We start from the raw sequence: 230,686 nt of genomic DNA, 5'->3' as shown, positions 1-230,686 counted from the left end.
AAAGGACAGTTGGCCATCGACATCTGCACGACGGTGGCCGCGGACGGGTTCCGGCCTGATTTCTACTGCGGGGACGAGGTTTACGGCAGCTGCACCGAGTTGCGGGCCCACTTCGAGGCCGACAAGCAAGCCTATGTGCTGCGGGTTCAGAAGAACTTCCGGATCATCCTGTCCAGCGGCATGGAGCTGTCCTGCGACCAGGCCACGAAGACATTGCTGAAACGCGAGCGACAGTGGGAAATCCGCTCGGCCGGCAAGGGCTCCAAAGGCGACCGGTGGTATGCCTGGGCCTGGATCGCCACCAACTCGGCCCGCCACTACCTCCTCATCCGCAAACACCTGCGCACCGGCGAGTTGGCCTTCCACTACTGCTACGTGCCCGAAAGCGCACTGCTCACCAAGACCCGGCTGATCCGCGCCGCCGGGCTGCGTTGGCCTGTCGAGGAAGGATTCGAGTTCGGCAAAGACTGTTTCGGCCTGGACCAGGCTCAGGTCAGGCTCTACACCGCGATCGCCCGACACGCCGTGCTTGTATGCGCCGCTCTTGCGGTCTGCGCGGTCACCGCCGCACTGCTCCGCGACCGCACCGACAGTCAAGCCCCCGAACCCCTACACCCCGACCAGCTCCCACCCGCTGATCCCGGCCTGATCCCGCTCACCATCCCCGAAATCAAGCATCTGATCGCCGGCACCACCACACCCCGACCACCTGGACACGCAACCCACTGGGTGAACTGGCGCCGCAGGCATCAAGCACGATCACGCTGGTTCCACAAACGCGCCAGACTCGCCCGCGACATCAAGATCACCCAGGTCAGCTAACGAATGGCTGCTGCCGTACTAGCACACGGATCGCTCAGGATATTTCGGCGATGGCCTTGCGGATCGCATCGATTTCCGGGGCAGGACCATGAAAGAACTCCAGCGACATCACCCACTCGTGCTTAGCCTGTTCGCGATGCCCCTGCGCCAGCAAGGCGAGACCTTTGATGTGCAAAGCGCGCGTCTGCCCGTAGGGTGAGTTCACTTTCTGATGAATCGTGAACCCGTTGCTGGCGTGCCGAAGCGCCTGGTCATGGTCACCTCTTTCATGGGTGATCCAGGCAAAGAGTATCTCCGCGTCCCCGCGTAGCCGCAGCAATTCCCCTTGCAACGCAAGCTCGATCGCATGGCTGGCATGTCCTTCCGCACGGTCGAGCAGGCCCTCGGTTTTGTCGATCGACGCCAACTGCAGCAGGGCTTCGATGTGCGCCTTCTTGTATCCCAGCTTTTCGCACATCGCCAACGCCGCGTCCACATGGGAACGTGCTTGTGCGATGAGGTCAAGTTCGTGACAAGTACCGGCGAGTGAGATCAAGGAGTCCGCGATGTCATACTCATCGCCAAGTTCTTCAGCGGCCGCGAGAGCTTTGGTCGCGTTCGTGATCGACGCCTTGGTATCACCCGTTTTCAAGTAGGCCTGGGCCAGTCCGCGGAGCGCTTGGGACTCAAAATGCAGGTCTCCGCCTTGCCGGAAGCACTCGAGCGCGGTCAGGTGCTGTTCGATGGCCGCAGCGAATTCCCCCTTGCGGACCAGGACCATACCGAGGGTCATGTGCACCGCGCCTTTGGTCGAACTGCTCGAAGTGGCGCTGATCAAGTCGAACGCGGACAGTACGTACTTTTTGGCGACGTCGAGCTGGTCTCGCCATTCTTCCAGCACGCTGAAGTTCAACAACGCGAGCAACTGAAGTCCGGTGTAGTTGTTCTGCTCGGCGAGACGCAACGCCTCACTCATGTGGTCGGCCGCATCCTGAAGGTATCCCTGCGTTCCAAGCGCGTCGCCGAGCGCCATCCGGGCACGAGTCTCGCCTTCGGTGAACCCCAGCTCCAGGTACTGGCCCAATTCGGCTCTGATATGTGGGAGTGCGCGTTGGATATCCCGTGCGCGCAGGTAGACCGAGGAGAAGGCGGAATGGATGGAGGCCATCGCCCTGCGATTCTCGGCACTTGTCGCGGCGCGCAACGCGATCTCGAAGGCACCGAGCGCCTCGATGCGGTACTCGGCGTGTGTTACCACGTAAGGGCGCAGTGACTCACACAGGTACCAGGAAACCTCGACGGGCCCATACTGGGCGGTGTGGCGAATGGTCGCGATCATGTTCGGTGCTTCGTCGCCTCATCCACTGCGCGGCGTTCGGCACGACTGGGGGAGGCTCGGCCGTCACGATGGAGGGATGCGTACGTGGCAGGCGGATCCATGTGGGGTACAACGCGTCCGCGGCCTGGTCGGCAGTGTGAACGTAGTACCTGTGCAGACGCGCAAGGGCGGCATGCAATTCAGTGTGATCGTCCTCGGTCACGCACCGGTCGTGGGCGTATAAGCGCACGAGGTCGTGAAACCGGTATTGACGGGGCCGACTGGGGAGGATGAGGCTGGCCGCACTGAGTTCCCTGAGCAACTGCTCTGCCTGCGCGGGAACGACCCCGGCGACGTGATGTGCGCAGTTGCGGCAGAACTCAGGTCCGGGCACAAGGCTGAGCAGACGGAACAAGCGGGCTGTGGCAGGTGAGAGAGTCCGGTAGGACAAGTCGAAGACTGCACGCACTGTCGCTCGTGGATTGTCGGCGATCGTCAGTGCGGAGAGACGGTCATGTTCTTCCAACTCGGTGATGAACTCGGCCAGCGGGCGCGCGCTGTGCAGGTAAGCGGTCGCAGCCACACGCATGGCCAATGGCAAGTGCCCGCACAGCTTGATGATCTGACCGATGTCAGTGTCGGCGGGCTTGCCAGCGGTCTCAAGGATGGAGCGAATCAGCTGTTCCGAATCACGTGGCGACAACGGCGCAAGCGGCAGCAACCGCGCTCCGGTCAACGCGGCCAGGCTCGGCATCTGCGATCGGCTGGTGATCAGGACGGCGGATTCGGGTGCTGCCGGGATCAAATCGTGTACCTGCTGTGCGTTCGCCGCGTTGTCGAGGACAAGCAGAATGCGGCGATCGGCGACCAGGCTGCGATACGTGTTGGTCAGATCCTCGAGATCGGTCGGAACATGAGTGGATGGCAGGCCAAGCGCGGGCAGGATGCGGCTGAGGACCCGTTCGGGACTCAGCGGCGTGTGCTCGGAGTAACCATGCAAATCGATGAACAGCTGCCCGTCAGGGAACCTGGTGCGTATCTCGTGGGCGAGTTTGATCGCGAACGCACTCTTGCCAACGCCTGGCATACCGCTGATGACGAGTGCCGGCGCACCCGCACCGGATGGCGTAGTCAACGCGGCGCGCGCGGTGGCCAGTTCACTGGAGCGCCCGACAAAGTCGGCGATAGCGGCCGGTAGCTGTGCGGGAGTGAGATGTACGAGCGGGACAGCGGCCACATCGGGGTGGGTAGTGCCGTTGCCTGCGTCGAGCGTTCCGGTCAGAATCCCATGATGAACGCGTTCCAGGTCGGCGCCGGGCGCGATTCCGAACTCCGTGGCCAAGTACGCGCGTACTCGTCGATACGCCGCAAGCGCTTCCACCCGCTTACCTGAGCGATACAGCGCCACCATGAGCTGGGACCAGACGCGCTCGCGCTCCGGATAGCGTGCGGTCGTCGCGCGGAGATCAGTGACCAGCTCAGCGTGACGCCCCAAACTCAGATACGCGTCCGCACGTTTCTCGATCGCCTGGCCATACTCCTCAACCAACGCGTCTGTGGCACGCGACTTCGCCGTACTCGGCGGCAAGCTCGCCAACGGCTCATCGCCCCACAGCGCGAGTGCTTGGTCGAGCTGAGCGAGCCGCTCGTCACCACATAAGTTTTCAGCTTCCTGCAGCAAGCGGCGAAACCGCAGCAGATCGACAGCATCCGTCGGCACGCTGAGTCGGAACCCGTCGGGCAACGCCTCGATCAGGCCAGGCGACTGCAGCGTTCGGCGTAATCGGCGAACGTAGGCCTTCGCACTCTCCCACGCGTCACTCGGCGGTTCGTCCTCCCAGAGCCACTCGACAAGGTCATGGATCGACACAACCTGGTTGGCGCGCAACAACAAACAGGCTAGCCTCGGCCTTTCGCGCAGTATTTAGTTGATCTTGCTTGTGGTTTTGTCGATCTTGCCGTGAGTGTTTCCGACTGTGAGCGTGGCTAGCCCGCCGACCTGCTTGTGTCGGCCGCTCCGGTTCTTGCCGATCGTAGGGACAGGGGTGCGGATCAGGTGAAGGCGGCGCGGATCTTCAACCAGCCCTGGGCGATCGCGTGGGCATAGGCACAGGTTTCATCGATGCGGATCCGGACTTGCCGGGCACCACGAGTGATTCGGGCGCCCACGTGCAGCACCAAGTTCCGGAACGTAGCGATCTCGGCGCGCGCCAGCACGGGTGTGCCGGTGAAACCCAGGATTTTCGCCCAACACACCAGATCAGTGGCCGCCAGTAACGTCTCCAGCCAGGCGGTGTTCTCCGCGAACCCACGACAGGGCAGGTTGCGCAGGCCGGTGGCCTTGGCTTGGCGGATGCGGTCTTCCACCCGGGCGTGCTGGCGGTGGTGCAGTTCCAGACCGGCGGTCTGACCGGGGATGACCCGGTCGGGGATGTCGGTGATGAACGCGGTGATCCGATGCCCGTCCACATCGGTGAACCTCAACTGGGCGCCGGGATGGGGACGTTCAGCACGCACGATGACCTTCGATCCGGCAGGCCAACTCGACAGGTCGAGCATTCCGGTGATGTCGGCGACCCAGGCACCATCCCGGATCCCGCCCGCACGGTCGATGGCCGATTCCCATGCCTGGTCGGGAATCTGATCGACCACGACCTGGATGCGGGCATCCACCGGGAACCCGAAGGAGAACCACACTCCCCGCTCCCGGCACGCCTGCGCGAACGCGAGGGTGGCACCGGCGGAGTCCGAGCGGGCTACCACCCGCACCGAGTCCGGATCACCCGGACGTGGCCGGGCATGGGCGGGTAACGACGCCAACGCCCGCTCCAGCACCGCGATGTGGTCTGCTGCCGTGTTCGACCCGGCGTTACCCGCCCGCAGCAGGCCCGCCAGTGCTTCGCCTCCCGAGACCTCTGGGCGGTCCAGAAACGCCAACAACGGGTGAAAACCAAACGTCCGTTTCCAGGTTTTGGCCGCGTTCTCCTTGTCCTCAGCATGGGAAATCGTGACCGTGGCGTCGAAATCGATCCGCAGCAGCCCGGTCAGGTCCGGGCCGGCACCCGCGGCCCACGCCCGTTCTCGGGCCGCCGCCCGCGCGGCGAGTATCCCCGGCAGATGCGCTTCGTCGATCCGGTCCAGCATCCGCCAGGCGGTCGGCATGCTGGCCACCGGCCCGCACACCGCATGCTGGTCACCGAAGACCTCGATGTGCGAGACACAGTCGCCGCCATCGGCGATGGCCACGGCCATGTCGGCGAACACCTGTCCTGGTGCATGCATCCACGGACCGGCATACGTGTCGACCAACGCCTCGTTCACCCCCGCGACCAGGCCGGTGTCCTGGGCCAACTCCCGCAACATCCCCACCCCGGCATGCGACACCACACCACGCCCATCAGCACTGACCTTGACCCGCCTCGACCGCTTGCTACGCTTCACCTACGGAGTGCCCTTCTGCTTGGGATCTGCTGTCATCGCAAACAACAGTTTCCCTTGCAGGACGGCACTTCCGTGCATCTATAGCCCGTGTCGCACTATTTCGCGCGAAAGACGCAGGCTAGTGCGATTTGCTGGCTGCCAGCGGGAACATGCACCGGCTGGCCGGCACGCAGTACGGCGACCGGGCCAAGCAAGCGAAAATCAATTACTGGCACCTCACCGCCGCCACCTTCCCAAGTGTTCGTCAAGACTATCTAGTCAACGCCCGACTACACAGCGCGCACGCGTTGATGCTGTTGGTTCCCGTAGGATAATCCGCTGAGCCGTTACAGTGGTATGAGTCGGCCAAACTTGAACCGCGTCTCGAGCGGTAGGTGGTACTTAATAACTATCTGCTTGAAATGGTTCGGCAACCGTATTGCGGTATCCTCAGCTCAGGTTATGCCCGGCCTGAGGAGCGTACGATGAACACCATCGCCGTCGAAAACGTCATTATCGAGTTATCCGACGCCTACCAGCCGGCCGACATACTGCTCTCGTGGGCCGAGTGGGCTCCGGATCTCGACTGACCCAACACCAGCGGGCTTGACCGACACGTGGATGACCCAAGACTGCGCATCTCGTCATATGGCGCGTTGCTATGGCAAGCCGATCAGCTGATCTGGCATGACACTCTGACTCATCGGCGTTTCGCGGTCGGCCAAGAAGCTGATGTGGTACTCCGCTGCTTCACCACCTGGCAACCTCTGACTACCGTTCGTAAACACGCTCGCGACAACGACCACGCCGAGTATCTGGTCGCGATCACCGAGCGAATGCGTGCGGCAAACATCCTCATTACTTGGGACTCCGAACGGCACCGTGCCGAGGAGGAACACGAGGCCGCTTGGCATCGCTGGGGCCGGCTCGCCGCGCTGTTCCACACCGAGACACGCAACCTCCGCGACCAGCCATTCATCACGCCCGAGGAGGATGAGCAGCGGCTACGGGAGCGCCTTGAGCACGAACCGCCACCGCCTGCCAGCAGGGAGCTGCCGTCAACGCTCCGTGTCCCGCTGGCGGCGGACACGGCGGCAATGGTTCGTTCCGATTTTCTCGATGTTCTTTCCCATCGGCGGAGTAGTCGGAAATTCAACGGCGAGGACGTGTCGTTCGAGGCGATCAGCGCGTTGCTCCGATGGGGTGGGGGGATCACCCAACTGGACGAGCGGACGCAGACCGCCTTCAAGACTTCGCCATCCGGTGGCGGCAGGCACCCTACCGAGATCTATGTGCACTCGCATCGGGTCTCCGGGATTGATCCTGGGGTATACCATCTGAACACCGCGCGTAACGAACTCGAATTCCTCGGACCGCCGCAGACGCCGGACGCTCTCGTTCAGCTCCTTGGTGATCAAGATTGGGTCGCGGACAGTAGTTGTCTGATGTTCTTCACCTCCGTACTCGCGCGAAGTACGTGGAAGTACAACACTGCGCGCACATATCGCACGCTGCACCTCGACGTCGGTCATCTGAGCCAGACCTTCTACTTGCTCGCTGCCGCGCTCGGGCTTGGAATGACCTTCACCGCGGCGATCAGAGACGAGCGATTGGAAGACCTACTGGGGATTGACGCCGCACAGGAATTGGTGATGGGCTGTGCTGTGATTGGTGTGGGAGCAGTATGATCTCAATCGAACACACAGAGTAGCCAAAGGAGGGCGCTGGGTGTCGGGGGAGCGCCAAGGAACCGAGCGCGTCAGCTACGCGGACATTTTCTCTGTGCGTGAATTTCGTGCTCTGTTCATTAGTCGTGCGCTGTCCACTGTGGGCGATTACCTTGCTCGTGCGGCGTTGACGATCGCAGTTTTCAATCAGACTGGGTCCGAGGCACTGATGGGGATCACGTTCGCGCTGACTGTCTTGCCTGATCTGATCGGCGGGCCGGTGCTGGCTGGGCTCGCTGATCGGTTTCCCCGCCGCGCCGTAATGATCACTACCGACATTGGCCGTGCTCTGCTTGTGCTTGTCATGGCTATCCCTGGGATGCCGCTGGTTGCGTTGTGGGGCTTGCTTTTCGTCATCCGGGTGGTGGACGCGCCGTTCAACAGTGCCTACATCTCCACCATGTCCGTTGTCCTGCCGGGCAAGAAGCTGGTGCGTGGATCCGCGGTCACCCAGTTGGTCAACCACGTCTCGTACACGATTGGTTACGGCCTCGGCGGGGTTGTCGTCGGGCTCACCGGGTTGTCGCTCGTTCTGGTGTTCAACTCCGCGACCTTCGTACTGTCAACGATTGTGATCATCTTGGGGGTCGCTTCCCGTCCCGCGACAGCGAATGGCGACACCCCGCCGACGTTGCTCGGTTCGGCCCGCGCCGCCATCCGCTACATCGTCCGTGACCCGCGGCTGCGATTGATCATGTTGTTCCCGTTCGCCATCGCCACCACTCTGGCGAGCGAGACGCTCGCGGCACCCTTCGCGTCGGAGATTGGGTACGGGTCTGCCGTTGCCGGCGTGCTGATGGGCGCGGGCCCAGCCGGAATCGTTCTAGGGCTTTGGCTTCTGCCCATACTCATTCCCGATCAACGCAACCGGCACGTCGTGCTCCTTGGCGTGCTCAGCTGCGCGCCGCTCGCACTGTTCTTCACTGTGCCCGGGGTGGTTGTCGCCGTTGTGCTCATCGTGGTTTCGGGGATCTCGCTGTATTACTGGATCCCGCTTGCCGCTGAGTTCACGCAGGCCGTTCCGGACAGCATGCGGGGCCAGGCCGTCGGCTTGATGACCACGATGATGCGGGTGACGCAGGGGCTCGCCATTCTGACGTTCGGGTTGATCGCCCAGAACGCGCCGTCGTCCTCGGTCATCGCGGTCTCTGGCGGGATCGGTACGGTCATGGTGATCGGACTGTCCATCGCGTGGGTGTCCGCGAGCCGGTCGGCCGGGGTCAAAGCCGCTCATGGCACGATCGGGAAACCTGGCGAAGCGATCCAGTAACCCAATCACAGCAGGCTATTGCCAAGTCGCTGTCCGTCATCTGTCCGTGGACTGTCCGTGCTGGTACGCAATCTGTACGTATGAACGCAGGGGGAGTCGCCGCACCAGCAATCGGTTTCCGTCGGCCGACCATCACCATCCGTCGCTGGAGTCTCCCCGCGAACGGTGTGCCCGTCAAGACGGTGTCACTCGTTGTGCTGACAGCGGCCTTGCTGACCGGGCTGGGTCTTGCCTGGTCAACCACGTCGTGGTTGACAGCCGTTGTGCTCACGCTCTGTGGGATCGCGTACGCCGAGTTCGCTCGCTCGCGGGACACGGATACTGCGGCTGTGTCCGCGGCACCGGTGTGGCTCATCGGCGCGGTTCTGACCTTGCCCCTTGGGGCAGTCTTTCTTGTGTCCGCCGTTCTGCTCGGACACGAGCTGCTCCGCGGACAGCGTCCCGTGCTCACCAGTCTTGCCGGGGCGACGGTCGCGTGGCTCGCGTGGTCGTCCGTGCACCTGCTGGCTCCGGTGGATGTCATGAGTACTCCTACTGTTCTCGCCGCCGGTATGGCCGGGCTGCTCTATCTAGCTGTGACTGATGGGCCTGCGCTGATGGGGGTTACGCGTCGGCTCATCCATGCCGTACACCCTGTGGAAGCAGGGCACGGGGTGTACGGCTTGCTCGTCACGCGGGTTGCTCTCGGCGTGTTGCTGGGTGTGTTCGGGCACTTCTCTTTCGTCGCTATCCCGTTCTTCTTGCTGCCGGTGGCGTACTTGCAGCGGTCCATGCGCGGGCGCGCTTTGCAGCACGCCGCGGCACACGACGCGAAGACTCAGCTGTGGAACCACGCGGCCTGGCAGACGCTCAGCACCGCCAGTCACCGGACTCACGCACGGTCGGCGGTACTCATGGTCGACCTGGACCACTTCAAGCGCCTCAACGACACCTACGGTCACCACGCGGGCGATGACGTCCTCGCGAGCGTTGCGCACATACTGCAGACCACTACGCGCCGTCATGACATCGTTGCCCGCTTCGGCGGCGAGGAGTTCAGCATCCTGCTTCCCGGTGCCACCGAACAGGAAGCGAACGAGGCGGCCGAACGGATCCGTCACCAGATCGAGGCGCTGACCGTGATCACGACGAACCTCCACGGCCGCCCCACAACCATCAGCGGCATCACCGCTTCCATTGGCGTTGCAACGACACGGCACGCGGAGGTGAGCGTGGACGACATGCTCCTGACGGCCGACCGTTGCCTCTACCAAGCCAAGGAACTCGGTCGCAACCGCGTCTGCGGCCCGACGCTGGCAGTCGCGGCATGATGCGCTTGGTCGCAGTTCTGTTGCCACCAACCGGTGTCGCAGTGCTGGCAGGCATTTTCGTACCGATGACAGCAATGGACTGGGTGCGCGCGGCGGTCATACTCGTGGCGGCGATCGTCACGATGGAACTCGTACGCCGGATACACACCGTCCGCCACAACGACTCCGAGCCGATCATCGCGACCTCCGTCTGGGCGGTCGCAGCAGCTGTGTCCGTGCACCTCACGCCGGCTGTCGCACTGGTGTTGGTCTTGTGCGCGTACCACTCCGTACGTGGAAAGCACGACGTGTGGTGGTACACCATCGCCTGGGCGCTCATCCCCGCACATTTCGCTGTGTCGTTCGGCGCGTGGGAAACGCCCAGCCCACAAGCCAATTTCGGCGGTGTACTGACGGTCGTTTTGGCGGCGGGCGCGTATCTGGTCGCCAGTCACGCGGTCGCTTTCCTGCGTTACCGCCGTTTGGGCCGTCTCACGGAAATCGGGCTCGATGCGGCGTTTCTGGTTATCGGCGCCATCACCGGCGTGCTCATGACTGGCACGCTGATCGTGGTGCTGGCAGCTATCCCAGTTGTCATCAGCCTGTATAGCGCCGCCATGACCAAGCAACTCGAGGGCGACGCCTTCGTCGACAAGAAGACCGGCATGGCAAACGCGGCGGCGTGGCAGAAATACGCGGATCGCGTTGTGGCCGACGCCGAACAGGAGCGTCGCGAGGTCGGCGTTCTGATGGTCGACTTGGACAAGTTCAAGCGGCTCAACGATACCTATGGCCATCGCGCTGGCGACGATGTTCTCACCGCGGTCGGCGATTGCCTGAAATCCAATCTGCGCAAGGCAGATCTCGGTGGACGTTTCGGCGGCGAGGAATTCACCGTCCTGCTGCCGGACACCAATGTGCTTGAAACAATGGCCACCGCCGAACGGATTCGCTTGGCCATCCAGGCTTTGCGCATCACGACCGTGGACAAGGACGGCGACGACGTCGAAATCAGCGATGTCACCGCGTCGATCGGCGCCGCGACCTACCCACATCACGGCACAGGCATCGAGGAATGCCTTCGGGTCGCGGACAACTACGTCTACCAGGCCAAGGAACAAGGCCGCAACCGCGTTGTCGGGATCAGCACCGAGAACATCACCTCCATCCGGCCCTGAGTGTGCGGTCTGCGCGCCAGTGGCACAGCTGTCCACTTAGGTGGATCATGGCCAGCATGCGCGCGGCTGGAATTCAGCACAGGAACGGGCCAGTGGAATTGCTCGATCTGCCCGAACCACGGGCTTTGTCGGCTGACGAGGTTCTCATCGAGGTAGCGGCGGCCGGGGTCGGCAACTGGGACGAAATCGTCCGCACCGGCGGATGGGACACCGGCAGCACGCCACCGATGGCCCTTGGCGTCGAGGCGGCTGGCACGGTCAGGGCCGCCGGAGACGCGGTGACGAGCGTGGCGCCCGGCGACGAGATCCTGACCCACCCGTTGCCATTGCGCGCACAGGGAACCTGGGCACAACACCTGATCGCGCCAGCGAACGTCTCATGGGAGGCTGCCGCGGCACTTCCGGTACCAGCTCTGACCGCTGAGCAAGTGCTTGCTGAGGCCCTTGAAGTACATGATGGACAGACATTGCTTGTGCACGGGGCAAGTGGATTGACCGGCGGCATGATCGTCCAAATCGCCGCTCTGCGCGGGCTGCGAGTAATCGCGACCGCAGGTCCGGCTTCCCACAGCCGGGTACGTGCTCTTGGCGCCGTGGAAGTGCTGGACTATCACGACAGTGATTGGCCTGACCAAGTTCTGCGGCTGACCGGCAGGAAAGGCGTCGATGTCGCAGCGAACGCCGCCCGAGGCGGCGCAGCGGCAGCACTGTCCACTGTGGCCGATGGTGGTCGGCTCGCGACCATCACATCGGACACGCCGCCTGCACAACGCGGTGTGACGATGTCCGAAGTGTACGTACGCCCGGACGGTGACCAGTTGTCCGTTCTCGCCACGATGGTGAGCCAGGGCCGATTGGCGGTGAACGTTGCCGAGAGCTACCCGCTGTCGGCTGCGTCCACCGCCCTGGCGAGGGCTGTCAAAGGAACCAGCGGTTCCGCTGTTGTGGTGACCACATCCTAGATACTCGCTGTCACGTAATGCTTTCCGTCAGTGTTCTCGACAATCACCGCGGCGACGTCCTTCGCGGAGATCAACGCGGAACCGTCCAAGGTGGTCCCGGAAGCAGCTTCGGTGGCCGGAACCACCCAACTGCCCGCTGCCTCACGAGTCCCATCGTGAGTGACCACGATCAACCGGCACATCTCCCCCGCCTTGATACCGCTGACCGCGGCATTCACGCGGATCCAGTCCGCGGCCGGGGTGACGCGAACGACAAGCCGGGCACCGGTGGCACCGTCAGTGGCGTTCGCGAAGCGCACACCTTGTGGCTGCGCAACAGCGACCTGCTGCGGTTGATCCACATTCATCTGGCCGACGAACATTCCCCCGGTCACCAGAGCCGCCGCGGCGATGACCGCGGCAGCCGCGCTGAGAAATCGGGAGCGGCGTCGTGCCACTGATTTCTCCGTTCTCACCTGGCGCAGTGTTCGTTGCAGGACGAGGTCCGCGTCGTCCGGGTAGCCGTCGAGCAAGGCTTCGTGCGGGACTTCGCCGAGGAATTCCCGCATTTCCCGCAACGACATACTGTCCATCCGGCACACCTCGCAGCTGTCGATGTGCTGCTCGATTCCGGCGGCCTGGTTCGGTGCCAGCTGACCGGCGACGTAGGCGTCGATGTCGACGTGGTGCTCGGACATGTCTCAGGCCACTCCTTCCATCCCTGTTCCGCGTGCGGTGAACAGGTCGCGTAACGCACGCAACGCGTAGTGCGAACGCGACTTCACGGTGCCCGGCGGGATACCGAGCGTCTCCGCCGTCTCATTGACGTTCTGTCCTCGCACGTAGATCTCCACGAGCACAGATCGGTGCACTTCCGGCAACTTCTCGAGCGCGTCGAGCACCACCATCGAGTTGACCACCTTGTCGGCGTGGTCACGTTCGATCGGCACCGCCGTCGGCGACTCCGGCACTTCCTTCGGCCGGGCGTTTCGGGCGCGCACCTTGTCGGTGATGATGTTGCGCACGACCGTGAGCAGCCAGCCACGCACCGAGCCCTTGCCGTTGACCAGGACGTCCGGGTTGTGCCACGCCTTGATCAACGCTTCCTGCACGACGTCCTCGGCTGCCGGTCGATCGCCGGTCAGCCTGGTCGCGTAGGCGAGCATGGCGCGGCCGTGCTCGGCGAACAACGTCCGGATCAACGCCTCGTCGGCGACTTGCCGATGACGAGCCATCCGTAACACCTCCACGAACTCCCGGTGCCGGGAGCTCCCCTCATTCGAAACGGATGCGGTGGCCAATTCGGATCACCGCGGATGACACTGGAAACCGTGATGCCGCTCACTCGCGGCAACTAATCGCCACTACCAATCCGGCGGCCCGCCTTGACTGGCCAATGTGGACAGCACAAGGGCGACAAGGGACGTGCCGCGGGCTTCACCGATTGGGTACGTGGGCATGGCAGATCTCCCCTTGCTTGCCGCTGGGTTTTCACCGGGATCCCGGCTCGTTGACCACCGCAACACGCGTCCGGTCGCGAAGAGGTTCACGGGAATTCCCGTTACGGCCGTGGCAAGCAACTGCCATCCCGGTTCGGCGCTTCTTTCCGCTGGTCCGTGCCATGCGAAGATCCGCATCGTGCTGCGCCCGTTGATGTTCGTCGTTGCCCTGTGTGCGCTCACCGCACTCACCGCCTGCAACAGGAATCCGGGTGACCACGCCAGATCCAGCGACTCGTACTACGTGGACATTCAGCAGGTGCCGGTCCGAGCGACGGCAGTCAAAACGCAGCCTGGTGCCAGCACGGGGACATGGCAGTCACAGTGCGGGCGCAATGAGAACAAGCACCGGAATGCCGACAACGTGGTGGTTCAACCAAAGCTGCCCGGCGCCGCCCACCACACGCACGACTACGTCGGAAACCTCTCGACCGACGCGTTCTCCACGGATCAAAGCCTTGCCGCCGCGGGAACAACCTGCCGCCTTGACGATCGATCGACCTATTACTGGCCAGTACTAAGGCTGACCGACGAGGCTGGTGACGACGCGGACACAGCGGGTGGCGGTATCCATGGCAATCATGGACGGATCGTGTTGCCCGACTCCGTGCTCATCCAGCTGCGTGGCAATTCAATGTCCAATGTTGTCGCCGCGCCGCGCTTCCTTCGCGCCATCACTGGAAATCCGGTAGCGGTCTCGCAGGATGGCGAACACGCCGAGCACGTGCAGTGGACTTGCTCAGGCGCCCGCGACCGCGTGACCAACCGCTATCCACGCTGCGCCGACGGGCAACAAGTGGTCCGGGTGTTCGACTTCCCGAAATGCTGGGACGGCAAAGCCACCGACAGCACGCTGCACCGGAGCCATCTGGTCTTCCCGAACGCGGACGTGTGTCCGATTGGGACGTTCCCAGTGCCACAGCTGCACGTCGAACTCGCCTACTCGATTCCGGCCGACGCGGACTACGCCATCGATTCCTTCCCCGAGGAGGGCAGGGATCCCCTGACTGACCACGCGATGGCCATCGGTGTGATGCCGGATTCGCTTATGTCGCAGGCAGTCGCGTGCATCAACGCAGGTAGACACTGCTGAAAACGAGCGTGACCCAGACCACTCCGAAATTGTGTGAACCTCTTCGACCCGAGTTCCGTGTCTTGGCCCGAGCGGGTCGGAAGCAGGCCGGAACCGCATCTCACATTCGGAGTGAAACCCCATGTTGCGTAAGAGTGTTGTGTCCTTTGCTGCCCTGACCGCGTTCGGCATCGCCGCACTGTCCGCTTGTGGTGGCCAGAACGGTGCCGCCCCGCCATCAGAGACCGGCACCACGCCGGTCGCGCAGGCTGACTCGGAGGCGCTGAACTTGTTGTCCGGCACGCCAAAGTCGAACAACGCACAGAAGGACACCGGCGACTGGGCCAAAGGCCCGGACGGAACCCTGGACACCGCGCCGAAGGACGTCGCTATCAAGTGGATCTCGATCGAGAAGAGCAAGGCAGGCAAGCTCGACCCGGTCGTGGTCAACGGTGCGGGGCTGACGCTGTACCGGTTCGACGATGATGACGCCAACCCGTCGAGGTCCGTATGCGCCGGCGAGTGCGCCAAAAAGTGGCCGCCGGTGCTTGTCCAGCCCGGCGTCACCAGGGTTATGTTCGAAGGCATCGAGCGCAAGGACATCGGAAAGGTCCGGCGGAGCGACGGCACGTTCCAGCTGACCCTCGGCGGCTGGCCGGTTTACCGCTTCAACAAGGACAAGAAGCCCGGCGACACGTTCGGCCAGGGCGTCGACGGCAAGTGGTTCGGCATCACGCCGAACGGCGGCAAGGCTGGTGTCCCAACCACGACGACGCCGAAGCCACTGAACAACGCGGGCGGCGGCAACAAGGCGACCGGCGCGACGCTGTTCGACGAGATCAACTTCGACCGGGTCAGCGACCTGTCGCAGGGCGCGGGCCTCGGCTGCACCAACCTTTCCCGGCCGAATGTGACCTCGTCGATCCGGGCGAACGGTTCGATGAAGCTGTGGTCGGACAAGGACTGCAAGGGCAAGTCGGTCACGATCGACGGTGACGTCGCCAACCTCGCGGACGTCAAGTTCGACAACACGGTGGTCTCGGTCTTCATTGGCTGAGGTTCATCCACAGACAGGTGTGGCGGTGCGACCCCCAGCGCATCGCCACACCGCCATGTCCGCGTCCTGGACCTTGCCCCTGGGGCAACCCGCATGATGGAGGGGTGGACCTGTGGACGATCGGAGTGTTCGCCCGTGCCGCCCGGCTGTCACCGAAAGCCCTGCGCATGTACGACGAACTGGGCCTGCTGGCACCGGCGAAAGTGGACAGTGAAACCGGATACCGCCGTTACGCCCCAAGCCAGCTCGAACAAGCCAGGTTCATCGCGTGGCTACGCAGGCTCGGCATGCCACTGGCCCGGATCCAGACCGTAGTCGGCCTGAGCAAAACGGAAGCCGCGGCTGAGGTCGAGGCGTACTGGTCCGAGGTCCTCGCCGAGACCGTGAACCGCGGTCAGCTCGCCACCTTCCTTGTCGACTACCTCAAAGGCAGGGGCAGCGCGATGACAGAACTCGGCATCCGATACGCGGCACGCACCGACACCGGGCAAGTGCGGACCAGCAACGAAGACGTGGCCTACGCCAACGGCCGATTGCTCGCGGTAGCCGACGGAGTACGCGGCGCAGCAGGCGGAAACGCCAGCACCGCAGCAATTGCCGCGTTGAAACCGTTGGCGACCCGGGCTGTGCCCGCAGGAGAGCTGCTCAACGCATTGGCGGAAGCGGTCGGCGAAGTCGAACAGGTCGTCGACGGAGTCACAACACTCACCGCGTTGCTGTGGTCGGGTTCCCAGCTTGGTCTGGTCCATATTGGAGATACCCGGGCGTATGTGCTGCGGGACAACGAACTCTTTCAGATCACGCACGACCACACCTGGGTTCAGTCCTTGGTGGACGAAGGAAGATTGTCGCAAGAGGAAGCCGAGTCGCATCCGCAACGGTCCATGTTGGCCCGTGCGATCTCCGGTTCAGGTGAGCATCAGCCCGATTTGTCCGTGCACGAGGCCAAGGTCGGTGACCGCTACCTGCTGTGCTCAGACGGCCTCAGCAGTGTCGTGTCGGCACAGCAGACGCACGAGGTGCTGCAACGCAAGAATTCCCCGGCCGATGCGGTAGACGAGCTGATCTCGTTGGCCTATCAGGGTGGTGCGCCAGACAATATCGCCGTCGTGGTGGCTGACGCGGTCCCGCTGTGAAGCTGTTCATCGACCGGCGACCGCTGCGAATACCAGCGTTCCGTCGACTGTGGACAGCCTCCGCGATCTCAGCGGTTGGCGGTTCGTTCAGCCTTGTGGCTATCCCAACTCAGCTGTTCACGCTGACCGGTTCGTCCGCGGCGATCGGACTTTCGGCCGTGATCTCGACTGCTGCGCTTGTCGTGTCTGCGCTGTGGTCTGGCGCGTTGGCTGACGTGATGGACTGCCGACGGCTGCTCTTGATCGGCAACGCTGGACTCGGACTGACCTACGTCGGCCTGTGGCTGAACCCCGGCTCGGTTCCGGTTCTGCTGGCTCTGGTTGCCTTGCACGGCATCAGCTTCGGCGCGACCATGACGACAACGGGCACCGCAGTTCCCTTTGTCGTGCCAGCTGAGCAGCTGGTCGCGGCCAATAGCCTCAACGCGTTGACCCGCTACACCGGCGCGGCCGTCGGTCCGCTGATCGCCGGTTTGTTGATCCCAATTGTCGGCCTCAGCACGCTCTATCTGCTGGACGCGCTCGCGTTGATCATCGTGCTCTGGGCCGTGGCCAAACTGCCCGCGATGCCCCGGCGCGGCCAGCGAGTGCAGCTGGGCGAAGGCTTTCGATACCTCGCCAGGGACCGCGTCCTGGTCGCGATTCTCGCCGTGGATTTGGCTGCCATGGTTTTCGCGATGCCGGTCGCACTTTTTCCTGAGCTGGCCGAGCAGACGTACGGCGGCCCGGCCGGTGGTGGGGTGGAACTAGGTCTGTTGTTCGCGGCCTATCCGACCGGTGTGCTGCTAGCCGGGCTGTTCTCAGGGACATTCAGCCACGCCAGACGACATGGCGCGCTCGTGGCGTCCGCCGCGCTGGCCTGGGGTGGCTGCGTGGTGGTCCTCAGCCTCGCCGCGCACCTCTTGATCGCGGTGTTGGCGCTGGTCACGGGCGGTGCCGTGAACTTCGTGCTGAGCACGTTCCGCAACGCCATCTCGCAGGTACACACCGATGACGCGTTGCGCGGCCGCATTCAAGGCTCGCTCACGGTCGTCCTGATGGGCGGTCCTCAGCTGTCCAACGTGGTCCACGGTTTCGGCGGCGCCTGGCTCGGTGCTCAGTGGGCGGTTGGCTTTGGAGGCGCGCTCACTGTCGTGGCCGTGGCGCTCGTGTTGCGAGCCATACCGGATCTCTGGCGGTACAAGTCTCCATAACGGTCCACTATGTGGCACAATCAACCGTAGTGTGCCGAAGGGACCAGGAATGTCGACCGCACTGACCGCCCTGCGCGTCCTTGACGAAGTCGCCCAGCTCCAACCAGTCGGCGTGACCACGATCGCCGAGCGGATGCAGATGCCCAAAAGCTCAGCGCAGCGCGCGTTGAAGGCGCTCGAGGCATCCGGGTGGATCAGGCAAACCGGTCCAGGCAAAGGAAAAGGCAAGGGCTGGGTGCTCACCACGAAGGCCATCGACATCGCGCAGCGCGTCGCCGCGGACGTCGGAGTGCGTGAGGTCGCCCGCGACATCCTGACCGAACTGCGCGACGCCACAGGCGAATCCGTGCATCTGGTGATCAGGGAAGGCAACGAGGTCGTCATCATCGACGTCGTCGAGACCGTCAACCCGACCCGCATCTACATCCCCCTCGGCACACGCTCTCCCCTGCACGCGACGGCAACGGGCAAAGCGCTGCTCGCACACATGGAAGAGCCACTGCGATCGGAAATCCTCGCGTCCGGGCTGCCTCGGCTGACCGACTCGACGATCACCGATCCCGCCCATCTCGACGCTGAACTGCGCGGCATCCGGGTGGACGGCAAGTGTGCTGTCGTCAAAGGGGAACTGCGCGAGGACATCGGGTCGATCGCTCGCCCGGTGTTCTCCCGGTCCGGCATGGTCGTCTGCGCCATCAGCGTTTTCGTGCCGATGTACCGGTTTCCTGCAGACGAAGGGCGGATCTGCCAGGCCCTAACGCATGCGGCTCGGCAGATCTCCGCTCGTCTTTGAGAAACTAGACTTTGCCGCCGTCGATCGTGAGCACTGTGCCACTGGTGTAGGACGACCGAGGTGAGACGAGGAAAGTCGCGGAGTCCGCGATTTCCTCGGGAGAGCAAGCGCGCCCGAACGGCAAGCTGGCTTCGAGCTCCTGCCACCGCTCCGCGTCGCCCAGTTCGGTCGCCGCACGTGTGCGCTGCAGCGTCACAAAACGGTCGGTTGCCGTGGATCCCGGGCTGATGCCGACCACTCGAACGCCGTCGTGCCAAGCCTTTTTGGCCAGAGCTTTGGTGAATCCGACCAGGGCGACGTTGCCAGCCGAACCCGCGATGTATCCGGCCGGGAACTCCTCAGCCGCGACACCGATGATGTTCAGCACGGCACCGTGCTGCGACTGGGCGATCTTCGGATACAGGCTCTGAGTAAGGAAAATGTAGCCGTACACCTTCAAATCCCATGCCCGCCGCCAGGTTTCCTCGCTGACGTCGGTCAGGCCGCCGGCGGGAATCGCGCCCGCGTTGTTGACGAGGATGTCCAGCGAGTCGACCGCGTTGGCGACTTCCTGCCGTCCGCTCTCGGTCGACAGGTCAGCGGCCAGTACATCGACCTCGACGCCGTGCTCGGCACGCCACTTCTTGGCCAGATCCTCCAGCTGTGGCTGGCTTCGGGACACCACACCCAGGTTTGTCCCTTCGGCAGCTAGGGATTCGGCGATCGCGGCACCGATTCCCTTGCCAGCCCCGGTCACCACGGCACGCAGGCCGCGCAGTCGCAGATCCATTGCTTCCTCCCTTTGTCAACGTTTCTCGATGAACGCGGACACTCCCCCGGCGTAGTCCGCACCGCTGTACGCCTCGTCGTAGAGTGCCCTGATGCCAGCGTCTTCGCGACTCGAGCGATGCAGAAGGATCCGCTCGATCAGGACTTTACTGCCCATAATGGACGGACTTGGCTTTTCCAGCTGTATCAACGACCTTTCGGCGAAGTACACGACCGTATTCGTACTGACGGCCGTCCGCTGGATCACTGTGGACAGTGTGGAACTCACCAAGCTTCAGGTTGGGCATCGCTTTCCCACCTCTGTCAGTACTTCCTCGGTGTGTTGCCGAGGTCGGGTGGCGGACGATAGGCAGAAGGCAGTTCGCCATCGAACCGCCACGGGGAACTGACCGACTTCACGATTCCCAGTCGAGGGTGTAGTGCTTCGGTGATGAGATCGGGCCGGACGTTGCCGATGGCTTCCCGCACGGTGTTGATCGGTCCCGCTGGAACTCCGGCCGCCCGCGCCGCGGCGAGTGCGTCGGTGCCCGAGAGTCCACTGAGGACGCGATTAAACTCGGCGTAGAGCGCGGCCCGGTTCGTCGACCGTCAGTCTGGTCCTTGTCGCTCCGCTGGTGTCATGGACCGTGTTCATCCTGCCCGGCTGGCTTTAGACCTCGACGCACCAAGTCCCGTTCTGGTTGACGAACGGCAACGGCACGCCCCTGGCCTCCGGCACGCCTTTGAGTCCCATGTCGACGGTGATCCGCGTCGAGCTGTAGATGGTGACCTTGCCGACGACCGGCTCGGCCTCGCCGGCCAGGTTCTCGTACATCACACCGGGATCGACCTTCTTGCATGTGAGTGCCTGTGCCGCGGCCGAGTCCTGGCGGATGACCGCGTCGGCGTACTGCTGGGCGACCGGTTTGACGGCCGCTTCCAATTCAGCCTTGTTCTCTACGGTTCCGCCAGGCTTCTTGGTCGGCTTCGACGTGGTGGTCTGCGCGGCAGGCAGGTCCCTTGAGGTCGTGTTGGACGAGTCGCCGGTGGTCAGCAGCACGACCGTGACCACACCACCGATCAGCAGCACAGCGGCCGCCACTAGGGCCACGACCAGGCCCGTCTTGTTCTTCGGCGGTGGCGGAGGCGGCCATCCCGGCGGCCCGTACGGCGGTTGCTGCGGGCCGTACGGGTACTGGCCGGGTGGTGGCTGCTGCGGTGGATACGTCACCGGACCTCCTGTTTCCTTCCGCGTACCTAAGCAGACGGTCGCACCCGGCTATCCGGTTCCACCGCGTCAACCACCAAAATTCACCCAGCCAGCGAGGTCACCCGTCGGGCCGCGACCAGCGCACCATCGGTCCGGATCCCGCCCGCGACCTCCCGTGCACTGGTCACCACGCCTGGCCGCAGCACGGAGTCAAGGACCTCGGCCAACGCACCCGGCTTGTCGGCACGGCCGATGCCAAGGTGTTCGACCTGCTCCGACCAGTAGAACTGGTCGAACATCTGCGGCACGATCACCTGCGGGACGCCAGCCAATGCCGCCGTTGTCGTGGTCCCCGCGCCGCCGTGATGCACAATCGCGGCACAGCGCCGGAAGACTTCCTGGTGATTGACCTCGCCAACGGCGATGCAGTCCGCCGACTCGTCCACAAGGGACAAGTCAGCCCAGCCGCTCATCACGATCGACCGGAGCCCGAGCGACCTGGCCGCCTCGATCGCCAGCTGGCTGTACTCGGGTTTGACGAACATGCTGCCGAACCCGAAGTAGATCGGCGGTTCGCCGGCATCCAGGAACTGCGCCAGTTCCGGCTCGATCGGACGCTTGTCCACGCGCAGCCACGCCCCGGTCTGCAGCACGCTCGTGTCCGCCGGATCCGGCCACGGCCCCAGAACCGGGTCGGCCGCGAGCATCGGCTGATCGCCGAACATGTGGCCACGAACGTCCGATATCGCGGGCAAACCAGCGGATTCCCGGCACGAATTCAGCACAGCCAAGAACCCGTTGAACCTGTCCCTGTCCTTCGCCCAGAGTGTTTCGTTGTCCTCGGTCCTTTCCCAGGGCAATAGCAAAGTCGTTGTTGCTGTTCAGGGGGTAGATGCGGCCAGGAGCGGGAGGATTCTCATGCGGTCGGCGGCGATCCATTCCAGGGTGCGTTTGATCTCGGTGAGTCCAGCCAGGCGGATCAGGCCGATGGCCAGATTGCGGAGCATGGCCATGGCGTGAGCACCGTTGCCGGTGTAGGCGTGCTGGTGGTCCTCAGCGAACACGACGTCGCGGACCCAGTGGATTTTGTTCTCGATGCCCCACTGACCCCGTACCAGGCCACCAATGTCCCGAGCGGACGCTCGCTCGGTGTTCAGGCTGGTCACGCCGTATGCGATCTCTTTGTGGACGCGTTGCCCGGCGAGGTTGAACACGTCCCGGCGGATGCGGAAGACCTGGGCGGCATGAGGGAAATCGACGCCCTCGGCGACGGTCGCCCAGATGGCCCGGCGGGTGATCCGCCCGTGGCTGCGCTCGTCGTCCACATGGTCCTCCGACCCTGGGGCAGCAGGCGGCAGCAGGGCTTGGACCTGGGCCAACAGGGTCGGCTGGTTGCCTTTGACAGCAAGCACGTAGTCCGCCTGCTTGTCGGACACCAGGTGCCGCGCGGTGTCGCGCTGGGTGTGCGCGGCATCGGCCGTGACCACCGCACCCGCCAGATCCATACCCGTGAGCAACGACTTGACCTGCGTGGTCTCGGTCGTCTCGTCGGGGACCCGGATCTGCGAGATGACCACCGCCTGGCCGTGACGCATCGCCGAGAACAGGCGCACACCACCGGAATTACGCACGGCCTTGCCGTCGATGGCCACCCCGTCGAAGCCAGCACAGCCGTCGTCGCCGGCCAGGGCCATCGCTCGATCAGCCAGCCAGTGGCACACCAGCCTGTCGGCGGCCTCGGCGTCCACCGACTCGACCACCCGGCGGATCGTGTCCGCGCTCGGCGCCACACGCCGTCCCGATAGGACGCTCCGCCGCGCCCCGACCAGCTCCAGCAACTCCTGCGGCAAGTCCTCGGCCCGGTCACCGGCCTCCCGGTAGTTCTTCGCCCCCGCCAATACCGCCAGCACCGTCACGGCCAGCACCGTGGCGATGTGATGCCGAATCCCCCGGCGTTTACGGGGATCGGCGACCTTGCCCAGCAACGCGACCAAGTCGGCTAGCTCAGCCGAGCCCATCATGACCGACGCATCGACGGGTACGCAGACGGCATGCGACACTGACACCAGCGGCCTTTCGACAGACGATCAAGAGCGTGAGAACTCACATCGTCCCATCGAAGGGCCGCATCTCCTTACCCACCAGGGAAAACCTCACCCCGCCCCACCACTCCCAAGATCAACCGACTTTGCTTTAGCCCTGGGTCCTTTCCCGCGAATCCCCGAGGATGGCGAACGCGGGCGGCGCGTGGTGCGGTGACGGAAAGCTCAGCGCGCAAAAAGTGCCGAAGAAGTACGGCACGCCCAAATTCTCGGCAGCGGAGTGTGCCGCGAACTGCAGCATTCCGGCGCCGACGACAGCATCGAAGCCCTTACCGGTCGCCGAGATCGTCTCGAACTGGTCCCTGACACTCTGATCAGCGGCTTTGCGCAGGTCCTCTGGCGTGTTGCCCTTCGCGGCGACACGCACTTCCGGACCGATCGGCACGAACGGAATTCCGGCGGTCTCGGCAAGACCGCGGAAGTCCGGCGGCGCGACAAGCCGCACTTCGTGGTCGAGTTCTTGCAATTGCAGCGCCAGCGCCATCGTCGGCTCGATCTCCCCGCGCGACCCGATCGCGGACAGCAGCACTCGCATGGAGATTCCTCGCTTTCACCAGGTAGGCCAGCGATTGTGCGGCACACCCCCGGCCTTGCGGCAAGCCCCCCACCCTGTTATAAGTTCCAATGGGGCCACCAAAAACCCTCGTGAGTGGTTAGTCGTGTTCTAACCCTGATAAACACTCACGAGCCATAGTGGCCAAGGCCAAGCTCGATGGCCGAGACAGGATGCCGCGAAGGCCACCTTCACGGCGTTCAACGCCAGCAACCCGGCCCTCACACGATGGAACACCGCGCGATTCCCAAAATCCTCGGGCTGACCTGCAACACCGCACCATTCCCAGAACCCCTCAGGCCGACCACTCGTGAACACCGTCATGCCCTAAAGTCCTTTGCCCACCACTTTCGAAGCCAGGAACGCCGGTCAACTCACCATCCTCAGCTAGGATGGTCTCAACATCTGAATGACAATGTCATCGTGACAGGCCAAGGGTGGTGAGCAGGTCTTCGTGCAGCTGAAACCAGATCGTGTGATACGCGTCCATCCGGTCGACCAGGTACTCCAGCTGGCCACCCTGAGCCCGGCTCAGCGCGTACCCAAGCCGAGCACGATGGCGCCCGAACCGCGTTATCGCCGACTCCAAAACGGCCAACACAGCATCCGCACGCTGATGGAATTCGACGAACCGGCCAAGCACGCGAGCGTCATACGCCGAGTCAGCATGATCGTTCGGGGTCATCACGCCGTCGACCGACCGCATCTGCCACGCGGTGCTGAGGTCGAGCAGCTCCGGGTTGAGCGGCAGGAAGTCCTCGTACGCCTTGGTCACCACAGCCCGAGCCCCTGCGGTGTCCAACTCCGCGGCGACACGTTCGGAGTCCGCCGCACGCCCCGCGTCAGTCAGGCTCCAGCCGCCAAACTCCCCAGGCGACCGCGTGACGAGCCCGGACACCGCGAGGTCGATGAGTTCGGATTCCGTATCGGCCTGCGACAAGCCACTCGACTCGGCGACCCGGTCGAGAGTCGTGACGCCCATGCAGCGAAGGGTGTGCAATACCAACAAGTCGACACTGGTCTGATGAGGAGACACGCCACAAGGCTACCGCCATGAAGTGGATTCACCAGCTCTCCGCCAACCTCGATCAGCCAGCGGATGTCATTGGCAGCAAGGCTTTTGGCCTCGTGACACTGCTGCGCCTCGGCCTGCCGGTACCACCGGGATTCGTCATCGGCGCCGACGCGTGCCGCGAGTTTCTCCACAAAGGACAATTTCCGGACGGCCTCGAGGACGAACTGGCGGCCGTCGAGACACAAGCCCCGGTGTCGGTTCGCTCGGGCAGCGAAGTGTCCATGCCCGGCATGATGAACACCGTTCTGAACGTCAGCGGGCACCTCAAGGAGGCGATCATCAAGGTGTTCCAGTCGTGGAACACGCCACGCGCCAGGACATATCGCGCCCTCAACGACATCCCAGACGATCTCGGCACGGCCGTGACCGTCCAGAAAATGGTGTTTGGCAACCGCGACGACCACAGCGGCTCAGGCGTGGCGTTCAGCCGCAACCCCAACACCGGCGAGCCTGTCCCGTACGGCGATGTCCTTTTCGGACATCAGGGCGACGCGGTCGTCTCCGGCACGCACCCGACGTCACCGCTCACCGCATTGACCGGAGAACCTGCGGTATGGGAAGGGCTTCTCGACGGCTTGCGCCGGATTGAAAACCACTACCGCGACGCGTGCTACGTGGAGTTCACGTTCGAATCAGGCGAACTGTGGTTCCTGCAAGTCCGGCCGGGCCGGTTCGTCGGGCGGGCCGCGATCAGGCTCGCCGTCGATCTGGTCGACGAGAAAACAATTAGCCAAGGGGAAGCAGTTGATCGGGTGTCGACACGCGACGTCGCGAACGCGAACACACCACGCATCGTGGCGACGGACGTCTTGGCGCGCGGCACCGGCGCGTCACCCGGAGTCGCAGCGGGCAAGATCGTGACCACATCGGACGAAGCGGCGAATACGCCTGGCCCCGTCATTCTGGTACGGCCGGAAACCTCGCCGCTCGATATGCACGGTTTGGCCGCGGCAGCCGGAGTTGTGACGGCACGCGGCGGTCCAACCAGTCACGCGGCCGTTGTCGCCCGATCGATGGGCAAGCCCGCTGTGGTCGGGGTCACCGACCTGAGCGTTGAAGACGCCGCGATAAACGTGAACGGCCAACGCATTCCGGCGGGCACGGTGATCAGCATCGACGGCACGAGTGGCACGGTCGTCGCCGGTCACGCCGAGGTCGAAACCGCCGCCGACGACGAGTATCTGGCCAGATTTGTCGGATGGGCGGCGATTCCTCCGCCCATCCGTTGACACATCAACAGCTTCAGCCGGTCAGGCCGAGTCCGCCAACGCCGCGTTGACCAGACCGGAATCAATCAAGACCGGGCTGACTAACGCGGGCTCAGCCGGAACGGCCACCACAGCAACGGATTCCGTTGAAGATGGTTCAACCGTCGCGGTTTCGTCCAGATCGGTCAGTGCTTCGGACACGTCGATCGACGGGTCCAACTGCTTCACGCTGTGCAACGCGCCGCGCAGCAACTCGACCAACGCATCGACAACACGTTCATGCACGTATGGCTGCCCGGCGTCCAACCAGGCGCCTACCGCCGACTTGACGGCCGCGATGAACACGGTCATCGACAGGTGGACGGCCGGGTTTTCGTGGTCGAGGCCAAGAACCCCGGCGATGGACCGAATATCGGCACATCGCGTGGAGTCAAGGACTTCACACGCCTCCGGACCCGGCTCCACTCCGCCGAGGATGAGATTGCGAGCAATACCTTCGTTCTGAGAGACGAAGTCCACGTATGCACGCAGCCGGTAGCGGATCTGCTCGCCCGGAGGCGTGGTCGGATCCGACTGTGTCGCTTCTGCCAACTGCCTGGTGACGTCGCGCAGCGTCTCGGCGTACAAGCCTGGCTTCCCATTGAAATGATGGGAAAGCAGGCCGTGCGCCACGCCCGCGGCCTTGGCGATCTCGCCGACCGTCACCTCGGCGTAGGGACGACGGGAAAACTCGTCCATCGCTACAGCGAGAAGCTTCCGGCGCGTCTGTTCCGCGGACATCTGCCGACGAGTCGGCGGCCTGTCTGCCACGCCGAGCTCCTTTCTCCTGTTGTCGCACAGGGTAACCCGATTACGGTCTCCGACCAGGCCACCATCGGGGATGACACCCGGTCAGGCAAACCTCATACCGCAAGTGTGGCTGAAAAGCGCCGGTCGTTCCGCTGAGGTGAACATGTTGGTTGATAGTCAATGACAGTGACTATACATCGCATTCGACCTGGACAGACCGATCGCGGTTCACCCGATTGACGGGGGTGAGAACACCCGTGTGACGCCAACGGAAGCGACAGCAATAACAGAACAGCACGACATCGCCGAGCGCGACACGCGGGTCTATTGTGGACGTATCAACTCGCGACAGGCAAGGGACGATCCGGTGACGTGATCGATAAAGCCTTGCCGGGCAAAGAAAACGCCAGGCCCGGCGCGCGTCGGCCACGACGACAATTGTCGCCCCGAGCCTCGCACACCGGACCCGGTGGCTCACCGAAACACTTTCGAGTTTAGGAATGGACGAACTTCCAGGTGACCGGAATGTGACCCAGATCGGGGTTGTCGAGCGCCCGGAAGGCAGGGTCACTCAGATCGACGTGGTTCGGATCGCAGGTCGGGCATTTGTCCCGAACCGGTACGGCGATCGTTTTCCTTTGTACGTCACCTGAATGGACACACCACTGCAGAGCGGGTCGTTGTCGGGGTTGGTCGTCGTCCAGTACGCGGCCGCCGCGGCGACCAGCATCTGCGACGACGCATCGATCTCCGACCCGCAGGCACCACGCGCCCCGTCCTTGTGCCTGGTCGCCGTCCCGTTCTTCGTCTGATTGAACGTAATGCCCGCATAGGCGTTTCCGGCCAGTGTCGGCGGCAATTGCGCGGCGACCGCGACGACACCGAGAGATTTCCGGAGTTTCACGCGATTCCTCCTGATTTCGTATGGACTATCCCCTCCTTACCGACCGTGCCGCGAGCAGACGCCGCGGTCTCTACGGGCGCACCACAGAACGCACGAGTAGGTTTTTTACGAATTTATGCATTTCGATGGTCCGACGGGCAAAAGGCCGGAGAAGAAGAGGCAAAATAGTCCGCAAGTGTCGGTCGCCGGGCCACGATCGAGCCATGTCGGGTTGTCTGTCGTTGCTGGCTATGAGGATCGCGCATATCGGCGGACGATGTTGCGAGACGGTGCAGTTGGCCGAGGTGGCGACAGTGGACCGCATACTGCGCGAACGGCCCGATGTGCCACCGTCGCGTGGCACTTACGTTGATCTACGCGGGCGAACTGGGCCTTGCCGAAACACACTGCGTCGCCGCGTTCGAAAGATGGCAGTCCGAAAAGGCCCTTGCCCTGCTCGAAGCCCGAATCACATATATGAAAGGCAACTGCGCGGTCGCGACAGCCACTATCGCGTCCTTGCTCACGGCAAGGCTGCCCGTGGACGTACACGCGATGGCCGTGGCATGGCTCGTCGAGTTCGACGACCTCGACCGCGCGCAATCCGTTCTCATAGCGAACGACATGCTCGGCGGACCGGCAACCCCGGTCGTGGTCGCCGCCCGCGCAGCCCTGCACCCTCGCGACCGGCAAAATCCAGCAAGCCGTGAACAGCTACCTGGAATGCGGCAACCGCCTTCTCGCGGCCAGGGTCATCAACCCTGCTGTTGTCCCGTGGCGATCCCGTGTGGCCCTTCCCGCCCTCAGCTTGTCCCGCGTCGACCTCGCGACCGTGCTCAGCAGACCGGTTCGCCGTCCACTATGGATACGTCCGCTGGTCACGGCAGATCCAGTCGACTTTGGACAAAATGTCCACACCGGCCTGAAGGGCCCGGTCGCCACGAACTCACCTACGTCACACCGAAGCCGTGCGGCGGCCGTCGAGCAGGATCCGTCCTAAGTCGACATAGGGACCTATCTGCATTTCCCTGAGCAAGGATCGCCAGCCGTCCTCGCTCGCCATGGCCACGATGTCGGCGGTGGGCACGGACACGCAGAACTGCTCGGCGGATGGCGTCCACAGGACCATCGTCACCTTGTCGGCGTCCGCCTTGACCACGCGGGGCCTGCGGTCCGGCGACATGACCGCACCGGTCTGCCTGATGATCTCCAGCTTGGCGACTTCGACGGCACGGTCGTCAATACCGGCTTCGAGCAGGCGGATTTTCTCGGCGAGGGCGTCGAGTCCGAAAACCGCGCGGACGGTGAACCCGTCGGCCTCGGCACGCAGGAACGCGGGCGCGAGGTCGATCAGGGACTGCCGGAAGACGTCCATCGGCTGCTGTTCCAGGCTGGCCCAGCCGCCTTCCATCGTGCGCGGGAACTCGCCGATCCAGCGCTTGGTGACGAAGTCGACGTAGATCAGCGGCCCGTCGGCGCGGTATCCGAGGCCGCAGCCGCCGCACGTGAAGCACTGGAACGTGCCTGCGACGATCTGCTCGACGATCTGTGGCACGCGGGAGCCGTGCAGGCTCATCGCCACGGTCTCGACATTCGTTGTGCCGCAGGCGGTGCAGACTATCGACTGTGGACGGAACACGGACATGGCTATCTCCCGCCTGGAAGTTCCTGACGGACCTCGAAGGTGCCGTCGGGTTTACGCAGAACCCGTGACCGCCAGAAGGGCCTGCGCGAAGTCATGTTCCAGTACTCGACGACCTGCTGGCCGTCCACAGTGACCAGTTGCGGCAAGGTCATCACCGCCGGGTCGCCGGATTGCTCGATGGCGAAGTCGGTCAGGAACGGCGTGCCCGGATTGCCTTCCAGCTTGCCGATCGCGCCCGCGACGACCTTCGGATCGGCCGCACGTTCGCCGTATCCGAGCGCTGTGAGAACCAGGGAAACGTTCTCATTGAAGTCGAAGTGCAACTCTCCGTCGTACACACCGGTCGTGTTGCCGCGCGGGTCTTTCGGGTCGTACGCGTGGAAGACCATCAGCCCTGGCACCGGCGGCCCGACGTCCACCCGCATCCGGTCCTTGTCCAGCCGGAGTTTGCGGTGCAACGCCGATCGCAGGTCTGCCTCGGTCACTTCTGAACTCCCACACGCTGATACGGCAAGGACAGCGACAAGTATGACGATCCCGACCAGACGCATCAGGGGAAGCCAGGTCCGGTGCTGCCGTCCGGCAACGTCGGCCCAGGCCCTGCCGCGCCCTCACCACCAGTGGCCTGGTCCACGTTCACGTCGAACCAGGCCTTGGTCGCCGGGTCGGCCGCCGCAAGGATCGCACCCTTCGTCGGTGGAGCGTAGTACGCGTTGTACGCCTCCGCGATCCACTCGCCCGGTGCTCTGAACTGGTATGACGACACTTTCCTCGCCCGTGTCGCTGGGTCGTAGCTCCACCATTGGGATGCGTATGCCTCCTGATAGACGCGGCCACCGAGCACCACACCGCCGTCATCGGCAGGCCGGTACCACGGGTTACCGGGGTTCTTGTCGGCAAAGCAGATCTGCAGGGCACGTACCGCGTTGTCACCGAGGATCGCCGTTTTGGTCGCTGCGTCCAGAGTGGACCAGAACGACAGCGCCTCAAGACGGGTCTGGATTTCCTCGGGCACGCGTTCGTCGATGACCTCTTGCAATGTGTCAACGACAGGGGTCTTCTGCTCCGGTGGCAGGCCGTTGATCGTGCCACCGCTCGCGGAAACCAACGTCCCCGCAAGGGATCCACCGTCGCCGTGTGCCTGCCAGTTGCCACCGGCGGCGTTGCCGATGCAGTACGTCTGGGACAGACCAAGCCGGTTGTCCACCGCGTGCCCGACTTCGTGCCGGACAACCCCGTCGAACAGGTTCTGTCCTTGCAGCGGCGCGGGCACGACACTCATCCCGGAACCACCCGGGTTCGCCACAGGATCGACAACGCCGTCACGCGCGCGAAGATCGCCATAGCCCATGGCAATCCGGCGGTCGCTGCCGTAATACCCGCCTGCCGGACCGGCATCCTGATAGCGGTCAATCCGCAGCAGCTCCGGGTTGCCTTCGACTGCGCCAGGCGGCAGGGACTGCAACACGTTGTACATCCGGCGGAGGCTGGCGCCGTCCCATTCCTGGGCGACTTCAGCGCCGTCGGTCTGTGTGCCGAACTCGATCCGGAAACGCAGTTTCATCCAGAGTTTCAGCGTTTCGACTTCGGCGTCGGGTGTCGCATCGAACAACACCCGCAGGGCGCCGTGCTCGGCGTCACCGATCGTCGATGAACGCAGGAGATTGTCGGCAAGTCGCGCGCGGCTGGTACCGCCTAGCTTGTGGGCGAGTGTCGCCTGTTGTGCGGGTTGCAGTGCGACCATGATCCGGAAGACGCTGGTGGCGTCGTCATCGGTGATCGCCCAGTCGAAAACGCCGTAGCTGAGCAGGCTTTCCACGTATGGCTGGACCGCGTCCGGCCCCATCGCCACAAGGACCTTGGTGAACGCGGACGTCTGCCGGACGTTGTCCGGCAGGTTGTCAAGCAGCCGGGTCTTGGCGGTCTGCGACAGCCTGCCGACCGCGGCCGCCAACGCTGGCGCGGGCAAGGTCGCCAGGTCGTTGAGGGATTCGGTGGCTTCTTCGTCGGTGACGGCCCAGTCGGTGACCGAATAGGACATCCGGTCCTCGACATCGCTGACCACGTCACGTTGTACGGACAAGAACCGCGACATCGCGGCATTGCCCGCGCCTTGCAACCCGGCAACGCCTGTCGGCGGTAAGGCGGGTGTGGCACGAGCCTGGTCGTCAGGCTGCTGCTCGGTTCTCCTGGCCATAACTGCCCCTTTGCCGTCAAGCCGGACGGTAGGGCATCCCGATGGCCGAAGGCATGCCCAGAAGGGCAGACCGGCGTACCGCGTTTCGGCCGCCACCGGCATGATCAGCGGGTGAGCGCAACGTTGGTCGTCCTGCTGGTCCCGGTGATCCTGATCGTCATCGTGGTGGTGATCGTCAACAACAACAAGAAGAAAGGGCTGCCGCCGAATCAGTACTACGGCCCGCCCGGCTACCCGCCGCCGCAGAATTTCGCGCCGCCACAGCAGTACCTGCCCCAGCCCGCTTACCAGCCACAACCACACCATCAGTTCGTCACGGCCGCCAACGGCTACCAACTGCTCATGCCGCAATTCACACCCGGTTACAAAGCCATCATCAGCATTGCCATCGTGGCGCATGGAAAGGTGTGCTTTCGCGCAATGCCGAACGGAACAGGCGTGTTCGGCGGTGGCCTCGATTTGATCAGTGGCCGCAGGCACCCGACCGAAGACGTGCTCACCACAGTGCGCCGGATCCTCGCCGAAGAAATGGGCGGCTGGACCGGACGTCCACTGGCCACGGTCGGCCACGCGGAATGGGACCTCGGCTACGGCCAAGAGCACGAAGTTTGCTACGCCGTACTCCTTGACCTGCCACCGAACGCGCCACTCCCGGCCGCAGGCATGTGCACATGGGCAGGACGCGGAGACCTGCCGGGCCTGCAGGACCTTGGGCCGCGCGCACCCGTCGCCTGCAAGTTCGCCGCGGACGCCCTGTCGGCCGCCGGGATGTGATCAGTGCCCCGGGCGGACCAGGCCTGTCTCGTAGGCGAGGAACACGAGCTGAGCCCGGTCGCGTGCGCCAAGCTTGGCCATCGCGCGATGGACGTGCGTCCGGGCAGTCGACGGGCTCATGAACAACCGCTTGCCGATCTCCTCGTTGCTCAAACCGCCCGCGGCCAGCGCCATCACCTCACGTTCACGCCCGGTGAGCGCGGCAAGCCTGCTCTGATCAGCCGGGATCTGGCGGTGCGCGACGAACTGGGCGATCAAGCGCTTGGTCGCGCCAGGAGACAGCAAAGCCTCTCCAGCCGCCACGACACGCACGGCTGTCCGTAGATCCTCGGGTTCGATGTCCTTGACCAGGAAGCCGCTCGCGCCAGCACGCAGCGCCTCGGCGATGTAGTCGTCCAGCTCGAACGTGGTCAGCACGATCACCCGGGTTCCGGTCAATGCCGGGTCGCCGACAAGCAGCCGGGTCGCTTCGATCCCGTCCATCACCGGCATCTGCACGTCCATCAGCACCACGTCCGGCTTGGTCGAGCGGACCACGTGCACAGCTTCGGCGCCATTGGCCGCCTCGCCGACCACGGCGATGTCGGCACTGTTGTCCAGCAACCCGCTCAGGCCTGCTCGAACTAGCGCTTGGTCGTCGACGAGCACTACCCGGACGGTCATGCTCTCAGCTCCGCCCGCACCCGGAAGCCGCCTTCCGGCAGGAAGCTCGCGGCCAGCGTACCGTCCAATGCGGACACTCGTTCGGCCATTCCGGCGAGTCCGAAGCCATCGGCAGCGCGTTTCCGGGCATTCACGCCGTCATCCGTGACCTCGATGGTGAGCCTGTCCGGCGCGTAACGCAGTGACACCGTGACTGCCGTGGCATTGGCGTGCCGGATCGTGTTCGTCACCGATTCCTGGACAATCCGATAGGCCGTACGATCGAGCGCCGCAGGCCGTTGCCACGGTTCCCCGATGACCTCCTTGGTCGCCTGCAATCCCGCTTTCCTGGCTACGTCGAGAAGTTCGTCGATCTGGTCCAAACCTGGCAGCCGGGTTTCGGAGTCCTCACGCAACACGGTGAGCACTGTTTTCATCTCCTGCAAGGCGTTCTTGGTCGAGTTCCGAATCACCTGCAGCGCTTCCCTTGCCTGCGACGGGTTTTTGTCAAGCACATCGTCGGCGAGACCGGCTTGCACATTCACGGTGGCGATCGTCTGCCCCAACCCGTCGTGCATTTCCCGCGCGATCCGCAGCCGTTCCTGAGTAACCCGCCTGCTGGCTTCACGCTCACGTTCCGCATCCGCGGCCGCAAGGCGTTCACGCCTGCTGCGCAATGTTTCCCCGAGCAACACAATGGAAGCGAGCAAAGCGGCATCGTTGATCACCGCGCTGGCCACAGGCAACGCTGACATGTCGAACTCGATCAGCCGCGCGACCAGCCCGCCAGCCACCAATGCCGCGGCCACCAGCATCGCCCACCGGAACCTGCCCGCCGAAGCCGCGGAGAACAGCGCTGCGGACAAGGGAACCGCGGGCGCGAGGCCGGGATAGTCCAGCCAGTAGTACGTCAGCAGGATCGCGACGGTCGTGAACAGCACCGCCAGCGGCCATCGCCTGCGCAGCAACAAAACCGCGCCCATCAGGCAGCCGATGGCGTACGCGAGGAAATCCGGCTGACGTTCGATCGGCTCGCCCGCCACTTGGATCGCGATCGCCACGGCGCCCGCGACCGCAATCGCCAAAGCCGCGTCCACCAAGACGGGTCTTCGCCACCACTCTTCGGCCACAGCCTCAACTTACCTACGCGCCGTGGTAGAAGTAGATCCCGAGACCGACCGTGAACATGAGCATGCCGTACAGCCCGTGTTCCACCGACACGGTGAACAGCGAGCGGCTCTTGCGGTAGCGCGAGGCGAATATCCAGCCGCCCGCGGCCGACAGCACGACCGATATCCAGTTGCCGAACGCGATGTGCACGAACCCGAATGCCACCGCGCTTGCCGCGATCATGCCGTATCCGTCGCCGAAGATCGGCTGGTAGCGCTGGAACATGAAGGCCCGGAAAATCAATTCCTGCGGATACACGCTCAAGACCGGGTAGAGCACCATGACGAATCCCCACATCACCGGTTCGGTTCGGGGAAATCCGAGAAAGAGGTCCGGCCTCGTGAACAGAACAACGACCGTCGAGCCGACCGCGGTGATGAACCAGAGGAAAGCGATCGACGGAAGTTCCGCTGGCAGCCGCCCAGGCCGCCACAGTGAACCGCGATCAAATGACGGCGAGCGCAGCAGGTAGAACACGGCCGCGACGCCGAGCACGACCAGCAGCGGAATCGGGTTCGCGCCGCTGAACAGCAGCGTGTAGAACACCACGACGCCAAAGAAGACCAGCGCGTACTCCGCGGCAAGGTAAACCTTCCGCAGGTTGCTTTTGCGCTGCGTGTCGCCGGTCATGCCTCGAGGCGATACCCGGGGAAAAGCGGCGCAAACCTGCCATTACGCCAACTGCCGTACACCCGAACAGGTAGATACGGCAACTGCCGTAGATGACTGACGGTCACACGCGGATTCACTCTTCCGGCGCGCCTTCTAGCGTTGAATGACCATCGATTCCTGGGGGAAACACGGTCATGTTCGAGCCTTTGGAGAACGCGGATACGACCATCGCCGCTCTCCTGTTCCTCGTGTATTGGTTCATCGGCTACCGAATGGGCCAACTGGCCCGTCTGACACCACTCGACGCGCAGCGCTCGGCCCGCCGGATTGGGGTATGGATCCGAGTCGGGTTCTGTCTGTTCGTCTTACGCCTGGTCGGCATTGGCTGGCTGTGGACGTACGGCTGGGACTTCGCAGAGAACCGCGTCTGGGTGTCGTTACCCCTGGTCACGATCCCTCTGGTGGCAGTCGCGGTCTGGTCGTTGCCACGCCTGCGCAAGATCCTCGACGAGTCCGATGTGGACCGTCTTGATCCAAAACTGGTTGTGCCGTCACAGGCAGTGGCGGTCGGCGGGCTGCTGACGGTGTGGGTGGGGTTCGTATCCCGGCCGATCCCGCCGCATTTCGACGAGTGGCTCACGCATGGCGGCCCTCTGGCGGTGGTAACCGCATTGCTGTGGCTGCGCCAAACGCGTCGACGGCCGGTCACGCGCAGCATGCGGGCGCGTGTCCTGACAACGGTTGCCGGTTTCGTGGCGATCCTCGGCCTGGTCGCTGGCAGCATCTTCTACGGGATTTCAGCCAGCCGCCTGCCCGATCACATGAGCATGATGGATCACAACCTGGTCGACTACGGCGGCGGACCGGTCACCTCGCACACCGCCCGGACCAGCGTGGAAGCCTTGACCGGGCCGCGAGCCGGGCCCGCGGACAAGACCTTCACGGTCACCGCGGAGGCCGCGCAGATCCAGCTGTCGTCCGGGAAGTCGCTGGACGGCTGGACCTACAACGGCGCATCGCCAGGCCCGGAGATCCGGGTGACGGAAGGCGACGTCGTCGAGATCAAGCTGATCAACAAGCTGCCGGACGTCAACGTGACCCTGCACTGGCACGGGCTTGACGTGCCTAACGCGGAAGACGGCGTCGCAGGCCTGACCCAAAACGTCGTCACGAACGGCGGCGAGCACACGTACCGGTTCCGCGCCGAGCAAGTCGGCTCGTTCTGGTACCACACGCACCAAGCATCGTCCGAAGCCGTGATGAAGGGCCTGTTCGGCTCGCTCATCGTCGAGCCGCGCACCAAGCCGATGGTCGAGGACATCACTGTGATGTCCCACGTGTGGCACGTCGGCGAAGAGCGAGTGTCTGCCTTCGGAACCAAGGACACCTTGAAGCGCAAGCGAATCAAGCCAGGCACCCCGGTACTGATCCGGCTGACGAATACCGCGATCAATCCGGCCGACGACATCATCTCCACCGAGTTCGCCCTTACCGGAACACCATTCCGGGTCACCGCGATCGACGGTACGCCGTTGAACGGACCGACCGAGTTACGCGACACCAAAATGGAGCTGGCCAACGGCGGACGACACGACCTGTCGTTCATCATGCTCAACGGCCCCGTCAGGCTGGCCAACCTCAACGCGCCAGACGCCGGATTGCTGTTGGAACCGACCGACGGGCCAGTGCCGACCATCCCGGCAGACCTGCCTTCATTCGACCCGCTGTCGTATGGCATCCCAACGCCAACCAAGATCAACCCAGCGGGCACGTTCGACCGCAGGTTCAAGCTGATCATGGACGACGGTCTGAGCTTCCACGACGGCGTGTTCGGCCTGCTGCCGTCGATCAACGGAACCCAGTTCCCTGACACGCCAACGCTGATGGTGCGCGAGAACGAAGTCATCCACACGACCCTGATCAACCGCAGCCACGAGGTGCATCCGATGCACCTGCACGGGCATCACGCGCTCGTGTTGTCCCGTAACGGTGTCCCGCCAACAGGAAGTCCATGGTGGACGGACACACTGGACGTCCGGCCGGGCGAGATCTTCGAGATCGCCTTTGTCGCGGACAACCCAGGGGTGTGGATGGACCACTGCCACAACCTCGAACACGCACGCAACGGCATGGTGATGCACCTGTCCTACGAAGGCGTGACCAGCCCGTACCACGTCGGCCACAAGAGTGGGAACCAGCCAGAATGACGATCCCTTGGTGGGTTGTGCCCCAGTCCGCCGCGCTTGCCATCGTGCACTTCTACCTGTGGTGGCGGTTGGTACGAAACACAACCGTACGCAGAAGAAAGCTCGGAACGATCGTCATCATCCTGCTGTGGGCCTCGATCCCGGCGGCGCTGATAACCATGCACGTCTGGGACCCGTCGGTCGCGGGATGGTTCGCGTATCCAGGCTTCGGGTGGTACGCGCTGATGATCCACCTGACGTTGCTTTTGGTGCCGGCAGAACCGGTTCGAGCGGTCATCCACCGCCGCTCCGCCCCTGTCGATGCGGCACGGCGGCTAGTCCTGGCACGCGGAATCGCTGTGGCCGCAGGCATCGCGGCGACCGGTGTCACGGCTTATGGCGTGATCAACGCATTCGCCGCGCCTGCCGTGGAACGCGAGACGGTCCACCTTCGCCGGTTGTCGGTGTCTGGGTTCCGGATCGCGGTGCTCTCGGACGTGCACCTCGGCGTGATGCTGGGAAAGTCGCACACCCAACGGATCGTGGACGTGGTCAACGCCGAAAACCCGGACCTCATCGCGATCGTCGGCGACCTGGTCGACGGCACCGTCCAGCAACTCGGTCCGGAAGCGGAACCGTTGCGAGGCCTGCGAAGCAAACACGGGACGTACTTCGTGACCGGCAACCACGAGTACATTTCCGGAGTCGAAGCCTGGGTACAAGAGTTGAACCGACTGGGCATCCGGACACTGCGCAACGAACGAGTCGAGCTGCCAGGGTTCGACCTCGCCGGGACCAACGACCTGACCGGTGAGGCAGCCGACGTCGGCAAGACCCTGGGCGGTCGTAACACCAATCGTCCCGTGGTTTTGCTTGCCCATCAACCTGTCCACGTCCATGATGCCGCCAAGCACGGCGTGGATCTGCAGCTGTCCGGGCACACCCATGGCGGGCAGTTCGTTCCAGTGAACTTCTTCACCAGGATGGAACAGCCGATGCTCTCCGGGCTGCAGACTTTCGACGGCACACAGTTGTTCGTCACCAGAGGCGCTGGTTTCTGGGGACCGCCCGTGCGGGTCGGGTCGTCACCGGAGATCGCGATCGTCGAACTGGTAGCTACCGCGCGCGAATAGCCGCGGCGAGCCGCGCGATGCCGGGCTCGATATCCGACTCGGCGATGCGACTGAAAGACAGGCGCAGATGTTCCGTATCGGCATGTTCGGCAAAGAACCCGGCGCCTGGCACGAACGCGACGTCGGTGATCCGTGAAAGTTCGGTCGTGTCAACGCCGGGCACGTGCAACCAGGTGAAGAATCCGCCTTCGGGTTCAGTCCAGCTGGCCAGTCCGGTCATGTGTTTCTCGAGCGCGGAAGTCGTCGCGGTGCCACGCCTGCGATACAGCTCACGGGCCGCGGGCAAGTGGACGTCGAAATATCCAGCGCGGAGGTATTCCTCGAGCATCCGTTGCCCGAGGGCACCCGCACACTGGTCGGAGTTCTGTTTGGCCACAACGAGTTCCCTGACCACCGGCACCGGTCCGGCCGCCCAGCCCAAGCGGACGCCCGGGAAGAAGGTCTTGGAGAACGTGCCAATCTGGACGACCACGTCCGGCGCGAGTGACCAGAGGCTCGGCCGCGCCTCGCCCGCGAATCCAAGCTGGCGGTACGCGACGTCCTCGACGATCAAGATGCCGTACTGCCTGCACAGGTCGACGAGTTCTTGCCTGCGCCGCACCGACATCGAGCGGCCGCTCGGGTTCTGGTAGTCCGGGATCGTGTAGATTAGCTTCGGCACTTCAGCAGCCACAACCGTTGCCAGCTCGGCGACATCGAGGCCTTCGTCGTCGATCCGCACGCCACGCAGCCGCGGGCCGAACGCGCCGAAGCCGGACACCGCGCCGAGGTAGCTCGGCTCTTCGACCACCACGAGGTCATCGGGGTCGAGCATGCTCTTGGCGAGCAACGTGACCGCGTCGATCCCGCCGCTGGTGATCATCAACTCGTTGTCCGCTGGCCGCCTGCCATCGGTCTGCTTGAGGTACCCGGCGATGGCGTCACGGACACTGTCGATGCCCTCGCTCGGCGCGTATTGCAGGGCGACAGCCGCGTCCTCGGCGATGAGCTTGGCCGCGATATCGCCAAGCAGCTGCGTCGGGAACAGCGACGGCTCGGGAAAGCCGCCGGAAAAGTTGATCACGCCCTTGGCGTTGGCAAGCGCAAGGATGCCGCTGATCGCGCCCGTCCCCAGCTGGGTCCGGGCGGCCAACCGTGTCTCGAAATCGATCACAGCCCGCCTCCTATTACATTTGCCAGGCGTCTAGGCCATTGAGCCTTACATGTCTATACTCAGCATGTCTAGCCGCCTGACGAATGACAAGGGGAACCGGGTGACTGACTGGATCAAGCCACTCGGCGCCATCGCCGACCACACCTCGGCGCCCGCCGATCCGGTCCCGCTCGACACCACTGACCTGCAGCTTCTACTCCTGCTCAGTCAGGACGCCCGCACGTCACAGCGCAGCCTCGCGCGCGAACTCGGCATGTCCGCGCCAGCCGTCGCCGACCGCATCGCGCGCCTGCAGCGGCTTGGTGTCATCGAGGGCTACGGCATCCGGCTGAACTGGAGCACGCTCGGGTACCCCACGATCGCCTACCTGACCGTAGCGGCCGGTCAGGGCTTCGAACAGGGCCCGATCATCGCCGCACTGGCTGAGCTGCCGGAGGTCGAAGAGGTTCTGCTGGTGACCGGCAACGTCGACATGCTCGTCCGGGTACGCGTGCGTGACCACACACACCTGCGGGAACTGCTGATCAACGGCGTATGGCAGATCGAAGGCATTCAACGCACCGAGACGTCGTTGTCCGTTGCGGAGATGAAGCCGAAGAACACCACCAGCGAGCTGCTCACCGACATGATCAGGCGAGCAGCCGAAGATTAGTCCTTTGTGGACAAAATTACTCGTCCTGGTAGGTGTGCGCGAGCAGGCACGCCTGCGGCCACTTCTGCCCGTCCGCGTGCAACCGGGCCGTGACCGCGAACCCGGCCTCGGTGAGCAGCTTCTCGACCAGGTCCGGTTGCAGCAGATATGCGTCGTACGAAACCGGATGACCATAGGACGTTTCCGGCCGTAGGTGCTCGTCACCGACGTGGAAGCCGACCAGAACATGCCCGCCCGGCGCCAATGTGCGCTGGAACTCCGCGAACACCACTGGCAAGCTCTCCGGGGGTGTGTGCAAGATCGACCACCACGCGACGATGCCGGCGAGCTGACCGTCCGGCACGTCCAAGGCGGTCATCGACCCGACCGCGAAACGCAGGTCCGGATACGTCCGTGCGGCGAGTTCGATCATTCCCGGTGACAGGTCGATGCCGAACGCGTCCATCCCAAGCGAAGCAAGGTGTTCGGTGACGTGGCCCGGTCCACATCCGATGTCCGCGACCAGTCCACCACCACCGGCGTGCACGATCTCGGCGAACGCGGACAACATCGCACGGCCCAACGGTTCCTGGGCGAACAGCGTGGTCACAAGCTTGGCGTAGTCCTCGGCGACGGTGTCGTAGGACGATCGGATTGCTGCTAGATACGCGGGTTCGGTCACGGCCGGACAGCGTATCGGTTTACACATACGGCGGCTTACGGAATCGCCGTAAGGCGAACGATGATGGTTGTTCGTCATCGCAGGAGAGGGAGAGCAGTGGCTGCGAACGCGCGCAAGGTGGACAGGGGCGTGCCACCAGGTTGCCCCGTTCAGCGTAATCCTGATGGGACATGGCAAATCACCGGATATGCCGAGGGGCGCACGTTTCTGCGCGAACACGACACGGTTCAAGCAGGTCTTGGCATTGAGACCGTGGAGAACTTCCCCGCGAAGATCCGCCGACCCGTGCTTTTCCGCGACGGTCCTGAGCATCGGGAACACCGCAAACAGACGGCCAAGTTCTTCACGCCCCGCCGCGTGGACGAGGCGTACCGCTCGGTGATGGAACGTGCCGCGGACAGGCAAATCGCGGTACTGCGTCAAGGTGGACCGGGCCACTTGTCCGACCTGAGCTTCCAACTGGCCGTCGACGTGGCGTGCGCGGTGATCGGCCTGACCAACAGCAAGCCGGGGATCAAGAAACGGCTGGACTACTTCTTTCCGGAGAAGTTCGGCGCACCGGGCTTCACCAGCCTGAACGGGCTTTACTGGGCGTACCGGCAGATTCGCGGCTGGGGACACATCTACTTCGCCGACGTCCGGCCCGCGGTGAAGGTGCGGCGGGACAACCGGCAGGACGACCTGATCTCGCACCTGATCGACGAAGGTTGTACAGCCGCGGAGATTCTTGGCGAATGTTTGACATTCGCGGCCGCGGGCATGATCACCACACGCGAGTTCATCGTGATGGCGGCCTGGCACATGTTCACCGATGACGAACTGCGCACCAAGTATGTGGCTGCTGCCGAGCCCGACCGGTTGCTGATGCTGCACGAGTTGTTACGGCTCGAACCGATCGTCGCACAGCTGAGACGCAAGACCACCAACGAGATCAACGTGGGACCGGAAGTCGTGCCGTCGGGTGCGATCGTCAAGATCGAGGTCGGCCACGCCAACCTGGACACGGATGAGGACGAGCCGCTTTCGATCTGCCCGGGGCGGTCCGTGGGCACCGGTCTGTCCTTTGGGGACGGTCCGCACAAGTGCCCTGGCTCGCACATCGCGATTCTGGAGTCGGACATCTTCCTGCACAAGCTGTTCTCACTCGATGGAGTGCGGATGGCGCAGGCACCGAAGATCACGTTCAACAACGACATCGGCGGCTACGAGCTGCGCGGAATGCAGGTCACTGTCGGGTGATGTGAACCGCTTCGATCCAGGCGGGAGGCGCTGACGGTGCGCCGCCGATGAGCCCAGCGATCACCCGGCATGACGGCATTTCGTCCGGCCATGGCGTGTATCCATCGGTCAGCACGGTGATCACCTGTGGCCGGTCAGGCGCGGCCAAGGCGGCCTCGATACCCACGCGCATATCGGTTCCACCGCCGCCTTTGAGTTCGACGTCAGCCGCCTTGGTCACGCCCGCGACCGTGTGGACGTCGGCATCGCAGGCGAGGACCGTGACACGGTTGCCGCGGATGCCGACTTCCCTCAGAACACCCGTGACTTCGGACAATGCGGCGTTCAGTTCGGCCTCGCCCATGGATCCGGAGGTGTCGACGACGATCGCGACCCTGGACAACGGACGCCTAAGCCCTGGCAACACAACACCTGGCATCGCCGCGGCCCGTCTCGCCGGGCACCGGTAGGTGTAGTCCAGCGCGCCACTGGCCCATGTTGGTCTGTGGTTGGGTCAATCTGCCGATAGTGCTGTTACTGGCGTTGCCCGTGCTGCCTTCCTTCCGGGGAGGACAGACGCGATCATGCCTGCTATCACGGCGACTGCTGCCACTATCACGGTTTGGGGTAAGGATATTGCGAAGGACACCGTGCTGAAGTTGAGTTCTCGGCTGATTGCTTGGGTGCCTACCCAGCCGAAGAAGGTCCCGGCCAGTATTCCGACAATTGTGCCGGCAAGGCTTAGTAGGACCGCCTCGATCGCAAGCATTGACCTCAATCCTCCGCGTTGCATTCCTAGTGCCCGCAGGAGTGCGGATTCCCGTGTGCGCTCAAGGACTGACAGGCCAAGGGTGTTGCCGACGCCGGTCAGCGCTATGAGTACTGCCACTGCCAGCAGCATGGTTGTCACCATCAGCAAGCGGTCTAGGAACTCGGTATAGCTGGCCTTTGCCGATAAACCACCAGCCACTTCGGCGCCGGTTATCGGGGCGACCACCTCACGGAGTTGCGACCGCAGGGCGGTGATGTCCGCGCCCGGCACTGCATCGGCCCAGACCGTGCCCACGACCGCATCTCTATCCAATGTAGACAATGTGGTGGGCGAGACCACCAGGGTGTCTGCGGGCGCCAGGAAGTTGCCGACGGTTGGGAGCGTCGCGGATCCTGTCTTGCCTACGAGTACAGCCGACGTCATCTCCAGGTAGGGATCTGCCAGGACCTCGTTGTCCGGGACGCCAGGAACACCGAGCACTCGTAGGTCATTGCCGTTGGCTTGGACACGAGTTGACCGGAGTTCCCGCACGTTGGTGATGCCTGGCACGGCCGCGATGTCACGCGCCGCGTCTGGCGGTAGGGCGCCGTCGAACAACGAAACCGTGACGTCGACTGGGAATCGGGTGTCGAGGTTGCTGTTCGCGGTAGCCTTCATGCTCGCCGCGCCGACCTGCAGAGTCACGACGATGCCCACGGCGACGATCAGAGCAGCCCCAGTCGCCGCCGCTCGCCCGGGGTTTCTGATCGTGTTGTTCCCAGCCAAACGAGCCGTCGGACCGAACCGGCTCAGCACTCCGGTGCACGCTCTCAGCATCAACGGCAGGTACACGCCCGTCGCCGTCAACAACCCGACCGCGAAAACGAACAGACCTCCGATCGACAGCAACAACGCGAACGGCGTTTCACCTGATCCAAACCAGACACCGGCCAGTCCGATCAACATCAGAACCGCCGATATCGCCGCACGGAGCCGCAATGCCCGCCGCTCGGTCTGCCTGTCGGCAACCGGTCGCAGCGCCTCCAGTGGCGAGATCCGGATGGCGCGGCGCGCGGGTACGACGACTGACAGAACCGCCAGCAGCATGCCCACCAACGCAACCACGGCAACCTGACCGAACGGGATGGTCAATAGCGCACCGAGCCGGTACGCCACAACCCCCGACACACCGACGCCCAGCAACACGCCGAGCACTGATCCGGCCAACCCGATCAGTCCAGCCTCCAGCAGCAGGCCACGCCGGATCTGCCCGTTGCTGGCACCGAGTGCGCGCACCAGGCCGATTTGCCTGCGCCGCTGGGTCACCAGGATCAGGAATGTGTTGACGATCATGATGCCGCCGACCAGCAGGGCGATCGCACCGAACACCAGCAGCAACAACTGGAAGACGTACACCCCGTTGGTCTGCTCGGTCATCTTGCGCCGCGCGAAGTCCGACGCGGTTTCGACCCTGTCCGTACCGGCGACGGTCCTGATTCGCTCGGCCAGTTGGTCGGGGCTGGCCGCTCCAGTGCCGATCACCAGGATCTCGGTCTGCAACGACGTCCGGATCGACGCGGTTCCGGTGTAGAAGGCCGGTGCCACGAACGAACTCTGCGCCAGCCCGGACAGCAGCGAATCGCCTTCGTGCGTCAGCCCGGACACCCGCAGTGTCGCCGACGAGTTGGCGTCGTTGATCGTGATCTCGTCGCCGATCCGCATGTTCAACTGCTTCGCCGTGACTGTGCCGAGCGCGATCTCGGCCGGGCCTACCGGCCACGCACCCTCGGCGAGATCCGTCCACCGCAATGCCGGATTGTCGGGCACGGACTGCTGCTGCACCCACTCCGAGGAACCCGTGACTCGGCCGTGCGACAGGTAGCTCAGGTCGGCGGACGCCACGCCAGCCAGCCCTTGGATCTGCCGGGCCAAGGCCGGGTTGTTGTCGGACAACGTCACCACGACGTCGGTGTTGACTGTGCGCGCGATGATGCTTCTGTCCATTGTGGCGCTCTCGCTCGCAAGCACGGTCGCCGACGCCACGAGGTAGCCGACGCTGATCATGATGGCGACCACGACCGCCACCACTCGCCGGGGATTCATGCGCACTTCTGCCACGGCATTGCGCAACGCCAAGAACCTCATGCCGCCAGACTCCTCATTGCACCGAGGACCGAATCCGCGGTGGGCTCATCGATATCGTCGACGATGCGCCCATCGCTCAGCACCAATGCGCGGTCCGCGAACGACGCCGCGATCGGGTCGTGCGTGACCATCACGATGGTCTGTCCGAGGTCACGGCATGACGTGCGTAGAAAGGACAACAGTGTCGATGCCGTTGTCGAATCGAGCGCTCCCGTTGGCTCGTCAGCGAAAAGCACGTCGGGCCGGGTGACCAACGCGCGCGCGATCGCGACCCGTTGCTGCTGCCCGCCGGACAGTTCGCCGGGGCGGTGCTGTAACCGGTCGTGGATGCCCAGCGAACGGACCACCGCGCCCAGTCTGTCCCGGTCGGGCTTGCGCCCGGCGAGGTCGAGGGGCAATACGATGTTCTGCATCGCGGTCAATGTCGGGATCAGGTTGAAGGACTGGAACACGAACCCGATCCGGTCGCGACGAACCTTGGTGAGCTCGCGATCGGACAGCGCGGTGATCTCCGCGCCGCCGATGTGGACCTCACCGTCGTCGGCTCTGTCCAGGCCCGCGAGGCAGTGCATCAGGGTGGACTTGCCGGATCCGGACGGGCCCATGATCGCGGTGAACGTGCCCGCGGGGAAATCCACGGTCACCCCTCGCAGGGCCGATACCGCTGTATCGCCCGTACCGTATGTCTTCTTCAGGCTTTTCGCCGATGCTGCGCTTCGCACGCGTTCAACGTTATGAATTTGCCGGGGTTTTGCGCATCGGAGCACGGTCCAGAGTTGTCTATGACCGTGGTCTTAGTTCCGGGTCAGGTCGCCTCCTCTATGGCCGCCTTGATGCGGTTGCCGAACGCCGGTGCGTCTTTACGAGCCATGCGCACCGCGAAGCCGAGCAGGAGCTTGCCTATTCCGCGTCCCTCAAGGACGTTGAAGATCCGGACTCGGGTCGTGGTGTCCGAAATGGACTCGATGTCGTAGCCGCCGTCGACGGCCATCACCAGGTTGGTCGACTGCTCGGCCCAGCGGATCGTGCGGTTCGGCTCGAGTTCGGTGATCTTGAACTGCCGCTGGGTCTTCATCCCCGCGTCCTTCACCGTGCTGGTGAAGACCGTGCCGACGGCGGTCGGGCCGTCCGGCGACTTGTCGATCCGCAGCACGCGCGGGCTGAACTTCGGATCGTTCGTACCTTCGGCGAGAAACGCGTAGACCTCCTCGACCGGGCGGTCGATCTCCACCGTCGCCTCGAACTGACCGGCCATGCCGTCTCCTCCACCTGGTGTCGGGCCCCGCCGCATCATCCCACCGGAGATCACCGCGCGCAGTACACGTCATGCACTGGTGGCTGACCTGTAACCAGCGGCACGCCCTACGGTTTCCTGGCAAGGAAATAGCCCTGCGGGCCTTTCTCGTCCACGTCCGCCGCGCGATCGAGCCTGGCGACTTCCACGAATCCGGCCTGTTTGGCAAGGAATGCCACCCGATCGGTGGGCATCCAATACACGTCAAGGGAAAGGTCGTGACCGTACGCGTGCGACAAGTGCCGTTTTTCGTCGCCTGCCTTGTACGCCAGCACGAGTTCCCCGCCTGGTTCGAGTACCCGGAAGAACTCGGCGAAGATGGTCGGCTGCACGTCGAGTGGCATGTGGATGATCGAGTACCACGACACGATGCCGCCGAGCTTGCCGTCCGGCAGGTCGAGCGCTGTCATCGAGCCCACCTCAAACCGCAGGTCAGGATAGGAACGCCGGGCCACATCGACCATGCCGGGGGAAAGATCGATACCGAACACGTCGAGGCCGAGGCTCGCGAGGTGCGTGGTCAACCGGCCAGGTCCGCAGCCGATGTCGGCAACCGTCCCGCGCACACGCTCGGCGAAAACCGCGAGCACCGCGCGGTCGAACGGCATCTCGTCGAGCTTGCCGTCGATCATCTCGGCGTACGCGGAGGCAACGACGTCGTAGGAATTCCGGGTATCAGTGAGGTAGGAGGGGGCGGTCACAAACCCAGACCCTAGTAGGAGACAACCATGGACCGTGCTCCGATGTGAACACTGAATCAACCGCCTAATGTAGCGATCGTGGTAACTCGCCCATGGATAGCGGACACAGTCTGGGCGGTCGTACTGACCGTCCTGAGTGTGGCCTACGCGCTCCCGAACGTCACGGAGTGCCTGCTTGCGTTGCCCTTGTGCGCATCGCTGGCGATCCGCCGTACGTTCCCGGCAGCGGCACTGGCCGTGGCGACAGTGGCTGCCGCGGCGCAGGCATGGCTTTTGCCCCAACCAAGCATGTCAATCCTGGCCGTGCCGATCATGGTGTACAGCCTGCGCCGGTGGTCCGGCCGAACACTTGGCCTGATCGGCGTGGGCATCGCCGTCGTCGGAGCGTTGATAGCGCCAGTGTTGTGGCTGCCTGACCACAACGCCAAGGATATCGCCCAAACGGCTGGCGCCTACGCCTTGTTCATCCTGGCCGTCTACGGCGTGGGGCTGCGCGTGCGGGAGCGAGAAGAGGCCGCGCTGGCGTACGCCCGCGCACAGGCAGCTGAGGAACGCAGTGAGATAGCGCGAGAAGTGCACGACATCGTGGCGCACTCCTTGTCGCTGATCGCCGTGCAGGCCGAAGGCGGTCGGTCACTCGTGCGCCGAAGTCCTGATCGCGCACCGGAAATCCTCGATGTGATCGCGGACGAATCACGCAAGGCACTCAATGAGATCCGCGAGATGGTCACCCTACTCAGAAGCGGCAGCCTGCCCACGAACCAGGATGGCCCGGCCGGGATCCGTGAACTGGTCGGCCGCGTCGGCGACCGCGCGAAGCTGACTGTTACCGGCGACATCAACCCGGCGTTGGGTTTCACGATGTACCGGGTTGTCCAGGAGGCGTTGACCAATTTCCTGCGCCATGCGGGGCCGCAGGCAACGGTGGATGTCCGGGTGGCAGCGGATACGGTCAACACTGAGATTGTCGTGCGGGATAACGGAAGCGGCACAGCGGCTACTTCGGATGGCAAGGGGCATGGCCTGGACACGATGCGCGAACGTGTTGAGGCTCATGGCGGCAGCCTGACCGCGGGACCATTAACTGATGGAGGCTATGAGGTTCATGCCGTGATTCCGCTCGGCGCTTCGAGAGAGGCTTCATCTGGATCGACCGTGCGCTGAAGGCTCACCGCACTGCGTGTCCACCGTTCCAACACACCATGTTCGCCTTTGCGTGCGTCGAATGCTCGATGCCGATAGCCTTTCAGTTTCCCCACAGCGGGCACCCGTTCACCGGGCATCTCGGTGTGCCGGAACGTGGAACACGGTGTGCTGCAATGGTGGACACGGCGTGGGGCTGGTTGATTGCGGGGTGGGTCACTTCGAGTGCGGCGGTAGCTGGTTCACGCCAACTGGTAGCGCAGGGAACCCCTCTTTGCTTGGAGCCGTGATCGGATGAGCTTGTCCGTCTTTCTTGTTGATGACCAGCGGCTTATTCGGACTGGGTTTCAGATGATGATCGAGTCCGATCCTGAGCTTCGTGTTGTTGGTGAGGCTGCTGACGGTTCCGCCGCTGTCGAGGCGTTGAAGTCCACCGATGCTGACGTCGTCCTGATGGATATTCGGATGCCGGTCATGGACGGGGTTGCGGCCACGGCCGAGCTCACGCGGCTTGGGCATCGTGCCCGGGTGCTCATCCTCACCACGTTTGACCTGGATGAGTACGTTTTCGCCGCGTTGAAGGCCGGGGCTGCCGGGTTCCTCCTCAAGGATGCTCGGCAGGAGGAGTTGCTCTCGGCCATCCACGCTGTGGCAGACGGTGGGTCCGTTGTCGCGCCGACAGCCACGCGGCGGCTGTTGGGCCACGTTCTCGACTCGCTTCCTGGTCGGACCGCCGATCCTCGGATCAAGACGCTGACTGGGCGTGAAGTCGATGTGCTGCAACAGATCGCCACTGGCGCCAACAACAAGGAGATCGCCGACCGGCTTCGTATGGCTGATGGCACCGTCAAAACTCACATCGGCAGCTTGCTGTCCAAACTCGACTGCCGGGACCGGGTTGGCCTCGTGCTCTTCGCGTTCGAATCTGGGTTGGCAAAGCTTGGTTCGTAGCGATGTGATCGTCTCCATGACTTCTATCTGGGTCGGTACGAAGGTTCGGCTTCGGGGTATCGAGCCCGAGGACTGGGAAGCGTTCCAGCGGTTCGACGAGAACTCTGCCGACATGCGGTCCGCCGACTTGATGTATCCGCCTCGGTCGGCTGCGGGGTATCGGCAGTGGGCCGAGGAGCAGTCGGCGCGTCAGCCTGCGGACGACGAGTTCATGCTGGCCATCGAGGCCATTGACGGGGTGCTCGTCGGGTCTGTGTCGCTGCCGAACTCTGACCGGGTGGCTGGGCGGTTCGACTACGGCGTGAGCATCGGACACGAGTACAAGCGGCGTGGCTACGCCAGTGAAGCGATCATCCTGGTGCTGGCTTACATGTTCGGTGAGCGTCGGTATCACAAGTGCGAGGTCAGCATTCTCGCCGTCAACGAGCCTTCGATACTCCTTCACCAGAACCTCGGGTTCGTCCATGAAGGACGGCGGCGTGACCATGTCTTCTTCGCTGGTCGGCACCAGGATGTCGTGCTGATGGGCATTACCGCAGCCGAATTCTGGGATCGCCACGGTGAGCGGACGCCTCAGGTCGTCACACCTCGGTAGCGGCGAGTACTTGCCGTTGGCCCGGTGAGTCCACAGCTGATACACAGGTACGGCACAGCCTGGGCTTAACCGCGGACCGGAGAGTGTGCAGCCATGACACCCGGCCCTGACCTGCGACGAGCCGACGGAAATCCGATCCGTGCCCTCGTTGTCGACGACGAGTTAGCCCTCGCCGAGCTGATCACCATCGCGCTGCGATTCGAGGGATGGGAGACCAACTGCGCCACCGACGGCCTGAGTGCGGTCAAGCTCGCCAAGGAATTCCGGCCTGACGTGGTCGTCCTCGACATCATGCTGCCTGACCTCGACGGCCTTGAGGTGCTGCGCAGGCTGCGCGCTGAGGAGCCGAACCTGCCGGTGCTTTTCCTGACCGCCAAGGATGCTGTCGAGGACCGGATCGCTGGATTGACCGCGGGTGGCGATGACTACGTCACCAAGCCGTTCAGCTTGGAGGAGGTTGTTCTACGACTTCGGGCTCTGCTTCGTCGGACCAGGGTCGTAGCCGCTGAGGATGGATCTACTCTCACGGTCGGGGATCTCACCCTCGATGAGGACAGCCGGGAGGTTGTCCGTGGCGGCGACTTCATCGAGTTGACCGCTACCGAGTTCGAGTTGCTGCGCTTCCTCATGCGCAATCCGAAGCGGGTGCTGAGCAAGGCCCAGATTCTCGATCGGGTGTGGAACTACGACTTCGGTGGCCAGGCCAATGTGGTCGAGCTCTATATTTCCTACTTACGCAAGAAGATCGACGCCGGGCGCAGGCTAATGATTCACACCATGCGGGGCGCCGGCTATGTCCTCAAGCCAGCGAACTAAACGGCGCTGGACGCTGCGGGCACGGCTGCTCGCCCAGCTCATCGGCCTGCTCGCGGTCATGTCCGCGATGATCGGCGTGATCACCGAAGTCGCGCTCAGCGAATTCCTGGTCGCGCGGCTGGACCAGCAGTTACAAGACGCCCACAACCGGGCGGTGTACGAACTCGATTCCCCGCCTGATCACGGTGATAAGGGGTCATACGACGCCAAGCCGCCCAGCCCGGAGACACTGCTCGTCGAGGGCCAGGGGAACGGCACGTTCGGCGCGCTGATCTACCGCGGCGACGTGTTGGCGCGGGTCGTCAGGGCAGACGGCACGCACGTGGTGGACGTGCCCGAGGAAACGATCAACGACGTGCCGCTCGATCGGACGCCGGAAACGTGCAGTCTGGGCCCTGAGCTCGGGCAATACCGGATGACGGCCAGCCGCACACGTGGTGGCGACGTTATGGTCATGGGCCTGCCCATGACGGGCGTGAACTCCACGCTCATGCGGCTCGGCTGGATCATGGGCGGGGTGGCGCTCACCGGGGTGGCGCTGGCTGGTGCGGTCGGCGCTTTGATCGTGCGACGCACGTTGCGGCCGCTCAACCGGGTCGCCGCGACCGCTGGCCGAGTCTCGGAAATGAAGCTTGACCAGGGCGAAGTCGCATTGTCCGAGCGGGTGCCGGATGACGACACCGATCCGCGGAGCGAGGTCGGCAAGGTCGGGCACGCTCTCAACCGGATGCTCGAACACATCTCCGCGGCTCTGGCCGCACGTCAAGCCAGCGAAACGCGGGTTCGCAAGTTCGTCGCGGATGCCAGTCACGAGCTGCGCACACCCCTCGCGGCGATCCGTGGTTACGCCGAACTGGCCAGGCGCAGCGGCGATGATGTGCCGCCAGCCATCGCGCACGCGATGAGTCGGGTTGAATCCGAGTCAGCGCGGATGACCACGCTCGTCGAGGACTTGCTTCTGTTGGCGCGCTTGGATTCTGGCCGACCAGCCGTGCATCAGCCGGTGGATCTGTCCCGGGTGGTCACGGATGCTGTCGCCGACGCGCATGTCGCTGGGCGCGACCATCACTGGGTTCTCGATGCCCCAGGCGTTCCGGTGACCGTGATGGGCGACAGTGGGCAGCTGCACCAGGTGATCACGAACCTGTTGAGCAACGCAAGAACGCACACTCCCCCTGGCACGACGGTGACCACCAAACTTTCCACTGAGGACAACCATGTGGTGATCACGGTCGCTGACGACGGCCCGGGAATTCCCGCTGAGCTTCAACCTGAGGTATTCGAGAGGTTTGCTCGTGGCGATAGCTCACGGTCCCGTGCCGCCGGAAGCACTGGATTGGGCCTGGCGATTGTCTCCGCGGTGGTTGGCTCGCACGGTGGCGAAATCTCGCTAAGCAGTCAACCCGGACGAACCGTATTCACTATCCGGCTGACCAAACCATTACAGGATCGATAGGTTCTTCACAGGAATCGTGCGTACGTTGGATTCGTATGAGCACCTACAACGCGACGAGCGGCCGCCGCACTGCCGCGAGTCTGGTGAACCTTGCCGGTAGCGCACTGGCTGTGCTGCTGATCGCGCACATTGTGTTCGTGCTGTTCAACGCCAATTTCAGCAACGGGTTGGTGAGTTGGGTCGCACAGTGGTCCGAGGTGGTCGGGCTGTGGTTCGTGAACCTGTTCGACACCGGGAACACGACGTTCACGATCATCCTCAACTTCGGCTTGGCTGCGGTGTTCTGGCTGGTTGTGACGGGGATTGTGGCCAGAGTGCTGCGGAGTGTCGGCTAAGCCGACGACGGATGGCGGATGAGCCAATGGCAGCTGAGCCGACGGCAAGTGACGGATGGCCGATGGCGGCCGAGCGGTGGCCGGTAAGCGGATGGCGGATTTAGCAGTGGCGGCGGAAGCGCAGCGGGCTGAGTTCAGCCGCGGCAGATGATTTCGCCGTGCAGGAGGCTGAACCAGCCGTCTGCCAAGTCCGCCCATTCGCGCCAGCCGTCGGATATCCGCTGCAAGTCTGACCGGGTGGCATAGCCGTATGCTTCTGCCTGCTCGGCAATCGCGGTCTGCAGAATGCGGTCTGCCCACATTCCACCCCACCATGAGCGTTCTTCGGGTGTGGCATAGCACCACACCGAGGCGCTTGCGGCGACGTCGGTGAATCCCGCCGCGCGTGCCCATGCGAACAAGCGTCGGCCCGCGTCGGGTTCACCGCCGTTTCGATACGCCACTTTCTTGTACAGTGCGAGCCAGTCGTCCAACGCGGGCACTGCTGGGTACCAGGCGAATGCTGTGTAATCGGAATCTCTCGCGGCCACAATGCCTTTGCTTACCCGGCGCATTTCTCTTAACGCGGCGATCGGGTCGTGCAGGTGCTGCAGGACCTGGTGTGCGTGCACCACGTCAAACGTTTTGTCCGCGTAGGGCAACGTGAACACATCGGCGACTTCGAACCGTACGTTCGGCTTCTGCACATGATCTTGGGCCAGGGCAAGGGCTTCTGCCACAGGTTCGATCGCTGTCACCGTGGCGACGAGGTCCGCGAAGTCCGCGGTGATCGTCCCCGGGCCGCAGCCTACGTCCAAAAGGGACATTTCAGAGTTCAGGTAGGGCAGCAGATACGCCGCCGAGTTCGCCACCGTTCGGGTCCGGTGGGACCGCAGTACGGCCTCATGGTGTCCGTGGGTGTACCTGGGCATACTGACTACGCTAGCGTCAATTCCTAAGATTTGGGAGAATCTTCTCGCAATGTGGACAGCTCGCGCCGTAGATTCTCTCGTGCGAGCGCGTCCCACCGAGAAATTGCTTGGGGCGTACGGAAAAGGTCCGCACGGTCAAGCAAGCTCCGCAGAACCTTCGATCGGCCCTGACGCCACGAAGACTCCGACACCGCCGAGTACTCAGCACGGACAGCGACGGCATAAGCGTCGTACACCTCCGGCGCGGATCCGAGGATGGAAAGGTCTGCGTCCAAGAGCACGTGCGCGAGCGGATCATCCGACTGGTGCCCCAGAGTCGCGAGCACGAGCGAAGCGACCTGTTCGACGTGGTGCGCGGCCACTCCCGAGGACGACAGTTGTGTACGCGCCCAAGCGGCGCTGGCGCGTTCGTCGTCGCCGGGGCGCGCGTCGTAGATGACGTCGTGCGCGCAGATCGCCAACGTCAGGATCGCCCACTCTCGCGAGGTGACATCAGCGATTTCCCGAGCCGCACGCAGGACCGCGAGAACGTGAGAAGTGTTGTGATACAAGCGATGCGGCTCTTCGTAACGCCGTGTCAAGTCCGCAGCGGCGTCGTTCGGGGTACCGCCCAACACCAGGACAGCCTGGTTCCACTGTTCTTCCACGGCTTCAGGCTAGTCCGCGATTTGGTCTAGACAACCTGGTCATCAGGTTCGCACAATGTGGTCGGTGGCACCCTGCCTCGCCACCCATGGAGGATGCAATGTCGCGTTCCGCCGTGCGGAGGTTATCCGCGCTGTTCACCGCGTTCGCCCTGATCGTCTCGGCCATGGTGGCAGGCGCGGCGCCTGCCGGAGCGGCCAATCTGCTCACCAACCCCGGATTCGAAGCCGGTTCGACGTCCGGCTGGACGTGCCAGAACGGCACCGTTGTCTCGAGCCCTGTGCGCACCGGCAGCCACGCGCTCGCGTCGACCGCGACCGGGCAGGACATCGGCAGGTGCTCGCAGACTGTCTCGGTCGTGCCCAACACGACGTACGCCGTGTCAGCGTGGGTCCGCGGAAACCCTGTCTACCTGGGCATCACTGGTGGAGTGTCGACTTGGACGGCCGCCACCAACTACGCCGAGCTGAAGCTGAGCTTCACCACCGGCGCCAGCCAGACCTCAGCCGAGCTGTACCTGCACGGTTGGTACGGCGCGGGCACGTTCAACGCCGACGACATCAGCCTGGACGGCCCTGGCGGCGGTACCCCGGGAGCCCCTGGTACGCCTGGGAATCCGACCGTCGGCGCGGTCACGAACTCCTCGATCGCCCTGTCCTGGGGCGCCGCGGCCGGGACCGTGACTGGTTACCGCGTGTACGAAGGAAGTGTCGTGAGAGCGACGGTCACGGGCACGTCGACCACGATCACCGGCCTCGCGGTGTGCTCGACACACAGCTACTCGGTGGCCGCGTACAACACCGCAGGCGAATCGGCCAAGACCGCACAGGTTTCCGGCACCACAACGGGTTGCCCGAACGTCGGCCTGCCTAAGCACGCGCTGATCGGCTATCTGCACGCGAGTTTCGCCAACGGTTCCGGGTATCTGCGGATGGCCGATGTGCCGGACGCGTGGGACATCGTCAACCTGGCGTTCGGCGAGCCGACTTCGGTCACGTCCGGTGACATCCGGTTCCGGCAGTGCCCGGTCGCGGAGTGCCCGAACGTCGAGTCCGAGGCCGACTTCATCGCCGGAATCCGTGCCAAGCAGGCCAAGGGCAAGAAGGTCCTGATCTCGATCGGCGGCCAGAACGGCCAGGTCCAGCTGACTTCGACCGGCGCGCGGGACGCGTTCGTCAACTCGGTCAGCGCGATCATCGACAAGTACGGCCTTGACGGGCTTGACATCGACTTCGAGGGCCACTCGCTGTACCTGAACGCCGGTGACACGGACTTCCGCAACCCGACCACGCCGGTGATCGTCAACCTGATCTCCGCACTGCGGACGCTGAAGAACAGGTACGGCTCGCGGTTCGTGCTGACGATGGCGCCCGAGACGTTCTTCGTACAGGTTGGCTACCAGTTCTACGGTGGCGCGGGCGGTGGCGACAACCGCACGGGTTCATACCTTCCGGTGATTCACGCGATGCGTGACGCACTGACCGTGCTGCACGTCCAGGACTACAACTCCGGTCCGGTGATGGGCCTTGACAACCAGTACCACAACATGGGCGGCGCGGACTTCCACATCGCGATGACCGACATGATCAAGGCCGGTTTCACCGTGGCACGCACCGGGCACACGTTCCCCGGCCTGCGTGAGGACCAGATCGCGTTCGGTGTTCCCGCCGCGGTCAGTGCCGGAAACGGTTACACCGCACCAGCTCAAGTGCAGGCAGCAGTGAACTGCTTGGCACGTAACCAAGGTTGTGGCGGCTACACGTTGCGGGGCGGCGCGTCGCCGGCGTTCCGCGGGCTGATGACGTGGTCGATCAACTGGGACCGTTACTACAACTGGGAATTCCAGAACAGCCACGAGCCGTTCCTGAACTCGCTGCCGTAGATAGCATCATGGGGGCGGCCGATAAGGTCGCCCCCATGAGTAGTCGCGCGAATCTGGCAGAGCACGATTTCGAGAACGACGTCGCGTACCGCGCGCTGGACTACACCGGGCTCGACCTGACCGGCCGGACGGCCGAGTCGATGGAGATCGACCAGTGCACGTTCACCGACACCCGGCTGGCCGCGGTGACCATGGTCAAGTCCATGTTCACCGAGTCGACGTTCGACAACTGCGATCTGGCGAACATCAACGCCCGCGCCACTTCCCTGATCGACAGCACGCTCACCGACAGCAGGCTGACGGGCTCGAAGTGGGCCGAGTGCGTGTTCCGGAGCACGACGTTCACAGAATGCCGGATCGATCTGACCAGCTTCCGGTTCGCGACCTTCAAGGCAACTGTGTTCCGGGACTGCAACCTGCGGGAAGCGGATTTTCAGAACGCCGACCTGCGGCGGATCCGGTTCGAGTCGTGTGACCTGCAAGGCGCCCAGTTCGCGAACGCGCAGCTGGACGGGACCAAGTTCACCAACTGCAACCTGCTCGGCATTGGCGGGGTGACCAGCCTCCGAGGCGCCGTTGTGGACAGCGACGACCTCGGAAGCCTGGCCTACAGCCTCGCCTCGGCCCTGGGCATCAGAATCAGCAGCTAGATCCTCGTGAGTGGTTAGCAGGGTTAGAACACGGCTAACCACTCACGAGGGGTTTCAGCAGAGGGTGATCACGACCGCGCTGCCTGCCTTCAGGTTCAGGTTGAGTGACCCGCCGCGCACGCGGACGTTGTCCGGGCGCGCCTTGAGCTGACCACGACGGTCCACAGTGGAGCCCTGGACCGCGGTGGCCTCCTCGGCCAGGTTGGCGCCGGTCATGGTCACCACCTCGGCGTTACGGACCCGGTTGCCCACCTTGATGTCGAGCTTGACCGGTGCGGCGGTGGTGTCTTCCTTCTGCACCACGGCAATGCGGGTGCGGCCGTCGTCACCCTTCACGGCGTACGCGGTGATGTTGCGGTCGGTGGTCAGCTGCAGCGGCAGGAACTTGCCCGCACCCATCTGACGCGCCATCCACAGGCCGTAGTAGATCGGCATGGCCTTGTAGACCTGCGCGAGCTCGTCTTCCTTGCTGGCCGCGCAGAACGGGGTGTAGCGCTGGAAGCGTCCGTTCCAGATCGGCTCGTTGCACACGCCGAGGCCGCCGTGGACGTTGATGCCGTCAACGCCGCCTTGGGCCAGTTGCAGCGCGTAGTCCATGCTCCACAGGGCCGAGGCGTACTTGTTGCTGACGCCGTCGATGCCGCCGCTGTAGGTCGAGTTGGCCTCGTCGACCCGAAAGAGCAGGCCCTGCTCCTTGGCTGCGGCCAGGTTCGTCTGCAGAGAGTTGAGCTGGTTGGTGCGCAGCTCCGGCGAGAGCAGCGTCGGGATGGTCGTCGTGGCGCCAGCGGGGTATTGGTGGACCGTCAGCATCGAAAGCTTGTCGCGCTCGTCGCGGGCGAGGTTCGCGGCCCACGAGGAGGACGTGCCCGCGGTGTCCGGCCCGGCGAGACGCTTGCCGCCAACGGCTTCCGCGCAGACCGCCCAGTCCTTGCGGTAGTCGGCGTAGGCGTAGCCCTGTGGCTTGTAGCCGCGCAGCGCCCACTGGTCGGGCTCGTTGCCACACTCGGCACCGATCAGGCGGTCGCCCAGGATCTTGGTCAGTTCCTTGGCCTGGTCCGGCCCGAGCACCGGGTCCCAGCGGCCGACGTTGATACCGACTTCGGTCTTCCAGCCAGTGGCCTTGAGCAGCCGGTTGAGGCGTTCGATGTCGGCGGGCGTCAGCGTGTTCGCGACCCACTCGGGCAGCGGGTTCGGTGGCTGCTGGCCGCGCGGGACCCAGAGCGTGTCACGGTCGAGCGTGTTGCCCGCGAGGCGGATGTTGCTGTCCCGGCCGAGCGTCTTGAACATCTGCAGCACGTTGCCCTTGCTGATGTCCAGGTTGCCGATGCCGAGCTCACGGATCTCGAACGACAGGCCGACGAAGTCTCCTCGCAGCCGCCCGGCCGGGTTCGCGCTGTCGATGGTGATGCTCGCCGTCGAGTCGGTCGCTAACGCGGGTTGGCCGGTCCCGACCATGGTCAACGCGACGGCCGCACATACGGCCGCCCTGAACTTGCGCATACCGGTCTCCTCGGATGTGAAGCGTGAAACCGGCGGCGCGCCCTCTCGGACGGTCGATGGGACCCTACGTGGTCCAGACCACGGAAGCAAGATCGCCGGAAAATAGCGTTGACGGCAATACCCGCCATGCGTCATAGTTTTAAACATCAAACGCGAATCGAGCTTGGAAGGACAGTCATGGTCATCAGCCTGAAGTGTCAATCATCCAAGCTCGAACTGGAGCGCTGTCGGCTCTCGCCATGACCTGACTGGTCAGCACACGAGAGCCGCCCGCCGGAATGACCGGCAAGGGCGGCTTTCTTTATTCGGGCTGCCCAGAAATGGCCGATTCGGCTAACGGTTAGGCCGCCATGCTTTCACCATGGAAGCCCGGGTTCGACTCCCGGATCGGCTGCTGCGTTCTTCACAGCTAAGGCGCGTTGGTCCAGCGGTATGGATATCGGTCTCTCACACCGATGACACGGGTTCGAATCCCGTACGCGTCACGATGCGGTTCTAGTGGTGTGTCTCGGAATGTTGCTGGGTTTATTCGGCGGATCCAGGTTTTCGCTGGGCGTGCCGGACGAAGGTGCCTGTACCGGGTGTACCGGCGCCTTTGGCCGGTGCGTCCAGCGGGAAGCTGGGCCGTCGAGAAACCCGGCGAACGTTTCGAGACGCGCCACTCGCCCAACTGGCAGAGGCACCAGGCCGAGATCCTGTCCAGTGGGGGTTCGACTCCCCCGGACCGCACCACACCTCTGTAGCCCAACGGGAGAGGCAGCGCGCTCAGAACGCGTCAAGTGCAGGTTCGAATCCTGCCAGGGGTACGCAGTAAAGGTCGTGAGTGTTTTCGCCGGTTAGAACCGGCGAAAACACTCACGAGGGGTTCGGTCCCGGTTGGTGCAATTGGCAGCACAACGGACTTTGGATCCGTTGATCCAGGTTCGAACCCTGGACCGGGAGCGTAGTAGGAGAGAAAAAGGGAGGATTGGCCGAGCCTGGTAAGGCAGCCGTCTCGAAAACGGTAGTCGGTGTGACAGCCGCGCAGGTTCGAATCCTGCATCCTCCGCGGGTCGTTAGCTCAATTGGTCAGAGCAGCTGCCTCTTAAGCAGCGGGTTCGGGGTTCGAGTCCCTGACGGCCCACGTTTTATTTTTCGGCCCACGTCACGACGGTCGTGGAATGGTTTGCAAAACCATTGATTCCGGGTTCGACTCCCGGGTGGGTCTCGTTTGCCATAAGGAGCCCTGCCATGTCCCGAGGATTGTTGCTCTTAGAGGGCATCTGATCTTAGTTAGGCAAGAATGTCTGCTTTGGGTGGATCGTTTCGCCAGGTTTGGGTGGATTCCCCGGTCAGGGTGCGGCTCATTATGTTAGTCATCGCCCAGTGGACCATCGTGCGCGACCGCTGGGGCAGGGCTTCGTAGTCGCGCGCGAGTCGGCGGTGTTGCATCAGCCAGCCCAGACTGCGCTCCACTACCCACCGCCGGGGCAACACGTGGAATCCCTTGGCAGAAGGGCGTTTGACGACCTCAACCCGGATACCCCGCTGGGCTCCATGACGGATGACTGTGTTGTTGTAGCCACCGTCCACCCATGCCGCCGACACGGTCGGATGCGCAGCGGCGAGATGATCGAGAACCTGTTGCCCGCCAGCGGAATCCTGCACCGACGCCGCGGTCACGATTACCGCCAGCAGCAGGCCGAGCACATCGGTGGCGATGTGCCGTTTGCGGCCCTTGATCTTCTTGCCCGCGTCGATACCCTGACTGGATTCGCTGACATTGCAGGAGGTTTTCACGCTCTGCGAGTCGATGATCGCCGCCGTCGGGGCAGCAGCGCGGCCTTTCGCGACGCGGACTTGGTCACGCAACAGGTCATGCAGCGTTTCCGTTGTGCCATCGGCTTCCCACTTGGCGTAGTAGTCATAAACCGTCTTGCAGGGCGGGAAGTCGTGCGGCAGATACTCCCAGGCGATCCCGGTCCGGCACACGTACAGGATCGCGTTCACGATCTCCCGCAAGTCATGCACGCGCATCACGGTTCCCGGCCCACGCCGGGCAGCACGCCACGCCGTCAGCGTTGGCTCGATCAACGCCCAGCGAGCATCGGACAAGTCGCTGCGGTACGCACGCCGGGACCCCACAAGTTGATCAAGGTATCAGCCGTCACCCGACACAGACATATCGCCCCAACCAAGATCAGATGCCCTCTTAGACGTCGACGGCCCACTCAACCCCTTCGCCGCGAAGGCCCACCGCAGGCCGCCGGGCTACGAAACCTTCCGTCAGACCAAGAGCGGAGGCTGGTACACCAGCAAGCGCAAGGGCCTGCGGGTTTGGCTCAACCCACGGCACGGTGTCCTGTTGCGAGCACTTGCCGAGGAAACCGGCCTGACCCTGGTGTGGGCGACGAGCTGGCAGCACGAGGCCAACGACTACATCGGCCCCGTGCTCGGCCTGCCGCCCTTGCCGGTCATCGAGTTCACCGTCCGACGTGACTGGAAGTGGCCCGCTGTCTCGGATTACGCGGCCGGTCGCCCGCTCGCGTGGTTCGACGACCAGTTCAACCGCGGACAGCAGAACTTCGAGGCGGAACGGGACGGCACGCCGACCCTGCTGTGTCACGTCGATCCCGCGTCTGGCTTGCGGGACAAGCACTTCCAGGAAGTGCGCGCGTGGGCCAAGCGCTTGCCGTAACCGCCTGATGCGCCGCCCACGCGTACGTTGCGGACGGTCGCGGAGTGCGGAAAGTTGATCTCGGTCCCTTCGCCGAAGAAGGGGCCGAGATCACTGGAAAGGCAGATCCCATGCGATACCCAGAGGGGAGCGTGTGCTGGATCGACCTTGGCACGCCCAATCCGGCAGCGACGCAAGCGTTCTACTCGGCACTGTTCGGCTGGACCATCACCGAGTCGGACTCCAGCGGGTATTGGTTGTGCACACTGCACGGCAAAGCGCTCGGTAGCGCCGCCGTCGCGCTTGACCCCGTGGGCGCACCGGTGTCTCTCTGGCAACCCGGCCGCCACATCGGCATGGATCTTGTCGGCGAATTCGGCACGTTCGCTGGCGTCAGTCTGCTTACCGACGATGTCAGCGGCGCAGCCGACTTCCACCAGTCGGCCCTGCACTGGACGACGGATTTCGTCGCTCGCATCGGCCCACCACCTGGGATGCCCACAACGCAGCGGTCGCTCTGGTTGGTCGAATTCGCCAGCGACAGCCCAGAGTCTGATGCTGAGCGCGCCCAGCAACTCGGTGCCGCCTACGTCAGTGGCTCAACCGGACGCGTGATCTTGCGTGATCCCACAGGAGCGCTGTTCGCGCTCACTAAGCAACAACCGTGACCGGCGGCCCGTCTATCCAGGCGGGCACGACTTCGCCTTCGCTGATCCGCCAGCCCATCGACGTTCGCACGGCCGTGTAGGCCAGTCGCAAGCCGCTTCTGCGGTGGGGCGGCTGGCCTGCACGGTAGAAGAAAACGAGCTGGTTCGCCGACATCGACGCCTGATCACCCTCGACATCGACCACGACATCGGTGGTGATGTGCTGCGTGCGTTCGTCCTCAACGTGCGCCCGCTGCAAAAAGCTGATCAGGTCGGCGATACCGCGCACCTCGCCTCCTCGCGGTGAGCGAATGACTGCGTCGTCGGCGAAAACGGTTGCCGCGTCCTCGTACCTGGCCTCGTCAAGCAGGTGTGCGAGCCGGGCGAGCAGTCCGGCGATCTCCACACGGTCCATGAGTCCCCCTTTTTTCGTTGGTGGCGCCAACCATACCGTTATTCGTTGGCCTTGCCAACAATGTAGAGTGCTTGCCGTGGAAGAGACTCCCGCGCGCCTTGCCGCGAAGCCGAGCTGGTTGATCAACCAGTTGGCAGTGCACGCGCATCGGTTGGCGTCCGACGGTTTCGCCAAAGAGGGCGCGCGCGGCTACCACTACCGGATCCTTGCCGCGCTTGACGAGTTCGGTGCCGCAAGCCAGGCCGTGCTCGGCCGTCGGTGCAATATGGACCGCAGCGATGTGGCCTCGGCCGTGAACGAGCTGGGCGAGCAGGGTGTCATCGAGCGGACGACCGACCCCGAAGATCGGCGCCGCAACATCGTGACCCTCACCAAAGCAGGCGAACGACAGCTGCGACGCCTGGACCGGGCGCTGGACAAGGTGCAGGACGAGCTACTTGGCCCGTTGCCCACTGAGGACAGGCAAACCTTCACTGCCCTGCTGACCACACTGTTCACGTACCACGCTATGCGACAGCACAGACCGGACTGAGCACCGCCTCGACAAACTCCTTCGGCGGGCGGTATCGGTGGGCGAAGATGTAGTGGATGATCAACATTGGTGCGGCGTAACGGATTCCGGACGCACCGACGACATGGATCTCGCCTGTGCCGCGATAGCGCGAGCAGAATTCGCAGAAGTGGAATCCGCGCAACTTGTTACGAGGCCGCGTGCCTAGTTTGAGCAACGCGTCGACGAGCTGGGCGGGCACCGGTCCGCGCGGGAAGTACGCACCCGGCTCCAGCCATCCGACGTTGAGCATCGGCTGGTCGGCCACGGTGTACCGATATGGCGAGAGATCCGGGTAGTAGGTCACTTCCTTGCCCTGCGCGCGTTGGGGAAGCTTGGCGGGAGCTCGGTGACTGGGGTGACCGAGCTCCCTGGGTACATATCCTGCCAACCGCACATTTCATATCCCTGTCATGACGTTGACAGCACGGCCGGACACCTCCAATGACAGGGGGTTGACTGGTATAGACCACTCGCGGTTTAGTGATGGGCACAAGGCACTCCGCATCCTTCCCCCTGCATACAAAGGAGCCAGCAGTGTCGCTACTTCGTCGTGCCCTCACGGCCTTCACCGTGGTCGCGTCCACCGCGATAGTCGTCCCTGCCGCGCCTAGCTCCGCCGCCACTTTCATCGTCACCCAGGCGCAGTTCAACCAGATGTTCCCGAGCCGGAACAGCTTCTATACATACTCCGGGCTCACCCAGGCGATGGACTCGTTCACCACCTTCGCCAACTCCGGCAGCACCACCATCAAGAAGCAGGAAGCAGCCGCGTTCCTCGCCAACGTGCACCACGAGACCGGCGGTCTCGTGCACATCAGGGAGCAGAACCAGGCGAACTACCCGCACTACTGCGACCGCAGCCAGCCATATGGCTGCCCGGCAGGTCAAGCCGCTTACTACGGCCGCGGCCCGATCCAGCTGAGCTGGAACTTCAACTACAAGGCCGCGGGCGACTACCTGCGGATCAACCTGCTCAACGACCCGTACCAGGTCGAGCGCAACGCCGCGACCTCGTGGAAGACCGCGCTCTGGTACTGGATGACCCAGCGTGGCCCCGGCACGATGACCCCGCACAGCGCGATGGTCAACAGCCGCGGCTTCGGTGAGACCATCCGCAGCATCAACGGCAGCCTCGAGTGCAACGGCGGCAACCCCGCACAGGTGCAGAGCCGGGTCAACAAGTACCGGCAGTTCACCGGGATCCTCGGGGTGGCAACCGGGAGCAACCTGAGCTGCTGATGTCGTTTTCACGCGTCCTCGTTCGTCGTATCAGTAGACGAAGGAGGACGCGTGGAAAACGCAGAGCTCACGCCGGAGGACCAACTCCGGCTGATGTACACGTGCTGCCACCCGGCGTTGCCACTGGAAGCGCAGGTCGCGCTGACATTGCACACGCTCGCGGGGCTGTCGACGGCGGAGATCGCCAGGGCTTTCCTGGTCGCCGAGCCGGAGATGGCCTCGCGGTTGGCAGCCGCGCGCCGGACCACGAAAGGCGAGTCCTCTGAGCACGACCGGACGCCCGCGGTCCTGACAGTCTTGTACTTGCTGTTCAACGAGGGGTACTCGGCGAGCAGGCCCGGATTGGCCGATGAGGCCATCCGGTTGGCCAGGGTGGTCGCCGGCTCCGACCAGCCAGAGGCGCTCGGATTGCTGGCGTTGATGTTGCTGCATCACGCTCGGCGCGGCGCGCGGTTGACGCCCGGCGGCGACCTGGTGACGTTGGACGAGCAGGATCGGTCCCAGTGGAATGGTGAGGAAATCGCTGAGGGGCTTCGCGTGCTCGCGGCCGCTTCTCGGTACTCGGAACCTGGGCCGTACCAGGTGCAGGCCGCGATTGCTGCTTGTCACGCGATCGCGCCGAGCGCTTCGGACACTGATTGGCTCAAGATCGCTGAGCTTTATGGGCTGCTGATGCGGTTGACGCCATCGCCTGTCGTCGAGTTGAACCGCGCGGTAGCGGTCGGGATGGCCGACGGGCCAGGTGCGGGGTTGCCTTTGGTCGAGGCTTTGACTGGGCGCCTTGGGGGTTATCACTTGTTGCACGCGACTCGGGCGGATTTCCTGCGGCGGCTTGGGCGTCGGGATGAAGCGGCCGAGGCTTATACGCAAGCGCTTGCGTTGACGACGAACGATGCGGACAGGCGGTACCTGGGCAGGAGATTGAAGGAGGTGAACAGTTAAGGCAGCCGCGCTGCCAGATCACCCGGCGGGCTCGCCTTTCCGTACCGGTCACCGATCACGAAGTCCGCGTCAGCCATCCGCCACCAGTGCGCCTGACTCTCCGTGTGCACGCCATCCACGACCACCCTCGCCCCCGACCTGTGCACCAGCGGCACCAGGGTCGTCAGCGCAGCCGTGAGCGGCGCTCCGACAGCCGATTCAGCTTGGCGTTCAACGATTCTGCGCGAGAACCGGACGCATTCGACCGGAACATCCTCGAGCGACGCCAGCTCTTCAGGCGCCGTACCGAAGTCGTCCAGCATCGTCCGGACACCCATATCTGCCAGTACTTTGAGGTTGTCGACAGCCTCGGGTGAGCGCACTGCCTTCGACGGGAACCCAACTGTCAGCTGGTCAGCCGCGTGCACAGTACGCAACAGTCTGGAAACCAGGTCCGCGTCCGCCGCCTGGTTCAAGGTCAGGCCAGCCATCAGGGACAGCGGACGGCTGGCCCGTTGCTGCCACCAATCGGCCTGCTTGCACGCGGTCTCCAGCAACCATTCGCCGAGCGACAGCACCAACCCGGTGTGTTCGGCCAACTGGACGCACTGGTGGTGGTCGAGGATCCCGACATCAGGCCTGTTCCAGCGCAGCAGCGCTTCCACGTACGCGATCCGGCCGTCCTTCAGGTCGACAACCGGTCGGTACACCACGTCGATCTCGCCGGTCTCCCACGCGCCCGGCATCGCAGCGGCCAGCGTGTACATCAGGCGGTCGCGCTCGTCCTGATCCGTGTGGAACAGCTCCCACTGGCCGCGACCGGCTGCCTTGGCACGTCTGAGTGTGAAGTCCGCTGCCCGCAACAACTCCACCGGATCCATCGCCCTGGACGGCCGGTACACCACGCCGATGCTCGCCGACACCGCCACGCCGTGACCGTCCACATAGATCGGTTCAGCGAGCTCGGTGTTGATGTCCTCGACCAAGGTCGAGACACTTGGCGTGCTTTCGGTGTTCTCGATCAGGATGCCGAACTCGTCGCCGTCGAATCGGGCCACCATCGCCTTTTCCGCCGCGACCACCGCGCGAAGTCGTTGGGACACCGAGACAAGCAGCTGATCGCCAACCCGGCGGCCAAGGCCGTTGCAGATCATCGCGAACGCGTCGAGATCCAGATGGAAGAGGGTGACGCCGTATGTCGGGTCCGCGCGCCGCAGCGCGAGTTCCACGTTCGTGCTGAAGTACTGGCGGTTCGGCAGTCCGGTGAGCACGTCGTGCAGCGCCTGCCGGTTCAGTTCTCCCTGCAGGAGCATGAGTTCCGTGCCGTCTTCGACGACCGTGACGAAGTGGCTTGGCCCGTTTTCGTTGTGCAGTACCGACGCGGTCAGCGTGATCCGGGCGATGTCACCGTCTTTTCGCAACAGCTGCACGGGTTGCTTGACGCGCGCTTTCTTGCCTGCCAGCAGGTCGCGGTAGTCGTCACGCAGAACCACCGCGTGGTCTTGGTGGACGAGGTTGAACAGGGTTCGTCCGGCCAGTTCTTCGCTGGTGTAGCCGAGCATGTCGGCGATGGCGCCGTTCGTACGGACCAGCAGGCCGTCCGGGTCGGTGATGATGATGCCGCTCGCCGAGGACATCGCGACCTCGTTGAACTGTTCTTCGCTTTGCCGCAGCCGCCATTTGGCGTCACGCACAGCCTTGAGCAGCGAGAGCTTCATCGTCTCCTGCTGGTCGAGCGTCGCCTGCCGGTTGGCCTTGGTGAACCCGCTCGACAACGCGCCGAGCGCCAGCACGATCGGCTCGGCGAACTTGGCGACGGGCTGGAATTCCGGCAGCGCCAGCAGCCCTTTGCCCAGCACATCCATGGTGGTCGGCAGCGCTTCGTCGCCCGTGCAGCCGATCTCGACCAGCCGGGCGCCCGCCTCGACGGCTGGTTTGCCGTCGAACGGTTCGCCACGCACCACGGCACAGAGCGCGTCGAGCAGCACGGCGAGTTCTCGTTCCAGCTGGTCCTGCTCGAAGGTGAAGAAAACGTTGCTGTGCAACACATAAGCCCATTTGCGCGACAAGATCAGCCGATCACGAGCGAAGTCGCGCGGCTGCTCCCGTCTGCTTGGCTCTGGCATACCTGACCTAGTCGGGCTTACGGCCTACGCCTGCGTACACGAGCATGTTCATATCCGGATTATCCGCCACATCGCCAGGTCCGCCAGGGCGCCACAGCGCGCAGCCGACCAGACCGGGGTCGACCAGCTCGAACTCGCCGAACATCGTCTCGATCTCGGCACGCGTGCGCGTGTTGACCTGGTCCTGGCTCTTGCTCCGCTGGATCACGTCGGTCGCCTCGGTGAGGTTCTCACCTTGGTTGTCGCTGGTCACGTGGGTGAGCGCGAAGTAGCTGCCGGGCGCGAGGGCTGAACGGTAGCGCTCAAGCAGCCCGTGCGGGTCGTCCTCGTCCGCGACCCAGTGCAGCATCAGCAACATGAGCAGTCCGATTGGCTTGTCGAAGTCGAGCGACTGCTTGGCGGTCTCCAGTATCGACTCGGGGTCACGCATGTCTGCCTGGACGATCACGGCCCGGTCGTTGCGCCCGAGCATCAGCTCACTGTGCGCGACCGCGATCGGGTCGCGGTCGACGTAGACCACCCGGCATTCCGGGTCGGCTTTCTGCGCGATCTCGTGCACGTTGCCGACCGTCGGAATGCCCGAACCGATGTCGAGGAACTGCCGGACGCCACGGTCGACCATGAAGCGCACGACCCGGCCGAGAAAGGCCCGGTTGACCCTTGCCGCCTGCTTGAGGCCGGGCATCAGGGTCTCGATCTTTTCGCCGACCGCGCGGTCGACCGCGAAATTGTGCCCGCCACCGAGCATGAAGTCATATGTGCGAGCCATGCTGGGCACCGACGTGTCGACGCCAGGCGGTACCCAGTCCTGCTGTTGCTGCGTCACCGGGGAACACCTCTTCATCTCGCGAAAGTCAAAGCTTACCGAGCGTCCGACGAATCGTAGTTGACCCATCGGTGGGACAGCATCCCACCCGATTGGGCGCTATCGGCGTGAGCCAATTGGCCCCTATTGTGGACCGTCCCTTCATCCTTGGGAGATATGGATGCCGGTCCCGGTGGCGCCAGGTCGTTGGCCGGTAGTGGGGCACACCCCGGCAATGGTGCGGCACCGCTTCGGATTCACCGCCGATCTGCCGAAACACGGCGACGTCGTGCGGATCTATCTCGGCACGATGCCGACCTATTTCGTGACCAGCCCGGAACTGACCTATCAGGTGCTCGTGACCGATGGCGCCAAGTTCGCCAAAGGTGCGATGTTCGACAAGTTCCGGCCATACGTCGGCAACGGCCTTCTGTTGTCGAGCGGCGCCTTTCACCTGCGCCAACGGCGGCTCATTCAGCCCGCTTTCCATCACGAGCGGATCAGCGCCTATGCCGAGATGATGATCGGCGCGGTGAACGAGCTCGTCGAAAAGTGGCGGCCGAGTGTCGTGCGGCAGATCGACGAGGACATGCAAGGTCTCGCGGTGACGGTCGTCGGCAAGACGCTGTTCTCGACCGAACTGGGCGCGGCGGCGATCGCCGAGGCCCGCCGATCCATTTATACCGTGATCAAACAAGGGATGATCAGAGCGCTATCGCCCGCATTCCTTGAAAAGCTTCCGATCCCCGGAAACCGCGAGTTCGACAAGGCCATCGCCAGGATGAAAGCGGTCGTCTTCCAGGTCATCGCGGACTGGCGGGCCGAGGGCGTCGACCATGGTGACCTACTGTCCACCCTGCTGCTCGCGCAGGACGAAGACGGCGCGCACATGTCCGACCAACAGGTCTACGACGAAGTGCTGACCATGCTGACCGCCGGTATCGAGACCACCGCACTGGCGCTGGCCTGGATGTTCCACGAAATCGCGCGGAATCCCTCGGTCGAACGGAAGCTGTTCGACGAAATCGACACCGTGTTGGACGGACAGCCGTTGACCGTCGCGGACCTCCCGAAATTGATCTACACCCACCAGGTTGTCAACGAGGTGCTGCGGATGTATCCGGTGTGGATCCTGATGCGCAGGGCGACATCGGAAGTGTCGCTCGGCGGCGTGCGGATCGCGCCGGGATCGGAAGTCACCGTCAGCCCGCACATGCTGCATTTCGATTCACGCTTCTACCGTGAACCCCACCGCTTCGATCCGGACCGCTGGTCGCCAGAGCGAGCGAGAAACGTGCCGCGCGGCGCGTTCATCCCGTTCGGCGCCGGTGTCCGGCAATGTATGGGCAATTCGTTCGCGCAGACCGAGATCGTGATCGCGGCCGCGACCGTGCTCAGCCGCTGGCGGCTGTTACCGATCCCCGATCAACCGGTCAAGGTCAAGTTCACATCGGCGGCCTATCCGAACCGGATGCCGATGATCCCGATCTCCCGATAAACATGTGAAAGGTAGTGCTCGTCGTGCGTTGGTTCCAGAATGGACGGAAACGCCGCGTGCTCGCCGGGACGTTCGCCGTTCTCGGTGTGACGCTCGGTCTCGCGCCGGTATCCGCTCAGGCGGCAGTGACCTGCCGGACCATCGATTTCCCCGTTTCACAGGGGACAATGCACGGAAAACTGTGCACACCGGCGGGCGCCGGCACGGTCCATGTCCTGATTCCGGGTGGAACGTACAACAGTTCCTACTGGGATATCGGCTATTCGCCATCGACCCGGTCGTATCGAATGGCCATGAACAAAGCCGGGCACGCCACGCTCGCGGTCGACCGGCTCGGCACGGGTAAGAGCTCGAAACCGTTGAGCGCCACGGTAACCGCGTCGGCCCAGGCGCTCGCTGTGCACGAGGTGATCAAGCAGATCCGCCCGCGATTCGACAAGGTGATCGTCGGCGGTCACTCGATCGGCTCAGCGATGGCGATGATCGAGGCGGGCACGTTCCGTGACGTCGACGGCGTGCTTGTCACCGGAATGACTCACCGGATGAACTTCGTGACCGTGGCACCCGTGTTGGCGCAGATGATCCCGGCGCCACTCGACCCGCACCTGTCCTCGCGCGGTCTCGATCTCGGCTACCTGACCACCGGCCCAGGCACGCGGTATGGCGCGTTCCACGCCCCAGGCTCGAAGGTGAACGGCGCGATCGACTTCGACGAGTCCACAAAGGACGTATTCGCGGCGACGGAAGCCGTGGACACGGTCGCGCTGACCAACATCGTGATCCCGGCATCGCGCGGAATCAACGTGCCGGTGCTGATGGTCGTCGGCAACGACAACCACTTCTGCGGCCCGCCGCTTGGCGCCGACTGCTCGTCAGCCAGCGCGCTGAAGGCATCGGAGCGGCCGTTCTTCGGGCCCAACGCCACGCTTACGACGCATCTGGTGTCCGGCTACGGCCACTCGATCAACTACGCACCCGACGCGGCCTCGTACTACGACGTGGTCACCAAGTGGGCGTCGTCGATCAACTAAAGGCTGTATTAACTAAAAGCGGCGGCTTCCTCGTAGTCGAGGCGGTCAAGCTCGCGGCGCACGGTCTCGTCGTCAAGCTCCCCGTCATCACGGGCCTTGGCAAGCGCTCGCCGTTGCGCCGCGAGCATCGACCGCCGTACCGACACGGTGAGTTCGCGCAGGCTTTGGACTCGGCTGTCCATGTCGTCGTCCATCGCCCGGCGCGCTTGGCCAGCCGCGATGTAGCGGGCTTTGAGTTTTTCGAGCATTTCCGGGCTGATCCCGGGGTGCGGCTGGTTGTAGACGTCGATCATCGCCTGCTTGACCGCGTTCATCGACACCTCGCGCGCCTTCTGGTTCGCGGCCTCTTCCTCGGCTTCTTCCTGCGGCGCGCTGATGTCGAGCTTGCGGATGAGCAACGGCAACGTCGGTCCTTGGATGAGCAACGTGCCCACAGCGACGACGAAGGCCAAGGCTTGGATGGTGTCGCGTTCCGGGACCGATTCCGGCACACCGGCCGCGGCTGCGAGGGTGACCACGCCGCGCATCCCCATCCACGAGATGACCGCGAAGTACTTCCACGGCAACTGTTCCCGTCTCCGCAGCTTTCTCGTCAGCCACTGCCTGCCGTAGACGACTGCCATCCACAGCGGCCGCACGACGAGCACGGTCAGCAGGATCCCCACGGCCGCCAGCGCGAACTTCTCCCAGTTCTCGGGATGAAGGTCGGCGAAGACGAACCGGCACTGCAAACCCATGTAGGCGAAGACGAAGGCTTCGAGCAGGACGTCGAGCGTGCTCCACACCTGGCGCGCCTGCAGCCTGGTCGCGAACCCAGCCTCGGTGTTCTTGTGCCCCAGCACAAATCCGGCCATGACCACCGCGAGGACGCCGGATGCGTGCACCTCTTCGGCCAGGAGATAGGCCGCGAACGGGACCACGAGGCCAAGGGTCGTCTCAAGCCCGCTGTCCTGGATGCGCATCCGGATCCAATGCACGATCCAGCCGAGCACGAAGCCGACGATGCTGCCGACCACCGCGCTGTAGGTGAACAGGAGGACCGCGTTGTCGAAGAGCGTGTGGTCTCCGGTGACCGCGGCGACCGTGAGGGTGAAGATCGTCAAGGCCGCGGCGTCGTTGACCAGGCTTTCCCCAGTCAGGATGGCCATAAGGCGTTTCGGCAGGCCTAGTTCTCGGCCAACCGCCAGACCGGCTACCGCGTCTGGCGGGGCCACGACCGCGCCGAGGATGAGCGCTGGAACAAGCGCTAGGCCGGGCACAATCCACCAGCCGATCACCCCGGTGACCATCGTGGACACCACGACCATGCCGACCCCCAGGGCCAGAATCGGCCTGAGGTTGCGGGTGAAGGTGGGGAACGAGAAGTTCAAGGCGGCGGAGTAGAGCAGCGGTGGCAGGACCACGCTCAGAATGAGTTCCGGCTCCAGCTCGAACCTCGGCAAGCCAGGGATGAAGGAGACCGCGGCCGCGAGAACCACCACGACCAGGGATGGCTGCATTCCTCGCCGATGCGCGATGGCCGTCACCGCGATCGCACCAACCACAACCAGCAAAAGCTGCATCCCAGGTCCTCCCTCGTGAGTGGTTAGCAGGGTTAGAACACGACTAACCACTCACGAGGGTCTATCAGGGGTTTCGTGTCGCCGCGAGTTGCCACACGGGCAGCAGCAGGTTCCCGTTCTCGTCGGCGGGCAGCTCGCCGAGATCCGCGACGGTCACGTCATCGCGTTCGGTCATCTCGCGCACGGCTTGCGCGAGGCGGTCGCGGTGCTGCGAGGTCGTGTAGAACGCCCGCTCAAGCCGGGAGATCGTCCACTTCGCACCGACGATCGCCCGCAGGTCGTGCTCGTACACCCGGAACGACTCCGGGAACGCGGGCGGCAGGGTGTCGGCAAAGCAGATCAGATGCAGCCGTGCCCCAGGCCGGGCTGCCCGATGGAGCGCGGAAACATACGCGACCTTCTGCCCCGGCATCAGGCAGTGATAGAGCGCGCTGTCCACGATGGTGTCGAACGCACCCTCGTACCCAGCCAGTTCAGTCGCGTCCCCAACCTCGAACCGAACCGAGACCCCGGCGTCGTGAGCACGAGACGCCGCCATGGAGATCGCCGATGCCGAAGCGTCAATCCCCGTCACGGACAGGCCCTGCTGAGCCAGGTAGATCGCGTTGTCGCCGGTGCCGCAGCCGACGTCGAGCACCGAGCCGGTCATCTGCGCGGCCAGAGCGACGACCAACGGTTGTGGTCGGCCGATAACCCATGGCAGCGCGTCCATATCACCGTGGAGGTAAGCGGCCTCGAAGTCGAAGTCTTCTGGCTGGAAATCCGTCACAGATTTCACCTTGCCGTGAATTTCAGTCGGGCGCCAACGGCAACGGGGCCTTTCGCTGAACGATCGCAATGGGTACGGTTGGTGTATACCGTATGCAGAAGTGTCCTTGGGAGATGAGAAATGACCCCCGATGCGCTGGAGCAGCGAGTGCGGGCGGTAGTGGACGCGCATCGCGGCGACCGGGGCGCCCTGCTTCCCATCCTGCACGGACTACAGGCCGAATTCGGCTACGTCAGTCAGGACATGGTGCCCATTCTCGCCCGTGAGCTCAACCTTTCCCGAGCTGACGTGCACGGCGTCGTCACGTTCTACCACGACTTCCGGCCCGAACCGGCCGGCCGTACCGTGGTCAAGATCTGCCGCGCCGAGGCTTGTCAGTCCGTCGGCGCCGAGCAGCTCGCCGAGCACGCCCAGCAGGTCTTCGGCGTCAAGCTCGGCCAGACCACTCCCGACGGCTCGGTCACCATCGAGCAGGTTTTCTGCCTCGGCAACTGCGCGCTGGGCCCGGCCGCCCAGATCAATGGCCGGATGTACGGGAAGCTCGATGAGCACCGGTTGGACAGGCTCATCCTCAATGCCGAGGGGAACGCATGACCACCATCTACGTCCCGCGGGACTCCGCCGCCGTCTCCGTTGGCGCGGACGCGGTCGCCGAGGCTGTCCGGCGGGAAGCCGAGGCGCGCGGGCTCGATGTCCGGCTTGTCCGGAATGGCACGCGGGGGATGCTCTGGCTCGAGCCGCTGCTGGAGATCGAGACGCCGGAAGGCCGCGTCGGCTACGGCCCGGTCGAGCCACACCAGGTCCCCGAGATCCTCGACAACCCTGATCACGAGCTCAAGCTCGGGCTCGTCGAAGAGCTCAAGTGGATGAAGGACCAGACCCGGCTGTGCTACGCGCGCGTCGGCGTCACGGATCCCCTTTCCGCTGACGACTATCTCGCCAACGGCGGCATGGCCGGGCTGCGCAACGCGCTGCAGATGGAGAAGGCGGAGGTCGTCAAGGCCGTTACCGACTCCGGCTTGCGCGGGCGTGGTGGCGCCGGATTCCCCGCTGGCATCAAGTGGAACACCGTTCTCAACACTCCGGGCGAGCTCAAATTCGTGTGCTGCAACGCCGATGAGGGCGACAGCGGCACGTTCGCCGACCGGATCCTGATCGAAGGCGACCCGTTCTGCCTCATCGAAGGCATGACGATCGCGGCATACGCGACAGACGCGACAGAGGGCTACGTCTACCTGCGCTCCGAATACCCGGACGCCGTGAAAGCGTTGCGCCAGGCCATCGAGATCGGCTACGCCCGTGGCTGGCTCGGCGAGAACATCATGGGCTCCGGACTGAAGTTCGACCTGTTCGTCCGGGTCGGCGCGGGCGCGTACATCTGCGGTGAAGAGACCTCGATGCTGGAAAGCCTTGAGGGCAAACGGGGGATGGTCCGCGCGAAGCCGCCGATCCCAGCCATCACCGGTCTTTTCGGCAAGCCGACGGTCGTCAACAACGTGCTCACGCTGGCTTCCGTGCCCTCGATCCTCGCCGACGGCGCCGAGGCGTACGCGGCGCTCGGCATGGGCCGATCCCTTGGTACACAGGTTTTCCAGCTCGCCGGGAACATCGCGCGCGGCGGTGTCTACGAGACCGCGTTCGGTATGTCCCTCGCCGAGCTGATCAATGAATACGGTGGTGGCACCCGGTCCGGGCGTCCAGTACGCGCGGTGCAGGTCGGCGGCCCACTCGGCGCCTACCTGCCTGCCGACCAGCTCGACCTCCCGCTCGACTACGAGGCATTCGCCGCTGTCAACGCGATGCTCGGGCACGGGGGTATCGTGGTATTCGACGACACCGTGGACATGGCTGCCATGGCGCGCTTCGCAATGGAGTTCTGCGCCGAGGAGTCCTGTGGAAAGTGCACCCCGTGCCGGGTGGGCTCGGTGCGTGGCGTCGAGACCATCGACAAGATAGTCGCAGGTCAGGACACTGATACCAACCTGGCTGTGCTGAACGATCTGTGCGAGCTGATGACAGACGGTTCGCTGTGCGCGATGGGTGGCTTGACGCCGAACCCAGTGCTCAGCGCGCTGCGGCACTTCCCGGACGACTTCACGAGGGCTGAAACCCAGGCCCACCAGGAGACGACGTCATGACGCTGATGAAGGAACCGGACCTTGGCACACCAGCCATGCCGGGCGAGGCGACTGTCACGGTCGAGATCGACGGCATGCCGATCACTGTGCCACCAGGCACCTCAATCATGCGGGCCGCTGCCGAGACTGGCATCGACATCCCGAAACTCTGCGCGACCGACAGCCTCGACGCGTTCGGTTCGTGCCGCCTGTGCCTCGTCGAGATCGACGGTCGCCGTGGCACGCCTGCCTCGTGCACCACGCCGGTCGCCGAGGGCATGAAGGTCCGTACCCAGACGCCCAAGGTGGAGAAACTCCGCCAGGGCGTTATGGAGCTGTACATCTCCGACCACCCGCTGGACTGCCTGACCTGCTCCGCCAACGGCGACTGCGAACTGCAGGACATGTCCGGCGTTGTCGGGCTGCGGCAGGTCCGGTACGGCTACGAGGGCGAGAACCACCTCGACCTGCTGACCGACGACAGCAACCCGTACTTCAACTTCGAGGCGTCCAAGTGCATCGCGTGTTCGCGATGCGTACGCGCCTGCGGCGAAATCCAGGGCACGTTCGCGCTGACCATCGAAGGCCGCGGCTTCGAGTCGAAGGTCTCCGCGGGTGGCGTGGACTTCATGAACTCCGAGTGCGTGTCGTGTGGCGCGTGCGTGCAGGCGTGCCCGACGGCGACGCTGCAGGAGAAGTCCGTGGTGGAGCTGGGAATGCCGACGCGCAGCGTGATCACCACGTGCGCGTACTGCGGTGTCGGCTGCTCGTTCAAGGCCGAGATGCGCGGCGACCAGGTCGTACGGATGGTGCCGTACAAGGGCGGCGACGCGAACGAAGGCCACTCGTGCGTCAAGGGCCGCTTCGCTTTCGGCTACGCCACGCACAAAGAGCGCCAGCTCAACCCGATGATCCGGGAGTCCATCAACGACGAGTGGCAGGTCGTCGACTGGGAGACCGCGATCTCGTACACCGCCAAGAAACTCCTTGAGGTTCAGGCGAAGTACGGCTCTGGCTCGATCGGCGGCATCACCTCTTCGCGCACCACCAACGAAGAGGTCTACGTGGTGCAGAAGATGGTGCGCGCCGCGTTCGGCAACAACAACGTCGACACGTGCGCCCGCGTCTGCCACTCGCCGACCGGATACGGCCTGAACCAGACGTTCGGTACCTCGGCCGGCACGCAGGACTTCAAGTCGGTCGCGAAGGCCGACGTGATCATGGTGATCGGCGCGAACCCGACCGACGCCCACCCGGTTTTCGCTTCACGGATGAAGAAGCGGATCCGCGAGGGCGCCAAGGTGATCGTGGTCGACCCGCGCCGGATCGACCTGGTGCGCTCGGCGCACATCGAGGCGCAGTACCACTTGCCGCTGCAGCCGGGCACGAACGTGGCCATGGTCAACGCGATGGCGCACGTCGTGGTCACCGAAGGTTTGGTGGCAGCCGACTTCGTGGCCGAGCGTTGCGAGGGCTACGAAGAGTGGGCCGAGTTCGTCTCCCGCGAGGAGAACAGCCCGGAGGCCGTCGAGGCGATCACCGGCGTTCCCGCCGCAGATGTTCGCGGCGCCGCGCGGTTGTACGCGACCGGTGGCAACGCGGCGATCTACTACGGCCTGGGCGTGACCGAGCACAGCCAGGGTTCGACGATGGTCATGGGTATGGCCAACCTCGCCATGGCGACCGGCAACGTCGGTCGTGACGGCGTCGGCGTGAACCCGTTGCGCGGCCAGAACAACGTGCAGGGTTCGTGCGACATGGGCTCGTTCCCGCACGAGCTGCCCGGCTACCGGCATGTGTCCGACGACGCGGTCCGCGAGCTGTTCCAGGCGGTGTGGGGCCGCACGATCCTGCCAGAGCCGGGTCTGCGCATCCCGAACATGTTCGACGCGGCGATCGACGGCACGTTCCGGGCGCTGTTCGTGCAGGGCGAGGACATCGCGCAGTCCGACCCGAACACCAAGCACGTGTTCGCCGCGCTTGAATCGCTCGACCTGCTCGTGGTGCAGGACCTGTTCATCAACGAGACAGCCAAGCTGGCGCACGTGTTCCTGCCGGGCACCTCGTTCCTGGAGAAGGACGGCACGTTCACCAACGCCGAGCGCCGGATCAACCGCGTCCGGCCGGTGATGGCGCCGAAGACCGGCAAGCACGAGTGGGAAATCGTGTGCGAGATCGCCGCGGCGATGGGCTACCCGATGACCTACAACCAGACCAGCGAGATCATGGACGAGATCGCGGCACTGACGCCGACGTTCTCCGGTGTCTCGTTCGAGATGCTCGACAAGGTCGGCAGCGTGCAGTGGCCGTGCAACGACAAGGCGCCTGAGGGCACGCCGATCATGCACGTCGACGGCTTCGTGCGCGGCAAGGGACACTTCGTCCCGACCACGTTCGTGCCGACCGACGAGCGCAGCACGCGCAAGTTCCCGCTGATCCTGACCACCGGCCGGATCCTGTCGCAGTACAACGTCGGCGCGCAGACCCGCCGTACCGCGAACGTGGCATGGCACCCGGAGGACATCCTGGAGATCCACCCGCACGACGCGGAGGTGCGCGGGATCAACAACGGCGACATGGTGTCGTTGGCGTCCAGGGTCGGCGAGACGACGCTCAAGGCGACCATCTCGGACCGGATGCCGGTCGGTGTGGTGTACACGACGTTCCACCACCCCGTCACCGGCGCCAACGTGGTCACGACCGAGAATTCGGACTGGGCCACGAACTGCCCCGAGTACAAGGTGACCGCCGTCCAGGTGGGCCTGCGTCATCCGGCCATTCCGGCGGAAGGCGTTGCGCGCCAGGACATCCCGATTGCAGTGGACTGATACATGGCACACACGATCAATCCGCAGGTCCGCATGGCGAACGAGATCGCGGTGCAGTTCCACCACCAGCCAGCCGACCAGGCGGCCACCGCGATCGCCACGCACATCAGGAAGTTCTGGGACCCGCGGATGAAGGCCGACCTGTTCAGCCAGGCGGACAGCAACACGGCCTCGCTCGACCCGTTGGTGATCCAGGCGGTCAAGCAGTTGAAGGGTTGACCTGAACCTCGGTTGAGGTTCTTCGATGGTGGTATGCGAGCCATCGAACTAGCTGAATACGGCGGTCCCGAGGTCCTGAAGACCATCGCGGCCGAGGACCCGGTCCCGGATGCCGGCCACGTGCTGATCGACGTGGCGGTGTCCGGGATCCAGTCACTGGACACATATTTGCGCCGCGGCCGGTGGACAGACTTCTTCCCCACGACCCTGCCGTACATCCCAGGCATGGAGGCCGCCGGAGTCGTCTCGGCAGCCGACGATCCAAGCTGGATAGGACGACGCGTACTCGCCAGCCTCCCCAACGGCGGCTACGCGACCCATGTCGTTGCGCCTGTGGACAAAGTCGTGCCGGTCCCAGACGAGTTGGACCTACGTGACGCGATGGCCCTGTTGCACGACGGCAGCACGGCGCTTTCCCTGTTGGAGGAAACTCCGGTGCAGGCGGGCGAGACCGTTCTCGTGCAACCAGCGGCTGGCGGTCTTGGCACTGTTCTTGTTCAACTGCTTGCGGCTTCCGGCGCGCGGGTGATCGGGGCTGCGCGGGGTGCCTCGAAGCTCGCTTTGGTCCGGGAGCTTGGCGCCGATGTCGTGGTCGACTACAGCGCACCGGACTGGCTCAGCCAAGTGGGCACAGTGGACATAGTGTTCGACGGGGTCGGCGGTTCTCTTGGCCAGGCGGCTATTGGCGCCGTGCGCGATGGCGGCCGGTATTCGAACTACGGCAACGCAAGCGGGTCAGCGGATGGCGTGACCGCCTCTGGCGGGATCAGCGTCCGTGGGATCGACCAACTCGGCACGTTCCGTACCGACAACCGCGGCCGCATTCTCGATTTGGCCGCAGCGGGCAAGATCCGTGCCGTCATCGGCCGGACCTGGCCGCTGGATCAAGCAGCCGAAGCCCATCGCGCGGTCGAAGCGCGCGAAGTCCTCGGCAAAGCCCTGCTCATCCCCAGGTAGACCCTCGTGAGTGGTTATCCGTGTTCTAACACGGATAACCACTCACGAGGGTTTTAGTGGGGGTTGGCGCGCCGTTCCAGGTATGTGGCCACGCCGTCGAGGTAGAGGTGCAGGCTGAATTCGAAGTCGGTGTCGATGCCTTCCTCGTCCCACAACGATTCTTCGTCGAAGACGCCAGCGGCCACGAGTTTGGTCAGCGCCGGGAACTCCCGTGGATCGAGGAGCTGGGTCAACGCGTTGTGATACTGGCGCCCGAAGGCAGTCGGGTCCTCTTTGTGCCCAGCGGCCAGTTGCGCGCGTAGGGCGTACTCACCACGCAGCAACGTCAACAGGCCCATCACGACACCGGCTTTTTCCGGTTCGCTCAGCTCTGTCTCACCCAGGGTCGCGAGGCCGCGGTCGAACCACATCAGGTTGTGCGGCCCGAATGGCGGCGCGCTGATCGGAATCTCGTGGAACCAGGGATGACTGGACACCGCGACGAAGATCGCCTTTGCCCACGTTTCCAGGCCTTCGCGCCACCCGACGTCCGGCGGGAACTCCGGTGGTGGCGACAGTGCCGCGTCGCCCATCAACATGAGCAGCTCGCGCTTGCTTTTCACGTAGCGGTACAGCGCCATTGTCGAGTTGCCGAGGTGTGCGGCGACCTTCGCCATCGAGACCGCCGCGAGTCCTTCGGCATCCGCGATCGCCATCGCGGCCATCGTGATTTCACGGACCGTCAGCGCCGGTTTCGGCCCACGCCTTGCTGTTTCCCGCGCACCCCACAGCAACGCGATGTGCTCGGGCAGCTCGGTCTCGTCGGTCATCCGCTCCCTCTCCTCACCGTCAGTTTAGAGAAGCGGACTTGCGCATCCTTACTGCGTAGGTGCTACGCTATTTCGCGTATCATATACGCAGTATTGGGGAGGGGCGATGATCGTCGAGGTAGCGGGCCTGAAGAAGGCCTATGGGGACAACGTCGTGTTAGCCGGGATCGACCTGCACGTGCCGGAAGGCTCGGTGTACGCACTGCTCGGGCCCAACGGCGCGGGCAAGACGACGACGGTGCGGATCCTGACCACGCTCACCCGGCCGGACGCCGGAACAGTGTTGGTCGCAGGCCACGACGTGGTCCGCGAACCCGCCAAGGTCCGTGCCGAGATCAGCCTGACGGGCCAGCACGCGGCGGTCGACAACGAGCAGACCGGCCGGGAAAACCTGATCATGACCGGCCAGCTGATGCACCTTGGCCGGTCGGCCGCACGGCGCCGCGCGGATCAACTGCTGGAGCGGTTCGACCTGACCGACGCGATGACCCGCAGGGTCAAGACATACTCCGGCGGGATGCGCAGGCGGCTGGACCTGGCAATGAGCCTGGTGGCCGAACCAAGGCTGATCTTCCTCGACGAGCCGACCACCGGCCTCGACCCGTCAAGCCGGACAACGATGTGGGACGCGATCAAAGAACTGGTCCGCGCGGGCACAACAATCGTGCTGACAACCCAATACCTTGAAGAAGCCGACCGCCTTGCCGACTGGATCGTGCTGATCAACAAAGGCACCGTGGCCATGTCCGGAACGGCCGACTCCCTCAAAGCCCAAGTCGGCGGCGAGCGAATGGAACTGACCTTCGACGACGAAAGCAGCGTGCTGAGAGCCGCGGAGCTGTTAGGCGGCAACGTAAATCGCGAACGCAGAATGCTCGACCTGCCATCCGACGGCACAGCGGCCCACGTCCACTCGGTACTGAACAACCTGTACACATCGCGCATCACAGTCGCGCGCGTGTCGTCGCACAGGCCAACCCTTGATGACGTGTTCATGGCCGTCACCTCGGACCGTCCCCGTGAAGGAGCAAACGCATGACCACCACAGCGATCCGGCACGGCGGATTCGGCAACGCGACAAGCGACATGCTGACAATGATCGGCCGAAGCCTCCGTCTCACCCGACGAAACGGCGAGACGTTATTCTTGGCAATCCTGTTGCCACTATTGATGATGTCGATGTTCGTCTTCGTCTTCGGCGGAGCGATCAACGTCGGCGGCGGCGAATACATCAACTACGTCGTGCCAGGCACGATCCTGTTGTGCGTCGGATACGGCGCCGCGTCGACCGCGATGGCGGTGGCCGACGACATGAACAACGGCATGATCGACCGTCTCCGTTCAATGCCAATCAGCAACCTCGCTTTACTGACAGGACACGTCGTCGCCAGCATCGCGCGCAACGCACTGTCCACCACCATCGTGGTCGGCACAGCGATCGCTATGGGATTCCGCCCTGAGGGTTCCTTTGGCGACTGGATGGTCGCGGTCGGTTTGCTACTGCTGTACGTGCTCGCTTTGTCATGGCTCGCTGCGGGACTTGGCGCGATTGCGAAGGGTGTTGAGTCCGCCAGCGGGCTGGCGTTCTTCATGTTGTTCTTGCCGTATCTCAGCAGCGCGTTCGTACCAACTGGCACGATGCCGTCGTTCCTTCGTGCTGTCAGCGAGAACCAGCCAATCACGCCGATCATCGAAACCATCCGCGGCCTGCTCATCGGCACCCCCATCGGGAACAACGGCTGGATCGCACTTGCCTGGGCTTCAGGTCTGCTGATTTTCTCCTTCACGCTGAGCATCGTGCTCTATCGGCTGCGGACGACTAGGTAACGCACGTCCTCGCGTGTGCACGGGCTCGCGTTCGCGTGTCCACCGGCTCCGTCATGGTGTGTTGAACACGCGAGCGGCGCACAACGGCGATCCGGCCCCGCTGGAAGCGAGTCGAGCAGTTTGACACACCGTGACGGAACGGTGGACACGCGCCAGGGCGCTGCAATGCGAGATACCTCGCGGGTGCAAGCCCCGACTCTTTACGGCCTGGCGTGACCGACAGGCCCGGCCCCTTCGGCTGGCTTCGCGGTCCAGCCGGGTTGGCTGGGGTGATCTTCCGCGTGTCCGCCCCACCGGCACGGCGAGTCAAACTGCTCGACTCGCCACCAGCCTGGTTGCTCGCCACCGTGCGCCGCTCGCGCGTTCAACACGCCATGCCGGAGCGGCAGACACGCGCGGGCACCCGTCACTGACTCCCCGCCTGCTCGCTACCGCTCACGGCGATACGTCATTGTGCTACCGGGTGCACGCCACACATTCCAGGCCCAACCCTTCATCCCCTCAACCAAGATCGGCACACCACCCAACCCGCGACCACGGTAGGTATGCCGCCCAACCCTCGACCAAGGTCCGTGCGCCGCCCAACCCTCGACCAAGGTCCGTGCGCCGCCCAACCTCTCAACCACGGTAGGTATGCCGCCCAACCCTCGACCACGGTAGGTATGCCGCCCAACCCTCGACCAAGGCAGGTGTACCGCCCGCCCTAGCCTTCGACCAAAGTGGTCACAGTGGTACGTCAGGTGGTTGGCTGGGTGCTTGGCCATGAGAGTCGCGCACGGCCCCTCGACGTCCGCGACTCTCGATGGCTTGATCTTGGAGTGTCTTGGACTCCGATCGGTTCCCACCGATCCTAAAACTGTCGTACCCCACTGCTAGCGTTAAATCAGGGGGTCCCCCGGCGAATTCCTGGTGCGGTGGCGGGCGTGCTGTGGCGGCTTACCTTCGGCCTCCGAACTCCCATTCGTGTACCTCGATGGAGGCATAACGGTCCACAGTCAGCAATCCGCGCGCTGCCGCCGGGTCGGCGGCGCGGACCAGCATCGCTGTTCCGAGCCAATTGGCCTCGTTGTCCGAGAGCAGTGGGCCGTAAGCGATCAGCTGATCCTGGTCCGCGGGCAACTCAAGGTCAGCCGCGTCACCGGTACCAAGGCCGATCACCAGGTATCCGCCACCACGGCCGCCGGGGAACTCCCACATTGTTCGGCCCAAAGTGTTGTGCCACCGGCGAAGTAACACATCTCGGTACGCACCGGCCTGATAGTTCGGTTCGTCGAAGGCGAACGCCCGCGCCGCCGCCACATCCGGCACGGACACGATATGCATGCTGCCAGTCAGTAACTCGCCTTCGAAGGTCGGCCCACGAGCGATCAACGAGTATCCGTCCATGTAGGACCAGTGGGCCTCAATCAGCTTCTCGCGTAACGGCAGCGATCCAGGCCGGTCACGGTGGTAGCAGAAGAACTCCATGACCACAGTCTTCCTTACCGCGGCCTGCTGGTGATCAGTGAGAAGTCCAACGGCAGGTCGTGGCTTGCGGTGAGCGTGAACCCAGCTTCGGCAAGCATGTTTCGGTAGTGACTGACTGTACGCTCGCGGCCACCAACATTGCACAACATGTGCACGTCCCACGCGGGCGCGAGGGACGGCGAGCCGTCTTCGGGCAGGAGGCGTTCGACGATCAGCAATTGCGCGTCACGGGGCATCGAGTCTGCGCAGCGCTTCAGGATCGCTTGGCATTGTTGGTCATCCCAGTCGTGCAGGATTCGCGAGAGCATGTAGACGTCGCCGCCGCTTGGCACGCCGCCGGTGAAATCGCCTGCCACGACCGCACATCGGTCGGCGAATTCGCTGAGGTTCTCCGCTGCCAAGGCGGCTACGTCCGGGCGCTCGAACAATGTTCCGCGCAGGTGTGGTGCGCCGTGCAGGACCTGCTTGAGCAGTTCGCCGTTGCCACCTGCCACGTCGACTACATGTTCGGCCGATGAGAAGTCGAAGACCTCGGCGACCTGGCCGAAAATCGATGCGCTCGCGGCCATCGCGCGGTTGAAGCCGAGCGACGGGTTCGCCGCGAAGTAGTCGAAATGCGGCATACCGAAAACGTATTCAAACGACTCACGGCCCGTACGGACCGAGTTCTCCAAAGCACCGAAAGACAGGTAGAACGCGCCGCCGTAGAGCAAGGCCAACGGGTGCAACGAATACCGGGCATCAGTTCGGAGCAGCGCGCCCATCGGGGTCAACGTGTATCCGCAGCAAGTCGAACGCACGACACCCAAGCTCGCCAGATACCTCAGCAACCGCTGAAGGCTGTCGCGGTCCGCGCCAACCGCTTTGGCTATGTCCCTAGTGGACATACGGTCGGCCAGACGGTCGAAGATCCCCATCGAGGCGGCGACCGCGATCGCCTTGGTCTGCCAGGCACCAGTCATCAGCTCAAGCAGGCGGTGTGCCGGCTCCCGGCGCAGATGCTCCCGCAACACCGCCGAGTGATGTCCGGCGGAGATCAGCTCAAGCCGACGCCCCGCGCCACGGAAGTACAGCACAGTGCAATCGACATGCGCGTTGTACCCGCCGCCATCGGGAACAAGACCGCCTTGCTCCAGAGCGGCCATCAGTCCTGTTAGGACCACCTGATCCGGCGCCGTGACAGCCAAGGCGAGATGAGACTCATGCTCGTGCTCGCGTTCCGCGGCAACCACATCGTCCGGAGCACCTTCGAGCGCGAAGATCTCGATCTCACGGGACCCAACGGGCGCGCGCAGAATCTGCACAGTCAGCCCGCTGATCCCGTAGCGCCGTGCCAACCGTCCACGGACGACGACGCTCGGCACAGCCGGACCGACCACCAAGCCCACAGCGAGCAAGGCGTCGGGTATGTCCGAAATGGACGATGGGAAGACCAGGACCGCGCCGTGGTCGAACGTGCAGTGCTCGGCTATCGCCGGGTCCACACCGAACAGCGCGAGCACACTCTCCGTATCGTTGGCCTCGATGAAGTCCTTCGTCCTCGTCAGGACGTCAAGATCAACCTGTTGCAAACACACTTCTACCCCAACGGGAATCAGATGCCGATGTAGTTCTCGGCGAAATAGTCCTGGTGCGCTCGGTTGTCACGCAGGCTTTCCAGCCGAGCGCGCTGCAATGACCGCATGAACAGCGCGTGGCCGTCGTCTCCGGCCGGGCTGTGCAGAAGGTTGATCATCCAGTGGGAGAACTCCTGTGCACGCCAGATCCGGGGCAGCACCGCTGCCGAGTAGTGGGTCAACCGCTGGGAGTCTCCCGAATTGATCTGACGCGCCAATGCTTTCGCGAGGACCTCCGCGGCCATCAGCGCCAGGTTGGCGCCTTTGGCAGCGGACGGACTGATCAAGCTGGCCGAGTCACCGGCCAGGAACACGCAACCGTGCTGGATTGGTTCCAGGACATGGGAAGTCATGTCGACAACCCGGCGTTCGATGATCATTCCTGTCTTCAGCGAGCCATACTGATGGGCACGCAGGCGGGTGTGCAACTCGGCCCACACCTTTTCATCCGACCATGTAGTGGCGTCCGTCCCTTGGGGGACCTGGAGGTAGTACCTAGTGATCTTCTGAGTACGCGCCATATGCCCGGCAAACCCGTTCGGGTGAATCGCATACGTCACCGCGGCCATGCTGGGTGGCGCCTCGGCCAACAACGCGAGCCACGTGACCCCGTGATCTCGTTGCAAAACCTTGGCAGGAACGGCTTGCCGCGACACGCCATGCTGCCCATCGCACCCCGCAACAAAACGACCCGACAGCGTCGTGCCGTCGTCGAGCACAAGCACCGCGTCGTGCGGGTCGACCTTCACGACGGTGGTGTCGAAACGGATTTCACCGCCACGGTCAATAAATTGCGCGATCAGGTCGCGAACAAGATCTTGTTGCGGGTAGACCGTGTGCACCTCGCCTCGGCCCAGCTCGCTGTACTTGAGCTCGAATTCGCCGTGATCACCGCGGAAAGCGCACGTGTCGTGCCGCTTCCCGTTGGCGTGCAGACCTTCCGCGAGCCCGTTCTCGGTCAGGATCCGCACGCTGTTCTCGGCGAGGAAGCCCGCGCGTGCACGCTGTTCGACGTGCGCGCGGCTCTGCCGCTCCACGATCAGGCACCGAATTCCGTCTGCCCGCAACATGTTTCCCAGCACAAGGCCAGCTGGCCCGGCACCACAGATGAGGACGTCAGCAGTCAACCTGGACATGACAAAACCCCCAAGTCGTCGTTTTTCTCAACGGTACCGGCGTCGAGAAACGATGACTGGGGGCTTACTAGCCTGATCGGTGGGCTAGGCCGTTTGCGCTGGCAGTACGTGCTTTCCGGTGCGGTCAGTGCTCAGGCAAAGCGAGCAGATCACGCCGCCGAGCGCGCTCGCCAGCACATCCGGCCGCTCATAGCTCTGCTCGCAGACCTGGCAGGTGTGACGATTTCCGCTCGGATTTCCGTCTGCGTCAACCATTGGCTCGTCGATACCGTCATCCGTTCGGCGCAAGTAGTAACGACCGCGCGTCACGATCGCCATGAGCGGAGTGACCACAAGAGCGATAACAACTGCCGCAACGGGTGAGAATGGTTGTATGGCGGAACCAAATGCGCCGAAGTAGATCGCGATCGAGATCCCCGATGATCCCAGGAATGCCGTCAGGCCAACCGGGTTGACCGAGAACAGCATGCCGCGCCGGAACTCCGGGTGCTTCGGCGAGAGCCCGAGCAAGTACTTGTTCACCATGATGTCGGTCGCGACGGTGACCACCCACGCGATCGCGCAGTTGGAGTAGAAGCTCAGCAGGCTGTTGAGGAAGCTGAACATGTCCGCTTCCATCAGCACAAGCGCGAACGCCAGGTTGACGAGAACGAACACCAGTCGCCCCGGATACCGGCGGGTGACCCTGGTGACGGAGTTGGTCCACGCCAATGAACCCGAGTACGCGTTGGTCACGTTGATCTTGACCTGGCTGAGTACGACAAGCAGCAGCGCAAGCGGAACGACCAGCCACAACGGCATCATCTGCTTGAGCACGCCGGTGAACTGTTCAATCGGTTCAACCGCGGCTGCCGCGCCGACAGCGTCCAAAATGTACACAGCGAGGAACACGCCGATGATCTGCTTCGCGGCGCCGAAGAACACCCAGCCGGGACCCGCCATGATCACCGAGATCCACCACGAGCGCTTGTTCGCCTCGGTCTTCGGCGGCATGAACCGCAGGTAGTCGATCTGCTCACCGATCTGCGCCATCAGCGACAGGCAGACGCCGGCGCCAAGCATCACCGCGGCAACGTCCACACCGGACTTGTAGGAGAGAAAACGGTCAACCGAGCCGGGATCCGCGACCACGAGGTACACGATCGGCGCGACGATCAGCACAAGCCACAGTGGATTTGTCCAGGTCTGCAACTTGGCGAGCGCCTTCATCCCGTAGATCACCAACGGGATGATCACCAGCGTGGAGATCAGGTAGCCGAGCCACAGCGGTAAGCCGAGCCCGTAGCGCAGGCCCTGCGCCATGATCGAGCCTTCGAGGGCGAAGAAGATGAACGTGAAGCTGGCGAAGATGACACTCGTCACCACAGAGCCGTAGTAGCCGAACCCGGAGCCGCGCGTGATCAGGTCGAGGTCGATGTTGTAGCGCGCGCCGTAGTACGCCAGCGGGAACCCGGTGACCAGGATGATCACGGCGGCGAACAGGATCGCCAGCAGCGCGTTCGACGTTCCGTGGGTCAGGCCGATGCCCGCGCCGATGGAGAAGTCGGCCATGTAGGCCATCCCGCCGAGCGCGGAGGCCCCGACAACCGCCGGCGACCAGCGCCGGTAGCTGCGCGGCGCGAACCGGAGGGTGTAGTCCTCCAGCGTTTCCCGCGTTGCACCGCTTTGCTGGGTAGGTACTGCCTGATCGAGTGCCATCCCGGAAACTTAGGAACGACAAGTTTCGGCAGCCCCGCCCTGGCGATGACGGGCGTGTTACCTCGTGAGTGGTTAGACGTGTTCTAACGCTGCTAACCACTCACGAGGGTCTTTTAGGGCGACAGGATGGGGTGCGTCCTGGTTGTGTCACGGACCTCGAAGTCCGTGTTGCCCACTGGCTGCTTGTTCGCCAGCTTGACGTGGTTGCGCTGCAGCCCGTAGACCAGCGCCGCCAGGAGGATCAGGAGGAAGATTGTCTCAGTCATGGCAGAAATTATGCTTTAGGCAAGTTCCCGCCAACAGTGGCAGTACCGACCTTGTTAGACAAAATCCTGCCAAGTAGGCTGGGGTCATGCTCAAAACCGTGGCCGCGGTGCTCGTCGACGAGTTCGCGCCCTTCGAGTTTGGCGTGCTCTGCGAGGTCTTCGGGGTCGACCGGACCGATGACGGCGTGCCGCCCTTCGACTTCCGCATATGCGCTGAGCAGGCGAATGTCCCGTTGCGGACGTCAATGGGCGTATCACTGATCCCGGAGCACGACCTGAGCGCCACCGAGGACGCGGACCTGGTCGCGATCCCCGCCTGCAACATCCGGACGGAGTACCCAGAGGCGGTTCTCGACGCCATCCGTAAGGCCTCGGCGCGCGGCGCGACCGTTCTCACGGTCTGCAGCGGCGCCTTCTTGTTGGGCGCGACCGGATTGCTCAACGGAAGATTGTGCACAACTCACTGGCGCCACGCTGCCGAGTTCGCCGACCGTTTCCCGGACGCCAAACTCGACCCGGACGTCCTGTTCGTCGACGACGGCGACATCATCACAAGTGCGGGCACAGCCGCCGGAATCGACGCGTGTCTGCACCTGGTCCGCCGTGAACTCGGCTCAGGACCGGCGGCCGCGATCGCCCGCCGGATGGTCGTGCCGCCCCAGCGCGACGGCGGTCAGCGCCAGTACGTCGAACTGCCCATGCCGCAGACCGGCGACAGCCTCGAACCGGTGCTGACGTGGATGCTCGAGCACCTCGACGTCGAACACACCGTCGCTGACCTGGCTAAACGAGCCCAGATGGCCGAGCGGACGTTCGCGCGCCGATTCGTCGCCGAGACCGGGACGACGCCGCTGCGCTGGCTGTCCACGCAGCGCGTCATGCACGCGCAGCGGCTGCTCGAAGAGACCGCGCTGAGCATCGAGAACATCGCACAGCAGTGTGGTTTCGGTGGCGCGGCCCTGCTCCGCCATCACTTCAACAAGGTTGTCGGGGTGGGGCCGAAGGACTACCGGCGGACGTTCGCCGCGAGCCCGAAAGGGCAGAAAACCGGGTGACCGGGGCCACTATCCGACACGTTCGAGTGATCATTCCGGATATGGCCGTCAGACAGGCCATGGGGAGGCGTCTCATCGCCGCAAGGCCCTGAAGCTGGAGGAGGCAGCGATGACGCGCAACGACCACACCGAGATCATCTCCACGGTCACCTTCGACCTGGTGTCCGCTCACCCCGTGCCCGTCGATGTCGAACTGCGCTACGACACCCGCGACCCGTTCGCGGTGTACGCGCTGTTCGAGCCGGAGGGCGCGCGGGCGGTGCAGTGGATCCTGTCGCGTGACCTGCTGGCCGACGGCCTGATCGTGCGTACCGGCGACGGTGACGTGCGGATGTGGCCGGACCCCGAGAACGAGGAAATGGTCAGCATCGAGTTCGTGACGCCGAAGGGACAGGCCCGGTTCGAGGCGCACGCCGAGGATCTCGCCGAGTTCCTTGACATGACGTACGAGGTCGTCGTGCCTGGCGCCGAGGACCAGTGGTTCGACTTCGACGCCGAGATCGAGCGGATGATCGCTGCGGGCTGACCCGATGAGCCAGCGTCTGTGTTTGCCTCCAATGTGCTGCCAGAGGCCCTTCTGGCAGCCGCATTGGAGGCGAAACCACGCGCTTTACCCGATCCGGGGGACGGCGACGCCGACCCCGGCGAGCTGGCTGTAGAGCGTGCGGACCGAGATGTCGTCGCCGTAGCGCGACAACCGCCGCACCACTGAGGTCAGGCACACCTGGTCACGAACCGGACGAATCGGTGCCACCCTTGGCACTACCTGCGATGTCGTCGCGCACGCTTCCTCGACCTTGCGCTGGTCCGCCAGTGCCGATGCGAGCAACGTCCTTGTGCAGACCCGAAGTCCGGGCCACCGCTCGGCGAGTTTGACCGCCGTGCGCGCGAATCCTTCCGCTTCCCTTGGCCAGCCAAGGAACCGGAACGACAACGCACAGCCGGACGCCAGGTAGAGCCGGTCGGTCGGGTCAGTCGAGTTGATCGACTCCAGCGATTTCTCCGCCTTGCGCAGCACGTGCAGACAGGTGTCGCGGTCGCCCATCATCGCGTAGCAGGAGGCCGCCATCGAGGCGACTTCCACCCGCAGCAGGGTCAATCCGGTCTTCTCCGCGGCCTGCTCGGCCATCCGGATCACCGGCACGGCCGATTCGAGCGTGCCGTGGAACAACGACTGGAAGCTCAGTGCCGCAAGGATTTCCGCGGACAACGCCAGTTCGCCTGATCGTCTGCTGAGGTTCAGCGCGATCCGCATCCGCTGGCTGCCGAGTGCGATCTCACCCTCGTCGAATGCGTACCAGCCGCCGCGCAGGTACGACTCCGCCGCCGCACGGAACACGTTCTCCGTCGGCGCTTCGGGTTCATCGGTCGCCTCGTTGCCAAGCCACCGGAACAACTGCCGCATGCCGAGCCCGACCTGGTCGTCGGACCTGCTCACCGTGCGCAGTGCGTTGAAACCGCCTTCGCCACCGGCGAATTCGGTCGGCCGGGCGCCGGACAGCTGGAACCACAGCAGTCGCTGCGGGATCTTCAGTGCCTTGGCCCAGCGCTCGAGCTTGTCGAGGTCGTGGACCTGACTTCGATCACGCTCGATCCTGCTGATCTGCCCCTGGCTGACCCCGAGCCACTGTGCGACTTCCGCCTGTCCGACATTGCTGGCCCGCCGGTATTCACGAAGAAGCTGGCCGAAGTGTCGTTCCGTGGCCGCCGCGCGCATGGGTGCGGCGTCCCAGAACTCGTCCGGCCGAGTCGGCGCGCCGGCCCTGCCTGACCGGCGAGGGGTGGTGTCCACCCCGCCGTGAGCGCTGGTTCGCCCACCTAGTTGCTGCTTCATCTCCAAGAACTCCGCTCCTTAGTCGCGGCCGAGGACAGGGTTGCTCAGCACCACAGGTGGAGCGTCATCGGTACGCATTTCGTCCCGCTGGCAGATCCTGACCCACTCAAGGACCATTCCGAGTACCAGGTTGCCGCTGGCCTAGGCGCCGGATGCGGGGTTCCGGTGCTGGCAGGAGCGGGGGTCTGGCCGTGCCCCAAGATCGTCGTGGTATCTGAATTTGTCTCGTTTTTTGTCTCGGCCGCGCCCGCGAACCCGTGCATGACAGTCGCGGCGACGGTCGCCGTGGCGATTCCAGCCGCGGTCAACATGATCATCCGAGAATCAAGGTGCCCACCTATCGCACGGGACCGCTGCCGGGTCGCTCTATGCCGTGCGCGCATATCCGGAACCTCTCTATCAGCTCGAACCTGCACCCTGGTCTGGCTGGCGGCGCTTACTCCACGACTTCAACTCACGTGGAAGATCTGGTGGATCACCCCCAACAGGAGTAGAAATACGCCGACCGGAGCATAGGGGTGCGACGCACAGTGTTCAACCCTTGCCTCAGTGTTTCGAACGAGTACATTGTCGACGCGAATGAGTGAGGAGGGGGATATGACCCGAGTCGGGGAGGGTCTGTTCGCCGCGGTCCTCGATGACCTATGCCGCCATCCACCAGCAAGGCGCAGGCGCCTGAGCAACGTGGAGCTGGCCGCCGCGATCAGGGATCGCGGCGGGGACATCGGTCACGCGTACATCGCGCAGTTGCGCAAGGGCCAAAAGGACAATCCGACCCGTCAGGCCATCGAGGACCTGGCGGGCGCGCTTGACGTGCACCCTGCCTACTTCGTCGGCGGACGCCGCGAACTGGCCGAGGGTGAGTCGCCACACTGGCGGCACGAGGCATTGAAAACACTGTTCGACACCGCGCACGGCACGGTGTCACCGGAGGACGTCGCCGCGGCCATCAGCTCGAACGGCCGGTTCGGGTCGATCTCGGCGAGCTACATCAGAGAACTACTCAACGGTGTCAGCGACAATCCCCGGTTGAAACACATTTTGGGATTGGCTGAACACTTCGACGTCCCCCCTGCGTACTTCTTTGATGACAGGCTGGCTCGCTGGGTCGACAGCGAACGCGCTGACCTGGTGCAACTTCGGGAGCTTGGCGTGGTCGAGTTTGTGACCCGGCTGGCAGGCAAGGTTCCGGAGCTGTCCCAGCAGACGCGGCGGGCTACCATCCAGGCGATCGCGGATGCGCTCGAGCCCGGGAAGTACGAGGGCTGGTTCATCCGGCGGGACCAGGAGTCGAGATGAACAGACGCACCCGCCGTGCAATGGTCAACCGCGTCATCGACGAGCTGCGACTAGCGCCGACGGCCACCTACCAGGAGGCCGCCAGGCGTGTGTGTGAGCTGATGGGCCAACAGCTGGGCAAACACGTGGAAGTCCGGTTCGCGCCACTGCCGGACGCCCGGTTGACCGGCGTGTCCGCGCTGCTCGAGAACGGCAACTACCTGGTGATCTGCGCGGACTCGCCACGCTGGTACCACCGGCTGCAGATCCTGCTGCACGAGTTCGCCCACCTGATGCTCGGCCATCAGCCGGTCACCCTGACCAAATCGGAAAGTCTGCGACGGCTGGCGCCGAACCTGCTGCCTGACATGGCGCGGTACGTGGCCGGCCGTACGGCTTTCAACGATCGCGAAGAACGGGCGGCCGAGGAGCTCGCGGACGAGCTGCTCGACGCCATCACTGATCACCGGTCGTTCGGCGACCCGGGTATGCCGGGTCACGTGCGGCGAATCGTCTCGTCGTTCTCCACCGACCACGAGGCCGCCCATGACGTCTACATTTGACGTCATCTTCATCGGCGGTGCCATCGTCGGCGGGCTTGCCTTGTCCTACAAGGCGTTCCGACTCTATCGCCACGGCGGCCACGCCCGCTCATGGGCATTGACAATCACTTTGGCTTATGCCGTTGGAACGGCGATCATGTCGGCGCCGACGTTCGCGGTCTGGTTCGACGGGTTCGTGGGCATCGACAGCTTCTCGACGTTGCTGGAAGCCTGCATGGAAGCGGGTTTCGCGTGCGGAGCGTTGTCGCTGGTGACGTACTGGCGTTACCCGCTGTCGCGTGCGTGTGAACTGGTGTGGCGGTTCAGCAAGATTTTCTTCGCGCTCGTTGCCGTGATGGTCGTGCTGTTCACGGTGTCGTCGTTCCCCGGCAGCCACGAGGTGGACTTCATCAGCAAGTACGCCCACCAGCCAACGGTTTCGGCGTTCGTGCTCGTCTACCTGATCCCGACCACGATCGCGACGGCCGCGTCGACCCGTGGCTGCGGCCATGCCGCCAAGGATCCCGCGATCGCGGCGTTCCCGTGGCTGCGCAGGGTGTTGCGGTGCCTGCAACTCTCGGTCGGGTTCGCCATGCTGCACCTGCTCGGCGAGTACGTGGCGCTGATGGCAGCGTGGTTCGACTGGCACTCGCTTGACTGGGTCTCCCCCGCGGCATCCGCGGCGTCGGCGTTCGGATTCATCCCCGGCGCGATGGCAGCGGCCCTGCCCGGCATCGAACGGTTGAAGCCGAGGCTCGGACTGGCGCTCGAACGCTGGCAAGTGTTCGTGTTGTTGCGCCCACTGCACCGATCGCTGCGATTCATCAACCCGGAAGTCGTCTTCGTGGCACGGGGCAAGCGCTTCTGCCCGCATCACAGAGTGCGCAGACAGTTGCTGGAACTGAGCGAATGGCGCTGGACCCTGGCGCCCAGATTCGACGCGGACGTGAGATCGGCGGCGGAACGAATAGGCAGCATCCGTGGACTGTCCGGAGTGGACCTGGACGCGACGGTCGAAGCAGCGCAGTTGAAAGCGGCGATCAACCACTCACGGCGAAGAGGCTCAGGAGTGCAGAGTCCGGAAGTGACACAGGACGGCTCCGGTTTGGACAGTGAGTACGCCTGGTGGGTCGCTGTGGCGCACGCGTTCCGTAACTCCAGTGTGGTCTCGGCCGCATTGACCGAGGCCCGGGTACACCGCGTCCGCGGCTTCCTGTTCACATCGACCGGTCGCTGAGGCTGCGGCGCAGCGCCCGCACTCCGTGATACATCCGGGACTTCACCGTTCCCGGCGGAACTCCCAGCATGTCGGCGACCTCGTTGACCGTGCGGCCACGCAGGTAGGTCTCCTGGATCACCTGGCGTTGCGCCTCAGGCAGCTTGTCCAACGCACGGTGAATGACCATGGCGGAAACCGTTTGGTCAGCGGGATCCGGAACGCTGACGTAGTCCTCGTGCGCCTCTTCGACCTCATAAGGCCTGGCCTGCCGGCTGCGCCTGTCATCGATCACGACGCGACGGGCGACCGTGCACATCCAGGCACGCAGCAGGTTCGGTCTCGGGTCAAGTCTGCTTGCGTTGCGCCACGCTCTGATCAGGGTTTCCTGCACAACGTCCTCAGCCCAATGCCGATCGTAACCGGTCAACCGCAACGCGTACGGCATGAGCGAAACGCCCATCTCCTGGTAACCCATGCCCACATCGTCTTTCGTTGTGGCACAAGGGTCCAGCCGCTAATCGGGATTCGCATACCCGCTGCAACGGTTATCAAAACCCAAGAGCAGCAACCAAACCAAAGTCCACAAGCAACAGACCAGCGAACATAGCCAGACCGCATGATCGGCTGGCCCGAGAAGCACACAACAAACCCCAAGGTGTGGCACGAATGGACCTAACTACAACCCAAAAGAAACCAAACCCGACGCCATGTACAAAGAAGGGCCACCCCACCTTGCATGAAGGGACAAACGGCTTACCCCCTTTGTATGCGGGGTCGAGCGGCATACCCACCTTGGTCGCGGGTTGAGCGGCACACGGACCTTGGTCGAGAGGTCGGGCGGCACACGGACCTTGGTCGAGAGGTCGGGCGGCACACGGACCTTGGTCGAGAGGTCGGGCGGCACACGGACCTTGGTCGAGGGTTGGGCGGCATACCTACCGTGGTCGCGGGTTGGGTGGTGTGCCGATCTTGGTTGAGGGGATGAAGGGTTGGGCCTGGAATGTGTGGCGTGCACCCGGTAGCACAATGACGTATCGCCGTGAGCGGTAGCGAGCAGGCGGGGAGTCAGCGACGGGTGCCCGCGCGTGTCTGCCGCTCCGGCATGGCGTGTTGAACGCGCGAGCGGCGCACGGTGGCGAGCAACCAGGCTGGTGGCGAGTCGAGCAGTTTGACTCGCCGTGCCGGTGGGGCGGACACGCGGAAGATCACCCCAACCAACCCGGCTGGACCGCGAAGCCAGCAACGGGCCGGGCCTGTCGGTATCGCCGGGCCGTAAAGAGTCGGGGCTTGCACCCGCGAGGTATCTCGCATTGTTCCGCCCTGGCGCGTGTCCACGCGAAGGCGAGCCCGTGCTCAAGCTTGAGCACTTCGGAAAGCATAAACACCAAGCTGTACTTAGAGATCGGGGCGTGCCCTATCCGCGGCAGGCATAGTCTGGGAGGGTTCCCGGACACTGCCGGGACAATCGGAAGGTGGGGAGGGACATGATCAGCTTGGGGGTGAAACTGACCAGGCCCCTCCCACGGTTGGCGGCTGGTGCTGGGGACACCGCAATGCCGCCGGCCCCCTCGCAGCCGTCAGGCGAGGCCGGGCCGTGCCATGCGCGCGCTGCCGGCGTGGGTACTACTACCGTTGCCAGTAGGCCTAGCCGGTTGGCACGCTTGTGCTTTCAACTATCACCGAGCTACTACCGACTCGCGAGTAGTTGACTGTTGCCTTGTCAGCAGGCAACGAGTGGTTGACAACAGGAGGGGCTGTGTCCGCGTTTGGCGAGCGACTTCGGCAGGCCAGGCAGGCCGCTGGCTGGTCGCTGCGCGAATTGTCGGCCCGGGTCCACTACAACACCGGCTATCTCAGCAAGATCGAGAACGGCTTGCGTCCTGCGTCCATCGAGCTTGCGAAGCGGTGTGACGCGGAACTCGGTACGACGTTGGTGCAACTCATCCCGCCGCTGATTCCCAGGTCGACGCAACGTCCTGCGCCACGGCAGCTTCCGGCACACGCGCCACGGATCGTCGACCGTGCTCAAGACATTGAGATTCTGGACAAAATGCTCGACAGCGACCGGATGACGATCGCCGTCCTTTCCGGTACGGCCGGTGTTGGCAAGTCGACGTTGGCTTTGCATTGGGCGCACCGGATTCAGGAGCGGTTCCCGGACGGTCAGTTGTACGCGGCCATGCGGGGTTTCGGTGCCCAGCCGCCCTTGGAAACCAGTCGTGTGCTGCGTGGTTTCCTGCAGGACTTGGGTGTCGCGCCGCAGGGTATCCCGGCCGAGGAGGACGAACGGGCCGCGATGTTCCGCAGTTTGCTGGCGGACAAACAGGTTCTTGTCGTCCTTGACAATGTCAGGGACAGCGACCACGTGCAGTCCTTGCTCCCCGGAAGTCCGGCCTGTGCCGTGGTCATCACGAGCCGGGATCGCTTGGACCGGCTTGTTGCCCTTGAAGGCGCACAACGTCGCACGCTCGAACTGTTCGATGTGCGCACAAGCCGCGAGCTGCTGGCGATGCGGCTTGGCGAAGACGCTGTCACGGCTGAACCACAAGCCGCGACTGAACTCGCCACGTTGTCCGCTGGACTTCCCTTGGCACTGAGCATTGTGGCTTCACGGGTCAACACGGGGTTCGAGACACCGCTGCAATCTCTGGTCGCGGAGTTGACCGAGGCGCGATTGGACGGTCTGGATCTCGGCGAGTCCCTTGATCTCAGGACTGTGTTCTCGTGGTCGTGCGAACGGCTTTCGGCAACCGCTGCACGGATGTTCCGGCTGCTTGGCGTGTTTCCCGGTCCGGACATCAGCACCCACTGCGCTGCCGCCCTTGCTGGAACCGGGATTGGGCAGGCCAGACGCGACCTCACCGAGCTCGTGCGCGCGCATCTGTTGACGGAAATTCGGCCCGGCCGGTTCGGGTTCCACGATCTGCTCAGGGAATACGCGACCGAACAGGCGGCCAAAGAGGAGTCCACACGGGACGCCGTCGGCCGCGTCCTCGATTACTACCTGCACACCGCGCTTTCCGGCGACAAGCAGCTCTACAACAACCACGCCGGGCTGGCCATCGATCCGCCGGTCGAAGGCGCCTATCCGCAGGAGCTGACCGACTATTCGAACACGCTGCGCTGGTTCGACGACGAACATCATTCACTGATGGCGTGCGTACAACTGGCCGCAGACGAAGGCTGGGACAGGCACGCGTGGCAACTTCCCCGCGTGCTCGCAGGTTTCCTGCGGCTGCGCGGACACTGGCAAGACTGGGCCAACACCCAGCGGCTCGCGTTGCGGACTGCCGAACGGATTCACAACACGACCGCACAGGCGGACGCGCATCGGCTGCTGGCGCAGGCGCATCACAACATGTGTGAGTACGCCGAAACCGAGCATCACGCCGAACACGCGATCGACCTGTATGGACAGCTCGGTGACCGCACCGGTGAAGCGTTGGCGCACCGGCATTTGGCGTGGGCGTATCACGAAAAGACCGACTACGAACGGGCAATGGCACATCATCGCCAAGCGCTCGCGTTGTTCCGGTGGAACGATCACCGGCTCGGTGAGGCGAGCAGCCTCAACGGTCTCGGTTGGACGACCGCTCACCTCGGCGATCACCAGGCCGCGCTCGGCTTGTGCGAGGAGGCACTGCGGATCGCCGACCAGTTGCGGGACAAGCACATGCGGGCCGCCGTGCTGGACAGCCTTGGCTATATCCACTACCGGATCGGGTCACTCGGCCGGGCAGCCGAGCACTACCGGCAGGCTATCGCCGGGTTCAGAGAACTCGGTAGTTCGTACTTCGAGGCCTTGTCCCTCAACAATCTCGGTGACGTACAGGCCGAACGGGACCAGATCGGCGCGGCCGAGTCCTGGCTGGCCGCGAAGGCCATTTTGGACTACCTGCGTCACCCGAAGGCGGCCGAAGTGGCCGCGAAGCTCTCCTAACAACGGCGGAAGGCCCGCACCCGGTCAGGGGTGCGGGCCCCACGCGACTTACTCAGTGCTGATCAGATCGCACGCACGCTCTGGGCCTGCGGGCCCTTCTGGCCCTGGCCGATCTCGAACTCAACACGCTGGCCCTCGTCCAACGACCGGAATCCGCTGCCCTGGATCTCCGAGTAGTGCACGAACACGTCGGCGCCCCCGCCGTCCTGCTCGATGAACCCGAAGCCCTTCTCGCCGTTGAACCACTTAACGGTGCCTTGCGCCATACCACTATCTCCCTGAAATACAGCCCGGGTCCTCACAGCGATGACCCGCGGCCAACGTCCATACTGCCACCCATTGACTGCACAGGCATAGCTGGCTGGGCGAACTGATCGAAAAAGCATCTCTGACCTGCGGTGGAAGAAATCCCTATTGGCCCGTTCCGGCGAACGTGACGGCGGTTCGCCGCTGTCTGAGGCCGTCAAACGTCAGTACGGCGAGCGCCAGCCAGACGAGTCCGAACCCGAGCAACCGCACCGGCGGCATCTCCTCGGCGAAGACCGTCACACCGAGGGCGAACTGTAAAACCGGCGTGATGTACTGCAGCAGGCCCATCATGGTGAGCGGCAACCGCTGCGCCGCACCGGCGTACAGCAACAGGGGAATCCCGGTGACCGGGCCAGCCAGCACGAGCAAGACGGTGTGCCAGACCGATTCAGACACGAAAGTGTTGCCGTCTGGACCGGCGAACAACAGCGTGTACACCAAAGCGACCGGTGCGAGCACCAGAGTTTCGACCGTGACACCCTCCGTCGCGGGCACCGTGACGGACTTCTTGATCAAGCCATAGGTCCCGAACGCGACCGCGAGGGTGATCGCGATCCACGGCAACCGTCCATAGGCGACAGTGAGCAGCACGCCCGCGGCCGCGCCGATGCCGACCGCGACCCGTTGCAGCCCACGCAACCGCTCTCGCAGCAGCGTCACGCCGAGGATCACGGTCAGCAACGGATTCAGAAAGTAACCAAGCGACGTTTCGACGAGCTGGCCCGTGTGCACGCCGTACACGTAGACCAACCAGTTGATCGCGATGACGAACGCGGCAAGGACAAGCTTGGGCTGGAATGCCGTGCGCAGGCCGCGTAATCGTCGCAACGCGGCCAGCACGACCACGCCGAATACGGCTGTCCACACGCAACGGTGGACCAGAACCTCAAGTGGCCCAGCGGGTTTGAGCGCTGCGAAGTAAAGCGGGACCAGCCCCCACAGCGCGTACGCGGCGACCGCGTAGCCAAGTCCGTTACGGCTCTCCACCTGGCAAGTGTCCCGGCAGCGCGCAAGCCAATTGCGCGCGTCCGGTGATCCCGAGCTTGCGGTACACCTTCGTCAGATGCTGCTCGACAGCACGCTGCGTGACATACAGCTCGGTGGCGATCTCCCGGTTTGTCTGGCCTCGGACGGCCATCGTCGCGACGCACATCTCCTGATCGGTAAGGCTGCACGAGTCCTGCCGCGACCGCCGTCCCCCCGCGGCACGCAACTCGTTCGCGGCTGTGGTCATGAGCGGGATCGCGCCACACGCCTTCGCCAGATCGTGCGCACGCCGGTACACCGGCCGCCGGTCCGCAGGCGGCAAGAACGCACCCCACGCGAGTAGTGAACGCGCCAACTGCAGCCGCGCCGGGGAATCCGTCAGCACATTCACGGACTCCGCCAGCAGCTCAGCGCCCTGTTCCTGAGCGGCAATGCCCGCCACCCGCAGCGCGTTGCCGAGCGCCCGCGGGCGTCCCCAGCGCCGCGCCAAAGCGACCTCTTCCTCGGCGAGACGCAGGGCGTCGGTGGGTCGCCCGAGCGCAAGGTACTCCTCGGCCACGTGCGACCGCCACGCCGTGCCGCCCGGGTTGACGACCCCGCGCTTGATCAACCTCTTGCCACATTCCAGCAGGTCAAGCAGGGCTCCGCCGTGATCACCGAGCCGGGATCGGACGAGGCCACGGTGGTAAAGCACCCGATCGAACCGGCGGGTATCAGGCACCGGGCCGTCCAGCCGGTGGCTGGTGAACAGTTCGAGCCCACGCGCCGGATCCCCCATCTCCGCCCAGGTCGAGCAGAGCGCGGTGAGCGCGAGCGTGACCACCCGCTGGCGGCCTAGCTTGAGCTGATCGAAGATCTCCATCGCCATCCGGCCGTCCGCCTCGGCTTCGGCCAGGCGGCCAAGTCGCAGGTAGAGGTGCGCACGCAGGGAGTGCACCTGCGCCAGCGCGACCGGCACGTCCCGGCTGGCGGTCACCGCGAAGGCGTCGTCGCAGAGCTTCAACGCCGTTTCCAGCTCGTCGGCGATCATCAGCGTGATCACGATGTGGGTGAAGGACGCGCGGTCGATGATGTCGCCGACGGCGCCTTCGACCAAGCTCGGCGACACGGCCTTGGCCAACGAGGCCGACCGTTCCGGGTCCTCGCCGCGCAGGCAGTCACGGAACGCGAGCAGCGCCGTGAGCAAGCGCTCGTTCTTCGCTGACATCGCCGGTTCGGCGCACAGTCGCGCGAACCTTGGCGGCAGGTCGGCGTCGACGCACGACTCCTCGAGGATCAATCGAGCCGCGTAAGCCCCAGCGAGTGGCTCAGATCGGGGTCGGTGGCGGTGACGGCCGTCGCCGCGGAGTCCAGTGCGGCGACCGCTCGGCCGCGGTCCTGACGTTCGGCGATCTCGTACGCCAGCGTCAGCGTCAGTTTGGCTTCGACGACCGGATCGGTGATCTGCTCACTGGCTTTGGTCAACGACTCGAACGCGGCATCTGGGTCGAGATGTGTTTCCAGCAAGCCGAGCTGACCCACGACCTCGGCGCGTAAACCGTTGTCTTGCAACGGCTCACGCAACAAGCGACGCAGGTACCTCGCCGCCCGGTCCGGGCTTTGCTCGCGGCGCGCGGCATCGCGCAAGGCCTCGATCGCCCAGTCCTCGCCAAGCGGTGCGCTGGCCATCAGGTGCTCGCCAGCGTTTTCCCCTCGGCTGTGCAGGAATCGCGCGGCCCGGCCGTGCGCTGTCTCTCGTTCCGGGCTGGTCATGCTGTGCAACAAGGCTTTCCGCGCGATCGGGTAGGTGATCGCAAGCGGTTCCTCACCGACGAAGCCGAGTTCGGCGAGCTTGGCCGCCGCGGCCATGCCGCGTTCCAGGCCGAGACCCGCGACCGCCGAGGCGAGTGGGATCGACATCTGGTCAAGCAGGGCAACGCCTTTGGCCATCGCGAGAACGTCTTCGCCGCACCACGCGAGCCTGGGGATGAGGCTGATCGCGACCGCACCCGCGGACGCTTCGATGCCCGCACAGGTCTTCGGCTGCTGCGCGGCCAGCAACTCCCTGAGCAGGTACGGGTTTCCGCCGGTGGCGTCACGGCACGCGACCACGTATTCCTCAGGCGCCTGCCCGATCATGCGGGCGCAGCCAGCGAGCTCAAGCCCGCCGAGACGGATCCGCTCAAGCGGCCCGACCAGCTCGTTCACCAAGCCTGAGCGCACCGGACCGGACGTGAGCACCATGCTGAGCGACAGATCGGCAAGGCGATGGTGGATGAACGTCAGCCACCGCACGGACTGCTCGTCGGCCTTGTCCACGTTGTCCACCGCGAGGAACACCGGATGCTGGACGGCGAGCTCTCGCAGGTACTGCGTGGCGTGCCGGAGCACTCCGTGCACATCCCCGTCCAAGTCGAAGCCGTCGAGCTTGCCTGGAAAAAGCTGGTCGACAACGCCGAACGGAAGATCAGTTTCCACGGCCGACGCGGCAGCTGTCCGAACCGTGAATCCCGACGCTTGCGCCTGCCGCGCCATTTCGGCGAGCAAGGAGCTCTTGCCGGAACCAAGCCTGCCTTCGACGAACGTTATTCGATGCCGCACCCTTGCCCGCAATTCAGGCACACCGTTTCTGGCCTCGAGAACGCCGGTCATTCGATTTACCCCCGGTCAAGGTGACTAAAATAATATCACTTGACCCATTAGCCGGTACCCAACAAAGAGCCATAACTCTACGATTATGACTGATCACCCTCGCGGTTACGCCACTAAGTGGCGTAGACCGGACGCGACCGCATGACGTCGAGGTATGCAGCAAGCAGGCGATCGTAAACCTGGCCGGCGACCGGGGCGATCGGCGAGTCACCGCGCCACGCCACCAGGAGCCTTCGGTAGTGCGGATTACCGGCGATCGGTCGGAGAACAACCCCCTCAGGCGGCTCTGACGTGGGGTAATAGCAGCCGATGGCCTCGTCCGAAGCGATCAGCAGGCCGGCCGCGACCGAACTGGACACCCGGTGGCGTACCTGCGGCGAGAAACCGGCGGCCCCACAGGCCATCCGGAAGCTCGCGAGGCCGCCGGCCTCGTCGTCCGGCGGCAGCACCCAGTCGGCTTTGGCCAGGTCAGCCAGCACGATCTCGTCCTGATCGGCGAGCGGGTGGCAGGCGTGCAGGCCGATGAAGAAGGGCTCGGTGACCAGCACGCGGTGCTCGATGCCCGGGCCGAGGTAGATCGGGTAGCGGGGGAACTCATGCAGCACAGCTATATCGACGGAGTTGGATCCGAGTGCCTCGATCACCGGCCGGACCTCGATGGAGATCCAACTGGACACGTCCGGGTCGGGCAGCACCTCGCGGATGACCGTGACCAGCGCGGGAGTGTGCCGGTTGTCGATTCCGCCGACCCTGATCACGGTGTCGTGCGTGCGATCGGAGAACTGCTCACCGGCCGCACCCAGCTGGTCGAAGCGTTCGACCAGCTCACGGGCCTCGTCGATGAAGTGCTGGCCGAGTTCGGTCACCACGATGCCGTCACGCCCTCGACGGAAGAGGTGGCCGCCGACCTCGCGCTCGATCCGCTGCAGCTGCGAGGACAGACCAGGCTGCGTGACCTGCAGAATCGCCGCGGCGCGGCTGATACTGCCCGCGTCCGCGACGGCAAGGACCGTGCGCAGGTGTCTGATCTCCAGCCGCATCGGCGCAACCCCCTTGTCCGAAGCCGTTTGCGATCGTAATTCACTACTTCGGCTGCGCCGAACACACTATGCGAAAGTAGGTTATTCACCCAACCGACCCCTTGTATGCTTCGGCCGACAGAGTAACGTCGGGAAGAGTGACCCGGTTCAGCAAAGAAGTCGAATAAGTCAATGCCAACACTTCCAGACATGTACGACGGATTTCTGTTCGAACTGGAAGGATTACTAGACGCGAACGTCGGGGTGATCCCTTTCACAACCGAAACGGTTGATCATCTCAATCCCATAGCTTTCCTGAGCAACGACGCCTCCCAGTCAGCAGCAGCGGTGGCGTCGTTGCTGGCGGGCCTGGGCATCAACGCCCACCAAGCCCAGGTCGTGACCCAGTCGCACGCGGCGGCACGACTGTTGACTGGCCTGGTCCCAGCCCAGTCAGAGGACGAGTTCGTCCTTGGCGCAGCAGAACTGTCGCCCGCCGCGTATCCGTCGTACCCGGCGTTGCTGCGTGAGGCCATCCGTCGCACGAGCGCGCGCTACCCGCTCGCGATCGGCCAGTCCATGGACTTCGTGGCGGCCGCCCGGGCGATCCAGGTGCCGAGTGTGTTGCTGCTGAACGAGACGATGCACCTGCGTTCGTTGCTGCTCACAGCGCCAGAGCAGCGGCCGACGTTCGTGGCCACCGACCTGCGGGATTTGTTCAGGCGTCAGCCGATTGTCGACTGCGAGGCCCGCTACTGGGAATGCGAGGGCTGGGTGGCCACCGTGAACCACGGCAGGCTCCAACTGTATCCAGGCCCGTCCTCGACGCTGGCCGCGGGCGCACGCGTGCTGTGCGCGGCTGCGTGGAACTTCCGAGGCCTGGACCTGGACATCGACTCAGCGGTGGATCTGTTCACTTCCCTTGCTGCGTGAAGACGACGAAGTCGTCATCGTCGTCGCACAGCACCAGCCTGACGTCACCCTTGAGGCCGCTCGGGCTCGCGTAGCTGATCATCGATCCGGTGCCCCCAGTCGCCGACCAGCCACGCGCGCTCACCGCCTTGGCGATGTCGTCCTTGACGACCTGCGGGTCGGCGTCGATGACCGCGGCGACCTCGATCGACTCGCCCTTCTGCTGGCCCCTCGGATCCTGCACGGTGTCCGGCAATGGCGGCACCGGATCCGGCTTGAACTCGTCAACCGGCAGGCCCGTCGCCATGACGTTCTTGGCCCCCTGGCACTTCTGCACCTTGTCAGAATCCTGCGCCTGCGCCGTGCACCCAGCCAGCACCAGCACGAGCGCGATCAGAACTACCCGCACCCACCCCTCCTCTTCGTCACCTCGACCATATCGGGATCTTGACTTCCGTGACGACGTTTCAACCGGCAGTGATACGGGCAAAGGGGATGCGGGCGTCCACAAAGGAGCAGCTCACCGTTAGGCAGCGCGATCAAAGTGGCGCTTCCCTGCTGCATAGACACAGCTCATCCCGCAGGATGCGATGTAGTTCACCAGGTCGCTCGACGGACGCTCAGGCAGGAGAACCGTCATCTGCTGCACCTTGACGTCAATGTGTCGGCGGTAGTCAAGGAGTTGGCCGACCGCCATCCGAATGTCGTTGCGGTTGACAGTGCTTTTCGCCTCGTACAGCTCTTCAGCAGTCACATCGTAGATGTCGGTGTAGAGCGCACGCAGCTCTCCCGGAGGACGGAGGCGCAGTCGCTTGACGTCATGCTGCTGCGCTTCCAACCAAGCTTGGTAACGACCGCTCAAGCCGGTCTCGCGCCGCTTACCCTTGCCGCCCTTACGACCCGAGATGGCGAACTCCTCAGCGTTTGCCTGCTCAACAGGAACAACGTCGCACTCCGCAACCGGCGAGATGTCGTCGGTCGACGCCTCATCCCCATCTCGACGCGCAACAGCGTCAGCAGGTTTCAGCCGAAAGACAATGGCACTGCGCATCTTTCCGGTCTTGTCCGGACACTCTCCGCGGATGAAGGGCTGCCCAGTGTCCAGTGCGAACTCACCCACGTAGTAGTGGATCTTGCCGCCAGGCTTGAGCTTGCGCCCTGTCGTTCGGAACAACCGCAGCGTCCGACCGGCTTCGACGTGGTTGAGGATGGACTTATTGCCGTCAGTCAACTGCTGGTCGCCGGCGCCTTCTCCGGTGTACAGGTAGATGTCTCCGGCCGCAGACCAGCCGTCGAAGCTGTAGCCATGCTTCTTGGCTTCGGTGGGGTCGGAGTAGACAAGAACATTAGGTGTACTGGTAGAGGGCTCGATACCGCCGTACTTCGACCCGCCATACAACGCTACGAGCTCGGCGCGTGTCACCTCGGAGTTGACCGCTGTCGTCCACCCTTTTGTCACAGAGAGACACAATATCGCCCAATCGGGTGTCACTCGGCCGAATTAATCAGGTTCTGAGGCTGGCTGCCTCAGAACCTGATCAGAGAGGCCAGTTAGAGAGCGCAGTGCAGAGGGCCGCCGTTGTAGGCGACCGCGTCCGCCAGCGAGGCAGCCAGGTCCATCTCGGTGTTGGTGGCTTCGGAGTACGCGCGGTGCAGGTTGAGCACGATCCGCTCGGCGTCCGGCAGCGTGGCGAACTCGCCGAGATCCACGTCCTTGGCGGCTTCCAGCGGTGTCCAGCCGCGGTCGAGACCGGCGGCCGCAGTGGCCTGAACCATTTTGTAGTAGCGCGCGTGGGTGTCGAGGACCTCGCCAAACTCGGCGCCGTCGATCAGCGGGCCGTGGCCGGGCACGACACGAGCTGCCGGGAAGGTGCGCAACCAGTCCAGTGAGCGCAGCGCGCCGGACAGCGAGCCCATGAACACGAGCGGGGTCACCTTGTTGAAGACCAGGTCTCCGGTGAACAGGACCTCGGCGGACGGCACCCACGCGACGGCATCGCCGGGCGTGTGCGCGGCGTAGCCGGGGTGCTGGAGCGAGATCGCGACATCGCCCGCATGCAGGGTGATCGACGAGTCGAAGGTCACAGTGGCCGCCCGGATGTCCGAGATCTCCCAGTTGGGGCTCGGGGACCAGATCGGCGGCGTGTTCTTCAGGATGAAGTCCGCGAGCAGGCCGTTGCGGGTCTGCGTCTGGGCCACGATGACCGTCGCGTCCGGCAGCAGGGCGTTGCCGTACGTGTGGTCGCCGTGCAGGTGCGTGTTGACCGCCAGGTCGATGGTGGCGCCGTTGGTCGCTGCGGCGACCGCGTCAAGGAACAAGGTTGTCCGGCGGCGGGTCGCACACGTGTCGACCAGAACCACGGAAGAGCCGTCGTGCACGGCTCCTGCGTTGTTGAGCCACCAGGAGCCGTCGGGCTGAGTCCATGCGTAGACGCCCGTCGCGACTTGCTGAAGTGCCGGTTCGCTCATGCGTTAGAACCTATAGGAGTCTCAGTTGACGGCTCCGCTTAGCCGTCCTACCTGCCATTTTCTCCGCGATCTGGGGTCCGAGGGCGGCCAGGAACGGCGAAGGTTCGCCACGGTGGCTCAGGTAGAGGTGCTTCTGCGCACGGCTGACCCCGACGAAGAACAGCCGTCGTTCCTCGTCGGTCTCCTCGGCCCAGCGCATCGGCAGCAGGCCGTCCGCGCAGCCGACGATGAAGACAACCGGGAACTCAAGGCCTTTGGACGCGTGCAAGGTCAGCAGTGAGATCCGGTTGGCGCGTGGATCCCAAGTGTCCACTTCGGCACCCAGCGTGAGCTCGGCGAGGAAGCAAGCCGGATCCAGCCGTGCGGCCAACGGGTTCAGCAGCTCAAGCGCGTCCTGCACGTCAACCGACTCTGGGACGCGCTGAGCGGCCCGCTTGAGCAGCACTGGCGTGTTAGGACTGTCCACAATGAAGTTGTCGATGAGTTCCCGGACACCGGGATGCCCCGCCAGCTGGGAGTGGGAGCGCTTCTGGAACGGCAGACCCTCCCGCGCGAGCACCTCCATCACCGGTTTGGCTTGCGCGTCTGTCCGATAGAGCACCGCGATGTCGTCAAAGGACAGTCCACCTTCGACACCGTCACTGGCGACCCTGCCGGAATCGTGGGCGTGAAATGACGAACCGCCCAACAATTCCTCAATGGTCTGGACCACAAACTCCGCTTCGGACTCATCGGACGCGGCGGGATAAATGCCGATCAATGAACGGTCGCCAGGCGCCGTGCGCATGGCTTGCAATTCCCGATCGGGGACCAAAGTGGTCGGTTTGACCGCGGCGAGCGCGCCGGCCACGATCACCGGACTCGACCGGTAGTTACGCGTCAGCTGCACGGTCCGCGCGGCCGGGAAGTCACGCTGAAACCGCAGGAAGAAGCCGACATCAGCACCACGGAACGAGTAGATGGCCTGGTCGGGGTCACCGATCGCGCACAGATTGCCGTTCGACGGGGTCAGCTCCTGCAGCAGCCGGTACTGCAGCTCGTCGACGTCCTGATACTCGTCGACACAGATGTATTTGAACCGCGAGCGGTAGTACTCGACCAGGTCGATCTGCCGCGACAGCAGCGTCACGGGCATCGTAAGCAGGTCGTCGAAGTCGACCAAGTCCTTGCTGTGCAAGGCTTTGTCGTACCGCTCGACCAATCCGATCAGGTCGCCGTCGATCTCGTCGCCGATCGGCAGCTCACCGGCGGCCGCCGCGGCCAACTCCGCAGCAAGCGTTCGTTTGGCACGGGAGATCTCCTGCAGCGCGCGTCGCGGCTCCTCACCGACGATCTCACGCAGCACAGCGATCCGCGTTGCCTCGTCGGCGACGCCGAAGTCCGGCGCGAGCCCGAGCACGGCGTGCTGTTCCCGCAGGATCATCAGGCCGAACTGGTGGAACGTAGCCACGGTCAGCTCAGCGGCCGCCGGGATCAGCGCGGCCAGCCGTTCCCGCATCTCCTCGGCCGCACGACGGGTGAACGTGATCGCCAGTACGGTCGTTGGTGAAACATCGTGCGACAGAACAAGATTCGCGATCCGATGGGTCAACGTCCGGGTCTTGCCGGTCCCCGGTCCGGCCACGATCAGCAGCTGACCGTCCACAACAGACGCTGCCGCCCGCTGATCCGGGTCGAGGCCGTCCAGCAACGACGACGTCGGCGGGGTGATCATCAACGGCGTCGTGGGCTTCGGAATGTCCACAATGGGCTTCATGGCCCGCCGGGACACCACGATCTCCTCGACGCTCGGCACGTCGAACAGTCCAGGCGACTGGTCGGTCGGCGCGTCCAGCTCGCCGGGCGCGAACACCTTGATGGTGCCGTACTCGCCATCGAATCCGGGATCGCACCGGACCTGGCCGCTGCGCAGCCGGTCGATCGCCTCGCGGACAAGGGGATGCTTGATCTCCTCGAGCGGAGACTCCATCAGCAACGGAAGTTCCGGGCCGTGCGCGTTCACCAGATCGGTCACGGCATTGGTGACGGCCTTGCTCTTCGGGCCGACCTTGAGGATCTCCCCCATGATCTCCGGCAGCGGCACGATGCTCCAGCACTCACCCGCGTTCGCCGGGCGCTGACCCGGATCCCGGTCGGCAAGCTCGGCGATCCGGTGCAGCACACCGACTGTGAGCGGCTTAGAGCACGTTGGGCAGACACCGCCGAGCTTCTTGGTGTCGCTCGGTTCCATCCGTACATCGCACTTGCGGTGCCCGTCGAGGAAGTACTTGCCCTCTTCGGGAAACATGTCGACGGTGCCGACATAGCCTGTGCCGTCACGCAATGCGTCGCGTAGCGCGAAGTAGTCCAGCTCGGTGTCGAACACAGTGGCGTTGCGGCCGAGGATCGGCGGCGAGTGCGCGTCGGAGTTGCTGACCAGGCGGTAGCGGTCTAGCCCGGACACCCGCCAGTTCATCGACGGGTCGCTGGACAACCCGGTCTCGACGGCGAAGATGTGGTCGGCGAGGTCGGCATAGCAGTCCGCGACAGCGTCGAAGCCCGATTTCGAGCCAAGCACGGCGAACCACGGTGTCCAGACGTGCGCAGGCACCAGATACGAGCCTTCGCCGGACTCCAGGGTGATCTCCAGCAGGTCCCGTGAGTCCAGGCCGAGGATCGGCCGCCCGTCCGACCCGAGATTCCCGATTTTGCCCAGTGCGGCGGTGAACTTGTCGGCGGCCTCGAACGTCGGCACGTAACACAGGTGGTGCACCTTGCGGGTGCGGTCATCACGCTTGTAGATCGTGGAGATCTCGACCTCGAGGACGAACCGGACCTCGCTGTGGCAGCTCGCGGGCAGCCTGCGCAGGACCTCGTCGTCCACGTCGTCACGCAGCTTGAACAGGCCGTCCTCGGCGGGAACGAGGGTTTCGCGCAGCTCCTGCGCCCAGGCTGGATGGGTGAAGTCGCCGGTGCCCAGCACGGTGATCCCCTTGCGCCGCGCCCACCACGCCAGGTTGCGCACGTCGCAGTCGCGGCTGCATGCCCGGCTGTACTTCGAGTGCACGTGGAGATCAGCGTAATAACGCACCGCAGGATCCTGCCATGACCGCCACAAATCCCTGCGCAAGGCACGCGTCCGGTGCTGTCTCATCTACTGGACGTGGCGTATCAGGCCTGGTCACGCAGGTCAGGGGCCTTGAAAGGTGGCGTAACCGTCCGGCAACGCAACTGTCGCGGTACGCGTGGTGGCATCAACCGCATGACGCCCGACACAGCCTCCGGACCTGGCGACCTCGCCGGGCGCCGACGGCTGCGCGCCGACCAGGCACGCCTTGTCGCCGACGTCATCCGCCAGCAGATCCTGCGCGGGACCTACTCGGCCTTGCCGGACGAGCGCTCGCTTGGTGAGGAGTTCAACGCCTCCCGCAACACCATCCGGGACGCACTCGACCTGCTCAGGGCGGACGGGCTGATCGAGCGTCAGCCCGGCGTGGGCACGGTCGTGGTCGGACGGAAGTACGCGCACGGCCTCGACCGGCTGATGGGCCTCGCCGAGACCCTGCACGAGCACGGAACGATCACCAACGAGGTCCGCACGGCGACCGTGATCGACGCTCCTGCCACTGTGGCACAACGACTCGAATGTGTCAGGGCGGTGTACATAGAGCGCCTGCGCATGCTCAACGACTTGCCACTGTCCCTTGACCTGACGTACTTGCCGGTCGATATCGGCGAGCCGCTGCTTGCCGAGGATCTGCGCAACCGGGACATCTTCGGGCTGATCGAGCAGGTGCACGGCCAGCCGCTCGGTGTCGCGGAGATCGGGATGGAAGCGGTCAACGCCGACCCGCACTCCGCGATGATCTTGCAGGTTCCACGTGGATCAGCGCTTTTACTCGTCGAACGGTTGAGCCACTTCGGCTGTGGCCGCCCGATCGATCTGGAATTCATCCGCTTCCGCGGCGACCGGCTGACCATACGCGCACACGTGTCCCGCGGCTGATTTCACCCGATCATCGTCCTAGGAGTACCCATATGGCCCTGGTCGAGAACCGGTCTGACGTTCCGGTGACCATCGACGAGTCGCTCTGCATCGAAGGATGCCGGCTGTGTGTGGACATCTGCCCACTCGACTCACTGGCGATCAACCCGGCATCGGGCAAAGCGTTCATGCATGTGGACGAGTGCTGGTACTGCGGTCCATGCGCGGCCCGATGCCCAACCGGAGTCGTGACCGTCAACGTGCCGTACCTGCTGCGGTGACACGGTTAGCGGTCCTCGCAAGCGCGCTGGTGCTGAGCGCTTGCGGCGTGAGTAGCGCGTCTGCCCAGGTCACGGTCGTGATCGGTTACCAGTCGAAGACGATCAACACAGTGACCGCCGGAACATTGCTGCGGTCCCAGGGATACTTGGAAAAACGGCTGGGCGCGCGCTACCGCGTGGTCTGGCAGGACTACTCGACGGGTGCGCCGATCACCGCGCAGATGGTCGCCGGGAAGATCGACATAGGCTCGATGGGCGACTACCCGATGCTCATCAACGGATCCCGCAACCAGCAATTCGGCGACGGTCGGACCAAGCTGATCTCGGCCACCGGCTACAACCTGCGCGGCGCGTTGAACATGGTCGTGGTTTCGCCTGGTTCTGGTGTTCGAACGCTCGCGGATCTGGCCGGTAAGAAAATCTCGGCAAGTGTCGGTTCGGCGGGACATGGGACGACCGTGCATGCCTTGGACCGCGCGGGAATCCGGGATTACCGGATCCAGAACCAGGTTCCGGCTGTTGGAGCTTCGGCTTTGCAGTCCGGGAGTGTGGACGCTTTGGGCCAGTTCTCGTAGCTTGGCCCGGGCAGCTGGTGTTCGCCGGTCAGGCACGGCTTGTGTATGACGGCGCTTCGTTGAACCTGCCAACCTGGCACGGGGTTGTGGTCCGGGAAAGCTATGCACAGCAGCATCCTGAGGTCGTCGATGCGTTCCTGCAGGCGCAGACCGACGCGACCCAGTACCTGAACAGCAATCCGATGGCGGCTGCCTTGTCCGTGGCCAAGCAGACAAAGCTGCCCGCTGAGGTCGTGTACCTGTACAACGGTCCAAACGGGATGGTCACATTCGACACGGCACTGAAACCTGAGCTGAAAGATGCTTTGGAGCAGGACATCCCGTTCCTTGAGTCCATTGGGAACATCAAACGCCTTGACCTGAACGCGTTCTGGGACCCCAGTTACCTGGACCGCGTGAAGGCCCCGATCAAACCCGCACAGATCAGTGGCGTGGACCCGGTTTGCGGGATTCCCGCGGCGAATCCGACGTGTTTGTTGCGTCAGGTCGCGAAGAGCAAGGTCCGGGTGGCGTACGTGCCTTCGACCGACACGGGAACGCGATGGTTCGCGGACAAGTCGGTGTGGGTGCAGGACACAGAGTATTTGCCGTTCAGCACGGAGGAAGGTGCGCGGCGGTATGTGGCGGGGCATCCCGGTGCCCACATCATCAGTTATGCCAAGGCACTGGAAGGTTCCCGATGACCACCACCACTGAAGCACCTGTCAAAGAAACCGTCATCCCGCCACCGGTCGTGAAACGCCGGAACCGCCGATGGCTGCTCCGCGTCGGATCCCTTGTCACCGCGCTCGTCATCTGGCAACTTCTGACCGCGTACGACGTCCAGCTCTGGCTGAACTTCGACCGCCTCCCCACCCCGGTCGAAGTCGCCGACGACCTCGTCTACCAGCTCGGGACCTCGGTCTACTACCAAGACCTTGTCGACAGTCTTGTCCGGATCCTCGTCGGCTTCACGCTGGCCGCGGTCCTCGGTGTGGCCATCGGAACCTCGATCGCCCGGTCTCGAACCACAGCCGACCTGGTCCAGCCGCTACTCGAAGTCGCCCGCCCGATTCCCGCGATCGCCCTTGTCCCCATCGCGATCCTGCTGTTTCCCAGCAACGAGCAGGGAATCATCTTCATCACCTTCGTCGCGGCCTTCTTCCCGGTCGTTGTGAGCACCCGCCACGCCGTGCGAGCCCTGCCGACTGTGTGGGAGGACGCCGTCAAAACCATGGGTGCCAGTCGGGCACGGGTGCTGTGGAATGTCGTGCTGCCTGGCGCCTTGCCGGGTGTCTTCAGTGGACTGTCTGTCGGCATGGGCGTGTCGTGGATCTGTGTCATCTCCGCCGAAATGATCTCTGGTGAGTTCGGGGTCGGGTACCGGACGTGGCAGGCGTACACGGTCGTCGACTACCCGGGCGTCCTGGTTGGAATGTTGACCATCGGCTTGCTTGGGTGGATCACTTCCGCTCTTGTCGAACACGCCGGGCGGCGCGCGACTCGCTGGTTGCCAAGGGAAGAGGCGAAATGAGCAGGCTGAGCATCGACCGGCTGCACGTCGGCTACGGCTCGACCGGGGTACTGACGGACATCTGCATCGACATCGAAGCGGGCGAGATCCTTGTTGTCGTCGGGCCTTCGGGTTGTGGGAAATCGACGCTGCTGCGAACGCTCGCCGGCCTCTTGACACCCACGAGCGGGCAGATCCTTGTCGATGGACGTCCGATCACCGGCACCTCAGGCGAGCGAGCGCTTGTTTTCCAGGACGACGGGCTACTGCGGTGGCGCTCGGTCCGGCGCAATGTCGAGCTGCCGCTGGCGATCCGGAAAGTGTCCAAAGCAGAACGGCAAACCCGGGCCGAACAGTGGATCAGCCAGGTGGGACTCAAAGGATACGAGAACCACCTGCCGCGTGAACTCTCCGGCGGTATGCGCCAACGCGTCCAGCTCGCACGAACCCTCGCCGGGACCCCGCGGGTCGTGCTGGCCGACGAACCCTTCGGCGCCCTGGACGCCCAGACCCGGACAACCATGCAACGGCTGCTTGTTGATGTATGGCAACAACATCCGACCACAGTTGTATTCGTGACCCACGACGTGGACGAAGCTCTGTTCCTCGGCGACCGAGTGGCTGTGCTTGGTAAGAACGGCCGACTCAAGACAGTCATCGAGTCGCCGGCGGCCCGAATCCCGGACGCCGATTCGAAGGCGGCACGGACCGAGATCCTGGGTGCGGTGGCAGCATGAAATGTGACGTGCTGGTGATCGGCGGCGGCACGGCCGGGACGATGGCGGCGATCACCGCCGCTGAACACGGCGCTTCGGTGATACTGCTGGAAAAGGCGCACGTTCGGCATTCCGGGGCGCTGGCGATGGGCATGGACGGCGTCAACAACGCCGTCATCCCAGGCAAGGCCACACCTGAGGACTACGTCGCCGAGATCACCAAAGCCAACGACGGCGTGGTCAACCAGAAAACCATCTACCAGACCGCAACTCGTGGCTACGACATGGTTCGCCGACTCGAACGCTACGGCGTCAAGTTCGAAAAGGACGATTACGGCGAGTACAACGTCCGCCGGGTACACCGATCCGGCAGTTACGTCCTGCCGATGCCGGAAGGCAAGGACGTCAAGAAGGTTCTTTACCGCGTGCTTCGGCGCCGCGAGATGCGCGAGAAGATCCAGATCGAGAACCGGGTCATGCCCGTTCGCGTCCTCACCCACGAGGGACGCGCGGTGGGCGCGGTCGGATTCAACACGCGAACCGGTGATCTGGTCACGGTTTCCGCCGGAGCTGTCATTCTGGCGACCGGCGCATGTGGACGGCTTGGTCTGCCCGCGAGCGGATATCTCTATGGCACGTATGAGAATCCGACCAACGCTGGCGACGGCTACTCGATGGCGTACCACGCGGGTGCCGAGCTGTCCGGGATCGAGTGCTTCCAGATCAACCCGTTGATCAAGGATTACAACGGTCCGGCTTGTGCGTACGTGGCCAATCCGTTCGGCGGCTACCAGGTCAATTCCGAAGGCAACCGGTTCGTCGACTGTGACTATTGGTCCGGCCAGATGATGTCGGAGTTCTCACGGGAGATCGCGCGCGGTCCGGTGTACCTCAAGCTGTCCCATTTGCCCGATGAGACCGTCACCAAACTGGAGAACATCCTGCACACCACGGAACGGCCAACACGCGGCACGTTCCACTCCGGACGCGGCCACGATTACCGGACGCATGACGTGGAAATGCACATCTCCGAGATCGGCCTGTGCGGCGGGCATTCCGCCTCCGGCGTGTGGGTCGACGAGAACGGCGCGACCACGGTTCCGGGTCTTTACGCGGCAGGCGATCTTGCCTGCGTGCCGCACAACTACATGATCGGCGCCTTCGTTTTCGGCGACCTCGCAGGCGCCCATGCGAGCACGCACCTTGGCGCTCACGTGCCGCTTCCTGAGGACCAGATCGCGGCCACGAAGGAGTTGATCTACCGGCCGCTGGCCAATCCGGACGGTCCGCCACAGCCTCAGGTGGAGTACAAGCTGCGCCGGTTCGTCAACGACTACCTGTCGCCGCCGAAGAGCTCGACCCGGCTGGAAATCGGGCTGGAGTCGTTCGAGCGGATGACGGCCGAGATCGCGGCAATGGGCGCGCGTACTCCGCACGAGCTGATGCGCTGCGCGGAAGTGACGTTCATCCGTGACTGCGCCGAAATGGCCGCCCGATCTTCGCTCGTCCGCACGGAAAGCCGGTGGGGCCTGTACCACGAACGGCTCGATCACCCGGTCAGGGACGATTCTTCGTGGCTTTACCACCTGAACCTGGTGAAAACCGAGAACGGGATGGAGTTCCGCAAACGACCGGTCGACGAGTACATCGTGCCGGTACCGGAATTCCGCGCCCAGCACGACGCTGAAATCGTCGAGCTCGGCACGTTCGAAACGTCAAGGCGCGCTCTCGTCACCGCTGGCCCGGCGCAAGAGCAGCGGGCTTCCCGTTCGCCACGCGTGCTCGAGATCCTCGAACTCGCCGAGCAAGAGCTCACCCTCGCCGACCTGGCACCCTACCTGTCCGATGTGGACGCGGACGTGCGCAGAACCGCGATCGCCACGCTGACCGAGGTCACTCCGGACGGCTTCGGCCTTGCCCTTGCCGAGGCTCTGGAAGATCCACATTCGACGGTCCGGGTCGCGGCCGCGAACGGCCTGCTCGAACTTGTCGAGGTCATCACGCCGTCACCAGACCTGAGGGCCGCTTTGTTGCGTGGCGTGGACCCGGAGGTACGCGCGACCGCGCTGGAAGTCCTGCGCGCGTTGCGGCTCGGCGACCGCACGGACTTCGAGGCCGCGCTCACGGACGAACGTTCCGCGGTCCGCGTCGCGGCGATTCACGGCCTGGTTTCCTTGGACGCCAACGATCTCATCGCCAAGGCGGGTAAGGATTCCTCGCGTGAGGTCCGCGTCGCTGTCGCAACCGGACTTGGCGCAATCGGCAACCTGGCAGCGGCTGCCGTTTTGGGCGAATTGGCCACGGATCTGGACGCGCTGGTTCGTGCGGCGGCTTTCGAGGCGGCCGCCCAACTGCGGGCAACGGCCCCGTTGGACGGTCTCGCTGTGACGGCGATTACAGATCACGCTTGGCAGGTACGCAAAGGCGCAGCTCAGGCCTTGGGCGCCGCCGAGTGGGAAGTCGCCGAAGGACCGTTGCTGCAGGCGTTGAAGGACTCGCACGCCGACGTCCGGAAGGCCGCCGTGCAGGCGTTGGAACGCTGGGCTTCCTTTGTTTCCAGCGAGTTGCGGGCGGTTTCCGATGACGAGGACGCGGATGTCCGCGCCTACGCCAGGCGAGCGCTTGGTTGATGGCACTCAGTGTCAGCGTTCGAGAGCGTCTTCGATCCGGCTCATCACGCTGGCGAGCGGCATCCCCCTGCGCATCACCGCGACCACGACGTCGTCGACCTCCTCGGTGCGAGCCGCGGTGACGCCGAGGGTTTCCCTGATGTAGCGGAAAGCGCGGTCGGCCTTGCCGAGCACGTCGCCTTTGCCACCGGCCTTGAGGTACTGCCGCAGAACATGGTTGTGCGCCGCGACGACCGCCGAACCGGCGACCTCGGCCCACAGAGCGCCGTCCGGTTCATCACCCACACGGTCGACGAGATAGCGCGTGACGGCGATGTGATAGCTGTGCGCGCTGGCGATCTCGCGTGACCGCAACTGCGGGAAATCCCGAGTCAAGCGGTACCGCTGTACTGCGATAACGCCTTCGTCGAGATACGCCTCGAGCACGCCGTGCACGGCGCGGCAGGCGACCGCCAGCGGGGGCTCGTCGTGCGGGGCTGTGGCGAAGACCTCGGCGACGCGCTGCAGGCGCGCCTCGTGGTCAGGGAAGATCACGTCTTCCTTCGACGGGAAGTACCGGAAGAACGTGCGCCTGCCCACGTTGGCAGCCGCGGCGATCTCGTCGACCGTCGTCTCCTCATACCCCTTGGTCAGGAAAAGGTCGATCGCGGCCGCGGTCAGCGCCTCGCGGACCCGTCTCCTGCGGTCGGGCACCCCGCTCGTCATGAATCGAAAACTAGCATGCGGGGTTGCGCAGTGGCACTCAGTGCCATTAGTGTGTTGAGTCACGCTCACCAATGGAGGTCGCGATGAACCCCAGCACCGCTTGTCTGTGCGTCTGCGCCCCAGCCGGCCACCACCACAGCACGTGCCAGTCCACGGCTGAACCGGGGCTGAGCGTTGCCTTGAGCCAGTCCGTGACCAGGCCCATCCGGGTGCCGGCCTGCCGTCCCTGCTACGAAGCGGTCCGGCGTGCACTCTGGGCGGGCGTCGGCCTGCGTCTGCACCCCGCGACCGCCGCCAGCGCCTAAAAACCCTCGTGAGTGGTTATTCGCGTTAGAACACGGCTAACCACTCACGAGGGTTTTAGATGGTCGCGTGCGTAGATGGCCGCCTGGGTGCGGTCCCGCAGGCCCAACCTGCCGAGAATCCGCGAGATGTGGTTCTTGACCGTTCCCTCGCTGAGGAACAGGCGTGACGCGATCTCCCGGTTGGTCAACCCGGATGCGATCAGACGTAGAACATCGGTTTCCCGCTCAGTCAACGCATCGACCCGGCTCGGCGCCGGATGTGACGCGAGCGCCGCCGCAATGTGGTGCGCCGCAGCATCATCGAGTTGCGTGACACCAGCGTGCGCGAGCCGGACAGCTTCGGCCAGTTTTGCCGCCGGTAGCTCTTTCAGCAGGTAACCGGCCGCGCCAGCGCGCAATGCCTGGACCACGTATTCCTCGTCGTCGAAGGTTGTCAGCATCACAACCCGGCAATCCGGGGCACGACGGCGAAGCACGGCAACGGCATCGACGCCGTCCATTTCCGGCATCCGGACATCCATCAGCACCACGTCAGGGCACAACGCGATGACTTGGTCGATCGCTTGCTTGCCATCGGCGGCCATGCCGACGACCGAGATCCCGTCCTGGATGTCCAGCAGGGACGCGATGCCTTCCCGAACAAGCCTTTGGTCGTCCACGACGAGCACCCGGACGCTCATGAGCGTGGCACCGTCACCGCGACCCGGGTGCCTGAACCGGGTTCACTGTCCACTGTGACCGATCCACCGACGAGTGCCGCACGCTCTTTCATGCCGAGCAAGCCAAAGCCTGTGTGCACGGTGTCCGTGGCGAACCCGCGGCCGTCGTCGCGGACAACCAAGCGAGTGTCTGCTTTGCCGAACGTGACCGCCACGGACACCTGGTCCGCCTGACCGTGACGGCGTGCGTTGGTGATCGCCTCTTGTGCGGCGCGAAACAACGTCATGATTGCCGCGCGGCCAAGGTCTGGTTCGTCGCCCTCGACTTCCAGCGCGACATCGAGCCTGGTCAACGCACTCACCAAGGACTGTCCGGTGCGGAGCGTGCTGACCGAGGTTCGGACGTCATCCAGTGCGTGCGCCACCGAATCTCGTGCGTCCGCAAGCGCTTGCTTGGCGACGGCCGGGTCGCGATCGGCGAACGCGGAAGCCTTCTCCAGCTGGATGGAGACCGCGGTCAGGTGGTGCCCGAGGCTGTCGTGGATATCGCGGGCCAGCCGGGTGCGCTCGGCCTCTGCCGACAACTCGGCGATCCTCGCTGAGCTCCGGCGTTCCCGGACCGCGACGTCCGCCATGGCGACCGCCAGGACGAGGCCGAGGCAGAACATCAGCACGTCAGACACATAATTCGCGTCCCGATACCAGCCAGGCACCCACACCACGAAGCTCGTGACCAGCAGCGCGAGGCAGAGCGCGCCGAGCACCAGCCCGGCCGTACGCCCGAATGTGAGATACGCGGTGAAAGGCACCAGCACGAACAACACCCGGGACAAGCTCGACTCATCCAGTGCGACGACAACGAAAAACAGAGCGAGCTTGGCAAGGAGAAACCATGCGGCTCGGGAACGGCGTTCCACCGCGTCAAACACGAACAAAGCCGCGATCCCCACAACGAAGCCGAAAACCCGCCACGGCTGCCACTCACCGAGCCCGGCGAAGACGTAGTAAAGCCCGGCCAGCAGCACGACGCCGTATACCGCGCCGGACACCCACCGAATCGTCATTCACCGAGCGTACGGCGCCTTGGACACGGTTCGACCAAACTTTGGCCAAAGGTCATGTGCCCCGACCATGACCTCAGGCACTTCCGCGCGACCACCGGACAGCCCTAGCGTCAGCCCTCACATCCCTTACCTGCCAAGGAGTTCATATGCTGTCCGTGTGGTCCGGCGTCCTGGCTGGCCTGTGCATCGTGCTGACCGGCATGGTCGAGGCGGTCACCGGGGAGACCGCGGCGACCAGCGTCGTCATCGGACTGTCGCCCGCATTCGCGCTTCCGTTGCTGGTGGCGCTTCATTTACGCCAGCAGGCAACGACCGGCGAGGTCGCCTACACCGTGAACCTGATCGGGCTCGGCCTGTTCGGCGGCGTCACGTTCACGCTCAACATGGTGTTCTTCTATATCGACAAGCCGGTTCTACCCAGCCAAACCACGGTTGCGTTCCTTGGCAGCGCCTTGGTGTTCGCGATCGGGTCTGTCCTTTTCGGAATCGCGATGCTTCGCGCTGGCGTTCACCCGAAGGCTCCGGCGATCGCTTATATGGTGGCGTTTCCTCTGTTGGCCGTCGCCGCTCGGTTGCCGGATACGCCGTTGACGAGTGCCGTGCACGTCATCGCGGGCGGGTCGCTGGTTTGGCTGGCGCTCGCGATGATCCGTCAGCCGCTCAGGACCTCCTGAGCCACGGCCATCGCACGGTTGGCCGTCGGCGCGCCCGCGTACAGGCCGACTTGGAGCAGCACTTCGGAGATCTCCTCTTTGGTCACACCGTTGCGCAGAGCCGCGCGGATGTGCATGGCGAGTTCGCCTTCGTGCTGCAGGGCGGCGAGCAGGGCGACGGTGATCAGGCTGCGGTCCCGGCGCGCAAGGCCGGGCCTGCTCCAGATGTCACCCCAGGCGTTGCGCGTGATGTAGTCCTGGAAATCGCGCGTGACATCGTCCGTCCGAGCAATCGCTCGGTCGACGTGCTCGTCCCCCAGCACCGCGCGCCGGACCCGCATGCCCTGCTCGTACCGCTCCTCGTCGTTCATGCAGGCAACAGTAGGCAACTGTCGCCGAATTCGTGCCACAAGTAGCCCTCGCGAGCCGCTTCCTCATATGCCACGTCGATCAGCTCGCGACCCGCCACTGCCTGCAACAACTGCAGGTGAGAGGCACCAGGTGCGTGCCAGCCGGTGATCAGACCGTTGACGATCTTCGCCGGACGTGACGGACCTAGCACTAGCTCGGTCCAGCCTTCGCCACCGTGCGGCGCGGACTCCAACGCCCGCGTGACGGTGGTGCCAACGGCGATGACCCGGCCCCCGGCTGCACGAGTCATCGAGACCAAGCGAGCGGTTGCTGCGGGCACGTGGAACCGCTCAGGCAGCGGTGGCTTTCCCTCCTCAATGGACGAAACTCCAGTATGCAAAGTGATGGGAGCAAACAGAACTCCCGCTGAAACAAGCTTGGTCACCAGGGCGGCCGAGAACGGCCGCCCTGCGCTCGGCATCTCCGCGCTGCCAGAATCACGCGCGAACACCGTCTGATAGTCGGTCAAAGGCCATTGTTGAGGGACGTACGAATACTTGATCGGCCGCCCGAAACGGGCCAAAAGCGATGGCACGTCCATGGACGCGCGAGCCCGCCACAGCCGCCCTGACATGTACGGCTCGATCAGCTCCAGATGCCCCTCAGGCAACGAAATCCGTTGCCCAGCGCGGCCTTCCGTGCCTTCTGGACGCAGCTCGACGACCCACGACCCGTCGTCGAGCCACGTCGAGAAGTGGACGGTCAACGAACCGTCCACCGCCGCGGCCATGGTGCCGGAGTTGTTCACCACGACCAGATCACCGGGTCGTAGGAACTGCGTGAGGTCGTTGAAGTACGCATGCTTCACCCCCGACGGGCTTGCCACGAGCATGCGCACACCGTCACGCGGAACCCCTCGCGCCTCCGGCGGTTCGACGGCCGAGATCATCATTTCGTGTACCGCCCGCTCGGCGGCCGCTCGTCCAGCAGCCGCAACAGCGCGGGAACGACGGTCGACGGATCGGGTCGGTCCGAGATGTCCTCGCCCGGGAACGCCGCCTGGTGCATGTCGGTCCGCATGTCCCCCGGGTCGAAGGCGTACACGCGAAGGGACGGCTGCTCGACCGCGAGCACTGCACTGAGACGGTCAAGGGCTGCTTTGCTTGAGCCGTAACCACCCCAGCCCTCGTAGGCCTCCACGGCCGCGTCCGAGCTGACGTTCACGATCGTTCCGTCCACTTTGGTCAGCAGCGGCAGGGCAAGTTGCATCAAAGCGAGCGGCGCGACGACGTTCGCCGCATAGAGCTCACTGAAAGCCGTGAGCGGAAACTCGGAAAGAGCGGGCAACGGGCTCGGCCCGAGCGCGCTCGCGTTGTTCACCAGAAGGTCCAAACGGGACACTGAGTTGACCAGTTCGAGCCGATGACGCGGATCGGTCACGTCACCAGGAATGACGGTGACGGAAGGACCGAAGTCCGCGGCCTTCAATGCTTCCGCGTCGCGTGCGTCGACGACAAGCTGCCAGCCCTTTGCGGCAAGCTCACGCGAGAGTGCGAGGCCGAATCCCTTGGAAGCCCCTGTCACGATGGCAACCGGCATGAGATTTCTCCTTGCGATTGATTCCCCCTTCCTGAGATGCCATCCTGATAGTTCAAGTGAACTTGAAGTCAAGGGCGGTTATGCACACCAGGGACCTGCTCGCGGTCGGTGAGGTCGCGCGGCGCAGCGGATTCGCGCCGTCGGCGTTGCGCTACTACGACAGCCTCGGCCTGATCTCGTCGACGAGGACCGCGGGCGACCAGCGCAGGTATGAACGAGGAGTGCTGCGCCGCTTGGCTTTCATCCGCGCGGCCCGCAACGTCGGGCTGACGCTCGATGAGATCGCCGAGGCGCTCGCCACGCTGCCGGAAGGTCGTACGCCGACGAAATCGGACTGGAACAAGCTGTCCCGAGGCTGGCGCGAGCGGATCAACGAGCAGATCGAGGCGCTCGAGATGCTGCGTGACAACCTCGATTCGTGCATCGGCTGCGGCTGTTTGTCCATGCGGACGTGCACGTTCTCCAACCCGGACGACGAGGTGGCATCCCACGGGACGGGAGCCCGCTACCTTCCGCGACGGCTGCGTGCAGCCGAGGGTGCGTAGGGTGGCAAACTCCCGCCCATGGAATACCAGCTCAAGGCCGAGGTCGCCCCGCCGGCGGGCACCCCGGAACTGGACGCACTGCACCGCCACGGCGTCGTGTCGCTGCTCGACGAGCAGCTTGACCTGCTGGCCGGCATCGAAGGACCCGACGGTGTCGAGATCGAACCGCTCGATCACGAAGTGTCCGCCCACCCGGGTGGCGCCTCGATCAAGTGGCTGGTCGAGGCTCCGGCGCTGGCGTTCGCCGAGGAGGCGGCCCGGTCCGTGCTGACCGAGCTGCTCGAGCGCACCGAGCTGCTCGCCGACTGGACGGTCGGGACCTGCGAGGTCACCGTCAGCGACGAGGACCTCGAGACCGCGCTTGAGGACGAGCCCGCGGAGGACGAGGAGCTCGAAGACGAGATCGAGCTGATCGAGCTCTCCGGCGACGAACTCGACGAGCGCCGCGACCTGCTGGCCACCGCCTCCGAGCTGGTGACGGCGCTTGGCACGGACGCGTTCGGCACCGAGGACGGCGTGACGCCAGAGCAGGCCCAGCTGGTGCAGGGCGCGCTCGCCGAGGCCGTCGTCGTGGTCATCGACGAGCTGTTCGACGACGTCAAGGCGCTCGACGAGGACGACACCACGGCGGACCAGCACGAAGAGCTGCTGGTGCTGGACGAGCTGCCGAAGGCGTACGCCGACCAGTACTCGGCCTGGTTCGCCAAGCGGTTCCTGATCGCGACCGTGATCGTGGGCGAGCGGCTGACCGAGGACGAGTGGCGCCCGCCGACCAACCCCGCCGAGGCACTGGCACTGCACGTGCTGAAGGGCCGCGCGCGTACCGAGCTGGGCGCGTCCGGTCTGCTCGACGAGGACACGCTCAAGCGTGCGTTCGCCGCGTTCGACGAGCAGGCGTTCGACGACCTAGAGCACGAGGACCTGTACGCGGACGAGGCCGAAGGCTCGGTCGTGGACTGGCTCCCGGCGATCGCCAAGGCGTAAGTTTCTTCCCGGCCCGGATGTCGAGTCCGGGCCGGGCCGGTCGTCATTCTCCTGACAAAGGAGGACTGCCATGCGCTACATGTTGTTGATCTACGACTGCCACCGTGAGCAGATGCCGGACGGCTACGACCAGGTCCAGGCGTACATCAAGGATCTGAAAGACCGAGGTGTGTTCCTTGCGGCCGACCCGCTGCACCTGCCGGACACGGCGACGACCGTGCGCGTGCGTGACGACGACACGCTGATCACCGACGGCCCGTTCGCTGAGACGCATGAGCAGCTCGGCGGGTATTTCATCCTCGATTGCAAGGACCTGGACGAGGCGATCGAGCTGGCAGCTTTGTGCCCATTGGCCAAGCTCGGCTCGGTGGAGATCCGGCCGGTACTGGAACTCGGCTAGATGCACGCCGTCGAGCAGGTGTTCCGGGAGCATCGAACCCGGATGCTCGCGGCGTTGACACGAGTCCTCGGCGACATGGAACTCGCCGAGGACTCGTTGCAGGACGCTCTCGCGCAGGCCTTGCGCAGCTGGTCAACCGTGCCATCCGACCCGATGGCATGGCTGCTGACGGTGGCGCGCAATCGCGCGATCGACCGTTTGCGACGGGCTCGGCGTGCTCCCGTGCAGGTCGTGGCATCCGTTTCGGCTCCGAGCGAGGAGACATTGCTGAATGTCGGCGACGAACGGCTTTCACTGATCTTCACGTGCTGCCATCCGGCCCTGTCCTTGGAGGCTCGGGTGGCGTTGACCTTGCAGGCTGTTGCCGGGTTGACCGCGGCTCAGATCGGGCGGTCGTTTCTCGTGGCCGAGTCGACCATGGCGCAGCGGTTGGTCCGGGCCAAACGCAAGATCCGGGATGCCGGTATTTCGTTCGCGGTGCCTGCGGACCACCAGTTGCCGCAACGGCTTTCGGCCGTGTTGGCGGTGGTGTACCTGGTGTACACGCAGGGGTACACGGGTGCCGATCGAGCGCTTTCTTCGGAGGCTATTCGGCTGGGGAAGCTGCTGGCTTCACTGATGCCCGGGGAGGCCGAGGCTTTGGGCTTGCTGGCGTTGATGCTGCTGCAGGACTCCCGCCGGGACGCCCGGGTCACACAATCGGGTGATCTTGTCCTGCTCGAAGACCAGGATCGGAGGCTGTGGGATTCTTCGGCGATCGCCGAGGGATGCGGAATCCTCGACCGGGCTCTCGGACTTCGGCAGATCGGCCGGTACCAGTTGCAGGCGGCGATTGCCGCCGTGCACTCGCAGGCCGCTTCGGCGTCGGACACGGATTGGGTGCAAATCGTTGCCCTGTATACGGAATTGGCTACGCGGTACCCGAGCCCGGTCGTCAGCTTGAACTTGGCGGTCGCTGTGGCCATGGCTGAAGGACCACAAGCCGGGCTGGACCTGATCGACGGAATCGAAGGCCTGGAAAAGTTCCACCTGATGCACTCGGCCCGTGCGGACCTGTTGCGCAGGCTGGGCAGGTCCGAGGAAGCGGCGGACGCGTACCGCCAAGCCCTGTCATTGGCCACAGAGGACACAGACCGCCGCTTCCTGCAAGGTCGCCTAACCGAACTCGGCGTGTCCACCGTTCCGACACAGTGAAATACACATTGCGACACACCGAGTTCGTCCTTCCTTGCTCAAAAAGCGTTCATGGCGCTGGGAGAAGGAAGACGAGCGTGGCCAAAGTGCATCTCAGTGTGCTGGAACGGTGGACATGGTGTGCCGCAATGGTGGACACACCCTTCTGGAACGGTGGACACGGTGTTCCGCAATGGTGGACACACCCTTCAGGAGCGGTGGACACGGTGTTCCGGAACGGTGGACACGGGGTTCAGCCTTTGCTGAGGAACTTTCCGTCCCAGGATGGGTTTTCCATGGCGTTCAGGGCTTCCACGATCTTTCGTTCTTCGTAGGCGAAGTGGGATTCCATGATCGCTTCGATACCGTTGAGCTCCCGCTGGGCTTCCTGCTTGTTGGTGAAGTCCAGTGTTTCCAGGCTGTTCAACAGCATCGTGATCATGTCGTGGTCCTGGGTCAGCTGGGCCAGGACCGGCTTCAGCTCAGGGAACTGCTTCGCCAGTTCGGGAAACGCCCCGCCGTCTTCACCAGTGTGATGCTTTGTCAGCGCGGAACAGAAGGCCACGCAATGCGCCTGCAACTTCCGGGGTTGTGCCGTGCCCGCGTCGACATCCGCGCGCAGCAACGCCAACTGCTCACGCAGCCAGTCATGAACTTCGACGAGTTGAGTGCCAAAAGCCGTGATACGGCTCGTTGAATTCAAGATCTTCCTTGTAGTACCACGCCTCCGCGCCCTCGACGGTCTCTTTGCCGGGTGCACTGCGACGCTGGGTACGATGAGATCATTGGTCATGGCGGCGCGTCAAGTCATCGGCCGCTATGGTCCGTGCCTTGTGAGCACCACCGGATTCCACTGCACTTGCTGCGGCAAGCACCACGACGAGATGCCCATGGCCTTCAGCATCGGCGCGCCCGCGTACTGGTCGCCGGAGATCGCCGCCCATCCCGACAGCGTGCTCACGCCCGACCAGTGCATCATCAACGGCGAGCACTTCTTCATCCGCGGCAACATCGAGATCCCCGTGCACGATTCCGACGTCCCGTTCAGCTGGGGTGTGTGGGTGTCGCTCAGCGAGCGGAGTTTCGAGCACGCGTCCGAAAACTGGGAGCGCGAGGGCCGCGAGCACAGCGAGCCCTACTTCGGATGGTTGTCGGTCGTGCTTCCGTACGAGCCGACCACCATCAACCTGAAGACCAGCGTGCACACCCAGCCGGTCGGTACTCGTCCCGACATCGAACTCGAGCACACCGACCACCCGCTTGCCGTCGAGCAACGAACCGGCATCACGCTGACTCGCGTCCAGCAGATCGTCGAGACGATGATGCACTGAAAACTTCCCATCGAGGTGTCGAGTTCGGGCTGACCTGGTCGTCCTTGGGTCAGTTGGTTCCGACTCGAAGGGAAAGACCATGTCTGGCGAAGTCAACTGGTTCGAACTGGCCGTCGACGACACCGCGAAGGCGACCAAGTTCTATGGCGCCGTTCTCGGGTGGCAGACCGCGCCATACGAGGGGCAGGACTACCACCTCGTCACCAACGGCGCCGCGGGGGCGATCGCGCCGAAGTCCGCCGAACTGCCTGCCAGCCGGGTGTACTTCCAGGTCGACGACCTCAACGCCACGCTCGCCAAGATCGGTGAGCTCGGCGGCAAGCCCGGCGACACGTTCCCCGTCCCCGGGTTCGGCCAGATCGCGCACTGCCAGGACGACCAGGGCACGCCGTTCAGCCTGTTCGAACAGAGCTGACCCGGTGTCATGTGGGTTGGTGGGACGACCCCGTCCCACCAACCCGCGGACCGGCGAAGAACACCGTGTCGTCCTCGAACTGCACTGACCAGTGGTGCTCGTCCGCGGGCAGGGCGAAGGTGATCAGGCGGAGGCCGTCGAAGTCCATCGTGAGATCCATGAACTGGGAGACCACGACTTCCGTCAGCTCTCTGCCGTCAAGCTCGGTGATCATTCCGCGGATGTAGTCCCGCTCGTCTCCGCTGGCGACCAGGAAGTCCTCGTCGTCTTCGATCCGCCAGGCGGCGTCGTTGATCAGCACGAGGCAGCCGCCCAGCTCGATCGTGATCGACGATCCGGACAGCAGGTTCAGCCGCGCTGCCTGGACCGTCCAGCCGACGAGGCCGTAGACGCGCTCCAAGCTCATCGGATCGCCCACGTGCTGCCCGGGCCGATGTCCCAGACTTCGCCGTCCGGCGATCGCAGTGACCACTGCTGCCATGACTGGGTCTCGGGGCGCGCCGTGACTGGGAAGACGCGCAGCGCACGCGTCGCGAACCTGAAAGTGGTGTCGAGGCTCGGCGCTGCTATGTCCACGCTCTGCAGTCGCCTGCCGTTGATCGCCCGGGCGGTGGCGAACACTGTGGTCCGCGACTCCACGCGCCAGGCTTTCGAGTAGATCCACACGGTCCACGGCCGATCATCCGGGTAGCTGAGGGTGAACGTCAGCACGCCGTCGTCGCGGATCCGGATCCGGTGGACGGTCATCCCGCGCAGCCTGGCCGTACGCGCCAGGACTGGCTCGAGGTCGATCACCTCTCCAGGGTCGCACGGCTGGCGTGGTGCCCGATCGCGGTCGGCTAAGTTTGAAGGGTCATGACACTCACCGAACTCGTACCCGCCAGCCCCGACGCGGACACGCTCTTCGACGCGTTCTCCACCTGGGCAGCTGACCGTGGGCTCAGCCTGTACCCCGCACAGGAGGAGGCGCTGATCGAGGTCGTCTCCGGATCGAACGTGATTCTGGCGACACCGACCGGCTCGGGAAAGAGCCTGGTCGCGGTGGGTGCGCATTTCGCGGCGATGGCCGAGCGGCGGCGCAGCTACTACACCGCGCCGATCAAGGCGCTCGTGTCGGAGAAGTTCTTCGACCTGTGCGAGGTGTTCGGGGCCGAGAACGTCGGCATGATGACCGGCGACTCCAGTGTGAACGCGGGCGCGCCGATCATCTGCTGCACTGCGGAGATCCTTGCGAACATCGCGCTGCGTGACGGCGCCGACGCGGACGTCGGCCAGGTCGTGATGGACGAGTTCCACTTCTACTCCGAGCCGGAGCGCGGTTGGGCGTGGCAGGTTCCGCTGCTCGAGTTGCCGAAGGCCCAGTTCATCCTGATGTCCGCGACGCTCGGTGACGTCACGCGGTTCGAAAAGGACCTCACGCGCCGCACCGGACGGCAGACCTCGGTGGTCAGCTCGGCGCAGCGGCCGGTCCCGCTCTTCTACAACTACGCGATGACCCCGATGCACGAGACGATCGAGGAGCTGCTGTACACCAACCAGTCTCCGATTTACGTCGTGCACTTCACGCAGGCGTCCGCGATCGAGCGGGCCAGCGCGTTGATGAGCATCAACGTGTCCACACGCGAGGAAAAGGACCAGATCGCCCGGATGATCGGGCGGTTCCGGTTCACGTCCGGGTTCGGCAAGACGTTGTCCCGCCTTGTCCGGCACGGGATCGGCGTGCACCACGCCGGCATGCTGCCCAAGTACCGGCGACTGGTCGAGCGGCTCGCACAGGCCGGTCTACTGAAGATCATCTGCGGCACGGACACACTCGGCGTCGGCATCAACGTTCCTATTAGGACTGTCCTGTTCACCGGACTGTCCAAATACGACGGTACGAAAACACGGCACCTCAAGGCGCGTGAGTTCCATCAGATCGCCGGACGGGCCGGGCGCGCGGGTTACGACACCGTCGGCAACGTCGTCGTCCAGGCGCCGGAGCACGAGGTTGAGAACGAGCGCTTGCTTGCCAAGGCGGGCGACGATCCCAAAAAGCGCCGTAAGGTCGTGCGCAAGAAGCCGCCGGAGGGCTTCGTCTCGTGGAGCAAGCAAACATTTGAGCGGTTGATCGCGGCCGAGCCGGAACCGCTGACCTCCAGTTTCGCGGTCAGCCATTCCATGCTGCTGAACGTGATCGGCCGTCCCGGCGACGCCTTCAAAGCCATGCGACACCTGCTTGAGGACAACCACGAGGAGCGCGCGTCGCAGCGCAGGCTCATCCGCCGGTCGATCGCGATCTACCGCGCCCTGCTGGCCGCTGGCGTGGTGGAGAAACTCGACGAACCGGACGAGACCGGCCGTACGGTCCGGCTCACGGTCGACTTGCAGTTCGACTTCGCCTTGAACCAGCCGCTTTCGCCGCTCGCGCTGGCCGCGATCGACTTGCTGGACAAGCAATCCCCGAGCTACCCACTGGACGTCCTGTCCGTCATCGAGTCCACTTTGGAAAGTCCACGGCAGATTCTGTCGGCGCAGCAACACAAAGCGCGCGGCGAGGCCGTGAACAAGATGAAGGCAGAAGGCATCGAATACGACGAGCGCATGGCGTTGCTCGAAGAGGTCAAGCACCCCGAGCCGTTGGTGGAACTGCTGAACGCCGCGTACGAGATGTACCGGCAGGGCCACCCGTGGGTCGCGGACTACCACCTCGAACCCAAGGCCATCGTGCGCGATATGTACGAGCGCGCGATGAACTTCGGCGACTACGTGAGCTTCTACCAGCTCGCCCGCTCAGAAGGCTTGGTACTGCGGTATTTGGCGGACGCGTACAAGGCGCTCAAGCAGACAGTGCCGGACGAAGCCAAGACCGAGGAAGTGCAGGACGTCATCGAATGGCTGGGTGAGCTGGTCCGCCAGGTCGACTCCAGCCTGATCGACGAATGGGAAAAGCTGGCGAACCCGGACGACGAAGACATCCAGCAGCAGGACGACATTCCAGCGGGCGTCACCCAGAACGCCAGGGCGTTCCGGGTTTTGGTGCGCAACGCGTTCTTCCGACGGGTGGAGCTGGCATCCCGCCGCGACTACTACGAACTCGGCCTGCTCGACGCGGCCGACGGCTGGGATTACGAGGCGTGGCAAGAAGCCCTCACGCCGTACTTCGAGGAGCACGACCAACTCCCAGCCGGCCCCGAAGCCCGCGGCCCGCATTTGTTCGTCGTCGAGCAGAAGCCGGACAAGTGGTTGGTGCGTCAGATAATCGACGACCCCGCCGGCGACCACGACTGGGCCATCACCGGCGAGGTCGACTTGGCGGCGTCTGACGAAGCAGGCACGGCCGTCATCCGGATCACCGAGGTCGACAACTAAGCGACGGCACCGGTCACCAGTGGTGCCTTGAATCGTCACAGCTGATCCCCATGTGGCGAGAATCTGTGCTGGCCTCAGTTGGGTGTCCAGCGCGTTCTCCACGCCCACCTTGGGCATCGCGAGGTTGATCCTCGGACGCACTCGCCACAGCCTGCAATCCAGCCAGCATCCAGAACCCCAGCACAGCCAAGCACAGCAGTTTTAACCTAGCCATTAGGCGGCGACTCCTTACGGATTCAATCACTAACTAGGGAGATCAACTACGGGGAGCACGCATACTACGACTCGTATCCGCTGACTCCACAATGGGGGTGGCCTCAACTTCAGCCATTAGCGTGAATAAGACTCACTTTCTGTGGTTCACGCCGGGCGAAAGTGGAATGTCATAACCCGCCTTCCAGGGGCGTCCCATCGAAAGCATGAAGATCCGCGACGCTGTTATCAATCGCGATCGGCGATGCACCGACCACCTGCGGCGGCACTCCTGCTCTCGCCCGTCTCGCCCAGCCAACGACCACCAAATGGTCCATACCAACCGTGTGACGTAGCACCCGAATCACTACTCCACCTTGTCTCCTTCAAAGAAAATGAGGACGCTGGATCGTGGATATCTCTACGGGGAGGCATGTCCATGGCAGCAGCAAGCGAAAAACCTGTCCATATCAAGGTTTCCCGAATCCTAAGCACCGAAATCGGGTCAGCCGACCATGTGATCATCACCGAAAAAGCTCACGATCTTCCAAAACCGTCTCAGCTCCCGCCGCCACCGCGCACTTTTGTCAGCCGTACCGAAGAGCTCTCCCGATTGGATCAATGGCTGAACGAAAGTGACGGCACGCTCGTCGTGGCAATCAGCGGAACCGGCGGCGTCGGCAAGAGCACGCTGGCGCTCAGGTGGCTGCACGGTGTGCGGCACCGGTTCCCCGACGGCATGCTATACGCCGATCTCGGCGCGTATTCATCAATCGAGCCTGCCGACCCTGAACATATACTCGAGGCCTTCCTGCTGGCGCTGGGAATACCAGCCAGCAACATGCCAACCGGTTTGCCGCAACGGCAAGCTCTCTTCCGGTCACTGACTTCCGGTCGAGCGCACACTTTCCTGCTCGACGACGCCGTTTCCGCCGCCCAAGCCCGTCCCCTGCTACCGGCGCATGGCAACAACGTTGTTGTGGTGACGAGCAGGCGACGGTTGAGCGGGCTGAGTCTCGAAGGTGCCGCTTTCCTCGACCTGCATCCAATGTCCATCAAGGACTCTGTGCAACTGCTCACCAAGATCGTCGGCGCGGATCGCCTTGACCGGGAACGCAATCAGGCCGAGGAGCTCGCCCGCCTCTGCGAAGGCATGCCCATCGCTCTTTCGGTTGTCGGGGCACGACTTTCCGCTCGCCCGCATCGACCGGTGTCACGGGAAGTCGGCGCTTTGCGCAGTGGCGACAGGCTTGCCACCCTCACGCACGACGATTCGTCCGTGTCCGCCGTTTTCGATCTGTCGTACTTCGCCCTGAAACGGCCTTCTGCCAGGGCGTACCGCTTCTGCTCGCTTCATCCTGGCCGCCAGTTCGGGTTGAGTGCCGCTGCCGCCGCCGTTGGCGAAGAACCGGACGAACTGGAGGAATCACTTGGCGAACTCGTGGACTGCAACCTGATCGCCGAGGTGTCCGATCGCCGGTACAAATTTCACTCCCTGCTCTACGCGCACGCGCGTCAGCAGGCCGAGCGATCCGACGGACCCGACGAGCGGGAAGCGGCGGTCCGGCGGATGGCCGAGTGGTACCTCGATCGATCCGCCGCCGCCGATTTCACGTTGCGCCCGACGCGACGACGCGTCGGGTCACGATTCCGAACGCGGCCAGAGTCGCCTTTTCCGTCACATCGCGACGCGTTGCGCTGGCTCGCCGAGGAACGCCACAATCTCCTGGCCATGGTCCAGACTGCCGACGAGCACGGCTGGGACGACGTCACATGGGAGTTCTGCGAGGCAATGTGGGGATTTTTCCTGCACGCCAGGCATTACGACGACTGGCTGCAGATCCACGAACTGGGCATCCCCGCCGCACAACGGACAGGCAACCTCACAGCCGAAGCGCGGCTGCGCACTCAGTTGATCGTCGCATTGACACATCTACGGCGTTTTGACGATGCCCTCGGCGAGGGCGCGGTGGCGCTCAGCCTCGCTGCCAACGCCAACGACGAGTTCACCAAGGCCGCTCTGCTCTTCGAGCTCGCTGGAGCGGTTGAAGGCAAGGGCGATCTCCAAGCCGCTCTGCGATATCTCCGCCAGGCAGAGGTCCTGCGCGAACGGATCGGAACCGAACGCGCAGCGGCCTTGTGCCGCCGCAGAATCGGCGAGGTACTAGCGAAACTAGGACACCACGACGAGGCAGTCGCGATACTGCTCGAAGTCGCCGAATACATGTCCACGACCGACCGCGCCGAGTACGCCCGCGTGCTGACACGACTCGGCGCTATCTACGTCCGCACCGGACGTCAGGACGCCTCGACTGTGTTGGCGGAGGCCTTGGGGATCGCCAGGGAGCTAGGTTCCCCGCTCTACGAGGCTGGTGTGCTCGCGGTCCTTGGCGATGCCGCCCAGCAGCAGGGCAACATCGCCGAAGCACAACACCATTGGGCAGCGGCGGTTGAGATCTACTCCCGTGGTGGGGATCCCAAGGCCGAGGAACTGTCGGCCAGGCTTTCCAGTCTTCCCTCGCCACGCAAAAGTGATTCATAGCCAACCGCGGCGATTCGCAGAACGTCGCCCGGCACAACGAGCACTCGCTGGGTTGGCCGCGCCGCGAGAAGCACTCCCGCCCCGACGACATCGACGACCACCAGAACGCATCCAGGCAAATCAGCAAGCAGCAATTCGGCAATCTCATTGGCTGCGGCGCGAGTTGGAGCCGTGCGTACCACGACATCCGCCAACCGACTCACGTTCATGACGGCACCGGGCAAGGTGACGGCACCGGCGGCAACGCCGCAGGCTGCTTTGGCTCCGTCAACTGGAGCAGCTGGTACATAGTGTGCCGCAGGATCGAAGCTGACCGACCTTGGCGCGATGACATCCAGCACGCAACCTGCTCGGCATGTGGGTTGGCCTGCCGCAGCTGTGGAAGCAACCGCTGCCGGACATCCAACCGGGGCGCGAGCTTCGCCAAGCGGTGCGCGAGGCTACCCGACCGGATCTTGTGATCGGGGAAGGTGGCCAACGTGACGGGCTTGCCGATGGCGGCGGCGTACTGGGTGGTGGATCCGAAGTCACCGACCACGTAGTCGCTGGCCACTATCGCCGCCTGCCATCCTTCTTGCGGAGGGATGAGTAGCAATCCGTTATCCAAGCACTCGGCGAGCCACGAGTGGATCTGCCACTTGCCGTGTGCAGCCCAAACATGAGGGTGCAGCACCAGCGCCGCCCGATGTCCTGAGTCCGCGACCTCCCGCACAACGTCGCGACACAGGTCGGGTTGCCGGCCGAATATCGAGTCTGTCGACCAGGTCGAACTGATTGTCACCAAAGTCTGGTCGGCTGCCACACCCAGCGCTTCCCGGTACTCCGGATACCGGGACATACTCACGACCATTCGGTCGTAGCAGATGTCTCCTGCGACCACGGCCACTGGCAATGCTTCCGGGCACGTCCGGCGCAACACGCGCAGCTCGTCATCGTGAGTCAACGCCAACGCGGACAGGAGTAGCTTTCCCCGCTTGGTCAGGGTTTCTCTGGCAAGACCGGTGTGGGGTCTCGCTGAGCGGCCTGCCCAGGGCGAGTACTTGCGCGACATCAGGCTGCCGGCACCGTGCGGGAGCAGCATGACCTGGCCGCGCACCTGATCAAGGCCGGTCATGGTCGCCGCGAGCACCAGATCGAAGTTCTGGTTGACTGCCTGGTGCCAGGGAACCACCAAGCCGCCGGTGGCAGCTGTGAATTCGGCTGCGCCATGCCAAGTCTCGAATGTCTCGGGCACTGTGTACAAGGTCTGGATTCGCCTGTCGCCGCGCAACAATGTCAGCACGTCGGTCAGGCGCGTGCCTGCAGTGACAGTCGGGACCATCACCAGCACCTTCCGGCAACCTGCCAGCGTGACCCACAAGTCCGAATCCTGACCGATCGCCCCGCGAACCCACCGCTCATACATTCTGAACCTCCACAATGGATGGAATGCCACCCGAGCAGTCGATGATCGGTGCGCCGAACCCCGCCAAGTCCATCCCTCGATGCTTGGTGACGAGCAGGACGAGGTCCGCGATGGCCGGGCGAATCGCCTCGCTGCGCAACTGCGTTCCATCAGACAGACGAAGGCTCGGCACATACGGATCGTGGTAGGACACTTCAGTTTCCGCCCTGAGTTCCTCAACGATCCGGACCGCGGCGGACCTCCGCACGTCGGCCACGTCAGGCTTGTACGAGATTCCGGCGACCAGCACTCGCCTGCCGCGCACGGGGATTCGGCGCAGGATCTCCTTGGGCATGGCGTCGTTCACCTCTACAGCCGCCTCGACCGTCCTTGCCTTGACACCGTGCCGATTGGCCGCGGCAGCGAAGAACTCCGCACACACCGGTATGCAGTCGCCGCCCGCTCCAGCGCCGGGGGTGTGCGGGAGAAAACCGTATGGTTTGGATCGCGCGGCGGCCAGCACGTCGGTGACGTCCACTTCGGACTCCCGGCACACCGCAGCCAGTTCATTCACCAAAGAAATGTTGACGAGCCGGAAAGTGTTCTCGAAGATCTTGGTCAATTCCGAGACCTTGATCGACCGCACCGGAATCACTTCCTCGTCCAATTGGCTCAGAAAACGAAGGCCCTCGGTCAGCGCGTCGGGTGTCGCGCCCGCGACGATCCGTGGCACGACTACTCCGGGTGCATGCCCTGGGTTGATCCGAACCGGTGAATGGACGACATGGATCGCACCGGAAGAACGCAATCGCGGAATCACAATGTCGTCGACCATTCCAAATGGACAGGTGCTTTGCACGACGACCAGATCACCGGCGCGAAGCAGATCGGCGACCGAGTCGACGGCGGCGACAAGATCTCTGCTCGGCACACACAGCATGTAAACCGGAGCCCGTGGAATGTCACCCGCGCGCAGCCGCAATGGCCCGGCCAGCAGTGCGGCGAGTTCGACCTCGTCTACCGTGGTACGCCCACAGCCAGGTACACCAGCCTCGATCTCCTCGATCCGGTCGGCCGAGCTGTCGACACCTGCCACAACAAGTCCTTTGCGCGCCGCCGCTACCGCCATCCGCAGACCTGTGTAGCCCATTCCGACCACCACTACGTCGAAATCCACTTCAGCCTCCTCCTGTCCGGGCAGGTCCCGGTCAACAGCGAGGTTGCCTGCCGATGTGGGTCATCCTGCTGACACGATCAAGACATTTCGAGGAAACCGCAGGTCATACCGGCTGACTCGAAGACATGCGATTGGCAGATGGTCGGCTTGAGACACCGAAGGGACAAAAAGGTTTCATCGGCCGGGTCATTGCAACGACACGTAACGAGGCGATTTCGGATTCCATGTCCAGCTAGTGACGTCTGCACGGATGACGGCAGAATGGAGAATTGTCCGAAGGCCCGACCAGCGAGGGGAAGCGCTGGTGGAGATCAATTTCAGGATATTAGCCGTGCCCGCTGTACGCATCCATGACCACTTCGAAACCGACTGGGTGCACGCCAAACCACGGGGAATGTTCTCCGTCCTGCTGCTGCGGGCGCGGGAACCGGTCTCGGTCACCGAACTGACCGACTGGATCTGGCCGGTCGGGAAGGCGCCTGATGATCCATCCGGCGCGTTGTCGACGTACAAGAAGCGGATTGTCGCCGGGCTAGCGCGGATGAACCTGCCACCCCGGATCTTCTACCGCAACGGCAGTTACCGGCTCGACGTTGACCGCGAAGAGATCGACTTCCACGAGTTCTGCCGCAGAGCGGAAAAGGCCCGCTCGGCCGTGCGGCAAGGCGATCACGCCAATGCCGTGCGAGAGCTGACATCCGCCGTCGACGATCTGTGGACGGGCACTCCCATTCCGGATCTGCATGGCGAACGTGCGGCCAATTGGCGCCATATGGCGATATCCGAGCATCTCATCCCGGCGCACAGCGCACTGTTCACCTGTTTGAGCGTGCTCGGCGAACACGAGCAGGTGTTGCGCAGGCTGGCGGAACTGCCCGTTGAGCTCCGGCAGAACCTGACCATGCTCAAACACCGCCTCGCCGCACAGCATGGGGCACGCCGCTTCGGCGAAGCGGACAGTTTCTATCTGGATCAGCGCAAGCGGCTGAAAAACGAGGGCAGCCTCGACGAGGCGGACGAGCTTACGCGGTTCCAGAACGAGTTGCTGGCGCGCAAGCATGACCAGCGAATCGTGTTGCCAACGCCGCCGGCGCCACCACAGCCTGCTGAGGCGCCGTATTCGCTACCGCACGACGTGAACGACTTCTTCGGCAGGGAATCGTTGGTGCGGGAACTCGACCGGGTGACCACGGCCTCGGACGGTGTGCCGACGCCGACGATCGTGGTCTTGTCCGGAGATCCCGGCGTCGGCAAGACGGCACTCGCGGTGCGGTGGGCGCACCTGGCCGCAGATCGCTACCCCGGCGGCCGGCTTTACCGCGACCTGAACGGATTCGGCGAAGGGCACCCGGTGCACGAGTCCGAAGTGGTCGATGAGTTCCTTGCGACGCTGGGGCTTTCAGCCGAAGCCATGGCGTCTCCGATGGGCCGCAAGGCCAAACTCCGCGGCCTGCTCAGCGGGAAACGTGCCCTCGTGGTCCTCGACAACGTCCGGGACCACAACCAGATCCGCCAGCTACTCGACTGCCTCAGCACCTGCACTGTCCTGGTCACCAGCAGGTCCCGGTTGCCCGATTTGGTGCGCAGGGGCGCATCGACAGTCCCGGTCCAGCCGTTGACGTACGCCGAAGGAAAAGCGTGGCTGACCACGTGGCTCGGGCCGCGCGCCTTGGCCGAGGTAACAGCGACCAGCGACCTCGTGGCGCTGTGTGGAGGAATCGCGCTCGTCCTGCGGATCGTCGCAGAGCGCACCCGCAGCAGACCTGGCGTCGCATTGGCCGAGTTCGCTGACGAGCTACGTGACGAGCACACCATGCTCGGCCTTGGCGGACGCGGCGCGGAGGGCAGCGTGCGCGCTGCGCTGGGTTGGTCCTACAACGCCTTGCGGCCTGCTGAACAGCGGGTGTTCCGGTTGTTGGGGGTACACCCTGGCCCGGATGTCAGCGTCGAGGCCGCTGCCGCGCTGACCGGGCAGGACCGCAAACAGATCCAGGGGGACCTGGATGCCCTTGTCGATTTCCACATGGTCAGCCAGCCCGAATCACTCACCCGGTACCGGCTGCACGACCTGCTCCGGCGTTATGCCCACGAACTGGCAGCGGAAGCAGACGAAACACCGGCGGCGGAGCGCCGCCTGTTCGACTTCTATCTCTCCAGCGCCCAGAACGCCGACCGGCTCGTCATCCCTCATCGTATGGCGGTCGACACCGGTCCATCGGTCGCCGGCGTAGCGCCGATCAAGTTCACTGACAAGGAAACCGTGTCGCGGTGGGCTCACCGTGAACGAGCGAACATCAACGAGCTCATCCGATACGCCGCCGCACGAGGGCATCACCACTTCGCGATGCAGATGCCCAGCGTGATCGGCGAGATCTTCCAACGACTCGGACATGGGCTCGATGTGGTTGCCGCGCTGCGGATCGCGGTGCGGTCCGCGCGGATCGCCGGTGATCTGTTCGAAGAGGCGTGTAGTTGGGGGAACCTCGGCTTCCACCAATTGGCTTTGCGGCAGTTCGACGCCGCCACGGACAGTTTGCAGACCGCACGGACAATGTTCAACCAGGTCAACGATCCGGTCGGGATGGCTGCCACGGATATGCGGCTTGGCATGCTCGCGGTCGAGCAGCGTGACTTCCGTCGTGCCATCGAACTGCAGCTGTCCGCGCTGCGGGCGTTTCAACGCCTTCGTGCGGCCGGGGAGGAAGCCCTCGCGCTGTCCCGGCTTACGGAGACGTACCGCAGGAGTGGAAACCTCACCGACGCAACAGAAGCCGGGCGGGAAACGGTCTGGTGCGCGGAGCGGATCGGTGACACACACACGAAGGGCCGCGCGTTCATCGAACTCGCGGCGATCCACGCGGAGCGTGGCGCGTTGGCCGAAGCGAAGGACTATTGCCTACGCGCACTCGAGACCCACGATCACAACGACTTGGGCCCGTTGGGCGCGGCATACAACGTGCTGGCCGTGATCCACGTTAGCCAAGAGGACTACCAGGCCGCTGAACAGTGCGCACGCCGTGCGCTCACGCATTGCCGAGGCGCCTTCGACATCCGCGGCAAGGCACAGGCGCACCGGATGATCGCGGAACTGATGCACCGGCAGGCGAGGCATGAAGAAGCGGCGGAGTCATGGACACTCGCGCTCAGCCTGTTCGAAGCGATGGACGACCATCAGGCCGCGACAGGCATCCGCGAACGGCTGGCGGAGATCCCTGCGGTCGCCCTGATCCCGGCAGAACGGACCGAATCCCTGCAACACCCGCCCGCCCGGTTCACGACTGGATAATGGGCTCCCGGCGCGAGTCACCGGGAGCCCAACGTCAGGACTGCGGTGTCGGGAAGGCAACTGGGCTGCGGCGTCCGGCCTTGTCATAGGCGCGGACGCCGAAGAACACGTTGTCCTTCGACAGGTCGATCACGGCCGCGGCGACGTCTCCGACGTCGATGTAGTGCGTCCAATCGTGGGCTGTGGTCTCACGCCAGACAACCTCGTAACCCCCGAGATCAGGCTCGGATCCACGCTGCCACAACAGATCCGTTTCGTTGGTGAGACGGGATGTGTTGATCCGGACACCCTTCGGCGTGCCAGGACCCGTCGCCAACGACCACAAGGTCGCCGCGTTGACCTTGGCAACCCTTGCGATGTAAGGAAAATCGCAGAACTCCGGCAGATCACCGAACTGCACGCCGTTCTCCACCCGGACGTCCTGGTGCTGATGGGCGTAGTTCTCGTTCGGCTCGGTGAACCTAGCGGCCGGATATGCCTGCTCAAGGAACGGAATGTGGTCGCCGCCGCGCAGATACCTGTCCCTGCGGTAGATCACGCGCACGTTCATGCCGGTCGCGTCGTTGACCGCGACGCTTCGAACGAACCGGGACAGCTGGCGTGACGTTGAGTCGTTCTCGCCGCCGACAGACCGTCGGATGTTGGCTTCGGCAGGGGTCTCCGCCGTCGGCACGCCTTCCGCGAACAGCCGGACCGTTCGTGGATCGCGCGTGCCGTCGTCTGCCGTGCTGCTGCCGACGATGTCGTTGGTGAACATCGCTTGGACATCCGCGCCCGTGGTTTTGAACTGTGTCGCCATGTGCCTTGCGCCGTGCAGACCTTGCTCTTCGCCCGCGACGGCGGCGAACACAATTGTCGCTTCGGGGCGACGCTTCGACATGATCCGCGCCAGTTCCATGGAGACCGCGACGCCTGATGCGTCGTCGTTCGCACCCGGCGCGTCCTTGGTGAAGTCGTTCGCGTCGGTACACCGTGAGTCGTAGTGGCCGGAGACCACGTAGATGCGGTCAGGCGATGTCGTTCCTCGCAGGGTGGCCATCACGTTCGTGATCCGGACCGGTTCGGGGATCCGGGGCGGGGCCGGTTGCTGGATGTAGGACTGCAGTTCGACCTTCATGTTCGGGTTGGCCGATTTGCTCATCTCGGCGAAGATCCAGTCACGGGCCGCCCCGATGCCACGAACGGGATCATCCTGCGCGGACAGGGTGTGCCTGGTGCCGAAGGAGGCCAGTTTGCGGACGATCGCCTCGATCCGGCGCTCGTCGATCTCCCGCAGGATCGCCTTGAGCTCGGCGTCCGGCGGCTGCGGCTTGATTGGCTTGCCCGGGCCGCGGTCACCCAGTTGCTCGGCGCCAGCCGGGATACCGGTGGTCGCCACCGCGGCCGCGGCGATGGATGCGGACAAGAACGTTCTTCTCGTGCCCATGCCCGTCGTCCTACGCGCAACCCAAGGTCATGTCCAGCCCCGAAAGTCGCGCAGCCAAATACCCGCCAAACCCCGCCATCCAGGGGAGCCCTTGATTCAAGTCAACCACAAGGGTCCGACAATCGGCGGTTCTCGCCGTTTCCGGGTCCTGCTTCCAGCCAGCCGTTCCAACCAGGGATGTCACCGTTTCCGGCTCGCCACATCCAGTCAGTGGGACACCAGTTTCTGGCCAGCCACATCCAGCCGTTTCCAGCCAGCCGTTTATCCGGCTGTTCCACCAGCGACGTCGCCGTTCCAGCCAGCTTCAGTGGCAACAGCAATTCCCGAGGCGGCTGCCGCGACTGCGGTCAGGGTGGCACGTGCCCCGGTCCCGTGCGGGTGGTGGACCGTTGCGAGGGGAAGATTCGGGGCGTTCAACGCCGCTAGGGTGGCCTTCACGGCATCCCGCCGCGTCACACGTGAGATAGATGGAGCAGGTGTGACTGCCGAGGCGATCTGGCGTCCACAGTGGACTCTCAGATGCCTCGTGGGCCTCTTGTGACACACGCGGGCGTGCGCCATCGCAACAGCAATTTCCCCAGGGGGACCCCTGATTTTTACGTTACCGCAGGGGTACGACAGTTTTCGCTTGGCTGAGCGGATCTACTGGTCAGGGCACCTGGCGGGCGAGCAGCCGTTGCTCGAAACCGGCGAGCATGGCCGTCAGGCCGATCTCGAAGGCGCGCTCCGCCTCCTGCGGGGTTCGGACCACCTGGTCCAGCACCGAGCCGATGGCGACGTACTCCACGGCCCGGACCATCGGGAACAGTTCATCGTCCGGCCAGCCTGCCTCCCTGAGCACGTCGAAGACCTGCTCGTAAGCCCCGAGGATCACCGGCGATTCGATGGGTTGGGTGGCCAACAGCGGCACGACCTGCGGATGTGCGGCGAACGAAGCCCGGTAAGACCGGGCGAACCGCGCACAGGCCACGGTCCACGGGCGCAGATTTGTCAGGTCGAGGTCCATCTCGGCGAGCAGAAGCTCGCGCATTCCGTCGATGATCTCGGCGCGGCTGGCGACATGGTTGTACAACGATGGGCCCTTGACGCCGAGTTCTGCCGCGATTCGGTTGGTGGAGAGGGCTTCCGCGCCTTGCGTGTCCACGATGTGCAGGGCTGCGCGCATGATCGCGTCCCGGGTGATCAGTGGGCTCTTTGGTCGTGGCACGGGTGATTGCTCCTTGTGGACAGCGCGACCATAGTTTATAAAAACTAGAGCCTCTAGTTAAGGTGGGTCCAGTGGACTACGACGAGTACCGGCGGTACGACGCGGTTGGCCTTGCCGAACTGGTGGCGCGCGGCGAAGTCTCCCCCGTCGAGCTGCTCGATGTGGCGATCGAGCGGGCCGAGCAGGTCAATCCCAAGCTGAACGCGATCGTCTACCCGATGTACGAGATCGCCAGAAAGCGTGCGGCGGCCAACCCGGCAGGCCCGTTCGCGGGCGTGCCCTTCTTGATCAAGGACCTGGGGCAGGATTATCAAGGCCTGCCAACGGGTTCTGGTTCACGCTCGCTAAGAGGCCAGGTCGCCGTGTCCCACAGCGTGAATGTCCAGCGGTGGCTGGACGCCGGGCTTGTCATCTTCGGCAAGACCGCTACCCCCGAGTTCGGTGCGAAGCCAGTCACCGAGCCGGAAGTCACTGGGCCGACCCGCAATCCCTGGAACCTCGCGCACACGCCCGGCGGGTCCTCGGGAGGCGCGGCCGCAGCGGTCGCGGCCGGTATCGTGCCTGTCGCCGGTGCCAGTGATGGTGGCGGCTCGATCCGGATTCCCGCCGCGTGTTGCGGGTTGTTCGGGCTCAAGCCTGGGCGAGGGTTGCTGTCGAGCGGGCCGCGCCGCGCGGAGTCTTTCCATGGTGCGGCAACGGATGGCGTGATTTCCCGAACGGTACGCGACACTGCCGCGATGCTGGACGTGCTGACCACCCGTCCCGATCCAGGCGGTCCTTACCTTCCCGGGTTTCCTGCGGAGTCCTTTGCTGAGCTGGCGGCCCGTGAGCCTGGCAAGCTGAAGATCGGGTTCACCACACGCTCGCCACTCGGGACTCCGGTGCACGAAGACGCGGTCGCCGCGGTCGAGCAAGCTGTGGCAGTGTTGGAAAAGCTTGGGCACGAGGTGGAAGCCGCCGAGCCGGACATCGATGGACGCCAACTTGGTCGCGACTTCCTTTTGGGCTGGAGCGCAAACGCCGCCGCGACCATTGTGGACGTTCAGCGCAGTACCAAAGCGCGTCCGCAGGACTTCGAACTCGATACGCGTCTGCTCGCCGCGGCGGCATGGCGGGTTCGCTCGCCCGAGTACGTCATGGCGCACATGCGGTGGAACGACTACACACGCGCGTTGGCCGCGTTCCACGAGCGCTACCACCTGTTCCTCACGCCGTCGCTCGGCAGGCCGCCGGTGCGCATCGGCGAGCTCAACGCCCCAGCCGCCATCCGGATGCTCGGAAAAGTACTGCTGGGCCTGAAATTGGCTGGGCCGTTCAGCAAAACAAAGGCTTGGTCGGATCAGGTTCTTGAGAACCTGGCAGCGGTTCCGTTCACGCAACTCGCCAACATCACCGGGCGGCCAGCCATGTCCGTTCCGCTTTACCGGACTCAGCCCGGTCTGCCGCTCGGTGTGCAGTTCGTTGGCGGCTTGGGCAGTGAGCCAATGCTGCTCGCATTGGCTCACCAGCTCGAAACCGCCCATCCTTGGGCCGACGACCGTCCTATGTGAGCTGTCGCCACGCCTCACGCCGTCGGCGCTGCTCCTCCGGATCCGCGACCGGCGCCGCAGCAAGCAAGCGCTGGGTGTACGGGTGGATCGGCTCGCTCAGCACGCCGTTCGTCGGGCCCTGTTCGACCACGTGGCCGCGGTGCATCACCGCGACCCGTCCGGCGAGTTGCTCGATCACCGCGAGGTCGTGGCTGATGAACAGGCACGCGAAGCCGTGTTCCGCTTGCAGGGCACGGAAAAGGTCGAGAACCTTGGCCTGCACGGAAACGTCAAGCGCGCTTGTCGGCTCGTCGGCGATCAGCAGTTCCGGGTCGAGGGCCAACGCACGCGCGATACACACGCGCTGCCGTTGCCCGCCAGACAACTCATGTGGGTAGCGAGTCCGCAAGGACGCCGAAAGCTGGACGGATTCCAGCAAGTCGACAACCCGTTTGTCCACATAGGAGCCAGAAAGCGCCTTGTGGAGCCGGATCGGTTCGGCCACGCTCTCGCCGACCGGAGTACGCGGATTCAGCGACGACAATGGATCCTGGAAAACCACGCCTATCTTGCGCCGCAACGCTTTGGCAGCACGGCCACGCACACGCGCGATATCAACACCACTGACCGAAGCACTGCCACTGGTGGCCTTGACTAGACCAGTGACCGCACCGGCCACTGTGCTCTTGCCGGAGCCTGATTCACCGACGAGCCCGAGCACTTCACCGGGCTCGATGTGCAGGCTGACCCGATCGGCCGCGCGTACGGAGATCGCGCGGAACCTACCGCCGTAAACCACGGAGAGGTTCTCGACGCTCAGGACCGGCTTGTTGGCGGGCACGTCCGGAACGGACTCCGACGCCGGATGTTCCGACACAGCAAGGTGGTTCTCGCGGACCACCAGGTCTGAAGCAAGCGCTCGTTCGATGCCTTCGGTCGCTCGGGAACCGAGCGTGATCACCGAACCGAGCAACTCTTGGGTGTACTTCTCTTGCGGTGCGGAGAAAATCTCGGTCACTGTGCCTTGTTCGACGACTTGGCCGTCGTACATCACCACGACCCGGTCGGCCAGATCCGCCACCACGCCCATGTCGTGCGTGATCAGCAGGATCGCGGTCTGCAGCCGGTTTCGGAGGTCCCGCAACAACTCCAGGATCTCCGCCTGGACCGTGACGTCCAGCGCGGTGGTTGGCTCGTCCGCGATCAGCAGCTTTGGCTCGTTGGCCACGGCCATCGCGATCACGATCCGCTGCAGCTGACCACCGGACAGCTCGTGTGGATACGACCTGAACCGGCGAGTCGGCTCGGGCAGGCCAACGAGTTCAAGCAGTTCGATCGCGCGCTTGCGGGCGTCCGCTGTGGACAGATCCTGATGCGTCTTGATCGCCTCGACGAGCTGGTCGCCCACAGTGAACACTGGGTTGAGCGCGCTCATCGGCTCCTGGAACACCATGCCGACGTCACCGCCGCGGACCTTGCGCAGGTCCGCGGGCGGCATGTCGTACAGGTCCCGGCCGTCCAGAAGCGCACGGCCGGACACCTTCGCGGTCGACGGCAGCAGTCCCAGCAAGGACATCGCCGTCACAGTCTTGCCCGAGCCCGATTCCCCAACCACGGCAACGACTTCACCTGCCGCGACAGAGTAGGACACCGAGCGCACCGCTTGGACAGTGTTGGTCGAAGATGTGCCGAAGCTGACCTCGACACTATCCAAGACCAACAACTGGCCGAGTTCAAGCAGATCCGTCACTGAATGAGTCCGAACTGCCGGTAGTCGGCGTATGCCGGGAACCGGCCGATCTTGACGTTGCCGACCGCCGAACCGTGCAGGTACGAGTTGCGGGTGTAGATCAACGGGACGACCGGCGAGTCGGCCATGATCTTCTTGTCGAGTTCGGCCCACTTCTTGCCTGCCTCAACCGGGTCCACTGTGGCCTGTGCCTCGGTGATCAGCCGGTCGACGTCAGGGTTGTTGTAGCGCGCGGTGTTGTAACCACCGCCACCGATCTCAGTGGACTGGAACAGCGGCTGAATGTTCGCGTTGGCCGACGGGATGTCCGGCTGCCACGAGGTGAGCGCCAGGTCGTAGTCCGGGTTGTCCTTGGTCTGGACCTCGGCCGTGAAGGTCTCGTCGTCGAGCGTCCTGATCGTCACCTTGATACCGGCGGCGGCAAGGCTGGACTGGATCGACTCGGCCTTGCGCGGCCAGTCGTTCTCCGACTTGGTGACCAGCACCATGCCGTCGAGACCGTTCGGCAGACCGGCAGCGGCCAGCAGCTCCTTGGTCTTGGCCGGGTCACCTTCCGGCTTGGTCTGGTAGAGGTCGAACTGCTCGCGACCGGCGAGGCCCGGCGTGATCAGCGTGGTGGCGGCGTCACCGGCCAGCTGCGCACTGCCCGCACTGGCGATCTGGTACGCGGACTTGTTGATCGCGTACTGGAAAGCCTTGCGCACGTTGACGTCCGTAAGCTTGCCTCGCTGCGTGTTCAGCGAAAGGTAAGCCAGCGCACCGGATTCCGAAGTGACCAAACGGGACTTCGCCGACGCGTTGCCCTGGATCTGAGCGAGCTGCGCGGGCGAGGCGAACGAGACACCGAAAGCGTTCTTGTCGTCGTCGCTGTCATCGATCAGCCGCTTGGAGATCACGTTGGTCTGCTGGCTGAACTGCCAGATGACACGGTCCGGATAGGCCGGACGGGTCTCGTCGGTCTTCGGGTCGAAGTTGGTGTTACGGACAAGCACGGCCTGCTTGCCGCGCTCGAACGTCTCGATCTGGTACGGGCCAGAGGCAACCGGCTTCTCGCCGTAGTTCGCCTCCGCGCCCTTGCCCTTCGGCACTGGCGCGAACGCGGGCGTGCTGGCCACCCAGTTCCAGTCACCGTAGGCGCGGGAAAGCTTGAAGATGATGGTCTTGTCGTCCGGCGTCTCGATCGAGCTGAGCTCCTGGCCGCCGTCGAACGGCCCCTTGTACGCCAGGCCAGGCGACAGCAAATCCTTGTGGTACGCCAAACCGCCGGAGAACGCGGGCGCGAACGACCGCTCGAGGCCCCACTTGATGTCCGCGGACTTGATCGGCGTGCCGTCGCTGTACTTCACGCCGTCCTTCAGCGTGAAGGTCCATGTCTTGCCGCCGTCGCTGGCCCTCCCGGTGTCGGTGGCCAGGTCGGGCACGATCGTGGTGTCCTGTCCTGGCGCGACCTTCCACGAGGTCAAGCGCCGGTGGACGAACTGCAGGCCGGTGACCACCAGGCTGGAGCTGCGGGCCGGGTCGTACTGCTGAGTCGGGCCGTCGTACAGCAGGTAGAGCGTGCCACCCGCCTTGACGGCGCCGCCGCTGCCACTCTGCCCGGCTGGCTTGTCGTTGGCGCCGCAGGCGGCCAGCAACACTGCCACCGCTGCGATCCCGGCGAGCGAATGCCTGCGTTTCATCGGTTCCCCTTCATGTCAGCCGTGCCCGTGGGTCGAGCACGCCGTAAAACAGATCGACAAGGAAATTGACGACCGTGACCGCCAATGCCGCGAACAGCGTGACGCCAAGCAGAATCGGCAGGTTCAAGCTCCGGATGGAGTCCACAAGCAGCATGCCGACACCCGGCATGCTGAAAATCCGTTCGGTGATCACGGTTCCGGCAAGCAGCAGGCCAAGGTCCACACCGAACACGGTGACCACGGGCAGCATCACGTTGCGCAATGCGTGCTTGCCAACGACTTTGCGTTCGGTCAAGCCTTTCGCCCGCGCCGTGCGGATGAAGTCCTCGCCAAGGGTTTCCAGCATCTGGCCCCTGGTGAGCCGCGCGTAGATCGCAGCGTGCAGGAACGCGAGTACCAGCCACGGCGTGATGAGGTGCCACGCCCATTGCACGACGTCCTCACCAATAGGCACGTACCCGTTCTTGGGCACGACATCCAGAGCGAAGGCGAAGATCGTGATGCCAAGCATGCCAGCGAGGTACGCGGGCATCGACACGCCAGCCATGGCCACAGCCATCGTGATCCGGTCGAGTGGCGTCCCGCGCTTGAGGGCCGACAGGACACCGAGGCCGACTCCGGTGACCAGCCAGATGATCGCGGCACCGATGGCGACCGAGACGCTCACCTCGACGCGGTCGAGAATCTGCTCGAGCACCTCGGCGTTGTTCTGGAAGTCGTACCCGAAACATGGTGCGGGGCACTGGATCGCGGTCTGTCCGGTGCCGAACGTCCGGCCGGTGAAGATGCCGCCGACGAAGTCGAAGTACTGCTGGTACCACGGCACGTTGTAGCCCATGAACTCACGGGCCAGGTTCAGCGCCTCCGGCGAGCACGGGCGTCCACACGCGAGCTGAGCCGGATCCGACGGCAGGACATAGAAAACAACGAACGTGATGAACGAGACGATCAGCAGAACCAGGATCATGCCGGCGAAACGGCCTGCCACGAATTTGACGACGCGCATCAGCCCCGGCCCTTCGACTTCGGGTCAAGCTCATCCCGGATGCTGTCGCCGACAACGTTGAACGCCAACGTGATCAGGAAAAGCATCAGGCCTGGGAAGATCAAGTACATCGGATCGGTCTCGAAGTAGTCGATGGCGTCCGAGATGGTCCGGCCCCAACTGGGAGTCGGCGGCAGCACACCGGCGCCGAGGAACGACAGCGCGGCCTCGTTCCCGATCATCGACGGAATGGTCAAACTGGACACAATGATGATCGGCGCCCACAGATTGGGCAGCAGCTGTTTGATGAAGACGTGCCACGTCCCGCCGCCCATCACCTTGGACGCCGACACGAAGTTGCGCTGGCTCAAGCTCAGCACCTGCGCCCGGACGATGCGCGCGACCCGCGGCCAGCCGAAGATCCCCAGCACGACGATGAGCAGCAGCTGGCGTGGAAACTCGATCGGCGCGACAGCACCAAGCGCGATCATGAAGACCAGCGACGGGAAACCGAGCATCACATCCGACGCCCACGAGACCACGCGATCCCACCAACCGCCGATGTAACCCGCGCTGGCGCCGATCAACACACCGAGAACGGTCGCGAGGACCGTCGCGCCAAGCCCGACAAGGAGACTGACGCGCGCGCCATAGGCGACGAGGGCGAACAGGTCGATGCCGCGCAGCGGTTGCACGCCGAACCAGTGATCACCGCTGACTCCGCCGAGCGCGCCCGCGGGCAGGCCGTCCGGGCCTAGCGCGTCCAGGTTCTCGTTGAGGTCCTGGCCTTCGATGGCCACCCAGAGATCGGCGCCGATTGCCAGCGCGACAATCGCGACGACCATGATCGCGCAGGTCAGCGTCCAGGCGTCCCGGCGGATCGCGCGCCACAGGGCAGCCGGGAGGGAACGTGCGGCACCCGGCGTGACTTCGCCGCCAAGCGGTAAGGGGTCGGACACGGCACCTTCCGTAGTCGGCTGTTCGGGTGACCAGCACGGACCTTAGGCCTGGTCCGCGCCCGGCCACGCATCATCTCACCATGTGGTCGGGTAGTAACACCCGCCGAACCGCCGTCCATCCGGACGTAACGCATCCGAGTGAACTCCGCGCGAACGGACCGTTCGCGCGGGTTCGTCCCTTGACTTCGCTGGTCAAGGCCATTTTTCCCGATATAATTGTGCTCGGGGAGCCCCCACCCCCTTGGGATGGGCGGGGGCTGCTTTTTTGCTGGGTGGTGATCTTGGCGACTTTGGCCTGCGTTTTGTGTGTGAGTTTTGGGCGGGCTTCGCGTCCACTTAGTGGTACGGAGCGTGCACTCTGCGTTGTGTTTCCCAGGTCTAATCGGGGACCAGGCCCGCGTCCTGTGCCAGGATCGCGGCCTGCACCCGTGACTGCAGGTCGAGCTTGGTCAGCACGCGTGACACGTGCGTCTTCACGGTCGTCTCGCCGATGTACAGCTTGCGCCCGATCTGCTAATTGGACAGCCCTTCCGCCAAGCAAATCAGCACTTCACGTTCCCGCTCGGTCAACTGGTCGAGGCCAGGCGGAGTGCGGGGCGGCTTCGGCGCGTTGGCCGCGAAGGCACTGATCAGGCGGCGCGTGACCTTCGGTTCGAGTACGCCATCGCCCTCGGCGACGAGTTTGATCGCCTCGACCAGACGCGGCGCCTCGACCGACTTGAGCAAGAACCCGGCGGCACCGGCGCGCAACGCCCCATGGACATATTCGTCCAGGTCAAATGTGGTCAGCACCAGCACATCGCACACGCCATCGCGCACCAGCTGCTCGGTCGCCTCGATGCCGTCCACGCCGGGCATACGGATGTCCATCAGCACCACGTCCGGCCGCAATGCCCGCGCCATCCGTACGGCGGCGGCGCCATCACCCGCCTCGCCGACGACTTCGATGCCGTCCGCGCGGGTCAGGATCAGCACCAGTCCGGCACGGATCGCCGCGTGGTCGTCCGCGACCAACACCCGAATCAACTCGCCACTCCTCCCATGGGCAGCACCGCGCGCACCCGCCATCCGCCTTGCCACGGGCCTGCTTGGAAATCTCCGCCGACCGCGTGCGCTCGTTCTCGCATGTTCACCAGGCCTGTCCCGGTGCCTTTTCCTGGCGGCCCGGTCATCTCGTTGAGGACTTCGATGATCAGTTCTTCGCCCGCGACCTGCACGTCGACCCGCGCACCGCCGCCGCCCGCGTGCTTCAGCGCGTTCGTCAACGCTTCCTGGATGATGCGGTACGCGGCCAGGTCGACCGCGACGGGCAACTCGTCGAAGGACTTGTGCACATCCAGCGAAAGGCCGCCCGCTCGCGCCGAGTCCAGTAGTTTGTCCAACTCGGCCAGACGGGCTGGCGCGGTGCGTGGGTCCGCTGTTCCGCCGTCGGCACGCAGGATGTCGATCATCGAGCGCATCTCGGCCAGGGACTGGAGGCTGTTCTGCCGCACCGATTCCAGGACTGTCCGGACGAGTTTCCGCTCTTTCTCGTCGTCGACCATTGTGAGCAGGGCTTCGGACTGGATCGCGATGGCTGACAGGTGCCCGGCGACCACGTCATGCAGGTCACGGGCCATTCGCGAGCGTTCCGCGTTGACCGCGGTGCGCCGGTCGAGCTCGGCGATCTGACGCAACTGCCGTGACTGCTTGCGTTCGGCTTGCAGGAGTTCCTCGTGCTGACGGATGTTGAACGACCACCAGATCGGGACGACCAACAGCGTGAACAGATTGACGGTGGTGAAGAACGCGCGGCGCCAGTCCGCCGACGCGATGCCGTCCACCAGGGAGATGCCCACTGCGAGGGCGATCATCACGCCGAGGATCACCTGAGCCGCCCGTTTGCTGGCCCCCAGCGTCGCGCAGAACAGCAGGTCGATGAAGACGATCATCACCGGGAGCGGCAGGTCGTAGGTGAAGTCGTAGACCATGATGCAGGACGCGATCGCCAGCGCGGGGATCGGCGCTTTGTGGCGGAACAGCTGCGCGGCGAACAACACCATGGACTGGCCGACCAGAACCCACACGGGAAGCTGGTTCTCGGTCCTGAGCGCGTAGAGGTTCGTGGCGTAGAGCACGAGCGCGACGCCGAGGTAACTCGATGCGACGAACAGGTTCCACCACGGGCGCTGCCCGTAACGGCGGACTCCTTCGATCATCAGCACACGACAATCACAGCACAGGTAGCCAACTGGCTGGGTCGTACTAAGGGATGACTGGCGCCCGTACTCCCGTGTGACGCTTTCGCCGCGCCGGTCACGCAGGCTTGACACCATGCTCATGGTGACGTTGATCGTGGCGTGCGAGATCGGGTTCTGGGTCGTGCTCGGCGCGGGCCTTGTGGCCAGGTATCTGCTGCGGTGGAGGCGGACCAGCACGGTGTTGCTGCTGTGCGTACCGCTGGTGGACGTGGTGCTGTTCGCGGCCACGGTCATCGACCTGCGGGGAGGCGGGTCGGCGGGTTCCGTCCATGGGCTGGCCGCGGTGTACCTCGGCGTCAGTGTCGCGTTCGGACACAGCATGATGCGCTGGGCGGATCAGCGGTTCGCGCACAGGTTCGCCGACGGGCCGCCGCCGGTGAAACCGCCGAAATCGGGGTCGGCGCGCGTCCGCTACGAATGGCGCGAGTCGGGGAAGTTCATGCTGGCGTACGCGATCGCGTGCGGCGTGATGGCGTTGCTGATCTTCGTCGTGAGCACGCCGGAGCACACCGCGGCCTTGTGGCGGGGCACCATCCCCGGACTGTCCATTGTGGCCGTTATCTGGTTTCTGTCGCCGTTGTCGGCGACCATCAAGAGATTAGTTCCTGCCTCGAACTGACGCCCATTTTGCGCAGGATGCTGGCGACGTGCTGCTCGACCGTGCGTCGGGACAGGAACAAGGCGGACGCGATCTCGCGGTTGGTCTGACCGGCCGCGAGCAGGCGCGCCACGTCGAGTTCCCTGGGGGACAGCTCGTTGCCGTAGCCACGGCGGCCTCGTCGGGAGGGAACGGGGCCGCCTGTGGTGCGGATCAGGTGACGGCAGCGCGCGGCATCGGTGGTCGCGCCTAGGTTTTCGTACTGTGTGGCCAGGTCGTTCAAGGCTTCCGGTGTGGTTGCCAGCCTTTCGGCCATTTGCGCGGCGCGATATGGCTGGCCGAGAGTTTCGTACTGGCGTTGGGCGACTTCGTAGGTGCCGAAGCCAAGGTGGGCTCGGCAGGTGGCGAGCGCGGCTCGTGCCAGGGGCGCGTCGACTGAGATCAGAGTCGTTGCGAGCTCACGGGATAGTGCTTGGGCGTCCAGCACTCTCCCGACTTTCAGATACGCATCGACGGCCTGGCCCGCGATCTCACCGGCCCATGACCAGATTCCCTTTCGGCGCAGCACTTTCAGGCCTTTGTCCGCTTGACAGGCCGCGCTTTCGGGGTCGTCACGGGCCAGCAGCAGCGTGACCATTCCGCCGAACGCGGCCACAACAACTGGCGCAATCGCGCTTTCCGGCGCGTCAAGGCCGGTCTGGTGGAAGCATTCGGCCGCGGTGTCCCAGTCGCCTTGTGCCGTGGCCAACCAGCCGCGGACCAGGTACAGCTCGGCTGTCACCGGCTGCAGGTGCTCGTAGACCTCGGCGAGCTGGCGGGCTCGTTCGTCCAAACCGGACCAGTTGCCTGCCAGCCAGTCCAGCCTGATCCGGCTGGCTTCCGCGGTGCCGACGATGTAGGGCGCGCCCGATCTGGTCGCCAGGTCCAATCCGGTCCGCAGATACTTGGCGGACCAGCGATAGTGACCGACCCACGAGTACGAGTCCGCGATGTTGTTGTACAAACGCGCGAGCTGCCGCGTGCTTTCCGGGTCGTCCGCTGGCGGCGGTGTGACCTCGTCGATGGCGCCTTCGATGTGGATTCTGGCGCCAAGGATGTTGGCCAGCAAGGCGATTCGGACCGCCGGAACCTCATCCAGGTGTTGTTCGACCTTCTGCAGCCACACCAGATGTTCGGCGATCGGTGCCGTACCGAGGTATGGCATGGCCAGCACTGCCATTCCACGCAAGGCGCGTTCCGGGCGATGTGCCAACGCGGGCAACGCGAGCTCGATCTCGGTTCTGCCTCGGTCGATCTCGCGGTAGCCGCGGACAAGCACGAGCCCTAGTCCCAATTGGACCTCGCCACGGACCTCTTCGGACAGTCGCGGATCGGCAAGCAGACGTTCGAACTGCGCGGTGACTTCGTGCTGATGCAGTCCGGCCAGCGCGTCCTGGCACAGCTTTGTGGCCAGTCGGTCGACGTCCGCGGCAGGTACTTCGGGCTCGGAGACCAGGGCGCAGCGCAGTTCGATCGCTGTGGAGGCGTCGCCCGCGTCCATCGCGGTGTCGGCGGCTTGTTCGCCGTAGCGCAGCCAATCCTGCATCAGTCCGGCGCGTTTGCAGTGCTCAGCGAGCTGGACGAGTGGCTTGGGTTCGAGTCTGGACAGGACACGGACCGAGCGCATGTGCAGTTCCTGGCGCCGTGGTCCGGGCAGCGAGTCGTACACCGTGCGGCGCGCGAGGGCGTGCCGGTAGCCGTACTTGTTCTCGACGGATTCAACCAGGACACCGGCTTCGAGCAGTTTCGTGGTCGCTTGCTGGGTACGCGACTGCGTCTCGACCGCGATCGCGCTCAACGCATCGATTCCCGCAGGCACGCCAAGCACCGCTGCGGCTTCGGCGATGCCGCGGGCGATCGTCTGCAGGCCGTCAAGGCGTTCGATCATGGCTTCCCGCAGGGAGGCTGGGACTTCGACCGTGTCGAGCAACCGAGCGTCCGGGTTGCGCAGGGCGTGCATGGTCTCTTCGACCACGAACGGGATTCCGGCCGTGCGCTTGTGCAAGGTCGTCGCGAACTCGTGCGTGACAGGCCGCTGCAGGATGGCTTCCGCCAAGGTTCGGACGCCGTTCGCGTCCAGCGGTTTCAGCACGATATGGGTACTTTTTGGCGGCCGGAAGGCGCGGCCGAGGGTTGTTCCGCCTGGCAGGTCTTCTCGCCGGTACGTGAGAACAAGCGATAGCTCAGCCGGCTGGTCGGTGAGGATGAACCGCAGCAGCTGGCGTGTGCCCTCGTCGGCCCAGTGAATGTCCTCGATGACCAGCGTGATCCGGCCGATGGCGGTGATCAGGTCACGGACCGCGCGAAACAACCGGTGCCGCTCGGCCGCGGGGTCGCCGAGCGGTTCCGGTGCTGGCGGAAGCCGATCGGCCAGCTCAGGGAGGTAGGGCCGCAGCGCGCCGGTGATAGCGCCAAGACGTCCGGTCAGCTTGACTGCCCCGAGACATTCGAAGATCACGCCGTACGGGAACGGATCACGCAACGGCTGGCAGTGCCCAACCACGCATTCGGCCAGCTCGGCGACCAGCCGGGTCTTGCCGACGCCTTCCTCACCCTCGACGAACACCACCGATGGCGCGTTCGTGACGGCGGCGGTGAGCATGGCCAGTTCCTCGCCGCGTCCCACCAGCACTGGTGAGGTCATTTACGCAGGGTATTGAGGATGCGGCCGGGCACGGAACCGTCTTTCGGGCCGATCATCGGTAAAAAGATACGTACCCCTACGGATCGCTGCCTCGATTGTTCCCCGCTTGGTGCCCACGGATGGTGCTGGGACATCCCTGCAACTGAAAGAGGCACCTATGCGAGGGGCAATACTCGCCGTGGGCTTGGCGGTGTTGTTCGGCGGCGCACCCGCTGTCGCAGCACCGGCCGCTACAAGCTACATCGTCATGCTGAAACCGGGCGCGTCGATCAACTCGATGAACTACAAGACGGACCGTGAATACACCGCGCTCGGCGGTTTCGCGGCAACGTTGACAGTGTCCGAAGCGCGCGCTTTGGCCGCCGATCCGCGCGTCGTCTCCGTGACACACGATGGAATTGCCCGAATATCGGACACCCAGAACAACGCCACCTGGGGCCTGGATCGAATCGACCAGCAAAACCTGCCATTGGACACCAAGTACACGTACGCCAACAAAGGCGACGGCGCGACCGTGTACGTGGTCGACACCGGCGTGTATTTCGCGCACCCGGAGTTCGGCGGGCGGGCGAGAAGCGGCTATGACTTCATCGACAACGACTCCGACGCCTCAGACTGCCAGGGGCACGGCACGCATGTCGCCGGGACCGTCGGCAGCACAACCTATGGCGTGGCCAAGAACGTCAACATCGTTTCGGTGCGTGTGCTGAACTGCCAGGGAACCGGGCAGTGGTCTCAGATCATCAGCGGCATCGACTGGGTGGCGCAGAACGGCAAGAAACCCGGGATCCTCAACATGAGCCTCGGCGGTTCTGGTCAGTCCTCAGTGGACGATGCGGTTCGCCGGGCGGTCCAGGCCGGTTTCGTGAACGCTGTGGCGGCTGGCAACAACAACGGTGCCGATGCTTGCAACACTTCGCCCGCGCGTACTCTTGAGGCTCTCACCGTTGCTTCTTCCGACAGCAGCGACAACCGGTCTTCGTTCTCGAACATCGGGACTTGCGTGGACATTTTCGGGCCGGGCTCGTCGATCACATCGACCCGCAACGGCGGCGGAACCACACAGATGTCCGGGACTTCCATGGCCACTCCGCATGTTGCCGGTGCCGCGGCTTTGGTTTTGACCGCGAATCCCGGTTTTTCGCCCGCCCAGGTTCGCGATGCTCTTGTGAATAATGCTGCTTCTGGCGTGGTGAAGGACGTGGGTTCGGGTTCGCCGAACAAGATGCTCAACACTCAGTTCATTGGTGGCGGCGGGCCTCCTGCCTGTGGGGCGAAAGGCAATGCGGACGATGTGTCCATTCCGGACGCTGGGGATGCGGTGACCAGTTCGATAGAGAACGCCGGGTGTGATGGGCGGGCTTCGTCCAGCCTTCCGGTTCGGGTGGATGTCGATCACACGTACACGGCTGACTTGGCTGTGGATCTGATCGGCCCTTCGGGTGCCGTGTTTGCGTTGCATGCTCCCGGTGGCATCGGTGAGGCTGGCGGGATTCACCAGACGTACACGGTGGATGCTGCCGGGGAGAGCGCCAATGGGACCTGGCAGTTGCGGTTGCGCGATGTCTACCGGTTTGACGCCGGTGTGTTGACCGGCTGGTCGATCACGTTCTGAGGGAGCCTTGTCATGAGATTGATTCTTGGCGTTGCCGCTACCCTTGTGGTTGCCGCGACACCCGCCTTCGCTCAACCAGAAGGCCTTGTCATTCAAGCTGAACAGCATTTCCCCGGCAGCTACATCGTGCAGACCAAGCCTGGTTCTTCCGCTTCCGCACTGAGTATTCAGTATGGCGGCACTCTGCACGCTGAATACAGAGTTTCTTATTCCGGGTTCAATGTTCGGGGCCTGTCCGAGGCCGGGGCCCGGCGACTGGCCGCCGACCCACGGGTGCAAGCGGTCTACGAGGACGGGATGGCCAGGATCGCGGACACCCAGAACAACCCGCCGTCCTGGGGCCAGGATCGGGTCGACCAGAAAGCCCTGCCCCTGGACAGCAAATACACCTACGCCAACAAAGGCGAAGCCGTCACCGCATACGTCATCGACACCGGCATCAACCCGAACAACCCGGAATGGGAAGGCCGGGCAAGCTACGGCTACGACTTCGTGGACAACGACAGCGAAGCACAAGATTGCCACGGCCACGGATCCCACGTGGCAGGCACGATCGCAGGCAAGACATACGGCCTGGCCAAGAAAGCCAAGATCGTCGCGGTGCGGGCCCTCGGGTGTGGCGGGACCGCACCGGATTCAGCGGCCGTGAGCGCGATGGAATGGATTGCCAAGAACGCCAAGAAACCCGCGGTCGTCAACATGAGCCTCGGTATGGACAACGTCGGCGTCGGCGACGCCCAGGCGAAAGCGTTGGTACAAGACGGAATCACGGTCGCCGTGGCTGCTGGGAACAGTAGCGCCGACGCCTGCAACACATCTCCGGCACGCGTGCCAGAGGTGATCACTGTGGGATCAACGGAACGCAACGATGGCCGGAGCAGTTTCTCCAACTACGGTTCCTGCCTCGACATTTTCGCGCCGGGCGGCAACATCGTGTCCACGGGAATCAACAGCGGGTCGGCCACTATGTCCGGAACCTCCATGGCCAGCCCGCACGTCGCGGGAGCAGCGGCCCTTTACCTCACCGCCAACCAATCCGCGACGCCGCAACAGGTTCGCGACGCGCTCGTGAACAACGCGAGCGGCGGGGTGGGTAACCCGGGCAACGGCTCGCCGAACAAGTTGCTCTACACCGGATTCATCGGCGGCGGCCAGAATCCTGGTTCGTTCGCCCTTGCCCTGTCGCCATCACAAGGCCAAACCGACGCGGGCAAACCAGTGTCCACAACGGTCACAACGAAGGCAGGCGAACAGGGCGCTGAAACCGTAAGCCTGACGGCCACCGGACTTCCCACCGGCGCGAAGGCGACCTTCCAGCCAAGCGAGATCCAATCTGGACAGAACGCCAAGCTGACTATCGAAACCTCAGCGTCCACACCGGCCGGTCAGCATCGAATCACGGTGTCCGGCAAAGGAATTATCGAGACCAAGACCGCCGACTTCACCCTGAGCGTCGGTGGCCCGCCGACCGGCGACCTCACACTGGCTGTGTCACCAGGGTCCGGGACGGCGCGGCCAGGAGGATTCCTGACCGCGACCGTCTCAGCGACCGGCGGAACAGGCACGATCACGCTGGACGCGACCGGCGTTCAGTTCAAGCCGTTCTTCAACCCGCAGACCGTCAGCCCAGGTGGATCGTCGCAGATCACCATCATCGCGCCGTTCCAAACGGGCACCTACAAGATCACCATTACCGGCACGGACTCGTCCGGCAAGACCGGCAGCACCGAATACTCCCTATCCGTGCAGTAAGAACCTCGTGAGTGGTTAAGCGTGTTAGAACACGTCTAACCACTCACGACCAAACTAGAGGTCGCGCAATGCCTGGTCGAACCCGGCGACCATCTCACTGACCTCGGAATCGGTCATCGTCAAGGCTGGCGAGATCTGCAAGCCGCCCGCACCGACGGCGCGACCGGACACGCCATGCTTACGCAGCAAGCGAATCATGGTGAAAGCGTCAGGCGCGTTGACCATCTGAACCGCCGCGACAGCACCGAAACCACTGCGCACCTCGGCGACAGCGGGATGCACAGCCAACGTGCCAAGTTCCTTGTCCAGAGTGGACTCAAGGCGTGCCGCGGACGACAACAAATCATCACGTTCCACAATGTCCAAATTGGCCAGTGCGACCGCGGCACTCGTGGCGTGACCGGAGTACGTGTACCCGTGCCGCAACCACACACCTGGCTTGTAGAACGGTTCGGCGACGTGACCAGCGATCAGCACGGCACCCATGGGCAGGTAGCCGGACGTCAGGCCCTTGGCCGTGGTGATCATGTCCGGGTCCAGATCGAACCGCGTGCTGGCGAACCAGGCGCCGCCGATCCGACCGTAGCCGGTGATCACTTCGTCCGCGACGAACAGGATGTCGTTGTCCCGGCAGACTTTCCGGACTTCGGCGAGGTATCCGTCCGGCGGCGGGTACACGCCACCGGCGCCGATGACCGGCTCGCAGAAGAACGCGGCGATCTTGTCGGCGCCGATCCGCGTGATCTCCGCCCGCAAGGCCTCAGCCGAATCCCAGGTAACCGTTGCGGCGTCTGGCATCAGCGAGCCGTAGCCTTCGCGGTTGCCCGGAATGCCCGCAAGCGCAGTGCCGCCGACGTGCGTGCCGTGGTAGGCGCGCTCCCGTCCGATCACGATGTTCTTGTCCGCCTTGCCCTGCTCGTGCCAGTAACGCCGGGCCAGCTTCAACGCCGTGTCGATCGAGTCCGAGCCACCGCTGGTGAAGAAGACCTTCGTGTCCTTCATCGGCGCGATCGACGACAGGCGTTCAGCGAGCTCGATCGTCGCTGGCGTTGCCACGTCACCGAACGTGTAGTACGCGGCGATGTCACGCATCTGTTTGGCCGCGACGTCAGCCAGTTCCTGACGACCGTGGCCGACGTTGGTGAACCACAACCCCGCGGTCGAGTCGAGGTACCTGCGGCCTTCGGTGTCCCACACGTACACGCCCTCGCCACGGGCGACGACGAACTCGCCGTTCTGGGTGACCGCACCCATGTCCGAGAACGGGTGCCACAACGCCCCCATGTCCAAGCCTCCTAGATCAGCGGAATGCGGCCTGGCCCGTCAGCGCCTGACCGATCACGAGCAAGTGCACCTCGCTCGTACCCTCGTAGGTAAGCACTGATTCCAGGTTGTTCGCATGTCGCATGACCGGATACTCCAGGGTGATCCCATTTGCCCCGAGAATCGTGCGGGCTTCCCTGGCAATCTGCAGCGCCGCGCGGACGTTGTTCAGCTTGCCGACGCTGACCTGCTCGGGCTTGAGCGTTCCCGCGTCCTTCAAGCGGCCGAGCTGGATCGCCAGCAGCATGCCTTTGCCCAGCTCGACGGCCATTTCGGCGAGCTTGGCCTGCGTCAGCTGATACGCCGAAAGCGGCTTGTCGAAGACCTCGCGGTCGCCCGCGTAGGCGATGGCGGCCTCAAGGCAGTCCCGGCCCGCGCCGATCGAGCCGAAGATGATGCCGAACCTGGCCTCGTTCAGGCAGCCGAGCGGGCTGGACAGGCCCCTGCTCAGGGGCAGGATCGCGTCGCCGGGCAGCCGGACGTTCGCCAGGACGAGCTCGCTGGTGACCGACGCGCGCAGGGAGAGCTTGTTGTGCACGGTGTTGGCCGTGAACCCCTTGGTGTTCGTCGGGACCACGAAGCCGCGGATACCTTCGTCGGTGCGTGCCCAGACGACCGCGACGTCGGCGATCGAGCCGTTGGTGATCCACATCTTGGTGCCGTTGAGCACCCAGTCGGACCCGTCCTTCTTGGCGTTGGTGCGCATGCCGCCGGGGTTGGAGCCGAAATCGGCCTCCGTCAGGCCGAAGCAGCCAATCGCCTCGCCCTTGACCATCTTGGGCAGCCACTCGTTCTTCTGCTCTTCGCTGCCGTACGCGTAGATCGCGTACATCGCCAGCGACCCCTGCACGGAGACCAGGCTGCGCACGCCGGAGTCAGCGGCTTCGAGCTCGTGGCAGGCCAGGCCGTAGGAAACCGCGTTCGTGCCCGCGGCGCCGTAACCATGCAGGTGCATGCCGAGCAGGCCGAGATCGCCCATTTCTCGCGCCAGGTCGCGCGCGGGCAGGTCGCCCTGCTCGAACCATTCCGCGAGGTGCGGCCGGATCCGGTCGGTGCAGAACTTGCGGACCGTGTCGCGGATCGCGCACTCCTCGTCGGAGAGCAAGCTGTCGGCGTCGACGAGATCCAGCGGGGCAAGACGGGTCATGGTTGGCAGGCTAACCCAGAATTGGATCCAATATCAATTCTCCAATGATAGGGTTCACAGCGTGCAAGCTCTGTCCGGCGTGACGATCGCCGACTTCTGCCGTGTGCTGGCCGGGCCGTACGCCACGATGCTGCTCGCCGACCTTGGGGCGACGGTCATCAAGGTCGAGCGGCCGGGAACTGGCGACGACACCCGCGCGTGGGGGCCGCCGCATGTCGACGGGGTGTCGACGTACTTCATGGGCCTCAACCGGAACAAGCGCTTGGTCACGCTGGATCTCGCGGACCCAGCGGCAGTGGAGCTGGCCTCGTCGGCGGATGTCGTGGTCGAGAACTTCCGGCCAGGCACGATGGCGCGCCACGGCCTGGACTACGCGTCGTTGTCGGCCGTGAATCCGCGGTTGGTGTACTGCTCGATCACGGGATTTGGGTCGTCATCGTCGTTGCCCGGCTACGACCTGCTCGTTCAGGCCGTCGGCGGGTTGATGAGCGTGACCGGGACACCCGAGTCGCCGGTCAAGGCCGGGGTCGCGTTGGTGGACGTGATCACGGGGCTGCATGCGATGGCTGGCATCCTTGCCGCGTTGCGGCACGTGTCGATGACCGGAGAGGGCCAGCTTGTCGAAGTCTCACTGTTGTCGTCGCTGCTTTCCGCGCTGGTCAACCAGTCCGCGGGGTACGTGATGGCCGGTGTCGTACCTGGCGCGATGGGCAATGCTCATCCCAGCGTGGCGCCATATGCCGTGTTCACGGCTCGCGACCGGCAAATCGTGCTCGCAGTTGGCAACGACAAGCAGTTCGCTGCCCTGTGTGCCGCGTTGTCCTTGCCGCCTGATCCGCGGTTCGCCACGAATGCTTTGCGCGTGACCAATCAGGACGCTTTGACTGCCGCGATCAACTCCCGTTTGTCCACGGAAGACGCGGCACACTGGTTCTCGGTGCTGAACGATGCCGGTGTCCCTTGTGGACCGATCAACGATGTGGCCGAGGCCGTGTCGCTGGCTTCTTCGGTCGGCTTGTCGCCGGTCGTGTCGATCGACGGCTTGTCACACATCGCGAACCCGATCAGTCTGAGCCGTACCCCTGCCGAATACCGGAGCAATCCCCGATGAAGCGCCCGCTGACAACCCAGGAATTCGTGCTCGCCGAGCTGCGTCGGGCGATCCTGACCGGCGAGATGTCCCCCGGTTCGCCCATCCGCCAGGACTCGCTTGCCGAGAAGCTCGGCGTGAGTCGCGTTCCGCTTCGGGAAGCGCTGCGGACCTTGGAGGGCGAGGGGCAGGTCATCTACCGGCCGCACCGCGGGTATCAGGTCGCCGATCTTTCGTTGGACGATTTGCTTGAGGTGTACCGGATTCGCGAGCTGCTTGAGACCGAGGCGACCCTGCGGGCCGTGCCGCTGATGTCGTCGGAGGACATCGAACGCCTTGAGCAGGCGGAAGAGGACATCATGCGGGCCGCGGCGGCTGACGACATCGTCGCGATGGCCGCAGCCAACCGGCAGTTCCATTTCACGGTGCTTGAGGCTTCTGGCATGCCGCGGTTGACTCGGCTTGTCCGGGTCATGTGGGACGCGACGGATGCCTATCGGGCTTTGTATTACAGCTCTGCCGACAACCGTGCCCGGGTTCATGCCGAACACAAGGCGATCATCGCGGCCATTCGCGCAGGAGACGCTGCCGAGGTTGTGCGGCTGTGGAATGAGCATCGGGCGGGGGCTGTGTCCACACTGCGCACCATCGTCCAGTAGCGCCTGTGGATAACTCAGCTCGACCCCTCAAACCTGTCAGCCCCGTACGGTAGCGTTGAAATCGGGGGTCCCCTGGGGGATTTGGTGGTGCAGGTGAGGCCACGGACTTGAACGTTTCAGCTGGTCACAAACGGCGCAGGGTCGACTGTCGCCGACATTTCAGGTCCACAATGGACGAGTTACCGTCACATGAGTCCCACTAGCCACGCACACCACACCTATCACCCAAGTTGACGCCGTGAAGGTCACCTTCACGGTTTCCAACGCCCCAAAAGTTCCCCTCACGAACCGTCGCGAGCCTGAGCTAAGGCCACTGTGGACAGCCGTCGACCACCAATACCGCGGCCACACCTTGCCGCCCACGTTTCGCACCCTCGTTCCCCACGCCGACAGACCACCTCTGAGGTGCGAAAACTCTCTTGAGTCAGTAGCGGCTCCCCGGAACTGTCAGCCCCCTACGGTAACGTAAAAATCGGGGGTCCCCCTGGGAAATTGCTGGTGCGATCAAAGCTGCCCGTTGGATGCGGTCAGTACCAACGCCCGCCCATCCGTGACGGCGATGGTGTGTTCGCTGTGCGCGGTTCGGGATCCGTCAGCCGATCGAATTGTCCAGCCGTCGGGGTCATAGACGATCTTGTCGGTCCCGCTGGCCAACCAAGGCTCAAGTGCCAGCGTCAACCCGGGCCGCAGCTTCAGCCCACGACCAGCGCGTCCCATGTTCGGAACATGGGGATCCTCATGCATCGTCCGGCCAAGCCCATGCCCGCCGAACTCGGTGTTGACCGAGTAACCATACGAAGTGGCGACCGCCCCAATAGCCGCCGAGATGTCTCCGAGCCGGTTTCCTGGCACGGCAGCGGAAATCCCGGCCGCCAAAGCCCGCTCTGTTGCCTCGATCAGGTGAACATCCTCGGCCCGGGCCGTACCGACGATCACGCTCCGCGCGGAATCGGCGACCCATCCATCAATCGAGACCGCAATATCCATGCTGAGCAGGTCACCGTCACGCAAGGTGTAGGAGTGCGGCAAGCCGTGCAGCACCGCGTCATTCACCGAAAGACAGATAACGTTACGGAACGGCCCGCGCCCGAAAGACGGCGCATAGTCCCAGTAGCACGACGAAGCCCCACGCTCCGCGATCAGGTCGCGGGCACGATGCTCCAGGTCCAGCAGGTTGACACCGGGCTTGGCCAACCCCTCGAGGTCGTCGAGCAGCCCGGCGATAAAAGCGCCGGTCACGCCCATCGCCGCGACCTCGCGAGAAGTCTTGATTTCCACCATGGCGGTATTTTAATACCACCTACTCCAGTGACTCCAGTTGACGCCTGGCCCGCTCGGCCGCCTTCTCCGCCGTCCTGAACACCGTGCGTGCCTCGCGGACTTCACCAGCCGCTTCCTGCTCAGCGGCCCGGGCGCGCTCCAGCTCCGCGGTCAGGTCCGCGACTTGTTGGGCCGCGCGTGCGGCTTTTTGCTCGGCGTGGGCCAACGCTGACTGCGCGCGGTCCCGGACTTCCGATGTGTGTTGGGCTTCCGCTCGGGCGCGGCCTAGTTCTTGACGGCGACGCTCCGCTCGTTGTTCACGCCGCAGGGCTACTTCGTCTATCACCGGTTCAGGTGGCTCTGGCCAGGCTTCCGGCAATGTCAGGTCGTTGGTGGCCGACAAGGTTCCGGCTTGCAACACTTCGGTCACGTTCGGATCCGACAGGGCCGCCGCCAACACCGTCTCGATGTCTCGCACGACGGTCTCGCTCAGCTTTTGCCCTTCGCCTGAGGCCAGGGATCTGACCTGCGCGACGAGGGCACGCATCAACTGGTGCCGCTGTTTGGACAGTTCACGCAGGGTTTCGCCGTCGAATCTGCCGTGTGCGTCACGCAATGACGCACCGAGGTTCGCCAGGCGTTTGAGCTCGGCCGGTTCTCTGCGCGCAAGCAGGTTCAACGCCCATGCTGCCGTTGACGGCTTGCGGAACTTGCCGATCGCCGCAGCCGCTTGCTTGTCGCCTTCTTCTTTCGCCGCGCGCACGAACTCCGCGCGTGCGGCCATGAACTCGGTTGGCCGCAGCGCGTAGAGCTGGTCCGCTATGGATTTGAGATCCATGGTCGCTAGTGTGGCTTAGATGTACGAGGAATCCGGCGGACGCGCCGCGCCCGTGCTGGCCGATCGTTATCGGTTGATCTCCCTGCTCGGCCGCGGTGGGACCGCTCGCGTCCTCAGAGCATGGGATCAGCGGCTGGATCGTGAGGTCGCGGTCAAGATTTTCCAGCCGCACGCCGATCCGGTCGGGCGCCTTCGGTTCGAGGACGAAGCCAAGCTCCTCGCCGGGTTCGACCATCCTGGCCTTGTCAAGGTCTTCGACTCCGGTGTCGCCGCCGGCGAACCGTTCCTCGTGCTCGAACTGGTCAACGGGCCGCAGCTCGGTCACCGGATCGACGAAGGGCCAATGTCGGTCGACGAGGTCCGCGCGATCGGTATCGGGATCGCCAAGGCGTTGGCGTACGTGCATTCCAAAAATGTCGTTCACCGGGATATCAAGCCTGGCAACATATTGCTGGACGCCGATGGCGTGCCGCACCTTGCCGACTTCGGGTTGGCCAAGCTGCTCGCGCGTAGCGGTATCACAGCTTCGGACCGTTTGGTGGGAACCGCGGCCTACTTGTCACCCGAACAGGTACTTGGCACCGAGGTCGGGCCGCCTGCCGACATCTACGGTCTCGGTTTGATTCTCCTCGAATGTGTCACGGGCGAGATCGAATATCCCGGTCTTGACGCCGAGACGGTCCTCGCGCGACTCGGCAGGCGACCGAACATCCCCGACGACATTCCGAAGCCGCTTGCCGAAGCGCTCGACAGGATGACGCGCACAGAGCCCGCGGAACGCCCGACTGCCGCCGAATGCGTTGATCTTCTGCGCGCGGAAGCCCCTGCGGCAGTACCCGAGCCACGCAGGCGAATCGCGTCGAAAGCAGCGGCCATCGTCGGCGCGGGCTTGACGGCGGGAGCGATCGCGTTGTTCGTCTCCGCGCCGACAACGGACACCAACACGCCCGTCCGGATCCAGCCTGACAACGGCGCGGTGATCAGCGGCGAATCTTCTGTGCCGCAACAACAACCGGTCAATCAGCAACGAGAACAACCGCGTCCGTCGGACAAGCGCGACACAGTCGCCAAGACGCCAGGACCGACATCCACACCGCCGGTCGTGGAAGAAACAGTGGTCGAGGAAGAAGAGCCCGTCGACCCGACGAACCCCAGCAAGACCAAGAAAACCAAGACCAACACCAAAACGAAGACCAAAACCCCTGCTCAGACCTCGTGAGTGTTTTCGCCGGTTAGAACCGGCGAAAACACTCACGAGGGTCTTTTCAGCTGGAGAGGCCGAAGGCCAGCAGGGCGGTCGAGGTGAAGTCGATCGCCGGTTCCGAGCTCGGCCACGACCTCAGGTCGTCGAAGAACCGAGAACCCTTGCCGTCAAACGGTTCGTACGAGTTCGAGCACGGGATCGCGCCCGGCGGCATCTCGCCGAGACCCTCGAAGTTCGCCGCGCCGTTCGGGCCGTTGATCACGGCGCCGTACAGCACACGCTTGCCGCCATTCGGGTCACCAGCAAGGTTCGCTGCCTGGTGGTGCGGGCACTTCGGGTAGTTCGAACCCACGCCGACAACAAGCGAAATACCCCACGCGTTCGAGCCAAGCGCGAAGTTCCGTTGCTGCACACCGAAAGCGTCGTACGTCCGGTCACCAGTCACCGCGCGGTAGAACCGAGCGGTCGCGGCGAAGCCGAAGCTCTTGCTTGCCGCGTCGAAGTTGGTGATGTCCACGGCTGTCCGGAAAGGACTCGCCGCTGCCTGCGTGACACCATAATCCAGCTGACGCTTGAGGTCGTCGATCACCTGACGCTCGGTCACCTCAGCGCCGTAAACACCACGCCGCAGCAACCCGATGAGCTCGGCGTGCGCCAACGCACTGGTGTCATACAGGTTCAGCGTGTCCTTGTCGGTGCTGGCGATGTACTGGCTGGCCCAGTGGGTCGCCTGCCGCGCCCAGCCGAGGTACCTGTAGTCGCCGAGTTTGCGGGCCGCGAGCGCGAGCTGCGTCGCGCCCAGCTCCATGTCGTCCAGCCAGGACGATTCCGGGTAGTAGGCGTGCGGGAACGCCGTCACGAGCTCGCCGACGTCCTTCGTCTTGGCAGCGACGAAAATCGAGGCGGCCTCTTCGAGATAACGCCTGGCCTGCCGTGGATCGCGCTCCAACTGAGCACCCAACGCGAACGCGGCCGCGACCCGGCCAGCCAAGTTCGGACTGACGGCCGATCCGGCCGGTCCCTGCGCGAACACCGGGCGGTACTTGATGAAGTACTCAAGGTCGCCGGGTTTGACGTTCAGTTGGTCGTCCGCTTCCGGCAGACGCCACACGTCGTGGTCGCCGACGAAACCGAATTCCTCGCTGCCGGTACCGATTCCGACCTGCGCGTACAGCGTTTTCGTCCGCGCGTCCCACGCCTTGTCCAGCCAGTCGAGGCCGTGCTTGAACTCGGCGTTCAGCTGAGCGTTTCCACCCTCGCGCTGGACGTATCCCATCTCCGCCAACGCATACGCGGTGTTCGACGTGAACTTCACGAAGTCGCCGGCGTCGAACCAGCCACCCTCGACATCGACCGGGCCGCCGATCGGCTTGAGCGGTTCAGCGGGCTCGTCGCCGCCTTCGCCCTTGAACTTCGGCTCGGCGTAGACGGTCGCCTTCGTGTCCGTCAGGTGCGCCTTCTTGCGGTCCAGCCGCCCAGGGATGGTGTTCTTGCCGTCACGCTGAGCCTGGAAGAACTCCGTTGTGGCGTGCACGAGCGGCTGGAACAGCGCGGACGCACGGTCCACTGTGAAGCTTGGCGACTCGGCGGTGATCTTGCCGGCGAACTTCACCCGGTAGGTTCCCGGCCGGGAGATCTTGGAGAAATCAACCTGGTGCACGGCGGTGTACGTGTCGTTCCAGCCGCCGATGCTGTCCCCGACCGCGCCCCTGTGCACCGTCCGGCCAGCGGAATCGATCACGGAGAACGACGCGCCCGCGACCGCCTCGGTGCCGAGCAGATATCCGATCTTCGCTTCGCTCGTCGCGTATCCGACCTGATCCACGCGGACAAATCCGGCGGGAGCAGCGGTCGCCGGAGTCGCGGTCATGGCTAAGCAACTCAACGTGACCACGGCAACCGACCCACGTCTGAGCATGGCAGGCTCCATCCTGGCGGCGAGTTAAATAGGAAACTTTCCGAACAGTAAAGACTCAGCCGCCAGGATGGTCAAGAGCTCGTTCAGTGCCGTGATGTGTATGCGACGAAGGGTTCGTGCTTGGTCAGCGTGCCGAACTCGTCGTAGCACTCCACGTTTCGGATCGTGGAGTCACCATGGCTGAACCAGACGTTGCCGAGGATGCAATACGCCGGACCCTTGCCGAACGCGGTCACCTGCATGTGATCTTCATGCAAACCGATCGTCTTGAAGGTCACCAGGTACTGGCCCGTTCCAAAGAAGACAGTGTTGGCCGCGCCAGCCGAGTTGAAGTTGGTCAACGGCGGCAAAGTTGGCGTCGCCCAGACGTACCCGAACCGCTTCGGCGGCCCGCTTTCCCCAATAAGTGGCAGTTCCCTGTTGTAACTGAGCGTCCACGCGGTGTCGAACGGCTTGCTGGAACCGTCGAAACACGCGACAAGCACGTTCTGCCCACTGTTCGTGGGCGCCCAGTCGGCGATCTTGCACCGCGCGGCCTTCGAGCCGACCGCGGTCACCTGGAAGTTCCCGTTCGGCTTCTCGGTTCCGCGCATCGGAAGCTCCACTTTGTAGAGCCCCGAACCCGGACCGCCCCAGCCGACCGAGTTGGTGAAGCCGGACGAGTTGAAGGTGGACAACAGCGTCCCGGTCGCGTCGGAGAACACGTAGGCATGCACCGGGAAGGCCGGAACCACAATGCCCGCACTGCTTTCCGTTGCCATCACAGCGAACCGGCTGTTGTCGGGGGTGCCGCCGTGCTTGAAGCACAGAATGAACACGTGCAGGCCGTCCGTGTCGTTCTTCCATCCTTCGACCTGGCACCAACCTGGCGTCTGCCGTTCGGCGGTCACGTGCACGATGCCGCGCTTGATCACGGTCTTGGGGAACAGAACCTCGTACTGGCCGACACCGGGCGACCGGACTTCGGCGCTCGGGCCACCATTCTTGCTCCACTGACGGGCTGGGTCCGTCGGTGTGAAACCGCCAATCGGGGCCAGGTGGTTGTTGTACGCGAATGCCCAGTCATCGCCGACTGCCGCATTCGCTTGCGGGAGTGAAACAGTGATTCCCAATAGGGTGATGATCGATACCAGGACAGATCTCAGCCGCATGACACTACTCCTGTTGTCGGGCGGTAATTTCCCCTCGTATGACTTCAGATCGGGAGTTTGTTCCGGCCCGTTAGGGGCGTGTCACCGCAATCTTTTTAGCCCGAATGGACCCTTGCCATGCTGGACTAGACCAATTCACACTCGTGACAGAACCCTGAGTCGGGCGCGACGACTTCATGGCAACGCATGACAACGCTGTCAAGGAGACGCCTGATGACCAAGCGCCGCAGAAGTGCCATGGTCGCCCTGCTCGGAGCGATCCCCATCCTGTTGTCCGCCGTTCTGCCGATCTCCTCGGCGAGTGCGCACGGATCGACGATGAACCCACCAAGCCGCACGTACCAGTGCAGATTCAACGAGAACCCGGAAAACCCGACCTCAGCCGCGTGCAGGGCCGCCGTCGCCGCCGGTGGCACACAGGCCTTCTACGACTGGCACGAAGTCAACCTGCCGAACGTGAACGGCAACCACCGCGCGTTCATCCCGGACGGCCAGCTCTGTGGCGCGGGCCGGGCCAAGTACACCGGCCTGAACCTGGCCCGCAACGACTGGCCTGCGACCCGGCTGACCTCGGGCGCGAACTTCACGTTCCAGGTCAGGGCAACCGCCGCCCACCTGGGGGTGTGGACGACGTACGTCACGCGCAACGGCTACAACCCGTTGACCCCGCTGCGCTGGTCCGACCTCGAACAGTTCAACGAGGTGACCAACCCGCCGATTTCCAATGGCGTGTACCAGATCGCAACAAGGCTGCCGAGCGGCAAGTCCGGAAGGCACCTCATCTACACGATCTGGCAACGCAAGCTGCCGGACAGCGCCGAAGCTTTCTATCTGTGTAACGACGTCATTTTCTAAACCATAAACTTAGGGGGCGCCAGCTGGCGCCCCCTAAGTATTTTCAGCTATTTACGGTGTGACCGCGTTGATCTGGATCGTGCCATTGCCGACGATTCCGCCGTCACTGGTCTGCACGGTCAGGTCACCGCGCAACTTGCGGCCAGCAGGCGGCACCGCCGCGGCAGTGACCGTGGCTGCCGTGCTCCACGTGGCCCCGACACCGCGCTGGGCGTTGGCGTCGTTGATGGCCAGCGTGCCCAGCTGAGGCGACGAGAACACGTCCTGGTAGTCGAAGTCCGTGGTGCCCGCGGGCACTGCGAAACCGTCGACAAGCGAGACCCAGAGGCCAGCGGCCGGGTTGACGACCCTGACGGATTCCTCGGAGTCCGCGTCCGCGCTCTGCGCCGCGAGCACACAGGTGCCCGTGGTGCAGTTGAACAGGAACAGGTCGAGGTCCGCGACAGGGTCACTCGTCTTGCCGATCGCCACGCTCAACGACGTCGAACCCGGCAACACCGTAATCGCACGCTGCTGCTGAGCCAGGTGCGCGATGTTCGGCCGCTGCTGCAGCGCGCTGCTCAGCGGGCCGCCGACGAGGCGCCCGTTGAAAGCAGCGGTCGAGTTGGCCACCGAGTAGTTGCGCGGCAACGGAACACCGGCCTGCATCGATTCGACGGTGTCCGGGTTCGGGTTAATCTTCGTGGTGATCGCGGTGGCCGTGATCGAGAACGGCGCCGAGGCGGTGTCGGACGTCCGCCGAGCCTCCACATAGAACTCCCAGACACCCGGGAGCGGGTTGTTGACCGTACGAGTCGTCGGCGAACCAGTCGAGCAACCCGCACCTGCGTCCGGGTTGTAGCAGTTGGTCGTCGACGTCACGTCGACCGGGATACCGCGCGGGTCGACCCGGACGAACCGGACCTGGCCGGCGCCAGGCGCCGAGCCGCCGCCGACCAGGTCGAGCTTCAGGCCAGTGGTGCCCTGCGGCACGTTGACGAAGAAGTTCTTGGTCTGGTTGCGGTCGATCTTGCCGCTGTGGCTGACGGTGAACTTGTTGCCAGCGTCGAACTGCTGCGCGACGAACACCGTGTTCAGCAGCTGCGTGTCGGTGCCGGAGGTGAACGGGTTGTCCAGTTCCAACACTGCCGAGTGCACGCCCGCGTTGCGCGGGTTGACCTTCACGTTGAACGAGACCGGCTTGTTCAGCGGCAAGTTCACCTTGTCCGGCGAGGAGAACGTGCCGTCGTTTCCGATCCACTTGAGACGGTACGGAATCGTGCGGTCGCTGCCGGAGGTCCGGGTGAACGTGTAGGTGCGGTTGTACTGCTTGCCCTGCACCACGCCTTCACGGTCGTGGATACCGACACCGATTCCCGGCTTGGGCAGGAAGCCCTCCAGGACGGTGTTCACCTCGACCGCGCTGGTCACGGTGTCCGGGTTCGGGTTGCTCGCCAAGTGGAAGAAGGCGCCGAACACATCGAACAGACCGTTGCCCTGCTCGTAAGCGCCAACGCCGTCCAGGAAGCGTGCCGAGGAGTAGATCGCGTTACGCAGCGCGGCCATGTTCGGCCGTTTGCCACCGTGCGTCGCCTTGTACGCGCTCACCAACAGTGCGGCGGCACCGGTCGCCTGCGGGGCGGCCATCGAGGTCCCATTGAAGTGCGCGTAGCCGTTGGGCAGCGTGTACGTGCCCGGCACTGGCGAAGCTGGCTGCCACAAAGGAATCGACGATATCGCCGAACCCGGCGCCACGATGTTCGGCTTGAACCCGCCGTCTTCACGCGGGCCACGCGACGAATACGGGTGCAGGCCCTCCTTCTTCGCGGTCTGCGAGCCGTAGTTCGCCAGCCAGGTCTCCTTGGTGACCGACGAGCCGACGCTCACCGCGTCCGATGCCACCGAGGGGTCGCCGACGGTGTTGGCACCGGAACCGCTGTTGCCAGCCGAAATGAACAGCTGGATGTTGAACTGCGCGATGATCCGGTTGTAGATCTGCGCACGTGCGCTGTTGCCGTCGTTGAGCGCCGGCAGGCCACCGATGGAGATGTTCACGACGTCGGCGCCGTTGCGGGCCGCGTAGAGCACACCGTCGGTGAGGCCGCTGTCGGTGCACGACGGCGTCGACAGGCAGGCCTTGACGGCCATCAGCTTCGCGCCTGGCGCCGCACCGGCCATCTTGCCATCCAGCAGCGCGTTACCGGCGGTGATACCGGCGACGTGCGAACCGTGTGCGCCCGCGGCGATCCCGAGGCCGACGAATGGCTGATCCGCGGTGCCGTAGATCGATTTGTCGGTCTGCACAACGAAAGGAACGGTCTCGCGGACGCCCGCGGTGGCCGGGTTGTCGGTGCCGAAGTGGCCGACATCCTGCTTGACCTTGTAGTCGATCATCGCGGTGTCGTCGGTGAAGTTGCCGTTGCCGTTGAGGTCGACGCGGACCTCCTTGGTGGCGACGTCCTGCAGCACGCCGAACCGGTCGGCCTTGTCGCCGTCGCGGTTGACGTCACCGCCGATCTCGCTTGCCGCGTTCGCGAAGTCGTTCACACCGGCGTTCTCGTTGAAGACACCGATCGTGTACGGGCCGCCGGTCGCTGGCGCGGTCCAAGAACGGCCCGCTGCCGTGAACGTGCCGGTGAAGGTCTCCTGTGACATCGCGACCCACGTGCTGTCACCGGAGTCCGGGGCGTTGGCGTTGTACCAGTCGACGATCTTGCGGTCGCCCGAGCTGGTCTTGGCCAGCGCGGGGTGGTCGAGGTCGACACCGCTGTCCAGGATCGCGACGAGCACGTCCTTGCCGTCCCAGAACGGGAAAAGCTGGCCGAACTGGGCGGCCTTGGTGTCCCCCGTCGGCATGTACGGGTTGGCCCTCGGGGTGTTGGCGCCCGGCGCGGGCTGCGGGATGGGATCGGCCATCCCTTCGGTGCCCGGCTCGTCACGGGCGATCAGGCCGTCGACGTCGATCGCACGGACCGCGTCGAGCTTGGCCGCCTGCCTCGCCTTGTCCGGCGGCAACGTCACCTTGAGGTAGTCGACGTCCTTCTCGACCGACTTGACGTTCGCGCCGATCGACCGCAGCTCGTTGGCGGCCGCGTCGGCACGCCCCTTCTCGGCGGCGACGAGGACGGTGACGGACTGCTTGCCCGCCTTCACCGCCTCGGCGACCAAGGCGCGGTCACGGGAGTCCAGGGTCTTCTCGTTGCCGGGCACCGGTTGTTCCGGGGCCGGCGGTTGCGCGGCAAGCGCTGCCGCGGGCACCGCGAGACCAAGTGCGGCGGTGCTGAACGCCAGCACCGCCAACCCGGCGCATCTACGGAGTGGAGATCGTGATGTCACAGCCAAACCCTTCATGGGGATCGTGGCAAGAAACTGCCACCAGAGCACAACCCCGTGAAGCGGTATAGACAATCAGACAACTGGCCTATTCCACGTAGTCCACATTGGCCTGTTCGGCGTAGCACCGGAAATGATGACGCGCACTGAATCTCGATGCCATAACGACCGCTCTGCTCGACCACGGAACGTATTCGTTCGCATGCGCTACGAAACGATGGTCACCATTCGCGGACTACCGAACCACGTGGCCAATTCCTCACGCAGTCCACTGAGGACACCGCAACCAGCCCATCCGACATAGCCATCCGGACGGACCAGAACCACGTCCGGATGCGCATTCGTTGATTCGACTTCGATGACGTCGACACGGTCGATCCATTGCGCCGCAATGTCCTTCAGTGCGGGGTTTCGGGCGAAATCCACCAATACCGGCCGCGCGTCCCGCAGCTGTGGCGCCGGTACCTCGTCCGGCAGGAACTTCCCGGCCAGCGGATGGTTCGTCCCCGTTGGGTAACGGATGTCCGACCCGGCCAGGGTTTCCGCGATATGCGCGGCAACGTCCGGTTTGGTCATCAGCTCGGTGAACAACGCCCGCAGCGCGGTCACTTCCGGCCCTGGACCGCTCAGCGCGGACTGTGCCTGGGTGTGCAAGACAACCCGTTCGGCGGGTGGACGCCGCTCGATTTCATAGGTATCAAGCAATCCGTCCGGCGCCCAGCCGTTGACAGCCGCTGCCAGTTTCCATGCCAGGTTCGCGGCGTCCTGCAAGCCGAGGTTCAGACCAGGGCCACCCATCGCGGAATGCACGTGTGCCGCGTCACCGATCAGGAAAACCCGGCCATCCCGGTATTTCTCCGCTATCCGGGTATTGCCGCCGGACGTCCTGCGCAACAGGTGCGGGCCTTCTCCGGCGGGCGGTCCGATCGCGATCTGCGTGCCTAGCACGCGGTGGATGCTCTGCCGCATTTCCTCAAGGGTCATCGGGGTGTTGTCCGCCGGATCCCACTCGACGGTCATCACCATCGGTTTGCCTGGCACCAACTCGATGTGGAAGAACACACCGTGTTCGGTCCTGATGTGTACTCCGGCAGGCACGTCCAGGTTTTCCGGCAGGGTCACGTTCGCCACCCGGACAACACCTTTCTCTGTGGACACACCGGGGAAGTCGATTCCGGCGAGCTTGCGGACCGGACTGTGGCCGCCGTCCGCGCCGACGAGGAACTCCGCACTCAGCCGGTATTCGCCTTGCGGGCCACGGATTTCGACGTCCACTCCGGACTCGTCCTGGGTGAAAGCCACGACCTCGTGACCCCGCCGGATCTGCACGCCGAGCTCCAGCGCGCGTTCTTCCAGTACTTGCTCAAGGCGCCGCTGCGGCACAAGCTGAATTGTCATCGGGTTGTCGTCGACTTCGGACAGATCCAGCTGCAGCATGCCGAACATGAACCTCGGCGTCCGGAATGGAGTCTCACTGCCGAGACGCTCAAGCAATCCTCTGCGATGCAGCAGCCGCACAACTTGCCCGACCATACCGTTGGCCTTCGGTTCTTTGCTGCGCTCAGGCAGTTTCTCCAGCACGACCGGGCGTACCCCAGCAAGCGCTAGGTCACACGCGAGCATCAGCCCATTCGGCCCGCCCCCAGCTATCGCGATCATGGTTCTCCTCGTTTCAGATATCCCAGCGCCTGCCGGACAAGCGGCCCCAACGGCACCACGGGATCGGCGTTGACCCACTGCTCCTGCGCGGCGCTGCAGGCCGCGCCGACCGAACCGGCGATCACCCGCGGGTACATGTCCTGTTCTGTCATTCCAAGACGCTCGGCGATCGCCTCGGCAAGCGCGCGCGTCATCGCCGCGTCGGCTTTGAGGTACTCGGCCGTCAGCAACGGCGCGCTGATCAGCTCGCGGACGCCGTCGGTCCACGTCTTGTCCGGCGGTGTGGTCTCGTTGTCATTGCCGTAGATCGCAAGCACGGCATGCTCGATCGAGTCCCAGAACGGCTCGTCCGGCGGGCGTTCCCGCAGGATGTCGCCGATCCGGACCATCCGGTCCAGCTCACGCCAGACGATCGCCTCGTACTTGCTCGAGAAGTAGTTGTTGAAGGTCCGCGGTGACACACCCGCGGCCGTCGCGATGTCCTCGACCAGCACGTTCTCGATGCCACGCTCGACCGCGAGGCGCAACGCCTCCCAGCTCAGCGCCTCCCGCGTGGCCCGTTTCTTGCTTTCTCTCAGCCCTGACACCATCCGACACTGGCACAAAACTGCGTGTCGCGCAAGTTTGCGTCTCCCGCAAGTTTAGTGCCGTGGGACAGGGCACGGCATGGCCGCCGATGCCCAGTACCGTTTCGGCCATGACGGACTGGATCGGCTTGGCCGAAGAGGTGGCCGCGCAGCTCAAGGCGGACGCGGCCGAACGAGACCGGGCAAACCGGCCTCCCGCAGCCGAGGTCGAACTGCTGCGCTCCTCGGGTCTGCTTGCCGCCGACGAGGACGCGGCCGACGCGGTAACCAGGATCATCTCCGCGGCCGACGCGTCGATCGGGCATCTGATCGGGTACCACTACCTGCACCTGTGGCGCGCGCAGCTGTTCGACAACCCGTCCGTCGCCACACGGATGCGTGCGGACCGGAACTGGTTCTGGTCTGGTGTCAGCAACCCGCTGGACGCGGCGCTGGAGCTGACGCCCACTTCGGACGGCTTCATTGTCAACGGCCGTAAGACCTTCGCGACCGGCGCCTCTGTGGCCGACCGGCTGGTCGTCTCGGCGACCCGAGTGGACACTGAGGAGAAGCTCACGTTCACAGTGGACGCGAAGGCGCCGGGAATCTCGTATCCGTCCGATTGGGACAACACCGGTCAGCGGCTGACCGCCAGCGGCGGCATCGTGTTCGAGAACGTCGCCGTGGATGGCGCGGACGTGCTCGGCGCGCAACCGGCTGACTCGATCCGGCTTTCCCTTGCGGCCTTGGGGTTCCAGCTCGCACTGACCCAGATCTACGTTGGGATCGCGGCAGGCGCCCTGGCCGAGGCCGCCGCGTACACGCGGGGCCAGGCGCGGCCGTGGATCCTGTCCGGTGTGGAATCCGCTTCGGCTGATCCGTACATCGTTGCCGGGTATGGAGAACTCGTCGCCTCTCTGGAAGCTGCGGGCACATTGGCCGACCGGGCATCGGAATCCTTGCGCCAGTCCGTTGCCGCTGGAAGCGACCTGACTGCCGAGCAACGGGCCAGCACGGCCGTGACCATCTCGTCCGCCAAGGTCTTCAGCACACGCGTGGTCAACGAGACCACCTCGAAGGTGTTCGAGTTCATGGGCGCCCGCGCGACCGCGACCAAGTTCGGCTACGACCGGTTCTGGCGTAACGCGAGGACTTTGACCTTGCACGACCCGGTCGTCTACAAAGCACGCGAGGTCGGCCAGTACTTTCTGACGGGTGAACACCCGCCGTTCACGGGATACAGCTGATGGGTCCGACGCTGGCCGACAGCGTCCGGCTCACCGACGACGGCGTGCTGATCCTTGACCGCCGTAACTTCCCATTCTCGCGGGAATGGGTGCTGTGCCGTACATCCACCGAGGTCGCCAAGGCCATTGAGGACATGGTCACCCAGTCCTCCGGCCCGTACTTCGCCGCGTTGTACGGCATGGTGCTCGCTGCCCGCGAGGCGGCGGGCTTACGCCCGCACGCGGCGTACGCCTATCTGGAACAAGCCGGAACCAAGCTGATCAGAGCACGTTCGACAAACAACCACTTGCGCAAGGCAGTACACGCGGTTCTGTCCTCAGTGTCCGGTTCCGGCGAATCGCTTGTCTCGGCCGCGGTGGCGGGGGCCAAGGCAGGCGACGAGTTGTACCGAAGCCGCAGCCGCGCTCTGGGGACAGCGACCGCGGCCCTGTTGCCTTTCGAAGGCGGAGTGCTCACCCATTGCTGGGCGGACCTCTATCTTGTCGAACTCGTCGACGCGGCCCAGCGCAGCGGCAAACGCCTGCGATTCTTCTGCACCGAGACCCGGCCGTACCTCCAAGGCGCACGGCTGACCGCGGAAACACTCGCCGAGATGGGCGTGGACACCACGTTGATCACCGACGGAATGGGCGCGGCGATCCTGCAGTCCGGCGAGGTCGACGCCCTGGTCACCGCGGCCGACCGGGTCACGATGGCCGGGCACGTGATCAACAAGGTCGGCACGCTCGGCCTCGCGGTCGCCGCGGCCGCGTTCAACGTGCCGTTCTACGCCATGGTGCAAGCGCCCGACCAGGACGCCCGATCCGCTGAAGACGTCCCGTTGGAATACCGTGCGGGCGAGGACGTCCTGAACACGCTTGGCATGCGCACCGCGAGCGACAAGGTGCGCGGCCTCTACCCCGCTTTCGATGTGACGCCACCACGGTTCGTCACCTCGATCGTGACCGACCGCGGTCCGTTCGAACCGCACCGGATTGCCGAGTACTACGCCGAAGGAGAGCCGAACCAGTGACCGCACTGACTGCCCGATGGGTCGTGGTCGACATCGAGGGCACCTTGACCCCGACCAGCCAGGTGCACGTCGTGCTGTACGACTACGCGCGGACCCGTCTTGGTCCGTGGATCACTTCGCACGCTTCGGATCCCGTTGTGGCCGACGCGGTTGCGCAGATCCGTTCGCTCGGCGGGCTTTCCGCTTCGGCGGGCGTTGATGAAATTGTCGCCGTGCTGCATGGGTGGATGGACGCGGACCAGAAAATCGCGCCACTGAAGACCTTGCAGGGCTTGATCTGGCAGCGTGGTTACGCCGATGGCGATCTGGTGACGGAGTTGTTCCCGGACGTTGTGCCCGCGTTGCGTGCTTGGCACGACAAGGGTTTGGACCTCGCGGTGTTCTCCTCCGGCTCGGTTCCCGGGCAGATCGCCGCGTTCTCGCGGACTTCCGAGGGCGACATCACTTCCTTGTTCTCCCAGCACTTTGACACGGTCAACGCGGGTCCGAAGCGTGAGGCTCCTTCTTACCGCGCGATTGCTTCGGCTTTGGGCGCGCCTTCGGCTCAGATCGTGTTCTTCTCCGATGTGCCGATGGAGTTGGATGCGGCTGTGGCGGATGGTTGGCAGACCGTCGGTTTGGCGCGGCCGGGTGAGCCTTTCGGCGACGCTGATTTCGGCTCGCACTTGGCCGTGAAGTCGTTCGCCGAGGTTTCGGTGGACCTGCCGTGAACCTTTCGGAAGCCGGGTCGCTGCTGGCTGCGGAGTGTGCCCGGTATGCCTCGATTGGCTGGATGCGGGGGACCTCCGGAAATCTTTCGGTCGTTGTGGGCACTTCGCCGCTTCGGCTGGCCGTGACCGCCAGCGGCTTGGACAAAGGCGAGATGACCTCGTCGGACGTGGTGCTGATCGATGCTTCCGGTGCTGCTCTCAGCCAGGGGGTTCCTTCGGCCGAGGCCGGTTTGCATGGGCGTATCGCTGCTGTTTCCGGGGCTGGCGCGGTTGTGCACGTGCATGCTTTGGCCCCGGTGCTGGCCGCTGAGCGCTGGCCTTCGGGTGTGGTGTTGCGTGACCTGGAGATGCTCAAGGGCTTCGGGCGCTCGGCCCATGACGACGTCGTGACCATCCCTGTAGTGCCCAACAGCCAGGACATGACTGTGCTTGGGGACGCTTTCGAGGCGGGATATCGGGCCGATACGCCCGCTTTGATCGTGGCCCGGCACGGGCTGTATGTCTGGGGTAGTGACCTGCATCAAGCCAGGCACCGCACGGAGTGCCTGGAGTGGCTGCTTCGGTTCATAATCGAAACATGACGCTGCTGACCGTATGGCCCGACACGGACGCGTCCTCGGTACTCGTGCGTACCTCGGACGCCGAGGAGATCAAGGCCGAGCTCAAGCAGCTCGGAGTCCGCTTCGACCGCTGGCCCGTGGTGGCCGGATTGGCCGCGGAGCCCTCGTCTGAGTCGGTGCTTGCCGCTTATGAGGCGTATGTGTCCCAGGTGATCGAATCCGAAGGCTATGTGTACGTGGACGCCTTGCACATGACGCCTGCCGACACTCCAGAGTGGACTTCCGCCGCTTTGGAAGCCCGCCAGAAGTTCCTCGCCGAGCACACGCATGACGATGATGAGGACAGGTTCTTCGCTCGCGGGTCCGGTGTGTTTTATTTGCACGTGGATGGCAAGGTCTATGGGGTTTTGTGCGAAGCGGGTGATTTGTTGAGCGTGCCCGCGAATACGACGCACTGGTTCGACATGGGCACGCGTCCGGACTACGTGGCGATCCGGTTCTTCCACGACGACGAAGGCTGGGTCGGCAACTTCACCGGCAACCACCTCGCCGAAAACTTCCCCACCTTCGACGAACTCACCGCCACCCGCTAACCCACCCCACCCTCACCCCCACGCGTGTCCACCGTTCCGGCACACCGTGTCCACCGTTCCTGAAGGCCGTGTCCACCGTTCCAGCACACCGTGTCCACCTTTGCGGCACACCGTGTTGACCGTTGCTTGCGGTTTTCTGCTTTCCAGCGGGGTGGTTTTCGCTTGGGCCTCTGCATTTCAGGGCGTCTTCCTTCGCCCGCGAGCCGGCGTGTGTCCACCATTCCTTCACGGTGAGTCAAACTGCTCGACTCGCTACCAGCCCCGCTGGTACCCGCCGTGCGCCGCTCGCGCGTTCAACTCACCACAAGGAATGGTGGACACACGCGCTGTCGCGCCGTAACCCGTCGCTTCGCTCCGGGGGTTGGGCAGGGCAATGGCAAGCGCGAAGTAGGTATGCCCTTAGAGGGCATCTGATCTTAGTTAGGCAAGAATGTCTGCTTTGGGTGGATCGTTTCGCCAGGTTTGGGTGGATTCCCCGGTCAGGGTGCGGCTCATTATGTTAGTCATCGCCCAGTGGACCATCGTGCGCGACCGCTGGGGCAGGGCTTCGTAGTCGCGCGCGAGTCGGCGGTGTTGCATCAGCCAGCCCAGACTGCGCTCCACTACCCACCGCCGGGGCAACACGTGGAATCCCTTGGCAGAAGGGCGTTTGACGACCTCAACCCGGATACCCCGCTGGGCTCCATGACGGATGACTGTGTTGTTGTAGCCGCCGTCCACCCATGCCGCCGACACGGTCGGATGCGCAGCGGCGAGATGATCGAGAACCTGTTGCCCGCCAGCGGAATCCTGCACCGACGCCGCGGTCACGATTACCGCCAGCAGCAGGCCGAGCACATCGGTGGCGATGTGCCGTTTGCGGCCCTTGATCTTCTTGCCCGCGTCGATACCCTGACTGGATTCGCTGACATTGCAGGAGGTTTTCACGCTCTGCGAGTCGATGATCGCCGCCGTCGGGGCAGCAGCGCGGCCTTTCGCGACGCGGACTTGGTCACGCAACAGGTCATGCAGCGTTTCCGTTGTGCCATCGGCTTCCCACTTGGCGTAGTAGTCATAAACCGTCTTGCAGGGCGGGAAGTCGTGCGGCAGATACTCCCAGGCGATCCCGGTCCGGCACACGTACAGGATCGCGTTCACGATCTCCCGCAAGTCATGCACGCGCATCACGGTTCCCGGCCCACGCCGGGCAGCACGCCACGCCGTCAGCGTTGGCTCGATCAACGCCCAGCGAGTATCGGACAAGTCGCTGCGGTACGCACGCCGGGGCCCCACAAGTTGATCAAGGTATCAGCCGTCACCCGACACAGACATATCGCCCCAACCAAGATCAGATGCCCTCTTAGAGGCCGCGACCAAGGTGGGCAAACCCTCGAAGCCCGCGGGAGGTGGGCACGGCCACGGGCTCGCACACTATAGGTTGGCCGTCCTGTGGGCTGTGGGCGTGGTGGGGAGTCTTGACATTCGGTGGTTGAACAGGGTCCTATGAGTTCTGCGTGAGAGCGCTCTCTCGCAGCCCTGCAACTCTTCCTTCAGGAGAGTCGATGCCCCCTGCAATGAAGCAGGCCATGACCGCGACCATCACGGTCTTCACACTGGCCGTCAGCTTTGTCCTGTTCACCAGCTACAACGCCGCTAATGCCACCCCGGTTGGCGCGGGTGGTTACCTTGACAGCCTGCCAGGCGCCGGGCCGACCGGGTGCGGGTCGATCGGCAGCAACGCGAGAACTTTTGTCACCGGTGACGCACCTTCCGGCGGTGTGCCGACGAATGACTGGTGGTCGTCGTTGCTCTGGAAACGCAACGATTGCACTGGGTCTGACAACTTGTCGGCGCATCCGTTGTCACTCAAGGCGACGACTGGCGGGCTTGGGGTTGATTATCCCACCACGCCGACGATTACCGGGTCGCCGACCACTGTCGGTGAGTATCACTTCGAGCACTCCACCGACTTCACGATCGGAGTTGCTGGTCTGTCCGCGACCGCGATGGTCGATGGATGGTCTGACTGGACCGTCAAGGCGTCGTGGGCGAATGCCGGGCGGTCGCTCAAAACGACTATCGGACATGGGGTTCCGTTCGTCTACGCCGAAGCGACCGGTGGCAATGCTCAGCTGAGCTTCCAGTCTGCTCCGACAGTTTGGGCCAACAACGGGAAAACCCTTGGTGTGACGATCAACGGGCATGACTACGCTCTGTTCGCGCCGACCGGTGCTACTTGGACGGTTTCCGGCGCCAGTGTCAGCTCCACTTTGGCCGGACGTGGGTACTTCTCGATCGCTGTTCTGCCAACGACTGCGCAATCGAGCACCACGGAGCGTACGAACCTGCTCAACGCGTTCGCACCCTACGCCTATTCGTTCATCACGGGAACTAATGTCTCGTGGGCGTTCAACGAGGCGACGAGCAGGCTCAACGCGACGTACAGCTTCACCACTCAGGCCAGGGAAGGCAGCACGACAAGCACGGTCGCCGCGCTGTACCCGCACCTGTGGAAGAACCTGGCCGGTGGCACGCCGATCGCGAACACGTACGTCTCGCCGCGCGGCCAGATGCGGGTTTTGACCAACATAACGTCGTTCCAGACCAGCATGGTCTATCGGGGCGTGCTGCCTGAACTGCCCGCGGTTGGTATGACCGGTGCCGATCTGACCACGTTGAACAATGAGTTGAACGCCGCCGGGGCCGGTGATCCGTTTGCGGGCTTTGGAAATGACACTTACTGGACAGGAAAGGGGCTCGGCCGGGCCGCGCGGCTCGCGGAAATCGCTGATCTCGTCGGCAACAACGCCGTTCGGGACAAGATGCTGTCGGCGATCAAGGCGCGGCTGACTGATTGGTTCACGGCCACGCCCGGCAAGACCGCGCGTGTCTTCGGCTACAACTCCAGTTGGGGGACGTTGATCGGTTACCCGGCTTCCTATGGGGCCGATCAGGAACTCAACGATCACCATTTCCACTATGGCTACTTCATCGCGGCAGCCGCGACTTTGGCGAAGTACGATCCCGCTTGGGCTTCACCGAGCCAGTATGGCGGCATGGTTGACGTGCTCATCCGTGACGCCAACAACTATGACCGCAATGACCGGCGTTTCCCGTTCCTGCGGGACTTCGACATCTTCGCTGGGCATGACTGGGCTTCCGGGCATGCGAACTTCTTCGCTGGCAACAACCAGGAGTCGTCGTCCGAGGGCATGAACTTCGATGCCGCCCTCATCCAGTTCGGTCAGGCGACGAACAACAAGACCATTCGTGACGCCGGGATCTTCCAGTACGTCACACAGGCCGCGGCGATCGCGGAGTACTGGCACGACAACACGAACTCGAACTTCCCTGCCGCCTTCCCGCACAACACTGTCGGCATGGTTTGGGGCAACGGCGGCGCGTACGCGACCTGGTTCTCCGCCGAGCCCGAGATGATTCACGGCATCAACATGCTGCCGATCGCCGGCGGATCGCTGTACCTCGGGTACAACCCTGGCTACATCAACAGCAATCTGCAGGAGATGCGGACCGTCAAACCGTCCGCTCCGACAGTCTGGCGAGACATCATCTGGGAGTTCCAGGCACTGTCCCAACCAGACGCAGCTCTCCAGGCGTGGCGGACCACCAGTTACTCGCCGGAGGAAGGCGAAAGCCGGGCGCACACGTTCCACTGGCTGCGAAACCTCGCCGCACTGGGCCAAGTGGACACCACAGTTACCGCGAACACTCCACTGTACTCGGTGTTCACCAAGAATGGCGCTCGAACATACGTCGCGTCCAACCGGAGTACCGCTCCAATAACAGTCAACTTCTCCAACGGAGTTTCCTTGACTGTCCAACCCGGACGAACCGCGACCACTGGTGCTATTACCTGGCAGGGCGGCAGTGGTCCCGGGGCTCCGCCAACCGACCCGCCTGACGGCGGGAGCAGCACGTTCTTCGTCAACACCAACGCTTTGTCCACGACAGCGGGCACAAGTGGAGCAAGCGCGACGATCTCGTCGGCTGGTGGCGGGAACTGGGACGGCACACCACACAACCCAGTGACCTACACGGCATGCGGCTTCACAGGAACCTACGACTCGTCCAAGACGACGCAGTTCAGCCTTGGGGTTGACGCGGGTTCAGGTGTCGGCGCCGGAGTTCAGGCACGAGTTTCTTACGCCCCAACGGGTTCGACGTACACCCGGGCCGAGACGTACACCTACTTCGCCACGGATCCGGTCAGCGGTTGGGAGACCTACACCCAAAGCGCAGGTCCGCGGGCTACGACCGGCAGTCCGCAGTCGTTCAACAACGGGTGCATCCGGCTGGAGGTCTGGAACGCGATCGGCAATGTGCCCACGTCGCTGCGCGTCAACGACGGGCAGTCCAAGGTCGTGATCCCCTTCACGCCCGCCTGATCAGCACAGCAGAAAATACCTACTTCCCGGTTTGTTTCAGCCTATGTCCGGACGTAGACTCGGCTGGGACAAACCGGGAAGGGGAAAGCGAGTGCCGAAGCAGGAGCGCGCCGAGCGGACGCGGACGACCATTCTCGACGCCGCCGCCAAGGTTTTCGACGCGCGCGGCTTCATGGGCGCGAGCCTTTCCGACATTCTCGCCGAGGCCGGTGTCACCAAAGGCGCGCTGTACTTTCATTTCGCGTCCAAGGAAGAGCTCGCGCACGCCCTGATCGACGAGCAGTTCTCCGTCTGGCAGCCAAGCGGCGACGACCCCGGCCTGCAGACCGTGATCGATCTGACCCACAGCATGGCTCGCAACCTCCAGGAGAACGTGCGCGTCCGAGCAAGCATTCGGTTGGTGATCGAGCAGGGCACGTTCGCCGATCCGAGCCCGGAGCCGTATCTGCAGTGGATCAACGTGATCCGTGCGCAGCTCGATCTTTCCCAGCAGCGTGGTGACATCCGCAAGGACGTCACCACCATCGACTTCGCCACCTTCGTTGTCGGCGCGTTCAGCGGCCTGCAGATGTCCTCACAGGTGCTGACCGACCGCAAGGACCTGCCCGAGCGGGTCGCCAACATGTGGCGGTACGTGCTGCCTTCGCTCGTTCCGCCACGCAGGATCGGCAAGTTCACCCCGGAAGGCTCACCCCGACGCGCTCAAGGCGTGACTCCCCCAAAGCCACATCGGACTTGAGGATCGCCTGCTGCAGTCGGCGCAGACTCGGGGATGGCTCGAGCCCGAGCTCATCGATCAATGAGGTCCGCATCTTGCGGTAGACGGTCATCGCCTGAGCACGACGGCCACTCCGGTACAAGGCGACCATCAGGTGCGCGTGGAGTCCCTCGTGCGTACGGTGTTTGGCGACCAAGCCGGTCAGCTCACCGATCAGTTCATGATGCCGACCAAGCCTTAGGTCGGCATCGATCCGCCGGTCCAACGCACACAACCGCGCTTCGGTCAGGCGCTGAACTTCGCCTTCCAGCAACGGTCCAAGTTGGACGTCCACAAGGGCCGGTCCGCGCCACAATGCGAGCGCCTGACGGAAGTGGTCCGCGGCGAGCTCGTACTCGCGCGCCTGATGGGCGCGATGCCCAGCTTCGGTGAGCCGCTCAAAGTCCCGCACGTCCACCGAGGTCGTGTTCAGCGCGTAACCGCCGGGCCTCGTCGACAAGATCTGCTTGGCTTGCGCGCTCGACGAGCCCATGGCCGACGCGATCAGGGTGCGCAGGTTGAGGATGTACGTCTGCAACGTCGTGCTGGCGCTGCGGGGGATGTCGTTGCCCCAGAGTTCTTCGTTCAACTCGACGATGGGCACGACGTCGTCGGCGTGGATGGCGAGCATCGCGAGCAGCTTGCGCGGTTTCGCCGCCGTCGGGATCACCTCGCCCGAGCCTGCCTTGACCGTCAATGGTCCCAAAACGGCGATCTCCATCAGCTTCTCCGTCCGTGCTCGCTTGGCTCGGCCACCATACAAAACCAACCGACCGGTTTGCAAGAAGAAAAAGACCGGTCGGTATTTTTCTTGGGACACCGGCGAGCGGATGGCTGTCGCGGGCGGATCCGGTGGTGACCCAGCCCACCTGTGTGCCGGGTGAGCGGGTGCGGGAGGTTCGGGGGTCCTTTTGAGACAAGCAACTAAGCTCAACCACATGACCGAGCAGCGCGAGATACTCACGTGGGAGCTTTTCGGCACAGCGACGCGCGAGCTGGCCGAGCGGATCGCGGCCGACGACTACCGGCCCGACCTGATTCTGTCCATCGCTCGTGGTGGCTTGTTCGCGGCTGGGGCCCTGGGTTACGCCCTCAACGTCAAGAACCTGCACGTCATGAACGTCGAGTTCTACACGGGTGTCAATGAGCGTCTTGACCTGCCGGTCATGCTTCCGCCGGTGCCCAATGTCGTCGATCTCGCCGGCGCCAAGGTTCTGGTGGCCGATGATGTCGCGGACACCGGCGCGACCCTCAAGCTTGTCCGCGACTTCTGTGAGGACCATGTGGCCGAGGTTCGGTGCGCGGTCGTTTACGAGAAGCCGCACTCAACGGTCAAATGCGACTATGTCTGGCGCTACACCGACCGGTGGATCAACTTCCCATGGTCGTCCCTGCCTCCTGTGGTTGACGCGCCCGAGGCCGTTCTCGAAGCCTGAAACGGGCACGCCGCCCATCGTGAAGGTCAGTGACCAAGCAATCCGAGCACCCGGTCTGTCATCTCGGCCGGCTTTTCCTCCCAAATCCAGTGATCCGAGTCCTTGATGACTCCGCCGGTCACGGTGGTGGCCAGGCCGCGCACCGGATCGAGCACGAACCCTCCCCAGCTGTACTGGGCGCCGAGGGCCAGAACCGGCATCGTGAGCTTGGTCTTGGCGTAGACCGCGTTGTCGGCGACGTCCTGATTGAAGGCGCGGTACCACTCGAGAGTAGCCCGCAAATGCCCCGGCCGTTTCACCGCGCGGGCGTAAATGGCCGCCTGCCGGAGCGTCGCTGCCGCCCGCGCCGCGCAGGTCAGGGGCGATGACGTGGTAGTGCCGGGCTAGCTCGGGGTCCTTCCCTTGCCACCGACGCCCAGCCTGAACACGGAGAGTCACATCCCTACCGGGTACGCGGCCGGCGGGTCAAGCTCTTGCCAGTCCGCCGCAGAGGCACGACAGTGTGACCATGCACGCGAGCCGCGAGTTGATCGAGGCGAAACAGATGCTGGCCGTGGCGCGCCAGGAGGCGCTGCATGGCAAGGCGGCCGGCGGGATCCCCATTGGCGCGGCCCTCTATGGCCCTGATGGCGAACTTTTGGGCAGCGGGCACAACCGGCGGGTGCAGGATGATGATCCATCGATGCACGCTGAGACCGCCGCGTTCCGGAATGCCGGCCGCAGACCGCACTACCGGGACACGATCATGGTGACCACGTTGTCGCCCTGCTGGTACTGCAGTGGGCTGGTTCGCCAGTTCAACATCGGCCGGGTGGTCATCGGCGAGGCGACGACGTTTCACGGCGGCCACGACTGGCTGGCCGAGAACGGCGTTCAGGTGACCATTGTGGACGATCCGGACCTTGTCGAGCTGATGACCGAGTTCATCAAGGAACACCCCGGCTTGTGGTTCGAGGATATCGGGGAGGAACACTCATGACTGTCCCGCTGATCGACCTTGAACCGTGGTTCCACGGCTCGCTGAAAGACCGGCTGAAGGTTGCCGACCAGGTCGACCGCGCCCTGCAGGACTCCGGGTTCCTGCTGATCACCGGGCACGGCGTGGAGAAGTCGCTACGAGACGACACGCGCAAGCAAGCCCGCAGGTTCTTCGGCCTGCCAGGCGAGACCAAGCAGCGCTACGCGGTCTCGGTCGGCGGGCGCGGCTGGTTGCCGCCGGGCGTAGAGGCGAACGCGTACGCCGAGGGCACTGAGACGCCGCCGGATCTCAAAGAGTCCTATTCGGTCGGTGCCGACAGCGCTGTCGGTGTCAAGGAAATCGACGACTTCTGGTTCGCGCAGAACGTATGGCCGGACGAGGTTCCGTTCCTCGAATCAACCGCGGTCGAGTACATGGCCAAGATGCGCCAGCTGTCCGACGAGTTGCTGACCATTATGGCCGTCGCGCTTCGGTTGCCGGAGAACCATTTCATCGCACACACCCGGCATCCCACGTACACCTTCAACATCAACTGGTATCCACCGATGTCCGTGGTCGGGCACCCCGATGTTGGCCAGTTCCGGATCGGCCCGCACACCGACTTCGGCACGGTCACTGTACTCGACCGGGAAGCCGGTGTCGGCGGGCTTCAGGTGTTCACAAAGGACGGTCGTTGGGAGAACGCGCCCTACCACCCCGACGCGTTCACGATCAACATCGGCGACCTGATGGCCAGGTGGACCGGCGACCGGTGGCGTTCGACGCGGCACCGCGTGCTTCCGCCGCACGCCAGCGCGCCGGATGAGGACCTGGTGTCGTTGATCTTCTTCTACGAGACCGACCATGACGCCCGGATCAAGTCGCTCGGGCCGCCGATCGGCCGAACCGACTACCCCGAGGTGATCGCCGCCGATTACCTGAAAGAGAAGCTCGACGCCATCACAGTGACCTGATGTACGGCGAAAAGCTGGTCAAGGTCGAGCCTGGCGGGATCGAGCCGATCGCGCCAGCCGACAAGCACGGCGGGCCACGCCAGCTGTTCTGGACGTGGACATCGCCGAACCTCGAGTTCGCCACGATCTTCCTCGGCGTGCTCGCGGTGTCCGCGTTCGGGCTGAGCTTCTGGCAGGCCGCTGCCGCGCTCACGATCGGCAACCTGCTTGGCTCGATCGCGCACGGCGTCCTGTCCGCGCGCGGCCCGACACATGGTGTCCCGCAAATGGTTCTCGGCCGGGCCGCCTTCGGTTACTGGGGCAATGTCCTGCCCGCCACGCTGATGTCGGTGATGGCAGGCGCGGGGTGGTTCGCGGTCAACAGCGTCAGCGGAGCGTTCGCGCTTAACTCGTTGACCGGTATGCCTGTTCTACTGTGTCTGGTCATTGTGGTCGGTCTGCAGATCCTGATCGCGTTCTTCGGGCACAACCTCGTCCAAGCGTTTGAGCGGTACGTGTTCCCGGTCCTCGCAGTGGTTTTCGCGATCACGGCCGTGGTCATCTTCAGCAAGTCCTCGCCCAGCCAGGAATCAGGCGGGAACGTGAGCGGGTTCCTGCTCGCCGCGAGTGCGGCTTTCGGGTACACGGCTGGCTGGAACCCTTATGCCGCCGACTACACGCGTTACCTGCCAACGAAGACGTCACGTCGTGCAGTCGGTTGGTCAGCGGGATCCGGGCTGTTCCTGGCCACGACTGTGCTGATGCTCGTTGGGGCCGCGTCAGTCACCATCGATGGATCCACTTCGGACAACCCGACAACTGTCTTCACCAGCCACTTGCCTGGCTGGCTCGCGGCACTGACGCTGCTGTGCATCGCGCTGGGGGCGGTCGCGGCGAACGTTCTCAATGTGTACTCGGCCGCGCTCGCGTTCTTGACGCTTGGTGTGAAGCTGCCAATGGCGTGGCGCCGTGCGTTCGTCGCCGCCGGGTTCGGTGTTGTCGGGTTCATCCTTGCTTGGCTTGGGCTTTCCGACGCAGGGCATGCGTACGAAAGCTTCCTTCTGGTGATCGCGTACTGGGTCGGGCCGTGGCTCGGCGTCACGCTGGTGGATATGCACATCAGACGCGGCCAACGGCTGGTGCTTGATGACAAGTCCTACAAGAACTGGGCCGGTCCGATCGCACTGCTGACCGGGATGACCGTCTCCATTGGACTGTTCGCCAACCAGTCAAGGTACGTCGGCCCGGTACCCGAAGCCATTCCGTGGATCGGGGACATCACGTTCCTGGTCGGGTTCGTGATCTCCGCGGTCATCTACGCGGTGTGGCCGAAACCCGCAACGCTTTCAGGCCTCGGAACACCGGGAACGGATGCCACTCCAGCTCGTCAGCAAGCTCAAGAGACAAACTGAGCAAGGTCCCGATCCCGATCTCGGCCTCCAACCGGGCCAGCGGAACGCCCAAGCAGCGGTGAATGCCGTGCCCGAACGCCAAATGCGTGACCTGCCGCGAGATGTCGAGAACGTCCGGCGAGGCAAACCGAAGCGGATCACGATTGGCCGAAGCAATACCGACGACCACGACACTGCCCGCGGGAATGACCGAACCAGCGATTTCGATGTCTGTTGTCGCATACCGAGGTGAAGCCCGCGCGGTCGGTCCGTCGAATCGGATCAGTTCGTCGATCGCGCGAGGCAACAGCGAGAGGTTCGCGCGCAGCAGGGAAAGTTGAGCCGGGTGACGCAGCAAAGTCGCCATCCCGTTGCCGATCAGGTTCATGGTCGGCTCATGTCCGGCGAACAGCAGCTGCTGTGTCAGCGTGATGACTTCGGTCCGGCTCAGCGAGGTGTTCAGCAGCGCGCTGACCAGGTCGTCGGCTTCTTCTTTCGCGTCAACGAAATCCGTGACGTACTGCCGGAGCAGACGGCCGCCTTCCTCGCGAGACAACCCAGCGGACTCGATGTACGGCGGTGTCATGGCCGCGGTCGTCCACACCCGGAATTGCTCACGGTCCGCGATCGGAATGCCCAGCAACTCCGCGATCACGGTCAACGACAACGGATACGCGTAGTCACCTATCAGATCGACCGCAGAGCCGAAGCCGGAAACCAAATCATCCGCGATCGCCTGAACCCGAGGCCGAAGCGCCTCGACCCGTCCCGGAGTGAACGCCTTGGTGACCGCGTCCCGAAGCCGAGTGTGATCCGGCGGATCGGTGGAATGCAGGTCAAATGTGGCCTCCGAAGGCGAGCCGCTGACCATTCCGGCCGCCCGCAAAGCGTCCCAGGCCCGTCGTGGGTCCTTGGCGAGCCGAGGATCCGCCAATGCCGCCTTGCCCTCGTCGAACCTGGTGATCAGCCAGTACGTCAACCCTTTCGGATCCTGCACCCGATGCACCGCGGCTTCCGCACGCATCCGGCCGTAGGTCGGATGCGGATCGGCGAAGAACTCAGCGTCATACACGAAAAATCAGCCTAGCCCGTATACCCGCGACGCGTTGCCGGAAGCGACAAGAAGGGCCAGCCGGTCCGCGTCCGACGCACTCCAGGACCCCACGGAAACTCCCGTACCCAACACTGCCGCCATACCCCGACGGAACAACCGTGACGACAAGTAATACAGCTCCGACAAACCAAAGGCATCCGACGAGAACAGGAACTTCCCAAACGGCGCCAGTTCCAAAGTCTCCTCGATCAGCACGCTCGACCGGTCACCCAAATTGTGCGTGGCGAGCCCAACGTCCACATGAACATTGCCGAAAACCTGAGCCAGATACCCGGCCTCCCGGTGGAACGGATAGTTGTGCAGCAACATGACCGGAACACCAGTGGGTTCGATCGCCCGCAGCAAAGGCATCAGCAGCAACGGATTGCCTGACTTCATGTCCACATCGGAGTCGCCGAGGCCGACGTGGAACTGGATCGGCAGCCCACGATCGACCGCGCACCAGATCAGGAACCGTTGCAACACCGGATCAGCGAGTCGCTTCTCACCAGAGAACCACCGCCACACCGCATCCGCGACCGTGTCAGCCCCAGGACGCGCGGGATCCAGATCCAAACCGACCCTATACGCGGCAATCGACTTCACGCCAACGGCCGAAGCGGTCCGTTGCTCCAAAGCAGACTGAAACGCTTGCGCGAAGCCGATCGCGTCGACCTGGCCGTACAGCTCCTCAGCAACCTGCTCAAGCCGGACGATTTCCCAAGCAGCACCCCCGGCCAGCGAAGCGAGATCGGCTGGCGTGGAGATCGGCTCGGGCACGTACCCGGTGTCGACGCAGAGTCCAGACAATCCGGCAGAACCCATGAACCGGTCGTCGACCTCGCTGAAGCCCAATTCGCGCCGCCTGGCGATGTACTCGTCGGCCGGTGCGTGCTCCGGCAGATCGAGAATCGGCGCACACCACCGGCGTATCGCCAGGCCAATGCGGGAATCGAAGGCGCTGACGGCCACTGTGGACGCTTCGGTCAGCAACGTCTCGAACTCGCCTTGGTCAAGGTCACGCTGGACCAATCCATGGCAGTGGTGGTCGATCAGCTGAAGGTTTGCCCAATCCGCCATCGCGCGCTCCGCTCACCAAGGAGATCATTGGTACCTAGCGTAGAGAGTTAGGGGATGGCGATGGACTCCGCGAATCTGACCGCGCGAGGAGTGCTCGCGGTGGCCGTGACCTTCGTCGACAACGCCGGTGTGACCAGGGTGAAGGCTGTCCCGGTCGGTGTTTTGGCCAACGCGGTGGCCAACGGCATCGGCAACTCGCCGAGTTTCGACCGGTTTGTCTTCGACGACTCCAGCACCGGCGGTCCCGTCGGTGACCTGCGGCTGAAGCCCGACGTCAGCAAGCTGACCGTGCTGGCGGCGCAGCCGGGCTGGGCGTGGGCGCCGGGCGTGCGCTACGACCAGGACGGAAACGTCCATCCGGGTGATTCTCGCGGCCTGCTGGTGCGCGTGGTCAGCGAGCTCGCCGAGCAGGGCTTGAGCGCGCGGGCCGCGTTCGAGATCGAATGGTGTGTTTCCAAGGGCGACGGCGACGAGTTCGTGCCGGCCTGCTCAGGCCCGGCGTACGGCATGACCAGGCTGACCGAGCTGAACGGCTACCTGCACGACGTGCTGGCCGCGTTGGCGACGCAAGGAATCCACGTCCAGCAGATTCACCCGGAGTACGCGGCCGGCCAGTACGAGATCTCGGTCGCGCACCAGGACCCCGTGACCGCCGCTGATCACCTTGTTCTCGTCCGCGAGACGATCCGCGCGGTCAGCGTCAACCACGGCCTGCGCGCCACGTTCGCGCCGAAGGTCGTCGCAGACGGTGTCGGCAACGGCTGTCACGTTCACCTGAGCGTGTGGCGCGAAGGCGAGAACCTGATGGGCGGCGGCGACGGCACATTCGGCCTGACGCCCGAAGGCACATCCTTTGTCGGCGGGATTCTGACGAGGTTGCCCGCGTTGTTGGCAATTGGCGCACCTTCCGTGCCGAGTTACCTGCGGCTGATCCCTTCACATTGGGCTGGCGCGTTCCAGGTATGGGGCCTGGAGAACCGGGAAGCGGCGCTGCGATTCATCGCAGCCGAGTCACCGAACATCGAGATCAAATGCTTCGACGGCTCGGCCAATCCGTACCTGGCGCTCGCCGGGTTGCTGACCGCGGGCAGCGCCGGAGTCACCGAAGGCGCAACCTTGCCAGATCCGGTTGACGTCAACCCGGCGACGCTGCCGGACGCCATTCCGCTGCCGTCGAACCTCGCCGCCGCGGTCGAGGCGTTCGAGACCGAACTGGCGTTGATCACCACTTTCGGCCCGGAACTCGTCGATGCCATCACCACTGTCCGAAAGAATGAAATCGAGCTGCTGTCCGTCCTGCCTCCGGAGGAGATCATCGCCCGCAGCCGCTGGAGTTACTGACGAGTCTGGAGTTGGCCGTCGCTTTCGCCTAGGTTGCAAACCCTAGGCACACGCAAAGGAGCGACGGTGGGAACAGCAGCCGACGTAGAGCGGGCTATCGCGGGCCATACGGTCGCAACATTGTTGCGGCGCAACGCCACCGAGTTCGGTGACAAGCCCGCGCTGAGCAAGGGGTGGAGCCCTGGTGAGGTCACCACACTGACTTGGGCTGAGCTTCGCGAGCACGCGGCCGCGCTCTCGCACGGTCTTGCCGAGCTCGGGCTCGGCCAGAACGACCGCATGCTGATCATGTCTTCTCGTCGGCCGGAGCATTGGGTCAGCGATCTTGGCGCGCTGCACCTCGGCGCGATCTCGTGCACCACGTACGACACCTTGTCCACCGAGCAGATCGTGTACGTCGCCAAGCACAGCGCGTCGCCCGTGGTTGTCATCGAAGGCGCGCAGCAGATGGACCGCTGGTCGGCCGCCCTCGCTGAGCTGCCCGACCTGCGCAAGGTCGTGGTGATCGACGAATCCGCGATCCCCGAGGGCGATGACAGGTACGTGTCATATCGCGAGGTCTACGAGAAGGGCGCGGCCAAGCACGCGGCGGACCCGTCGGCCTTCGAGCAGCTGACCGATGCGATCGTGGTCGAGCAGCCCGCGTGCATGATCTACACCTCGGGCACGACGGGCGAGCCGAAGGGCGTGGTGCTCAGCCACCACAACGTGCTGTTCCAGGCCGCTTCGGTGGATCTGGCGCACCCGTTGCCGATGCACGGCAACTCGGTTGCGTACCTGCCGTTGGCGCACATCGCCGAACGCATGCTCGGCATCTATCTGGCGATGTACAAGGCCGCGCACGTGACCGCGGTCCCGGACCACACGCAGCTCATCCCGGCTTTGCACGGTGTTCGGCCATTTGGCATTTTCGGCGTGCCGCGCGTCTGGGAGAAGATGGCTGCCGCGCTGCAGGGCGGCCTTGGTGCGATGCCCGAGGAGCAGCGCGCGGGCGTGCAGATGGCACGAGACGCGGCGCTGGAAGTGTGGCGGCTTGGCAGCGAAGGCAAGCCGGTTCCCGAGGAGCTGGCCGCGAAGAAGAAGGCGCTCGACGAGAAGGCGTTACTGCCGATCAGGACCATGCTCGGGCTGGACAAGGCCGAACGCGGCGGCAACAGCGGTGCCGCGCCCATCCCGGTCTCGGTGCTGGACTTCCTTGCCAGTATCGGTATCCCGGTCCTTGAGGTGTGGGGGCTGAGCGAGACGACCGGCGCGGCGACGCAGAACGTCCCGGAGCACTACCGAGTTGGTTCGGTCGGCCCGGCGATTCCGGGTGTCGAGGTCAAGGTCGGTGAGGACGACGAGCTGTTCGTCCGCGGCCCGATCGTGTTCATGGGCTATCTGCAGGCGGACGGCTCGATCGAGCCGAACGTCGACGCGGAGGGCTGGTACGCCACGGGTGACGTCGGCCGGATCGATGAGGACGGATTCGTCTACATCACCGACCGCAAGAAGGAACTGATCATCACCTCGGGCGGCAAGAACATCGCGCCAGCCAAGGTCGAAGGCCTGCTGCGGGCGCACCCGCTGATCAGCCAGGCCGTCGCAATCGGTGACATGCGGCCGTTCGTCACCGCGCTCATTGTTCTCGATGACGAGACCGCGCCGCTCTGGGCGCAAGCCAAGGGGATCCCGACGGAGAACCTGGCCGAGGAGCCTGCCGTGCTCGAGGAGATCGCGAACCTGGTGCAGCAGGCAAACTCCGCGCTCGCCCAGCCGGAACAGATCAAGAAATACCACGTGCTGTCGCAGACGTGGACGCCGGAATCCGGTGAGGTGACGCCGACGCTGAAACTCAAGCGCCGGGTGATCACTGAGCGCTATTCAGAAGCAATCGACTCACTCTACGAATAGGCTCGGGTGGGTGACATCCCACCACGAACTCACGGTCAACGGGGAGACATATCAACTCCCCGTTGACCCACGGACCACGCTCGTCGACGCCCTGCGCGAGCAACTCGGTCTCACCGGCACCAAGAAGGGCTGTGACCGCGGCGAATGCGGAGCGTGCACAGTCCTGGTGGACGGCCGCCGGGTGCTGTCATGCATGATGCTGGCCGTCGCGGCGGAGAACACTGAGGTCACCACCATCGAGGGCCTCTCGCCGGACGGCGAGATGCATCCCGTGCAACGCGCTTTCCACGCGAACGACGCGTTCCAATGCGGTTTCTGCACGCCTGGCCAGGTGATGTCGGCGGTCGCATGTATCGCTGAGGGGCACACCGGCTCGGCCGAGGAGATCAAGGAGTGGATGAGCGGCAACATCTGCCGCTGCGCGGCTTATCCGCAGATCGTCGCGGCGGTCACGGAGGCGAGCGTCCAATGAAGACAGTCTCGTACGACCGGGCTGCTGACGTTTCGGCTGCGCTGGATGCCTTGACCACGCCGGGAACCCAGCTGATCGCAGGCGGCACCGAGATGGTGAACTGGCTCAAGGAAGGCATCGAGTCGCCGGCGCACTTGGTCGACATCAGCGGCCTGCCGTTGACCGAGATCAGCACCAGCCCGCTCCGCCTTGGCGCGCTGGCACGGATGAGCGATGTGGCTGAGCACCCGGCCATCGCGGACTATCCCGTTCTTCGGGATTCTTTGCTTCGGGCGGCTTCCGCACAGTTGCGTAACATGGCCACGATCGGCGGCAACCTGCAGCAGCGGACCCGGTGCCCGTACTTCCGCTCCGACACCTTCGTGCCGTGTAACAAGCGCTCGCTTGGCAGCGGGTGTTCGGCTTTGGCCGGGGACACCAGCGGGCACGCGATCTTCGGGTGGAGTGAGTCCTGTGTGGCTACTCATCCGTCTGATTTGGCCGTCGCGTTAGCTGCTCTTGATGCTGTGGTTGTTGTTCAAGGCCCTGGTGGTGAGCGGCGGATTCCGGCTGCGGACTTCCATCGGCTTCCCGGGGACACGCCGGAGATTCACAGCGAGCTGGCGTCCGACGAGCTGATCATCGCGGTGGAGGTTCCTGGTCCGGCGCCGCTTTCGCACTATTTGAAGGTGCGTGAACGGACTTCCTATGAGTTCGCTGTGGTTTCCGCGGCTGCCGTGGTCGAACTTGACGGCGACACGATCACTTCGGCTCGGATCGCGTTGGGTGGCGTCGCGCATCGGCCGTGGCGGTTGACCGCCGCCGAGTCCGCTTTGGCCGGTGTTTCGTTGAGCGACCGGAACGCATTGGCTGAAGCTGTCGCACTGTCCTTTGCAGACGCCCGGCCTTTGGCGGACAACGGTTACAAGGTGACATTGGCTCAACGTGCCGCTGTGCGAGCGTTGGAGGCGACCCGATGACCTCACAGCTCAGGCCGGACGGTCCCGCCAAGCTCACCGGTGCCGCGATTTACGCCGCCGACACTCAGATCCCTGACGTGGTCCATGCGGCTCTCGTCACGGCTACCGTCCCCAATGGACGTGTCGTCGCCATCGAGAAGCCGGATGCCCCTGGCGTCGTGGCCTTTGTCGACCACACCAATGTCGGCGAATTGGCGCCGCAGCCGGGCCCTCCGCTAGGCCACGTCCTGCTTCCGTTGCAGTCAACAGAGATCCACTATGACGGCCAGCCGGTCGCGGTCGTCCTCGCCGAGACTCTGGAACAGGCGCAACACGCCGCCTCGTTGACTTCGGTGACCTATTCGGACAGTTCAAGTCCGGTCGTCTTCGGACAGGCAGAGCAGGTCGCGCCCGGCGGCGCGGGCTTGTTCAAAGCTCCTTCCGACAAGAAGGGTGACGTCGACGCGGGCCTGGCGAGCGCGGACAAGACCGTGCACGCCACGTACACGACCGCGGACCGGCACCACAGCCCGATCGAACCGTCGGCCACAATCGCTTGGTGGGAGGGCGATCAGCTGACCGTCCACACGTCTACACAGTCTTCCCCACTGGCACAGAGCACGTTGGCCGGGCTGTTCCAGATTCCCCGAGAGCACGTCCGAGTGATTTGCCCATACGTGGGCGGGGGTTTCGGGGCGAAAGGGTACATCTGGCCGCATCTCATCCTCGCCGTCGCCGCGGCCAAGGTGAGCGGACGTGCCGTGAAACTGGTCATGACGAGGGCCCAGATGTTCTCGCTGTCCGGGCATCAGCCCGCCACTTCGCAGACGATCACCTTGGGTGCGACTGCCGACGGCAAGCTGACGGCGATCCGGCACCTCAGCGTGAACGCATCCGCACGCGTGGGCGGATACGTCGAATCCACGACAGGCGCGGCGACGTTCCTCTACGACAGCCCGAACATCGAGACAGACCTGAAGATCGAGGCGCTGGACAAGCCACAGCCCGCGCCGATGCGTGCACCGGCCGAAGGCCCCGGCCTTTTCCCCCTTGAGTGCGCGATGGACGAACTGGCCGTCGAACTCGGCATCGACCCGGTCGAGTTGCGGCTGCGCAACGAGCCGTCAGTGGATCCGTTGTCCGGTAAGCCTTTCTCATCACGCAAGCTCGTGGAGTGCCTGACCGAAGGTGCCGAGCGGTTCGGCTGGGCCGACCGTAAACCGCAGATGCGCGACGGCAACTGGCAGATCGGCTGGGGCATGGCGGTGGCGACGTTCGGCTCCGTCGCTTCACCGTCCGCGGCACGTGTCCGAGTCGACTCCGACGGGCACGTGATCGTCGAGACCGACATGCAGGAAATCGGCAGCGGCCTGCCCGCGATGGTCCAGATCATCGCCGCCGAAACCCTTGGCTGCGAACCGTCGGATGTCGAGGTACGGCACGGTGACAGCTCCTATCCCCCGCACCCGGGCACGTTCGCCTCGTTGTCCAGCGGGAGCCTGTCGGCCGCGGTGCAGAACGCGGCATCGTCGGTGATGGAGAAACTTCAAGCACAGCCAGGGGATTCGTTGGCCGACCTGGTGGACGCGGCCGGTCTGGAGTTCGTCGAGTCGGAGGGAAGCTGGGCGCCAGCGGCCTCGCGGAACGACTACACGATCAAGTCCTTCGGCGCGGTGTTCGTCGAGGTCCGGGTCGACGCGGACCTTGGTGTGGTGCGTGTGCCCAGGATCGTGGGCGTGTACAGCGCCGGGCGGATCATCAACCAGGTGGCCGCGCACAGCCAGATGACCGGCGGAATCATCTGGGGCCTCGGGCAAGCTTTGCTTGAGCAGTCGGTGATGGAGCCCCGGCTCGGGCGTTTCCTGTCACGCAACCTGGCCGGTTACGTGGTTCCGGTGAACGCGGACATCGGCGAGATCGACGTGACCTTCCTTGAGGAGAACGACCAGATCGCCAGTCCGTCCGGCGCCCGTGGGGTCGGTGAGCTCGGCTCGTGCGGCATCGGCCCTGCCATCGCCAATGCCGTGTTCCACGCGACCGGCAAGCGGGTTCGCAGCCTGCCGATCAAGATCCACGACCTGCTGTGAAAAACCTCGTGAGTGGTTATCCGCGTTAGAACATGGATAACCACTCACGACCTACCTGCGTTGGCGCTGCTTGACGCACGCGACCGGGTGGTCTCGGCGAACCAGGGGGCCGAGGCCGTGATCACCGAACTCACCACTGACCGGGACGTTCCGGCCGCGTTCGTGATGATCGCCTTGTTGTCCTACGGATTGACGGCAAGGGAACAGGAAGTAGCGCTGCACACCGTGCTCGGCCGTACTACGGCCGAGGTCGCGCGGTTGCTGTCGATCGCGCCGTTCACCGTGCAGGACCACATGAAGGCCATCTTCGACAAGACCGGCTCGCGCACCCGCCGTGAACTCATCGCGAACCTGATGGCCGCCACCCTGCCCGCCTTGATCTGATGCATGTCCTGAAAGGTTCCAGCACCCGCTGACCACCGGTATCCCAGCTTCCTGGGAGAAACTCGAACCGCCGAAAACCGGCAAACCTCCCCGCCTGGTTTGTAAAGGGTCTTGCCAAATTGCCCTCGGCGGGCAAGAGTGGGGGACGCCCCGTCAATGTCGCCGCCGCGTAGCTCAGGAGCGTCCGGATGAGACGACGCCGTGCCGGCTTGGCGGTCATCGCCGCCACAACCTTGATGTTCTCCCTGCTCTCGGCCATGCCCGCGAGCAGCGCCCCGAGTCTGACCATGGCCGCCGGCCAGGTCACGACCATCCCCGACTGGCGGCTGCAGACCAGCCGTAGCGCCACCGCTGACGGCGCGACCTACTCCAACCCCACGTTCAACGACACGTCCTGGCTGCCCGTGGCCGCGCGATCGACCGTGCTTGCCGGGCTGATCGCCAACAACCGGTACGCCGACGTGAACTTCGGCGAGAACCTGAAGAGCGTCAACCGCAACGACTTCAATGTCCCCTGGTGGTACCGCAAGAGTTTCACCGCGTCACAGCCTGCGGGCACCAACACGTTCCTCAAGCTCAAGGGCGGGATCATCTCCCGCGCCGAGGTTTGGGTGAACGGCACCCGGGTGGCCGGGACGGACACGGTGATCGGCGCCTACCCGACGCGCGAGTACAACGTGACCTCGTTGATCCGCAACGGCACCAACGCGATCGCGATCAAGGCGATGCCGTCCGATCCGTCGAAGGATCTGCTGATCCACTTCGTCGACTGGTCGCAGCTGCCACCCGACCGCAACCAGGGCCTGTTCCGCGATGTGCAACTGGCCAACAGCGGCCCGGTCTCGCTGCGTGATTTGCGTGTTTCCACCGATTTGCCGCTGCCCAGCCTGACCAGCGCCGACGTGACGGTGAAGGTCAACGCGCGCAACGACTCCACCCAAGCCGTGAGCACGCAGGTGGCCGGAACGATCGACAACGTCAACTTCACGCAGCCGGTTTCCTTGGCCGCGGGTGAGACCAAGACGGTCACCTTCAACCCAAGCAACACGCCCGGCCTTCGGCTGACCAGCCCGCGCGTGTGGTGGCCGTTCACAATGGGCGATCAGCCGATGTACGACGCTTCCGTGTCCGCGTCTGTGAGCGGCACGGTTTCGGACACCGCCAGCACGTCTTTTGGCGTCCGGGAGATCACTTCCAGGATCGCCAATGGTGGCGGGCGCCAGTTCGTGATCAACGGCAAGCCGTTCCTTGTGCGTGGTGGCGGCTGGGCCTCGGATCTGTTCCTGCGGACGAACCTGCGTAACATCGAGGACCAGCTGAACCTGGTCAAGTCGATGAACCTGAACACGATCAGGCTGGAAGGCAAGCCGGAGAACGACGAGTTGTACGAGATGACCGACCGGCTCGGCATCATGGTCCTGACCGGGTGGGAATGCTGTTCCGCTTGGGAGAGCTACAGTTCGTTCAACGCGGAGAAGAACCGGGTCGCCGGTGAGTCCGCTGAGAGCGAAGGCAAGCGGATCCGCAACCACCCGAGCGTGCTCGGCTTCCTGATCGCCAGCGACCTGGCAACCCCAGCCGCGCAAGAGAAGATCTACCTTGACGCGCTCGCCCGGGCGGACTGGAACCTGCCGATCGTCGCGTCGGCGTCCAACAAGAGCTCGCCACAACTGGGCAATTCCGGCATGAAGATGGAAGGTCCATATTGGTGGGAGCCGCCGGTTTACTGGTACAACAAGCAAATGGGCGGTGCGGCGGGCTTCGCGTCGGAGATCGGACCCGGCCCGACCATCCCCGAGATGGACGAACTCAAGAAGTTCCTGACGCAGTCGCAGATCAACTCGTTGACCAACTACAACACGACCCAATACCACCTGTCTCCGAGTGGCACGTTCGGCAAGCTTTCCTTCTGGGGAACCGCACTGGACAACAGGTACGGCAAACCAGCCAATGTGGACGAATTCGTCCGTAAGGCACAGCTGGCGAACTACGAAACCAACCGCGCCCAGTTCGAGGCGTTCGCCGACAACTGGTCGGACGGCAGCAACCCGTCGACCGGCGTGATCTACTGGATGCTCAACGACCCGTGGCCGAAGCTGTTCTGGCACTTGTACAACTACAATCTGGCGACGGCCGGTTCGTACTTCGGGGCCAAGACCGCACTTCGCCCGCTGCACGTGCAGTACTCGTATGACGATCGCTCGCTGGCGGTCGTGAACACGGGTCTGCAGAACGTGTCCGGGCTGAGTGTCCAGGTGACACTGTTCAATGCGGACGGAACACAGAAGGCCGACGAGACACGGTCGGTCAGCTCGACCGGGAACGCGACGGCCAAGGTCGGCACTTTGCCGCAGCCAAGTGACCTTTCGTCGACCTACTTCGCACGGCTGATCCTGAAGAACTCGGCCGGCCAGGTCATCGACCGGAACGTGTACTGGCTGTCCACCAAGGCCGACACGTTGAACTACGGCAGTTCGACCTGGTACCACACGCCACAGTCGGCCTATGCGGACCTCAAGGGCCCGAACTCGCTGCCGGCGGGATCGGTGAACGCTTCAACCACGTCCACCGTGGAGGGCGCGAACACGAAGACGACCGTGACCATCACGGGCACCGGCAGTGAGGTGTCGTTCTTCCTGCGGGCCAGCGTGCGCAAGGGCAACGGCGGCGCCGAAGTCCTGCCGCAGGACTGGTCGGACAACTACGTCACGTTGTGGCCAGGGGAAACCTTGACCCTGACGGCGACGTACCGGACAGCTGACCTCGGCGGGGCATCGCCGGTGGTCCAGCTGTCCGGCCACAACATCACTACAAGGAACCTGCCAACCTCTCGCTAGCCCTCGCGAGGTTGCGGGTCAGGGAAGGTTCGTCGGCGGTGAGCAAGTGGTCATTTTGGACCACAGGCTCGCCGCCGACGAGCAGCAACTCCAGCGGCGGCACCCGCCCGAACACCAGCGCCGCAACAGGATCCGCGATACCCGCGTGCTTCAACGTGTCCACACGCCACACTGCCAGATCCGCGAGCTTCCCCTTCTCAACAGACCCAAGGTGTTCATCCCGCCCAAGGCACCGAGCGCCACCCATGGTCCCAATGCGCAACGCCTGCCGCGCGGTCAAAGCCTTCGGTCCACCCCGCTGCCTGGCCGTCAGCAAAGCTTGCCGTAGTTCCTCCGCGAGCCCACCGGACTCATTGGACGCCACACCGTCCACACCAAGACCAACCGGCGCGCCAGCGTCCAAAAGGGCCCTGATCGGGGCCATTCCGGCGCCTACACGGGCATTCGAGCTCGGACAATGCGCGATCCCGGTGCCAGTCTCGGCCATCAGCGCGATCTCAGACTCCTTCAGGTGCACACCGTGCGCCAACCAGACGTCGTCACCCAACCAATCGAGGTCACGCGCGTAATCCACCGGCGTCAGGCCAAACTCCCGTAGGCACTGCTCTTCCTCGTCAGTGGTCTCGGCAAGGTGCGTGTGCATCCGGACGCCGTTCCTGCGCGCGATCGTCGCGCCACCACGCATCAAATCGAGGCTTGCCGAGAACGGCGAACACGGACCAACGGCGACCTGGATCTTCGCGTCCGCAGCAGGATCGTGGTACTCGGTGATGGCACGCTCGGTCTGCTCAAGCGCGTCATCCAGACTCTCCACAATGGAGTCAGGCGGTAGCCCACCCTCGGACTCACCACGATCCATCGACCCGCGAACAGCGTGCAACCGAATCCCGACCCGCCGCCCAGCATCGATCAACGCACCGAAAACATCCCCACCATCACGCGGGAAAACATAGTGGTGATCGGCAGCGGTCGTGCACCCACTGAGCGCCAACATGGCAAGGCCAGCATGGGAGGTCGCGGAGACGATGTCCTCATCGATCCCAGTCCAGACCGGGTAGAGCGTGACAAGCCAGCCGAACAGCTCCTCCTGCTGGGCATAACCACGCGTGGCCCACTGGTAGAGATGGTGATGCGTGTTCACCAAGCCCGGCGTGACAAGGCATCCGGACGCGTCAACCCTTTCGAAGCCTGCGAACTCGTCGGGCACGGCACCGGCACCCACTGCCGCGATCCGACCGTCCACAACGGCCACATAGCCGTCGGCGTGTTCCGTGCCTTGCTCGTCAACTGTCGCGATGTACGCGCCCGTGATGACTGTGTTCACGAACTCCAGACTAGGCCAGCCACTCCTTGACCTGCTCGACCAACTTGGCCGGGTTCTCCCCAATGGGCGTCACATTCAGCGCGGTCACACCGGCTTCCTTGAACGCCTGGAGGCGCTCCTTGACGTATCCAGCCGGGCCGACCAGGTTCATCAGCTCGGCGAACTCCGAGGGCACGGCAGCGGCGGCCTCTTCCTTCTTGCCCGAAAGGTACAGCTCCTGGATCTTCTCGGCCTCGGCCTCGTAGCCGTAACGACGGGCCAGGTCGTTGTAGAAGTTGCGGCCACGCGCACCCATTCCGCCGACGTACAAGGCGATGTACGGGCGGGAGGCGTCTCGCAAGGGTTCCACGTCGTCGCCGATCGCGAGCATGCCGCCCGCGACGATTTCCAGCTCGCCCAGGTCCGCCGAACGCTTGGCCTTTCCTGCCGCCAGCGACGTTCCCCAGACGGACTGGGCCTTCTCCGGGATGAACAGGGTCGGCAGCCAGCCGTCCGCGATCTCCGCCGTCAGCTGGACGTTCTTGTCACCGAGTGAGGCGATGTAGATCGGGATGCTTGACCGGACCGGGTGAGTCAGGATCTTCAGCGGTTTGCCCAGCCCTGTGCCCTGGTCGGCGGGCAACGGGATCGGGTAGTTGCCTTCGTTCGTGATCACTTCGCGGCGCCAGATTCGGCGGCAGATGTCGACGATTTCGCGGGTTCGGCCCAGTGGCTTGGTGTACGGCACCCCATGCCAGCCTTCGATCACCTGTGGGCCGGAGGCTCCGAGGCCCAGGATCGCGCGACCGCCGGAGACCGCGTCGAGGCCTGCGGCCGTCTGCGCGATCAGGGCGGGGGTGCGGGAGTAGATCGGCAGGATCGCCGAACCGATTTTCACCCGCTCGGTCTTCGCGGCGATGTAGCCCATCAGCGTCGGTGCGTCGAAGCCGTACGCCTCGGCCACCCAGACCTCGTCGAGCCCGGCGCTTTCCAGGCTGACGATCTGATCGATCAGGTCCTTCGGGTTGCCCGCGTACATCACCTGTGTGCTGATCTTCATCGATCGTTCCGTTCCTGTACAGCGCCGGATGCCAGCAGCTCGTCAATGTCTTGGAAACCCCAGTCAGCCAAGGCATCCCTGGTGTGCTGCCCGGGAATCGCCGGTGGGGTGCGTAGTTCGGCCTTGGTGTCGGAGAACCTTGGCGCGGGCGCGGGCTGGACGAAACCGTCGCGCTCCACCAACGTGCCGCGTGCGGCGATGTGCGGGTGTTCGGCCGCTTCGGAAAGCGAGAGAATCGGTGCCACGCAGGCATCCGTGCCCTCGAAAATGTCTGTCCATTCGCGACGCGTCTTGGTCGCGAACACTTCGGCGAACCGCTTGCGCAGTTCGGGCCAGCGTGGGACTTCCAGCTGTTTCGGCAGATCCTCGCCCTCGAGACCGAGCAGCCGCACGAATTCCTTGTAGAACTGCGACTCCAGCGGCCCGACGGCCATGTACTCGCCGTCCGAGGTCTCGTAGACGTCGTAGAACGGGGCGCCGGTGTCGAGCAGGTTCACGCCACGCTCCGGCTTCCAGACACCCGCGGAGACCAGCCCGAAGATCATGGTCGCCAGGTGCGCCGCGCCGTCCACGATCGCGGCGTCCACGACCTGGCCTTTTCCGGTCTGCTCCGCGTGCCTGAGGGCGGCGAGGATGCCGACGGCCAGGTAGAGCGAGCCGCCGCCGAAGTCGCCGACCAGGTTCATCGGGACCTGCGGCGGTCCGTCCGCCCGGCCGATCGCATGCAGCACGCCGGTGATGCCGATGTAGGCGATGTCGTGGCCCGCGGACTGCGCCAGCGGCCCTTCCTGGCCCCATCCGGTCATCCGGCCGTAGACGAGCTTGGGATTGCGCTGCCAGCACTGCTCAGGGCCGATGCCGAGGCGCTCGGCGACGCCTGGCCGGAACCCCTCGATCAGCACGTCGGCCTGCTCGATCAGGCGCAGAACGACCTCGGCGCCCGCGTCGTTCTTCAGGTCGACCATGACCGAGCGCTTGTTCCGGTTGAGCAGGTCGCGCGCCGGCGGTCCAGCCACCGGGATCGCGTTCGGCCGGTCGACGCGGATCACGTCGGCGCCCAGGTCAGCGAGGTGCATCGCGCAGAACGGCGCCGGCCCGATGCCAGCGAGTTCGACCACGCGCACGCCCGCGAGCGGTCCGGTGCCCACCGTCGACCACCTCCTACTCAGCAGTAATTTATCGTATAACTGTGTTGATTGCCCTCGCTCCGCTCGGGCGGGCTTTGTCGCTCTAAGCCGGCCCGCACGTCAATGACCAGCGCGACCAAGCCATGCAGAATGGCCTGCATGGTGAACGCAGCCGTAGTCGCCGGACCCGACGCGACCATCGAGGTCCGTGAGATCGAACTGCCCGCCCTTGGCCCTCGTGACGTGCGCGTCAAGGTCGCGGCGGCGGGCGTGTGCCACTCCGACCTTTCGATGATCAACGGCACCTTCTCGCCCCAGTTCCCGCTCGTCCTCGGCCACGAAGCCGCTGGGACCATCGCCGAGGTGGGCTCCGCGGTCACCCGCGTCTCGGTCGGTGACCGTGTCGTCGTGAACTGGGCGCCCGCGTGCAGGCACTGCTGGTTCTGCCTGAACTCCCAACCATGGCTGTGCACGGCCGTCGAAGGCCTGGTCAGCCCCGAACGCGGCGCCGTCCACGTGACGCTGGGTGTCGGCGCCTTCTCCGAAGAGGTCGTCCTCGACGAAAACGGCGTTGTCCCCCTTGCTGACGGCGTTCCACTCGATATCGCCGCGTTGCTTGGGTGTGCCGTAGTGACAGGTATCGGGGCCGTACGGAATACCGCTTCGGTTCGCCCGGGCGAGTCCGTGCTGGTGATGGGGCTTGGCGGCGTCGGCCTGTCCGCGATCATCGGCGCACGGCTCGCTGGCGCGGGACCGATCATTGCCGTGGATATCGTGCCGGACAAGGAAAAGCTCGCCAGGGACGCGGGCGCAACGCACTTCGTTCTCGCGCACGACAAGCTGGCCAAGGAGATTCGCGGATTGACGGGCGGGCGCGGTGTGGACCACGCACTGGAGTGCGTCGGCAACTCGAAGACCATCCGAACCGCTTGGCAGACAACGCGTCGCGGCGGGAAGGTGACGATCGTCGGCGTCGGCAGGCGTGACGACACGGTCAGCTTCAACGCGCTGGAGCTCTACCACTTCGCCCGCTCAATCGGCGTTTCCGTGTACGGCTCCGGCGATCCCGACCGGGACATCCCGTTGCTGGCCACCCAGATCCAGCTCGGCAGGCTCGATCTGGAACCCCTTGTCTCACACCGGATCGGGCTTGACGGCGTCGGCGAAGCGTTCGAGCGGATGAAGTCCGGGACCGGCGCGCGGTCCCTCGTGGTCTTCACACCTTGAGCCACGGCACCAGATAAGTCCGCGCGAAGGCGCGCATCTGACGTTCGTCGCGCGTCGGAATGCTGCCTTCGGGCGTGAGCACCATCGAGTGGATCAGGCGCGCCAGCATCTCGGCGAGCGGCTCGGCGTCGAAGTCGCGGATGTGCCCGGCGCGCTGGTCTTCCTCGATCTTTTCCTTCAGATACGCGCGCGCCAACGCGATCACCGGGCCGCCGTGCAACGTCAAGCCCGGCAACACCGCTTCGGGCTCGCTGGAGAGCACCCTGTTGAGCAGCTTGTGTTCCCGCAGGCCGCTGACGACCGCTACGAATCCTTCGACCATCCGTTCGTCGGCATTGGCCGCTTTGCTGATCTCGACGTCCGCCGCCTCGATGAACCGCCGCACCTCGCGCAACCCGACCGCCGCGACCAAGTCGTCCTTCTGTGGGAACCGCCGATACAGCGTGGCACGGCCGATCCCGGCCCGTCTCGCCACGTCGTCCATGGTCGTGCGGCGCAGCCCGAACTCCTCGTAGGCGTCCAAAGCCGCGTCGAGGATCCGGCGCGTGCTCTCGTCTTGCGGCCCGGCAGGCGCCAGCACTTCGGCGAGGAACATCAGGCGATCCTAGGGCTTGCGGCGCGCTTGGCGACCAGTGCCATCGGATGGTAACGGACTTTGTCCGGCAACAGCGGCATGCCCATCTTCACGGCCGCGGTCAGCGCCCGGAGATTCCTCGCGCCACCTCGAGTCCACTTCAGACCAAGGCGTTCCCGCAACGGCACAGGCAAAGTACCAACAGTCGCGGTCATGATGGCGTCCGACGCGACCGGGCCGACCATTCGCCAGACCGGCTCCGGCCAGCCGGGCGGCCGGTGCGGATGACGATCCCCCAGCGCGGCGAGCACTTTGCGAACCGTCTCGTTGTCCTCAAGGCAGTTCGCGACCATTCCGTCGAAGTACTCGAAGAAGCCGTCGAGCCCGGCGGGCATCTGCCGGGCTTTGAGGCCGAGAACCTCGCCAAGTTCTCGCCATTCTTCGTACAGCCGCTCTTGTTTCGGCCTCGGCAGCGGGGTCGCGAAGGTCGCGTGGGCGTCCAGCGTGCCTTCGAAAAGGGTGGCGTGCACCCACCAATACGCCTCGGGATTCAGCGCGCTGTACCGGTGACCGTGATGGTCTATGCCGGTGAAGTCCTTGTGGAGTTCCCTGAGCCGCTTGGCTTCCGCGACCGTGCGGCCCTGTCCGTACGTCATGATCATCAACGAGTCGACCGTGCGTTGCAGCCGCTGCCAAGGACGTTTCTGAAAATCGGAGTACTGCGCGACGCCAGCGCCGACCGTTGGATGCGCGACCTGCAGCAGCAACGCACGGCCCGAGCCGAGCAGCAGCCGCCAGTCGAGGACGTTGTGCCAAGCCTCCGAGTCCGGTCCGAGCATGACGCACCTCCCTGATACGACGATACGTCTTTTGTCTCACGATCTCAAGCTAACCGATCTTCCTGACTACCGTCCGTGGCGGTAATCTCGGCAGGTCGCACCGGGGACAGGAGGCGCCAATGGCCCGGATACCGTTCATGCCCGTTACCGACTCGATGTTCCTGATCGGGGAATCACGGGAGCACCCGATGCACGTCGGCGGCCTACAGCTGTACGAGCTGCCCGAAGACGCCGGGCCGGACTATCTCAGCAAGATCTACCAGTCGCTCGTGGCCGACGAGCAGAGCGTGCAACCGCTGTTCCGCCGCAGGCCACGGCGCCCGGTCAGCAGCCTCGGCCAGTGGTCGTGGACGACGGACAACCAGCTCGACATGGAGTATCACGTCCGCTTGACGGCGTTGCCGCGTCCGGGGCGCGTGCGTGAACTGCTCGAGCTGACATCCCGGCTGCACGGATCGTTGCTGGACCGGCATCGTCCACTGTGGGAGTTCTCGCTGATCGAAGGCCTTGAGGGCAACAGGTTCGCGACGTACTCGAAGGTGCACCACGCGCTGATGGACGGCGTGTCCTCATTGATCCTCGCGGCGCGCGCCCTGTCGACAGATCCCGATGTCCGGGACATGCCACCGGTCTGGGCAATGCCCCCATTGGACAAACCAGCGAAAACCGACGACGCCAGCGGTGGACCGTTGGAACTGCTGGAAAACCTGCGCGCCGCGACCCAGGACGTCGCAGGCGTGCTGCCCGCGGTGGTGAAGAGCGCCAACACCGCGTTGCGTGAGCAGGCAAGCGTGCTGCCGTTCCAGGCGCCACGATCGATCTTCAACGTGCAGATCACCGGAGCCCGCCGGTTCGCCGCGCAGCGTTGGTCACTTGACCGGATCAAGGCCATCCGTCGTGCGACCGGCGCGACCCTGAACGACGTCGTGCTCGCGATGTGTTCGGGCGCGTTGCGACGGTATCTGCTGGAGCTTGGCGCGTTGCCGGACCGGCCGTTGATCGCGATGGTCCCGGTTTCGTTGCGTGCCAAGCAGAAGAGAAGCGAGGCCAGCGGCAACTCGGTCGGCTCGATCCTGGTGAACCTCGGCACGCACCTCGAGGACGCCGCCGAACGCTTCGCCCAGATCCAGGATTCGGCGCAGATCGCCAAGCGCTCGCTTGCCGAACTCAGCCCGCTGCAGATCTTGGCGTTGTCCGGGCTGATCATGGCGCCGCTCGCGTTCGCGCCGATTCCCGGCTTCGTCCGGATGACGCCGCCGCCGTTCAACCTGATCATCTCGAACGTGCCAGGGCCGCCCCGGCCGCTGTACTGGAATGGCGCGAAGCTGCAGGGCCAGTACCCGCTGTCGATCCCGTATGACGGCCAGGCGCTGAACATCACGATCACCAGTTACGCCGACAGCCTGCAGTTCGGGCTCACCGGATGCCGCCGCAACGTCCCGCACCTGCAGCGTCTCCTCGGCCACCTTGAGGACTCGTTGGCCGAACTCGAAAAAGCCGTCCTGTAGCGCAGCGCGGTTCAGATCTTCACAACGACACGGGTCAGCACGTCGACCAACATCGAGGTATCCGCCGCGACCAGATTTCGGCGCGATGCCTCGATGTTGTTTGCTTTGTTGAGCTCTGACCAGTCGAGGTGCCATCCCGCAGATGCCGACAACTGGCGGAGGAACGCACGCTGCGTCCGGCCATTTCCTTCACGAAACGGGTGTCGCGCATTGATCTCGCCATAGTAGAAAGCCAGCCTTGCGACAAAGCGTTCGCGGGAAAGTCCAGTCAGCCAGTCGTCAGCTTCCAGCCGTGCGAGCACTTCGGACACCTGGTCATCCAGGAACGCGTAGTGCGCGAACCGCGCGCCGTCCTTGCTGATGTCGACAGTCCGGAACTGGCCTGCCCAGTCGAATACGTCCTGGAAAAGGTGCCGGTGAAAAGCCTGCAGGTGCTCGGAGTTGTACTCATCTGGCAGCACCGATCGGGCCAGCTCCACATCCCGGATACTGACGATCCTCACCTCCAGTGGTTGCGATCGGAAGTTCGTTAGGGGTATTCGGCGGATCCAGGGTTTTCGCTGAGTGTGCCGGGCGAAGGGGCCGGTACCGGTGTTGTACCGGCGCCTTTGGCCGGTGCTGCCCAGAGGAAAATCTGGCTAGGAGGCCGCTGAATAATCGGCGTGTCGCCCCAGGATGTGGGTTTGAGCTGGGAGAATCGTTTCATGCAGGGTGTGGAGCGTGGTGATCGGGAGCTGCTGGACGCGGAGGCGCTGGTCGGTCATCTGGTCCCGGCGGGGAGCATGTTCGCGTTCCTGGCCGGGCATCGCCGGAATCTGTTCCCCGATGGAGAGTTCGAGGATCTGTTCCCCTCGGGCAAGGGACGGCCCTCGATCCCGGCGTCGGTGATGGCCTCCATCCTGGTGTTGCAGACCCTGCATGATCTCTCGGATCGGGAGACCGCTGAGGCGGCCCGGTGTGACCTGCGGTGGAAGGTCGCGACCGGGATGGCATTGGACGACAAGGGATTCGACCCCTCGACGCTGGTGTACTGGCGCAAACGACTGGCCACCTCGGGGCGGCCGCATCGGATCAACGACGCGGTGCGCACGGTCGTCGAGGAGACCGGGATCCTGCGTGGCCGCCGCAAGCGGGCGGTGGATTCCACGATCCTGGCCGACGCGGTCGCCACCCAGGACACCATCACCCAGCTGATCTCGGCGATCCGGCGGGTGGATCGGCAGGTGCCCGGCGCGGCGGAGCAGATCGCGAAGGTGTGTACCGGCCATGACTACAGTCGGCCGGACAAGCCGAGGATCGACTGGGACGACCCGGCCGCCAGGGACGCGCTGGTCTCCGCGCTGGTCAACGATGCGAACGCGCTGGTGGCGGCGCTGGCCGATACCGAACTGGAAGGCGACGCGGAGTTCGCGTTGGCGTTGCTGGCGTTGGTCGCCGGTCAGGATGCCGAGCCCGCCGAGGGCAGTGACGGCACTGATGGGCGGTGGCGGATCGCCCGCAAGGTCGCCCCGGACCGGGTGGTGTCCACAGTGGATCCGGATGCGCGGCATACCCGCAAGTCCCCGGAGAACCGGCGGGACGGGTATCGGGCGCACGTGGCGGCCGAGCCCGAGACCGGGATCGTCACCGACGAGAAGGTGACCACGGCCGCCGGCACGGAGAACTCCGACCCCGCTGTGGCCGAGGAGTTCCTCGACGCCGAGGACGGCAAGCGCGCGTGGTACGGCGATTCCGCCTATGGCACAGGGGATCTACGCGGTGGGATCGACGATGCCGGGCATGAGGCGGTGATCAAGCCCAAGCCGCTGCGGGCTCCGGTCGAGGGCGACTTCACCGTGGACGACTTCACCGTGGACGACTTCACCGTGGACGACTTCACCGTGGACGAGCAAGCGGGCACGGTCACCTGCCCCAACGACATCACCCGCCCGATCAGCCGGACCCGGGTCGCCACCTTTGGCGCTCTCTGTCGTGCCTGCTCACTGCGTGCACAGTGCACCACGTCCAAGACCGGCCGTAAAATCGTTCTGCACCCACGAGATGACCTGCTGCGCCAAGCCCGACGCGACTGGGCGGACAAGCCCGAACTGCGCGAGAGCTACAGGACGTTCCGCCCCAACGTGGAACGGGTCATCTCCCAGATCGCCAGCCGCGGTGGCCGACGTCTCAAACTCCGATATCTAGGCACCGGCAAGAACAACGCCTGGCTCAAACGCCGCACCGCAGCCTTGAACCTCCGCAACCTCATCGGTCGCGGCCTGACCCATACGGCGGGCGCTTGGACCCTGGCTACCTGAGGGAAACCACGGCCCAACCCCCAGTCTTGGGGATTGTGAACCTCGTCGAGCAACCGCCCTAGGCTCCCTGAACGCCCAGCATCACCCATGAATCAGCAAGGCCCAGGTCCTCGCCTGCCATCACTCGGTGACAACCAACCCGCAAACCACCCTAATTCAGCGGCCTCCTAGCGGGAAGCTGGGCCGTCGAGACCCCCGACAGACTTCCGATCGTGACCACTAGTTCCTTGAGAGTCGCTGGATCGTCGATACCGAGCTTGTTCTTCAGACAGCGAGTGCCTGCCAGAACGTACGGATCGATCACGAGCGTCGGACTCGATCGATTTCGCGCTGGATCGCTTCGGCGGCTGACACCTCCGAACTGGCGACCGAACGCAGGACATCCTGCCAATCGTCAGCGAACTCAACGCCTTCCATGGCCGCGCTCGCAGCGGCGTGGGCGACCGCCGAATCCACATCGGCGATCTGCCGACCGTAGAAATACTTGAGGCGCTCCTTGATGATCTCCTCAGAGCTCTTCTCATTCGGCCCGGAAAGGCCTCGGGCAATCCGCCACGGCGGCTCGATGTGTGTCAACCGGGACAACGATTCGGCTGACAAATGCGAGTATTTGTCCAATACCCATGAGACAGTTTCACGTTCTGGTTCGGTCAACAGCTTCGCGTCGCCGGAAGGCCAGGACGTGACTGTGTACTTCTTGCTGTGCTTCCTGAAGACCGATGGCACCACTGGGCCTTGCGGCCACGCCTCGATTCGGTCTTCGAACAGCGGCTCGTTGGTACGCACCAGGTGCCACGCCTGGCTGTAGTAGATGAGCTTCTGCAGCTTCATCGACGTCACCGGCCCAGTACGGGTCAGTATCGTCGCGGCCACGTCATCCACTCTCGCTATCGTTTCCACCTCCTTGACCAGCGCGTATCTATCATGATGCGCAATCCGGCCGAGAATCGATGCCGTTGGATCGACGACACGCTACGGCTTCTACCTGCGACTTCAGGCCGTGAGAGGAATAAGCAGCGCCACGCCCCTTGTGGCAACTAGGGCCTGTTTCACAAGTTGATCAAGGTTTGAGATGATCTTGATTCGTGGGGCGTGGTGATCTGACCAACGAGCAGTGGGCGAAGCTGGAACCCTTGCTGCCCAGGGGCAAGAAGCCTGGCAGGCCGCCGAAGCATGCGAAGCGGAAGCTTATTGACGGGATCCGGTTTCGGGTTCGAACCGGTGTGCCGTGGCGGGATCTGCCGGAGCGTTACGGCCCGTGGGAGACGGTGTATGGCTTGTTCCGGCGGTGGCAACGGGATGGCACGTGGAAGAGGATTCTGGTCGCGTTGCAGGCGGACGCGGACGCTGCGGGCCTGATCACCTGGGATGTCAGCGTGGACTCCACGGTGGCTCGTGCGCACCAGCACGCGGCTGGTGCGCGTCAAAAGGGGATCTCCAGAAGGAGTCTCCGGGCGGGGTCGAGGTCGAACCGGCCGATCACGGGCTGGGGCGCTCCCGAGGCGGGTTGACGACCAAGACTCACCTGGCGGTCGAGCAGGGACAAAAGCCCTTATCAATCGTGATCACCGCTGGCCAGCGAGGTGACTCGCCCCAGTTTCAGGTGGTGCTCGACCGTATCCGGGTACCCCGGCGGGATCGCGGTCGGCCGCGCTGCCGCCCGAATCGGGTGCTCGGCGACAAAGCCTACGGGTCCCGCGCCAACCGCGCCTACCTGCGCAGGCGCGGTATCCGCTGCACCATCCCGGACAAGGCCGACCAGGTCCGCAACCGCAAGAACAAGGGCTCACACGGAGGACGACCACCCGCATTCGACAAGGAGATCTACAAGCAACGGCACGCTGTCGAGTGCGGGATCAACCGTCTCAAACGAAACCGAGCCGTCGCCACCAGATACGACAAGCTCGCCGTTCGCTACGAAACCACGGTCACCATCGCAGCGATCAACGAGTGGCTCCCATGACTTTCGAAACAGACCCTAGCTCAGTGCTGGGGATCGCACTGATGACGTGAAGCAAGGGGCATTTTGTGCACAAACGCATACTGAGCCAGGCGGCGGTTCTCGCCGTCCTGGCCGGTGGCGCGGCCGTCTTACCGGCGGCTGCGGCAGAACCGGAACCTGGCAAGACCGTCACCTTGATCACCGGGGACAAGGTGACAGTGACGAGGAAGGGCGGCACCTGGGACGCCCGGATCGAACCGGCCAAGCGGGCAGGCGAATCGGTCAGTTTCGTCAAATCCGTGAGCCCGAACGGTGTCACGGTCATTCCGTCGAGCGTGATGCCGCAGATCCAGTCAGGCAAGCTGGATCGGGCGTTGTTCGACGTGACCAAGCTGATCGAGCTCGGGTACGACGACGCCAACACCTCTGAAATCCCATTGCTCGTGGAGTCTCCACGGGCTCAAACGCTCGGCAGGGTCACGCGGGCGATGCCGGAAGTCCGGATGTCGGCCGTGGCCACACCAAAGGGCACGGACGTTCTCGCGAAGTCCGAAGACAGCAAGATCTGGCTCAACGGCAAGCTTTTTCCTTCGTTGAGCCAGAGTGTCCCGCAGATCGGGGCACCGGCCGCGTGGCAGGCCGGGCACACCGGCAAAGGCACCACGGTCGCCGTCCTTGACACCGGTTACGACGCCGGGCATCCCGATCTCAACGGGATTGTCAAGGGCGAGAAGGACTTCACCAGCGAAGGCACGACGGACGTGATCGGCCACGGCACCCATGTCGCGTCCACTGTGGCCGGTGTGGCCAAGGGGTCGGACCTGGTGATCGGCAAGGTCTGTGCCAAGAGCGGCTGCCGGTTCGACGCGATCCTCGAAGGCATGCAGTGGGCCGCGGACAGTGGCGCGAAGGTCGTCAACATGAGCCTTGGTGGTGGGCCAGGTGATGGGACGGACCCGATTGAGACCGCGCTCAACCGGCTCACAGCAGAGAAGGGCACGTTGTTCGTTGTCGCGTCGGGCAACTACGGGCCAGGGGTAAAAGTGTCGTCGCCCGCCTCCGCGGACGCGGCGTTGGCCGTTGCCAGCGTGAACAAGCAGGACAAGTACAGCGTGTTCAGCCAGCCTGGCCCGCGGCTAGGGGACCACGCGATCAAGCCGGACATCGCGGCGCCCGGCGAGGACATTGTGGCGGCACGCGCCAAGGGAACGCTCGCGGACAAGGCCGTCGACGAACTCCACGCTCGGCTAAGCGGAACCTCCATGGCCACGCCGCATGTCGCTGGTGCTGCGGCGATCCTCGCGTCCCAGCACCCGGATTGGACGGGCCCGCAGATCAAAGCCGCCTTGATGGCCAGCGCGAAACCCATCGAGACCACGATCTACCAGCAGGGCACCGGCCGGGTGGACGTCGCGAAGGCGGTCGCGCAGTCCATTGTGCCCAGTGTAGGCAGCGTGAACCTCGGCTTCATCAAGTGGCCGTACAACCAGCCAGCCGAGAGCAAGCAGATCAGTTACAAGAACATCGGCACGGCACCGGTTTCGCTGAAGCTGACCATGGACGTTCCCGCGTTCAGCCTCAGCGACAACGAGATCACCGTGCCTGCTGGCGGTGAGGCGAGTGTGACGATCACGTTCGACCACACCAAAGCCGCGGTCGATGTGTACGGCGGCAGGCTCATCGCGCGCAGCGGTGACATCGTGGTCCAGACATTGGTCGGTGCGTACAAGGAGCCGGAGAGCTACGACCTCACGGTCAGGTTCATCGACCGCGACGGCAACGAAACGCAAGGCGGAGCTGGAAAGGCGACGTGGGTCCGGCTGGACACCGGTAAAGACGCCTTCGGCGGCATGCTGGACAACAGCACTGTGCGGCTGCCAGCTGGCCGGTACGCCCTGCTCGGATCTGTTGCCACGCCGATACCTGGCCAATATCTGCCGTCCAGCACAGCTGTGGCCGAGCCGACAATCGACCTGCGCAAGGACACAGTTGTCACGTTGGATGCCCGCAAGGGCAAGAAGGTCACCGTGCGGACCGATGAGAAGGACGCCCGGCAAGTCACTGGGCCGTTCGGTTTTTCGGGGGTCGTGGGGATGTCGATCGACACCGGTGGGCGCGGAGTCGGCCATTACAAGGAAGCGACCGCCGATGACTACGCCGTTCCCGTTGCCGGGCACCACCCGCATTTCACGTATTTCGACCGGCTGAAGCTGGAACGCCCCGAAGTCAAGCTCACTGTGGACAAACCGGCGTTCGAGGTCCCGGTGGACTGGGTGCCAACTTCGCCGAAGTTCACCGACAGCCGCACCCTGTCCGCTGTGGACGTTGGCCGGGCGACGCCTGAGGAGATCGCACCCCGTGATCTGACGGGCAAACTGGCTGTGTTCACGACCTCGGGTCTGGAATATGGCGCGAAGGTGGACGCGATAGCGCGAGCCGGTGCGGCTGCAGCGCTGTTCTACTTCGTCGACGGCCCCGTCAAGGTCACGAAGTCCTCGATTCCGGTCGTCATGACGATGCGTCCGGAAGGGTCGAAACTGGCCAAGCTGGGGACGACTTCGGTCACCCTGACTGGTCAGGGGCCTAGCCCGTATCACTACGAGCTCGCGTTCCCCAGCCACGGCAATATTCCCGCCAATGTGGACTATCAGGCACGCGGCCGCGATGTCGCCACCGTGCAGACGACGTATCGCACGAATGGCAAGAGCGACATGGGATATCACACCGCCCAAGCGGTTGATCGAGGAGAGGTGCTCGAGGGCTGGCTGGAGACACATCAGGTTCCGATGCCCTTGCGGCGAACCGAGTACTTCTCACCGATGTCGTGGGTCCTCAGCCTCGGCACGACCGTCCAGCCAGGTCTCCTTGGCGCGCGGACGTTCAAGGCGGGCGAGCAGACCGAAGTGGACTGGAACAAAGCTGTCTTCGGCCCGGCCATCACAGGTCCGCAGGCTGAGCTGGGCCCGTCACCGGCGTTGGTGTCCCGAACCGAGGACACGATCGAGGCCACGCTGCCACTGCTGTCCGACTCGGCTGGACACTCCGGGTTCGCACTGCCTGAGGACACCGGCGACACGGTGTTGTACTCCGGCGGCAAGGAGATCGCTCGCAGCGGGATCCCTGGCCAAGGGACGTTCACTGTGCCCGCAGGCGAGGCGGAATACCGGTTGACGTCCGAGGTATCCAGGAACCATCCGGATTGGCCAACCTCCACAAAGGTCAGTGCGGAGTGGAGTTTCCGGTCTGGACACACGGCTTCAGTGACTCCGCTGCCGTTGCTGGCAATCGGTTTCGATCCCAAACTGGACATGGCCAACCAAGCACCGGCTGGTGCGTTGTTTCCCGTGCCGGTGCGGGTCGACCGGCAGCCAGGCACGCAGGGCAAAGTGGAACTGCGCAAGGTCGAAGCGTCCTATGACGACGGCAAGACCTGGCAACCAGTGCCGTTACTCAACGGCTGGACAATCATCAAGAACCCGGCTTCCGGGTTCGTGTCCTTGCGCGCCAGCGCTGCTGACACTACCGGCAACACCGTCTCCCAGACGATCATACATGCCTATCGCGTGAGGTAAAAGCTCGTGAGTGGTTATCCGTGTTCTAACGCGGATAACCACTCACGAGTCATTTCAATTGGGCGGAGGTTTTGCCGAGCAGGCGGCGGGCCACGATCAGCTGCTGGATCTGCTGGGTTCCTTCGAAGATGTCCAGGATCTTGGCGTCCCGTGCCCACTTCTCCAGCAGGTTGTGCTCCGAATATCCGATGCTGCCGCACAGTTCGACGCACTTGAGGGTGATCTCGGTGGCCACGCGACCAGCCTTCGCTTTGGCCTCAGAGGCTTCAAGCGAGTTCGGCTTGGCGTTGTCGGCCATCCAGGCCGCGCGCAAGGTCAGCAGCTTCGCCGCTTCCCAATCCGCTTCCAGGGCAAGGTACGTGGCGGCTGCGGCGTGCTGGTTGTTGGCCGGCTTGTCGTAGTCGACCTCGATCCCAGCCTCAGCCAGCAGTTTCTCGGTCTCCTCGAGTGCCGCCCACGCCAGTCCGACAGCCATCGCGGCCACGAGCGGGCGGGTGTTGTCGAACGTCTGCATGACGCCAGCGAAACCCTTGTTGATGTTCGGGTCGCCGAGCAAGTTCGCCGCTGGCACACGGCAATCCGTGAACCGGATGACCGCAGTGTCCGAAGCGCGGATGCCGAGCTTGTTCTCCAGGCGGACGACTTCCATGCCCGGAGTGCCCTTCTCCACCACAAAGGACTTGATCGCGGCCCGGCCCAATGACTTGTCCAAAGTGGCCCAGACGACCACGGCGTCCGAGCGTTCGCCCGCGGTGACGAAGATCTTCTCGCCGTTGATGATGTAGTCGTCGCCGTCTTTCACGGCCGTTGACTTGATCGCCGCGGAGTCCGAACCCGTGTCGGGCTCGGTGATCGCCATCGAGGCCCACAGCTTGCCGAACCGCGCCAGCTGTTCCTCGTTGGCCACCGAGGCGATTGCCGCGTTGCCAAGGCCTTGACGTGGCATGGAAAGCAGGAATCCCAGATCGCCCCAGCACAGCTCGATCGTGCCGAGCACAGTGGACATGTTGGCGCCGTTACGGATCCCGGTGCCCTTCTCGGTCCGCCGGACACCAGAAGCGCCACCGCCGCCTTCACCAGAAGCGTTCACGCCGTCAAGCAGAGCCGCGAAAATGTCCAGCTCTTTGGGGTACGTGTGCTCCGCGAGATCGTACTTGCGCGAGTTCGGGCGGAAAATCTCGGTGGCCGCCTGATGCGCCTGGTTCAGCAGCGGCTTGAACTTCTTGGGGATCTCCAGATTGATCACAGCAGCACCGCCCCTTCCATCAGGCCGACGGCCCGCAAGTCGCGATACCACCGTTCCACCGGGTGCTCCTTGACGAACCCATGCCCGCCGAGCAACTGCACGCCGTCGCTTCCGATCGCCATTCCCTTGTCGGTACACAACTTCCGGGCAAGTCCGACTTCACGGGCGTACGACAGGCCTTGTTCGGCACGGGAAGCCGCGCGATAGGTCAGCAGACGCATACCGTCGACCTCGATGCCGATGTCGGCGACCTTGAACGCCACGCCTTGCCTGTGACTCACAGGCTCACCAAAAGCGACCCGGTCGTTCACGTACGGAATCACATAATCCAGCACTGCCTGCGCGGTCCCGACAGCCAAAGCGCACCAGCCGAGCCGGGAAAGCCTTATACAGTCGGCATAATTCTCGCCGGAGCCCAACAGGGCCGCACGCGGAACCGTGACGTTCTCAAGAACCACGCGGCCCATCGCGGCCGCGCGCAATCCCATCGCAGGTTCGGCCTCGATCACCACGTCCGACGATTCGACCAGGAACAGCGCTGGCGATCCGTCCAAAGAGGCCGCGATGACGAACAACTCAGCCTCAGCTGCCCTCGGAACCAGGGATTTCACGCCATCCAGCCGATACCCGTCCGGCGTGCGACGGGCCGTGGTCTGCAAGGCGAACGGGTCGAACAAAGGCCGAGGTTCCAGCACAGCCAAAGCCGCTGCGGGAACGTGCTCGCCGACAAATGCGGGCAGGTAGGTCGCCTGCTGGTCCGCGTCTCCCCAGAGCACCAACGCATTGCTCACGGCCGAAGGCGCCAGACACGCGACCGCCAGGCCCATGTCGCCGTGCGCCAACGCCTCGGCGATCAACACACCGGTCACTGTGGACTGTTCACTGCCCACACCGCCGAGTTCCTCAGGCACACCGAGCGCGGTAATGCCCAGCTCAGCGGACGTGTTCAGGAGGTCATGCGGCGGCTTGCACGCCGTGTCGGCGTCCGCGGCCGCTGGTCGCAGCTGCTCGTCGGCGAACTCGGCGACCGTGTCCCGGATCATCTGCTGGTCTTCGTCCGGGGTGAGGTCGAACAGGCCCCGCTCAGGCGCCGCAGGCAGCCGCGCGGGCTTCCCACCGCCAGTGACGGCCTTGAACGACCGGGTCGCGGCGCCCAGCGTGCGGAATCCGGTCCGGGTCGCATGGAAAACGCCGCGCTCAATGGGCTTGTTCAGGCCGAACCGCCGCACGAGCGGCGCACCCGCGATCCGGTTGAGCACCGCGAGCGCGATCCCCATCGCGTCCCGCTTGTGCCGGTCCACCATGTCACCAACTCCTCGCGTCCTTAGCTACTCTAGAGTAGGTAAGGCTGGAACGCGAGGCCAGAGGCCCGTGACGCGCGACATTGTCCGCAGCGACAGCCTGCGGACAATGTCGTTGTCGAAAAAGATCAACCGATGTCGTTGCCTGCGATATATCCGAAGGTCATCGCCGGGCCGATGGTCGAGCCCGCCCCGGCGTAGCTGCGGCCCATGACCGCCGCGCTGGCGTTCCCGGCCGCGTACAGGCCCGCGATCACCGACCCATCAGCTCGAAGCACCCGAGCTCTGGCATCGGTTTTCATGCCACCCTTGGTCCCCAGATCGCCGGGGACGATCTTGAAGGCGTAGTACGGCGGCAGCCACAGCGAGGCCAAGCTGGACGACGGGAAGACCGCGGGATCTGTGTAGTAGTGGTCGTACGCACTGTCACCGCGCCGGAAGTCCCTGTCCTTGCCAGTCAACGCGAAGCCGTTGAACCGCGTGACCGTGGCCCGCAGGTTCGCCGGTGGCACGCCGATCGCCGTAGCCAGGGACTCAATCGTCGGCGCTTTCACGACGGCGCCCGAGTCGTACCAGGCCTGCGGGAAAGGCAGCACCGGCGCGGTGTCCCGGAACAGGTAGCGGTTGCGGTAGTTCTGGTCGACGATCAGCCAGCCTGGCACGACACCCTTGTCGTACATGACATGCACGACGTCGCCGTAAGGCGCGGCCTCGTTCACAAACCGGTTGCCGTTCGCGTCGACCATCAGGCCGCCGGGCAACGTGCGCTCCGCGAGGCAGAAATACGGCTGGTCAGGCAAGGGAATCGCCGGGCCCCACCAGGCGTCGTCCATCAGGTCGAGCGCGGCGCCCAGCCGTTGACCTGCCCGGATCCCGTCCCCTGTGTTCTCCTTCGCCCCGACCGACCATCGCGCCGGTTGCGGCTGGTACTGGGCGCGCATCGCGGGGTTGTGCTCGAATCCGCCCGAGCCGATGATCACGGCCTTGGTCGCTTTGATCAGCCCTTGTGGCGTCACAACTCCGCGTACGGCGTCGTTTTCCACGTGCAGGTCGATCAATGGTGTGGTCAGCAGCACCGGAACACCTGCCTGGAGCAGACCGGCCCGCAGACCCCCAGCAAGCGCTTGGCCCATGGTCAGCGGCTTCTTCCCGGCCAACGCGGCAGCCGCTCCACGCGCGGCGCATTCGGCCGCCACGGCGAAGCCCTTCGCGTTGACGGCCGCCAACGCCAGCCATTTGTAGTCGGCACTGAAGACGACCAGGCCTGCGGGTATTTGCAGGTATCCGGGGTTCAGCCGGGCCAGTTCGGCGCCGAGAACGTTTCCGTCCAGCATGTCGGGTTCGATCGAGCGGCCGTGGGGCATCCCGCCTGGCAGCTCTGGATAGTAGTCGCTGTAGCCCTCCATCCACCGGAACCGCAGAGGACTGTTGGCCATCACGAAGTCCAGCATGGGCGGACCGTGCTGCAGGAAAGCCTGTTGCCGTGCAAGGGGAACGCTCGCGCCGACCACAGCGGAGAGATAGGACGCGGCTTTCTGCGGTGTGTCAGGCACTCCGGCCGCGAGGATCACGCGGTTGTTCGGCAGCCAGATTCCAGCACCTGACCGGGCCGCGGAACCGCCGAATGTCGGCGCCTTTTCGATCACCACGGTTCGCAAACCGCGTTTGGCGGCCGTGAGCGCAGCGGTCATTCCGGCCGCGCCTGACCCCACAACGACCACGTCATACTCGTCGACCACTGCCGCTGACGCGTGTCCGGGCGCGGCCAGGACTGCGAGCCCGGCGCCGGCAAGAACACTTCGTCGTGTCACTCCGCCCATACGCCGAATGTAGAACGCGTTTCAGTCGATATTCAATCCGTCAAATGGCTCAGCCAAACCATTCAGTGGAACATGTTTCATCGGTTGAGGAACGAGTCGATCACTTTCCACGTGGTTTCGCGCGCGCCGCGGCCGGTGAGCACGCCGAGGTGACCGCCGGGGCAGACCTCGAACCGGACCTCTGGCGAGTTGTCGAGCAAGCGCGTCAACCGCCGTACCGCGGGTTCCGGGGCGATTCCGTCGGTCGCGCCCGCGATCACCAGAACCGGAACTTCGATCTTGGCAAGGGAGATCAACCGGCCTTCGACGTCCACGATACCGTCATGCAGGTCGTTGCCGCGGAAGAATCGGTGGTACAGCTGGCCGAACGTGCGGCCGGGGTACGCGACCATGTTGTCCATGAACCGGTCGACCGCCTCGATCTGGGCGAGGAACTCCTTGTCGTCAAGATGAGTCAGTACGGCAAGGGGTTTGGTGACGTATTTGTCCACTGAGGTCAGTTGGAACGCCCATCGGACGATCTGCCGTGGCGCGCCACCGAGCAAGCGATAGGGCGCGGTCAGCAGCCAGCCGCCGGTCAGCTCGATCAGCGGCCGCGCGGGCGCAACCAACGGGATCGCGGTGAAGTCGATGGGGCTGGCGACCGTGGTGATCGACGCGATCGGCAGCTCGGCCTGGTCAGCGGCGGTGAGCAGGGACAGGATCCCGCCGAGGCACCAAGCCACGATGTGCACCGGCCGTCCGCCCGCGTCCTGGCTGACCGAGCGGATCGCACGGGGCAGCACCTCGTCGATCCAGTGCTCGATTCCCAAGCCACGGTCGGAAAAGCTGACCGTGCCGTAGTCCACAAGGTACGTTGACCGGCCCTGCTCCACGAGGTGCTCGGCCAGACTGCAGCCACGCCGCAGGTCGAAACACAGCGCGGGCGCGGCCAACGGCGGGACCAGCAGGACCGGGTCGCCGGAGCCCTCGCCCGCCATCCGGTAGACCCACCGGTTCGGACCGTGGTCAACCAAGGTGCGCGGGGTGGGCCGCAGGTCCGCGACACCGCCACGGAACACCTTGTCCAACACGTTCGACGCAGCCGCCGGAACATCGATCATAGAAGCATTATCGCAGCTAACGGATGTTTGCCCGACGAATGAGACGAAGCAGACCCTGCATGCTCTTGACGTACCACCCGAACGGGAGCCATCGCGGCGGCGTGGTCAACGGGACACGTTGGACAGACACGTTCTGGGATTCGGTGTACTTGAGTATTCCTTCGGCGCCGTTGCGCCGCCCGATTCCAGAGTCCTTCATCCCGCCCATCGGCGCGTCCGCGCTGCCCAGTCCGACCACGTGCCCGTCGTTGATGTGGACAGTGCCCGCTTTCAGCTGTGCCGCGACCAGTTCGCCGTGCGCGATGGACTTGGTGAAAACGCTGGCGTTCAGGCCATAGGAAGTGGCATTCGCGCGCTCGATGGCCGCGGTGTCATCGGCGACACGGTAGATCGACACAACCGGGCCGAAGGTTTCGTTGTCGTAGCACAGCATTTCCGGCGTGACATCCGTGAGCACGGTCGGCTCATAGAAGAATGGCCCGATTTCCGGTCGCGCCTTTCCTCCAGTGAGGACAGTCGCGCCTTTGGACCGAGCGTCCTCGACGTGCTTGATCACGGTCTCCAGCTGTCGCTGGGAGTTCAGCGATCCCATGTCCGCGCTGTAGTCGTAGCCCGCCGCAAGGTTCATCCTCTTGACCTCGCCCAAGAACCTCGCGACGAAGTCGTCGTACACGCCCGTGTGCACAAACAAGCGCTCGGGCGACATACAGAGCTGGCCGGAGTTGGAGAAGCACGTCTGCACGGCACCGACCGCGGCCTGTCGGGTATTCGCGTCTCCCAATACCAGCAAGGGGTTCTTGCCGCCAAGTTCCAATGAGTACCCGATGAGACGCCGCCCGGCACGTGCCGCGATCTCGCGCCCGGTCCGCGTCGAACCAGTGAATCCAATGTAGTCAGCATTGTCCACAATGGCCGTTCCAACCACTGGACCGTCCCCGATCACCACTTGCAGCAAGCCTTGCGTCAGCCCGGCTTGGTAGAGCAGGTCGACGCCGTACAAAGTGCACAACGCGGTTTGCGTGTCCGGCTTGAGGACCACGCCGTTCCCTGCGATCAACGCGGGAATGATGTCCATGAACGCCAAGGCGAACGGGTAGTTCCACGGCGTGATCGTGCCAACGACCCCCTTGGGCACACGCAGCTCGGTCGTCTTGACAACGCCAGGGAGCATGCCCTGGCGCCGTTGCGGCGCAAGGAGTTTCGGCGCTTTGCGGGCGTAGTAGCCAACAGTCACGAGCGGCGCACATACTTCGAGGAACGCGTCCTTTCGGGACTTGCCAGTTTCTGCCTGCAGGATGTCCAGAATCTCGTCGGTGTGTTCGAGCAGCAGCGCGTGGAACCGTTCGAACACCGGGATCCGGTTGTCGACCGTGACACCTGCCCATACCTGCTGGGCTTTGCGCGCGGCCTCGACGGCCTCGGCGACGTCTTCCGGCGAGGATCGCGGGACCTTGGCCAATGTGCCGCCGGTGAACACGTCCACGGTGCTGAAAGTGTCCGCTGTGGAGGCCGCGACCCGGTCACACAGCTTGGCCACCAACGCGTCGGAGATCATTTCTTCATCCCGTAGGCCTCGTCGGCCGCGGGCGCGCTGGCCGCGGCGCGTGTTTCGTAGTCCACTCGTTTCGCTCGATCGATGTCCATCAGCAGCCGGTCGCCCTTGAGCTTGCGGACCATCCACTCACCCGCGGCACGCGGCAGCAATCGCTCGATCCGGTTGAACGTGCCGACCGATTTGGGCACGAACACCTCGAACTTGGGGTTCTTCAGCGCGTTCACGGTCGCCTCGGCGACATCCTCCGGTGTGGCGGTCTTGACCATACCGTTGTTGTTGAGGCCCGCGGTGAGCTCGGTGGCCACGATCGAAGGCATCACCAAGGTCATCTCGATGCCCGATCCGCGCAGCTCAAGGCGTACCGCCTCGGTCAGCCCGACAACACCGTGCTTGGTCGCGCAATACGTCGCCGCTCCAGGAAACCCAGCCTTCCCGGCCGCGGACGCCACGTTGACGATGTGCCCGGTCGCGCGGGGGCGCATGCGTTTGACGGCCTCCCGGGTGCCGTGGATGACGCCGTGCAAGTTGATCTCCAACTGGTGCATGGTCGAGGCGTCGTCTTCGTCCTCGAATGGGCCCAACGGCATGATCCCGGCATTGTTGATCAGAATGTCGATCGGACCTTGGCGGCTTTCGGCCTGGTCGAGGAACTTGGTGAAACCGGCCGGATCGGTGACGTCCACGTGCAGCGCCATCGCGCCGAGCCTGTTCGCGGTCGCCTCGGCGCATGCCAGGTCAAGATCGCCGATGACGACCTTCGCACCTTCTCTGACCAGCGCCTTCGTCATGGCCGCGCCGATCCCGCGCGCACCACCCGTGACCACTACGACCTTGTCCTGCAGCGAACGTGCCACGCCGCACCTCCGGGACGAGGGACAGTTCAACTAACATACACACTTGCAGGTATTGTTGTCCCATGCCGGCGACAAGAACCTCAAAAACCGGCCGTACGCAGGAAGAACGCAGCGCGGTCATGCGTAGGAGGCTGCTCGACGCGACCATCGACTGCCTCGTCGAGTACGGCTATGCGGGCACGACGACAACCCGGGTCGCCGAACGCGCAGGCGTGACCAGAGGCGCCCAAGTCCACCACTTCCCCACCAAAGCCGACCTGGTCACGGCCGCCGTCCGCGACATCGCCCACCGCCGAGCCGAGCAAGCGTTTGCGCGAATGGACGAGCTGGCGATGTCGACCGACCCGATCGGCGATACGTTGGACCTGCTCTGGGAGATCCACCAAGGCCCGATCTTCGCCGCGAGTACGGAACTGCTGCTGGCCGCCCGGACCGATCCCGTGCTGAGGGCCCTTGTCGCCGAGGTCGAGCCCGAAATCAGCGAAGTCATTGTCGAGTTCGGCCGTCGCCTGTTCGGGCCACAGGCGGACACGACCCAGTTCCGGCATTACGCGTACACGGCCATGGATACCGTTCGCGGGTTGCTTGTTGGTTCGTGGGCGTATCCCGACGACTCGCAGATCCAGGCCCGCTGGCAACGCGCCAAGGCATGCCTGAGGTTGGTGGCCCCGGCAGAACTGTTGGCACGCTAGCGTCTGCCGATGCCCTTACCCGAGCTGATCAAGAACTCGCCGATCGCATTGCCCGCAGGCCGGATCATGCACGGCGACGAAGAGGACCTCCCGGCCTACTGGCTGAAGTGTTTGCCGAATCGTGGCGCGCGAACGATGGGGACGGCGACTGGCCGGGGCTCGCGCCTGCGGCGCAACCGTCGATCGACCCGGACGAGCTCGCTGACGATGTGACCGCGCGGGCTGGCGGCGAGGTGCGGCTTGGCCTCGTGGCGACCCGGCGGGGCGCTGACGCGCTGGCCGCGATGGGCTGGGGCGGCCCGGCCAACTACGTGAACGACGTCGCGAAGGTGTCGGCTGTAGTGCGCAGCTGGGAGGACCGTTTCGGGGCGCGAGTCATCTACCTCGGTGACCACTCGACGCTCATCCTGACTGTTGCAGCGCCACCAACCGACATTGCCACCGCTGAGCTCGTCGCGGCTGAGCATTTCGCGTTCTGCCCGGACAACTACTGGCAAGGCGCGCCAGATGAAACCGTCGCCGGCTATGCCATGAAGCTCCTCAGCGAACGCATCTGGCGGTTCTGGTGGGACTAGGGCTGGCCCTACCCCCGCTTCGGGGGCGCACATGATGGATCGTGCACCGGGTGGGCGACATTCTTGGGGCATGCCAAGCACTCGTCGGAACTTCCTCGCCCTGACAGCAGCCGGGATCGCGTCACTCAGCCTCACAGGCACGGCCGAAGCGGCGCCGAGAATCACTCCGCTGAAGATCAAGACCGGCGTCGGCACCTTCGACGCGGTCGCCGCTGGCCCGCTGCATGGCCGGAAAGTCCTTCTCCTGCACGGCTTTCCTGAGCTTGGCATTGAGTGGGAGCATCAGCTGCTCGCCCTTGCGGCCGCTGGGTACCGGGCTGTGGCGCCGGACCAGCGCGGTTACTCACCCGGCGTACGGCCGCTGGATATCGGGGATTACGGGCTGGATTACGCCGTTGACGATGTGGTCACCATCGCGGACGCGTTGGGCTGGCGCAAGTTCGACCTCGTCGGGCATGACTGGGGTGCGGCGGTCGCGTGGATCGCGGCCGCGAGGTACGCGCATCGCATTCGGACGTTGACCGCGGTCTCCGTACCGCATCTTGGCGCGTTCGCCGAGGCACTGCGGGTTGATCCCGCTCAACAGGAGGCCTCGGTTTACATGGACCGCTTCCGCCGTCCCGCGCCGATCCCGGAGAACGAGCTGCTCGCCAGCGGCAAGCTCACCCTGCCTGGTGTGCCTGACTGCAAGAGCGCGATCTACTACAAGCGGCTCTCGCAGCCGGGTGCTTTGACGGCGATGTTGAACTGGTATCGGGCCAACGACTTCACCGGCTACGAGCAAAAGTCGTCGCTGCCGACGCTGTTCATCGCGAGTACCAAGGACCCGATGGTCGCGCCCTACGGGGTGGAGCGGACACACAATTGGGTGACCGGGCCTTACCGGTTGGAAGTCCTGGAAGGCGTCGGCCACAACGTACCTGAGGAAGTCGCACCGACGGTGTCCGATTTGTTGCTGAGTCACCTCGGGAGGTTCTAGGTTCACAGACATGAAGCGATCAGGGTGGATCGTTGTCCTGTCTGTACTTGCCAGTCTGCTTCTCCCGGTGCACGCGAACGCCGCCGGTCGCACGCCTGCCCAGTGCGCGGCTGCTTTGGACTGCACGTTGGCCGAGATCAATCTGATGAGCATGCCGGACCGGCTGGACATGGTCCGGTTGATGCAGAGCGGCCCGGCCGCCGAACTTGGCGCGGCCGATCGGTGGCGCAATATCGAGGGCGTGATCACGTTCTTCCGTGACCGCCAGTTGGGCGCGCCGGGCAGCTGGGTGTCCTACGTGGACGCTGGGATTGTCGAAGGCGTCGAGCGGGGTATCGCGATCGCACTCGGCCGGTCACAGGACGAGTTCGGCAACCCTGGATCGCGCAGATGGGCGAACTATTTGATACGCCTGCGCGCCGGTGAACTGACTGTCCGCAATGTCCATGACAAAGCGTGGAGCGAAGCCGAACAGGCTGCCACCGATCATGGTGTCCGGGTCGCCGAGAAAACACACGGCGTCAAGCCGTCCGCGGTGGAACGCCGATTCTTCATGTACTCCGAGTTCTACCGCTGGACCCTGCGCAACCGTCCGGCCGTGCTGGATCTGCTGGCTGTCTACGGCGGACTGATCCATCCTGAGCTGGGCCGACAGCGCATTCCGTTCCTCGACTGGTTCACCGATGTCGGCAATCCGGTGCCTGCCCGTAAAGGCTGCGAAGTCGCGTACGCGGCCGCCCGTTTGGACCCGATTGCCGGTTTGTTCACTACGCTAGACCTGCTACTGGCGTACCTGCCGGACATCTTCGAGGAGTACCAGTCGGCACAATAGTGCCGTGCGGCCTCGCTCCCTTTCGCCTTGCTGGGAGATCAAATTGTTCCTGGTGGTGACGCCGGGACGTCGCGAATACTGGTTGTCTTTGGACGTTCCGGCCGGTGCCGCCAGGGACGATTTGAGCCCTAGGGCGTGTTTCAAATGCCCGATCGCGATAGCCAGGCCGGATGCGGCCCCTGACGCCACCGCGGCAACGCCCAAAGACAACCAGTATTCGCGGCGTCACCGCGGCGTCGCCAGGAACCACCCCGATCCTGCCTCTCATCGACCGGGACATTCGAAACACGCCCTAGCAAGGCCAAGGGAGCGGGGTCGCACGGCACTAGTCCGAAAATCACAATGCTGGGTCGCGCGAGCAGGCTTAGCATCGGTTGGTATGGGCAACCAACAGGCCCTGATGGGCCATGAGCGGGCTGCTGCGACGTTACGTGACCAGTACGCGGCCTTGCCGCACGGATCCCCGGTCCGGCTGGCCAAGTCCACGTCGAACCTGTTCCGGTTCCGCGATCCGGCCACCCGGACGCTGGACGTCAGCGAGTTCACCGGTGTGCTGAGTGTCGACGCCGAGGCGCGCACGGCCGACGTCGGCGGGATGACCACCTATGAGGACCTGGTGGACGCGACCTTGCCGTACGGCTTGATGCCGCTGGTCGTCCCCCAGCTCAAGACCATCACGCTCGGCGGCGCGGTGGCCGGACTCGGCATCGAGTCCACGTCGTTCCGCAATGGCCTGCCGCATGAATCCGTGCTGGAGATGGAGATCCTCACCGGCGACGGCCGGATCGCGCACCTGCACCGCGACGACGAGGCGTTCAGCGGATTTCCCAATTCGTACGGCACGTTCGGCTACGCGCTGCGTCTGAAGATCGAGCTCGAGCCGGTGCGGCCGTACGTCGAACTGCGGCATGTCCGGTTCGACGACCCGGCCGTGATCAACGAGTACACCGACGCCGATTTCCTGGACGGCACGGTGTTCTCGGCCGATGAGCAGTACCTGACCATCGGTCGATTTGTCGATAAACCGACATTTAGGCCGAGTGATTACACCGGCAAGGAGATCTTCTACAAGTCCATCCGGGACCGGACGGCCGACCTGCTGAGCATCCGGGACTACATCTGGCGCTGGGACACCGACTGGTTCTGGTGCTCCCACGCTTTCGGCGCCCAGATCCCGTGGGTACGCAGGCTCTGGCCCAAGCAGTACCTGCGCTCGGACGTCTACCGGAAAGTAGTCGCGCTCGACCGCAGGTACGGCGTGACCAAACGGGTGCGGCAGCTGGGGAACGCGCCCGATCGTGAACCGGTGATCCAGGACGTGGAGATCCCGCTGGACAGGCTCGGCGAGTTTCTCGAGTTCTTCCACCGGGATATCGGCATAAGCCCGATCTGGTTGTGCCCGATCAAGCTGCGGGACAACCGAACCTGGCCGCTGTACCCGATGGATCCCGGCACGATGTACGTGAACGTCGGGTTCTGGGCAACGGTCCCGATGCGGCCCGGCCAACGGCCAGGGCACCACAACCGCCTGATCGAGGACAAGGTGACCGCCCTCGGTGGACACAAGTCGCTGTACTCGGAGTCGTTCTACTCGCGCGAGAACTTCTGGCGGTTGTACAACGGGGAGCGGTATCGCGCCCTGAAACTCCAGTTCGATCCGGACGGTCGGTTGCCCGACCTCTACGACAAGTGCGTGCGGGGTAGTTAGATGCGAATCGCCGAAGCCATCTATGAGGTGACCGGCCCAGACGTGCCGGTCGAGTTCGTCGCCTACGACGGCAGCAGGGCGGGAACGCCGAACGCCGATGTGCGTGTGGACGTGCGCTCGCCGCTCGCCCTGTCCCACATCGCCAGCTCGCCCAACAGCCTCGGCCTCGTCCGGGCGTACGTGACGGGTGCGCTGGAGATCGTCGGCGACATGTACACGGCACTGAGCTCCATCCCGGAGATCAGGCTGCGGGAGATCCCGGCGTCGCTGCGCGTGAAACTCGCGGCGAAGCTCGCTGGCGCCCGTCTGCTGTGGCCGACCCATCCCCCGGCCCAGGAAAGAAGGCTGGCGGGCGAACGCCATTCGCGCATGCGTGACGCGGAGGCGATCTCCCACCACTACGACGTGTCCAACAAGTTCTACGAATGGGTCCTCGGCCCGTCGATGGCGTACACGTGCGCGGTCTACGAGCATGAAAACGCGACCCTGGAAGAGGCCCAGTACGCCAAGCACGACCTCGTTGCCCGAAAACTGGCTCTACGGCCCGGAATGCGGCTGCTTGACGTCGGCTGTGGTTGGGGCGGCATGGTGATCCACGCCGCGAAGCACTATGGCGTGCAGGCGCTCGGCGTGACCCTGTCGGCGAATCAGGCCGAATGGGCCCAGAAACGCATTGCCAAGGAGGGCCTGACGGATCTGGCGGAGGTCCGTCACCTCGACTACCGGGCAGTGCGCGAGACCAACTTCGACGCGATCAGCTCGATCGGCCTGACCGAGCACATCGGCGAGGCCAACCTGGCGTCGTACTTCGAGCTGCTGTACAGCAAACTCCGCACGGGCGGCCGGATTCTGAACCACTGCATCACGCGGCCGGACAACCTGCGGGACGCGCACACGCGCAGCTTCATCAACCGGTACGTGTTCCCGGATGGTGAACTGCTTGGCCCTGGGCGGATTTTGTCGCAGATGCACGACACCGGCTTCGAGGTGCGGCACGAGGAGAACCTGCGGGAACACTACGCCCGGACTCTCGAAGGTTGGTGCACGAACCTTGAGCAGCACTGGGCCGAGGCCGTTGAGGAGGTCGGGCCGCACACGGCTCGCGTGTGGCGGCTGTACATGGCCGGATCCCGGCTCGGGTTCGCGCGCAACTGGATCCAGCTGCACCAAGTCCTTGGCGTGAAAACCGACAGCAACGGCTACTCCGGCATGCCCCTGCGCCCCGACTGGTAAAACCCCAGGTAGACCCTCGTGAGTGGTTATGCGGGTTAGAACACGGATAACCACTCACGAGGGTTTTTTATTGCCAGGGGCGGGTGAGGCCGAGGTCGCGGGCGATCAGCATGCGCTGGACTTCGCTCGTGCCTTCGCCGATCTCCAGGATCTTGGCGTCCCGGTAGAAGCGGCCGACCGGGTACTCGTTCATGAAGCCGTAGCCGCCGAAGATCTGGGTGGCGTCGCGAGCGTTGTCCATCGCGGCTTCCGAGGACACCAGCTTGGCGATCGCGGCCTGACGCTTGAACGGCTGGTTACGCAGCATCCGGGACGCGGCGTCGTAGTAAGCCAGCCGGGCCACGTGCGTCCGGGCTTCCATGTCGGCGATCTTGAACTGGATCGCCTGGTATTCCCCGATCTTGTGGCCGAACGCCTCGCGCTCACCGACATAGCGGACGCACTCGTCCACGCACCCTTGCGCGAGCCCAACGGAAAGCGCCGAGATCGCCACGCGGCCTTCATCCAAAGTGGACAGGAACTGCGCGTACCCGCGACCTTCCTCGCCCAGCAAGTTCGACGCGGGCACAACGCAATCGGCGAACGAAAGCTCACGGGTGTCCGAGGCACTCCAGCCGACCTTCGAGTACTTCTTGGACACCGCGAACCCGGAAGTCCCTGAAGGAACAATGATCGCCGAGATCTGCTTGCGGCCGTCACGCTCGCCGGTCACCGCGGTCACGGTCACCAGACGCGTGATATCCGTGCCCGAGTTGGTGATGAATGCCTTGGTGCCGTTGATAATCCAGTTGTCGCCGTCACGGCGAGCAGTCGTGCGGGTCGCGCCCGCGTCCGAACCACCGCCGGGCTCGGTCAAACCGAAAGCGCCCAATGCCTCGCCAGAAACCAACGAGGGCAGCCACTCTTCTTGTTGCGCCGGAGTTCCGAAGCGGTAGATCGGCATCGCGCCAAGGGAAACGCCTGCTTCGAGCGTGATCGCGACCGACGAGTCCACCCTGGCCAGTTCTTCCAGCGCCAGGCACAGTGTGAAGTAGTCGCCGCCCATTCCACCGACGGATTCCGGGAACGGCAGGCCGAAAAGGCCCATGTGGCCCATTTTGGCGACGATCTCGTATGGGAACTCGCACCGCTCGTAGTAGTCGCCGATAACCGGCGCGACCTCTTCCCTCGCGAACTCCTGCACGGTTTTCCGCAGGGCCTCGTGCTCTTCTTCGAGCCGGAAGTCAATCATGACTGCTCCTCTGGGATCACCAGGGCGAGTGGTTGGTTCAGCGCGACCTGTTGGCCCGCTTGCACATGCAGCTCGGTGAGCACGCCGTCGACCGGTGCGGCGATCGTGTGCTCCATCTTCATCGCTTCGACGACCAGCAACGGTGTTCCCGCAGCCACTCGATCACCGACCGCGGCTTTCACCACGAGCACGGTTCCCGGCATCGGACTGGTGATCGGCCCGCCCTCAGCGCCGGAAACCGACGATTCCTCAAGCATCGAATGCTCGGCGACGGCCCACGTAAAGCCTTCGGAAGCCAGCCACAACACCGAACCGGACTTCGCGCGCCGATACCGATACGTCCGGCCATCGAAGGTCAGCCGCAAAACCGAGCCGGAAACAGCAGCCGAAGCCGGGACAAAAGCGCCACCGTCAACGGAAACCGATGAGCCACGGACGCACACCGTGACCTGGCGGCCGCCGGAATCCAGCCGCACAGAGAAACCCGCGGCACCGCCAACGCGCCAACCTGAAGGAACATCCCACGGGTCGATGACTGGGCCGGACGGTTGCAACGCGAGCAGTTCGTCCAAAGCCGCGGCCGCGAACACATGGTCCGGAGTGGACTGGACAAACGCCGCGCGCCGGGAAACAAGCTGCGTGTCCAATCGACCGGCGACAACGTCCGGATCTGCCAGCAATTCCCGCAGATACGCGATATTCGTGCCGACACCGAGAACGGCTGTATCGGCGAGGGCCGCGGAAAGCTTGGTCAGCGCGCCTTCCCTGGTCTCATCCCACACGATGACCTTGGCCAGCATGGGGTCATAGTTCGAGCCGACCTCGGTACCCGGCCGCAAACCCGAGTCCACCCGAGCGCCGGCAGGCTCAACGACGTCCAGCACGGTTCCACCCGTCGGCAGGAAGTCACGGGACGGATCCTCGGCATAAACCCGGGCCTCGACCGCATGCCCATTCATCGGCGCAGCGGACATTGTCAGCGGTTCACCCGCGGCCACGCGAAGCTGCCATTCGACCAGATCAAGGCCGGTCACCAATTCGGTCACCGGGTGCTCGACCTGCAGGCGGGTGTTCATCTCCATGAAGAAGAACTCGTCCGGCCGGTCCGCGGACACAATGCATTCCACAGTGCCCGCGCCCGTGTAGCCGACCGCACGGGCCGCATCGACTGCGGAAGCTCCCATCCGGGCGCGCATTTCCTCGGTCAGCAAAGGAGAAGGCGCTTCTTCGATGATCTTCTGGTGCCTGCGCTGCAAGCTGCATTCACGCTCGCCAAGGTGAATCACGTTGCCGTGCGCGTCGGCCAGCACCTGGATCTCGATATGCCGCGGCCGCTGCACGAAACGCTCGATCAACAGCGTGTCGTCCCCGAAAGAACCACGCGCTTCCCGGCGCGCGGACTCAATCGCCTCAGCAAGCCCAGCGGAGTCCGAAACCAGGCGCATACCCTTTCCGCCGCCACCAGCGGAAGGCTTCAACAGCACCGGAAAGCCGATTTCCGCGGCCGCGTCGATGAGATCAGCGTCGGTCATTCCCGGCTCGGTACGCCCTGGGACAACAGGAACACCCGCGGCCATCACGGTCTGCTTGGCACGGATTTTGTCGCCCATTGCCTCGATCGCGGCAATCGGCGGGCCGACGAAAACCAGGCCCGCGTCCGCGCAAGCACGCGCGAAGTCGACGTTCTCGGCCAGAAAGCCGTAGCCAGGATGGATCGCTTCGGCGCCGGTCGACAACGCGGCCTCGATGATCCGCGGGATCGACAGGTAGCTGTCGCGCGCCGCCGCCGGTCCGATTCGGACAGCCGTGTCGGCTTCGAGCACGTGGCGGGCGTCGGCGTCGGCGTCGCTGTAGACCGCGATCGAGCGCACGCCCAGCCGGGCGAGGGTCCGGGTGATCCGGACGGCGATCTCGCCGCGGTTGGCGATCAGGACTCGCTGGAACATCGCATCACATCCGGAAAACGCCGTAGCCGACTTCTTCGAGTTCCGCGTTCGCGGCCACCGACAACGCCAGGCCCAGCACGGTCCTGGTGTCGCCGGGGTCGATCACGCCGTCGTCCCAGAGCCGGGCGGTCGAGTAGTACGGGTTGCCTTGGTCCTCGTACTGCTGGCGGATCGGGTCCTTGAACGCTTCCTCGTCCCCCGTGGACCATTCGCCGCCGCCTGCTTCGATCTGGTCACGGCGGACCGTCGCGAGCACGGAAGCGGCCTGCTCGCCGCCCATCACCGAGATCCGGGCGTTCGGCCACATCCACAGGAACCGCGGCGAGTACGCCCGGCCGCACATCGAATAGTTGCCCGCGCCAAAGGATCCGCCGATCACGACGGTGAATTTCGGCACCCGCGCGCACGCCACCGCGGTC

204 protein-coding genes, 7 tRNA genes and 3 pseudogenes (2 of these 214 running past the window's edge) are annotated in these 230,686 nt (G+C 64.3%); 108 read left to right on the top strand and 106 right to left on the bottom strand.

The annotated features are described in order from the left end of the window. On the top strand, window positions 1-822 hold the 3' portion of the coding sequence (locus LWC34_RS26515; protein ID WP_443667751.1) for an IS701 family transposase. 522 nt of this gene lie to the left of the window's left edge; 822 of the gene's 1,344 nt are visible here — the last part of the coding sequence; its start codon lies off the left edge, out of view; the stop codon is at window positions 820-822. Window positions 823-856: 34 nt separating this feature from the next. On the opposite strand, the gene LWC34_RS26510 is transcribed toward LWC34_RS26515, so the two are convergent. The 3 genes from LWC34_RS26510 to LWC34_RS26500 form a co-directional block, all read right to left on the bottom strand. After that, window positions 857-2,140, bottom strand: coding sequence for a tetratricopeptide repeat protein (locus LWC34_RS26510; protein ID WP_233727850.1), 1,284 nt, complete (start codon window positions 2,138-2,140; stop codon window positions 857-859). Next, window positions 2,076-4,007 (bottom strand): AfsR/SARP family transcriptional regulator, encoded by a 1,932-nt coding sequence (locus tag LWC34_RS26505; RefSeq protein ID WP_233727849.1) that lies wholly within the window; start codon window positions 4,005-4,007, stop codon window positions 2,076-2,078. The genes LWC34_RS26510 and LWC34_RS26505 overlap by 65 nt, the downstream gene beginning before the upstream one ends. Before the next feature lie 164 nt (window positions 4,008-4,171). Then, on the bottom strand, window positions 4,172-5,560 hold the full coding sequence (locus LWC34_RS26500; RefSeq protein WP_233724823.1) for an IS1380 family transposase: 1,389 nt from the start codon (window positions 5,558-5,560) through the stop codon (window positions 4,172-4,174). A 596-nt stretch (window positions 5,561-6,156) separates the two neighbouring features. Here LWC34_RS26500 and LWC34_RS58155 point away from each other — a divergent pair. From LWC34_RS58155 to LWC34_RS26475, 5 genes are all read left to right on the top strand, one after another. After that, complete coding sequence (locus tag LWC34_RS58155) at window positions 6,157-7,227, top strand: SagB family peptide dehydrogenase (RefSeq protein WP_233727848.1); 1,071 nt, start codon at window positions 6,157-6,159, stop codon at window positions 7,225-7,227. 40 nt (window positions 7,228-7,267) lie between these two features. Then, the gene (locus LWC34_RS26490) at window positions 7,268-8,536 is read left to right on the top strand and encodes an MFS transporter (protein WP_233727847.1); all 1,269 of its coding nucleotides are present in this window, start codon (window positions 7,268-7,270) and stop codon (window positions 8,534-8,536) included. A gap of 80 nt (window positions 8,537-8,616) precedes the next feature. Continuing rightward, on the top strand, window positions 8,617-9,846 hold the full coding sequence (locus LWC34_RS26485) for a GGDEF domain-containing protein (RefSeq protein WP_233727846.1): 1,230 nt from the start codon (window positions 8,617-8,619) through the stop codon (window positions 9,844-9,846). Further along, the gene (locus LWC34_RS26480; RefSeq protein WP_233727845.1) at window positions 9,843-11,003 is read left to right on the top strand and encodes a GGDEF domain-containing protein; all 1,161 of its coding nucleotides are present in this window, start codon (window positions 9,843-9,845) and stop codon (window positions 11,001-11,003) included. Before LWC34_RS26485 ends, LWC34_RS26480 begins: the two co-directional genes overlap by 4 nt. Before the next feature lie 47 nt (window positions 11,004-11,050). Continuing rightward, complete coding sequence (locus LWC34_RS26475) at window positions 11,051-11,965, top strand: NADP-dependent oxidoreductase (RefSeq protein WP_233727844.1); 915 nt, start codon at window positions 11,051-11,053, stop codon at window positions 11,963-11,965. Here the strand turns inward: LWC34_RS26475 and LWC34_RS26470 are convergent. Together LWC34_RS26470 and LWC34_RS26465 are read right to left on the bottom strand one after the other, a co-directional pair. Next, a complete protein-coding gene (locus tag LWC34_RS26470) occupies window positions 11,962-12,642 on the bottom strand; it encodes an anti-sigma factor family protein (protein ID WP_233727843.1) in 681 nt (226 codons plus the stop codon). The two genes, LWC34_RS26475 and LWC34_RS26470, sit on opposite strands and share 4 nt — an antisense overlap. 3 nt (window positions 12,643-12,645) lie before the next feature. Then, a complete protein-coding gene (locus tag LWC34_RS26465) occupies window positions 12,646-13,179 on the bottom strand; it encodes a sigma-70 family RNA polymerase sigma factor (RefSeq protein ID WP_233727842.1) in 534 nt (177 codons plus the stop codon). A gap of 223 nt (window positions 13,180-13,402) precedes the next feature. Here LWC34_RS26465 and LWC34_RS26460 point away from each other — a divergent pair, with 223 nt between their 5' ends. The 5 genes from LWC34_RS26460 to LWC34_RS26440 all read left to right on the top strand — a co-directional run bounded on the left by LWC34_RS26460 (window position 13,403) and on the right by LWC34_RS26440 (window position 18,694). Continuing rightward, the gene (locus LWC34_RS26460) at window positions 13,403-14,536 is read left to right on the top strand and encodes a DUF1996 domain-containing protein (protein ID WP_233727841.1); all 1,134 of its coding nucleotides are present in this window, start codon (window positions 13,403-13,405) and stop codon (window positions 14,534-14,536) included. A 121-nt stretch (window positions 14,537-14,657) separates the two neighbouring features. After that, complete coding sequence (locus LWC34_RS26455; RefSeq protein ID WP_233727840.1) at window positions 14,658-15,572, top strand: hypothetical protein; 915 nt, start codon at window positions 14,658-14,660, stop codon at window positions 15,570-15,572. 104 nt (window positions 15,573-15,676) lie between these two features. After that, window positions 15,677-16,708: a MerR family transcriptional regulator gene (locus tag LWC34_RS26450; RefSeq protein ID WP_233727839.1), complete on the top strand. Its 1,032-nt coding sequence runs from the start codon at window positions 15,677-15,679 to the stop codon at window positions 16,706-16,708. Continuing rightward, window positions 16,705-17,901: an MFS transporter gene (locus tag LWC34_RS26445; RefSeq protein WP_233727838.1), complete on the top strand. Its 1,197-nt coding sequence runs from the start codon at window positions 16,705-16,707 to the stop codon at window positions 17,899-17,901. The genes LWC34_RS26450 and LWC34_RS26445 overlap by 4 nt, the downstream gene beginning before the upstream one ends. A gap of 49 nt (window positions 17,902-17,950) precedes the next feature. Beyond that, window positions 17,951-18,694 (top strand): IclR family transcriptional regulator, encoded by a 744-nt coding sequence (locus LWC34_RS26440; RefSeq protein ID WP_233727837.1) that lies wholly within the window; start codon window positions 17,951-17,953, stop codon window positions 18,692-18,694. Between the two features lie 4 nt (window positions 18,695-18,698). On the opposite strand, the gene LWC34_RS26435 is transcribed toward LWC34_RS26440, so the two are convergent. From LWC34_RS26435 to LWC34_RS26405, 8 genes and pseudogenes are all read right to left on the bottom strand, one after another. Continuing rightward, the gene (locus tag LWC34_RS26435; protein WP_233727836.1) at window positions 18,699-19,463 is read right to left on the bottom strand and encodes a short-chain dehydrogenase/reductase; all 765 of its coding nucleotides are present in this window, start codon (window positions 19,461-19,463) and stop codon (window positions 18,699-18,701) included. Window positions 19,464-19,478: 15 nt separating this feature from the next. Continuing rightward, window positions 19,479-19,730, bottom strand: a complete 252-nt coding sequence (locus LWC34_RS26430) for a hypothetical protein (RefSeq protein WP_233727835.1) — start codon at window positions 19,728-19,730, stop codon at window positions 19,479-19,481. Between the two features lie 35 nt (window positions 19,731-19,765). Beyond that, window positions 19,766-20,038: pseudogene (locus LWC34_RS58870) on the bottom strand (CoA transferase); the annotation flags it as partial. A gap of 73 nt (window positions 20,039-20,111) precedes the next feature. Beyond that, complete coding sequence (locus LWC34_RS26425; RefSeq protein ID WP_233727834.1) at window positions 20,112-20,672, bottom strand: hypothetical protein; 561 nt, start codon at window positions 20,670-20,672, stop codon at window positions 20,112-20,114. Between the two features lie 80 nt (window positions 20,673-20,752). Continuing rightward, window positions 20,753-21,511, bottom strand: coding sequence for a glycosyltransferase (locus tag LWC34_RS26420; RefSeq protein ID WP_233728957.1), 759 nt, complete (start codon window positions 21,509-21,511; stop codon window positions 20,753-20,755). Between the two features lie 21 nt (window positions 21,512-21,532). After that, window positions 21,533-22,717: an ISAs1 family transposase gene (locus LWC34_RS26415; RefSeq protein WP_233722717.1), complete on the bottom strand. Its 1,185-nt coding sequence runs from the start codon at window positions 22,715-22,717 to the stop codon at window positions 21,533-21,535. Window positions 22,718-22,844: 127 nt separating this feature from the next. Next, window positions 22,845-23,288: a glycosyltransferase gene (locus LWC34_RS26410; protein WP_233727833.1), complete on the bottom strand. Its 444-nt coding sequence runs from the start codon at window positions 23,286-23,288 to the stop codon at window positions 22,845-22,847. A gap of 436 nt (window positions 23,289-23,724) precedes the next feature. Further along, entirely contained in the window at window positions 23,725-24,288 is a 564-nt protein-coding gene (locus LWC34_RS26405) for a transcriptional regulator (RefSeq protein WP_233727832.1), read from the bottom strand. Between the two features lie 71 nt (window positions 24,289-24,359). Here LWC34_RS26405 and LWC34_RS26400 point away from each other — a divergent pair, with 71 nt between their 5' ends. After that, entirely contained in the window at window positions 24,360-25,610 is a 1,251-nt protein-coding gene (locus LWC34_RS26400) for a PEP/pyruvate-binding domain-containing protein (RefSeq protein ID WP_233727831.1), read from the top strand. A gap of 21 nt (window positions 25,611-25,631) precedes the next feature. Here the strand turns inward: LWC34_RS26400 and LWC34_RS26395 are convergent, their stop codons facing one another. From LWC34_RS26395 to LWC34_RS26370, 6 genes are all read right to left on the bottom strand, one after another. Continuing rightward, window positions 25,632-26,399 carry a TetR/AcrR family transcriptional regulator gene (locus LWC34_RS26395; protein ID WP_233727830.1) on the bottom strand — a complete coding sequence of 256 codons (768 nt, stop codon included), beginning with the start codon at window positions 26,397-26,399 and terminating at the stop codon, window positions 25,632-25,634. A 473-nt stretch (window positions 26,400-26,872) separates the two neighbouring features. Continuing rightward, window positions 26,873-27,007: an RlpA-like double-psi beta-barrel domain-containing protein gene (locus tag LWC34_RS26390; protein ID WP_233728891.1), complete on the bottom strand. Its 135-nt coding sequence runs from the start codon at window positions 27,005-27,007 to the stop codon at window positions 26,873-26,875. Beyond that, a complete protein-coding gene (locus LWC34_RS58150) occupies window positions 26,950-27,282 on the bottom strand; it encodes an RlpA-like double-psi beta-barrel domain-containing protein (protein ID WP_233727829.1) in 333 nt (110 codons plus the stop codon). Before LWC34_RS58150 ends, LWC34_RS26390 begins: the two co-directional genes overlap by 58 nt. A gap of 934 nt (window positions 27,283-28,216) precedes the next feature. Then, window positions 28,217-28,906, bottom strand: coding sequence for a CpXC domain-containing protein (locus tag LWC34_RS26380; protein ID WP_233727828.1), 690 nt, complete (start codon window positions 28,904-28,906; stop codon window positions 28,217-28,219). A gap of 2 nt (window positions 28,907-28,908) precedes the next feature. Continuing rightward, window positions 28,909-29,391, bottom strand: coding sequence for a hypothetical protein (locus LWC34_RS26375; protein WP_233727827.1), 483 nt, complete (start codon window positions 29,389-29,391; stop codon window positions 28,909-28,911). A gap of 65 nt (window positions 29,392-29,456) precedes the next feature. Beyond that, complete coding sequence (locus tag LWC34_RS26370) at window positions 29,457-31,103, bottom strand: hypothetical protein (protein ID WP_233727826.1); 1,647 nt, start codon at window positions 31,101-31,103, stop codon at window positions 29,457-29,459. Between the two features lie 111 nt (window positions 31,104-31,214). On the opposite strand from LWC34_RS26370, the gene LWC34_RS26365 reads away from it, so the two are divergent. After that, complete coding sequence (locus LWC34_RS26365) at window positions 31,215-31,877, top strand: NUDIX hydrolase (RefSeq protein WP_233727825.1); 663 nt, start codon at window positions 31,215-31,217, stop codon at window positions 31,875-31,877. On the opposite strand, the gene LWC34_RS26360 is transcribed toward LWC34_RS26365, so the two are convergent. The 3 genes from LWC34_RS26360 to LWC34_RS26350 are packed head-to-tail and all read right to left on the bottom strand — an operon-like array spanning window position 31,878 to window position 34,319. Next, entirely contained in the window at window positions 31,878-32,540 is a 663-nt protein-coding gene (locus LWC34_RS26360) for a response regulator transcription factor (RefSeq protein ID WP_233727824.1), read from the bottom strand. Continuing rightward, on the bottom strand, window positions 32,537-33,649 hold the full coding sequence (locus tag LWC34_RS26355) for a sensor histidine kinase (protein ID WP_233727823.1): 1,113 nt from the start codon (window positions 33,647-33,649) through the stop codon (window positions 32,537-32,539). Before LWC34_RS26355 ends, LWC34_RS26360 begins: the two co-directional genes overlap by 4 nt. 13 nt (window positions 33,650-33,662) lie before the next feature. Beyond that, the gene (locus LWC34_RS26350; protein ID WP_233727822.1) at window positions 33,663-34,319 is read right to left on the bottom strand and encodes a CPBP family intramembrane glutamic endopeptidase; all 657 of its coding nucleotides are present in this window, start codon (window positions 34,317-34,319) and stop codon (window positions 33,663-33,665) included. 176 nt (window positions 34,320-34,495) lie between these two features. Between LWC34_RS26350 and LWC34_RS26345 the strand changes: the two genes are divergently transcribed. Both LWC34_RS26345 and LWC34_RS26340 read left to right on the top strand, forming a co-directional pair. Then, window positions 34,496-36,508, top strand: coding sequence for a multicopper oxidase family protein (locus LWC34_RS26345; protein WP_233727821.1), 2,013 nt, complete (start codon window positions 34,496-34,498; stop codon window positions 36,506-36,508). Beyond that, window positions 36,505-37,620, top strand: coding sequence for a metallophosphoesterase (locus LWC34_RS26340; protein ID WP_233727820.1), 1,116 nt, complete (start codon window positions 36,505-36,507; stop codon window positions 37,618-37,620). The genes LWC34_RS26345 and LWC34_RS26340 overlap by 4 nt, the downstream gene beginning before the upstream one ends. Here the strand turns inward: LWC34_RS26340 and LWC34_RS26335 are convergent. Beyond that, window positions 37,604-38,773, bottom strand: coding sequence for an aminotransferase-like domain-containing protein (locus tag LWC34_RS26335; protein ID WP_233727819.1), 1,170 nt, complete (start codon window positions 38,771-38,773; stop codon window positions 37,604-37,606). The two genes, LWC34_RS26340 and LWC34_RS26335, sit on opposite strands and share 17 nt — an antisense overlap. Window positions 38,774-38,873: 100 nt before the next feature. Between LWC34_RS26335 and LWC34_RS26330 the strand changes: the two genes are divergently transcribed. Next, complete coding sequence (locus LWC34_RS26330; RefSeq protein ID WP_233727818.1) at window positions 38,874-39,425, top strand: Lrp/AsnC family transcriptional regulator; 552 nt, start codon at window positions 38,874-38,876, stop codon at window positions 39,423-39,425. A gap of 16 nt (window positions 39,426-39,441) precedes the next feature. Here LWC34_RS26330 and LWC34_RS26325 read toward each other — a convergent pair whose 3' ends face one another. Next, complete coding sequence (locus tag LWC34_RS26325; RefSeq protein WP_233727817.1) at window positions 39,442-40,113, bottom strand: class I SAM-dependent DNA methyltransferase; 672 nt, start codon at window positions 40,111-40,113, stop codon at window positions 39,442-39,444. A 69-nt stretch (window positions 40,114-40,182) separates the two neighbouring features. Between LWC34_RS26325 and LWC34_RS58145 the strand changes: the two genes are divergently transcribed. Then, the gene (locus LWC34_RS58145) at window positions 40,183-41,325 is read left to right on the top strand and encodes a cytochrome P450 (protein WP_233727816.1); all 1,143 of its coding nucleotides are present in this window, start codon (window positions 40,183-40,185) and stop codon (window positions 41,323-41,325) included. On the opposite strand, the gene LWC34_RS26315 is transcribed toward LWC34_RS58145, so the two are convergent. The 5 genes from LWC34_RS26315 to LWC34_RS26295 form a co-directional block, all read right to left on the bottom strand. After that, window positions 41,312-41,731, bottom strand: coding sequence for a VWA-like domain-containing protein (locus LWC34_RS26315; protein WP_233727815.1), 420 nt, complete (start codon window positions 41,729-41,731; stop codon window positions 41,312-41,314). The two genes, LWC34_RS58145 and LWC34_RS26315, sit on opposite strands and share 14 nt — an antisense overlap. Window positions 41,732-41,818: 87 nt before the next feature. Next, a complete protein-coding gene (locus LWC34_RS26310) occupies window positions 41,819-44,200 on the bottom strand; it encodes an ABC transporter permease (RefSeq protein ID WP_233727814.1) in 2,382 nt (793 codons plus the stop codon). After that, window positions 44,197-44,922 carry an ABC transporter ATP-binding protein gene (locus tag LWC34_RS26305; RefSeq protein ID WP_233727813.1) on the bottom strand — a complete coding sequence of 242 codons (726 nt, stop codon included), beginning with the start codon at window positions 44,920-44,922 and terminating at the stop codon, window positions 44,197-44,199. The genes LWC34_RS26310 and LWC34_RS26305 overlap by 4 nt, the downstream gene beginning before the upstream one ends. An 83-nt stretch (window positions 44,923-45,005) precedes the next feature. Next, the gene (locus tag LWC34_RS26300) at window positions 45,006-45,455 is read right to left on the bottom strand and encodes an SRPBCC family protein (RefSeq protein ID WP_233727812.1); all 450 of its coding nucleotides are present in this window, start codon (window positions 45,453-45,455) and stop codon (window positions 45,006-45,008) included. Window positions 45,456-45,562: 107 nt separating this feature from the next. Beyond that, a complete protein-coding gene (locus tag LWC34_RS26295; protein ID WP_233727811.1) occupies window positions 45,563-46,195 on the bottom strand; it encodes a class I SAM-dependent methyltransferase in 633 nt (210 codons plus the stop codon). A 78-nt stretch (window positions 46,196-46,273) separates the two neighbouring features. On the opposite strand from LWC34_RS26295, the gene LWC34_RS26290 reads away from it, so the two are divergent. The 6 genes from LWC34_RS26290 (at window position 46,274) to LWC34_RS26265 (ending at window position 51,491) form a co-directional block, all read left to right on the top strand. Then, complete coding sequence (locus LWC34_RS26290) at window positions 46,274-47,359, top strand: sensor histidine kinase (protein WP_233727810.1); 1,086 nt, start codon at window positions 46,274-46,276, stop codon at window positions 47,357-47,359. A gap of 273 nt (window positions 47,360-47,632) precedes the next feature. After that, entirely contained in the window at window positions 47,633-48,289 is a 657-nt protein-coding gene (locus LWC34_RS26285) for a response regulator (protein ID WP_284051649.1), read from the top strand. A 16-nt stretch (window positions 48,290-48,305) separates the two neighbouring features. Then, window positions 48,306-48,884, top strand: a complete 579-nt coding sequence (locus tag LWC34_RS26280) for a GNAT family N-acetyltransferase (protein ID WP_233727808.1) — start codon at window positions 48,306-48,308, stop codon at window positions 48,882-48,884. Between the two features lie 93 nt (window positions 48,885-48,977). Further along, on the top strand, window positions 48,978-49,700 hold the full coding sequence (locus LWC34_RS26275; RefSeq protein ID WP_284051648.1) for a response regulator transcription factor: 723 nt from the start codon (window positions 48,978-48,980) through the stop codon (window positions 49,698-49,700). Further along, a complete protein-coding gene (locus LWC34_RS26270) occupies window positions 49,678-51,156 on the top strand; it encodes a sensor histidine kinase (RefSeq protein ID WP_233727807.1) in 1,479 nt (492 codons plus the stop codon). The genes LWC34_RS26275 and LWC34_RS26270 overlap by 23 nt, the downstream gene beginning before the upstream one ends. A 35-nt stretch (window positions 51,157-51,191) precedes the next feature. After that, window positions 51,192-51,491, top strand: a complete 300-nt coding sequence (locus tag LWC34_RS26265; protein WP_233727806.1) for a hypothetical protein — start codon at window positions 51,192-51,194, stop codon at window positions 51,489-51,491. 134 nt (window positions 51,492-51,625) lie between these two features. On the opposite strand, the gene LWC34_RS26260 is transcribed toward LWC34_RS26265, so the two are convergent. Both LWC34_RS26260 and LWC34_RS26255 read right to left on the bottom strand, forming a co-directional pair. Further along, the gene (locus LWC34_RS26260) at window positions 51,626-52,402 is read right to left on the bottom strand and encodes a class I SAM-dependent methyltransferase (RefSeq protein WP_233727805.1); all 777 of its coding nucleotides are present in this window, start codon (window positions 52,400-52,402) and stop codon (window positions 51,626-51,628) included. A 23-nt stretch (window positions 52,403-52,425) separates the two neighbouring features. Then, window positions 52,426-53,049: an HD domain-containing protein gene (locus LWC34_RS26255; protein WP_233727804.1), complete on the bottom strand. Its 624-nt coding sequence runs from the start codon at window positions 53,047-53,049 to the stop codon at window positions 52,426-52,428. A gap of 98 nt (window positions 53,050-53,147) precedes the next feature. On the opposite strand from LWC34_RS26255, the gene LWC34_RS26250 reads away from it, so the two are divergent. Then, a complete protein-coding gene (locus LWC34_RS26250; protein WP_443667755.1) occupies window positions 53,148-54,929 on the top strand; it encodes a chitinase in 1,782 nt (593 codons plus the stop codon). 35 nt (window positions 54,930-54,964) lie between these two features. Further along, window positions 54,965-55,579 carry a pentapeptide repeat-containing protein gene (locus tag LWC34_RS26245; protein WP_233727803.1) on the top strand — a complete coding sequence of 205 codons (615 nt, stop codon included), beginning with the start codon at window positions 54,965-54,967 and terminating at the stop codon, window positions 55,577-55,579. A 54-nt stretch (window positions 55,580-55,633) separates the two neighbouring features. Here LWC34_RS26245 and LWC34_RS26240 read toward each other — a convergent pair whose 3' ends face one another. Beyond that, window positions 55,634-57,079 carry a hypothetical protein gene (locus tag LWC34_RS26240; protein ID WP_233727802.1) on the bottom strand — a complete coding sequence of 482 codons (1,446 nt, stop codon included), beginning with the start codon at window positions 57,077-57,079 and terminating at the stop codon, window positions 55,634-55,636. A 322-nt stretch (window positions 57,080-57,401) separates the two neighbouring features. On the opposite strand from LWC34_RS26240, the gene LWC34_RS26235 reads away from it, so the two are divergent. The 7 genes from LWC34_RS26235 to LWC34_RS26205 all read left to right on the top strand — a co-directional run bounded on the left by LWC34_RS26235 (window position 57,402) and on the right by LWC34_RS26205 (window position 58,286). Next, a tRNA-Glu gene (locus LWC34_RS26235) sits at window positions 57,402-57,473 on the top strand. Between the two features lie 19 nt (window positions 57,474-57,492). Further along, a tRNA-Glu gene (locus LWC34_RS26230) sits at window positions 57,493-57,564 on the top strand. 248 nt (window positions 57,565-57,812) lie between these two features. Next, window positions 57,813-57,885 (top strand) — tRNA-Leu (locus LWC34_RS26225). Window positions 57,886-57,949: 64 nt separating this feature from the next. Continuing rightward, window positions 57,950-58,021 (top strand) — tRNA-Gln (locus LWC34_RS26220). A 19-nt stretch (window positions 58,022-58,040) separates the two neighbouring features. Then, window positions 58,041-58,127, top strand: a tRNA-Ser gene (locus LWC34_RS26215). A 1-nt stretch (window position 58,128) separates the two neighbouring features. Next, window positions 58,129-58,202, top strand: a tRNA-Lys gene (locus LWC34_RS26210). A gap of 13 nt (window positions 58,203-58,215) precedes the next feature. Continuing rightward, window positions 58,216-58,286: transfer RNA gene (locus tag LWC34_RS26205), tRNA-Cys, on the top strand. Between the two features lie 65 nt (window positions 58,287-58,351). Here LWC34_RS26205 and LWC34_RS26200 read toward each other — a convergent pair. Next, complete coding sequence (locus LWC34_RS26200; RefSeq protein WP_233722595.1) at window positions 58,352-59,203, bottom strand: IS5 family transposase; 852 nt, start codon at window positions 59,201-59,203, stop codon at window positions 58,352-58,354. A 37-nt stretch (window positions 59,204-59,240) separates the two neighbouring features. Here LWC34_RS26200 and LWC34_RS26195 point away from each other — a divergent pair, with 37 nt between their 5' ends. Then, window positions 59,241-59,756: an HAD domain-containing protein gene (locus tag LWC34_RS26195; protein WP_233728887.1), complete on the top strand. Its 516-nt coding sequence runs from the start codon at window positions 59,241-59,243 to the stop codon at window positions 59,754-59,756. A 44-nt stretch (window positions 59,757-59,800) separates the two neighbouring features. After that, window positions 59,801-60,403 carry a VOC family protein gene (locus LWC34_RS26190; RefSeq protein ID WP_233727801.1) on the top strand — a complete coding sequence of 201 codons (603 nt, stop codon included), beginning with the start codon at window positions 59,801-59,803 and terminating at the stop codon, window positions 60,401-60,403. Here the strand turns inward: LWC34_RS26190 and LWC34_RS26185 are convergent. Further along, a complete protein-coding gene (locus LWC34_RS26185) occupies window positions 60,387-60,797 on the bottom strand; it encodes a nuclear transport factor 2 family protein (RefSeq protein ID WP_233727800.1) in 411 nt (136 codons plus the stop codon). The two genes, LWC34_RS26190 and LWC34_RS26185, sit on opposite strands and share 17 nt — an antisense overlap. A gap of 76 nt (window positions 60,798-60,873) precedes the next feature. Between LWC34_RS26185 and LWC34_RS26180 the strand changes: the two genes are divergently transcribed. Beyond that, window positions 60,874-61,329, top strand: coding sequence for a MarR family winged helix-turn-helix transcriptional regulator (locus tag LWC34_RS26180; RefSeq protein WP_233727799.1), 456 nt, complete (start codon window positions 60,874-60,876; stop codon window positions 61,327-61,329). On the opposite strand, the gene LWC34_RS26175 is transcribed toward LWC34_RS26180, so the two are convergent. Then, the gene (locus LWC34_RS26175) at window positions 61,304-61,744 is read right to left on the bottom strand and encodes a DUF7919 family protein (protein WP_233727798.1); all 441 of its coding nucleotides are present in this window, start codon (window positions 61,742-61,744) and stop codon (window positions 61,304-61,306) included. The two genes, LWC34_RS26180 and LWC34_RS26175, sit on opposite strands and share 26 nt — an antisense overlap. A gap of 140 nt (window positions 61,745-61,884) precedes the next feature. Between LWC34_RS26175 and LWC34_RS26170 the strand changes: the two genes are divergently transcribed. Together LWC34_RS26170 and LWC34_RS26165 are read left to right on the top strand one after the other, a co-directional pair. Then, window positions 61,885-62,589: a chitinase gene (locus LWC34_RS26170; RefSeq protein ID WP_233727797.1), complete on the top strand. Its 705-nt coding sequence runs from the start codon at window positions 61,885-61,887 to the stop codon at window positions 62,587-62,589. A gap of 75 nt (window positions 62,590-62,664) precedes the next feature. After that, window positions 62,665-63,531 (top strand): annotated as a pseudogene (locus LWC34_RS26165) (RNA polymerase sigma factor); the annotation flags it as partial. Here LWC34_RS26165 and LWC34_RS26160 read toward each other — a convergent pair. Beyond that, the gene (locus tag LWC34_RS26160; RefSeq protein ID WP_233727796.1) at window positions 63,528-65,636 is read right to left on the bottom strand and encodes a putative bifunctional diguanylate cyclase/phosphodiesterase; all 2,109 of its coding nucleotides are present in this window, start codon (window positions 65,634-65,636) and stop codon (window positions 63,528-63,530) included. The pseudogene LWC34_RS26165 and the gene LWC34_RS26160 overlap by 4 nt on opposite strands. Window positions 65,637-65,643: 7 nt before the next feature. Then, entirely contained in the window at window positions 65,644-66,462 is an 819-nt protein-coding gene (locus tag LWC34_RS26155; RefSeq protein ID WP_308200137.1) for an SAM-dependent methyltransferase, read from the bottom strand. A gap of 160 nt (window positions 66,463-66,622) precedes the next feature. Between LWC34_RS26155 and LWC34_RS26150 the strand changes: the two genes are divergently transcribed. Both LWC34_RS26150 and LWC34_RS26145 read left to right on the top strand, forming a co-directional pair. Next, window positions 66,623-67,939, top strand: a complete 1,317-nt coding sequence (locus LWC34_RS26150) for a cytochrome P450 (RefSeq protein ID WP_233727795.1) — start codon at window positions 66,623-66,625, stop codon at window positions 67,937-67,939. Window positions 67,940-67,962: 23 nt separating this feature from the next. Then, window positions 67,963-68,970, top strand: a complete 1,008-nt coding sequence (locus LWC34_RS26145; RefSeq protein WP_233727794.1) for an alpha/beta hydrolase — start codon at window positions 67,963-67,965, stop codon at window positions 68,968-68,970. 8 nt (window positions 68,971-68,978) lie between these two features. Here the strand turns inward: LWC34_RS26145 and LWC34_RS26140 are convergent, their stop codons facing one another. Together LWC34_RS26140 and LWC34_RS26135 are read right to left on the bottom strand one after the other, a co-directional pair. Then, window positions 68,979-70,532 (bottom strand): Na+/H+ antiporter, encoded by a 1,554-nt coding sequence (locus LWC34_RS26140; RefSeq protein WP_233727793.1) that lies wholly within the window; start codon window positions 70,530-70,532, stop codon window positions 68,979-68,981. A gap of 64 nt (window positions 70,533-70,596) precedes the next feature. Further along, on the bottom strand, window positions 70,597-71,301 hold the full coding sequence (locus LWC34_RS26135; RefSeq protein WP_233727792.1) for a class I SAM-dependent methyltransferase: 705 nt from the start codon (window positions 71,299-71,301) through the stop codon (window positions 70,597-70,599). Between the two features lie 120 nt (window positions 71,302-71,421). Here LWC34_RS26135 and LWC34_RS26130 point away from each other — a divergent pair, with 120 nt between their 5' ends. Genes LWC34_RS26130 through LWC34_RS26110 form a run of 5 tightly spaced genes read left to right on the top strand, consistent with a single transcriptional unit; the run spans window position 71,422 to window position 77,422 of the window. After that, entirely contained in the window at window positions 71,422-71,895 is a 474-nt protein-coding gene (locus LWC34_RS26130; protein ID WP_233727791.1) for a formate dehydrogenase subunit gamma, read from the top strand. Then, window positions 71,892-73,439 (top strand): formate dehydrogenase beta subunit, encoded by a 1,548-nt coding sequence (locus LWC34_RS26125; protein WP_233727790.1) that lies wholly within the window; start codon window positions 71,892-71,894, stop codon window positions 73,437-73,439. Before LWC34_RS26130 ends, LWC34_RS26125 begins: the two co-directional genes overlap by 4 nt. Then, window positions 73,436-76,246, top strand: a complete 2,811-nt coding sequence (gene fdhF, locus LWC34_RS26120) for a formate dehydrogenase subunit alpha (RefSeq protein WP_233727789.1) — start codon at window positions 73,436-73,438, stop codon at window positions 76,244-76,246. The genes LWC34_RS26125 and fdhF overlap by 4 nt, the downstream gene beginning before the upstream one ends. A gap of 3 nt (window positions 76,247-76,249) precedes the next feature. After that, window positions 76,250-76,465: a formate dehydrogenase subunit delta gene (locus LWC34_RS26115; protein WP_233727788.1), complete on the top strand. Its 216-nt coding sequence runs from the start codon at window positions 76,250-76,252 to the stop codon at window positions 76,463-76,465. 33 nt (window positions 76,466-76,498) lie between these two features. Then, a complete protein-coding gene (locus LWC34_RS26110) occupies window positions 76,499-77,422 on the top strand; it encodes a zinc-binding dehydrogenase (protein ID WP_233727787.1) in 924 nt (307 codons plus the stop codon). 53 nt (window positions 77,423-77,475) lie between these two features. Here LWC34_RS26110 and LWC34_RS26105 read toward each other — a convergent pair whose 3' ends face one another. Then, window positions 77,476-78,231 (bottom strand): TetR/AcrR family transcriptional regulator, encoded by a 756-nt coding sequence (locus LWC34_RS26105; RefSeq protein ID WP_233727786.1) that lies wholly within the window; start codon window positions 78,229-78,231, stop codon window positions 77,476-77,478. A 106-nt stretch (window positions 78,232-78,337) separates the two neighbouring features. On the opposite strand from LWC34_RS26105, the gene LWC34_RS26100 reads away from it, so the two are divergent. The 3 genes from LWC34_RS26100 to LWC34_RS26090 all read left to right on the top strand — a co-directional run bounded on the left by LWC34_RS26100 (window position 78,338) and on the right by LWC34_RS26090 (window position 80,471). Continuing rightward, window positions 78,338-79,270 (top strand): ATP-binding cassette domain-containing protein, encoded by a 933-nt coding sequence (locus LWC34_RS26100; RefSeq protein WP_233727785.1) that lies wholly within the window; start codon window positions 78,338-78,340, stop codon window positions 79,268-79,270. Then, a complete protein-coding gene (locus LWC34_RS26095) occupies window positions 79,267-80,058 on the top strand; it encodes an ABC transporter permease (protein WP_233727784.1) in 792 nt (263 codons plus the stop codon). Before LWC34_RS26100 ends, LWC34_RS26095 begins: the two co-directional genes overlap by 4 nt. 212 nt (window positions 80,059-80,270) lie before the next feature. Continuing rightward, window positions 80,271-80,471 (top strand): hypothetical protein, encoded by a 201-nt coding sequence (locus LWC34_RS26090; RefSeq protein ID WP_233727783.1) that lies wholly within the window; start codon window positions 80,271-80,273, stop codon window positions 80,469-80,471. A 523-nt stretch (window positions 80,472-80,994) separates the two neighbouring features. Here the strand turns inward: LWC34_RS26090 and LWC34_RS26085 are convergent. The 5 genes from LWC34_RS26085 to LWC34_RS26065 all read right to left on the bottom strand — a co-directional run bounded on the left by LWC34_RS26085 (window position 80,995) and on the right by LWC34_RS26065 (window position 86,241). After that, complete coding sequence (locus LWC34_RS26085; protein ID WP_233727782.1) at window positions 80,995-81,525, bottom strand: YciI family protein; 531 nt, start codon at window positions 81,523-81,525, stop codon at window positions 80,995-80,997. 14 nt (window positions 81,526-81,539) lie between these two features. Further along, a complete protein-coding gene (locus tag LWC34_RS26080; RefSeq protein WP_233727781.1) occupies window positions 81,540-83,096 on the bottom strand; it encodes a methyltransferase in 1,557 nt (518 codons plus the stop codon). 23 nt (window positions 83,097-83,119) lie between these two features. Next, window positions 83,120-84,277, bottom strand: coding sequence for a 4-hydroxybenzoate 3-monooxygenase (locus LWC34_RS26075; protein ID WP_233727780.1), 1,158 nt, complete (start codon window positions 84,275-84,277; stop codon window positions 83,120-83,122). An 84-nt stretch (window positions 84,278-84,361) separates the two neighbouring features. Then, window positions 84,362-85,975, bottom strand: a complete 1,614-nt coding sequence (locus LWC34_RS26070; protein WP_233727779.1) for a purine-cytosine permease family protein — start codon at window positions 85,973-85,975, stop codon at window positions 84,362-84,364. Between the two features lie 113 nt (window positions 85,976-86,088). Continuing rightward, window positions 86,089-86,241, bottom strand: a complete 153-nt coding sequence (locus LWC34_RS26065; RefSeq protein ID WP_233727778.1) for a hypothetical protein — start codon at window positions 86,239-86,241, stop codon at window positions 86,089-86,091. An 86-nt stretch (window positions 86,242-86,327) separates the two neighbouring features. On the opposite strand from LWC34_RS26065, the gene LWC34_RS26060 reads away from it, so the two are divergent. Together LWC34_RS26060 and LWC34_RS26055 are read left to right on the top strand one after the other, a co-directional pair. Continuing rightward, window positions 86,328-87,296, top strand: coding sequence for a GlxA family transcriptional regulator (locus LWC34_RS26060; protein WP_233727777.1), 969 nt, complete (start codon window positions 86,328-86,330; stop codon window positions 87,294-87,296). A gap of 109 nt (window positions 87,297-87,405) precedes the next feature. After that, window positions 87,406-87,822, top strand: a complete 417-nt coding sequence (locus tag LWC34_RS26055) for an SsgA family sporulation/cell division regulator (protein WP_233727776.1) — start codon at window positions 87,406-87,408, stop codon at window positions 87,820-87,822. An 84-nt stretch (window positions 87,823-87,906) separates the two neighbouring features. Here the strand turns inward: LWC34_RS26055 and LWC34_RS26050 are convergent, their stop codons facing one another. Next, the gene (locus LWC34_RS26050; RefSeq protein ID WP_233727775.1) at window positions 87,907-89,130 is read right to left on the bottom strand and encodes a helix-turn-helix domain-containing protein; all 1,224 of its coding nucleotides are present in this window, start codon (window positions 89,128-89,130) and stop codon (window positions 87,907-87,909) included. 597 nt (window positions 89,131-89,727) lie between these two features. Here LWC34_RS26050 and LWC34_RS26045 point away from each other — a divergent pair. From LWC34_RS26045 to LWC34_RS26035, 3 genes are read left to right on the top strand one after another with little or no spacing between them, the layout of a single operon-like run. Beyond that, window positions 89,728-90,429, top strand: coding sequence for a hypothetical protein (locus LWC34_RS26045; protein WP_233727774.1), 702 nt, complete (start codon window positions 89,728-89,730; stop codon window positions 90,427-90,429). Further along, window positions 90,426-90,971, top strand: a complete 546-nt coding sequence (locus LWC34_RS26040) for an ImmA/IrrE family metallo-endopeptidase (protein WP_233727773.1) — start codon at window positions 90,426-90,428, stop codon at window positions 90,969-90,971. The genes LWC34_RS26045 and LWC34_RS26040 overlap by 4 nt, the downstream gene beginning before the upstream one ends. Further along, window positions 90,955-92,187: an MAB_1171c family putative transporter gene (locus LWC34_RS26035; RefSeq protein ID WP_233727772.1), complete on the top strand. Its 1,233-nt coding sequence runs from the start codon at window positions 90,955-90,957 to the stop codon at window positions 92,185-92,187. The genes LWC34_RS26040 and LWC34_RS26035 overlap by 17 nt, the downstream gene beginning before the upstream one ends. On the opposite strand, the gene LWC34_RS26030 is transcribed toward LWC34_RS26035, so the two are convergent. Further along, window positions 92,168-92,644 (bottom strand): sigma-70 family RNA polymerase sigma factor, encoded by a 477-nt coding sequence (locus LWC34_RS26030; RefSeq protein WP_233727771.1) that lies wholly within the window; start codon window positions 92,642-92,644, stop codon window positions 92,168-92,170. The two genes, LWC34_RS26035 and LWC34_RS26030, sit on opposite strands and share 20 nt — an antisense overlap. Window positions 92,645-93,925: 1,281 nt before the next feature. Between LWC34_RS26030 and LWC34_RS26025 the strand changes: the two genes are divergently transcribed. Then, window positions 93,926-96,109: an ATP-binding protein gene (locus LWC34_RS26025; RefSeq protein ID WP_233727770.1), complete on the top strand. Its 2,184-nt coding sequence runs from the start codon at window positions 93,926-93,928 to the stop codon at window positions 96,107-96,109. Window positions 96,110-96,171: 62 nt separating this feature from the next. On the opposite strand, the gene LWC34_RS26020 is transcribed toward LWC34_RS26025, so the two are convergent. The 5 genes from LWC34_RS26020 to LWC34_RS26000 all read right to left on the bottom strand — a co-directional run bounded on the left by LWC34_RS26020 (window position 96,172) and on the right by LWC34_RS26000 (window position 101,076). Further along, the gene (locus LWC34_RS26020) at window positions 96,172-96,375 is read right to left on the bottom strand and encodes a cold-shock protein (RefSeq protein ID WP_033381005.1); all 204 of its coding nucleotides are present in this window, start codon (window positions 96,373-96,375) and stop codon (window positions 96,172-96,174) included. A gap of 145 nt (window positions 96,376-96,520) precedes the next feature. Next, window positions 96,521-97,405 carry an EamA family transporter RarD gene (rarD, locus tag LWC34_RS26015; RefSeq protein ID WP_233727769.1) on the bottom strand — a complete coding sequence of 295 codons (885 nt, stop codon included), beginning with the start codon at window positions 97,403-97,405 and terminating at the stop codon, window positions 96,521-96,523. Then, window positions 97,392-98,684, bottom strand: coding sequence for a helix-turn-helix domain-containing protein (locus tag LWC34_RS26010; protein ID WP_233727768.1), 1,293 nt, complete (start codon window positions 98,682-98,684; stop codon window positions 97,392-97,394). The genes rarD and LWC34_RS26010 overlap by 14 nt, the downstream gene beginning before the upstream one ends. Then, window positions 98,681-100,036, bottom strand: coding sequence for an AAA family ATPase (locus LWC34_RS26005; protein ID WP_233727767.1), 1,356 nt, complete (start codon window positions 100,034-100,036; stop codon window positions 98,681-98,683). The genes LWC34_RS26010 and LWC34_RS26005 overlap by 4 nt, the downstream gene beginning before the upstream one ends. A 113-nt stretch (window positions 100,037-100,149) precedes the next feature. Next, entirely contained in the window at window positions 100,150-101,076 is a 927-nt protein-coding gene (locus LWC34_RS26000; protein WP_233727766.1) for a LysR family transcriptional regulator, read from the bottom strand. A gap of 189 nt (window positions 101,077-101,265) precedes the next feature. On the opposite strand from LWC34_RS26000, the gene LWC34_RS25995 reads away from it, so the two are divergent. Next, on the top strand, window positions 101,266-101,988 hold the full coding sequence (locus LWC34_RS25995) for a hypothetical protein (protein ID WP_233727765.1): 723 nt from the start codon (window positions 101,266-101,268) through the stop codon (window positions 101,986-101,988). On the opposite strand, the gene LWC34_RS25990 is transcribed toward LWC34_RS25995, so the two are convergent. From LWC34_RS25990 to LWC34_RS25975, 4 genes are all read right to left on the bottom strand, one after another. After that, window positions 101,969-102,376 carry a hypothetical protein gene (locus LWC34_RS25990; protein ID WP_233727764.1) on the bottom strand — a complete coding sequence of 136 codons (408 nt, stop codon included), beginning with the start codon at window positions 102,374-102,376 and terminating at the stop codon, window positions 101,969-101,971. The genes LWC34_RS25995 and LWC34_RS25990 overlap by 20 nt on opposite strands. Window positions 102,377-102,493: 117 nt before the next feature. After that, window positions 102,494-103,390, bottom strand: coding sequence for an SRA domain-containing endonuclease (locus LWC34_RS25985; RefSeq protein ID WP_233727763.1), 897 nt, complete (start codon window positions 103,388-103,390; stop codon window positions 102,494-102,496). 128 nt (window positions 103,391-103,518) lie between these two features. Further along, entirely contained in the window at window positions 103,519-104,436 is a 918-nt protein-coding gene (locus LWC34_RS25980) for an MBL fold metallo-hydrolase (RefSeq protein ID WP_233727762.1), read from the bottom strand. A gap of 10 nt (window positions 104,437-104,446) precedes the next feature. After that, window positions 104,447-107,506 carry a UvrD-helicase domain-containing protein gene (locus LWC34_RS25975; protein ID WP_233727761.1) on the bottom strand — a complete coding sequence of 1,020 codons (3,060 nt, stop codon included), beginning with the start codon at window positions 107,504-107,506 and terminating at the stop codon, window positions 104,447-104,449. A 171-nt stretch (window positions 107,507-107,677) separates the two neighbouring features. On the opposite strand from LWC34_RS25975, the gene LWC34_RS25970 reads away from it, so the two are divergent. From LWC34_RS25970 to LWC34_RS25940, 7 genes are read left to right on the top strand one after another with little or no spacing between them, the layout of a single operon-like run. Beyond that, entirely contained in the window at window positions 107,678-108,421 is a 744-nt protein-coding gene (locus tag LWC34_RS25970; protein ID WP_233727760.1) for a GntR family transcriptional regulator, read from the top strand. Between the two features lie 32 nt (window positions 108,422-108,453). Then, window positions 108,454-108,681 (top strand): 4Fe-4S dicluster domain-containing protein, encoded by a 228-nt coding sequence (locus LWC34_RS25965; protein ID WP_233727759.1) that lies wholly within the window; start codon window positions 108,454-108,456, stop codon window positions 108,679-108,681. Window positions 108,682-108,728: 47 nt separating this feature from the next. Beyond that, complete coding sequence (locus LWC34_RS58140; RefSeq protein WP_233727758.1) at window positions 108,729-109,256, top strand: ABC transporter substrate-binding protein; 528 nt, start codon at window positions 108,729-108,731, stop codon at window positions 109,254-109,256. A gap of 41 nt (window positions 109,257-109,297) precedes the next feature. Continuing rightward, complete coding sequence (locus LWC34_RS25955) at window positions 109,298-109,939, top strand: type 2 periplasmic-binding domain-containing protein (protein ID WP_250109450.1); 642 nt, start codon at window positions 109,298-109,300, stop codon at window positions 109,937-109,939. Then, window positions 109,936-110,769, top strand: a complete 834-nt coding sequence (locus tag LWC34_RS25950; RefSeq protein ID WP_233727756.1) for an ABC transporter permease — start codon at window positions 109,936-109,938, stop codon at window positions 110,767-110,769. The genes LWC34_RS25955 and LWC34_RS25950 overlap by 4 nt, the downstream gene beginning before the upstream one ends. After that, window positions 110,766-111,485 carry an ABC transporter ATP-binding protein gene (locus tag LWC34_RS25945; RefSeq protein WP_233727755.1) on the top strand — a complete coding sequence of 240 codons (720 nt, stop codon included), beginning with the start codon at window positions 110,766-110,768 and terminating at the stop codon, window positions 111,483-111,485. The genes LWC34_RS25950 and LWC34_RS25945 overlap by 4 nt, the downstream gene beginning before the upstream one ends. Further along, window positions 111,482-114,094, top strand: coding sequence for a fumarate reductase/succinate dehydrogenase flavoprotein subunit (locus LWC34_RS25940; RefSeq protein WP_233727754.1), 2,613 nt, complete (start codon window positions 111,482-111,484; stop codon window positions 114,092-114,094). Before LWC34_RS25945 ends, LWC34_RS25940 begins: the two co-directional genes overlap by 4 nt. A gap of 12 nt (window positions 114,095-114,106) precedes the next feature. On the opposite strand, the gene LWC34_RS25935 is transcribed toward LWC34_RS25940, so the two are convergent. From LWC34_RS25935 to LWC34_RS25925, 3 genes are all read right to left on the bottom strand, one after another. Then, window positions 114,107-114,799, bottom strand: a complete 693-nt coding sequence (locus LWC34_RS25935) for a TetR family transcriptional regulator (protein ID WP_233727753.1) — start codon at window positions 114,797-114,799, stop codon at window positions 114,107-114,109. Between the two features lie 349 nt (window positions 114,800-115,148). Next, window positions 115,149-115,784: a response regulator gene (locus LWC34_RS25930; protein ID WP_233727752.1), complete on the bottom strand. Its 636-nt coding sequence runs from the start codon at window positions 115,782-115,784 to the stop codon at window positions 115,149-115,151. Next, window positions 115,781-116,827, bottom strand: a complete 1,047-nt coding sequence (locus LWC34_RS25925; RefSeq protein WP_233727751.1) for a sensor histidine kinase — start codon at window positions 116,825-116,827, stop codon at window positions 115,781-115,783. Before LWC34_RS25925 ends, LWC34_RS25930 begins: the two co-directional genes overlap by 4 nt. A 146-nt stretch (window positions 116,828-116,973) precedes the next feature. On the opposite strand from LWC34_RS25925, the gene LWC34_RS25920 reads away from it, so the two are divergent. Continuing rightward, window positions 116,974-117,501, top strand: coding sequence for a hypothetical protein (locus LWC34_RS25920; RefSeq protein ID WP_233727750.1), 528 nt, complete (start codon window positions 116,974-116,976; stop codon window positions 117,499-117,501). On the opposite strand, the gene pcaC is transcribed toward LWC34_RS25920, so the two are convergent. The 3 genes from pcaC to LWC34_RS25905 are packed head-to-tail and all read right to left on the bottom strand — an operon-like array spanning window position 117,480 to window position 119,430. Then, window positions 117,480-117,851, bottom strand: coding sequence for a 4-carboxymuconolactone decarboxylase (gene pcaC, locus LWC34_RS25915; protein ID WP_233727749.1), 372 nt, complete (start codon window positions 117,849-117,851; stop codon window positions 117,480-117,482). The two genes, LWC34_RS25920 and pcaC, sit on opposite strands and share 22 nt — an antisense overlap. Next, complete coding sequence (locus LWC34_RS25910; protein ID WP_233727748.1) at window positions 117,848-118,783, bottom strand: S-adenosylmethionine:tRNA ribosyltransferase-isomerase; 936 nt, start codon at window positions 118,781-118,783, stop codon at window positions 117,848-117,850. Before LWC34_RS25910 ends, pcaC begins: the two co-directional genes overlap by 4 nt. Beyond that, window positions 118,780-119,430, bottom strand: coding sequence for an SDR family NAD(P)-dependent oxidoreductase (locus LWC34_RS25905; RefSeq protein ID WP_233727747.1), 651 nt, complete (start codon window positions 119,428-119,430; stop codon window positions 118,780-118,782). Before LWC34_RS25905 ends, LWC34_RS25910 begins: the two co-directional genes overlap by 4 nt. 80 nt (window positions 119,431-119,510) lie before the next feature. On the opposite strand from LWC34_RS25905, the gene soxR reads away from it, so the two are divergent. The 4 genes from soxR (at window position 119,511) to LWC34_RS25885 (ending at window position 122,553) form a co-directional block, all read left to right on the top strand. Beyond that, window positions 119,511-119,975 carry a redox-sensitive transcriptional activator SoxR gene (gene soxR / locus LWC34_RS25900; RefSeq protein ID WP_233727746.1) on the top strand — a complete coding sequence of 155 codons (465 nt, stop codon included), beginning with the start codon at window positions 119,511-119,513 and terminating at the stop codon, window positions 119,973-119,975. Window positions 119,976-119,993: 18 nt separating this feature from the next. Further along, window positions 119,994-120,959, top strand: a complete 966-nt coding sequence (locus LWC34_RS25895) for a hypothetical protein (RefSeq protein ID WP_233727745.1) — start codon at window positions 119,994-119,996, stop codon at window positions 120,957-120,959. Window positions 120,960-121,029: 70 nt separating this feature from the next. Further along, the gene (locus tag LWC34_RS25890) at window positions 121,030-121,359 is read left to right on the top strand and encodes a YciI family protein (protein ID WP_233727744.1); all 330 of its coding nucleotides are present in this window, start codon (window positions 121,030-121,032) and stop codon (window positions 121,357-121,359) included. Continuing rightward, the gene (locus tag LWC34_RS25885; RefSeq protein WP_233727743.1) at window positions 121,360-122,553 is read left to right on the top strand and encodes an RNA polymerase sigma factor; all 1,194 of its coding nucleotides are present in this window, start codon (window positions 121,360-121,362) and stop codon (window positions 122,551-122,553) included. A 232-nt stretch (window positions 122,554-122,785) separates the two neighbouring features. Here the strand turns inward: LWC34_RS25885 and LWC34_RS25880 are convergent, their stop codons facing one another. Beyond that, window positions 122,786-123,235: a hemerythrin domain-containing protein gene (locus LWC34_RS25880; protein WP_233727742.1), complete on the bottom strand. Its 450-nt coding sequence runs from the start codon at window positions 123,233-123,235 to the stop codon at window positions 122,786-122,788. Window positions 123,236-123,308: 73 nt separating this feature from the next. Between LWC34_RS25880 and LWC34_RS25875 the strand changes: the two genes are divergently transcribed. Continuing rightward, window positions 123,309-123,863, top strand: coding sequence for a DUF2199 domain-containing protein (locus LWC34_RS25875; RefSeq protein WP_233727741.1), 555 nt, complete (start codon window positions 123,309-123,311; stop codon window positions 123,861-123,863). 79 nt (window positions 123,864-123,942) lie between these two features. Then, window positions 123,943-124,278 carry a VOC family protein gene (locus LWC34_RS25870; protein WP_233727740.1) on the top strand — a complete coding sequence of 112 codons (336 nt, stop codon included), beginning with the start codon at window positions 123,943-123,945 and terminating at the stop codon, window positions 124,276-124,278. 7 nt (window positions 124,279-124,285) lie between these two features. Here LWC34_RS25870 and LWC34_RS25865 read toward each other — a convergent pair whose 3' ends face one another. Continuing rightward, window positions 124,286-124,684, bottom strand: a complete 399-nt coding sequence (locus LWC34_RS25865) for a hypothetical protein (RefSeq protein ID WP_233727739.1) — start codon at window positions 124,682-124,684, stop codon at window positions 124,286-124,288. Next, the gene (locus tag LWC34_RS25860; RefSeq protein WP_233727738.1) at window positions 124,681-125,073 is read right to left on the bottom strand and encodes a hypothetical protein; all 393 of its coding nucleotides are present in this window, start codon (window positions 125,071-125,073) and stop codon (window positions 124,681-124,683) included. Before LWC34_RS25860 ends, LWC34_RS25865 begins: the two co-directional genes overlap by 4 nt. Before the next feature lie 60 nt (window positions 125,074-125,133). On the opposite strand from LWC34_RS25860, the gene LWC34_RS25855 reads away from it, so the two are divergent. Both LWC34_RS25855 and LWC34_RS25850 read left to right on the top strand, forming a co-directional pair. Next, window positions 125,134-127,629, top strand: coding sequence for a DEAD/DEAH box helicase (locus LWC34_RS25855; RefSeq protein ID WP_233727737.1), 2,496 nt, complete (start codon window positions 125,134-125,136; stop codon window positions 127,627-127,629). A 457-nt stretch (window positions 127,630-128,086) separates the two neighbouring features. Next, window positions 128,087-130,363 (top strand): ATP-binding protein, encoded by a 2,277-nt coding sequence (locus LWC34_RS25850; RefSeq protein WP_308200136.1) that lies wholly within the window; start codon window positions 128,087-128,089, stop codon window positions 130,361-130,363. A gap of 205 nt (window positions 130,364-130,568) precedes the next feature. On the opposite strand, the gene LWC34_RS25845 is transcribed toward LWC34_RS25850, so the two are convergent. Together LWC34_RS25845 and LWC34_RS25840 are read right to left on the bottom strand one after the other, a co-directional pair. Then, the gene (locus tag LWC34_RS25845; protein ID WP_233727735.1) at window positions 130,569-131,768 is read right to left on the bottom strand and encodes a hypothetical protein; all 1,200 of its coding nucleotides are present in this window, start codon (window positions 131,766-131,768) and stop codon (window positions 130,569-130,571) included. Then, entirely contained in the window at window positions 131,761-132,924 is a 1,164-nt protein-coding gene (locus LWC34_RS25840; RefSeq protein ID WP_233727734.1) for a nucleotide sugar dehydrogenase, read from the bottom strand. Before LWC34_RS25840 ends, LWC34_RS25845 begins: the two co-directional genes overlap by 8 nt. A 331-nt stretch (window positions 132,925-133,255) precedes the next feature. Between LWC34_RS25840 and LWC34_RS25835 the strand changes: the two genes are divergently transcribed. Then, window positions 133,256-136,210 (top strand): ATP-binding protein, encoded by a 2,955-nt coding sequence (locus LWC34_RS25835; protein ID WP_233727733.1) that lies wholly within the window; start codon window positions 133,256-133,258, stop codon window positions 136,208-136,210. 34 nt (window positions 136,211-136,244) lie between these two features. On the opposite strand, the gene LWC34_RS25830 is transcribed toward LWC34_RS25835, so the two are convergent. Together LWC34_RS25830 and LWC34_RS25825 are read right to left on the bottom strand one after the other, a co-directional pair. Continuing rightward, entirely contained in the window at window positions 136,245-137,636 is a 1,392-nt protein-coding gene (locus LWC34_RS25830) for a M20/M25/M40 family metallo-hydrolase (RefSeq protein WP_233727732.1), read from the bottom strand. Window positions 137,637-138,285: 649 nt separating this feature from the next. Next, a complete protein-coding gene (locus LWC34_RS25825) occupies window positions 138,286-138,843 on the bottom strand; it encodes a TetR/AcrR family transcriptional regulator (RefSeq protein ID WP_233727731.1) in 558 nt (185 codons plus the stop codon). Window positions 138,844-138,914: 71 nt separating this feature from the next. Here LWC34_RS25825 and LWC34_RS25820 point away from each other — a divergent pair, with 71 nt between their 5' ends. After that, window positions 138,915-140,393 carry an amidase gene (locus tag LWC34_RS25820; protein WP_233727730.1) on the top strand — a complete coding sequence of 493 codons (1,479 nt, stop codon included), beginning with the start codon at window positions 138,915-138,917 and terminating at the stop codon, window positions 140,391-140,393. Here LWC34_RS25820 and LWC34_RS25815 read toward each other — a convergent pair. The 6 genes and pseudogenes from LWC34_RS25815 to LWC34_RS25790 form a co-directional block, all read right to left on the bottom strand. Continuing rightward, on the bottom strand, window positions 140,386-142,122 hold the full coding sequence (locus LWC34_RS25815) for a dipeptide ABC transporter ATP-binding protein (protein WP_372496583.1): 1,737 nt from the start codon (window positions 142,120-142,122) through the stop codon (window positions 140,386-140,388). The two genes, LWC34_RS25820 and LWC34_RS25815, sit on opposite strands and share 8 nt — an antisense overlap. Continuing rightward, window positions 142,119-143,801, bottom strand: coding sequence for an ABC transporter substrate-binding protein (locus LWC34_RS25810; protein WP_233727729.1), 1,683 nt, complete (start codon window positions 143,799-143,801; stop codon window positions 142,119-142,121). Before LWC34_RS25810 ends, LWC34_RS25815 begins: the two co-directional genes overlap by 4 nt. A 10-nt stretch (window positions 143,802-143,811) precedes the next feature. After that, a complete protein-coding gene (locus LWC34_RS25805) occupies window positions 143,812-144,807 on the bottom strand; it encodes an ABC transporter permease (protein WP_233727728.1) in 996 nt (331 codons plus the stop codon). Further along, window positions 144,807-145,745 (bottom strand): ABC transporter permease, encoded by a 939-nt coding sequence (locus LWC34_RS25800; protein ID WP_233727727.1) that lies wholly within the window; start codon window positions 145,743-145,745, stop codon window positions 144,807-144,809. Before LWC34_RS25800 ends, LWC34_RS25805 begins: the two co-directional genes overlap by 1 nt. Before the next feature lie 378 nt (window positions 145,746-146,123). After that, window positions 146,124-146,813, bottom strand: a pseudogene (locus tag LWC34_RS25795) (response regulator). Beyond that, a complete protein-coding gene (locus LWC34_RS25790) occupies window positions 146,768-147,943 on the bottom strand; it encodes a sensor histidine kinase (RefSeq protein WP_233727726.1) in 1,176 nt (391 codons plus the stop codon). The pseudogene LWC34_RS25795 and the gene LWC34_RS25790 overlap by 46 nt, the downstream one beginning before the upstream one ends. Window positions 147,944-148,058: 115 nt before the next feature. Here LWC34_RS25790 and LWC34_RS25785 point away from each other — a divergent pair, with 115 nt between their 5' ends. Beyond that, complete coding sequence (locus LWC34_RS25785) at window positions 148,059-148,604, top strand: hypothetical protein (protein WP_233727725.1); 546 nt, start codon at window positions 148,059-148,061, stop codon at window positions 148,602-148,604. On the opposite strand, the gene LWC34_RS25780 is transcribed toward LWC34_RS25785, so the two are convergent. Continuing rightward, a complete protein-coding gene (locus tag LWC34_RS25780; protein WP_233727724.1) occupies window positions 148,576-151,266 on the bottom strand; it encodes an ATP-binding protein in 2,691 nt (896 codons plus the stop codon). The genes LWC34_RS25785 and LWC34_RS25780 overlap by 29 nt on opposite strands. Before the next feature lie 157 nt (window positions 151,267-151,423). Between LWC34_RS25780 and LWC34_RS25775 the strand changes: the two genes are divergently transcribed. Continuing rightward, window positions 151,424-152,881, top strand: coding sequence for a S8 family serine peptidase (locus LWC34_RS25775; protein ID WP_233727723.1), 1,458 nt, complete (start codon window positions 151,424-151,426; stop codon window positions 152,879-152,881). Between the two features lie 12 nt (window positions 152,882-152,893). Beyond that, a complete protein-coding gene (locus LWC34_RS25770) occupies window positions 152,894-154,633 on the top strand; it encodes a S8 family peptidase (protein ID WP_233727722.1) in 1,740 nt (579 codons plus the stop codon). A 54-nt stretch (window positions 154,634-154,687) separates the two neighbouring features. Here the strand turns inward: LWC34_RS25770 and LWC34_RS25765 are convergent, their stop codons facing one another. Together LWC34_RS25765 and LWC34_RS25760 are read right to left on the bottom strand one after the other, a co-directional pair. After that, the gene (locus LWC34_RS25765; protein ID WP_233727721.1) at window positions 154,688-155,917 is read right to left on the bottom strand and encodes an aminotransferase family protein; all 1,230 of its coding nucleotides are present in this window, start codon (window positions 155,915-155,917) and stop codon (window positions 154,688-154,690) included. A gap of 16 nt (window positions 155,918-155,933) precedes the next feature. After that, window positions 155,934-157,103, bottom strand: coding sequence for an acyl-CoA dehydrogenase family protein (locus LWC34_RS25760; protein ID WP_233727720.1), 1,170 nt, complete (start codon window positions 157,101-157,103; stop codon window positions 155,934-155,936). 61 nt (window positions 157,104-157,164) lie between these two features. On the opposite strand from LWC34_RS25760, the gene LWC34_RS25755 reads away from it, so the two are divergent. Together LWC34_RS25755 and LWC34_RS25750 are read left to right on the top strand one after the other, a co-directional pair. Continuing rightward, entirely contained in the window at window positions 157,165-158,214 is a 1,050-nt protein-coding gene (locus LWC34_RS25755) for a CaiB/BaiF CoA transferase family protein (RefSeq protein ID WP_233727719.1), read from the top strand. After that, window positions 158,211-158,852 carry a GntR family transcriptional regulator gene (locus LWC34_RS25750; protein ID WP_233727718.1) on the top strand — a complete coding sequence of 214 codons (642 nt, stop codon included), beginning with the start codon at window positions 158,211-158,213 and terminating at the stop codon, window positions 158,850-158,852. Before LWC34_RS25755 ends, LWC34_RS25750 begins: the two co-directional genes overlap by 4 nt. Window positions 158,853-159,356: 504 nt before the next feature. Here LWC34_RS25750 and map read toward each other — a convergent pair. Together map and LWC34_RS25740 are read right to left on the bottom strand one after the other, a co-directional pair. Further along, on the bottom strand, window positions 159,357-160,133 hold the full coding sequence (gene map / locus LWC34_RS25745; RefSeq protein ID WP_233727717.1) for a type I methionyl aminopeptidase: 777 nt from the start codon (window positions 160,131-160,133) through the stop codon (window positions 159,357-159,359). 19 nt (window positions 160,134-160,152) lie between these two features. After that, window positions 160,153-160,950: a hypothetical protein gene (locus LWC34_RS25740; RefSeq protein WP_233727716.1), complete on the bottom strand. Its 798-nt coding sequence runs from the start codon at window positions 160,948-160,950 to the stop codon at window positions 160,153-160,155. 19 nt (window positions 160,951-160,969) lie between these two features. On the opposite strand from LWC34_RS25740, the gene LWC34_RS25735 reads away from it, so the two are divergent. Further along, the gene (locus LWC34_RS25735; RefSeq protein WP_233727715.1) at window positions 160,970-162,169 is read left to right on the top strand and encodes a serine/threonine-protein kinase; all 1,200 of its coding nucleotides are present in this window, start codon (window positions 160,970-160,972) and stop codon (window positions 162,167-162,169) included. A 46-nt stretch (window positions 162,170-162,215) separates the two neighbouring features. On the opposite strand, the gene LWC34_RS25730 is transcribed toward LWC34_RS25735, so the two are convergent. Both LWC34_RS25730 and LWC34_RS25725 read right to left on the bottom strand, forming a co-directional pair. After that, window positions 162,216-164,072 (bottom strand): glycoside hydrolase family 9 protein, encoded by a 1,857-nt coding sequence (locus LWC34_RS25730; RefSeq protein ID WP_233727714.1) that lies wholly within the window; start codon window positions 164,070-164,072, stop codon window positions 162,216-162,218. 83 nt (window positions 164,073-164,155) lie between these two features. Further along, window positions 164,156-165,223 carry a hypothetical protein gene (locus LWC34_RS25725; RefSeq protein ID WP_233727713.1) on the bottom strand — a complete coding sequence of 356 codons (1,068 nt, stop codon included), beginning with the start codon at window positions 165,221-165,223 and terminating at the stop codon, window positions 164,156-164,158. Between the two features lie 213 nt (window positions 165,224-165,436). Here LWC34_RS25725 and LWC34_RS25720 point away from each other — a divergent pair, with 213 nt between their 5' ends. Next, window positions 165,437-166,078, top strand: coding sequence for a lytic polysaccharide monooxygenase auxiliary activity family 9 protein (locus LWC34_RS25720; RefSeq protein WP_233727712.1), 642 nt, complete (start codon window positions 165,437-165,439; stop codon window positions 166,076-166,078). A 51-nt stretch (window positions 166,079-166,129) separates the two neighbouring features. On the opposite strand, the gene LWC34_RS25715 is transcribed toward LWC34_RS25720, so the two are convergent. From LWC34_RS25715 to LWC34_RS25705, 3 genes are all read right to left on the bottom strand, one after another. Further along, window positions 166,130-169,408: a S8 family serine peptidase gene (locus LWC34_RS25715; protein WP_233727711.1), complete on the bottom strand. Its 3,279-nt coding sequence runs from the start codon at window positions 169,406-169,408 to the stop codon at window positions 166,130-166,132. 189 nt (window positions 169,409-169,597) lie between these two features. Next, window positions 169,598-171,049 carry an FAD-dependent monooxygenase gene (locus tag LWC34_RS25710; RefSeq protein WP_233727710.1) on the bottom strand — a complete coding sequence of 484 codons (1,452 nt, stop codon included), beginning with the start codon at window positions 171,047-171,049 and terminating at the stop codon, window positions 169,598-169,600. Next, window positions 171,046-171,636: a TetR/AcrR family transcriptional regulator gene (locus LWC34_RS25705; protein ID WP_233727709.1), complete on the bottom strand. Its 591-nt coding sequence runs from the start codon at window positions 171,634-171,636 to the stop codon at window positions 171,046-171,048. The genes LWC34_RS25710 and LWC34_RS25705 overlap by 4 nt, the downstream gene beginning before the upstream one ends. A 110-nt stretch (window positions 171,637-171,746) precedes the next feature. Between LWC34_RS25705 and LWC34_RS25700 the strand changes: the two genes are divergently transcribed. The 5 genes from LWC34_RS25700 to LWC34_RS25680 are packed head-to-tail and all read left to right on the top strand — an operon-like array spanning window position 171,747 to window position 175,738. Beyond that, the gene (locus LWC34_RS25700) at window positions 171,747-172,862 is read left to right on the top strand and encodes an acyl-CoA dehydrogenase family protein (RefSeq protein WP_233727708.1); all 1,116 of its coding nucleotides are present in this window, start codon (window positions 171,747-171,749) and stop codon (window positions 172,860-172,862) included. Next, a complete protein-coding gene (locus LWC34_RS25695; protein ID WP_233727707.1) occupies window positions 172,862-173,875 on the top strand; it encodes a s-methyl-5-thioribose-1-phosphate isomerase in 1,014 nt (337 codons plus the stop codon). The genes LWC34_RS25700 and LWC34_RS25695 overlap by 1 nt, the downstream gene beginning before the upstream one ends. After that, window positions 173,872-174,585, top strand: coding sequence for an acireductone synthase (mtnC, locus tag LWC34_RS25690; protein ID WP_233727706.1), 714 nt, complete (start codon window positions 173,872-173,874; stop codon window positions 174,583-174,585). The genes LWC34_RS25695 and mtnC overlap by 4 nt, the downstream gene beginning before the upstream one ends. Continuing rightward, the gene (gene mtnB / locus LWC34_RS25685) at window positions 174,582-175,166 is read left to right on the top strand and encodes a methylthioribulose 1-phosphate dehydratase (protein ID WP_308200135.1); all 585 of its coding nucleotides are present in this window, start codon (window positions 174,582-174,584) and stop codon (window positions 175,164-175,166) included. The genes mtnC and mtnB overlap by 4 nt, the downstream gene beginning before the upstream one ends. Then, a complete protein-coding gene (locus LWC34_RS25680) occupies window positions 175,163-175,738 on the top strand; it encodes a 1,2-dihydroxy-3-keto-5-methylthiopentene dioxygenase (RefSeq protein ID WP_233727705.1) in 576 nt (191 codons plus the stop codon). Before mtnB ends, LWC34_RS25680 begins: the two co-directional genes overlap by 4 nt. Before the next feature lie 420 nt (window positions 175,739-176,158). Here the strand turns inward: LWC34_RS25680 and LWC34_RS25675 are convergent, their stop codons facing one another. Continuing rightward, window positions 176,159-177,010, bottom strand: a complete 852-nt coding sequence (locus LWC34_RS25675; protein WP_233723521.1) for an IS5 family transposase — start codon at window positions 177,008-177,010, stop codon at window positions 176,159-176,161. Between the two features lie 269 nt (window positions 177,011-177,279). Here LWC34_RS25675 and LWC34_RS25670 point away from each other — a divergent pair, with 269 nt between their 5' ends. Continuing rightward, window positions 177,280-180,123 (top strand): glycosyl hydrolase, encoded by a 2,844-nt coding sequence (locus tag LWC34_RS25670; RefSeq protein WP_233727704.1) that lies wholly within the window; start codon window positions 177,280-177,282, stop codon window positions 180,121-180,123. A 91-nt stretch (window positions 180,124-180,214) separates the two neighbouring features. Beyond that, entirely contained in the window at window positions 180,215-180,862 is a 648-nt protein-coding gene (locus LWC34_RS25665) for a ScbR family autoregulator-binding transcription factor (protein ID WP_233727703.1), read from the top strand. Here LWC34_RS25665 and LWC34_RS25660 read toward each other — a convergent pair. Then, entirely contained in the window at window positions 180,798-181,601 is an 804-nt protein-coding gene (locus LWC34_RS25660; protein WP_233727702.1) for an AfsR/SARP family transcriptional regulator, read from the bottom strand. The two genes, LWC34_RS25665 and LWC34_RS25660, sit on opposite strands and share 65 nt — an antisense overlap. Window positions 181,602-181,818: 217 nt before the next feature. Here LWC34_RS25660 and LWC34_RS25655 point away from each other — a divergent pair, with 217 nt between their 5' ends. Further along, window positions 181,819-182,316: a phosphoribosyltransferase gene (locus LWC34_RS25655; protein ID WP_233727701.1), complete on the top strand. Its 498-nt coding sequence runs from the start codon at window positions 181,819-181,821 to the stop codon at window positions 182,314-182,316. Between the two features lie 26 nt (window positions 182,317-182,342). On the opposite strand, the gene LWC34_RS25650 is transcribed toward LWC34_RS25655, so the two are convergent. After that, on the bottom strand, window positions 182,343-182,615 hold the full coding sequence (locus LWC34_RS25650; RefSeq protein ID WP_233727700.1) for a hypothetical protein: 273 nt from the start codon (window positions 182,613-182,615) through the stop codon (window positions 182,343-182,345). 209 nt (window positions 182,616-182,824) lie between these two features. On the opposite strand from LWC34_RS25650, the gene LWC34_RS25645 reads away from it, so the two are divergent. The 3 genes from LWC34_RS25645 to LWC34_RS25635 are packed head-to-tail and all read left to right on the top strand — an operon-like array spanning window position 182,825 to window position 185,639. Beyond that, complete coding sequence (locus tag LWC34_RS25645) at window positions 182,825-183,295, top strand: nucleoside deaminase (RefSeq protein WP_233727699.1); 471 nt, start codon at window positions 182,825-182,827, stop codon at window positions 183,293-183,295. After that, window positions 183,292-184,248, top strand: a complete 957-nt coding sequence (locus LWC34_RS25640; RefSeq protein ID WP_233727698.1) for an isopenicillin N synthase family dioxygenase — start codon at window positions 183,292-183,294, stop codon at window positions 184,246-184,248. Before LWC34_RS25645 ends, LWC34_RS25640 begins: the two co-directional genes overlap by 4 nt. Further along, a complete protein-coding gene (locus tag LWC34_RS25635) occupies window positions 184,248-185,639 on the top strand; it encodes a purine-cytosine permease family protein (RefSeq protein WP_233727697.1) in 1,392 nt (463 codons plus the stop codon). Before LWC34_RS25640 ends, LWC34_RS25635 begins: the two co-directional genes overlap by 1 nt. Here LWC34_RS25635 and LWC34_RS58135 read toward each other — a convergent pair. Both LWC34_RS58135 and LWC34_RS25625 read right to left on the bottom strand, forming a co-directional pair. After that, entirely contained in the window at window positions 185,539-186,690 is a 1,152-nt protein-coding gene (locus tag LWC34_RS58135; protein ID WP_233727696.1) for a cytochrome P450 family protein, read from the bottom strand. The genes LWC34_RS25635 and LWC34_RS58135 overlap by 101 nt on opposite strands. 6 nt (window positions 186,691-186,696) lie before the next feature. After that, on the bottom strand, window positions 186,697-187,791 hold the full coding sequence (locus LWC34_RS25625) for an amidohydrolase family protein (protein WP_233727695.1): 1,095 nt from the start codon (window positions 187,789-187,791) through the stop codon (window positions 186,697-186,699). Between the two features lie 54 nt (window positions 187,792-187,845). Between LWC34_RS25625 and LWC34_RS25620 the strand changes: the two genes are divergently transcribed. From LWC34_RS25620 to LWC34_RS25590, 7 genes are all read left to right on the top strand, one after another. Continuing rightward, entirely contained in the window at window positions 187,846-189,132 is a 1,287-nt protein-coding gene (locus LWC34_RS25620) for a glutamine synthetase family protein (protein ID WP_233727694.1), read from the top strand. Window positions 189,133-189,198: 66 nt separating this feature from the next. Next, on the top strand, window positions 189,199-191,025 hold the full coding sequence (locus LWC34_RS25615; RefSeq protein WP_233727693.1) for an AMP-dependent synthetase/ligase: 1,827 nt from the start codon (window positions 189,199-189,201) through the stop codon (window positions 191,023-191,025). A gap of 10 nt (window positions 191,026-191,035) precedes the next feature. Further along, window positions 191,036-191,497 (top strand): (2Fe-2S)-binding protein, encoded by a 462-nt coding sequence (locus tag LWC34_RS25610; RefSeq protein WP_233727692.1) that lies wholly within the window; start codon window positions 191,036-191,038, stop codon window positions 191,495-191,497. Continuing rightward, entirely contained in the window at window positions 191,494-192,456 is a 963-nt protein-coding gene (locus LWC34_RS25605; protein ID WP_233727691.1) for an FAD binding domain-containing protein, read from the top strand. The genes LWC34_RS25610 and LWC34_RS25605 overlap by 4 nt, the downstream gene beginning before the upstream one ends. Next, complete coding sequence (locus LWC34_RS25600; RefSeq protein ID WP_233727690.1) at window positions 192,453-194,522, top strand: xanthine dehydrogenase family protein molybdopterin-binding subunit; 2,070 nt, start codon at window positions 192,453-192,455, stop codon at window positions 194,520-194,522. Before LWC34_RS25605 ends, LWC34_RS25600 begins: the two co-directional genes overlap by 4 nt. Window positions 194,523-194,582: 60 nt before the next feature. After that, window positions 194,583-194,906, top strand: a complete 324-nt coding sequence (locus tag LWC34_RS25595; protein ID WP_233727689.1) for a response regulator transcription factor — start codon at window positions 194,583-194,585, stop codon at window positions 194,904-194,906. A 188-nt stretch (window positions 194,907-195,094) separates the two neighbouring features. Continuing rightward, a complete protein-coding gene (locus tag LWC34_RS25590; protein WP_233727688.1) occupies window positions 195,095-197,743 on the top strand; it encodes a glycosyl hydrolase 2 galactose-binding domain-containing protein in 2,649 nt (882 codons plus the stop codon). Here LWC34_RS25590 and LWC34_RS25585 read toward each other — a convergent pair. Genes LWC34_RS25585 through LWC34_RS25575 form a run of 3 tightly spaced genes read right to left on the bottom strand, consistent with a single transcriptional unit; the run spans window position 197,715 to window position 201,254 of the window. Beyond that, window positions 197,715-199,067 carry an 8-oxoguanine deaminase gene (locus LWC34_RS25585; protein WP_233727687.1) on the bottom strand — a complete coding sequence of 451 codons (1,353 nt, stop codon included), beginning with the start codon at window positions 199,065-199,067 and terminating at the stop codon, window positions 197,715-197,717. The two genes, LWC34_RS25590 and LWC34_RS25585, sit on opposite strands and share 29 nt — an antisense overlap. A 10-nt stretch (window positions 199,068-199,077) precedes the next feature. Beyond that, on the bottom strand, window positions 199,078-200,106 hold the full coding sequence (locus LWC34_RS25580) for an LLM class F420-dependent oxidoreductase (protein WP_233727686.1): 1,029 nt from the start codon (window positions 200,104-200,106) through the stop codon (window positions 199,078-199,080). Continuing rightward, window positions 200,103-201,254, bottom strand: coding sequence for a CaiB/BaiF CoA transferase family protein (locus tag LWC34_RS25575; RefSeq protein ID WP_233727685.1), 1,152 nt, complete (start codon window positions 201,252-201,254; stop codon window positions 200,103-200,105). The genes LWC34_RS25580 and LWC34_RS25575 overlap by 4 nt, the downstream gene beginning before the upstream one ends. 138 nt (window positions 201,255-201,392) lie before the next feature. Between LWC34_RS25575 and LWC34_RS25570 the strand changes: the two genes are divergently transcribed. Then, window positions 201,393-202,460 carry a Zn-dependent alcohol dehydrogenase gene (locus tag LWC34_RS25570; protein ID WP_233727684.1) on the top strand — a complete coding sequence of 356 codons (1,068 nt, stop codon included), beginning with the start codon at window positions 201,393-201,395 and terminating at the stop codon, window positions 202,458-202,460. Here LWC34_RS25570 and LWC34_RS25565 read toward each other — a convergent pair. Both LWC34_RS25565 and LWC34_RS25560 read right to left on the bottom strand, forming a co-directional pair. Then, window positions 202,450-203,055 (bottom strand): TetR/AcrR family transcriptional regulator, encoded by a 606-nt coding sequence (locus LWC34_RS25565; protein ID WP_233727683.1) that lies wholly within the window; start codon window positions 203,053-203,055, stop codon window positions 202,450-202,452. The genes LWC34_RS25570 and LWC34_RS25565 overlap by 11 nt on opposite strands. Continuing rightward, on the bottom strand, window positions 203,055-203,873 hold the full coding sequence (locus LWC34_RS25560; RefSeq protein ID WP_233727682.1) for an oxygenase MpaB family protein: 819 nt from the start codon (window positions 203,871-203,873) through the stop codon (window positions 203,055-203,057). The genes LWC34_RS25565 and LWC34_RS25560 overlap by 1 nt, the downstream gene beginning before the upstream one ends. 128 nt (window positions 203,874-204,001) lie before the next feature. On the opposite strand from LWC34_RS25560, the gene LWC34_RS25555 reads away from it, so the two are divergent. Beyond that, the gene (locus LWC34_RS25555) at window positions 204,002-205,381 is read left to right on the top strand and encodes a WS/DGAT/MGAT family O-acyltransferase (protein ID WP_233728882.1); all 1,380 of its coding nucleotides are present in this window, start codon (window positions 204,002-204,004) and stop codon (window positions 205,379-205,381) included. Window positions 205,382-205,392: 11 nt separating this feature from the next. Here LWC34_RS25555 and LWC34_RS25550 read toward each other — a convergent pair whose 3' ends face one another. Beyond that, entirely contained in the window at window positions 205,393-205,884 is a 492-nt protein-coding gene (locus LWC34_RS25550; protein ID WP_233727681.1) for a Fic/DOC family protein, read from the bottom strand. A 201-nt stretch (window positions 205,885-206,085) separates the two neighbouring features. Here LWC34_RS25550 and LWC34_RS25545 point away from each other — a divergent pair, with 201 nt between their 5' ends. After that, window positions 206,086-207,678 carry an IS1182 family transposase gene (locus LWC34_RS25545; protein ID WP_233727680.1) on the top strand — a complete coding sequence of 531 codons (1,593 nt, stop codon included), beginning with the start codon at window positions 206,086-206,088 and terminating at the stop codon, window positions 207,676-207,678. A gap of 300 nt (window positions 207,679-207,978) precedes the next feature. Here the strand turns inward: LWC34_RS25545 and LWC34_RS25540 are convergent, their stop codons facing one another. Next, window positions 207,979-208,551, bottom strand: coding sequence for a Panacea domain-containing protein (locus LWC34_RS25540; RefSeq protein WP_233727679.1), 573 nt, complete (start codon window positions 208,549-208,551; stop codon window positions 207,979-207,981). A 212-nt stretch (window positions 208,552-208,763) separates the two neighbouring features. Here LWC34_RS25540 and LWC34_RS25535 point away from each other — a divergent pair. Together LWC34_RS25535 and LWC34_RS25530 are read left to right on the top strand one after the other, a co-directional pair. Next, window positions 208,764-209,641, top strand: a protein-coding gene (locus LWC34_RS25535; protein ID WP_233723324.1) for an IS5 family transposase whose coding sequence is annotated in 2 segments (ribosomal slippage) — window positions 208,764-209,102 and window positions 209,105-209,641 — 876 coding nt in all. Because the reading frame shifts where the segments join, the coding sequence is not laid out codon by codon here. 65 nt (window positions 209,642-209,706) lie between these two features. Next, the gene (locus LWC34_RS25530; RefSeq protein ID WP_233727678.1) at window positions 209,707-213,192 is read left to right on the top strand and encodes a S8 family peptidase; all 3,486 of its coding nucleotides are present in this window, start codon (window positions 209,707-209,709) and stop codon (window positions 213,190-213,192) included. A gap of 49 nt (window positions 213,193-213,241) precedes the next feature. On the opposite strand, the gene LWC34_RS25525 is transcribed toward LWC34_RS25530, so the two are convergent. The 6 genes from LWC34_RS25525 to LWC34_RS25500 form a co-directional block, all read right to left on the bottom strand. Then, window positions 213,242-214,438, bottom strand: coding sequence for an acyl-CoA dehydrogenase family protein (locus LWC34_RS25525; protein ID WP_233727677.1), 1,197 nt, complete (start codon window positions 214,436-214,438; stop codon window positions 213,242-213,244). Then, entirely contained in the window at window positions 214,435-215,715 is a 1,281-nt protein-coding gene (locus tag LWC34_RS25520; RefSeq protein WP_372496662.1) for an acyl-CoA dehydrogenase family protein, read from the bottom strand. Before LWC34_RS25520 ends, LWC34_RS25525 begins: the two co-directional genes overlap by 4 nt. A gap of 152 nt (window positions 215,716-215,867) precedes the next feature. After that, the gene (kstD, locus tag LWC34_RS25515; RefSeq protein ID WP_284051644.1) at window positions 215,868-217,559 is read right to left on the bottom strand and encodes a 3-oxosteroid 1-dehydrogenase; all 1,692 of its coding nucleotides are present in this window, start codon (window positions 217,557-217,559) and stop codon (window positions 215,868-215,870) included. A 77-nt stretch (window positions 217,560-217,636) separates the two neighbouring features. Next, a complete protein-coding gene (locus LWC34_RS25510) occupies window positions 217,637-218,662 on the bottom strand; it encodes an alpha/beta fold hydrolase (RefSeq protein ID WP_233727675.1) in 1,026 nt (341 codons plus the stop codon). 16 nt (window positions 218,663-218,678) lie between these two features. Then, window positions 218,679-220,217 carry a succinic semialdehyde dehydrogenase gene (locus LWC34_RS25505; RefSeq protein ID WP_233727674.1) on the bottom strand — a complete coding sequence of 513 codons (1,539 nt, stop codon included), beginning with the start codon at window positions 220,215-220,217 and terminating at the stop codon, window positions 218,679-218,681. After that, a complete protein-coding gene (locus LWC34_RS25500; RefSeq protein WP_308200134.1) occupies window positions 220,214-221,071 on the bottom strand; it encodes an SDR family oxidoreductase in 858 nt (285 codons plus the stop codon). Before LWC34_RS25500 ends, LWC34_RS25505 begins: the two co-directional genes overlap by 4 nt. Window positions 221,072-221,133: 62 nt before the next feature. Between LWC34_RS25500 and LWC34_RS25495 the strand changes: the two genes are divergently transcribed. The 6 genes from LWC34_RS25495 to LWC34_RS25470 all read left to right on the top strand — a co-directional run bounded on the left by LWC34_RS25495 (window position 221,134) and on the right by LWC34_RS25470 (window position 227,090). After that, on the top strand, window positions 221,134-221,763 hold the full coding sequence (locus tag LWC34_RS25495; protein WP_233727673.1) for a TetR/AcrR family transcriptional regulator: 630 nt from the start codon (window positions 221,134-221,136) through the stop codon (window positions 221,761-221,763). Window positions 221,764-221,870: 107 nt separating this feature from the next. Continuing rightward, complete coding sequence (locus LWC34_RS25490; RefSeq protein WP_233727672.1) at window positions 221,871-222,338, top strand: DUF4253 domain-containing protein; 468 nt, start codon at window positions 221,871-221,873, stop codon at window positions 222,336-222,338. Window positions 222,339-222,408: 70 nt separating this feature from the next. Beyond that, window positions 222,409-223,317, top strand: coding sequence for an alpha/beta fold hydrolase (locus LWC34_RS25485; RefSeq protein WP_233727671.1), 909 nt, complete (start codon window positions 222,409-222,411; stop codon window positions 223,315-223,317). A 10-nt stretch (window positions 223,318-223,327) separates the two neighbouring features. After that, a complete protein-coding gene (locus LWC34_RS25480; protein WP_233727670.1) occupies window positions 223,328-224,149 on the top strand; it encodes a hypothetical protein in 822 nt (273 codons plus the stop codon). A gap of 379 nt (window positions 224,150-224,528) precedes the next feature. Then, window positions 224,529-225,857 (top strand): FAD-binding oxidoreductase, encoded by a 1,329-nt coding sequence (locus tag LWC34_RS25475; RefSeq protein ID WP_233727669.1) that lies wholly within the window; start codon window positions 224,529-224,531, stop codon window positions 225,855-225,857. Continuing rightward, window positions 225,858-227,090, top strand: a complete 1,233-nt coding sequence (locus tag LWC34_RS25470) for an SAM-dependent methyltransferase (protein WP_233727668.1) — start codon at window positions 225,858-225,860, stop codon at window positions 227,088-227,090. It abuts the gene before it with no gap. Between the two features lie 67 nt (window positions 227,091-227,157). Here LWC34_RS25470 and LWC34_RS25465 read toward each other — a convergent pair whose 3' ends face one another. The 3 genes in view from LWC34_RS25465 to LWC34_RS25455 are tightly spaced (at most 4 nt apart) and all read right to left on the bottom strand, a layout consistent with a single transcriptional unit that may run on beyond the window. Then, the gene (locus LWC34_RS25465) at window positions 227,158-228,321 is read right to left on the bottom strand and encodes an acyl-CoA dehydrogenase family protein (protein WP_233727667.1); all 1,164 of its coding nucleotides are present in this window, start codon (window positions 228,319-228,321) and stop codon (window positions 227,158-227,160) included. Further along, on the bottom strand, window positions 228,318-230,267 hold the full coding sequence (locus LWC34_RS25460; RefSeq protein WP_233727666.1) for an acetyl-CoA carboxylase biotin carboxylase subunit: 1,950 nt from the start codon (window positions 230,265-230,267) through the stop codon (window positions 228,318-228,320). The genes LWC34_RS25465 and LWC34_RS25460 overlap by 4 nt, the downstream gene beginning before the upstream one ends. Window positions 230,268-230,271: 4 nt before the next feature. Further along, a protein-coding gene (locus LWC34_RS25455; protein WP_233727665.1) for a carboxyl transferase domain-containing protein crosses the window boundary here: on the bottom strand, window positions 230,272-230,686 show its 3' end. The gene runs 1,199 nt beyond the window's last position; the window shows 415 of its 1,614 coding nt (coding positions 1,200-1,614); the start codon falls outside the window, past its right edge — the gene reads right to left on this strand; it ends in the stop codon at window positions 230,272-230,274.

It is taken from the genome of Kibdelosporangium philippinense (assembly GCF_021390435.2).
GTDB lineage: Bacteria > Actinomycetota > Actinomycetes > Mycobacteriales > Pseudonocardiaceae > Kibdelosporangium > Kibdelosporangium philippinense.
The sequence above is the reverse complement of the archived record's forward strand: the minus strand, read 5'-3'. Positions and strand labels throughout refer to the sequence as shown.

Bases quoted from the DNA above. Each gene is read 5' to 3' on its own strand.
- LWC34_RS26485 (WP_233727846.1), top strand. From the start codon at position 8,617: ATGAACGCAGGGGGAGTCGCCGCACCAGCAATCGGTTTCCGTCGGCCG.
- kstD (WP_284051644.1), bottom strand. From the start codon at position 217,559: ATGGGCGGAGTGACACGACGAAGTGTTCTTGCCGGCGCCGGGCTCGCA.
- LWC34_RS26070 (WP_233727779.1), bottom strand. From the start codon at position 85,975: ATGGCACTCGATCAGGCAGTACCTACCCAGCAAAGCGGTGCAACGCGG.
- LWC34_RS26435 (WP_233727836.1), bottom strand. From the start codon at position 19,463: ATGGATCTGCGACTGCGCGGCCTGCGTGCCGTGGTGACCGGGGCTGGC.
- LWC34_RS26125 (WP_233727790.1), top strand. From the start codon at position 71,892: ATGACCACCATCTACGTCCCGCGGGACTCCGCCGCCGTCTCCGTTGGC.
- LWC34_RS25480 (WP_233727670.1), top strand. From the start codon at position 223,328: ATGAAGCGATCAGGGTGGATCGTTGTCCTGTCTGTACTTGCCAGTCTG.
- LWC34_RS25635 (WP_233727697.1), top strand. From the start codon at position 184,248: ATGTACGGCGAAAAGCTGGTCAAGGTCGAGCCTGGCGGGATCGAGCCG.
- LWC34_RS26085 (WP_233727782.1), bottom strand. From the start codon at position 81,525: ATGGAGTTCTTCTGCTACCACCGTGACCGGCCTGGATCGCTGCCGTTA.
- LWC34_RS25925 (WP_233727751.1), bottom strand. From the start codon at position 116,827: ATGACGATTCGGTGGGTGTCCGGCGCGGTATACGGCGTCGTGCTGCTG.
- LWC34_RS25850 (WP_308200136.1), top strand. From the start codon at position 128,087: ATGCACCGACCACCTGCGGCGGCACTCCTGCTCTCGCCCGTCTCGCCC.
- LWC34_RS26055 (WP_233727776.1), top strand. From the start codon at position 87,406: ATGACGCGCAACGACCACACCGAGATCATCTCCACGGTCACCTTCGAC.
- map (WP_233727717.1), bottom strand. From the start codon at position 160,133: ATGGTGGAAATCAAGACTTCTCGCGAGGTCGCGGCGATGGGCGTGACC.
- LWC34_RS25495 (WP_233727673.1), top strand. From the start codon at position 221,134: ATGCCGGCGACAAGAACCTCAAAAACCGGCCGTACGCAGGAAGAACGC.
- LWC34_RS25760 (WP_233727720.1), bottom strand. From the start codon at position 157,103: ATGACCCGTCTTGCCCCGCTGGATCTCGTCGACGCCGACAGCTTGCTC.
- LWC34_RS26465 (WP_233727842.1), bottom strand. From the start codon at position 13,179: ATGGCTCGTCATCGGCAAGTCGCCGACGAGGCGTTGATCCGGACGTTG.
- LWC34_RS25680 (WP_233727705.1), top strand. From the start codon at position 175,163: ATGACGCTGCTGACCGTATGGCCCGACACGGACGCGTCCTCGGTACTC.
- LWC34_RS26050 (WP_233727775.1), bottom strand. From the start codon at position 89,130: ATGAAGCAGCAACTAGGTGGGCGAACCAGCGCTCACGGCGGGGTGGAC.
- LWC34_RS26250 (WP_443667755.1), top strand. From the start codon at position 53,148: ATGTCGCGTTCCGCCGTGCGGAGGTTATCCGCGCTGTTCACCGCGTTC.
- LWC34_RS26480 (WP_233727845.1), top strand. From the start codon at position 9,843: ATGATGCGCTTGGTCGCAGTTCTGTTGCCACCAACCGGTGTCGCAGTG.
- LWC34_RS26105 (WP_233727786.1), bottom strand. From the start codon at position 78,231: ATGACCGACGAGACCGAGCTGCCCGAGCACATCGCGTTGCTGTGGGGT.
- LWC34_RS26005 (WP_233727767.1), bottom strand. From the start codon at position 100,036: ATGACCGGCGTTCTCGAGGCCAGAAACGGTGTGCCTGAATTGCGGGCA.
- LWC34_RS26245 (WP_233727803.1), top strand. From the start codon at position 54,965: ATGAGTAGTCGCGCGAATCTGGCAGAGCACGATTTCGAGAACGACGTC.
- LWC34_RS25895 (WP_233727745.1), top strand. From the start codon at position 119,994: ATGGAATACCAGCTCAAGGCCGAGGTCGCCCCGCCGGCGGGCACCCCG.
- pcaC (WP_233727749.1), bottom strand. From the start codon at position 117,851: ATGAACGACGAGGAGCGGTACGAGCAGGGCATGCGGGTCCGGCGCGCG.
- LWC34_RS25970 (WP_233727760.1), top strand. From the start codon at position 107,678: ATGACGCCCGACACAGCCTCCGGACCTGGCGACCTCGCCGGGCGCCGA.
- LWC34_RS26260 (WP_233727805.1), bottom strand. From the start codon at position 52,402: ATGCCCAGGTACACCCACGGACACCATGAGGCCGTACTGCGGTCCCAC.
- LWC34_RS25470 (WP_233727668.1), top strand. From the start codon at position 225,858: ATGCGAATCGCCGAAGCCATCTATGAGGTGACCGGCCCAGACGTGCCG.
- LWC34_RS26405 (WP_233727832.1), bottom strand. From the start codon at position 24,288: ATGGGCGTCACGACTCTCGACCGGGTCGCCGAGTCGAGTGGCTTGTCG.
- LWC34_RS25580 (WP_233727686.1), bottom strand. From the start codon at position 200,106: ATGAAGATCAGCACACAGGTGATGTACGCGGGCAACCCGAAGGACCTG.
- LWC34_RS25965 (WP_233727759.1), top strand. From the start codon at position 108,454: ATGGCCCTGGTCGAGAACCGGTCTGACGTTCCGGTGACCATCGACGAG.
- LWC34_RS26475 (WP_233727844.1), top strand. From the start codon at position 11,051: ATGGCCAGCATGCGCGCGGCTGGAATTCAGCACAGGAACGGGCCAGTG.
- LWC34_RS26095 (WP_233727784.1), top strand. From the start codon at position 79,267: ATGACCACCACAGCGATCCGGCACGGCGGATTCGGCAACGCGACAAGC.
- LWC34_RS25695 (WP_233727707.1), top strand. From the start codon at position 172,862: ATGGGTCCGACGCTGGCCGACAGCGTCCGGCTCACCGACGACGGCGTG.
- LWC34_RS25945 (WP_233727755.1), top strand. From the start codon at position 110,766: ATGAGCAGGCTGAGCATCGACCGGCTGCACGTCGGCTACGGCTCGACC.
- LWC34_RS25935 (WP_233727753.1), bottom strand. From the start codon at position 114,799: ATGACGAGCGGGGTGCCCGACCGCAGGAGACGGGTCCGCGAGGCGCTG.
- LWC34_RS25830 (WP_233727732.1), bottom strand. From the start codon at position 137,636: ATGGGCACGAGAAGAACGTTCTTGTCCGCATCCATCGCCGCGGCCGCG.
- LWC34_RS25980 (WP_233727762.1), bottom strand. From the start codon at position 104,436: ATGAGCGAACCGGCACTTCAGCAAGTCGCGACGGGCGTCTACGCATGG.
- LWC34_RS25765 (WP_233727721.1), bottom strand. From the start codon at position 155,917: ATGGGGGCGTTGTGGCACCCGTTCTCGGACATGGGTGCGGTCACCCAG.
- fdhF (WP_233727789.1), top strand. From the start codon at position 73,436: ATGACGCTGATGAAGGAACCGGACCTTGGCACACCAGCCATGCCGGGC.
- LWC34_RS25620 (WP_233727694.1), top strand. From the start codon at position 187,846: ATGGCGATGGACTCCGCGAATCTGACCGCGCGAGGAGTGCTCGCGGTG.
- LWC34_RS26340 (WP_233727820.1), top strand. From the start codon at position 36,505: ATGACGATCCCTTGGTGGGTTGTGCCCCAGTCCGCCGCGCTTGCCATC.
- LWC34_RS26060 (WP_233727777.1), top strand. From the start codon at position 86,328: ATGCTCAAAACCGTGGCCGCGGTGCTCGTCGACGAGTTCGCGCCCTTC.
- LWC34_RS25780 (WP_233727724.1), bottom strand. From the start codon at position 151,266: ATGACCTCACCAGTGCTGGTGGGACGCGGCGAGGAACTGGCCATGCTC.
- LWC34_RS26510 (WP_233727850.1), bottom strand. From the start codon at position 2,140: ATGATCGCGACCATTCGCCACACCGCCCAGTATGGGCCCGTCGAGGTT.
- LWC34_RS26360 (WP_233727824.1), bottom strand. From the start codon at position 32,540: ATGACCGTCCGGGTAGTGCTCGTCGACGACCAAGCGCTAGTTCGAGCA.
- LWC34_RS25655 (WP_233727701.1), top strand. From the start codon at position 181,819: ATGACCGAGCAGCGCGAGATACTCACGTGGGAGCTTTTCGGCACAGCG.
- LWC34_RS26035 (WP_233727772.1), top strand. From the start codon at position 90,955: ATGACGTCTACATTTGACGTCATCTTCATCGGCGGTGCCATCGTCGGC.
- LWC34_RS25730 (WP_233727714.1), bottom strand. From the start codon at position 164,072: ATGCTCAGACGTGGGTCGGTTGCCGTGGTCACGTTGAGTTGCTTAGCC.
- LWC34_RS26345 (WP_233727821.1), top strand. From the start codon at position 34,496: ATGTTCGAGCCTTTGGAGAACGCGGATACGACCATCGCCGCTCTCCTG.
- LWC34_RS25785 (WP_233727725.1), top strand. From the start codon at position 148,059: ATGCTCATGGTGACGTTGATCGTGGCGTGCGAGATCGGGTTCTGGGTC.
- LWC34_RS26370 (WP_233727826.1), bottom strand. From the start codon at position 31,103: ATGGCCAGGAGAACCGAGCAGCAGCCTGACGACCAGGCTCGTGCCACA.
- LWC34_RS25510 (WP_233727675.1), bottom strand. From the start codon at position 218,662: ATGATCGATGTTCCGGCGGCTGCGTCGAACGTGTTGGACAAGGTGTTC.
- LWC34_RS26325 (WP_233727817.1), bottom strand. From the start codon at position 40,113: ATGTGTAAACCGATACGCTGTCCGGCCGTGACCGAACCCGCGTATCTA.
- LWC34_RS25865 (WP_233727739.1), bottom strand. From the start codon at position 124,684: ATGAGCTTGGAGCGCGTCTACGGCCTCGTCGGCTGGACGGTCCAGGCA.
- LWC34_RS26110 (WP_233727787.1), top strand. From the start codon at position 76,499: ATGCGAGCCATCGAACTAGCTGAATACGGCGGTCCCGAGGTCCTGAAG.
- LWC34_RS25810 (WP_233727729.1), bottom strand. From the start codon at position 143,801: ATGAAACGCAGGCATTCGCTCGCCGGGATCGCAGCGGTGGCAGTGTTG.
- LWC34_RS25715 (WP_233727711.1), bottom strand. From the start codon at position 169,408: ATGAAGGGTTTGGCTGTGACATCACGATCTCCACTCCGTAGATGCGCC.
- LWC34_RS25560 (WP_233727682.1), bottom strand. From the start codon at position 203,873: ATGCTCGGACCGGACTCGGAGGCTTGGCACAACGTCCTCGACTGGCGG.
- LWC34_RS26380 (WP_233727828.1), bottom strand. From the start codon at position 28,906: ATGTCCGTGTTCCGTCCACAGTCGATAGTCTGCACCGCCTGCGGCACA.
- LWC34_RS25910 (WP_233727748.1), bottom strand. From the start codon at position 118,783: ATGATGATCTCGGCCGTCGAACCGCCGGAGGCGCGAGGGGTTCCGCGT.
- LWC34_RS26285 (WP_284051649.1), top strand. From the start codon at position 47,633: ATGAGCTTGTCCGTCTTTCTTGTTGATGACCAGCGGCTTATTCGGACT.
- LWC34_RS25700 (WP_233727708.1), top strand. From the start codon at position 171,747: ATGACGGACTGGATCGGCTTGGCCGAAGAGGTGGCCGCGCAGCTCAAG.
- LWC34_RS26185 (WP_233727800.1), bottom strand. From the start codon at position 60,797: ATGGACCGTGTGGAGATCGCCGGACTGCTCGCCCGGCTCGCACACCTG.
- LWC34_RS25605 (WP_233727691.1), top strand. From the start codon at position 191,494: ATGAAGACAGTCTCGTACGACCGGGCTGCTGACGTTTCGGCTGCGCTG.
- LWC34_RS25565 (WP_233727683.1), bottom strand. From the start codon at position 203,055: ATGTTCCTCGCCGAAGTGCTGGCGCCTGCCGGGCCGCAAGACGAGAGC.
- LWC34_RS25645 (WP_233727699.1), top strand. From the start codon at position 182,825: ATGCACGCGAGCCGCGAGTTGATCGAGGCGAAACAGATGCTGGCCGTG.
- LWC34_RS25890 (WP_233727744.1), top strand. From the start codon at position 121,030: ATGCGCTACATGTTGTTGATCTACGACTGCCACCGTGAGCAGATGCCG.
- LWC34_RS26265 (WP_233727806.1), top strand. From the start codon at position 51,192: ATGAGCACCTACAACGCGACGAGCGGCCGCCGCACTGCCGCGAGTCTG.
- LWC34_RS26020 (WP_033381005.1), bottom strand. From the start codon at position 96,375: ATGGCGCAAGGCACCGTTAAGTGGTTCAACGGCGAGAAGGGCTTCGGG.
- LWC34_RS25905 (WP_233727747.1), bottom strand. From the start codon at position 119,430: ATGCCGGTTGCCATCGTGACAGGGGCTTCCAAGGGATTCGGCCTCGCA.
- LWC34_RS25570 (WP_233727684.1), top strand. From the start codon at position 201,393: ATGGTGAACGCAGCCGTAGTCGCCGGACCCGACGCGACCATCGAGGTC.
- LWC34_RS25940 (WP_233727754.1), top strand. From the start codon at position 111,482: ATGAAATGTGACGTGCTGGTGATCGGCGGCGGCACGGCCGGGACGATG.
- LWC34_RS25885 (WP_233727743.1), top strand. From the start codon at position 121,360: ATGCACGCCGTCGAGCAGGTGTTCCGGGAGCATCGAACCCGGATGCTC.
- LWC34_RS26075 (WP_233727780.1), bottom strand. From the start codon at position 84,277: ATGTCCAGGTTGACTGCTGACGTCCTCATCTGTGGTGCCGGGCCAGCT.
- LWC34_RS25485 (WP_233727671.1), top strand. From the start codon at position 222,409: ATGCCAAGCACTCGTCGGAACTTCCTCGCCCTGACAGCAGCCGGGATC.
- LWC34_RS26130 (WP_233727791.1), top strand. From the start codon at position 71,422: ATGACCCCCGATGCGCTGGAGCAGCGAGTGCGGGCGGTAGTGGACGCG.
- LWC34_RS25505 (WP_233727674.1), bottom strand. From the start codon at position 220,217: ATGATCTCCGACGCGTTGGTGGCCAAGCTGTGTGACCGGGTCGCGGCC.
- LWC34_RS25545 (WP_233727680.1), top strand. From the start codon at position 206,086: ATGCAGGGTGTGGAGCGTGGTGATCGGGAGCTGCTGGACGCGGAGGCG.
- LWC34_RS25660 (WP_233727702.1), bottom strand. From the start codon at position 181,601: ATGGAGATCGCCGTTTTGGGACCATTGACGGTCAAGGCAGGCTCGGGC.
- LWC34_RS25460 (WP_233727666.1), bottom strand. From the start codon at position 230,267: ATGTTCCAGCGAGTCCTGATCGCCAACCGCGGCGAGATCGCCGTCCGG.
- LWC34_RS26310 (WP_233727814.1), bottom strand. From the start codon at position 44,200: ATGAGGTTCTTGGCGTTGCGCAATGCCGTGGCAGAAGTGCGCATGAAT.
- LWC34_RS25640 (WP_233727698.1), top strand. From the start codon at position 183,292: ATGACTGTCCCGCTGATCGACCTTGAACCGTGGTTCCACGGCTCGCTG.
- LWC34_RS26150 (WP_233727795.1), top strand. From the start codon at position 66,623: ATGCCGGTCCCGGTGGCGCCAGGTCGTTGGCCGGTAGTGGGGCACACC.
- LWC34_RS25465 (WP_233727667.1), bottom strand. From the start codon at position 228,321: ATGATTGACTTCCGGCTCGAAGAAGAGCACGAGGCCCTGCGGAAAACC.
- LWC34_RS26300 (WP_233727812.1), bottom strand. From the start codon at position 45,455: ATGGCCGGTCAGTTCGAGGCGACGGTGGAGATCGACCGCCCGGTCGAG.
- LWC34_RS26240 (WP_233727802.1), bottom strand. From the start codon at position 57,079: ATGCGCAAGTTCAGGGCGGCCGTATGTGCGGCCGTCGCGTTGACCATG.
- LWC34_RS25600 (WP_233727690.1), top strand. From the start codon at position 192,453: ATGACCTCACAGCTCAGGCCGGACGGTCCCGCCAAGCTCACCGGTGCC.
- LWC34_RS25725 (WP_233727713.1), bottom strand. From the start codon at position 165,223: ATGCGGCTGAGATCTGTCCTGGTATCGATCATCACCCTATTGGGAATC.
- LWC34_RS26030 (WP_233727771.1), bottom strand. From the start codon at position 92,644: ATGGGTTACCAGGAGATGGGCGTTTCGCTCATGCCGTACGCGTTGCGG.
- LWC34_RS26140 (WP_233727793.1), bottom strand. From the start codon at position 70,532: ATGCAGCTTTTGCTGGTTGTGGTTGGTGCGATCGCGGTGACGGCCATC.
- LWC34_RS25475 (WP_233727669.1), top strand. From the start codon at position 224,529: ATGGGCAACCAACAGGCCCTGATGGGCCATGAGCGGGCTGCTGCGACG.
- LWC34_RS25875 (WP_233727741.1), top strand. From the start codon at position 123,309: ATGAGATCATTGGTCATGGCGGCGCGTCAAGTCATCGGCCGCTATGGT.
- LWC34_RS26270 (WP_233727807.1), top strand. From the start codon at position 49,678: ATGTCCTCAAGCCAGCGAACTAAACGGCGCTGGACGCTGCGGGCACGG.
- LWC34_RS25720 (WP_233727712.1), top strand. From the start codon at position 165,437: ATGACCAAGCGCCGCAGAAGTGCCATGGTCGCCCTGCTCGGAGCGATC.
- LWC34_RS25805 (WP_233727728.1), bottom strand. From the start codon at position 144,807: ATGCGCGTCGTCAAATTCGTGGCAGGCCGTTTCGCCGGCATGATCCTG.
- LWC34_RS26275 (WP_284051648.1), top strand. From the start codon at position 48,978: ATGACACCCGGCCCTGACCTGCGACGAGCCGACGGAAATCCGATCCGT.
- LWC34_RS25995 (WP_233727765.1), top strand. From the start codon at position 101,266: ATGTACGACGGATTTCTGTTCGAACTGGAAGGATTACTAGACGCGAAC.
- LWC34_RS26400 (WP_233727831.1), top strand. From the start codon at position 24,360: ATGAAGTGGATTCACCAGCTCTCCGCCAACCTCGATCAGCCAGCGGAT.
- LWC34_RS25950 (WP_233727756.1), top strand. From the start codon at position 109,936: ATGACCACCACCACTGAAGCACCTGTCAAAGAAACCGTCATCCCGCCA.
- LWC34_RS25710 (WP_233727710.1), bottom strand. From the start codon at position 171,049: ATGATCGCGATAGCTGGGGGCGGGCCGAATGGGCTGATGCTCGCGTGT.
- LWC34_RS25930 (WP_233727752.1), bottom strand. From the start codon at position 115,784: ATGAGCGTCCGGGTGCTCGTCGTGGACGACCAAAGGCTTGTTCGGGAA.
- LWC34_RS26350 (WP_233727822.1), bottom strand. From the start codon at position 34,319: ATGACCGGCGACACGCAGCGCAAAAGCAACCTGCGGAAGGTTTACCTT.
- LWC34_RS25855 (WP_233727737.1), top strand. From the start codon at position 125,134: ATGACACTCACCGAACTCGTACCCGCCAGCCCCGACGCGGACACGCTC.
- LWC34_RS25775 (WP_233727723.1), top strand. From the start codon at position 151,424: ATGCGAGGGGCAATACTCGCCGTGGGCTTGGCGGTGTTGTTCGGCGGC.
- LWC34_RS26065 (WP_233727778.1), bottom strand. From the start codon at position 86,241: ATGACTGAGACAATCTTCCTCCTGATCCTCCTGGCGGCGCTGGTCTAC.
- LWC34_RS25770 (WP_233727722.1), top strand. From the start codon at position 152,894: ATGAGATTGATTCTTGGCGTTGCCGCTACCCTTGTGGTTGCCGCGACA.
- LWC34_RS25670 (WP_233727704.1), top strand. From the start codon at position 177,280: ATGCCCCCTGCAATGAAGCAGGCCATGACCGCGACCATCACGGTCTTC.
- LWC34_RS25590 (WP_233727688.1), top strand. From the start codon at position 195,095: ATGAGACGACGCCGTGCCGGCTTGGCGGTCATCGCCGCCACAACCTTG.
- LWC34_RS26460 (WP_233727841.1), top strand. From the start codon at position 13,403: ATGGCAGATCTCCCCTTGCTTGCCGCTGGGTTTTCACCGGGATCCCGG.
- LWC34_RS26040 (WP_233727773.1), top strand. From the start codon at position 90,426: ATGAACAGACGCACCCGCCGTGCAATGGTCAACCGCGTCATCGACGAG.
- LWC34_RS26100 (WP_233727785.1), top strand. From the start codon at position 78,338: ATGATCGTCGAGGTAGCGGGCCTGAAGAAGGCCTATGGGGACAACGTC.
- LWC34_RS25625 (WP_233727695.1), bottom strand. From the start codon at position 187,791: ATGGCGGATTGGGCAAACCTTCAGCTGATCGACCACCACTGCCATGGA.
- LWC34_RS25790 (WP_233727726.1), bottom strand. From the start codon at position 147,943: ATGATCGAAGGAGTCCGCCGTTACGGGCAGCGCCCGTGGTGGAACCTG.
- LWC34_RS26440 (WP_233727837.1), top strand. From the start codon at position 17,951: ATGTCGACCGCACTGACCGCCCTGCGCGTCCTTGACGAAGTCGCCCAG.
- LWC34_RS25750 (WP_233727718.1), top strand. From the start codon at position 158,211: ATGAAGCGCCCGCTGACAACCCAGGAATTCGTGCTCGCCGAGCTGCGT.
- LWC34_RS26000 (WP_233727766.1), bottom strand. From the start codon at position 101,076: ATGCGGCTGGAGATCAGACACCTGCGCACGGTCCTTGCCGTCGCGGAC.
- LWC34_RS26045 (WP_233727774.1), top strand. From the start codon at position 89,728: ATGACCCGAGTCGGGGAGGGTCTGTTCGCCGCGGTCCTCGATGACCTA.
- LWC34_RS25920 (WP_233727750.1), top strand. From the start codon at position 116,974: ATGCTGTCCGTGTGGTCCGGCGTCCTGGCTGGCCTGTGCATCGTGCTG.
- LWC34_RS26410 (WP_233727833.1), bottom strand. From the start codon at position 23,288: ATGCGAGTGCTGCTGTCCGCGATCGGGTCGCGCGGGGAGATCGAGCCG.
- LWC34_RS25520 (WP_372496662.1), bottom strand. From the start codon at position 215,715: ATGGGGATCGCGCTCGCGGTGCTCAACCGGATCGCGGGTGCGCCGCTC.
- LWC34_RS25870 (WP_233727740.1), top strand. From the start codon at position 123,943: ATGTCTGGCGAAGTCAACTGGTTCGAACTGGCCGTCGACGACACCGCG.
- LWC34_RS26470 (WP_233727843.1), bottom strand. From the start codon at position 12,642: ATGTCCGAGCACCACGTCGACATCGACGCCTACGTCGCCGGTCAGCTG.
- LWC34_RS26160 (WP_233727796.1), bottom strand. From the start codon at position 65,636: ATGCCAGAGCCAAGCAGACGGGAGCAGCCGCGCGACTTCGCTCGTGAT.
- soxR (WP_233727746.1), top strand. From the start codon at position 119,511: ATGCACACCAGGGACCTGCTCGCGGTCGGTGAGGTCGCGCGGCGCAGC.
- LWC34_RS26455 (WP_233727840.1), top strand. From the start codon at position 14,658: ATGTTGCGTAAGAGTGTTGTGTCCTTTGCTGCCCTGACCGCGTTCGGC.
- LWC34_RS26280 (WP_233727808.1), top strand. From the start codon at position 48,306: ATGACTTCTATCTGGGTCGGTACGAAGGTTCGGCTTCGGGGTATCGAG.
- LWC34_RS25735 (WP_233727715.1), top strand. From the start codon at position 160,970: ATGTACGAGGAATCCGGCGGACGCGCCGCGCCCGTGCTGGCCGATCGT.
- LWC34_RS25740 (WP_233727716.1), bottom strand. From the start codon at position 160,950: ATGGATCTCAAATCCATAGCGGACCAGCTCTACGCGCTGCGGCCAACC.
- LWC34_RS26115 (WP_233727788.1), top strand. From the start codon at position 76,250: ATGGCACACACGATCAATCCGCAGGTCCGCATGGCGAACGAGATCGCG.
- LWC34_RS25845 (WP_233727735.1), bottom strand. From the start codon at position 131,768: ATGTATGAGCGGTGGGTTCGCGGGGCGATCGGTCAGGATTCGGACTTG.